200 protein-coding genes, 2 tRNA genes, 2 pseudogenes and 1 riboswitch (1 of these 205 cut by a window edge) are annotated in these 222,697 nt (G+C 35.7%); of the genes and pseudogenes, 98 read left to right on the forward strand and 106 right to left on the reverse strand.

Going from position 1 to position 222,697, the window contains the following annotated elements; genetic code table 11:
• Window positions 1-992 carry the 3' portion of a ComEA family DNA-binding protein gene (locus NBX25_RS07130; protein WP_250253285.1) on the forward strand. Its footprint begins 292 nt before the window's first position, so only the last 992 of its 1,284 coding nucleotides appear in the window; its start codon lies off the left edge, out of view; it ends in the stop codon at window positions 990-992.
• Between the two features lie 103 nt (window positions 993-1,095).
• Here NBX25_RS07130 and rluF read toward each other — a convergent pair whose 3' ends face one another.
• The 5 genes from rluF to NBX25_RS07155 all read right to left on the reverse strand — a co-directional run bounded on the left by rluF (window position 1,096) and on the right by NBX25_RS07155 (window position 4,680).
• Window positions 1,096-1,818: a 23S rRNA pseudouridine(2604) synthase RluF gene (rluF, locus tag NBX25_RS07135; protein WP_123908415.1), complete on the reverse strand. Its 723-nt coding sequence runs from the start codon at window positions 1,816-1,818 to the stop codon at window positions 1,096-1,098.
• Between the two features lie 26 nt (window positions 1,819-1,844).
• Window positions 1,845-2,543, reverse strand: coding sequence for a tRNA pseudouridine(55) synthase TruB (gene truB, locus NBX25_RS07140; protein WP_123908416.1), 699 nt, complete (start codon window positions 2,541-2,543; stop codon window positions 1,845-1,847).
• Window positions 2,544-2,564: 21 nt separating this feature from the next.
• On the reverse strand, window positions 2,565-3,383 hold the full coding sequence (locus NBX25_RS07145; protein WP_123908417.1) for an undecaprenyl-diphosphate phosphatase: 819 nt from the start codon (window positions 3,381-3,383) through the stop codon (window positions 2,565-2,567).
• Between the two features lie 98 nt (window positions 3,384-3,481).
• Window positions 3,482-3,778, reverse strand: coding sequence for a DUF3098 domain-containing protein (locus tag NBX25_RS07150; RefSeq protein ID WP_123859904.1), 297 nt, complete (start codon window positions 3,776-3,778; stop codon window positions 3,482-3,484).
• Window positions 3,779-3,780: 2 nt separating this feature from the next.
• On the reverse strand, window positions 3,781-4,680 hold the full coding sequence (locus tag NBX25_RS07155) for a cell division protein FtsX (protein ID WP_123908418.1): 900 nt from the start codon (window positions 4,678-4,680) through the stop codon (window positions 3,781-3,783).
• Window positions 4,681-4,772: 92 nt separating this feature from the next.
• Here NBX25_RS07155 and rsmA point away from each other — a divergent pair, with 92 nt between their 5' ends.
• A complete protein-coding gene (rsmA, locus tag NBX25_RS07160; protein ID WP_123908419.1) occupies window positions 4,773-5,543 on the forward strand; it encodes a 16S rRNA (adenine(1518)-N(6)/adenine(1519)-N(6))-dimethyltransferase RsmA in 771 nt (256 codons plus the stop codon).
• A gap of 90 nt (window positions 5,544-5,633) precedes the next feature.
• Here rsmA and NBX25_RS07165 read toward each other — a convergent pair whose 3' ends face one another.
• The 8 genes from NBX25_RS07165 to NBX25_RS07200 form a co-directional block, all read right to left on the reverse strand.
• Window positions 5,634-7,907, reverse strand: a complete 2,274-nt coding sequence (locus tag NBX25_RS07165) for a choice-of-anchor L domain-containing protein (RefSeq protein WP_349815568.1) — start codon at window positions 7,905-7,907, stop codon at window positions 5,634-5,636.
• Between the two features lie 362 nt (window positions 7,908-8,269).
• Window positions 8,270-11,854: a choice-of-anchor L domain-containing protein gene (locus NBX25_RS07170; protein ID WP_250253287.1), complete on the reverse strand. Its 3,585-nt coding sequence runs from the start codon at window positions 11,852-11,854 to the stop codon at window positions 8,270-8,272.
• A gap of 169 nt (window positions 11,855-12,023) precedes the next feature.
• On the reverse strand, window positions 12,024-14,384 hold the full coding sequence (locus NBX25_RS07175) for a choice-of-anchor L domain-containing protein (protein WP_250253288.1): 2,361 nt from the start codon (window positions 14,382-14,384) through the stop codon (window positions 12,024-12,026).
• Between the two features lie 205 nt (window positions 14,385-14,589).
• Entirely contained in the window at window positions 14,590-15,144 is a 555-nt protein-coding gene (locus tag NBX25_RS07180) for a DUF1003 domain-containing protein (protein ID WP_123859892.1), read from the reverse strand.
• Window positions 15,145-15,155: 11 nt separating this feature from the next.
• A complete protein-coding gene (locus NBX25_RS07185; RefSeq protein ID WP_502799739.1) occupies window positions 15,156-15,926 on the reverse strand; it encodes a TIGR02757 family protein in 771 nt (256 codons plus the stop codon).
• A 6-nt stretch (window positions 15,927-15,932) separates the two neighbouring features.
• Window positions 15,933-16,847 (reverse strand): ribonuclease Z, encoded by a 915-nt coding sequence (locus NBX25_RS07190; protein WP_250253289.1) that lies wholly within the window; start codon window positions 16,845-16,847, stop codon window positions 15,933-15,935.
• Between the two features lie 134 nt (window positions 16,848-16,981).
• The gene (gene rdgB / locus NBX25_RS07195; RefSeq protein ID WP_502799740.1) at window positions 16,982-17,566 is read right to left on the reverse strand and encodes an RdgB/HAM1 family non-canonical purine NTP pyrophosphatase; all 585 of its coding nucleotides are present in this window, start codon (window positions 17,564-17,566) and stop codon (window positions 16,982-16,984) included.
• Between the two features lie 30 nt (window positions 17,567-17,596).
• Window positions 17,597-18,427, reverse strand: a complete 831-nt coding sequence (locus NBX25_RS07200) for a CPBP family intramembrane glutamic endopeptidase (RefSeq protein ID WP_123908424.1) — start codon at window positions 18,425-18,427, stop codon at window positions 17,597-17,599.
• Window positions 18,428-18,521: 94 nt separating this feature from the next.
• On the opposite strand from NBX25_RS07200, the gene NBX25_RS07205 reads away from it, so the two are divergent.
• The 4 genes from NBX25_RS07205 (at window position 18,522) to NBX25_RS07220 (ending at window position 22,984) form a co-directional block, all read left to right on the forward strand.
• Window positions 18,522-19,244: a hypothetical protein gene (locus tag NBX25_RS07205; RefSeq protein ID WP_250253290.1), complete on the forward strand. Its 723-nt coding sequence runs from the start codon at window positions 18,522-18,524 to the stop codon at window positions 19,242-19,244.
• Window position 19,245: 1 nt separating this feature from the next.
• Window positions 19,246-19,950, forward strand: coding sequence for a hypothetical protein (locus NBX25_RS07210; RefSeq protein WP_123908426.1), 705 nt, complete (start codon window positions 19,246-19,248; stop codon window positions 19,948-19,950).
• 192 nt (window positions 19,951-20,142) lie between these two features.
• Complete coding sequence (locus tag NBX25_RS07215) at window positions 20,143-21,738, forward strand: peptide chain release factor 3 (protein ID WP_123908427.1); 1,596 nt, start codon at window positions 20,143-20,145, stop codon at window positions 21,736-21,738.
• A 295-nt stretch (window positions 21,739-22,033) separates the two neighbouring features.
• Window positions 22,034-22,984, forward strand: coding sequence for a DUF4349 domain-containing protein (locus NBX25_RS07220; protein WP_250253291.1), 951 nt, complete (start codon window positions 22,034-22,036; stop codon window positions 22,982-22,984).
• Window positions 22,985-23,582: 598 nt separating this feature from the next.
• Here the strand turns inward: NBX25_RS07220 and NBX25_RS07225 are convergent.
• Window positions 23,583-23,948: a hypothetical protein gene (locus NBX25_RS07225; protein WP_123908429.1), complete on the reverse strand. Its 366-nt coding sequence runs from the start codon at window positions 23,946-23,948 to the stop codon at window positions 23,583-23,585.
• A gap of 22 nt (window positions 23,949-23,970) precedes the next feature.
• Entirely contained in the window at window positions 23,971-25,110 is a 1,140-nt protein-coding gene (locus NBX25_RS07230; protein ID WP_068942298.1) for an acyl-CoA dehydrogenase family protein, read from the reverse strand.
• A gap of 366 nt (window positions 25,111-25,476) precedes the next feature.
• Here NBX25_RS07230 and NBX25_RS07235 point away from each other — a divergent pair, with 366 nt between their 5' ends.
• Window positions 25,477-27,255 carry an AMP-dependent synthetase/ligase gene (locus NBX25_RS07235; RefSeq protein WP_250253292.1) on the forward strand — a complete coding sequence of 593 codons (1,779 nt, stop codon included), beginning with the start codon at window positions 25,477-25,479 and terminating at the stop codon, window positions 27,253-27,255.
• Window positions 27,256-27,421: 166 nt separating this feature from the next.
• Here the strand turns inward: NBX25_RS07235 and NBX25_RS07240 are convergent, their stop codons facing one another.
• Together NBX25_RS07240 and NBX25_RS07245 are read right to left on the reverse strand one after the other, a co-directional pair.
• Window positions 27,422-28,198 carry a zinc ribbon domain-containing protein gene (locus NBX25_RS07240; RefSeq protein ID WP_123908431.1) on the reverse strand — a complete coding sequence of 259 codons (777 nt, stop codon included), beginning with the start codon at window positions 28,196-28,198 and terminating at the stop codon, window positions 27,422-27,424.
• A 2-nt stretch (window positions 28,199-28,200) separates the two neighbouring features.
• Complete coding sequence (locus NBX25_RS07245) at window positions 28,201-29,298, reverse strand: Nif3-like dinuclear metal center hexameric protein (RefSeq protein WP_250253293.1); 1,098 nt, start codon at window positions 29,296-29,298, stop codon at window positions 28,201-28,203.
• A 61-nt stretch (window positions 29,299-29,359) separates the two neighbouring features.
• Here NBX25_RS07245 and NBX25_RS07250 point away from each other — a divergent pair, with 61 nt between their 5' ends.
• Both NBX25_RS07250 and NBX25_RS07255 read left to right on the forward strand, forming a co-directional pair.
• Entirely contained in the window at window positions 29,360-30,187 is an 828-nt protein-coding gene (locus NBX25_RS07250; protein WP_123908433.1) for an ion transporter, read from the forward strand.
• 43 nt (window positions 30,188-30,230) lie between these two features.
• Entirely contained in the window at window positions 30,231-30,389 is a 159-nt protein-coding gene (locus tag NBX25_RS07255; RefSeq protein ID WP_164464383.1) for a hypothetical protein, read from the forward strand.
• Window positions 30,390-30,491: 102 nt separating this feature from the next.
• On the opposite strand, the gene NBX25_RS07260 is transcribed toward NBX25_RS07255, so the two are convergent.
• The 3 genes from NBX25_RS07260 to dnaE all read right to left on the reverse strand — a co-directional run bounded on the left by NBX25_RS07260 (window position 30,492) and on the right by dnaE (window position 40,963).
• Window positions 30,492-32,882 (reverse strand): T9SS type A sorting domain-containing protein, encoded by a 2,391-nt coding sequence (locus tag NBX25_RS07260; RefSeq protein ID WP_250253294.1) that lies wholly within the window; start codon window positions 32,880-32,882, stop codon window positions 30,492-30,494.
• Window positions 32,883-33,007: 125 nt separating this feature from the next.
• The gene (locus tag NBX25_RS07265) at window positions 33,008-35,941 is read right to left on the reverse strand and encodes a T9SS type A sorting domain-containing protein (RefSeq protein ID WP_250253295.1); all 2,934 of its coding nucleotides are present in this window, start codon (window positions 35,939-35,941) and stop codon (window positions 33,008-33,010) included.
• Window positions 35,942-36,283: 342 nt separating this feature from the next.
• A complete protein-coding gene (dnaE, locus tag NBX25_RS07270; protein WP_250253296.1) occupies window positions 36,284-40,963 on the reverse strand; it encodes a DNA polymerase III subunit alpha in 4,680 nt (1,559 codons plus the stop codon).
• Between the two features lie 271 nt (window positions 40,964-41,234).
• Between dnaE and NBX25_RS07275 the strand changes: the two genes are divergently transcribed.
• The 3 genes from NBX25_RS07275 (at window position 41,235) to NBX25_RS07285 (ending at window position 47,135) form a co-directional block, all read left to right on the forward strand.
• Window positions 41,235-43,388, forward strand: a complete 2,154-nt coding sequence (locus NBX25_RS07275) for a S8 family peptidase (protein WP_250253297.1) — start codon at window positions 41,235-41,237, stop codon at window positions 43,386-43,388.
• Between the two features lie 434 nt (window positions 43,389-43,822).
• Window positions 43,823-45,895, forward strand: a complete 2,073-nt coding sequence (locus tag NBX25_RS07280) for an alpha-ketoacid dehydrogenase subunit alpha/beta (RefSeq protein WP_250253298.1) — start codon at window positions 43,823-43,825, stop codon at window positions 45,893-45,895.
• A gap of 208 nt (window positions 45,896-46,103) precedes the next feature.
• A complete protein-coding gene (locus tag NBX25_RS07285) occupies window positions 46,104-47,135 on the forward strand; it encodes a bestrophin family protein (protein WP_250253299.1) in 1,032 nt (343 codons plus the stop codon).
• Window positions 47,136-47,206: 71 nt separating this feature from the next.
• On the opposite strand, the gene NBX25_RS07290 is transcribed toward NBX25_RS07285, so the two are convergent.
• Window positions 47,207-47,665 carry an Lrp/AsnC family transcriptional regulator gene (locus NBX25_RS07290; RefSeq protein ID WP_123908440.1) on the reverse strand — a complete coding sequence of 153 codons (459 nt, stop codon included), beginning with the start codon at window positions 47,663-47,665 and terminating at the stop codon, window positions 47,207-47,209.
• 157 nt (window positions 47,666-47,822) lie between these two features.
• Between NBX25_RS07290 and NBX25_RS07295 the strand changes: the two genes are divergently transcribed.
• The gene (locus NBX25_RS07295) at window positions 47,823-49,049 is read left to right on the forward strand and encodes an aminotransferase class I/II-fold pyridoxal phosphate-dependent enzyme (protein ID WP_123908441.1); all 1,227 of its coding nucleotides are present in this window, start codon (window positions 47,823-47,825) and stop codon (window positions 49,047-49,049) included.
• Window positions 49,050-49,152: 103 nt separating this feature from the next.
• On the opposite strand, the gene NBX25_RS07300 is transcribed toward NBX25_RS07295, so the two are convergent.
• The gene (locus NBX25_RS07300) at window positions 49,153-50,157 is read right to left on the reverse strand and encodes a glycosyltransferase family 2 protein (protein WP_250253300.1); all 1,005 of its coding nucleotides are present in this window, start codon (window positions 50,155-50,157) and stop codon (window positions 49,153-49,155) included.
• Between the two features lie 349 nt (window positions 50,158-50,506).
• The gene (locus tag NBX25_RS07305) at window positions 50,507-51,670 is read right to left on the reverse strand and encodes a THUMP domain-containing class I SAM-dependent RNA methyltransferase (RefSeq protein WP_123908444.1); all 1,164 of its coding nucleotides are present in this window, start codon (window positions 51,668-51,670) and stop codon (window positions 50,507-50,509) included.
• Between the two features lie 137 nt (window positions 51,671-51,807).
• Here NBX25_RS07305 and NBX25_RS07310 point away from each other — a divergent pair, with 137 nt between their 5' ends.
• Both NBX25_RS07310 and NBX25_RS07315 read left to right on the forward strand, forming a co-directional pair.
• Window positions 51,808-52,533 (forward strand): class I SAM-dependent DNA methyltransferase, encoded by a 726-nt coding sequence (locus tag NBX25_RS07310; protein ID WP_123908445.1) that lies wholly within the window; start codon window positions 51,808-51,810, stop codon window positions 52,531-52,533.
• Window positions 52,533-53,243: a ZIP family metal transporter gene (locus tag NBX25_RS07315; RefSeq protein ID WP_123908446.1), complete on the forward strand. Its 711-nt coding sequence runs from the start codon at window positions 52,533-52,535 to the stop codon at window positions 53,241-53,243. The genes NBX25_RS07310 and NBX25_RS07315 overlap by 1 nt, the downstream gene beginning before the upstream one ends.
• Window positions 53,244-53,323: 80 nt before the next feature.
• Here the strand turns inward: NBX25_RS07315 and NBX25_RS07320 are convergent, their stop codons facing one another.
• Together NBX25_RS07320 and NBX25_RS07325 are read right to left on the reverse strand one after the other, a co-directional pair.
• A complete protein-coding gene (locus NBX25_RS07320; RefSeq protein ID WP_185145588.1) occupies window positions 53,324-54,757 on the reverse strand; it encodes an OmpP1/FadL family transporter in 1,434 nt (477 codons plus the stop codon).
• A 32-nt stretch (window positions 54,758-54,789) separates the two neighbouring features.
• On the reverse strand, window positions 54,790-55,869 hold the full coding sequence (locus NBX25_RS07325; protein WP_250253301.1) for a prolyl-tRNA synthetase: 1,080 nt from the start codon (window positions 55,867-55,869) through the stop codon (window positions 54,790-54,792).
• Window positions 55,870-56,011: 142 nt separating this feature from the next.
• On the opposite strand from NBX25_RS07325, the gene proS reads away from it, so the two are divergent.
• From proS to NBX25_RS07355, 6 genes are all read left to right on the forward strand, one after another.
• Window positions 56,012-57,487 carry a proline--tRNA ligase gene (gene proS / locus NBX25_RS07330; protein ID WP_123908448.1) on the forward strand — a complete coding sequence of 492 codons (1,476 nt, stop codon included), beginning with the start codon at window positions 56,012-56,014 and terminating at the stop codon, window positions 57,485-57,487.
• 118 nt (window positions 57,488-57,605) lie between these two features.
• Window positions 57,606-58,937, forward strand: coding sequence for an OmpA family protein (locus NBX25_RS07335; RefSeq protein WP_123908449.1), 1,332 nt, complete (start codon window positions 57,606-57,608; stop codon window positions 58,935-58,937).
• 113 nt (window positions 58,938-59,050) lie between these two features.
• On the forward strand, window positions 59,051-60,388 hold the full coding sequence (locus tag NBX25_RS07340) for an Nramp family divalent metal transporter (RefSeq protein WP_250253302.1): 1,338 nt from the start codon (window positions 59,051-59,053) through the stop codon (window positions 60,386-60,388).
• Between the two features lie 286 nt (window positions 60,389-60,674).
• Complete coding sequence (locus NBX25_RS07345) at window positions 60,675-61,211, forward strand: nucleotide exchange factor GrpE (RefSeq protein ID WP_502799742.1); 537 nt, start codon at window positions 60,675-60,677, stop codon at window positions 61,209-61,211.
• A gap of 101 nt (window positions 61,212-61,312) precedes the next feature.
• A complete protein-coding gene (gene dnaJ, locus NBX25_RS07350; RefSeq protein WP_123859840.1) occupies window positions 61,313-62,431 on the forward strand; it encodes a molecular chaperone DnaJ in 1,119 nt (372 codons plus the stop codon).
• Window positions 62,432-62,505: 74 nt separating this feature from the next.
• Window positions 62,506-63,510 (forward strand): hypothetical protein, encoded by a 1,005-nt coding sequence (locus tag NBX25_RS07355; RefSeq protein ID WP_250253303.1) that lies wholly within the window; start codon window positions 62,506-62,508, stop codon window positions 63,508-63,510.
• A gap of 69 nt (window positions 63,511-63,579) precedes the next feature.
• Here NBX25_RS07355 and NBX25_RS07360 read toward each other — a convergent pair whose 3' ends face one another.
• Window positions 63,580-64,461 carry a DUF808 family protein gene (locus tag NBX25_RS07360; RefSeq protein ID WP_123908452.1) on the reverse strand — a complete coding sequence of 294 codons (882 nt, stop codon included), beginning with the start codon at window positions 64,459-64,461 and terminating at the stop codon, window positions 63,580-63,582.
• A gap of 155 nt (window positions 64,462-64,616) precedes the next feature.
• On the opposite strand from NBX25_RS07360, the gene NBX25_RS07365 reads away from it, so the two are divergent.
• Together NBX25_RS07365 and NBX25_RS07370 are read left to right on the forward strand one after the other, a co-directional pair.
• Entirely contained in the window at window positions 64,617-65,102 is a 486-nt protein-coding gene (locus NBX25_RS07365) for a tetratricopeptide repeat protein (protein WP_250253304.1), read from the forward strand.
• Between the two features lie 119 nt (window positions 65,103-65,221).
• Complete coding sequence (locus NBX25_RS07370; protein ID WP_250253305.1) at window positions 65,222-66,097, forward strand: alpha/beta hydrolase; 876 nt, start codon at window positions 65,222-65,224, stop codon at window positions 66,095-66,097.
• Between the two features lie 291 nt (window positions 66,098-66,388).
• Here the strand turns inward: NBX25_RS07370 and NBX25_RS07375 are convergent, their stop codons facing one another.
• The 4 genes from NBX25_RS07375 to NBX25_RS07390 form a co-directional block, all read right to left on the reverse strand.
• Window positions 66,389-67,084, reverse strand: coding sequence for a DedA family protein (locus tag NBX25_RS07375; RefSeq protein ID WP_123908455.1), 696 nt, complete (start codon window positions 67,082-67,084; stop codon window positions 66,389-66,391).
• A gap of 85 nt (window positions 67,085-67,169) precedes the next feature.
• Window positions 67,170-68,282 carry a peptide chain release factor 2 gene (prfB, locus tag NBX25_RS07380; protein ID WP_123911753.1) on the reverse strand — a complete coding sequence of 371 codons (1,113 nt, stop codon included), beginning with the start codon at window positions 68,280-68,282 and terminating at the stop codon, window positions 67,170-67,172.
• 192 nt (window positions 68,283-68,474) lie between these two features.
• The gene (locus NBX25_RS07385) at window positions 68,475-69,584 is read right to left on the reverse strand and encodes an NAD(P)/FAD-dependent oxidoreductase (protein WP_250253306.1); all 1,110 of its coding nucleotides are present in this window, start codon (window positions 69,582-69,584) and stop codon (window positions 68,475-68,477) included.
• Window positions 69,585-69,692: 108 nt separating this feature from the next.
• Window positions 69,693-71,042, reverse strand: a complete 1,350-nt coding sequence (locus NBX25_RS07390) for an AAA family ATPase (RefSeq protein WP_123859833.1) — start codon at window positions 71,040-71,042, stop codon at window positions 69,693-69,695.
• Window positions 71,043-71,237: 195 nt separating this feature from the next.
• Here NBX25_RS07390 and NBX25_RS07395 point away from each other — a divergent pair, with 195 nt between their 5' ends.
• Window positions 71,238-71,900, forward strand: a complete 663-nt coding sequence (locus tag NBX25_RS07395) for a hypothetical protein (RefSeq protein ID WP_250253307.1) — start codon at window positions 71,238-71,240, stop codon at window positions 71,898-71,900.
• 33 nt (window positions 71,901-71,933) lie between these two features.
• On the opposite strand, the pseudogene msrB reads toward NBX25_RS07395, so the two are convergent.
• The 4 genes and pseudogenes from msrB to NBX25_RS07415 form a co-directional block, all read right to left on the reverse strand.
• Window positions 71,934-73,034, reverse strand: a pseudogene (gene msrB, locus NBX25_RS07400) (peptide-methionine (R)-S-oxide reductase MsrB).
• 21 nt (window positions 73,035-73,055) lie between these two features.
• Window positions 73,056-73,502: a DUF417 family protein gene (locus tag NBX25_RS07405; protein WP_250253308.1), complete on the reverse strand. Its 447-nt coding sequence runs from the start codon at window positions 73,500-73,502 to the stop codon at window positions 73,056-73,058.
• Window positions 73,503-73,582: 80 nt separating this feature from the next.
• Entirely contained in the window at window positions 73,583-73,852 is a 270-nt protein-coding gene (locus NBX25_RS07410) for a hypothetical protein (RefSeq protein WP_123908461.1), read from the reverse strand.
• A 2-nt stretch (window positions 73,853-73,854) separates the two neighbouring features.
• The gene (locus NBX25_RS07415; RefSeq protein WP_250253309.1) at window positions 73,855-74,406 is read right to left on the reverse strand and encodes a sigma-70 family RNA polymerase sigma factor; all 552 of its coding nucleotides are present in this window, start codon (window positions 74,404-74,406) and stop codon (window positions 73,855-73,857) included.
• Window positions 74,407-75,003: 597 nt separating this feature from the next.
• Here NBX25_RS07415 and alaS point away from each other — a divergent pair.
• On the forward strand, window positions 75,004-77,607 hold the full coding sequence (gene alaS / locus NBX25_RS07420) for an alanine--tRNA ligase (RefSeq protein WP_250253310.1): 2,604 nt from the start codon (window positions 75,004-75,006) through the stop codon (window positions 77,605-77,607).
• 102 nt (window positions 77,608-77,709) lie between these two features.
• Here the strand turns inward: alaS and NBX25_RS07425 are convergent, their stop codons facing one another.
• Window positions 77,710-78,756 carry a serine hydrolase domain-containing protein gene (locus tag NBX25_RS07425; RefSeq protein ID WP_250253311.1) on the reverse strand — a complete coding sequence of 349 codons (1,047 nt, stop codon included), beginning with the start codon at window positions 78,754-78,756 and terminating at the stop codon, window positions 77,710-77,712.
• 335 nt (window positions 78,757-79,091) lie between these two features.
• Here NBX25_RS07425 and NBX25_RS07430 point away from each other — a divergent pair, with 335 nt between their 5' ends.
• The 5 genes from NBX25_RS07430 to NBX25_RS07450 all read left to right on the forward strand — a co-directional run bounded on the left by NBX25_RS07430 (window position 79,092) and on the right by NBX25_RS07450 (window position 86,811).
• Entirely contained in the window at window positions 79,092-80,573 is a 1,482-nt protein-coding gene (locus NBX25_RS07430; protein WP_123908464.1) for an alkaline phosphatase PhoX, read from the forward strand.
• A 64-nt stretch (window positions 80,574-80,637) separates the two neighbouring features.
• Window positions 80,638-82,452 (forward strand): cytochrome-c peroxidase, encoded by a 1,815-nt coding sequence (locus tag NBX25_RS07435; protein WP_250253312.1) that lies wholly within the window; start codon window positions 80,638-80,640, stop codon window positions 82,450-82,452.
• 225 nt (window positions 82,453-82,677) lie between these two features.
• Window positions 82,678-85,074, forward strand: coding sequence for a hypothetical protein (locus NBX25_RS07440; protein ID WP_250253313.1), 2,397 nt, complete (start codon window positions 82,678-82,680; stop codon window positions 85,072-85,074).
• A gap of 24 nt (window positions 85,075-85,098) precedes the next feature.
• Window positions 85,099-85,335 carry a hypothetical protein gene (locus NBX25_RS07445; protein ID WP_123908467.1) on the forward strand — a complete coding sequence of 79 codons (237 nt, stop codon included), beginning with the start codon at window positions 85,099-85,101 and terminating at the stop codon, window positions 85,333-85,335.
• 6 nt (window positions 85,336-85,341) lie between these two features.
• Complete coding sequence (locus tag NBX25_RS07450; protein WP_250253314.1) at window positions 85,342-86,811, forward strand: M20/M25/M40 family metallo-hydrolase; 1,470 nt, start codon at window positions 85,342-85,344, stop codon at window positions 86,809-86,811.
• 132 nt (window positions 86,812-86,943) lie between these two features.
• Here the strand turns inward: NBX25_RS07450 and ilvA are convergent, their stop codons facing one another.
• From ilvA to folP, 7 genes are all read right to left on the reverse strand, one after another.
• Window positions 86,944-88,206, reverse strand: coding sequence for a threonine ammonia-lyase IlvA (gene ilvA / locus NBX25_RS07455; RefSeq protein ID WP_250253315.1), 1,263 nt, complete (start codon window positions 88,204-88,206; stop codon window positions 86,944-86,946).
• A gap of 13 nt (window positions 88,207-88,219) precedes the next feature.
• The gene (gene ilvC / locus NBX25_RS07460; RefSeq protein ID WP_250253316.1) at window positions 88,220-89,266 is read right to left on the reverse strand and encodes a ketol-acid reductoisomerase; all 1,047 of its coding nucleotides are present in this window, start codon (window positions 89,264-89,266) and stop codon (window positions 88,220-88,222) included.
• Between the two features lie 42 nt (window positions 89,267-89,308).
• Complete coding sequence (locus NBX25_RS07465; RefSeq protein ID WP_123908471.1) at window positions 89,309-89,590, reverse strand: ACT domain-containing protein; 282 nt, start codon at window positions 89,588-89,590, stop codon at window positions 89,309-89,311.
• Between the two features lie 14 nt (window positions 89,591-89,604).
• Complete coding sequence (ilvB, locus tag NBX25_RS07470) at window positions 89,605-91,329, reverse strand: biosynthetic-type acetolactate synthase large subunit (protein WP_250253317.1); 1,725 nt, start codon at window positions 91,327-91,329, stop codon at window positions 89,605-89,607.
• Window positions 91,330-91,340: 11 nt separating this feature from the next.
• The gene (gene ilvD, locus NBX25_RS07475) at window positions 91,341-93,017 is read right to left on the reverse strand and encodes a dihydroxy-acid dehydratase (RefSeq protein ID WP_250253318.1); all 1,677 of its coding nucleotides are present in this window, start codon (window positions 93,015-93,017) and stop codon (window positions 91,341-91,343) included.
• Window positions 93,018-93,196: 179 nt separating this feature from the next.
• The gene (ilvE, locus tag NBX25_RS07480; RefSeq protein WP_123908474.1) at window positions 93,197-94,069 is read right to left on the reverse strand and encodes a branched-chain-amino-acid transaminase; all 873 of its coding nucleotides are present in this window, start codon (window positions 94,067-94,069) and stop codon (window positions 93,197-93,199) included.
• A gap of 364 nt (window positions 94,070-94,433) precedes the next feature.
• Window positions 94,434-95,300, reverse strand: coding sequence for a dihydropteroate synthase (gene folP / locus NBX25_RS07485; protein WP_410493992.1), 867 nt, complete (start codon window positions 95,298-95,300; stop codon window positions 94,434-94,436).
• 238 nt (window positions 95,301-95,538) lie between these two features.
• On the opposite strand from folP, the gene NBX25_RS07490 reads away from it, so the two are divergent.
• From NBX25_RS07490 to NBX25_RS07540, 11 genes are all read left to right on the forward strand, one after another.
• On the forward strand, window positions 95,539-96,105 hold the full coding sequence (locus NBX25_RS07490) for a DUF1599 domain-containing protein (protein ID WP_115972486.1): 567 nt from the start codon (window positions 95,539-95,541) through the stop codon (window positions 96,103-96,105).
• A gap of 3 nt (window positions 96,106-96,108) precedes the next feature.
• Window positions 96,109-97,332 (forward strand): AAA family ATPase, encoded by a 1,224-nt coding sequence (locus NBX25_RS07495; protein WP_250253319.1) that lies wholly within the window; start codon window positions 96,109-96,111, stop codon window positions 97,330-97,332.
• Entirely contained in the window at window positions 97,329-97,982 is a 654-nt protein-coding gene (locus NBX25_RS07500) for a hypothetical protein (RefSeq protein ID WP_250253320.1), read from the forward strand. The genes NBX25_RS07495 and NBX25_RS07500 overlap by 4 nt, the downstream gene beginning before the upstream one ends.
• Window positions 97,979-99,085 carry a BT_3928 family protein gene (locus NBX25_RS07505; RefSeq protein WP_250253321.1) on the forward strand — a complete coding sequence of 369 codons (1,107 nt, stop codon included), beginning with the start codon at window positions 97,979-97,981 and terminating at the stop codon, window positions 99,083-99,085. The genes NBX25_RS07500 and NBX25_RS07505 overlap by 4 nt, the downstream gene beginning before the upstream one ends.
• Window positions 99,086-99,093: 8 nt before the next feature.
• The gene (locus tag NBX25_RS07510) at window positions 99,094-99,765 is read left to right on the forward strand and encodes a DUF6058 family natural product biosynthesis protein (protein WP_250253322.1); all 672 of its coding nucleotides are present in this window, start codon (window positions 99,094-99,096) and stop codon (window positions 99,763-99,765) included.
• A gap of 5 nt (window positions 99,766-99,770) precedes the next feature.
• Window positions 99,771-100,118, forward strand: a complete 348-nt coding sequence (locus NBX25_RS07515; RefSeq protein ID WP_123908478.1) for a tellurite resistance TerB family protein — start codon at window positions 99,771-99,773, stop codon at window positions 100,116-100,118.
• Between the two features lie 25 nt (window positions 100,119-100,143).
• On the forward strand, window positions 100,144-102,270 hold the full coding sequence (locus NBX25_RS07520) for a S9 family peptidase (protein WP_250253323.1): 2,127 nt from the start codon (window positions 100,144-100,146) through the stop codon (window positions 102,268-102,270).
• 5 nt (window positions 102,271-102,275) lie between these two features.
• Window positions 102,276-102,680: a hypothetical protein gene (locus NBX25_RS07525; protein WP_123908480.1), complete on the forward strand. Its 405-nt coding sequence runs from the start codon at window positions 102,276-102,278 to the stop codon at window positions 102,678-102,680.
• Between the two features lie 13 nt (window positions 102,681-102,693).
• Window positions 102,694-103,452 carry a triose-phosphate isomerase gene (gene tpiA / locus NBX25_RS07530; RefSeq protein WP_250253324.1) on the forward strand — a complete coding sequence of 253 codons (759 nt, stop codon included), beginning with the start codon at window positions 102,694-102,696 and terminating at the stop codon, window positions 103,450-103,452.
• A 248-nt stretch (window positions 103,453-103,700) separates the two neighbouring features.
• On the forward strand, window positions 103,701-104,858 hold the full coding sequence (locus tag NBX25_RS07535) for a helix-turn-helix domain-containing protein (protein WP_250253325.1): 1,158 nt from the start codon (window positions 103,701-103,703) through the stop codon (window positions 104,856-104,858).
• Between the two features lie 119 nt (window positions 104,859-104,977).
• Window positions 104,978-105,793, forward strand: a complete 816-nt coding sequence (locus NBX25_RS07540; protein ID WP_250253326.1) for an aspartyl protease family protein — start codon at window positions 104,978-104,980, stop codon at window positions 105,791-105,793.
• A 114-nt stretch (window positions 105,794-105,907) separates the two neighbouring features.
• On the opposite strand, the gene NBX25_RS07545 is transcribed toward NBX25_RS07540, so the two are convergent.
• Entirely contained in the window at window positions 105,908-107,176 is a 1,269-nt protein-coding gene (locus NBX25_RS07545) for an esterase-like activity of phytase family protein (protein ID WP_123908482.1), read from the reverse strand.
• 257 nt (window positions 107,177-107,433) lie between these two features.
• Window positions 107,434-107,626, forward strand: a riboswitch (cobalamin riboswitch).
• A 66-nt stretch (window positions 107,627-107,692) separates the two neighbouring features.
• On the opposite strand from NBX25_RS07545, the gene NBX25_RS07550 reads away from it, so the two are divergent.
• Complete coding sequence (locus tag NBX25_RS07550; RefSeq protein WP_250253327.1) at window positions 107,693-108,808, forward strand: T9SS type A sorting domain-containing protein; 1,116 nt, start codon at window positions 107,693-107,695, stop codon at window positions 108,806-108,808.
• 87 nt (window positions 108,809-108,895) lie between these two features.
• On the opposite strand, the gene clpP is transcribed toward NBX25_RS07550, so the two are convergent.
• Entirely contained in the window at window positions 108,896-109,582 is a 687-nt protein-coding gene (gene clpP, locus NBX25_RS07555; RefSeq protein ID WP_123908484.1) for an ATP-dependent Clp endopeptidase proteolytic subunit ClpP, read from the reverse strand.
• A gap of 112 nt (window positions 109,583-109,694) precedes the next feature.
• Entirely contained in the window at window positions 109,695-111,680 is a 1,986-nt protein-coding gene (dnaG, locus tag NBX25_RS07560; RefSeq protein ID WP_123908485.1) for a DNA primase, read from the reverse strand.
• 601 nt (window positions 111,681-112,281) lie between these two features.
• Here dnaG and tsaE point away from each other — a divergent pair.
• From tsaE to NBX25_RS07600, 8 genes are all read left to right on the forward strand, one after another.
• Window positions 112,282-112,689, forward strand: coding sequence for a tRNA (adenosine(37)-N6)-threonylcarbamoyltransferase complex ATPase subunit type 1 TsaE (tsaE, locus tag NBX25_RS07565; protein ID WP_123908486.1), 408 nt, complete (start codon window positions 112,282-112,284; stop codon window positions 112,687-112,689).
• Between the two features lie 69 nt (window positions 112,690-112,758).
• Window positions 112,759-113,949, forward strand: coding sequence for an alanine dehydrogenase (locus NBX25_RS07570; RefSeq protein WP_123908487.1), 1,191 nt, complete (start codon window positions 112,759-112,761; stop codon window positions 113,947-113,949).
• A complete protein-coding gene (locus tag NBX25_RS07575) occupies window positions 113,950-114,321 on the forward strand; it encodes a DUF4258 domain-containing protein (RefSeq protein ID WP_123908488.1) in 372 nt (123 codons plus the stop codon).
• A gap of 19 nt (window positions 114,322-114,340) precedes the next feature.
• Window positions 114,341-115,114, forward strand: a complete 774-nt coding sequence (locus tag NBX25_RS07580) for a histidine kinase (RefSeq protein WP_123908489.1) — start codon at window positions 114,341-114,343, stop codon at window positions 115,112-115,114.
• Complete coding sequence (locus NBX25_RS07585; RefSeq protein WP_250253328.1) at window positions 115,089-115,799, forward strand: LytR/AlgR family response regulator transcription factor; 711 nt, start codon at window positions 115,089-115,091, stop codon at window positions 115,797-115,799. The genes NBX25_RS07580 and NBX25_RS07585 overlap by 26 nt, the downstream gene beginning before the upstream one ends.
• A gap of 400 nt (window positions 115,800-116,199) precedes the next feature.
• On the forward strand, window positions 116,200-118,482 hold the full coding sequence (locus tag NBX25_RS07590; protein WP_250253329.1) for a cation:proton antiporter: 2,283 nt from the start codon (window positions 116,200-116,202) through the stop codon (window positions 118,480-118,482).
• A 94-nt stretch (window positions 118,483-118,576) separates the two neighbouring features.
• Entirely contained in the window at window positions 118,577-119,059 is a 483-nt protein-coding gene (locus tag NBX25_RS07595) for a hypothetical protein (protein WP_123908492.1), read from the forward strand.
• 40 nt (window positions 119,060-119,099) lie between these two features.
• Window positions 119,100-119,621, forward strand: coding sequence for a hypothetical protein (locus NBX25_RS07600; RefSeq protein WP_250253330.1), 522 nt, complete (start codon window positions 119,100-119,102; stop codon window positions 119,619-119,621).
• 156 nt (window positions 119,622-119,777) lie between these two features.
• On the opposite strand, the gene NBX25_RS07605 is transcribed toward NBX25_RS07600, so the two are convergent.
• Window positions 119,778-120,419 (reverse strand): hypothetical protein, encoded by a 642-nt coding sequence (locus NBX25_RS07605; RefSeq protein WP_250253331.1) that lies wholly within the window; start codon window positions 120,417-120,419, stop codon window positions 119,778-119,780.
• Between the two features lie 199 nt (window positions 120,420-120,618).
• Between NBX25_RS07605 and NBX25_RS07610 the strand changes: the two genes are divergently transcribed.
• The 10 genes from NBX25_RS07610 to NBX25_RS07655 all read left to right on the forward strand — a co-directional run bounded on the left by NBX25_RS07610 (window position 120,619) and on the right by NBX25_RS07655 (window position 130,705).
• Window positions 120,619-121,641: a LysM peptidoglycan-binding domain-containing protein gene (locus tag NBX25_RS07610; RefSeq protein ID WP_123908495.1), complete on the forward strand. Its 1,023-nt coding sequence runs from the start codon at window positions 120,619-120,621 to the stop codon at window positions 121,639-121,641.
• Window position 121,642: 1 nt separating this feature from the next.
• A complete protein-coding gene (locus tag NBX25_RS07615; RefSeq protein WP_250253332.1) occupies window positions 121,643-122,491 on the forward strand; it encodes a DUF4280 domain-containing protein in 849 nt (282 codons plus the stop codon).
• 18 nt (window positions 122,492-122,509) lie between these two features.
• Complete coding sequence (locus tag NBX25_RS07620) at window positions 122,510-125,269, forward strand: glycosyl hydrolase 108 family protein (protein ID WP_250253333.1); 2,760 nt, start codon at window positions 122,510-122,512, stop codon at window positions 125,267-125,269.
• 10 nt (window positions 125,270-125,279) lie between these two features.
• The gene (locus NBX25_RS07625; protein WP_250253334.1) at window positions 125,280-126,191 is read left to right on the forward strand and encodes a hypothetical protein; all 912 of its coding nucleotides are present in this window, start codon (window positions 125,280-125,282) and stop codon (window positions 126,189-126,191) included.
• A gap of 11 nt (window positions 126,192-126,202) precedes the next feature.
• On the forward strand, window positions 126,203-126,718 hold the full coding sequence (locus tag NBX25_RS07630; RefSeq protein WP_250253335.1) for a hypothetical protein: 516 nt from the start codon (window positions 126,203-126,205) through the stop codon (window positions 126,716-126,718).
• A gap of 433 nt (window positions 126,719-127,151) precedes the next feature.
• Entirely contained in the window at window positions 127,152-127,325 is a 174-nt protein-coding gene (locus NBX25_RS07635; protein WP_250253336.1) for a hypothetical protein, read from the forward strand.
• Between the two features lie 345 nt (window positions 127,326-127,670).
• Entirely contained in the window at window positions 127,671-128,276 is a 606-nt protein-coding gene (locus NBX25_RS07640; protein ID WP_250253337.1) for a hypothetical protein, read from the forward strand.
• 315 nt (window positions 128,277-128,591) lie between these two features.
• Entirely contained in the window at window positions 128,592-129,137 is a 546-nt protein-coding gene (locus NBX25_RS07645; RefSeq protein WP_250253338.1) for a hypothetical protein, read from the forward strand.
• A 16-nt stretch (window positions 129,138-129,153) separates the two neighbouring features.
• Entirely contained in the window at window positions 129,154-129,633 is a 480-nt protein-coding gene (locus NBX25_RS07650; RefSeq protein WP_250253339.1) for a hypothetical protein, read from the forward strand.
• 229 nt (window positions 129,634-129,862) lie between these two features.
• Window positions 129,863-130,705 (forward strand): prephenate dehydrogenase, encoded by an 843-nt coding sequence (locus NBX25_RS07655; protein WP_250253340.1) that lies wholly within the window; start codon window positions 129,863-129,865, stop codon window positions 130,703-130,705.
• A gap of 122 nt (window positions 130,706-130,827) precedes the next feature.
• On the opposite strand, the gene NBX25_RS07660 is transcribed toward NBX25_RS07655, so the two are convergent.
• Window positions 130,828-131,505, reverse strand: coding sequence for a hypothetical protein (locus NBX25_RS07660; RefSeq protein WP_250253341.1), 678 nt, complete (start codon window positions 131,503-131,505; stop codon window positions 130,828-130,830).
• Between the two features lie 170 nt (window positions 131,506-131,675).
• Between NBX25_RS07660 and NBX25_RS07665 the strand changes: the two genes are divergently transcribed.
• The 3 genes from NBX25_RS07665 to NBX25_RS07675 are packed head-to-tail and all read left to right on the forward strand — an operon-like array spanning window position 131,676 to window position 134,215.
• Window positions 131,676-131,948, forward strand: coding sequence for a DUF2089 family protein (locus NBX25_RS07665; protein ID WP_123908504.1), 273 nt, complete (start codon window positions 131,676-131,678; stop codon window positions 131,946-131,948).
• Between the two features lie 26 nt (window positions 131,949-131,974).
• Complete coding sequence (locus NBX25_RS07670; RefSeq protein WP_123908505.1) at window positions 131,975-132,556, forward strand: YIP1 family protein; 582 nt, start codon at window positions 131,975-131,977, stop codon at window positions 132,554-132,556.
• Window positions 132,557-132,562: 6 nt separating this feature from the next.
• Entirely contained in the window at window positions 132,563-134,215 is a 1,653-nt protein-coding gene (locus NBX25_RS07675) for a serine hydrolase domain-containing protein (protein ID WP_250253342.1), read from the forward strand.
• Between the two features lie 249 nt (window positions 134,216-134,464).
• Here the strand turns inward: NBX25_RS07675 and NBX25_RS07680 are convergent, their stop codons facing one another.
• Window positions 134,465-135,883, reverse strand: a complete 1,419-nt coding sequence (locus NBX25_RS07680; RefSeq protein WP_123908507.1) for an L-serine ammonia-lyase — start codon at window positions 135,881-135,883, stop codon at window positions 134,465-134,467.
• Between the two features lie 184 nt (window positions 135,884-136,067).
• Between NBX25_RS07680 and NBX25_RS07685 the strand changes: the two genes are divergently transcribed.
• A complete protein-coding gene (locus NBX25_RS07685) occupies window positions 136,068-136,646 on the forward strand; it encodes a Crp/Fnr family transcriptional regulator (protein WP_250253343.1) in 579 nt (192 codons plus the stop codon).
• Window positions 136,647-136,706: 60 nt separating this feature from the next.
• Window positions 136,707-137,330 carry an FMN-dependent NADH-azoreductase gene (locus tag NBX25_RS07690; protein WP_250253344.1) on the forward strand — a complete coding sequence of 208 codons (624 nt, stop codon included), beginning with the start codon at window positions 136,707-136,709 and terminating at the stop codon, window positions 137,328-137,330.
• A 48-nt stretch (window positions 137,331-137,378) separates the two neighbouring features.
• On the opposite strand, the gene NBX25_RS07695 is transcribed toward NBX25_RS07690, so the two are convergent.
• The 8 genes and pseudogenes from NBX25_RS07695 to NBX25_RS07730 form a co-directional block, all read right to left on the reverse strand.
• A complete protein-coding gene (locus NBX25_RS07695; protein WP_250253345.1) occupies window positions 137,379-138,722 on the reverse strand; it encodes an ammonium transporter in 1,344 nt (447 codons plus the stop codon).
• A gap of 107 nt (window positions 138,723-138,829) precedes the next feature.
• Window positions 138,830-139,471, reverse strand: coding sequence for an alpha/beta hydrolase (locus tag NBX25_RS07700; RefSeq protein WP_123908511.1), 642 nt, complete (start codon window positions 139,469-139,471; stop codon window positions 138,830-138,832).
• 185 nt (window positions 139,472-139,656) lie between these two features.
• Window positions 139,657-140,283 carry a YceI family protein gene (locus tag NBX25_RS07705; protein ID WP_123908512.1) on the reverse strand — a complete coding sequence of 209 codons (627 nt, stop codon included), beginning with the start codon at window positions 140,281-140,283 and terminating at the stop codon, window positions 139,657-139,659.
• Between the two features lie 78 nt (window positions 140,284-140,361).
• A complete protein-coding gene (locus NBX25_RS07710; protein ID WP_123908513.1) occupies window positions 140,362-140,928 on the reverse strand; it encodes a YceI family protein in 567 nt (188 codons plus the stop codon).
• Window positions 140,929-141,069: 141 nt separating this feature from the next.
• The gene (locus NBX25_RS07715) at window positions 141,070-142,119 is read right to left on the reverse strand and encodes a glucokinase (RefSeq protein WP_123908514.1); all 1,050 of its coding nucleotides are present in this window, start codon (window positions 142,117-142,119) and stop codon (window positions 141,070-141,072) included.
• 116 nt (window positions 142,120-142,235) lie between these two features.
• On the reverse strand, window positions 142,236-142,799 hold the full coding sequence (locus NBX25_RS07720) for a hypothetical protein (protein WP_123908515.1): 564 nt from the start codon (window positions 142,797-142,799) through the stop codon (window positions 142,236-142,238).
• Between the two features lie 212 nt (window positions 142,800-143,011).
• Window positions 143,012-143,771 (reverse strand): annotated as a pseudogene (locus NBX25_RS24770) (alpha/beta hydrolase fold domain-containing protein).
• Window positions 143,772-143,799: 28 nt separating this feature from the next.
• A complete protein-coding gene (locus tag NBX25_RS07730) occupies window positions 143,800-143,979 on the reverse strand; it encodes a hypothetical protein (RefSeq protein ID WP_250253346.1) in 180 nt (59 codons plus the stop codon).
• A 215-nt stretch (window positions 143,980-144,194) separates the two neighbouring features.
• Between NBX25_RS07730 and NBX25_RS07735 the strand changes: the two genes are divergently transcribed.
• Window positions 144,195-145,574, forward strand: coding sequence for a DUF1800 domain-containing protein (locus NBX25_RS07735; RefSeq protein ID WP_250253347.1), 1,380 nt, complete (start codon window positions 144,195-144,197; stop codon window positions 145,572-145,574).
• A 46-nt stretch (window positions 145,575-145,620) separates the two neighbouring features.
• The gene (locus NBX25_RS07740; RefSeq protein ID WP_123908518.1) at window positions 145,621-146,805 is read left to right on the forward strand and encodes a DUF1501 domain-containing protein; all 1,185 of its coding nucleotides are present in this window, start codon (window positions 145,621-145,623) and stop codon (window positions 146,803-146,805) included.
• Window positions 146,806-146,896: 91 nt separating this feature from the next.
• Here NBX25_RS07740 and NBX25_RS07745 read toward each other — a convergent pair whose 3' ends face one another.
• From NBX25_RS07745 to NBX25_RS07755, 3 genes are all read right to left on the reverse strand, one after another.
• Complete coding sequence (locus tag NBX25_RS07745; RefSeq protein WP_002980888.1) at window positions 146,897-147,034, reverse strand: hypothetical protein; 138 nt, start codon at window positions 147,032-147,034, stop codon at window positions 146,897-146,899.
• Between the two features lie 129 nt (window positions 147,035-147,163).
• A complete protein-coding gene (locus tag NBX25_RS07750; protein WP_123908519.1) occupies window positions 147,164-148,183 on the reverse strand; it encodes a helix-turn-helix transcriptional regulator in 1,020 nt (339 codons plus the stop codon).
• A 24-nt stretch (window positions 148,184-148,207) separates the two neighbouring features.
• The gene (locus NBX25_RS07755; protein WP_250253402.1) at window positions 148,208-148,540 is read right to left on the reverse strand and encodes a HopJ type III effector protein; all 333 of its coding nucleotides are present in this window, start codon (window positions 148,538-148,540) and stop codon (window positions 148,208-148,210) included.
• 164 nt (window positions 148,541-148,704) lie between these two features.
• Between NBX25_RS07755 and NBX25_RS07760 the strand changes: the two genes are divergently transcribed.
• The 3 genes from NBX25_RS07760 (at window position 148,705) to NBX25_RS07770 (ending at window position 152,320) form a co-directional block, all read left to right on the forward strand.
• Window positions 148,705-150,087, forward strand: a complete 1,383-nt coding sequence (locus tag NBX25_RS07760; protein ID WP_123908520.1) for an RtcB family protein — start codon at window positions 148,705-148,707, stop codon at window positions 150,085-150,087.
• A gap of 129 nt (window positions 150,088-150,216) precedes the next feature.
• A tRNA-OTHER gene (locus NBX25_RS07765) sits at window positions 150,217-150,325 on the forward strand.
• A 240-nt stretch (window positions 150,326-150,565) separates the two neighbouring features.
• Window positions 150,566-152,320: a hypothetical protein gene (locus NBX25_RS07770; RefSeq protein WP_250253348.1), complete on the forward strand. Its 1,755-nt coding sequence runs from the start codon at window positions 150,566-150,568 to the stop codon at window positions 152,318-152,320.
• 195 nt (window positions 152,321-152,515) lie between these two features.
• Here NBX25_RS07770 and NBX25_RS07775 read toward each other — a convergent pair whose 3' ends face one another.
• Genes NBX25_RS07775 through cobT form a run of 3 tightly spaced genes read right to left on the reverse strand, consistent with a single transcriptional unit; the run spans window position 152,516 to window position 154,842 of the window.
• A complete protein-coding gene (locus NBX25_RS07775) occupies window positions 152,516-153,070 on the reverse strand; it encodes a histidine phosphatase family protein (RefSeq protein WP_250253349.1) in 555 nt (184 codons plus the stop codon).
• A complete protein-coding gene (locus NBX25_RS07780; RefSeq protein WP_250253350.1) occupies window positions 153,055-153,837 on the reverse strand; it encodes an adenosylcobinamide-GDP ribazoletransferase in 783 nt (260 codons plus the stop codon). The genes NBX25_RS07775 and NBX25_RS07780 overlap by 16 nt, the downstream gene beginning before the upstream one ends.
• Entirely contained in the window at window positions 153,838-154,842 is a 1,005-nt protein-coding gene (gene cobT, locus NBX25_RS07785; RefSeq protein WP_250253351.1) for a nicotinate-nucleotide--dimethylbenzimidazole phosphoribosyltransferase, read from the reverse strand.
• 293 nt (window positions 154,843-155,135) lie between these two features.
• Here cobT and NBX25_RS07790 point away from each other — a divergent pair, with 293 nt between their 5' ends.
• From NBX25_RS07790 to NBX25_RS07815, 6 genes are all read left to right on the forward strand, one after another.
• The gene (locus NBX25_RS07790; RefSeq protein WP_250253352.1) at window positions 155,136-155,885 is read left to right on the forward strand and encodes a nucleotidyltransferase domain-containing protein; all 750 of its coding nucleotides are present in this window, start codon (window positions 155,136-155,138) and stop codon (window positions 155,883-155,885) included.
• A 4-nt stretch (window positions 155,886-155,889) separates the two neighbouring features.
• Window positions 155,890-156,525, forward strand: a complete 636-nt coding sequence (locus NBX25_RS07795) for a hypothetical protein (RefSeq protein WP_250253353.1) — start codon at window positions 155,890-155,892, stop codon at window positions 156,523-156,525.
• A gap of 19 nt (window positions 156,526-156,544) precedes the next feature.
• Complete coding sequence (locus NBX25_RS07800) at window positions 156,545-157,276, forward strand: ATP-grasp domain-containing protein (protein WP_250253354.1); 732 nt, start codon at window positions 156,545-156,547, stop codon at window positions 157,274-157,276.
• A 29-nt stretch (window positions 157,277-157,305) separates the two neighbouring features.
• Window positions 157,306-158,364 (forward strand): nucleotidyltransferase domain-containing protein, encoded by a 1,059-nt coding sequence (locus NBX25_RS07805; protein WP_250253355.1) that lies wholly within the window; start codon window positions 157,306-157,308, stop codon window positions 158,362-158,364.
• Between the two features lie 75 nt (window positions 158,365-158,439).
• The gene (locus tag NBX25_RS07810) at window positions 158,440-160,110 is read left to right on the forward strand and encodes a WG repeat-containing protein (RefSeq protein WP_250253356.1); all 1,671 of its coding nucleotides are present in this window, start codon (window positions 158,440-158,442) and stop codon (window positions 160,108-160,110) included.
• 3 nt (window positions 160,111-160,113) lie between these two features.
• A complete protein-coding gene (locus tag NBX25_RS07815) occupies window positions 160,114-161,676 on the forward strand; it encodes a toxin-antitoxin system YwqK family antitoxin (RefSeq protein WP_250253357.1) in 1,563 nt (520 codons plus the stop codon).
• Between the two features lie 48 nt (window positions 161,677-161,724).
• Here NBX25_RS07815 and NBX25_RS07820 read toward each other — a convergent pair whose 3' ends face one another.
• Complete coding sequence (locus NBX25_RS07820) at window positions 161,725-162,069, reverse strand: TfoX/Sxy family protein (protein ID WP_250253358.1); 345 nt, start codon at window positions 162,067-162,069, stop codon at window positions 161,725-161,727.
• 248 nt (window positions 162,070-162,317) lie between these two features.
• On the opposite strand from NBX25_RS07820, the gene NBX25_RS07825 reads away from it, so the two are divergent.
• Both NBX25_RS07825 and NBX25_RS07830 read left to right on the forward strand, forming a co-directional pair.
• Window positions 162,318-162,758, forward strand: coding sequence for a MarR family winged helix-turn-helix transcriptional regulator (locus NBX25_RS07825; protein WP_250253359.1), 441 nt, complete (start codon window positions 162,318-162,320; stop codon window positions 162,756-162,758).
• Window positions 162,759-162,765: 7 nt separating this feature from the next.
• The gene (locus NBX25_RS07830) at window positions 162,766-165,180 is read left to right on the forward strand and encodes an outer membrane beta-barrel family protein (RefSeq protein ID WP_250253360.1); all 2,415 of its coding nucleotides are present in this window, start codon (window positions 162,766-162,768) and stop codon (window positions 165,178-165,180) included.
• Window positions 165,181-165,636: 456 nt separating this feature from the next.
• Here the strand turns inward: NBX25_RS07830 and NBX25_RS07835 are convergent, their stop codons facing one another.
• Window positions 165,637-167,916, reverse strand: coding sequence for a polyribonucleotide nucleotidyltransferase (locus tag NBX25_RS07835; RefSeq protein ID WP_250253361.1), 2,280 nt, complete (start codon window positions 167,914-167,916; stop codon window positions 165,637-165,639).
• 439 nt (window positions 167,917-168,355) lie between these two features.
• Here NBX25_RS07835 and NBX25_RS07840 point away from each other — a divergent pair, with 439 nt between their 5' ends.
• Together NBX25_RS07840 and NBX25_RS07845 are read left to right on the forward strand one after the other, a co-directional pair.
• Window positions 168,356-169,768: a sugar MFS transporter gene (locus tag NBX25_RS07840; protein ID WP_250253362.1), complete on the forward strand. Its 1,413-nt coding sequence runs from the start codon at window positions 168,356-168,358 to the stop codon at window positions 169,766-169,768.
• 407 nt (window positions 169,769-170,175) lie between these two features.
• A complete protein-coding gene (locus tag NBX25_RS07845) occupies window positions 170,176-170,535 on the forward strand; it encodes a DUF4260 domain-containing protein (protein WP_250253363.1) in 360 nt (119 codons plus the stop codon).
• Between the two features lie 89 nt (window positions 170,536-170,624).
• Here NBX25_RS07845 and rpsO read toward each other — a convergent pair whose 3' ends face one another.
• Window positions 170,625-170,894: a 30S ribosomal protein S15 gene (gene rpsO / locus NBX25_RS07850; protein WP_045494446.1), complete on the reverse strand. Its 270-nt coding sequence runs from the start codon at window positions 170,892-170,894 to the stop codon at window positions 170,625-170,627.
• A 173-nt stretch (window positions 170,895-171,067) separates the two neighbouring features.
• Between rpsO and NBX25_RS07855 the strand changes: the two genes are divergently transcribed.
• From NBX25_RS07855 to NBX25_RS07885, 9 genes are all read left to right on the forward strand, one after another.
• A complete protein-coding gene (locus NBX25_RS07855) occupies window positions 171,068-171,616 on the forward strand; it encodes a pyruvate decarboxylase (RefSeq protein ID WP_250253364.1) in 549 nt (182 codons plus the stop codon).
• A gap of 418 nt (window positions 171,617-172,034) precedes the next feature.
• Window positions 172,035-172,178 (forward strand): bacteriocin-like protein, encoded by a 144-nt coding sequence (locus NBX25_RS24865; protein WP_410493993.1) that lies wholly within the window; start codon window positions 172,035-172,037, stop codon window positions 172,176-172,178.
• Between the two features lie 19 nt (window positions 172,179-172,197).
• Window positions 172,198-172,341 (forward strand): bacteriocin-like protein, encoded by a 144-nt coding sequence (locus NBX25_RS07860; RefSeq protein ID WP_250253365.1) that lies wholly within the window; start codon window positions 172,198-172,200, stop codon window positions 172,339-172,341.
• 33 nt (window positions 172,342-172,374) lie between these two features.
• Window positions 172,375-172,521, forward strand: a complete 147-nt coding sequence (locus tag NBX25_RS24870; RefSeq protein ID WP_164464389.1) for a bacteriocin-like protein — start codon at window positions 172,375-172,377, stop codon at window positions 172,519-172,521.
• Between the two features lie 150 nt (window positions 172,522-172,671).
• Window positions 172,672-172,821 carry a bacteriocin-like protein gene (locus NBX25_RS07865; RefSeq protein ID WP_164464390.1) on the forward strand — a complete coding sequence of 50 codons (150 nt, stop codon included), beginning with the start codon at window positions 172,672-172,674 and terminating at the stop codon, window positions 172,819-172,821.
• Between the two features lie 30 nt (window positions 172,822-172,851).
• Window positions 172,852-173,025 carry a hypothetical protein gene (locus NBX25_RS07870; protein WP_164464391.1) on the forward strand — a complete coding sequence of 58 codons (174 nt, stop codon included), beginning with the start codon at window positions 172,852-172,854 and terminating at the stop codon, window positions 173,023-173,025.
• 160 nt (window positions 173,026-173,185) lie between these two features.
• Complete coding sequence (gene mgtE / locus NBX25_RS07875; RefSeq protein ID WP_068942060.1) at window positions 173,186-174,508, forward strand: magnesium transporter; 1,323 nt, start codon at window positions 173,186-173,188, stop codon at window positions 174,506-174,508.
• A 26-nt stretch (window positions 174,509-174,534) separates the two neighbouring features.
• On the forward strand, window positions 174,535-175,290 hold the full coding sequence (locus tag NBX25_RS07880) for an ABC transporter substrate-binding protein (RefSeq protein WP_250253366.1): 756 nt from the start codon (window positions 174,535-174,537) through the stop codon (window positions 175,288-175,290).
• Window positions 175,291-175,311: 21 nt separating this feature from the next.
• Window positions 175,312-175,779, forward strand: a complete 468-nt coding sequence (locus tag NBX25_RS07885) for a cupin domain-containing protein (protein WP_250253367.1) — start codon at window positions 175,312-175,314, stop codon at window positions 175,777-175,779.
• A gap of 49 nt (window positions 175,780-175,828) precedes the next feature.
• Here the strand turns inward: NBX25_RS07885 and NBX25_RS07890 are convergent, their stop codons facing one another.
• Window positions 175,829-176,278, reverse strand: coding sequence for an XrtF-associated fRMsr-like GAF protein (locus NBX25_RS07890; RefSeq protein ID WP_123908536.1), 450 nt, complete (start codon window positions 176,276-176,278; stop codon window positions 175,829-175,831).
• Between the two features lie 11 nt (window positions 176,279-176,289).
• Entirely contained in the window at window positions 176,290-177,717 is a 1,428-nt protein-coding gene (locus NBX25_RS07895) for a TonB-dependent receptor (protein WP_123908537.1), read from the reverse strand.
• Between the two features lie 54 nt (window positions 177,718-177,771).
• Here NBX25_RS07895 and NBX25_RS07900 point away from each other — a divergent pair, with 54 nt between their 5' ends.
• Window positions 177,772-178,539 (forward strand): MBL fold metallo-hydrolase, encoded by a 768-nt coding sequence (locus tag NBX25_RS07900; RefSeq protein ID WP_250253368.1) that lies wholly within the window; start codon window positions 177,772-177,774, stop codon window positions 178,537-178,539.
• Window positions 178,540-178,632: 93 nt separating this feature from the next.
• Window positions 178,633-178,712 (forward strand) — tRNA-Leu (locus tag NBX25_RS07905).
• A 69-nt stretch (window positions 178,713-178,781) separates the two neighbouring features.
• Here the strand turns inward: NBX25_RS07905 and NBX25_RS07910 are convergent.
• Entirely contained in the window at window positions 178,782-178,964 is a 183-nt protein-coding gene (locus tag NBX25_RS07910) for a bacteriocin-like protein (RefSeq protein WP_250253369.1), read from the reverse strand.
• Window positions 178,965-179,226: 262 nt separating this feature from the next.
• Here NBX25_RS07910 and NBX25_RS07915 point away from each other — a divergent pair, with 262 nt between their 5' ends.
• On the forward strand, window positions 179,227-179,472 hold the full coding sequence (locus NBX25_RS07915) for a hypothetical protein (RefSeq protein ID WP_123908540.1): 246 nt from the start codon (window positions 179,227-179,229) through the stop codon (window positions 179,470-179,472).
• 301 nt (window positions 179,473-179,773) lie between these two features.
• On the opposite strand, the gene NBX25_RS07920 is transcribed toward NBX25_RS07915, so the two are convergent.
• The 5 genes from NBX25_RS07920 to NBX25_RS07940 all read right to left on the reverse strand — a co-directional run bounded on the left by NBX25_RS07920 (window position 179,774) and on the right by NBX25_RS07940 (window position 185,415).
• Window positions 179,774-180,265 (reverse strand): DoxX family protein, encoded by a 492-nt coding sequence (locus NBX25_RS07920; RefSeq protein ID WP_250253370.1) that lies wholly within the window; start codon window positions 180,263-180,265, stop codon window positions 179,774-179,776.
• 718 nt (window positions 180,266-180,983) lie between these two features.
• A complete protein-coding gene (locus tag NBX25_RS07925; RefSeq protein WP_250253371.1) occupies window positions 180,984-181,184 on the reverse strand; it encodes a hypothetical protein in 201 nt (66 codons plus the stop codon).
• Window positions 181,185-181,316: 132 nt separating this feature from the next.
• Complete coding sequence (locus tag NBX25_RS07930; RefSeq protein WP_123908543.1) at window positions 181,317-182,417, reverse strand: hypothetical protein; 1,101 nt, start codon at window positions 182,415-182,417, stop codon at window positions 181,317-181,319.
• A 370-nt stretch (window positions 182,418-182,787) separates the two neighbouring features.
• Entirely contained in the window at window positions 182,788-183,543 is a 756-nt protein-coding gene (locus NBX25_RS07935; RefSeq protein ID WP_250253372.1) for a LytR/AlgR family response regulator transcription factor, read from the reverse strand.
• 6 nt (window positions 183,544-183,549) lie between these two features.
• Window positions 183,550-185,415: a tetratricopeptide repeat-containing sensor histidine kinase gene (locus NBX25_RS07940; RefSeq protein WP_250253373.1), complete on the reverse strand. Its 1,866-nt coding sequence runs from the start codon at window positions 185,413-185,415 to the stop codon at window positions 183,550-183,552.
• 383 nt (window positions 185,416-185,798) lie between these two features.
• Here NBX25_RS07940 and NBX25_RS07945 point away from each other — a divergent pair, with 383 nt between their 5' ends.
• Window positions 185,799-186,281 carry a DUF6438 domain-containing protein gene (locus NBX25_RS07945; protein WP_250253374.1) on the forward strand — a complete coding sequence of 161 codons (483 nt, stop codon included), beginning with the start codon at window positions 185,799-185,801 and terminating at the stop codon, window positions 186,279-186,281.
• Between the two features lie 69 nt (window positions 186,282-186,350).
• On the opposite strand, the gene NBX25_RS07950 is transcribed toward NBX25_RS07945, so the two are convergent.
• The 14 genes from NBX25_RS07950 to NBX25_RS08015 form a co-directional block, all read right to left on the reverse strand.
• The gene (locus NBX25_RS07950) at window positions 186,351-186,707 is read right to left on the reverse strand and encodes a hypothetical protein (protein WP_250253375.1); all 357 of its coding nucleotides are present in this window, start codon (window positions 186,705-186,707) and stop codon (window positions 186,351-186,353) included.
• A complete protein-coding gene (locus tag NBX25_RS07955; protein WP_250253376.1) occupies window positions 186,704-187,138 on the reverse strand; it encodes a hypothetical protein in 435 nt (144 codons plus the stop codon). The genes NBX25_RS07950 and NBX25_RS07955 overlap by 4 nt, the downstream gene beginning before the upstream one ends.
• Before the next feature lie 26 nt (window positions 187,139-187,164).
• Window positions 187,165-187,542 (reverse strand): hypothetical protein, encoded by a 378-nt coding sequence (locus tag NBX25_RS07960; RefSeq protein ID WP_250253377.1) that lies wholly within the window; start codon window positions 187,540-187,542, stop codon window positions 187,165-187,167.
• 25 nt (window positions 187,543-187,567) lie between these two features.
• On the reverse strand, window positions 187,568-188,425 hold the full coding sequence (locus NBX25_RS07965) for a tetratricopeptide repeat protein (RefSeq protein WP_250253378.1): 858 nt from the start codon (window positions 188,423-188,425) through the stop codon (window positions 187,568-187,570).
• 255 nt (window positions 188,426-188,680) lie between these two features.
• Window positions 188,681-188,998, reverse strand: coding sequence for a hypothetical protein (locus NBX25_RS07970; protein WP_250253379.1), 318 nt, complete (start codon window positions 188,996-188,998; stop codon window positions 188,681-188,683).
• A gap of 81 nt (window positions 188,999-189,079) precedes the next feature.
• Window positions 189,080-189,562 (reverse strand): hypothetical protein, encoded by a 483-nt coding sequence (locus tag NBX25_RS07975; RefSeq protein ID WP_250253380.1) that lies wholly within the window; start codon window positions 189,560-189,562, stop codon window positions 189,080-189,082.
• Complete coding sequence (locus NBX25_RS07980; protein WP_250253381.1) at window positions 189,549-190,901, reverse strand: glycoside hydrolase family 19 protein; 1,353 nt, start codon at window positions 190,899-190,901, stop codon at window positions 189,549-189,551. Before NBX25_RS07980 ends, NBX25_RS07975 begins: the two co-directional genes overlap by 14 nt.
• Window positions 190,889-191,590 (reverse strand): hypothetical protein, encoded by a 702-nt coding sequence (locus NBX25_RS07985; RefSeq protein WP_250253382.1) that lies wholly within the window; start codon window positions 191,588-191,590, stop codon window positions 190,889-190,891. Before NBX25_RS07985 ends, NBX25_RS07980 begins: the two co-directional genes overlap by 13 nt.
• Window positions 191,591-191,592: 2 nt before the next feature.
• Window positions 191,593-193,413 (reverse strand): phospholipase effector Tle1 domain-containing protein, encoded by a 1,821-nt coding sequence (locus tag NBX25_RS07990; RefSeq protein WP_250253383.1) that lies wholly within the window; start codon window positions 193,411-193,413, stop codon window positions 191,593-191,595.
• 30 nt (window positions 193,414-193,443) lie between these two features.
• On the reverse strand, window positions 193,444-194,541 hold the full coding sequence (locus NBX25_RS07995; protein WP_250253384.1) for a DUF2931 family protein: 1,098 nt from the start codon (window positions 194,539-194,541) through the stop codon (window positions 193,444-193,446).
• 57 nt (window positions 194,542-194,598) lie between these two features.
• Window positions 194,599-196,458 (reverse strand): type VI secretion system Vgr family protein, encoded by a 1,860-nt coding sequence (locus NBX25_RS08000; protein WP_250253385.1) that lies wholly within the window; start codon window positions 196,456-196,458, stop codon window positions 194,599-194,601.
• 249 nt (window positions 196,459-196,707) lie between these two features.
• The gene (gene tssD / locus NBX25_RS08005; RefSeq protein WP_123859528.1) at window positions 196,708-197,115 is read right to left on the reverse strand and encodes a type VI secretion system tube protein TssD; all 408 of its coding nucleotides are present in this window, start codon (window positions 197,113-197,115) and stop codon (window positions 196,708-196,710) included.
• Window positions 197,116-197,326: 211 nt separating this feature from the next.
• Window positions 197,327-198,022 (reverse strand): VIT1/CCC1 transporter family protein, encoded by a 696-nt coding sequence (locus tag NBX25_RS08010; RefSeq protein WP_123859527.1) that lies wholly within the window; start codon window positions 198,020-198,022, stop codon window positions 197,327-197,329.
• Window positions 198,023-198,166: 144 nt separating this feature from the next.
• Complete coding sequence (locus tag NBX25_RS08015) at window positions 198,167-198,913, reverse strand: polysaccharide deacetylase family protein (protein ID WP_250253386.1); 747 nt, start codon at window positions 198,911-198,913, stop codon at window positions 198,167-198,169.
• A 199-nt stretch (window positions 198,914-199,112) separates the two neighbouring features.
• Here NBX25_RS08015 and lgt point away from each other — a divergent pair, with 199 nt between their 5' ends.
• On the forward strand, window positions 199,113-199,949 hold the full coding sequence (gene lgt / locus NBX25_RS08020) for a prolipoprotein diacylglyceryl transferase (protein WP_250253387.1): 837 nt from the start codon (window positions 199,113-199,115) through the stop codon (window positions 199,947-199,949).
• Window positions 199,950-200,023: 74 nt separating this feature from the next.
• Here lgt and NBX25_RS08025 read toward each other — a convergent pair whose 3' ends face one another.
• Entirely contained in the window at window positions 200,024-200,779 is a 756-nt protein-coding gene (locus NBX25_RS08025) for an SDR family oxidoreductase (protein ID WP_123859524.1), read from the reverse strand.
• Between the two features lie 714 nt (window positions 200,780-201,493).
• Between NBX25_RS08025 and NBX25_RS08030 the strand changes: the two genes are divergently transcribed.
• Window positions 201,494-201,916, forward strand: a complete 423-nt coding sequence (locus NBX25_RS08030; protein WP_047420468.1) for a cold shock domain-containing protein — start codon at window positions 201,494-201,496, stop codon at window positions 201,914-201,916.
• Between the two features lie 188 nt (window positions 201,917-202,104).
• On the opposite strand, the gene NBX25_RS24875 is transcribed toward NBX25_RS08030, so the two are convergent.
• From NBX25_RS24875 to queG, 8 genes are all read right to left on the reverse strand, one after another.
• The gene (locus NBX25_RS24875) at window positions 202,105-202,200 is read right to left on the reverse strand and encodes a bacteriocin-like protein (protein WP_502799744.1); all 96 of its coding nucleotides are present in this window, start codon (window positions 202,198-202,200) and stop codon (window positions 202,105-202,107) included.
• A 171-nt stretch (window positions 202,201-202,371) separates the two neighbouring features.
• Window positions 202,372-203,814, reverse strand: coding sequence for a TolC family protein (locus NBX25_RS08035; RefSeq protein ID WP_250253388.1), 1,443 nt, complete (start codon window positions 203,812-203,814; stop codon window positions 202,372-202,374).
• Entirely contained in the window at window positions 203,795-206,917 is a 3,123-nt protein-coding gene (locus NBX25_RS08040) for an efflux RND transporter permease subunit (RefSeq protein ID WP_123908554.1), read from the reverse strand. The genes NBX25_RS08035 and NBX25_RS08040 overlap by 20 nt, the downstream gene beginning before the upstream one ends.
• A 28-nt stretch (window positions 206,918-206,945) precedes the next feature.
• A complete protein-coding gene (locus NBX25_RS08045; protein WP_250253389.1) occupies window positions 206,946-207,986 on the reverse strand; it encodes an efflux RND transporter periplasmic adaptor subunit in 1,041 nt (346 codons plus the stop codon).
• A 107-nt stretch (window positions 207,987-208,093) separates the two neighbouring features.
• Entirely contained in the window at window positions 208,094-208,426 is a 333-nt protein-coding gene (locus tag NBX25_RS08050) for a hypothetical protein (RefSeq protein ID WP_123908556.1), read from the reverse strand.
• Window positions 208,427-208,775: 349 nt separating this feature from the next.
• Window positions 208,776-209,228 (reverse strand): SRPBCC family protein, encoded by a 453-nt coding sequence (locus NBX25_RS08055; protein WP_123908557.1) that lies wholly within the window; start codon window positions 209,226-209,228, stop codon window positions 208,776-208,778.
• A 66-nt stretch (window positions 209,229-209,294) separates the two neighbouring features.
• Entirely contained in the window at window positions 209,295-209,978 is a 684-nt protein-coding gene (locus tag NBX25_RS08060; RefSeq protein ID WP_123908558.1) for a TIGR02117 family protein, read from the reverse strand.
• A gap of 359 nt (window positions 209,979-210,337) precedes the next feature.
• Window positions 210,338-211,276, reverse strand: a complete 939-nt coding sequence (gene queG, locus NBX25_RS08065; RefSeq protein WP_250253403.1) for a tRNA epoxyqueuosine(34) reductase QueG — start codon at window positions 211,274-211,276, stop codon at window positions 210,338-210,340.
• A 170-nt stretch (window positions 211,277-211,446) separates the two neighbouring features.
• Here queG and NBX25_RS08070 point away from each other — a divergent pair, with 170 nt between their 5' ends.
• Window positions 211,447-211,746: a rhodanese-like domain-containing protein gene (locus NBX25_RS08070; RefSeq protein WP_123859517.1), complete on the forward strand. Its 300-nt coding sequence runs from the start codon at window positions 211,447-211,449 to the stop codon at window positions 211,744-211,746.
• 27 nt (window positions 211,747-211,773) lie between these two features.
• Entirely contained in the window at window positions 211,774-212,391 is a 618-nt protein-coding gene (locus tag NBX25_RS08075) for an HD domain-containing protein (RefSeq protein WP_250253390.1), read from the forward strand.
• Window positions 212,392-212,852: 461 nt separating this feature from the next.
• On the opposite strand, the gene NBX25_RS08080 is transcribed toward NBX25_RS08075, so the two are convergent.
• Entirely contained in the window at window positions 212,853-213,626 is a 774-nt protein-coding gene (locus NBX25_RS08080; RefSeq protein WP_123908560.1) for an alpha/beta fold hydrolase, read from the reverse strand.
• A 189-nt stretch (window positions 213,627-213,815) separates the two neighbouring features.
• Between NBX25_RS08080 and NBX25_RS08085 the strand changes: the two genes are divergently transcribed.
• The gene (locus NBX25_RS08085) at window positions 213,816-214,277 is read left to right on the forward strand and encodes an Lrp/AsnC family transcriptional regulator (RefSeq protein WP_123859514.1); all 462 of its coding nucleotides are present in this window, start codon (window positions 213,816-213,818) and stop codon (window positions 214,275-214,277) included.
• 33 nt (window positions 214,278-214,310) lie between these two features.
• On the opposite strand, the gene NBX25_RS08090 is transcribed toward NBX25_RS08085, so the two are convergent.
• The 9 genes from NBX25_RS08090 to NBX25_RS08130 form a co-directional block, all read right to left on the reverse strand.
• Window positions 214,311-215,300, reverse strand: a complete 990-nt coding sequence (locus NBX25_RS08090; RefSeq protein WP_228412857.1) for an NAD(P)H-dependent flavin oxidoreductase — start codon at window positions 215,298-215,300, stop codon at window positions 214,311-214,313.
• 76 nt (window positions 215,301-215,376) lie between these two features.
• Window positions 215,377-215,874, reverse strand: a complete 498-nt coding sequence (locus NBX25_RS08095; protein ID WP_250253391.1) for a hypothetical protein — start codon at window positions 215,872-215,874, stop codon at window positions 215,377-215,379.
• Between the two features lie 80 nt (window positions 215,875-215,954).
• Window positions 215,955-217,322, reverse strand: a complete 1,368-nt coding sequence (locus NBX25_RS08100) for a peptidylprolyl isomerase (RefSeq protein WP_123908562.1) — start codon at window positions 217,320-217,322, stop codon at window positions 215,955-215,957.
• An 86-nt stretch (window positions 217,323-217,408) separates the two neighbouring features.
• On the reverse strand, window positions 217,409-218,332 hold the full coding sequence (locus NBX25_RS08105) for a PfkB family carbohydrate kinase (RefSeq protein ID WP_123908563.1): 924 nt from the start codon (window positions 218,330-218,332) through the stop codon (window positions 217,409-217,411).
• Window positions 218,333-218,359: 27 nt separating this feature from the next.
• Window positions 218,360-218,917, reverse strand: a complete 558-nt coding sequence (gldD, locus tag NBX25_RS08110; RefSeq protein WP_123908564.1) for a gliding motility lipoprotein GldD — start codon at window positions 218,915-218,917, stop codon at window positions 218,360-218,362.
• 44 nt (window positions 218,918-218,961) lie between these two features.
• Window positions 218,962-219,996 carry an A/G-specific adenine glycosylase gene (mutY, locus tag NBX25_RS08115; RefSeq protein ID WP_250253392.1) on the reverse strand — a complete coding sequence of 345 codons (1,035 nt, stop codon included), beginning with the start codon at window positions 219,994-219,996 and terminating at the stop codon, window positions 218,962-218,964.
• A gap of 156 nt (window positions 219,997-220,152) precedes the next feature.
• Window positions 220,153-220,608, reverse strand: a complete 456-nt coding sequence (locus NBX25_RS08120) for a hypothetical protein (protein ID WP_123908566.1) — start codon at window positions 220,606-220,608, stop codon at window positions 220,153-220,155.
• A 77-nt stretch (window positions 220,609-220,685) separates the two neighbouring features.
• A complete protein-coding gene (locus tag NBX25_RS08125; RefSeq protein ID WP_123859507.1) occupies window positions 220,686-222,050 on the reverse strand; it encodes a DUF5458 family protein in 1,365 nt (454 codons plus the stop codon).
• 20 nt (window positions 222,051-222,070) lie between these two features.
• Complete coding sequence (locus NBX25_RS08130) at window positions 222,071-222,517, reverse strand: type VI secretion system contractile sheath small subunit (protein WP_164464392.1); 447 nt, start codon at window positions 222,515-222,517, stop codon at window positions 222,071-222,073.
• Window positions 222,518-222,697: the final 180 nt, after the last annotated feature.

The following is a 222,697-nucleotide window of genomic DNA, read 5'->3' on the forward strand; positions in this document are numbered from 1 at the left end:
TTTCAGATGAAAAATTTGAAGAACTGAAACCCTTCATTCTGCTTCCTGAAGCTTCTGAAAAGAATAATTCCCAACCTGCTAACAACTTTGAAAAGAAAGAAATTAAGGTTTCCGGAAAGTTTAATCCAGATATGAAAACTGTCCGTGATTGGATTAAAATGGGATTCAGTGAAAAACAGGCGGAAGCTATTCTAAAATATAAAAACTATCTTGGAGGAAGCTTTATAAGTAAAGAAAAGTTCAGAGAATGCTTTATCATTTCTCCTGAAAATTATAATAAGCTGGAATCTTATTTACTGTTGCCGGCAAAAACTCCTGAGAACTTTAAAGCCTCTGGAGCCCGTTATCCTGAAAAGATAAAAATACAATATCATACTTTTGATCCGAACCGTCTGGATGTTGAGGGATGGCAAAAACTTGGTTTTTCTGAGAAACAGGCTCAGATTATTGTGAATTACCGCGATAGAAATCTCGGAGGTAGCTTTAAAGATATTGATGATCTACAAAAATGCTTTGTAATTTCTGCCGAGAAATTTCAGGAGATGAAACCTTTTATCAAGCTCAGTCCAGCGACTGTAAAGAAAGAAGAGAAACAGCAAGAAAAAACTGATTTCTCAAAAACAGATCTCAATACCATTACCTTTAAGCAGCTTATAGAGTTTGGACTGGATGAAAAGAGTGCCGGCTCTATGATTGGCTTTAGAAAAAAGCTGAGGGGATTTGTTAATAAACAACAGATTCTGGATACCTATAATATTGATAAGGAAGGGGTTCAAAAATTAATATCCATTGCCCCATTGGATACTTCCAGCGTTCCTAAATACACATTAACAGATGCTCCTGAAGAATGGTTGAAAGATCATCCTTATTTTAAATATTCTGCTGACAAAATTATCTTCTATCGCATCACCTATCCTGATGACAAGAAAATTTTGAAATTTCTGAAATTAAAACCTGAATATGAAGAAAAAATGAAATTATACTTAAAATAAAAACAAGTCATCCTTGCTTATATAAAACATTACCCATACGTCATAAAAAAAGTAGGAAAACCACTTCCTACTTTTTTATTGATAACTTATTAATTATTGAATCTTAATCAATTGTTTTACTTGAGTCTGTAAGCAAACCGTTTAATGCATTAAGCTCATCCTCGGTTAAGTCTCTCCATTTTCCGATTGGGAGATCCAGTTTGATATTCATGATACGAATCCTTTTCAGCTTTTTTACATCATAGCCCAAGTATTCACACATTCTGCGGATTTGCCTGTTTAAACCTTGGGTAAGAATAATTCTGAAATTCATTTCATCAATCTTCTCCACTTCACATTTCTTGGTCACAGTATCCAGAATAGGAACTCCGTTTCTCATTTTTTCCAGAAACCTTGGAGTGATCGGCTTGTCTACACGGACCAAGTATTCTTTTTCGTGATTATTTCTGGCTCGTAGAATTTTATTTACAATGTCACCATCACTGGTTAAAAGAATAAGTCCTTCACTGGGTTTATCCAGCCTTCCGATTGGAAAAATTCTTTTGGGGTGGCTGATATAATCTACGATATTATTCTTTTCACGTTTGGTATCTGTGGTACATACAATTCCTACAGGTTTATTGAAAGCAATATAAACTGGTTTTTCCTGTGGTTCTCTAATGGGCTTGCCATCTACTTCTACCAGATCTTCATCAGAAACTTTGGTTCCCAGTTCAGGAATTTTACCGTTAATTGTTATTCTTCCTTCTTCCAACAGCTTATCAGCTGCTCTTCTTGAACAGTAACCTACTTCTGATAAATATTTATTGATACGTGTCTTTTCCATGAATTCTTTCCGTAACCGGAATTATTTTATTCTCCTTGAAATCTAAAATCATTATTTAAAAACTGAGCTGTAGCATCTTCGATTTTATAATCTCCGATTTTTGTTCTTCTCAATTGTGTTAAATAAGCTCCTACTCCTAATTCCTGCCCAATATCATGAGCGAGACTTCTGATGTAGGTTCCTTTTGAACATCCCACTGTAAAGCTTATCAAAGGAAACTCTATTACAATATCTTTAAGATAATGAATGGTTGTTTTTCTGGACTTCATTTCCACTTCTTCTCCTGCTCTAGCCAGATTATAGGCTCTTTCACCATCAATCTTTATTGCAGAATAAACCGGTGGTTTCTGTTCGATTTCGCCAACGAATTTTTCCAATGCTTCTTTTACCTGTTCTTCAGTGATATGCGAAATATCCTGATGAAGGATTTCAGGCTTTTCAGTGTCGTAAGATTCAGTTTGTACTCCTATTTTAATCTCTGTCCAGTATTCTTTAGGAGCATCCTGAATTTCAGGAATTTTTTTCGTGAATTTTCCACAGCAAACAATCAGAAGCCCGGTTGCTCTTGGATCCAGGGTTCCTGCATGTCCGATTTTAAATTTTTTAGGAAGGTCAAACTCCCTTTTAAGTTTATATTTCATTTTATTGACAGCCTGGAAGGAAGTCCAGTCCAAAGGCTTATCCAATAAAAAAATGTATCCTGATTTCAGTTCTTCCGCCGTCATTAATGGATATATGAATGTTTTTTATTTAAAGAAATAAAAATAGATTAGTAAAGCAATTCCTACGAAAATACGGTACCATCCCCAAGGTCTGAAACCATATTTGTTAAGTACACCAATGAATGCTTTGATAGCAATAAGAGCTACAATAAATGCCACCACATTTCCTATCACGAAGATCATAATGTGATCTTGTGAAGCCATAATCATTTCATATCCTTTCTGTGGATTAGCCGTTTCTTTTCCCCATGTCTTTACAAAAACGGAATACACTGTTACCGCCAACATAGTAGGCACTGCAAGAAAGAAAGAAAATTCTGCAGCCGCTTTCCTGGTAAGTCCCTGTGTCATCCCTCCAATAATAGATGCTGCACTACGGCTTGTTCCCGGCATCATTGCCAGACACTGCCAGAATCCTATGGTTACCGCCTTTCTTATCGTAATTCCTTTTTCATCATCAATTTTAGGGTTTTTAAACCATTTATCAGCAAACAATAAAACTACTCCACCTAAAACCAATACTGAAGAAATAGCAATCTGATTTCCCAGAACGGCTTCAATTTTATCATCGAATAAATATCCTAATACCAATGCAGGAACTACTGCAAAGGCCAGTTTAAAATAAAACTGAATATTATTCAAATCGAAAAACTTCTTCCAATACGCCACTACAACTGACAAAATAGCCCCAAACTGAATGGAAACCTGAAACATTTTCAAAAATTCATCATCGGGCATTCCCAATAAATTGGCAGTGAATCCCATGTGTGCTGTAGATGAGATAGGAAGATATTCTGTTAATCCCTCTACAATGGCAATAATAATTGCTTTGATTAAATCCATATTCTTTTACAAAAATTAAAAGATTAAGAGATTGAGATATTTAAAGTACTGGACTCTAAATGTCTTAATCTCTTAATCTCAAAATATAAATTTTTAATTTATTTTCTTTTTAAAATAGCGTAGACTTCTATTACAAAACCTATCACAACAAATAACGGAGCAATTCTGATCCTTCTGATAGAAAAGATATCGTCATTCCAAGAATTGGGGTCAAATTTACCATCTACGGTATTGGCATCAGCTCCCATCATCAAAAGAAATCCAACCACAATAAATGCCAGCCCGATCAGCATCCATTTGAAGTTCTCTTTTCCGAAGTAGAATGTATTTTCCTGTGGCACTTCTGCTTCGCTTCCGAAGTCTGAAGCAGAAAATTTATTTGTTTTTTTGCTCATTTTTAAGAGTAATATAAGTCGTCAACGTTTGATTTTAAGAATCTCCATGTTGCAAAAATAGTACTTAAGACGGAAATAAAAATTCCTACTCCCAATACTAAGATTACCAACCAGAAATACTGATTATTGTCCTGTACAAAAGCGGATCCTATCTGGCTTGTAAAATAATACCAAACACCCCCTAAGGCAATAAGACCAATTACAGAACCAATTGCCCCTAAAACAATGGCTTCAATGATAAAAGGCTTAAGAATAAATCTTCTTTTTGCGCCCACCAGCTGCATGGTTTTAATAATAAATCTCTTGGAGAAAATTTTAAGACGGATAGAATTGTTAATTAACACTACAGCCAATACTAAAAACAGCAATGAAAATCCAAAAATCCATTTTAAAATTCTGCTCAGGTTATTGTACACATCTACCATCAAAGTACTGTCATTCTTTACATCGATAATGCCAGGAACTGATTTTATGACTTTGATCGCTTCATCAATTTTCGCAGGATCTACATATTCAGGTTTTAAAGCAACTTCAATAGATGATGGGAAGATGTTTTCTTCAAATAACGCATCACTATCAATTCCCATACTCTTTTTAGCTTCCTTGGCAGCCATGCTTCTTGAAATATAGGTTGCTTTTTTTACAGGAGCTAACGTCTGTACCTTTTTAAAAGTTTCTTCCTCTAGTTTTGCAATTTTTACAGAATCTTTAGCGTCATAATTTTCATCAAAGTAAGCGTTCACCACCAATTGTTCTTTGATATAGTCAGAATACTTCTGGGCATTAATTAAAATAAGTCCCATTAATCCTAACAAAAATAACACTAAGGCAATACTTATCACTACTGTAATATTGCTGGACCGAAGCCTTTTCTTATTAAACTCATCTACAGATTTAGCCATTAATATTAAAATTTTTGGCTAAAATAGAAAAAATCTTCCGAAATTTGGGAACGAAAAAGAGAAAATCACTGTTAATAAAATCATAAAAAACATTGAGTGTAAAAGCAAAAAAGCATCTTGGTCAACACTTTTTGACAGATGAAAACATCGCAAGAAAAATTGTAGAAGGTCTTAGTTTTGAGAACTATAATAACATCATGGAAGTAGGTCCCGGAATGGGGGTTCTTACCAAATATCTTCTTGAAAAAGATCAGAACATTTATCTTGCCGAAATTGACACGGAATCTATAGAATACCTGAAAAATAATTATTCTAAGGTTACGGAAAGTACTTTTGTAGGAGATTTCCTGAAGCAGGATTTTAATTTTATCAAAGATGAGCAGATTGCGATTATCGGGAACTTCCCGTATAATATTTCATCGCAGATATTATTCCAGATCGTTGATTATTACGAGCTGATTCCTGAAATGGTGGGAATGTTCCAGAAAGAAGTAGCTGAAAGAACCGCTGCTGTTCCAAGAACTAAAAATTATGGTATTCTTTCCGTTCTTATTCAGGCTTATTATGACGTTTCCTATATGTTTACGGTCCATGAGAATGTCTTTAATCCACCACCAAAGGTAAAATCGGGCGTTATCCGCCTTACAAGAAATCCTAAAGAAGGACTAACCGGTAATGAGATTCTTTTTAAGCAGATTGTAAAGACAGGTTTCAATCAAAGAAGAAAAAAACTCTCCAATGCATTAAAGACACTGAACATTCCTGAAGCTTTGAAAGGTCATGAATTTTTAGATAAAAGAGCAGAAGAACTTAGTGTTTCTGACTTCATCCACTTTGCTAACCTCTGGAAAGAAAACCAATAAGATATATAAAAAAACTCCTTTAATGAGGAGCTTTTATCAGTATTTCTATAAAAAGAAAGCCTTTCAGATGAAAGGCTTTCTTTTATTATATTATTCTCTGTTTTTCAACATGATCCAACCGGACCAGTTCATCTGAGTTTTAGATTTTGGATATTCATAAGTAAACTTATACCAATACGTTGCAGATGGCAATCTCTTACCCAGTAAAGTACCATCCCAAATTGGTGTTTCTTTTGTGAACCTGAACATCTCTACTCCATACCTGTCATAGATAGAACCTGTAAAGTTTTTGAACTGACCCAAAGCCTTTAGATCTAATACATCATTAATTCCATCATTATTGGGAGTAATAAAATTATTGATCTGTAAAGTAAAGAAGTCAAAAGTTCCTACACAGTGAGTTCCTACTCTTCTTACCAGAATGGTATAATTCACATTATCTAAAAGTCCAGAAAACACATTAGATTCCTGCCATGTAATTCGATTATCAATAGAATATTCCAGACTGCTTGGCGTATTATTCATTGGAGGATTTTCTGCAGTAACTGTCAGTGTTTTTTTAGATGTCTGATAATCTATTCCGGTTACATAAGGAATGGCAGCTCCTAATACTTTAGCAGAGAAGATTTTTTTACAATATCCATTATCAATTTCAACGGTATAGATTCCCCATTTCTCAACATCTATCTTTTGGGTAGTAGCTCCTGTACTCCATTTGTATTTATATTTAGGTCCGGCTCCTGCATCAAGAGTAACACGATCTCCGTCACATATTTCAACGTCTGCCAATGTACTTTTAATTTCAGGAACAACCTCAATTCTTATGGTTGCAGGATTAAGAGATTTACATCCTTTTGCTCCTATTGCATATACAGTAAATACGGTAGTCTGGTGTAGGGTAACCGTCTGCATATTGCCTGTTCCCGGGAAGTTGCTCCAAAGATAAGTATCTCCTCCTTCAGCCGTAAGTGTTACAGATTCTCCCGGGCATATCTGTATAGAAGATGTTTTCAGTTTAGCAACTGGGGTTTCTTCTTTAAGTAATTTCAACTCAACCAATTTGCTACAGAAACCTCCGTTGGAAACAACCACATATAATATCTGACCATCATTACCATTGTAGTTAAGGATATTTTGGATATAACTATTATTCTCAGCAACAGCATCCGTCTTATTTTCATAAAACTTGAATATAGCTCCTGGAGTTGTACTAATTGTTGATTTAATGCTACTTAAATCAAAAGTGGTAATATCCGGCGTAGTACAAAGCAGTAATGTAGCATCATTTGCCTGAGGTGTTGTCCCTCCATGAATTTCTATGGAAGCTTTACCCGGACAAGGGTTTCCAGGGACACTTACCTGAATAGTATAGGTCCCGGGTTGTGTAGCGGTAACTACATTGGTGGTAGCATTAGGAATCAAAGTTCCGTTATAAAACCACTGGTATAATAAGTTCGGATCATTTACAGAAGCGGTAAGTATCTGAGGTACATTATCACATACATTAATATCGCTAGGTAATTTTGTTCCACCAGGGCCTAAAAGATCTACGCCTATATTGAAGGATCCTCCTTCCAAAAATACTGCGGAATCATAACTATGGTCAAGATAATCAGCAATAACCATTTTGAAGTGATATTGCTGTCCTGCTACTACATCAGCTACTGCTGTAAGCGGAACCGTTCTTCCATTAAAGTTTGTTTCAATATTGGCAGTATTATACCCTCCAAAATACTGTTGATTTACAGCTCCACAAGTAGTTCCGATTGCAGGGTGAATATTGGTAATACTTACCGGTCCGGCTCCTCCCGGTAATATTGCCATGTTTGTGTAAGGGCCTCCCGATGTAGGCTTCAGTAATATAATGAAAGCATCCGCATATTTACATGGGAATGTCCCCGTATATTCTTCAGATGCAAGTAAATAATTAAATTTAATTTGAGAAGTGGTAGGAACAAAGTCAAACTCCAGAAGTACCGCGTCATTTAAATCAGCTTCCGGCACTCCAATAACCTGTGCCAAATCAGTATCCGTTCCCCCACCATTGGTATCACTATTGCTGGCTTCAAAATTATTACCAGCCTTTCTTGCATATCCCGTCGAAAGAACAATTCCGTCTTTAAAAGGGAAATTAGTTGTTGCCTTATGGAAGTATCCCCAGGCTCTGTTTGCATCACCTACAGCATGATTAGGTGTGATTTTCACATTGGTTACATTAGGAGTAATACAGGTATTTGTTCCAGATGAAATCAATACATCTTTTACCAATTTTTCTATACTAAAACTGGATTCCGGGTATCCCGGAGCATTCACATCAATAAAAGCTCCGGCCTTTTTAGACTGAGCAGTCGCCTGCTTTTTCATAAATGGCCTAGGCTGATGATTCTGAGAAAACGAAAAATTCGAGATGAATAAAAAAAACAAACAAAGCGGTAGGTATCTTATCATAATATTTTTGTTTCAACAAATTTAATTTTTTTTTAAATATACCATACACATATTTATGTTTTTTATAAAAAAACTACAACATTTCAAGCAACAATACACATCTACCAATAATTAAACCGTTTTTAATAAAATGATAATTCAAATTCCAAATATAATTTATAAAATTCATCACCAATCGGGAAAATATTAAAATAACAATTAAAACTCAATACCAAAAACAACAAAACCCTCCAAAAAAAAGGAAGGTTTTACTGTTTATTTAATATTTATAAATAATTTTAATTTCTGTTTTTCAATAAAATCCAACCCGAACGTTGTTCCAGTTTCTTATTGGCAGGATTTTCCCACTGAACTCTATACCAGTAAGTCCCTGTAGGCAAATTAATTCCTTTTAGAGATCCTCGCCATATAACGTCTCCTTTTGTTGCCTTGAAAACCTCAGCTCCATACCTATCAAAAATAGAAGCTGCAAAATCCTTATATCCACTGATTCCACTAAAATCTATGGTGTCATTTATCCCATCCATATTAGGAGTAATGGCATTGCTGAGTACAAAGGTGAAATAATCTATTGAAGTTCCACATTTTGCATTTTTTACTCTAACCATTAAATGATACATTGTATTATCCAGAACTCCATTAAACACATTTGAGCTTTGCCAGGTCACTCCATTATTAATAGAGTATTCTAAGGTACCTCCTGTTGGGTTACTTGCTGTAAGTGTTAATATATTCTTATCATATACAACATTAATAATTTCAGGAAGATCAGGATTGATAAGCTGTGCAGTAAAGACTTTAGAACATACTCCGTTACTAATTGTTACAGAATAAGTTCCTGCAACTTTTGTAGTAATCGTCTGGGTAGTAGCTCCCGTATTCCACAGATAGGTATAATTAGGCCCTGCTCCTGCATCAAGAATTCCATTATCTCCAGCACATACATATACATTTTCTAATGTAGACACAATAGCAGGAACTACTTCAATTTTCACTTTAGCAGCAACAAGAGAACTACACCCGTTTCCTCCCAGTGCAAATACAGAATATTCTGTAGTGATTGTAGGAGTTACTACCTGCGTATCTCCATTCCCGGCAAGACCTACCCAATTATAAGTAATTCCACCTGTAGCGGTAAGAGTAACAGATTCACCGGCACATATTTTCATTTTATCCGCTGAAACTCCCGCTATTGGAGGTCCTACCTGAACTACAACAGTTGCCGGTGTAGCAGAAGGGCATCCATTAGCTCCTATAGCAGTTACGGTATATGTCGTAGTAACTGTTGGAGATACAGTTTGCGTATTTCCGGTACCTGTAAGTCCATTCCCCCAAGCATAGGTAGTCCCACCAGAGGCGGTTAAAACTACTGATTCCCCCTCACATATACGAGAATGAGACGATACAAGCGCCGCAACCGGTGCTACTTTATCCTGAGTTACTGTTACCGTGGAATTATAGGAACAACTCAGATTTCCAGGCTGAAACACATTGGCAACAGTCAATGTATAAGTTCCGCCTGCACTCACGACTGGGGTAAGTGTATTAGCCCCTGACACGATATTACCTCCAACTGTAGTCCAGGTAATTGTAGATCCAGCTGGCAGTACAGAAGCTGATGCATTAAGTGTAATTTGAGGAGTTGTACAGGTAATAGTCTGCGGTGCTGCAATTGTCAGGGTTGTTTCTGCTGTTCTCAATAATTGTAGAGAAACTACATAGCTACAACCGCCGTTGCTAACCCTTACATAGATTGTCTGATTTGCTGAAGTAGGTGAATATGTTGTAGGAGCTGCAATAGAATTAGCATTACCGGCATTAGCATCAGCCTGAATTACATAATAGGTAAATGTTACCCCTGTGGCTGTAGTAATTTGTCCTTCCGATTCTTTAAGGTTATAGGTTAATCCTGGCTGATAACACTTATGTAGAATTGCATTTTGTGCGGTAAACGGTTCTGACACTTCTATAGTAAGCGTTGCAGGTGTAGCAGAAGCACATCCGTTAGCACCAATAGCAGTCACAGTATATGTTGTAGTAACTGTTGGTGATACAGTTTGTGTATTTCCATTTCCCGGAAGACCTCCTCCCCAATTATATGTTGCTCCTCCTGAAGCTGTTAATGTTATAGATTCTCCTTTACAAATCTTTAATTTAGGAGCTGTAAGGGATGGATTGGGTGGCGCACTGTTTCCCGTCACCGTTACTGTTGCAGTCGCTGTACAGTTGATATTTCCAGGCTGATATACCTGTGATATCGTTAATGTATATGTTCCCGGTGCATTAATTACAGGATTTAACGTATTTCCTCCTGAAACAATATTTCCTCCTGTAGTAGTCCAGTTAAATGTAGCCCCCGTAGGATAAACTGAAGCCGAAGCATCCAAGGTAATCTGAGAGTTAGCACAAGTCAATACTGAAGGAGGTACAATAGATCCTGTCATTTGCGGAGCTTTTACCAAAGTCAACTCAGCGACTTTAGCACAGAAACCATTTCTGACTCTTACATAAACAGTCCCTCCCGCACTTTGATAAGTAGTGGGATTCGGAATTGTATTGGCATTTCCTGCATTAGCATCAGCCAGTGTTGTATAATAAGTAAAGACCGCTCCTGCTGTTGTACTTATTGCGGGCTGTGCTACAGGTAAATTAAATGTAGCATTTCCAGCAGCATAGCAAGCCGTTAATGTAGCATTCTGTACCGTAGGAGAAGTTCCTCCCACAACAGTGATGGTTGCCTCTCCAGGACAAGAACTTCCCTGTATATACACTTTAACGGTATACACTCCAGGTTGAGTTGCCGTATAACTAGCATTGGTAGCTCCAGCAATAGGATTATTATTTAAAAACCATTGATAGGTTACATTAGGCACCTGAACAGAAGCTGTAAAAGTTTGTGGTGTATTATCACACATATTTACTGAGCTTGGAAGCTTCACTCCCCCTGGCCCCAGAATGCTTACCCCTAAATCAAACGATCCAGCATCTAAAAACACCGCCGAATCATAATTAGCATCCTGAAAATCAGCCAATACCATTTTAAAATGATAACTCTGTCCAGGAATTACCGTCGCTTTTGCTGTTAATGGAATTGTACGGCCATTAAAATTGGTTTCTATTTGAGCGGTATTTGTTCCTCCATAATAAGCCTCATTTTTAGGTCCGCAATTAGGATATGCGGGACGAATATTCGTTACACTTACTGGTCCTGCTCCCCCCGGCAATACCGCCATATTGGTATATGTAGGATCTCCGGCTTTTTTCAATAACAAAGCAAAACCATCCGTAATATTACATGGGAAGTTATCCTGATATTCTTTCGAAGCGAATATATATTTAAAGGTTATTTCAGAGGAAACAGCAACAAAATCGAATTCTATATAAGTAGCATTAGCCAGCTTGTCATTAGGAATATTCAAAGCTGTCGCCAAGTCTAAATCTCCGCCTGTTCCTAGATCATCATTAAGGTCAGCTATAAAAGAATTCCCTGCATTTTTGGCAAATCCTGTAGAAAGAATAACTCCTCTATTGAATGGAAAATTTGTAGTTCCTTTATTAAAGTACCCCCAGCTTCGGTTCTGATTAGATGGAGGCAAATTCGGATATACCACTACACCGCTTACATTGTTACTAGCACATCCTCCGCCTGATATAAGGACATCTTTTACCAACTGAGTAATACTGTAAGAAGACTCAGGATAATTGGAAGTGTTTACATCTATAAAAGCTCCAGCTTTTGCAGTAGCACTGTTATTTTTTGAGGGCACTCCTTTTTTTACCACCCTATTTTGGGCAAAAATAAAGCTCCCTATAAAAATAAAAAATAACACTAAAAATAAACTTCCTTTCCTCCTATTTAACATTTTATATTATTTTAAACAAAAATACTATTTTTTTTGATTGAAATGCAGTTTAACATTATTTACATTATTACTAATTCAAATTTATTAATCGTAGAATATCAACTTTATTTATTTTAATATCATAAAAAAAGACTGACAAAGCAGTCAGTCTTTCAATTATGATTTTAAATTATTCTATATTCTTAAGCAGGATCCAACCTGTTTTTACCGTTGGTAATTTGCTTGCAGGGTCTTCGAAGGTAACCTGATACCAATAGGATGAGGACGGCAGTCGCTTTCCTTGGAAATAACCATCCCAATATGGTCTGAACTTCTCTGCTCTGAAGACTTCTTTTCCGTATCGATCGAAGATCATACCACTGAATCCTTTATACTTTACAATTCCTCTGAAGTCAATAATATCATTAATGTTATCTCCATTTGGAGTAATTACATTTTTCATCACAAAAGTAAAGTATTCAAGGAAGCCTACACAGCTTGTATTCTTCACTCTTACACGAATAGAAATAATCTCGTTTTTAGGCACATTGGTAAACGTATTGGAAGCCTGCCATGTCAGCCCATTATCTACTGAATATTCCAGCACCCCATTACTAGGATTGCTTGCCGTAAGAATCATAGTTCCTCTGTCATTATAATTAACTTTAATAATTTCAGGAACTACAGCCTTTATAACCTGTGTTTTAAATTCTTTAGAACAAACTCCATTCTTAATTGTTACTGTATATTCTCCCGGCTTATTAACCGAAATACTCTGTGTAGTATCACCAGTATTCCATTCGTAGGTATATCCAGGCCCTGAACCTGCATCTAAAGTAATCCTGTCACCTTCACAGATATGACCACCCTTCAAGGTAGAAACAATAGCTGGTACTACCTCTATGGTAACTTCTGCAGGCGTTGGAGACTTACATCCCTGTGCTCCGATTGCATATACTGAATAAGTAGTTGTTTTAGTTGGACTCACTGTTCTGGTTCCATCTGTAACAGATGCTGTATCCTTCCATTCATATGTTACTCCACCTGTTGCAGTCATCAATACAGATTCTCCTAAACAGATTTTCAGTTTTGCGACATTCAGACCAGCTGTAGGCGTTGCTTCTTTATTCAGAGTCAATGTTGCGATCCTGCTACAGAATCCTCCATTAGTGACAAGAACATGCAACACTTCCCCATCATTTCCGCTATAGCTGGTAGTATTTTTAATATTATTATTATTTTGAGCCTGTGCATCTGGCAATTTAGAATAAAAACGGACTACCGCTCCCGGTGTCGTAGTAATCATAGGTATTGCTGCGTCTAGATTAAAAGTAGTCACCGCAGGTGTTGTACAAAGCTTAAGTACAGCATCCTGTACCGTAGGGCTTGTTCCCCCAATAACTTTAACCGTAGCTTCTCCAGGACACTGACTTCCCGGAGTCATTACTTTTATCAAATATACTCCCGGCTCAGTAGCAACATAGATCGCACTGGTTGCTCCAGGGATCAAAACGCCATCCTTATACCACTGGAAGGTCATTCCCGGCACGAGTTCCAATAGAGCTTTCAATGTCTTAGGGGTATTATCACACATATTGATTGTACCTGGCAGAGTTGCTCCGTTTTCATCTACAATTTTAACCCCAACATCAAACGATCCTCCTTCCAGGAAAACTGCAGAATCTAAACTTTGGTCTTTCCCATCCGCAATAACCATTTTGAAGTGGTAGGTTTCCCCAGGAATTACAGTCGCAATAGCAGTTAAAGGGATCGTTCTCCCAGCATAATTGATTCCTAAGTGCGGCACATTAATTCCAGCAAAATAAGCTTCATTGATAGGACCACAGGAAAACCCTGGTCCGCTCGGAACAATATTCGTTGCACTCACCGGTCCTGCGTTTCCAGGCAATACTGCTAAATTAGTATAAGTAGGATCCCCTACTTTTTTCAACAAAAGTGCAAAAGCATCAGAAAATCCCTGGCAAGGGTAGCCTCCGGAATATTCTTCAGAAGCAAATATGTAATTAAATCTTACCTGAGTAGAATTAGGTACAAAATCAAATTCAAGAGAAACTGCGTCTTTCAATTCTACAGTAGGATTAGTAGCAGCTACAAGATCAGGATCACTTCCTGAATCTACTTGTCCACTCATATCAGTAGTAAAGCTATTTCCGGCATCTTTTGCATAACCGGTCGTCAGTACAATCCCATCTTTAAAGGGAAAATCTGCTGTTCCTCTATTGAAATACCCCCAAAATCTATCGGGATTAAATATGGTATGGTTAGGAGACACTGTAACATTGCTAATATTTGCTGTTGTACAGGTACTTCCCCCATTAATCAGAATATCTTTTACTAACTGTTCCGGAAAATACCCTGTAGCCGGATAGGGTGCAACATTTACATTTATAAAGTTACCTGCTTTCGCACTTGGTCCTGTAGGCTTTGTTTTTGCAGTTTTTCTATTGGGACTTACCTGTGAGAATGCAGAAGCAGAAGTCAGTAAAAATGTGAAAAGAAAAAAGTAGTGTTTAAATCTATAATGCAACATTTTGATATGATTTTGCCCAAATGTAGCAAAAATAACGATATAAAATCAGCATTCCAGACACTTATTATTCACTTTTTCATAAAAATCAACAATAAATATATTTTATTTTTAAACAAATTGCAAATAAAAAGAAATTCGATCACAAAAAAACAGATCAATCGCATTGACCTGTTTTTTTATTTCTGATTTTTTTTTCAAAAATTATTTACTCTTCATTTTTTAATTGATCGATCTCATTTTTTAGTTGAGCAATAATATCCTTTAAAGCCTTTATTTCATTTTTATTTGAACTTACATTGCTTTTCAGGATAGCATTTTTAGCCTTTTCATTGTGGTCTTCTTCCTCTTCTTCTTCGTTAATTTCTTCAATATCCTCGCTGATTTCTTCAATGTCTTCCTGAATATCTTCGATATCTTCATTAATCTCCTCAATATCTTCACTAATCTCTTCGATATCCTCACTAATTTCCTCAATATCTTCCTGAATATCTTCAATATCCTCCTGGATATCTTCAATTTTCTCATGGCTTTTATTGACAGACATCTGAATAAAGATTGCGAGATAAATAGCCTCCAGGGAAAGTACCGTAGTAAGAATCAGCAGCATTTTATCAAAATCAACAATATTCAGCATCGGAAGCAAAAACGAAGTCACAAACAATAGAGTATGTACAATCAGAGATTGAATAGATCCTATCCATGATGTAATACTATCTGCTATTTTCTCAAGAACTTCACCTTTTTCGCTATATTTTTTCATCCTTTATATTTTTACAACAGTTCTTTAGTTACGCCTAATCCAAACAAGGCAAAATCATATTTTGCAGGATCTTTATCATCAAATCGTCTGATGGCTATATCCAGTTCTTCCACCGTTTTCCAATCATTCTGTGTTCTTTCCAGCAATCCCAGTTTTCTTGAAATATTTCCGGTATGTACATCTAATGGGATAGACAGGTATTTCTGATCAATATCTTTCCAGATTCCAAAGTCTACACCGCGCTTATCCTTACGTACCATCCATCTCAGAAACATGATGATTCTTTTGGCCGAAGAATTTTTGTAAGGTGAACTGATATGCTTATGACTTCTATGTTTTTCCGTTTCCAGAAAACCACTTCTGAATCTTTCTATCGCATGCTGGAAGTTGGTTTCAGAATCATTTACCTTAAACAGTTCTTCCAGGCTTTCATTTTCTTTATAAATCCTGTTGAACTGTTTAATAAAGTAAGAAAAGTCCTCTCCGTTAAAAGTTCTGTGAATACTTTTATCCTGAATATCTTTTAAATCTTTTTCGGAATAATTCAATACAAAATCATAGGGAGAATTTCCCATGATATCAAGTATTTTATTGGCAGAATTGATGATTGACTTTCTGTTTCCCCACGAAATAGTTGCCGCTAAAAAACCTGCGATTTCAATGTCCTGCTTTAATGAAAAACGATGGGGTATCTGTATGGGGTCATTTTCTATAAAATCAGGAGCATTATATTGCTCTGCCTTTTCATCCAGAAAGCTTCTAAGCTCTTCAAACTTCAACATATTTATTTAAATTTTTACACTTTCCAGCGCTTTTGGAAGAAATGAATTAGGAAAAATATTTCTTGCTTCATCGGTAAATACCGTCAGATCAGCATATCGGTTGGAGAAATGACCTAAAATCAGTTTTCCAACCTGGGCTTTCTGGGCAATTGTAGCCGCTTCCAATGCAGTGGTATGGCCCGTATAATCTGCCATTTCCTTCAGATCATGAAGGAAAGTAGCTTCGTGATACAGAACCGTAGCATTTTTAATGATTGGAATTACACTTTCAAGATAACGAGTATCACTGCAGAATGCGTATGATACTGGCGGAGCCGGATCAAGGGTCAGCACTTCATTTTTAAGAACATAACCATCGCTTAATACAAAATCCTTTCCTGCTTTTATGTTATGATAATCGCAGCTTTCGATTTCACTGTATTTGGCAATTTCTTTCATATTCAGATGTCTATCCTTTGGTTTTTCTTTAAAAAGATAGCCATTACAGTAGATTCTATGATCCAATGGGATCGTATATACCTCTACTCTATTATCTTCATAGATTTTTTCGGAATAATCCTTATCCAGTTCATGATAAACCACTTCGAAGCCACGATGTGTTTCTGTAATCTGAAAGATCGTCTCCAACATTTTCTTTATTCCTTTCGGACCATAAACATGTAATGGGTTCTCCCTTCCTAAAAGACGGAAAGAAGCAATAAGCCCCGGAAGTCCAAAACAATGGTCTCCATGAAGATGAGAAATAAAAATATGATTGATCTTTGAAAATCTGGCTTTGGCTTTTCTCAGCTGCACCTGGGTTCCTTCCCCACAATCGATCAGGAAGTTCCTTTCTTCCATTTCCAGTAACTGGGCTGTTGGTGAGGTATTGACCGTAGGAATTGCTGAATTAAAACCTAATATTGTTAAATAAGTACTCAAATCAATTGTTTATTGTAACAAATGTACGACAGAAATTTTAAAACATATATTTTACCGCTAAATTTAAGCAGGAAAAGCATAAAAAAACCACTTCCTATAAAAAGGAAATGGTTTATATTTATCTGTAATACGGATTACTTTACTTTTAAAAAATCCATAAACAAATCTAGTGCCTGCTTACGGTGGCTAATCTTGTTTTTATCTGCTGGATCCATTTCTGCAAAGGTTCTCTCATACCCTTCAGGAACGAATATCGGATCATATCCAAATCCTTTAAATCCTTTATTTTCCGTTAATAGATTTCCATGAACTCTTCCTTCAAAATACTGGGCTCCATTTTCATCATAGTAACATAAAACAGTCACGAAATAAGCTTTTCTGTTTTCTATTCCCTGCATTTCCTCCAACACTTTTTCGATATTTTTAGCAAAATCATGATCTCCGGCATAACGGGCAGAAAATATTCCCGGTCTTCCCTCTAAAGATTCTACCACAAGTCCGCTATCATCTCCTAAACTGGGAACGCCTGTCTTTTCAAAACAGTATTTAGCTTTAATCAAAGCATTGGCATGAAAAGAATCTCCATCTTCTACAATTTCTTCGTGAATATTATAATCTGTAAGGCTTTTAACAATACAGTCATCGCCTAAAATCTGCTGAATCTCTTCTTTTTTATGCTCGTTGTGGGTAGCTACCAATAATTCCATTTCTATATTCATTTTCAATTTTACTTTTATAACTGCTGTTGATTACATCTCAGAGTAATGTACTTTATATTTCTTCATAAAAAGATAGTAGAACAAAGAAAAAAGTACAATTCCCACGGCTAAAATCAGCCATTCTGAAACATTAAAAACTTTTGCAAAACTTTCCTCTTTACCATACAGCACCAATAAGGATAGCGTCAGGTTATTAAATGCATGTAATAATATGGGCATCAATAAAGACTTGGTTTTATGATATACCAATCCCAAAACACATCCCAGCATTACAGCACTGATAAACTGCCAGGGATTTCCGTGAACGATTCCGAAAATAATAGATGCATATAAAATAGCTTTCCAAGGTGCGACTCCTTTATTAATCAATCCTTTTTGAATAATTCCCCTGAATATAATCTCTTCGAAAACGGGAGCCATAATCACCGTCATGATAATCATAACGACAGGATTATCTGTTAATTGGCTCATAAGCTGAGTGAAATATTCATAGAAATCTCCAAAAAAAGGCCCTGAAGTTGGAATCAGTGTTGTGGTAAACTCTGATATAAACATCATCCCGGCCATCATTGGAAAAATAAGGAGATACGTAGAAAAGTTAACGGAGGAAAGGTTAAAATTAAGTTTCTGTTGGGTGGTTCTTCTTACAATAAAAAAATCAAAGAAAGCAATTGCCATAACAAATCCTACAGAATTGGCTACCATCAGGAACCAGTCTTTCAATTCAAGATTTTCTTTGAATACCACTTTCCAAAAGGTACTGAATAAAGACACAGCCATCGTCCCCACAAACAATCCAACCACTAAAGTAACAGCGCCCAGCCATGTGAAAGTAAACTTCGGATACCTGCTATTTTCCATTCTTTTTCTCTGTAAAAGTTTATTGAAACAAAGATAATTTTTTTGAATGCCACAGGCAACTAAAAAATAAAATACTTAATTTAGCCTCATTACCATGAATATCACCAAAACAAATACAGAAATCCCTTTCCCCAGCGTTGAATCTGAAATTAACCGATGGGTTACTTTTATTCTACAGACCACCTATTGGGGAATGCTTATATTCTTCTTCTGCCTTTTCATTATAGGCCCAGCTTATGGAATCTATAACAAAGGAACTAAAATGATGCTTTCTGTAGCGCTAATATCCTGGGGATCCTCGATTTTGATTTTAATTCCTGTCATCAGACAATACATCATAAGAAGAGAGAATATTGCCAATAGAATTGTTATAGACCATACAGGTCTTTTATTTTATAATGCAAAAAATAAAATCATACAACAAATATTGTATACAGAGCTTTGCTCTTCAAAACAAAATTTTGACATTTATACAGTTACCCCAATAGGTTCAAGCATTATTCCCTTACTGGAAGTCACCGTCCAACAAGAAAAAAATGATGTCGAAACCAGACGTATAGATATGAACCTTCCTCTTCGTGTTCTGAAAAATAAAGTTACATTGTACACCCATTTTTTGTATGGAATCTCAATTTTTCGTCAAGATTTAAAAATAGATCCAATAGCTCTTAAAAGCTTTTCCATTGACCCAAACACCTGGCATATTAACAGTAAAAAAGGAATTTCATTGGGCGGCTGGCTATTTATTTTGGCTGTGATTGTTATTACCTGCATCCTTGTGGGAATTCCATTCTTATTGTATAAATTTAAAAACTGATATGACAGAAAAGTTCCAGACCGTCACCTCTAAAGTTGATAAACCCATCACTTATCTTTTGATGGGACTGATGTGGGTAGTTGTCCTCATTATTGTTGTCATCATCGGAGTTATTTTTGAAAATATGTACAGCCACTTTAAAGACTATTTACAAAATTCCCTCAGTACTTTTTTCATTCTTATTTTTGCCCAGTTCTTACTGGCATTTTGTCTGATAGCTTTGATTATGGGATTAATGGACCGGAAAAAAGAACACATCCGAACCGCTATTATAGATAAAAAAGGGGTTACTTTTTATAGTAATTCAGGCAATATTATCAATACCGTTTCATATCATGACCTGCAAAGGGCCAAAAATGGATCATACGACACTTATATATACAGCACAGGTGGAAAGTATCCCAAAACGTATTTGAATATATATCTTAAAAATCCATCAGGTGAAACTGCAATGACCCGTATAGATTTCAACTTTGAGTATGTTATTCTGAGTAATCAATTTGAAATGTACCGTCAGTTTTTAAGAGGAATCCAGTGTTTCCGGCCAGATCTAAGGATAAACCCACAAACGATTGAACAATATAGTCTTACACCGGACTTTCCGCCGGTAAAAGATCCCCGTCTATTAGAATTTCTTATCGCATTTCTTATTACTTTTGCTATTCTTGCATTAATTTACTCTATTTCGCTGCTTATATGGCGTTAAAATTATATTGAGAGGTTCATCACCTCTTTTAATTGCAAAGTAAAACAGACCGTAACAAAACGAAAAATTGCTTATCATTTCAACTTTTACTTCTTATTATCAAATCTCTCTTTTTCCTCTGATTAATATTGTCCTCATTTAAATTTGAAAACCTCGCAAAAAATCACGATTTTTGCAACTTCAAAATACGATATGTCAGACTTAATCAAAGAAATACAAAAAAGAAAGACCTTCGGGATCATTTCCCACCCGGATGCCGGAAAAACAACCCTTACGGAAAAGTTACTTCTTTTCGGGGGTGCAATCCAGGAAGCGGGTGCGGTAAAATCCAACAAAATAAAAAAAGGAGCTACCTCCGACTTTATGGAAATCGAAAGACAGAGAGGGATCTCGGTAGCGACTTCCGTATTGGCTTTTGAATATAGGGATCATAAAATCAACATTCTAGATACTCCTGGTCACAAAGACTTTGCTGAGGATACTTACAGAACATTAACGGCTGTAGATTCGGTAATTGTTGTGATTGACGTTGCAAAAGGGGTTGAGGAACAAACTGAAAAACTGGTTCAGGTTTGTAGAATGAGAAACATTCCGATGTTGGTATTCATCAACAAGCTTGACCGTGAAGGTAAAGATGCCTTCGATCTTTTGGATGAAGTGGAACAGAAATTAGGATTAACAGTTTGCCCACTTTCTCTACCAATTGGTATGGGTAGTGATTTCCAGGGAATTTATAATATCTGGGAAAACAATATTCAGCTATTTTTAGAGGAGAAAAAGCAAAAAGTTGGGGAGTCTATCAAGTTTGATGATATTAACGATACTTCAATTGATGATGTAATTGGAGAAAAAGCAGCGGCTACTTTAAGAGAAGAGCTTGATCTGATTCAGTCTGTTTACCCTGAATTTAATCGTGAAGATTATATGAAAGGTGACTTACAGCCGGTATTCTTCGGTTCTGCATTGAATAATTTTGGGGTTCGTGAGCTATTGAATGCCTTTATTGACATTGCTCCGATGCCGCAGCCTAAAGAAAGTGATACCCGTATGGTAAAACCTGAGGAAAGCACTTTCACAGGATTTGTTTTCAAGATTCACGCAAACATGGATCCTAAGCACAGAGACAGACTGGCTTTCGTAAAGATTGTTTCCGGTACTTTCAAAAGAAATGAAAATTATCTATTGGTAAGAGAAGGTAAAAAGATGAAGTTCTCTTCACCCAATGCTTTCTTTGCTGATAAAAAAGAGGTGGTAGAGGAAAGTTTCCCTGGAGATATCGTAGGGCTTCACGATACAGGAAGCTTCAGAATTGGAGACACATTAACTGGTGGTGAAAAACTAAGTTTCAAAGGAATTCCAAGTTTCTCTCCGGAACATTTCCGTTATATCAACAACAGCGATCCACTTAAAGCTAAGCAATTGGCAAAAGGTATTGATCAGTTGATGGATGAAGGAGTTGCCCAGTTATTTACTCTTGAAATGAACGGAAGAAAGATCATCGGAACTGTGGGAGCCCTTCAGTACGAAGTTATCCAATATCGTTTGGAGCATGAATATGGTGCAAAATGTACTTATGAACCACTATCTATGCATAAAGCTTGTTGGGTAGAAGCTGATGAGAAGTCTGAAGAATTCAAAGAGTTTGCAAGATTAAAACAGAGATTCCTTGCCAGAGATAAATACAATCAACTTGTATTTTTAGCAGATTCTTCTTTCACCATTCATATGACACAAGAGAAATTCCCGAATGTGAAGCTTCACTTTATCAGTGAGTTCAGAGAAATATAATTAAAAGCGTAAACAGCTAAAATATAATAGATCCGCAGAAAAATTTCTGCGGATTTTTTTTGACACTCCTCCAAAGGAATGGAATGTTCATATCTCCAACTTTACTATTCGGAAAAACATCATCTAAATCGCAATTGTCTTAAATTGAGTATAAAAAGCATTTTGTAAACCCCTTGTAAAACAAATACAAAACACTGAAAATATTATAGTTATCATTTTACGACCAGAATACATCCCATTTACAAATACTTCAGAATCTTCGTGAGTAATTTTACCTCATCAAAAAAATAATGTTATGAAAAAGTTCATCTTACTCGTTGCTATATCAGGTACTTTTATTGCGTGTAGTCAAAAAGGTGGAGCTTCTCAATCCAATATTGAGGATGCAGCCCACAGTATAGACAGTGTTGCTTCTGTTGCTTCAGACGCTATTGGTAATGCCAGCAAAACGGCAAACCAGGCTCTTGATTCAGCAAGTATCAGAATAAAAGATATTGAAGGGGCTAAAAATGAGATCCAGGATAAAATAGAAAGCACTTCCAAAATGGTAGATTCACTATCTGATAAAATTGCATCTACCAAACTGGAATCAAAGATTGAGAAAAAGGATTCTACAGTCAAAAAGGCTGAGAAAGTGGCCACAAATGTTCCGGCTCCTAAGGTAATTAAGGAAACCAAAATCATTTACAAAGAGAAACCGAAGAATGATAGCTATGAACTGAATATGCCAAAAGATAAAATGGTAAAAACAGGATATCTTGTCGTAAGAGCAGATAATGCTGAAACGGTAAAAGAAATTATCCGAGAAGAAGCTATCAAGAACAATGGATATGTTAAAAGTGAAAACCAGTCGTATATTGAATCAGCCAATCCTCGTGATGAAAATCAAAAGGTTTACAGTCTGAACATCAAAGTTCCAATCCAGCATTTTGATGGATTAATGGAAGCATTGAACAGCAATATAGGAGATATTGAAACCAGAGATATTCAGGTTACAGGGCGTAATTATGCAGACAACACCATCTGTAGCATCGATATCAATATGACCGATAAAACAGCATCAGAAAAAGAGCCTAAAACTTTTGGTGGAAAATCATTGGCTGCTATTGAATCGGGCTGGGATGTAATTACTTCAATCTTTCTTTTTCTTCTTCCTTTATGGCCGGTATTTCTGATTGGTGGTATTGGATACTATTTTTATAAAAAGAAAAAAAACAACAATATTCCTAATCAGGATTCTCACTAGAATTTCAAAGTCCATCCTTGTGATGGATTTTTTGTTTTTGAGAGCTTGTTATTTTAAACCACAGATTGCACGAATTTTCACAGATGTTTCTGATTTTTTTAATGGATAAGGCGACAAGGAATTTATGCCTGGAATTCTGAGATGAAATTGTTTCACAACACCAGCAATGACAGGTTGTGATATTTGTGAAACTATTTGTGGGATTTGTGTTTGATTTTAGGTTTTGGCTAAAGCCGAAGGAATATTTATTTGAGCGGGCTAAAGCCCACTCCTATTGATGTTGATATGCGGATGGATAATTGGTATTTAATAAAAATGAATGGGGTGAGATCCTTACAGGATGACAAAATTGGAGAGAGATACAAAAGTTATGATGCGAACACTCTTCGACTAATATAGTAAAGCAAATATTGATACTTAACCGCAATATCATTTATCATTTATCATTTATCATTCATCAATCATTACTCATAAACTAGAACGGTTACCCCACAGCATGGATTAGCCCTCAAAGAGGCAGCTGGGCGCGAGGAGTATGAGTGGATAGCTGGAAAAGCTCCTAAAAAGAAAAAGGCCTCCAAAACGGAAGCCTTTTCTATTATTTCATGTTCACAACTTTGTCTACGACAAACTTTGTGTTTCCTCTCCACGGAAGAGCGCCATTGTATTCTTTGTAATGAAGATCAAAGGTTTTACCACTATTGGTTTCCAGTTGTTTGAAAACCTCAGGGTCATCTACAGAAAATTCAAACTCATAGCTTGTAATACCTCCTGTTTTTCCTTTTCCAAATCCTTCCTGAATCAATTTTCCTTCATAAGTTTTGAAGACATAGCCTTTTTTCATGGCATAATTCAGGTATCCGGATTTTACCCCTTCTCCGAAAACGAAGAAGAACTTATACCATACAAATACTCCTAACAATAGCAGTACGACACCGAGGATGATCCACAAAGATTTTTTCATAGAGTGTGTGTTTTATTATTATTTATTTTGCGATGCTTCTTGAGATCACAATTTTCTGGATTTCAGAAGTTCCTTCGTAGATCTGAGTAATTTTTGCATCTCTCATTAATCTTTCTACGTGGTATTCTTTCACATATCCGTATCCACCATGAATCTGTACAGCTTCAATAGTAGTATCCATCGCTACCTGAGAAGAGTATAATTTTGCCATAGCACCACTTTCAGAGATATCTTTTCCAGCATCTTTTTCACAAGCTGCCTTGAAGCATAGCATTCTTGCTGCCGTTATCTGAGTCGCCATATCTGCTAATTTGAATGCGATAGCCTGGTGGTTGATGATCTCCGTTTTGAACGCTTTTCTTGTTTTAGCATACTTCAATGCCAATTCGTAAGCTCCTGAAGCGATACCTAATGCCTGAGAAGCGATACCGATTCTACCTCCATTCAATACAGCCATTGCAAAATTGAAACCAAACCCGTCTGCACCGATTCTGTTTTCTTTTGGAACTTTTACGTTGTTGAAGATCAAAGAGTGTGTATCACTTCCTCTGATTCCCAATTTATCTTCTTTTAGCCCGATTTCAAAACCTTCCCAACCTCTTTCTACGATGAAAGCGTTGATTCCTTTATGTTTTTTTTCAGGGTCAGTCTGTGCAATAACGATATAATACGTAGCTGTTCCACCATTGGTAATCCAGTTTTTAATACCATTTAAAAGGTAGTAATCTCCTTTGTCTTCAGCAGTTGTTTTCTGAGATGTTGCATCAGAACCTGCTTCCGGCTCAGATAAAGCGAATGCTCCAATTACCTGCCCGCTTGCAAGAGGGGTAAGGTATTTTACTTTTTGCTCTTCAGAAGCAAATTTTTCAAGACCGGCACAAACCAATGAATTGTTTACAGACATTACAACCGCCGCAGAAGCATCTACTTTTGCAATTTCTTCCATTGCCAGCACGTAAGAAACGCTGTCCATACCTGCACCACCGTATTTAGGATCCACCATCATTCCTAAAAGTCCCATTTCTCCCATTTTCTTCACCTGCTCTACAGGGAATTTCTGGTCGCGGTCTCTTTCAATAACCCCAGGTAATAGTTCGTTCTGTGCAAAGTCTCTTGCCGCCTGCTGAATCATCAGCTGTTCTTCCGATAAATTAAAGTCCATAAAAAAAAATAATTAGATAGCCGTAAATTTACACTTTTTAAGCAAATCTGAAAGAATAAATTAAAACTAGGGAAAATACTGATGGAAAGGGAGATGGAAGTGATCCTAGATACAAGGTTTGGGATGCAGCATTTATCATGTTGATGACTTACAAAATGGATACTGATATGATTTATAAAACCCATTGGTGATGAAGAGATATTTCCTGGTCACCAGATCGTTAATCCGGTTTTACAGCCTCCAGAGCCGCTTTCAGCCAAAACTGTTATGGCACACATTTAACTTATCTCTAATTATTGTATTCAGATGTATACAATTAAAAAAAATGCTTATATTTAGATTTCTTTATAAATTATTTAAAAAATCATGACGATCAAGAGATTATTCGATATTCCGCACTACGCTTTAGCTAAATATCCTAAAACGGATATGTTTGTAACGAAGTATCATGGTGAATGGAAAAAAACTTCTACACAGGAGTTTATTAATGAGGGAAATAAGATATCCAGAGGATTACTGAAGCTAGGTATAAAACCGGGTGATAAGATCGCTTTGATCACTACCAATTCCCGCACGGAATGGGCTATTATGGATTTTGGTCTTTCTCAAATCGGTGTTGTTTCGGTACCGGTTTATCCAAGTATTTCTCCGGAAGATTATGAATTTATCTTCAACAATGCTGAAATACAATACTGTTTTGTTTCTGACAAAGAACTGCTTAATAAAGTCATGAAAGTAAAGCACAACATTCCCACTCTACAGGGGATCTTTACTTTTGATAAAATAAGTGGCGCTGCCAACTGGAGTGAAATTCTCGATCTTGGTGAGGATGAATCTACACAAATTGAAGTGGAAGACCTTTCCAATGCTATTAATACAGAAGATTTAGCTACTATTATTTATACTTCAGGAACTACAGGAAGACCGAAAGGGGTAATGCTTACCCATAATAATATTGTCTCCAACGTATTAGGCTCCATCCCAAGGATTCCTAAGAAAAAGAGCCTGGATTATAAGGAAACAAGAGCATTAAGCTTTCTTCCGATCTGCCACATTTTTGAAAGAATGCTTTTTTACCTTTATCAATATAACGGTTTTTCTCTTTACTTCGCTGAAAGTATCGAAAAAATGGGTGAAAATGTAAAGGAAGTGAAGCCTCATTACATGACTGTTGTTCCAAGGCTGGTAGAAAAAGTATATGATAAAATCTATAATACGGGTTCTTCTGCCGGAGGACTAAAATCAAAAATATTCTTCTGGGCTTTAAATTTAATTACCAAAAAGAAGACTGTTTCCAAGCCATCAGGAATCCAGCAAATTATTGCTGATAAACTGGTATTCTCAAAATGGAGAGAAGGTTTAGGCGGTGAAATCATTACCTTGGTTTCAGGGTCAGCAGCTTTATCTACAAGGCTTAATTTAATGTTCCAGAATGCAGGAATTCCTGTCTTGGAAGGATATGGATTAACGGAAACATCGCCCGTAATTTCTGTAAACAGCTTTGAAAAAATGAAAGTTGGAACCGTTGGAATTCCGTTAGATAATTTACAAGTGAAAATTCAGGAGGACGGTGAAATTACAGTAAAAGGACCTTCTGTGTTCAAAGGGTATTTTCAGAATGAAGAAATGACCAAAGAAGCATTTACAGAAGATGGATTCTTTAAAACAGGAGACATTGGTCATATTGACAGTGATGGATTCCTACAGATTACCGACCGTAAGAAAGAAATGTTCAAGACATCCGGTGGAAAATATATAGCTCCTCAGACGATTGAAAACTTAGCCAAAGCTTCGAAATTTATTGAGCAAATTATGGTGGTAGGTGATGGTGAAAAAATGCCGTGTGCGTTGGTACAGCCTGATTTTGAATTTGCTAAAAGCTGGGCCATGAGAAATAACCTCAACATTGGTTCTACTCCTGAAGAAATTGCAAAAAGTGCAGAATTGAAACAGAGAATTGAAAAAGAAATTGACGGAATTAACGAACATCTTGGAAATTGGGAGAAAATCAAGAAAATTGAACTGACTCCTGAGGCTTGGAGCATTGAAACCGGACTTCTGACTCCTACGCTGAAACTGAAAAGAAAGGCCGTAAAAGAGAAGTTTATGAGTCTTTACAATAAGATGTATGAGCATCAGGATTAAATAAAATATAACCGCTTCGTTTGAAGCGGTTTTTTTTTGTGGGTTTTAATAGCAATGGGCATTATTAAGTTTTGGCTAAAGCCAATGGATTTTTTATTTTTTTTAAATAATAACAAAAAAAGCTGTCTCAAAATGAAACAGCTTTTGTATTGTTGAAAATCAATAATTAGAATTTAATTACAGATTTCATTTTATCGTTTTCTTCCATTACCAACTCATCGTCAACAAGGATTTTCCCAGAGTGTTCATCAATAATGATTTTCTTTCTCTGAGCGATTTCCATTTGCTTTTGTGGTGGAATGGTGAAGAAAGATCCTTTTGGAGCTCCTCTTTCTAATCCTACTACTGCAAGACCATTGATAGAGTTTGTTCTGATTCTGTTATAAGAAGCTAATAATCTCTCATCAATTTTACCTGCGAATTCTTTAGACTGCTCAATAAGATATTCTTCTTCTTTCTGCGTTTCAGAGATCAACCCTTCTAATTCTTCTTTCTTGAATTTCAAGTGGTTTTTTAAATCGTCGATCTTTGAAGTTAATTCGCTTAAAGTTTCGTTTTTGTGAGCAATTTTAGCTCCGAATTCTTTAATTCTTTTTTCAGCAAGTTGAATTTCCAAATCCTGGAATTCCATTTCTTTCCCTAATGCTTCAAACTCTTTATTGTTTCTTACATTATCCTGCTGAGATTTGTATTTCTCAATTAAAGTTTTTGCATGGTTAATAACTTCATGCTTTGTTTTAATCTGATCGTCCTGATCTTTGATGTCTGCATGAAATTTTTCAGCTCTCTTTTCAAGACCTTCAATCTCGATTTCAAGATCTTCAACTTCAATTGGCAATTCTCCTCTAGTATTTCGGATTTCATCCAATCTTGAATCAATGATCTGTAAATCGTATAAAGCTCTTAATTTTTCTTCAACTGAAATATCGTTGGTTTTTGCCATATTTAAATGAAATAATTTACTGGGTTTGTTTTTTCAATAGATTTTGAAATTGCAAATGTACTAAATTTTTGTGACAAAATTTCAAATAATTGTTGACTTACAAATTGTTCTGATTCATAATGTCCTATATCACAAATCAGCATTTTAGACTCTGCTAAAAAATAGTCATGATATTTAAGATCTCCGGTAAGATAAGCATCACATTTTTTGGAAATTGCAGAACGTATTCCACTGGCTCCGGAACCTCCAAGCACTCCTACTCTTTTAATTTTTTTGTTGTTAAAAGCAGAATGTTTTATGATGTCAAGCCCGAATTTTTCTTTCACAAATCCTAAGAAATCTTTTTCATCCATTTCTTCTTCCAGTTCACCATACATTCCGAGTCCGGCATGATGATTTTTATTATCTAAGCTATAAACCTGATGCGCCACTTCTTCGTAAGGGTGTGCCGTCTTCATTGCTCCAATGATCTGACCTTCTTTATAAGTTTCAAAAATTACAGAGATCATATCTTCATCAGCATTTTCCCGAATATTCTGCTGTCCGGAAAATGGATTTGATCCTTCAACAGGCCTGAAAGTTCCGTTTCCATTGATTGTAAAGCTGCATTCATCATAAAATCCTATATTTCCGGCTCCCGCAGAAAACATTGCTTCTTTTACTTTTTCAGAATAATCTTTAGGAACAAAAACCGTCAATTGCTTTAAGTTATTTTCTTTAGGCTGAAGAATTTTCATATTCTTTAAACCCAATTGACTGCAAATCCCATGATTCACCCCAAAGAAATCATTATCAAAAGCCGTATGAATGGCATAAATAGCAATTTTGTTTTCAATAGCTTTCAAAACCGTCCTTTCTACATAATTTTTCCCGGTTAAAGATTTTAACCCAGAAAATATAATAGGATGAAAACATACAACCAGATTACAGTTTTTCTTAATAGCTTCATCTACCACATTTTCCAATGCATCATGGCAAACCAAAATTCCGGAAACATTACGATCGGGAACTCCACATAACAAACCTACGTTATCAAAGCCTTCTGCCTGTTGTAAAGGAATGAGTTTATCTATTTCTGCAATTACTTTTCTTATTGTCATTTTATTCTGTATGTTTGCTACGAAAATAACGATAATTTGTTAATTTTAAAAAACATTCAAAATGGAAAGAGAGCATAATCTTGTTCCTGAAGATAGGCTTTGGAAAAGATACCTTTACCGGATAATTTATCGTTCTGATACCAGGCTCGGAAAATTATTTGACATCATCTTATTATCTTTAATTCTTGCAAGTACCGCCATTATTATGATGGAAAGTGTACCTCAGCTTGACAAAAGATTTCATTATACATTCCTGATTATTGAATGGATTATTTCTATTTTTTTTACCGCAGAATATTGTATGCGGATTTCCGTATTAAAAAATAAAAAACATTATATCTTCAGTTTCTTCGGAATCATAGACTTCCTTGCCTTAGTTCCGTTTTATCTAAGTTTCTTCTTTCCCGTTACTAAATATTTTCTGATCTTCAGAATGCTGAGAATGCTGAGGGTTTTCAGGATTTTCAATTTACTGGATTTCATGAATGATGGATATCTTATTGTAAGGGCTTTAAAAAACAGCTCAAGAAAAATTTACATATTCCTTCTGTTTCTGATTATATTTTCAGTGATTGTAGGCTCTCTCATGTTTATGGTGGAGGGTGGCCGACAGGGCTTTGAAACCATCCCACAATCAATTTACTGGGCCGTAGTAACTGTGACTACCGTAGGATACGGAGATGTCTCCCCGATCACTCCACTGGGAAAGTTTTTCGCAGTCGTTCTAATGTTGGCTGGTTATTCCATTATTGCTGTTCCTACGGGAATTGTAACGGCAGAAATGAGAAACAAAAGACAAAACCTGGAAAAGGTATGTGACCGTTGCGGTAATGAAGATATTGATGATGATGCAAGATACTGCAAACAATGTGGCAAGAAATTAGCTTGATAGTGAATATTAGTTTAATCTATTCACCAAATACCACAAAGTCATGGAACCAAAAAAGAAAAATAAACCGAATAGCTTAGTAATTATTCTTTTCGCATTAATAGCACTGATGATTATTATTTACTTTATCCTTGTAATGTTCTTCCCAACTGTTTTCGACCTTATGAATACAGGAGACATACAACCAGTACCGGACAAATAATAAGGGATAGATCTTTAAAAACAAAAAGATGAGCGAAAGTTTCGCTCATCTTTTTTTGAATTAAATAAAAGATTCATTGTATAATGAATGATAGACTCTTATTTATTTTTTAATTGCTTTCACTGTTTGTTTGGTTCCGTCTTTCATATTCAAAATCACCATATACAGACCTTGTTTCAAGTCTCCTAAATGAAGAACAGATGAAGGGCTTTCAATCGTTTTCACCAATCTTCCTGAAACATCTGTAACAGATACCGACTTCACCTGATCTGCTTTTGCAATATTCAGAACATCAGCAAATGGGTTTGGATATACTTTAATTTCATTCTTAGCTTTAGATACCTCTGAAGTTCCAAGACTTTCTTTATTAATAGTAATGGTAAACACATCCTCTGCCTGATCGTCCGTATTATCATAATGTCCTACATTCACATAATATACAGTTCCTGCGGCCGTTGATACAGAAATTGTTTCTGCGCCTCCCGCACCAGCATTATCAACCGTATTTTCACAAGATAAGTTACCACATGTACCGCTATACACCCCTATCTGAGGGTCAAAACCAATTCCTGCAGGCATCGTAACTTTAATATCATAAACAGTACCATCTCCTGTAAAAGTAAACCATGTTCCATCATTCATATTGTCTGAACAAATATCAATCACACCATTATTATTAGTAGCTCCCAATGCATCAGCCTGTGTATAGCTATAAGGAAATACAGATGCAATCAAAGCTCCTGAACAATCATCATTTACCGGAGGTGGAGGTGGTGTTGCTACACATATATTAAAGCCTATAGCCCGACCTGTTCCACCATAAGAAAATACTCTTACATAATAAATAGTACCTACGGTAAGCCCATCAACAATTTTTGATAATGGATCTGAACATACAACATTTGTCAATCCGGTAGCACAATCTCCACTGAAAACCTGGAAATAAGTATCCGTAGTATTGTAATCTCCAATAGAAACTACATCACTCAGTGTAATAACATGTTTAGTTGAAGTAGCCGTAAATTTGAACCATACATCATCATCAGGATTACCTGAACAGGTATCCAAAGATACTCCAGAGTCTGTTGCGCCAAGGGTATGCCCAGCAGTTACTGCTCCACAGCTTATACTTGGATTTACCGTCAATGTAACCGCTGTAGCGCAATCATCATTGGCTGGAGGTGGTGGCAATGTACCTACACATATATTAAAACTTTGAGCATACTCTCCCCCTTCACTGTAACTGTAAACTCTTACATAATAAGTTTCACCTACATTAAGCCCTGTAACAACACTTGATCCAGTATATGAGGAACATACAACATTTGCTAAACCTGTACAGTCACCGCTCAACACCTGGAAATAAGCACTGTCATCGAATTCTGATCCAACAGAGGTTACATTTCTAAGTGAAATAATATGGCTGGCTTCTGTTGCAGTAAATTTATACCATACATCATCATCAGCAGCTCCATAACAAGGGTCTGTATCTAGTCCTGAATTTGTTGCAGCAATGGTAGTTCCTGCAGTGACGGCACTACAGCTTAAGTCCGGGTTCACCGTCAAAGTAATAGCAGCAGCACATTCATCATTAGATGGCGGCGGCGGTGTAGTGGTAAATTTTGTTTCAAAACAACCCGAAGACTCACCTCCAGCTCCCACTGCTACTACTCTTACGTAATAAGTTGTATTAAGAGAAAGAGGAGTTGACGGAGTAAAACTTGTAGTGCTTACAATTTGCTGATTCACAATATTTGATCCTCCCGGAGTGGTTCCGATGGAGATTTTATAGCTTGTAGCCCCGGATGATGCATACCAACTAATTTCAGGAGATATAGGAACTAGCACCGCATTGTTTATCGGAGACATCACATTAGTACAGGAAGGCACTGCATTGGGAGTAAGCCCTATAAAAGTAATAACAGATCTATACCCTAACAATTCACCTTCATTAGGATCAGCAGGATCACAATCTTCAAAATAACCTACTGTACTAATTGCACTCTTAGGGACATTATTAAGATTATGAACATAAAATGCCCGATCTTCTGAATAATTATATTCCGGATTATTTTCATCAACTGCAACGACTAAATTCTGCGTATTGTTATAAGGAAAAGGAACTGAGAATGTAAGCTCTACCACATCATTTACAGCACTGATTGTACCAGCATATACTTCTGTAAGATCTGAAAGAGCAACCCAATCAGACTCAGAAGCAAATTCAGACTTCGAAGTATGCCCCAGGTAGACAACCCAATCTGATGCGTCAGTTATATTTACATTGGGATTCACATAGAATTTAAGTCCCGTAATATTTCCTGCAGCATTCGTGTTAATTTCCTGTTTTTTGAATATCTGTTGGGAATAGGAATATTCCCAAAAGTTATCGATTGGAACTTTTCCAACCATTGAGCTTCCTCCACCTAAGGTGATTTGAGCATTTAAAATCATGCTTACCATCAGCAAGCACAAGAGTAAGATTTTCTTCATATACAATTTTTTTAAGGTGTTAATATATTACCAAATTAATAATAATTTTAATACAACATTAAAAAAATATTAAAAAAAAGCAGCAACCGTTAAGTTACTGCTTTAAATTCTTATATTAATTGGTTTTATCTCTTAATTGATTTAACCACTTGTTTTGATCCGTCTTTCAGATGTAACACGATCAAATACATTCCTTGTTTCAAATCTGTTAATTGAAGTTCAGAAGAAGGTTTTTCAATTGTTTTCACTACTCTTCCCGCAAGATCAATAACAGAAACAGATTGCACTTTAGAAATATCAGAAATATTAAGTGTATCAGTAAATGGATTAGGATAAACTTTTATTTCTTTTACTTTCTCAGAAACCACTTCAGATGTTGATAGTGAACTGCTTGTAATATTGAGGTCAAAATTTCCTTCCGGATTGTCTACTGACGAAGAATAATATCCCACATTTACATAATATACAGTTCCCGCCACTGAATTAAAGGTGTAGGTTTCTGTACTACCTACACTTGAGAACACTGCATCCGCAGTACCTACACAAGTAAGAGCACCACAGCTTCCACTATATACAGATATCTTATGGTCCCACGCTGTAGTATTTTTTGCCGCTACCGTGATTTCATTTCCGTTTCCTGTAAATTTAAACCACATACCATCATTAGAAGCAGAAGAACAGGCAGTAATAAATCCGGTTCCATTGGTAGAGCCTGCCCCATCAGTTTGAGAATAAGTATATGGTAAAGAAGACGCTACCAAAGCTCCTACACAGTCATCATTAACTGGTGCAGGATTAGCATTTACGGTAAATGATCTTTCAGTACAGCCTGTTGAAGTAGTTGTATTTACTTTATAGTAATACTTTGTTCCTGGCGTCAAAGCTGTTGTAAGTGTATATGATGTAACATTTCCTACATCTACATTATTCATGATATCAGAGCCACCAGCAGTAGTTCCAATCGTTAAGGTATAAGAAGTCGCTGTCACAATTGGACTCCATTTGAATGTAGGTTTTACCGGTTGAATAGCAGATAAATCCGCCGGATAAGTTACAGAAGGACATGTTCCTTGGGTCGTAAAGTTTCTTACTGTACAAGAACTTCCCGTTAAACCTCCAGCATAACCAGTCACTGTATAATAATACTTCGTACTGAAAGCTAGTGGCGTGGTAAGTGTATAGGTTGTAACGTTTCCTACATCTACATTATTCAAAATGTCTACCCCACCAGAAGTAGTTCCCATAGAGATTCTATAACCTGTAGCTCCTGTTATTGCATCCCAAGTGAAGGCAGGCAATACTGAAACTCCAGTAGCTGATGAACTAGGTGCTGTCACTACCGGACACAAAGTACTTGTTGTAAAGGTTCTTTCCGCACATGCAGTTCCTACGGTACTTCCTGAATAAGCAATGACTTTATAATAATATTTCGTATTGAAAGCCAATGGTGTAGTAAGCGTATAGGTAGCTACATTTCCTACATCCACATTATCCATAATATCATTTCCTCCTGCGGTAGTTCCCATAGTAATTCTATATCCCGTAACCCCGGCTATTGCAGTCCATGTAAAAGTAGGAAGCACTGATACACCGGTTGCCGCTGCGCTAGGTGCAGAAACTGTAGGACAAAGAACTGTCGTTGTAAAGGTTCTTTCCGAACAAGCAGTTCCTACCGTACTTCCTGAATAAGCAATGACTTTATAATAATATTTCATATTGAAAGCCAATGGTGTAGTAAGCGTATAAGTTGCAACATTTCCTACATCAAAATTATCCATAATATCATTTCCGCCAGTGGTAGTACCAATTGTAATTCTATATCCGGTAACCCCAGCAATTGCAGTCCATGTGAAAGTAGGAAGTACCGATACACCTGTTGCCGCTGAGCTAGGTGCTGAAACGGAAGGACATAAAGTAGCTGTTGTAAAGGTTCTTTCTGTACAACCTGAACTTACAGATGTAGGACTATAACTACTAACCGTATAATAGTATTTAGTATTAAACAACAATGGTGTTGTAAGAGTATAAGTGGTAACATTTCCTACATCTACATTATTCATGATATCAGTTCCACCTGTTGTACTTCCTATCGAAATCTTATACCCGGTAGCTCCTGATACTGATGACCAGGTAATAGCAGGAAGTACAGAAACTCCAGTTGCCGCTGAGCTAGGTGCTGAAACAGTAGGACAACCAATATTCAAAGTCGTGAAAGAACTTTCTGAACAGCCTGTATTAGATCCAAGATCATTGGTAGGAATTACCTTTACAAAATATGTTGTTGAATAATTCAGGATATTTGCTGCAGGAAGAGTATAACTAAGCGTATTTCCCACATTTACATTATTCAATACATCGGTTCCACCCTGAGTAGTTCCTATATTAATCAAATACCCGGTAGCTCCGGCTGCACTGTTCCATTTTAGTGTAGGAGTTCTGGAAACTCCGGTTGCCGCTGCTGCAGGCGCCACTAACGTGGTACATCCTGGAGGCGTTGTAATTGGCTGGCTTAATTTGATTTCATCAAATCCTAAATAAAAATCCCCAGGAGAGACATAGTTCGCCGTAATTCTGAATTTAAAATCCGCCCCGGCAGGAATTGTTCCCGCAGGAATTGTTCCTGAAACAGTAGTACAAGAAATGGGAGTAGTGCCCGGACTATCAAGATTGACAGGAGCAACCAAAGTGGTCCAGTTCCCTCCACCATCTAAGGAATACTCAGCTGTAAAGTTTCCTTTGGTACTTGCGGTGGATGAATATCCTTTAGCTGCATACTGGAATGAATAATCAAGAGCCAGGCCATTGGAATTGAGAGAAGAATAAACAAGATTATAAGACGTTACACTGCTGTAAAGGTTCCTATAAGCCATATTTGATCCTGCACAAGCAGTACCAGACGACCACATTCCTATTGATGGTGTCTGTGATGCAGTAGTGGGTAACGCAGACGAGGTCCATCCAGGAGATAACGACCCACCCTCAAATCCCTCATTAACGAGGATCTGTGCTGAGGCTCCCATACCAAGAGCCATCATACACATCAGTAGAATTCTTTTCATAATAGTAATAATAATAGTTAGGGCGGTAAAAGTAAAAAATATTTAAATAAATATCATAAAATATTAAAAAACATTAATTAGTGAATTATAAATATCTATTATTTTTAAATAAAATTAAACAATTATTTAATTTTAACAATTATTTGTCAATCCAAAATAAACTACTTAAAATATTAATTATCAATTTATTACAATAAATAAAATTAAAACCCTACCTGTGAAAAAATTACAACTTAACATAAAATAATATTTTCCACATAAAACAAATATTATCAAGTCTTTAGGTCATCTACCAAAAAAAAGTGGCTCTGGGCCACTTTTTTTATTCGTTAATTTATCTTTTTAGTTCAAATAGAACTCATATTTATTAAGTAATTGTATTTCTTTAATGAGATCTCCATTTAAATCTACAGAATGCTTCATAGATTGAACTTCAATTTGGGAATCATCTTCAATATTCTTAATAAAGAATTTTAATTTCTGATTTCCTTTATTTCTATCCAATACCGTCCTGAAGAAATCCAGATCCTCCGATCTTACATCCATTACATCCATCACTAAAGAAATACTCTTAGCAAATCTCTCAAATGCTTCCTGAAGCTCAATCACATCATTTACATTCACAAAGACCCTTCCATCTTTTACCTGAGCAAATTTGATTTTAAAGATAACAAATCTTTGTACTTCAAGCTTTTCCTTTAGCCTCATATAATCCCTATCCCCCAATCTGAAAGAATAAGAACCGGAATAATCTTCCAAGGTCACAAAAGCTACTTTTTCACCACTTCTGAAACCATCCTGAACTTTATATTCCGTGATAAGACCTGCTACAGTATATTCTTTTCCACCACCGCCATTTTCTCTTTCCTTCTGAAGTGTTTTCCAGTCTTTCTTTTTTTCTTCAAACAATTCTTCCTGTTTATTGGCAAAAGCCTGCTCTTTGTAAGCATCTACCTCATCCAGATTTAAGAATAAGAAATTTCCTTTTGGCTCTGCTTTTTTAGTAGTTTCCTCTATCACTTCTTCTTCTCCTACAGATAATTCATCAGAAACAATTTCAGTAATGTCGGTAGTTTCATCCTGTGAATCCTGCTCCAAAACAGGAGCTTCATCGGTTACCGTTTTTTCCTCTTCATCTTTTTCCAGAACTGATTTCTTAGAAAGTCTCCCCTGCATAAACTGGAACTGATACTTAAATTCATCCAGCGGATGGGCAGAAAGATAGAATCCAATGGTCTCCTTTTCCTTGTTTAGCTTATGCATATTCGGCCATTCCGGACAAGGCAGTAATTTAGGCTGCTCAATCTGAACTTCATCTGCAAAATCTGCAAACAGAGAAAACTCCATTTCATTTTTACTTTCCTGAAAGCTCTGCCCGTATCTGATCAATCTTTCAAGATTGGTTCTTCCCGCCATATCAATATCAAAATACTGACCTCTATGAAAAGCATCCAATTCATCAAACGCTCCGGCAACCACTAAACTTTCAGCTACTCTTTTATTCATTTGTGAAGGCAATATTCTTTCAAAAAAATCATAAATATTTTTGAACCTTCCGTTTTCTCTTTCTCTTGTAATCGCCTCACTCGGCCCTTCTCCAATCCCCTTAATAGCTCCCAGACCAAAACGGATCTGACCTTTTTCGTTTACAGAGAATTTATATTGAGATTCATTCACATCTGGGCCCAGAACATCCACTCCCATACTCTTACAATCCTCCATGAACATGGTAATCGAGTCAGTATTGTTAATGTTATTACTCATTACACTCGCCATATATTCTGCAGGATAATTCGCTTTCAAATAGGCTGTTTGATAAGCGATAAAAGCGTAACATGTTGAGTGAGATTTGTTGAAGGCATATTCTGCAAAGGCTTTCCAGTCATTCCAGATTTTCTCCAGCCTTTCTTCATTAAGATTGTTTTTTCTTCCTCCTTCAATAAATTTAGGATACATTTTGTTAAGAACATCAATCTGCTTCTTACCCATTGCTTTTCTCAACGTATCGGCCTCACCTTTTGTAAAGTTGGCCAGTTTCTGAGACAAAAGCATTACCTGTTCCTGATAAACAGTAATTCCGTAAGTTTCCTTTAAATATTCTTCTGTTTCCGGTAAGTCATAAACAATCTCTTCAACACCATGCTTTCTGTTAATAAAGTTTGGAATATATTTAATGGGTCCCGGGCGATACAATGCATTCATGGCAATAAGATCCGCAAAAACTGTAGGCTTAAGCTCCCTCATGTATTTTTGCATACCCGGACTTTCATACTGGAAAATCCCGACCGTTCTCCCTTCTTTAAATAACTGATATGTTTTAGCATCATCCAATGGAATAAGATCCGGATCAATATCTAATCCATATCTTGCTTTCACCAGTTTTAGGGCATCTTTAATGATTGTAAGAGTTCTAAGACCCAGGAAGTCCATCTTCAAAAGACCAGCACTTTCCGCCACCGAGTTATCAAACTGGGATACAAGAATATCAGCATCTTTAGCAGCAATAGTTACCGGAACCAGATTACTCACATCTTCCGGAGTAATAATCACCCCACAGGCATGAATTCCGGTATTTCTGATACATCCTTCCATCTTTTTAGCACTTGCCAGCACTCCATGGCGTGAGTCATCAGGACTCTCCAGAACATACCTCATCTCATCAACGAGCATCTGTTCTTCCGGTTTCAGTTTATCATATTTTGCTAATGCTTTCGCAATATTCATCCCTGGTGTAGAAGGGATAAGTTTAGCAATATTGTTTGTATCAGGAATTGGAACATCCAGTACCCTTCCGGCATCTTTAATGGCAGATTTTCCTCCCAATACGGAATAAGTAATGATCTGCGCTACCTGGCTTTGTCCATATTTTTCAATTACCCATTTGATGACACGATCTCTACCTTCATCATCAAAGTCAATATCAATATCCGGCATTGAAACCCTTTCCGGATTCAGGAATCTCTCAAAAAGGAGATCATATTTAATAGGGTCAACATTAGTAATTCCGATACAGTAAGCAACGGCAGATCCAGCTGCAGATCCCCTTCCCGGTCCTACCCAAACACCCATATTACGAGCTTCATTACAGAAATCCTGAACAATAAGGAAGTATCCTGGATATCCCGTATTGGCAATTACTTCCAATTCGAAATCCAGACGTTCTTTGATTTCAGCAGAAATTTCGCTCATAAGTCCTGAATCAACATATCTTCTTTTAGCTCCCTCATAAGTAAGATGGGTAAGATAAGCCATCTCCCCTCTTTTCCCTCCATCTAAGTCATCTTCTGCATGGATAAACTCTTCAGGAATATCAAATTTCGGAAGAAGAACGTCTCGTTTTAAGGTATAAGGTTTAAATTTTGCAAAAAACTCTTCATATGCTTCAAATGCATCCGGATAAGCAAGGAAAGCTTTTTTTATCTCATCAGAGCTTTTCATATAATACTCTCCGGTAGCAAGCCCTCTCCTTTTTCCAAACCCTTTCCCAATAGGTGTTGTAAGCTTTTCACCGTCTTTGATACAGCTTACAATATCCTGAATATTAGCATCATCTCTATTGGTATAAAAAGTTTCGTTCTGAGCCAGAATTTTAACACTATATTTATCTGCCAGATACAGCAGAACCTCATTTAAGTGTTCTTCTTCAGGCAAATTGTGGTTTTGAAGCTGAACATAAAAATCATCACCAAAAGTATCACTCCACCATTTGAAAAGTTCCTCCCCTTTTTGTTCACCGGTATTTAAAATAGCATCAGGGATATCTCCCATAATTCCGGAAGTCAAGGCAATAATACCTTCTTTATACTCAGCAATCAGTTCTCGGCTGATCCTCGGAACCCCGAAATAGAACCCCTTTAAGAAACCGATACTTGAAAGTTTTGCTAAGTTTTTATACCCATTAAAGTCTTTTGCCAAAAGTACCACCTGAGTTCTCCTGTCCGGATCATCTTTGGTAAACTGTTTTTGTTCATACCTTTCTGAAATATAAAATTCACATCCTACCACAGGAATTAGCGGAACAGAAACAGGTTCTTCTTCATTAAATTCGGTTCCATTTTCTTCAGCCTCCTGTTTTTTAGCCAGATATTCTTTATGTTTTTTAGCTCGGTCTCCATTAGCTCCTTCCACTGCAGAAACAAACTTGAAAGCTCCCATCATATTTCCCAGATCCACCATTCCGACCGCTGGGAAGTTTTCATCAGAAGCCTTTTTAATCAGATCATTAATACTTGAAGTAGCTGTTAATGTTGAAAAAACACTGTGATTATCAAAATTGAAATATTTTCCTAAATCAATTTCATCAATACTTCCAAAATCCTGCTGTTTTTTCTTATTATGAAAATCTGCAACCTGCCTTCTGATGACAATATTGAAAGGCTTGATCGGATCCGGATAAAGACTCTTGAAATAAGCTAACTGATCCTCTGAAATCTTTAATGTTTCAGCGGGAACTACTCCAATTCTTATCATTTCAAAGAAAGCTCTGGCAGTAGCATTTACGTCAGCCGCCGCATTATGGGCTTCATCAAATTTACTCCCATAAAGTTTTTCATAAAGCTCCTCAAGTTTTGGAGATTTATATCTTCCTCCACGACCTCCTCCTAACTGACAGAAATCAGTTCCCAGAATCATCGTATCAGCTCTGGGTTTTTCTTGCAGGTTGTCTTGTATATTTTTTCTATAGAATTCCGCTCCAACAATATTGTAATCAAATTCAACATTGTGACCGGAAACTACCCTTACTTTTTCAAGAACTTTAGAAAACTCTTCTAAGATTTCCTGCAGGTCACGTCCTTCTTCATTAGCAATTTTCGTCGTAATCCCGTGAATTCTAGCAGCGTTAAAGGGGATATCATACCCTTCAGGTTTTATTATATAATCCTGATTTTCAATTAAATTACCATCATCATCGTGCACCTGCCATGCAATCTGAACCATTCTTGGCCAGTTATCAGAATCTGAAAGCGGAGCATTGAAATTTTTTGGTAAACCTGTTGTTTCTGTGTCAAAAATTAAATACATATAATTTTCTAACTTTTTTATAAAAAAGAGAATGTAAAGTTACTTCATTTTTTCGAATTTACTGTCTTTAAAACATCACTTAAAAACAATAAATCAATTTAAAAATATAGAAATAAAACACAATTAACAAATCAAACAAAACAAAGCAATAAAAACAATAAAAACAAAACGAAATAATAAAAAAAATAACATTAATTCACTAAAAATGAATTTTATAAATATTTTACCCTATATTTGAGCCGTTACAATTTTTAATATTTTACTAATCATTATGAAGAAACATTTACTTTTGGTCAGCACTCTAGCTATTTCAATGCTAAGTGCGCAAAACAATGAAGGATTACAAAGAGAATTTGAAAGACAAAACAAAGAGAACAGCGCTAAGTTTGACTCTTATGTTGCAAAAAAGTATGGAAGTACTGCAAAGTCAGCTGACATTCAGAAAAAAATTGAAGAAGAAAAAGCTAATCTAGCAGGATTTTTCCGTAATAAACCTTATTTCTATCAAGCAGATGATCAAAATCAAATTTTGAACAGTAATGTAGATGCCTTAACTACAGCGGGTGGCGTTGCTGGATTGGCAGGATCTTTCAATGGAGAAGGAATACTTTATACCATATTTGACGGAGGAAGAATTTATGCAGCACACCCTGCATTTAACAATACAGCTGGCAGAATTTCTAACAAAGAAGCCGCTACAAATGCATACAGCGCACATTCTACTGGTGTTGCCAGTATTGTGGGGGCTAAATCATCTCCTCTAACTGCAACAGCACCTGATGGGACAACAAGCACTGGAAATGCAATGGGGATAGCATTAAATTCAACAATGGATTCTTATAGATTTGCTACAACAACCCTACCTGGCAATACAGCTACTAGTACTGTATTTCAAAAAATCATCATAGCTCAGCCAAAAATCTCTAACCACTCTTATGGAAGTAATGCAGGATGGAATATTGCGACCGTTTCCGGTCAAACCGCTCTGGTTTGGAATGGAGACTACTATCCTGCTACCGATACTGAGCCTTATGCAACTTTTGATCTACAAGGTACCTATTTTACTAATGATCAAAACTATGATAACATTGTATACAGCAACCCTACAAATGTTATTGTAAAATCTGCAGGTAACTATTTTGGTATGGGACCTGCCTTACCAGGTGGATCAACAGCTCCTAAATATTACACAGACGAAAATGGAGATCTAGCTTTGTTTACTGCAACAGATACCCTTCCTACAACAAACTGTGGTAACGGTGGAGATTGTATAGGACCTGGCTCTCTAGCTAAAAACATTATTGTCGTAGCTGCTACTGAAGTTATCACTACTAATAACTATAGATATACCACTTCAACAGATGTTGTAAAAGCTGATTACAGTAGTGCTGGACCAAGAGATGATGGAGGTATTAAACCAGATATTGCAGCTCCGGGATCAGATATCTGGATGGCATCAACTGCAGAAAATACTACAGGAAGTACTGCTTGGCAAATCAACAGTGGAACTTCAATGGCTGCACCACAGGTAACAGGAATTATCGGACTTTGGATGCAAATATATAAATCAATGTTTAACAATGCAGATATGAACGCTGCAGCCGCTAAAACATTGATGGTACATTCAGCATCTGAAGCGGGAACTGTAGGACCTGATGCATGGTATGGTTGGGGATACATCAACGCGAAAAAAGGAGCTGAACTTTTAGTTGGGAAATCTAATAATACTGTTATTTTCAATCAAGAAAGCCTAAACAACGGAAGTATAAACTCCCAAATCGTAAAAGCATCAGGAAGCGAACCCCTTAAAGTAACTATTTCCTGGATTGACCCAGAATTTAAACTTCCTGGAAATATCAGTTGGGAAGCTGCATACAATAACCGAAACTCTAGGCTTGTCAATGATTTGGATTTAAGAATTACTGACACCTCTACTAATACAGTATATATGCCTTGGAAGCTTAATGCTATTAATCCAACAGCTCCTGCAACTAAAGGCGACAATACTGTTGACAATATAGAACAAGTAATCATTGATGCTCCAGTAGCGGGAAGAAATTACAAGATTGAAGTCCTTCACAAAGGTACATTGGTTAATAACGCTACTCCAAGCGCTACAGCTCCTCAAAACTATTCAATTATTGTAACTGGATATACTACAGAATCTTTAGGAACTAAAGAAGGGAATAAAGCTTTAAGTGGGCTTAGTGTTGCTCCTTCTGTGACCAAAGATGTAACCAATATCTTAAATGCTCCTAAGAAATCAACATTCACTATCTATGATATGTCTGGTAAGAAATTGCAAAACGGAAATATTAATAGTGATAAAGAAGCAATTAATTTATCCGCTCATCCAAAAGGAATTTACATTATTGAAGTAAAATCTGATAAAGATGTAGTAGTTAAAAAAGTGATTAAAGAGTAATCTTAACCACATTATAAATCTATTAAGGATACCAACAAATGCTGGTATCCTTTTTTTATTTTTTTACCAGAGTCCAACTTTCAATCGGATTTCCTTCAAAAAGAATTCAAAGAGTATAAATTGGGAGTTTTAAATAGTTTAAACACCTATCTTTTCGTTACAAAAGACATAAAAAACACCCAGCAAGTTCCTAAAAAATCTACTTTGATACCTGATGACCAGCTTCCCCAAAAATAGATAACAGGGGAATTAACAGCAATAAGCAAGTAGTTAATTTATAAGCTCATACAAAATAAATTCACATCATAAAGCAAAACCTAACAAAGACGTTATTTCTGAAAAATTCATTGAAGAATAATCAATGAATTCATATTTTTCTTGCAAAATACTAACACTTGTTAGTATTTTGTTTTTTTTATATATATTTGCTTCCTATGGAAAATGCACTTCACGAAAAAGTTTCTCAGGATATTTTACTTAAAGCGTACAATCATATGATGCTTGCTAAAGCAATGGCCGACATTTATGAGGAAAACAGAAACATCTGTAAATATGTTCACAGTACTTCAAGAGGCCACGAAGCCATCCAATTAGCAACGGCCTACCAATTAAAAAAGGAAGACTGGGTTTCCCCTTATTACAGAGATGAAAGCATTCTTTTAGGAATTGGGTTTGAACCTTACCAATTGATGCTTCAACTACTTGCTAAAGCTGATGATCCTTTTTCAGGAGGTAGATCCTATTACTCCCACCCTTCAAGCAGGGATGAAAATAAACCAAAGATTATTCACCAGAGTTCTGCAACCGGAATGCAGACTATTCCTACAACAGGTGTTGCGCAAGGAATAAAATACATCCAGGATTTCGATCTTCAACAGTTTGAAAATAATCCTGTAGTGGTCTGCAGTCTTGGTGACAACTCTGTAACTGAAGGTGAAGTAAGTGAAGCATTACAATTTGCAGCACTACATCAACTTCCTATCATCTTCCTTGTTCAGGATAATGAATGGGGAATCTCTGTAACCAAAGAGGAAGCAAGAACTTGTGATGCTTATGACTTTGTAGCAGGATTTACCGGATTAAGCAGAATGAGAGTTGATGGAACTGATTTCGTGGAAAGTTTCGAAGCCATGAAAAAGGCAGTAGACTTTGTAAGAACAGAGAGAAAACCTTTGGTTGTCTGTGCAAAAACAGTATTAATCGGACACCACACTTCAGGAGTAAGAAGAGAATTTTATAGAGACGAAGAAGACTTAACAAAACATAGAGCTAAAGATCCGGGAGAAATCCTTAGAAAACACCTACTGGAAACAGGTGCAGACGAAGATCTTTTAAAACAAATCACAAAAAAGGCACGTCTTGAGGCTGAAGAAGCTTTTGAAAAAGCTAAAAATGCTGAAGATCCAACACCTGAAACCGTAATGCAGCATGTATTTGCTCCTACTCCAATTACAGAGGAAACAGGAACTCGTGAACCTGCTAACGGAGAAAAGATCGTGATGGTAGATGCTGCCATTCATGCCATACAGGAACTAATGTGGAAGCATCCTGAAGCTCTTCTTTATGGGCAAGATGTAGGAGAAAGAATTGGTGGTGTTTTCCGTGAGACAGTGACTCTTGGAAAAAAATTCGGAAGCAAAAGAGTTTTCAATACGGCAATTCAGGAAGCTTACATTATCGGGTCTACAACCGGGATGAGTGCCGTAGGTCTAAAACCAATCGTTGAAGTTCAGTTTGCAGATTACATCTACCCTGGAATCAACCAATTAATCACAGAAATATCAAAATCAAGCTACTTAAGTGGAGGAAAATTCCCAGTAAGCAACATTATCCGTGTTCCTATCGGAGCTTATGGAGGCGGTGGACCTTACCATAGTGGAAGTGTTGAAAGCATTCTGGCCAATATTAAGGGAATCAAAATAGCCTACCCAAGTAATGCTGCAGATTTCAAAGGATTATTAAAAGCAGCTTACTACGATCCGAACCCGGTGGTTATGCTAGAGCACAAAGGATTATACTGGAGTAAAGTTCCTGGAACAGAGGATGCTAAAACCATTGAACCGGCTGAAGATTACGTTTTACCTTTTGGAAAAGGAAAAATCATCATAGAAGCTGATAAAGATGAAACTGAAAAAGGCAGAACCTTATTAGTTGTAACTTACGGAATGGGAGTTTACTGGGCGAAAGAAGCAGCTAAGAACTTTAACGGAAGGATTGAAGTAATTGATTTAAGAACGATCATTCCATTGGATGAAGAATTGGTTTTTGAAAGAGCAAAAGCTCACGGAAAATGTATTGTATTGACAGAAGAGCAATTAAACAACTCTTTTGCAGAAGCATTCGCACACAGAATTTCTAAGAATTGCTTTAAATATCTTGACGCTCCTGTTGAAACGATGGGATCTTTAGATGTACCTGCCGTTCCTATCAATCTTGTATTGGAAAAAGAAATGCTTCCAAATGCTGAAAAACTCTCCAAAAAGATCGAAGAAATGTTACAATATTAATTCAATATAAAATATAAGACCTCTAAAATTATTTAGAGGTTTTTTTATGCATTTTTTTCATTACTTTTATTTAGGATTTATCAAACTCAATCCTAGAACATTAAACCTGAACAAAAACTGAAATTAAATTTATAACAGACATTTCTCGATAAACTCTTAAAAAGTTTGGTACTTATTTTGTCTGTACACGCAAAACACATTCATTTTTATGATTACAACCAAATATGTCAATTATAAACAGGTTCTCAATCTATCCGGTTTACATCTTATCTTAATTTCTATCTGGTGTACCCTGATCGCTGTACTTTTTTATTTTTTTAACTGGCACTGGATGACCATTCCATGGGTTCCTGTAGCATTGATTGGTACCGCGGAAGCCTTCTTAGTAGGTTTTAAAAATAACCAGGCCTATGACAGACTTTGGGAAGCCCGAAAAATATGGGGCGGAATCGTGAACTCCAGTCGTTCATTTGCATCAATGGTACAGGCCTTCGATACCAAAAATGAAGAAATAGGTGTTTTTGATCTTGAAGATCGTAAGAAAAAAATCATCAACCGTCATATTGCATGGCTATATACTTTCCGCGAACAACTTTTAGTTCCTACAGAATGGGAACACATCAGTAGTGAAAATAATAAATTCGGAAATATCAATCTCAGAAGAAACAGATTGATTAAAGCAGGCTTTCCAGATTATGGAAGAGCTCCTATTTTCTTACATAAGTATCTTTCAGAAGAAGAATATGATCTGAAAAGCACCTATAAAAACTTTGCGACTTATCTCATCTCACAACAGGCTAAAGATATCAATGAGTTGAAAAATATGAATGCCATCACAGATTTCAATCAGACACAGCTACAAAACAGCCTGAATGAGTTTTATGGTTTTCAGGGACAGGCAGAGAGAATTAAAAAATTTCCTTCTCCAAGACAGTTTGCCAGCACTGCTTTCGTATTTAATATTCTGTTTATTACACTCCTTCCTCTTGGACTGGTGAACGAATTTGCAAAATTAGGAGATTGGGGAATCTGGACCTCTATTCCCTTCTGTATTATTATTGGGTGGATCTACATTATCATGGAACTCGTAGGAGATTATTCGGAAAATCCCTTTGCAGGACTTATGTTTGATGTTCCGATGCTTTCCATCTGCCGAACCATTGAAATTGATCTTTTACAAATGTTGGGCGAAACAGATTTACCTGATCCGATTTCCTCTAAAAACGGAGTCTTAGTTTAAGATAAATAATAAGCAATTGGTAATGAATAATAATAGTGACTTTTCATAGGAAATTTTATCACTATAATCACTTACAAAACAATTGCAGTTGTATTTTTTACTTCGGAAATCATAAATGAGCTGTGCGTGCTTGCGATGTGTTGAAGTGTCGTAAGCTTCGTCAGCATAAAATTCCGGTAGTCTTCAATATCCTTTACTCCTATTTTAAGAATATAATCGTAATCTCCACTTACATGAAAACATTCTGTGACTTCCTGGAGGTTCATCACTTCTTTTTCAAACTGCAAAACAAACTCTTTCTTATGCTGCGTTAGTTTTATATGACACAAAATAATAAAATTACGCTGCACCTTGCTTTTATTCAATAAGGCTACATACTTTGAAATAACACCAGCATTTTCCAGCTTTTTTATTCGCTCATAAACAGCTGTTACCGATAGTCCAAGCTTACCGGCTAGCTGTTTGGTAGTTTGTTTACAGTCTTCCTGCAAAAACAGCAACAGTTTTTTATCAGTATCATCAAGTTCCATAGATAAATTTTTGGTAAAAATTTAATATTTCCGAAGATAGCAATTATATTTTCTAAATAAACAACATTTCACAGTTTTATATTCTATAAATTCAAATTTATATTGTAATAATTAGGAAAATGATGCAAATTAGGCTCGTAAAATAAAAACAATGCTTATGGAAAATTTTAACGCAGCCAACGAGATCCAGGATCTTCAGTATTTCGGCGAATTCGGAGGAGTAAACCCTTCTATTTCTGATAGCTCTACCTATACTTTCCTTTCTGCAAAGACTATGTTTGACACTTTTGAAGGAAACGCAGAAGGATGCTACCTGTACTCCAGACATTCATCACCCATGAATCTTTATCTGGCTCAGGCTTTAGCAAAAATGGAAAATACAGAATCTGCCAACGTTACAGCATCCGGAATGGGAGCTATTACTTCGGTTTTGATGCAGGTATGTAAAAGTGGTGACCATATCATTTCAAGCAGAACCATCTATGGGGGAACCTATGCTTTCCTTAAAAACTTTTTACCTCAATTTAATGTAGCGACTACCTTTGTAGATATTAATAATTTTGATGCTATTGAAAACGCTATTACTCCCAATACAAAGGTGATTTACTGCGAAAGCGTGAGTAATCCCTTACTTGAAGTGGCAGACCTTAGAAAACTTTCTGAAATCTGTAAAAAACATAATCTAAAACTGATTGTAGACAATACATTTTCACCGCTTTCTATTTCCCCTCAATTATTTGGAGCAGATGTTGTCATTCATAGCTTAACGAAATTCATCAACGGAAGCAGTGACACTGTGGGGGGTGTATATTGCAGCTCGCAGGCGTTTATTGATGATACTAAAAATGTAAACTCCGGAGCATGTATGCTCTTGGGACCAACAATGGACAGTTTAAGAGCATCAAGCATCCTGAAAAACCTGAGAACCCTTCATATCAGAATAAAACAACACAGCCATAATGCCATGTATCTTGCAGAAAGATTTGAACAGGATGGCTTAAAAGTTTCTTATCCAGGCTTACCATCTCATAAGAACCATGAACTCATGAAAAGCATGATTGATGATGAGTACGGATTCGGAGGATTATTAACCCTAGATGCAGGAACTACAGAAAAAGCCAATGAACTGATGGAAATGATGCAGACAGAAAACCTTGGGTATCTGGCGGTAAGCTTAGGTTTCTATAAAACCCTGTTCTCTTGCTCAGGAAAATCAACTTCTTCCGAAATTCCGGAAGAAGAACGTGCATCAATCGGTATTTCTGATGGATTAATCAGATTCTCGATCGGTTTGGACCACGACATCAAAAGAACTTATCATAAAATGAAAGAATGTATGCTGAAAGTAGGAGTTCTTACCCATGAAAACATCTCTATATCCTAAATTTTATTGTACAAAAGAAGGCTGTCTCCATTGAAACAGCCTTCTTTATTTTTTATTGTAAAATCCACGTCTGTGAAATCCGTGTATCTGTGGGAGGCAAATACTATTTCTTATAGTAATGATTTGGAAATGCATCCTCAGGTTTCATTCTGAAAACATTCAGCAGAACCCAGGATTTCAGGAATCCATATCCATAGGAAAACATCTGAATATAGGTGGAGATCACCGCCATTCCGGCAATGCTGATATTTTTAGTCAATAATAAAGCATGGAAAAACACCAAAAACGTATACAATCCATAGAAAGAAAGAATAAATCCTTTTCCAAGCATAAAATATTCAATAAATCCCATAACGTAGCCTAACATAAACAAGGTAGGAAATGCAAAGGATATTTTCACATAGTTCGGATGCCTCTGATTAAGAATTGGCCTTGCACAGCCAAACTGATATACCTGTTTGGAAAATTTTCCAAAGTCTACCCTACGTTTATGATACACTGCAATATCATCAAAAAAAGCAGTTGTAAATCCGTTTTCCCATAGCGTCATCGACAAGTCCGGATCCTCTCCTATTCTCATCTCAGAAAAACCGCCTACTTTTTCAAAAACTGACTTTTTCACTCCCATATTAAAACTTCTGGGCTGAAACTTTGAAACCGCCTTCTTACTTCCTCTGATTCCTCCGGTAGTAAAAACAGAAGTCATGGAATATGAAATCGCTTTCTGCATCAGATTAAAGCCTTTGTGAGCCTTATCTGCTCCTCCGAATGCGTCACAAGGAATCGTTAGGATATCATTTTTTATATGTTCGATATAATCTTTTTCTACAATCACATCACTATCTACAAATACCAGCCATTCATTAGCTGCTCTTTGTGCTCCATAATTTCTTGTAAGCCCTGGTCCAGAATTATCTTTCCTGAAATATTTAATATCCAGTATCTCTTCGAAATTCCTGATGGTAGGTTTCAGATCAATGATTGAGCCATCATCAACAATAATAATTTCAAACGCTCTGTCAGTCTGTTGAGTCAAAGAAGTCAGCAACTCGAAAAGTTCATCCTTTCGGTTGTAAATGGCAACAATAATAGAAATACTAGGCTTCAAATTGAAAATTTTTCAAAATTAGTTATTCGCAGAACAACCTACAAACAGTTTAACAGCTTATTCAAGTAAATTTACTTTCAATCAATTGTAAATAATAAAAATATTAAATCATACTTCCAGAATGGTTTCTGTTATAGTTACAGCCGTTAATTAAACTTAAACCTGTTGCAGTTATTTTTTCTGTGAAATATCAGGATCTTTTAGCTCTTTCTTTTGAGATATTACATTATGATTTAAAGCCTGTCTTTTAGGTTTTGAACGTGATGATTTTGATCTGGAACTAAACAGACCAAATACATCCAAAACAACATCAAATATCTCTAACAAATTCCAGGACATATCTAAATCTTTATTTATTTTCCAATTTATGTACTTTCTTTGTTCCTTCATACATCTCGTACTGTAGGAATCTTGTTTCCAACTTTCCGTTGAACAGCTTAATCTTTCTTGAAGGACGTAATCCGATTTTCTTCACAGCCTCAAGGTCAGATGAAATCAACCATGCAAGTGTGTTCGGATAATTCGTTTTAAACGTATCTCCTATCTTTTTATAGAAATCATCATCATTGATCGAAATCCTCTCATCATAAGGCGGATTAAATACCATCAATAATGGGAAAAGTTCTTTTTTGGAATCAAAGAAATTCTGCTTTTTGATCTCAATCACATCTTCCATTTCTGCGGCTTCCACATTCATTCTGGCAGCATTCAGCATTCTTGCATCAATATCATAGCCTACAATCTTTCCATCAAACTGTCTCACTCTATTGATTCTGAATTCTTTAATCTTTGAAAATAGATCAGCATCATAGTTTTTCCAATTCTGGAATCCGAATCTTTTTCTAAAAATTTGAGCCGGAAGGTCCATAGCAATCATTGCTGCTTCAATCAGTAATGTTCCGGAACCGCACATCGGATCAAGGAAATTCCCTTTTCCATCCCAGCCTGCCAACTGAAGCATTCCGCTTGCAAGAACTTCATTAATTGGTGCTTCCCCTTGCTCTCTTCGGTATCCTCTTTTAAATAAAGCATCACCGGAAGAATCCATAGAAATCATTACCAGTTCTCTGTCAATATGAAGATGGAATTTAATATCCGGATTTCGGGTTTCTACATTCGGACGTCTTTTAAATTTATCCTGAAAATAATCTACAATAGCATCCTTCATTTTTAAGGTTACAAACTGAGAATGTTTGAAGGTTTCAGAATTTACGGTAGCATCAATCGAAAAAGACTGATCGACATCCATGAATTCAGCCCAATCAAATTTGAATAACCGGTCATAAAACTGATGCTGGTTAAAAGCTTTGAACTCGTGAATCGGCACTAAAATCTTCAACGCTGTTCTTGCAGAATAATTGATCTTATAAAGAAAACCAAGATCTCCTTCACAATTAACCGCTCTGTTTTTAATTTCAACCTTTCTTCCCCCTAGTTTTTTGATTTCTTCCGCCAGAATCTGCTCAAGTCCGAAGAATGTTTTGATCTGTATTGGTAGATTTTCTATATCCATAATTTTGAATTAAAAGTTTTAAAGCATTAATAATTAAAAGATTAACCATCCAACTTATTGTTCAATTGAATTTTTCAATCTTTCCATGTTGTAAAATACTTTGCTTTTAAGACCACAAATTTAGTTATTTTTGCATTATGGAATGGTTTGAATCTTGGTTTGATACCCCTTATTATCATTTGTTGTATAGCAATAGAGACTATACTGAAGCTGAAAACTTCATTACAAAACTTACTGCGGATCTACAGCTTCCGCCTCAATCCAAGATCATTGATCTTGCCTGTGGAAAAGGAAGACACTCTGTTTTCCTCAACAAATTGGGGTATGATGTATTAGGTCTGGATCTTTCAAGACAAAGTATTGAATCTGATAAACAATATGAAAATCAAACCCTGATTTTTCAGGTTCATGATATGCGAAACCCAATTGATGCAGATCCTATGGATGCTGTTTTCAACCTGTTTACAAGTTTCGGGTATTTTGACAATGAAAATGATGACAAAAAAGTATTTCAGTCGGTGTACAATGTACTGAAACCGGGAGGATATTTTGTTTTAGATTATTTGAATGAAGAATATGTCAGAAACTCAATAGTTCCCGAAACAGTAATTACCCGTGGTGATATTGATTTTAAGATTTTGAAAAAAATCGAAGGCAGACATGTGATTAAAGATATTCGTTTTGAAACAGAAGGTCAGTCTTTTCATTTCTTTGAAAAAGTAAAGCTTCACACATTGGATGCCATTCATGCTTATGCTTCAGAATGTGGTTTTGAAAGAATAAAAATATGGGGAGATTATCAGCTCAATGAGTTTAATAAAGAAAGTTCCCCACGTTGCATCAATTTATTTAAGAAAAAATAATGGTAACAGTACTTTTACTGATTGTAAGTGTAATAGCCGGAGTTGTGCTGGGAAAACACTTTGGTAAAAAGGAAAAGCTGGCTAAAAATCTATTGATATTAAGTGCAGGTTTCCTGATTACGATCTGCCTGAACGAAGTTTTCCCTGAAGTTTATACCTCTTCAGCAGGCAGCAGTCTGGGAATATTCGTTATTGCAGGAGTTCTTCTGCAAATGATCCTGGAAGCACTTACCAAAGGGTTTGAGCATGGGCATTTCCATCATCATAGTGAGCACAATATTCTACCCATGGCTTTAATGGTAGGGCTTTTCATTCATGCATTTATTGAAGGAATTCCATTGGCCAATGAAGAGCATGAATTATCTCCTTATCTTTTGGGAATCGTCTTCCATAATCTTCCTATTTCATTTATTCTGGGTGCATTCTTATTCAACAGAAAAGGAGAATCAAAGAGTTCATCTTCTTATCCATCTCTATTGATTGTAGCTCTTTTTGCATTGGCATCCCCTATGGGAATGTTATTGGGAAATTATTTCAATCCGGATCTTCAACCTTATTTCTTAGCGATTGTGGGCGGAATATTCCTTCACATTTCATCGGTAATTATTTTTGAAAGCAATAAAAATCACAATATTGATTGGATTAAAATAGGACTGGTGGTATTAGGAGTTTCTCTAGCTCTGTTTATACATATTTTCCATCATCATTAAAACTTATTTTTAGACATAAAAAAAGCTCTGAATTTTGAAATTCAGAGCTTTTATTTTTATTTCATTATCTCAACTGGAAATTAGAATTTCCAACCGACAGTAACAAAGAAGTTATTTCTGTTATTTTTAACGTCTGATACTACTGAGGCAGGGGATGCCACATCAAAATTACCGGAATAATATCCTGTCCCCGCATCTGCATCTCCATATAAAAATACATTTTTATAATTAGAAGTAATATTCTGATATGCTGCATCTACATAAAACTGTCCAAAATCATATCCAATACCAGCTCCTATTGTATTTCTTGAACCTAGGATCATATCACTGTAATTGGTATTTCCAATTGCCCCCGCATTGTTATATGCATTAATTGAAAAGGCATCAAAAGGACTTGAAGCATAAGCATAACCTCCTCTTAGTCTGAAATTTTGAATTCTATATTCTGCTCCAACTTTTACTTCCGATACATTTTTGTAAAGGTCATTGAAAAATGAATTCAAGTCTGCTTCAGCACCACCTCTTACTGTATATTTAGGCTTAGTAAGTCCTAAAGTATAATCCACATTCAATGCAAAGTTTTTATTAGGAACAAAAGCAGCACTCACTGTAGCTTTCATAGGTGATCTGAACGATCTGTCCTCACCATAATTATTATAATAAATATTATTATTATCGTCCTTATTTACATAATACTCACTGTATGCTCTGTCAATATTCCACCAGGTAGGAGTTTCTATAGAGGCTCCTAATCTTAATTGATTACTGATCTTCCCAATAACCCCAATACTTGCTGAAAATCCATTTGAACGTTCAGAATAAGGAGTAAACTGTTTTTTATAGCTATCTACAGAATTATCTAAATCCAATCCGAATAAAGCATGTTCACTTTGGTCAATGCTGGCATAGTGGAAATTTAATCCCGCACCTATATATAAACGATTTTCATAGTTTGCACCAACACCAATATTCATTTTAGACTGATTCCCCAATCTATCGTAATTATGTCCTAGATAAGACATTTTTCCATTCACATTATTCCCATTGGAATCCTTAAGTGATTTAGAAATTATTACATTTTGATTTCCCGGAGATTCTACATAGTTTTCAATAGATTGATTAGAATAGTTAACCCCAATATTGATAAATTTCCATCCGGTCTTTGACATCAATGGGATAGCTATTACTCCACCTGCATTTCCAATATCTGTTTTATTAGAAGTATAATTTACTGAAGATCCTGCTAATGAACTGGTATTTTTATTACTGTTAATTGATAGCGTCCCTGAAGCATCTCCTGAAATAGCAACTCCTAAACCTGCAGGGTTTGTTAATAATGAACTTGCATCACCTCCTAATGCTCCATTTGCTCCTGCCATTGCATTAAACTTAGAAGAACCAACATTAGGAGAATTTGAATAAATCTCAGCAGAGTTTCTAATCACTGATATATCCTGAGCCTGCGCAAAAAAAGCAGCAGAAATACTCATTAATACTAAAGATTTTTTTAACATTATTTTCTTAATAGTTTTTATTAATTTTTAAATTACCTAAATCCGCCGGATCTGAAGCCACCGCCTCCACCTGATGAACCACCAGATCTGAAGCCGCCACCGCCGCCTGAATTAAATCCACCGCCGGATCTAAAACCTCCTGAATCATTAGATCTGAAACCACCATTATTATATCTTGGTTGTGATTGTTGGTAATTCGGTCTTGTTTGAGGATTAGAATTACGGAATCCACCTGCATCACCAGATCTGAAACCACCGGAGTTTCCATTTCTAAATCCTCCTGAATTACCATTTCTGAATCCACCTGTATTTCCATCTCTGAAACCACCATTAGAATTAGAGTTTCTGAAACCACCGTCATTGGTATTTCTGAAACCGGTACTTCTAAATCCTGTATTTGCTGTATTTGTTCTATATACAGCATTATTTATACCTGAATTGCGGAAGCCGCTGTCAGTACCACTTCTTCTATAAGGTCTGTTATAACCACCCCAGTAGCCACCTCCGTAGCCCCAGTATGGGTTACCATAATAACCGCCCCAGAACGGATCATAGAATCCTCCCCAATAAGGAGAATATCCGTAACCCCATGGGCTTCCCCATCCGAAAGAGCCTCCCCAGCCCCAGCCGAATGATCCGCCCCAACCCCATGAAAGACCAGCACCCCAGCCCCAGCCACGGTTCCAGCCCCAATAAGGACTATATCCTCCATACCAGCCCCAAGGAGATCCCCATCCCCAGGAGTTGTCATAGTAATTGGTTTGTGAGCCTGCATACATTCCCCAATCAGAGTTGGTTGCAGTTCCCCAGTTGGCATTCACATCACTCCATTCATTATATCTATTTTGCTGTTCTCTGGAATTCGTCTGTGCATTCTGAATCACATTAGAATCCTGATAGTAGTCGTAATAATCTCCTACTCTATTTCCGCCACCATTAATGATAACTCCTTCTGGCAGCGTATCCTTATTGGGGTCATAATATACCCCATCTGTCTCGCTATACCCTCCCATCTGAGCACCACAAGACATAAGCAATAATCCGCCTGAAATTGCTAATATCCCTTTAGATTTTAGCAGACCAAGCAAATTTTTATGTATATTTCTTTTCATGATAACGTAAAAATTTTTAATTTAAATTATATTTGCAATCTGTACCAAAAATGTACCAATACTGATTAAAAAATCTATCAAAAATAGATTTTTATTTTTAGATAACAATAATGTGCAAAAGTTAAAAAAATTTTAAAAGATAATGGCAAAATTAACCTCAAGAAGCGAAGATTACAGCAAATGGTATAATGAGCTGGTTGTAAAAGCTGATTTAGCTGAAAACTCAGGAGTGCGTGGATGTATGGTAATCAAACCGTATGGCTATGCAATCTGGGAAAAAATGCGTGATGAAATGGATAAAAAATTCAAAGAAACAGGTCACGTTAACGCATACTTCCCGCTTTTTGTACCCAAGAGCTTATTTGAGGCTGAGGAAAAAAATGCAGAAGGTTTTGCAAAGGAATGTGCGGTAGTTACTCACTATAGATTAAAAACGGATCCTGATAATCCTTCTAAACTGATTGTAGATCCGGATGCAAAACTGGAAGAGGAACTTATTGTTCGTCCTACATCTGAAGCAATTATCTGGAATACTTATAAAAACTGGATCCAGTCTTACAGAGATCTACCTATTCTTATCAATCAGTGGGCAAACGTTGTCCGTTGGGAAATGAGAACCCGTCTGTTCCTTAGAACAGCAGAATTCTTATGGCAGGAAGGACATACTGCTCATGCTACAAAAGATGAAGCGATTGAAGAAGCTGAAAAAATGAACAAAGTATATGCAGATTTTGCAGAAAACTTTATGGCAATACCAGTTATTCAAGGATTAAAAACTCCTTCTGAAAGATTTGCAGGGGCAGATGAAACATATTGTATCGAAGCATTAATGCAGGACGGAAAGGCTCTTCAGGCAGGAACCTCTCACTTCTTAGGTCAGAATTTCGCAAAAGCATTTGACGTAAAATTCACTAATAAAGAAGGAAAAATCGAGCATGCATGGGCTACATCATGGGGAACTTCTACGCGTTTGATGGGAGCTTTAATTATGACGCACTCTGATGATTTCGGATTGGTACTGCCTCCAACATTGGCTCCAATTCAGGTCGTAATTGTTCCTATCTTCAAAGGGGAAGAACAATTGGCTCAAATCAGCGAAGTTGCTCTGGAAATTCAGGCTAAATTAAAAGCTAAAGGCATTTCTGTGAAGTTTGACAATGATACTCAGAACAAACCGGGATGGAAATTTGCTGAATATGAATTGAAAGGTGTTCCGGTAAGAATTGCAATGGGACCAAGAGACCTTGAAAATAATTCTGTGGAAATTGCAAGAAGAGACAATCTTACTAAAGAAGTTCGTTCCATCGAAGGTTTAGACTCTTATATTGAAGATTTACTGAAAACCATTCAACAGGATATTTATAACAAGGCAGCCAATTTTAGAAAAGATAACATTACCAAAGTGGATACTTACGAAGAATTCAAAAAAGTTCTTGAAGAAAAAGGAGGTTTTATCTACGCACATTGGGATGGTACAGCTGAAGAGGAAGAACAAATCAAGAACGAAACGAAGGCGACAATCAGATGTATTCCTTTAGATGATGATATCGAAGAAGGTATTTCGTTGATTTCTGGGAAACCTTCTACGAGACGTGTATTATTCGCAAAAGCGTATTAATAATTTTAACAATTTTAAAAAAAATCATTAATTTTCAAAGAAATATTCAAAAAAAAGTGACATTTGGACGGATTTTTGTTTAAATTTATCTCAACATTAATCAAAAAAATTTATTATTATGTCTTTAAATGTCATTGATTTAATTAAAGGACAATTAGGTCCCGCTTTGGTTTCACAGGCTGCATCACAGTTTGGAGAAAGCGAATCCGGTATTTCTAAAGCAATTGGTGGCTTATTGCCTGCTGTAGTAGGTGGATTAGCCAATAACGCAGACAACCCTGGCGTTGTGGATGCTATCACAAAAGCTTCTTCAAGTGGAATCTTAGGAAATCTAATAGGCGGATCGTCTAGTAATCCTATCATTACCAACTTATTATCTTCTCTATTTGGAGATAAAGTAGGCGGATTAGTGAATTCCATTGCCAGTTTTTCAGGAATCAGCAACAATTCTGCAGGTTCTTTGTTAAACCTGGTTACCGGGGCTACAGTAGGCACAGTAGGAAAATATGCAGCCGACAATAACTTGGGGGCTTCGGGTATTTCCAGCTTACTGAATGATCAGAAAGGCATTATTTCTTCTTTACTGCCGGCAGGTCTTTCTTTAGCTTCTTTTGGATTAGGAGCTGAAAATTGGTTCGGTCAGGCTAAAGAAACCGTTTCTTCAGTAACATCTACTGCTAAGGATAACATCGCTGAAGGTGTTGCTACAGCAAGAGAAAACGTGAGTGAAGGAGCAAGAGAAATAAGAGAACAATTTGAAAATAATAACAATAATAATCAAGGCGGAGGCTCAATCTGGAAATGGTTGCTTCCGCTTTTATTATTAATCGCAGCTGGATATTTCCTTTGGAAACAGTGTGAGAAGAAGCAAACGACAACTACAATGACTTCAACCTCAGACTCCACAGGAACACACACAGATACAGTTTCTGCAACGACATCCACACCAGCTACCACAGCTACTCCTGCAACTAAAACCGATGAAAACATCGACCTTAACGGAGTAATGCTGAAAGGATACAAAGGAGGTATGGAAGATCAGATGATTGCATTCCTGAAATCTGACGGATACAAAAATGCAGCTGATGATGCAGCATTGAAAGATAAATGGTACGATTTCGACCATGTAAACTTCAAAATGGGTAGCTCTACTGAATTAGAAACTGGATCACAAGGACAGTTGGATAACTTAGTAGCTATTCTTAAGGCTTTCCCTGATGCAAAAATTAAAATTGGTGGATACACTGATAAAACAGGGAACGAAGCTTCTAACGTAAAACTATCTCAGGCAAGAGCTGATCATATCAAAGCTGCTTTAGCAAAAGCAGGTGTTGGTGCTCAGGTGCTTGGAGCGGAAGGGTACGGAAGTAAATTTGCTAAAGTAGATGCAAAAGCTTCTGATGCTGAAAGAGCTGCTGACAGAAAAATGTCTGTAAGATTTTCTAAATAATCTTTAGAATCAATAAAAATTAAATCCCGGGAATCACTTTCCGGGATTTTTTTATGTCCTTATTTTTGTGTTTACATTTATTTAATTAAATTTGTTAGTCATTTCTAACATTTATGAATTTCAATTTAAAAAGCGCCTGGCGAAAAGATAAAACATCACACTCTTTATCAGAAGTTTATTCTTCTATTAAAGTTCCTAAAAAAGCCAGCTTCTGGAGAAAATACCTTGCGTTTGCAGGGCCCGGACTTATGATAGCCGTAGGATATATGGATCCGGGAAACTGGGCTACAGATATTGCCGGAGGGGCTCAGTTTGGATATACCCTACTTTCGGTCATTCTTATTTCCAATATTTTTGCAGTGGTTTTACAGCACTTATCTGTTAAGCTTGGTGTAGTGGCAGAAAGGGATTTAGCACAGGCCTGTAGGGATCATTTCAATCCTACTACCAATTTTATTCTCTGGGTTTTCTGTGAAATAGCTATTGCCGCCTGTGATCTCGCCGAGGTCATTGGTTCAGCGATAGCCCTAAATCTGTTATTCCATATTCCGTTGACCTGGGGAATTGTAATTACGACGGTAGATGTACTTGTTATTCTTCTCCTTCAGGCAAAGGGTTTCAGATGGATCGAAAGTATTGTAGGTGGACTTATTTTTGTAATTCTAGCCTGTTTTGCCTATGAAATTGTTATTTCCAAGCCTGCTTTTAATGAAATTCTGGGTGGATTAGTACCACAAAAAGAGATCATTCAAAATCCTGCGATGCTTTACATTGCAATTGGTATTTTAGGAGCTACTGTGATGCCGCATAATTTGTACCTTCATAGCAGTATTGTACAAACAAGGGATTACACCCGTGATACGGAGGGTAAGAAAGAAGCTATTAAATTTGCCACTTTAGACAGCACAGTATCTTTGATGTTGGCATTTTTTATCAATGCTGCCATTTTGATCCTCGCAGCTGCAACTTTCCATACTACAGGAAATCAACATGTTGCTGACATCCATGATGCCTACCAAATGCTAACTCCAATTTTAGGAGCTTCAATGGCCAGTATTGCATTTGCAATTGCGTTATTGGCTTCCGGGCAAAATTCTACCCTTACAGGAACTTTAGCGGGTCAGATCGTCATGGAAGGTTTTTTAAATATTAAATTAAAACCATGGCTACGAAGATTGATCACAAGACTTATTGCAGTTATTCCTGCATTAATTGTTGCTATTCTTTATGGAGAACAGGGAACAACAGAATTATTGGTTTTAAGCCAGGTTATTTTATCAATGCAGTTAAGTTTTGCCGTAGTTCCGTTAGTCATGTTCACCAATGACAAAGCTAAAATGGGTGAATTTGTGAATAAACCGTTCTTAAAAGTTTGTGTATGGGTAATCTCGGCAATTATCATTGTTTTAAACCTATACCTGTTGTATCAGACGTTTACAGGAGAGCAATAATTGATATCGGATTTTATGATTTGAGATTTAGGGTATGATGATTCAAAGTTTAAGGTTTAGTGTTTAAGTGTGGGTTATTCAATCTACTTAAATTTAAAATTAGAACTCATTTCCTTCTTTCCCAGTCTTTTATCTTTTATTTATTCATCTATTATCTTTCTACCTCATGTCTAATCATCTCTTGTCAAAATAGCCCATTTATTCCCGTTGTTTTTCTGCCTTAATGTCCTGTTTTTTTCCTTTGGCAGAGTCTTTGTCAAACAATTCAGTAAATAAATATTGAATTATGGAAAATCAGGATATCAACGAAGAAAGCATCAATAATCAGGAAGATAACAACATTCAGAATGAGGCAACGTCTCAGGACAATGTGACAGCAACTCCTTCTGCTGAGGAACTTTTGGCAGAAGAAAAAGACCGTTACATCAGATTATATGCTGAATTCGAAAACTATAAAAAAAGAACTTCTAAGGAAAAAATAGAATTCTTCCAATATGCCAATCAGGATATGATGGTTTCTATGTTGGGCGTTTTGGATGATTTTGAAAGAGCATTAAAAGAAATCGCTAAAAATGGAAATCCATCTGACCTTCAAGGGGTGGAGCTTATCTATCAGAAGTTCAAAAATAAACTTACAGAAAAAGGACTAAAAGCTATGGATGTGAAGGCTGGTGACAGCTTCAATGTAGATTTCCATGAAGCTATTACTCAAATTCCTGCTCCATCAGAAGAGCTGAAAGGGAAAATCGTAGATGTTATTGAAACAGGATATACTTTGAATGATAAGGTAATCCGTTTTGCAAAAGTAGTAACAGGAAACTAGAATTCATAAATGATAAATGATGAGTGATAATTGATGAATGTTTCACTTATTAGCTTTACAATATCTTTTATCATTTATCAACAATCAATTATTAAATTGTCATGTCAAAAAGAGATTATTACGAGGTTCTTGAGATCAGCAAATCTGCATCTGCCGACGAAATAAAAAAAGCATACCGTAAAATGGCCATTAAATTCCACCCGGATAAAAATCCAGGGGATAAGGAGGCTGAGGAAAAATTTAAAGAAGCTGCTGAGGCTTATGAAGTATTAAGCGACGATCAGAAACGTGCCAGATATGACCAATTCGGTCACGCCGGAATGAGTGGAAATGGTGGTTTCGGAGGCGGAGGCTTCGGAGGCGGAATGAACATGGAAGATATTTTCAGCCAGTTTGGAGATATTTTCGGTGGTGGTTTCGGAGGATTTGGCGGTGGCGGCGGTGGCCGTCAGCAGGTGAAAGGTTCTAATTTAAGAATCAGAATCAAGCTGAACCTTGAAGAAATGGTAAATGGAACTCACAAAACCATTAAAGTAAAAAAAATGAAGGTGGCAGAAGGTGCTACTTCAAAAACGTGTCCTACCTGTAACGGTTCCGGTGTTCAGCTTAAAGTGATGAACACGATGTTTGGTCAAATGCAGACTCAGACTACTTGTAGTACTTGTCAGGGAATCGGAAAGGTTGCTGATAAAATTCCTGCCGGAGCTAATGCTCAAGGTCTTATCAAAGATGAGGAGGAAATTACTATTAATATTCCAGCAGGAGCAAGAGACGGCATCCAGCTTAATGTAAGAGGAAAAGGGAATGACGCTCCATTTGGTGGAGTTCCGGGTGATTTATTAGTCATCATTGAAGAGGAAGTAGATCAAACCATCAAGAGAGAAGGTGATAACCTTCACCAGGAATTGTATGTTTCATTTGCTGAAGCTGCTTTAGGAACGAAAAAAGAAATTCCTACAGTAGGCGGAAAAGTGAAAATTACCGTTGATCCAGGAACTCAATCCGGAAAAATTTTAAGATTAGCAGGAAAAGGTCTTCCAAGCATTGACAGCTATGGTAAAGGAGACATGTTCATTCATATCAATGTATGGACACCTCAAAAGCTTACTAAGGAGCAGAAAGACTTCTTTGAAAAGCAAATGTCCAGCGGAGAAATGGTTGCAGAACCATCCGGAAAGGAAAAAACTTTTTTTGATAAAGTAAAAGATTTATTCAATTAATATAAAAGAGGCCTTAGGGTCTCTTTTTTATTTCATCTATTTGTATATTAGCTCTTTATTAAAAAAGTCCGGAAATGAAAAGAATAGTACTTTTTTTATTGCTTTTTACAATCTCATTAAAAGCATTTGGACAACAAAATAATAACAGAGAGTTTAATACTGCCGTAAATCAGTGGTTTTCTGCATGGTCATTATTGTATAAAGACATTTATAAAATTGACAAAATTCATCCTGTACAGTTTGTATTTTTTGATGAAACCTATGTATACTCAACCTCTTCGGTAACCATTCCTAAAGGTGAGTCAATAAAAGGTTATAATCTCCTAAATCTGAAATTAAACTGGAAAAAAAAGCCTCATCATAATTCCCTTACCCTACCTAATAAAAAGACTATTCCTGTAGGAGTTATATCATTTGCATCAGAAGCCCCTTTGGGTCAAAAATCATTTTTTGTAATGCCTTTACCTAGTTTCTGGAAAAAAGCAGGAGTCGAAAGCAAGGAACTGGGGCTGGATAATTTAATCACAGGAGTTTTCATTCATGAGTTTTCCCATACTCAACAAATGCAAAACTTTGGAAAGATTATTACCCAACTTGAAAAACAAAATAATTTTGGAGTCCCTTTCAATGATGACATGGTTCAAGCTATTTTTAGTGAAAATAAAGATTATCTTGATCTATACCAGTCAGAAATAAATACTCTTTATAACAGTATTAGGGATAAGGAACTGAATACAGAGCAACTTATAAAAGGATTGGCTTTAATTAATGACAGACAGACAAAGTATTTTAAAGATCAATATCAAGGACTAAAAGAAATAGATGATATTTTCCTTACCATGGAAGGGATGGGACAATATTCCATGTACTTATGGCTGATCCATCCTAAAGGTGCTAAGATGGATAAAAATATTGCGCTGGATGGAGTCAGACGGAATAAAAAATGGTGGTCACAGGAGGAAGGGCTGGCTCTTTTCTTAATTTTAGAACGACTAAAAGCTTCTGAAACCTGGGCAAAGGATATGTTTGGATCAAAAATTATCACAGCGATTGAGCTCATCAAAGCCAATATGAAGTAAAATTATTAATCAAAAAAAATCCTATACTGAAAATAGTACAGGATTTCTTTATTATCTAAAAGTATCTTTTTATTTTTTCGTAGCCAGTGAATAGATCGCTTTCCCTATTGTAAAAACAAGAACTGCAGCGAGTCCACCTACGATTCCGAAAGTAAATTCTTTTAACATAGCGGGCCACGTTGGTAATAATTCATGCAGGTAGTGAATGTTGTGAGCAAAAATACCTCCTGAGACTAAAATCAGGGCAATTGTTCCGACCACTCCTAAGATTTTAATGATTACCGGTAACGCTTTTACCAAAAAATGTCCAAGTTTGGAAAAGAATCCTTTATCGTGACTTTTTTTGATTAATTTAAAACCTGCATCATCCATTCTCACAATAAGAGCAACGATTCCGTAAACCCCTACCGTTGCAATGAATGAAACAAAAGTTACGGTAAGAATTTGCGTAAGAAGTGGATGCTCTTGTTGGATTACCGTTCCCAAAGCAATGATGACAATCTCAATAGAAAGGATAAAGTCTGTTCTGATTGCGGAATTAATTTTTGCCTTTTCAGAAGCTTCTGAGTTTTCTTCTTCTTTACTCTCCTTTACTACTTCATGACCTTTTTTAGAACGGTGAAATAGAAACTCAATAATTTTTTCTACTCCTTCAAAAGCAAGGTATAGACCTCCCAAAATAAGGATTATTTCAATAGCAGGTTTGTAAAGCCAGTTGAGCAGAAACGCTACGGGAAGAATAATCAATTTATTGATAAAGGAACCCTTAGTAATAGCCCACAATACAGGAAGTTCCCTGGAAGAAAGAAAGCCTGTGGCTTTTTCTGCATTTACAGCCAGGTCATCTCCCAAAATTCCTGCTGTTTTCTGTGTAGCTATCTTACTGGTAACAGCTACATCATCCATCAATGCTGCAATATCGTCTAAAATTGCAAAAAAGCCTGATGCCATATTTTAATGTTTTTTTAATCTTTGTTAAGTTCAGCAAAAATAAATATTTAATTCGATTTTCTGATTCATAATATGACAATAATTTTAAGAATGATGAGAATCATAAAGCAGCACTTCCCTTTCAATATTTTATATCTTTGTTTAAATTCTATGCAATGAATGAAAACTGGGAATTTCAATTACAAGCTATATGGCAGAAGCTTGGAACAATAAATAACGAAGAATTTATTCAACAACTTAAAGATCATATACTCCTACTTGTAGATTCGCAAGCTATTGCAGATTTTGAAATGGCATGTGCTTTTGATTCAACTGGATATGAAAAGGAGGCAGAGCCCTTATATAGGAGGGCATTAGATCTGGGATTATCAGGTTTACGGAGAAGAAGAGCAAGGATTCAACTGGCAAGTACCCTAAGGAATAATGGAAAAATAGAAGAAAGCATTCATATTTTGAGAGAAGAAAAAGCAAATTATTCTGATGAGCTTAATGATGCTGTCGACTCTTTCCTAGCTCTTTCCCTTTCTTCAGCAGGACAATATAAGGAGGCATTATCACTCACCTTAAAAGCAATTTCTCAACATTTACCCCGATATAACCGATCTTTGTATAATTACGCGAATGCTTTGCATAAAGAATGATACTAAAAAATATTCTTTAATAAAAAATACCGTACAACATCCTGAAAAACAAATAAAAACATCATAAAAATCATATCTTTTCGTTATTTCTGCTGTTTCTTTTTCTGTACATTTACTCTATGAAAAAGCTCATTCTCAGGTATCATTTTTTCGTTATGGGATGCATCAGTTTCCTTTTGCAATCCTGTAATACAAAATTCAGAGTTTGGGTTGGCCCTGATGGTCAGCAGAAAATCTACAACTTAAAATACGGAGAGCACAAAAGACAGAAAATGGATGTTTTTCTACCCAAAGATTACGCTGTAGATTCTCCGGTTGTTCTTATTGTACATGGTGGAGCCTGGACATTGGGAAAAAAGGAGCACATGATCCAGATTCAGAAAATGCTTTTCCAGCATAAAATTCCAAGCATCAATATGAATTATCGCCTGGTTTCCCAAAGGAAAAAAATCACTTATAAACAACAGCTTGAAGATATTGGTTCGGTGATTGAGAAATTTAATTCTTTAGCTGAAAAAGCAGAGCTTCAACCCAACAATTATATTATTCTTGGTGAAAGTGCCGGTGGACACCTCGCCTTATTGTATGGCTACCAGCATCCGGACCAAATTAAAAAGATCATTTCTTTAAGCGGTCCTACAGATTTTTATAGCCCGGAGTATCTGAATTCTTTTTATTCAAAATATACTTCACCTACTCTTCAAAAAGTAGTGGGAACCAAGTTTGATCGTAAAAATTTCTCAGAAGCCTTTAAAGAAGCCAGTCCTATTGCTAATATTACCCATGTTCCTACCCTTTTATTTCAGGGAAATCATGATTTTTTGGTGAATCAACACCAGGGAATTGCGCTGGATTCGGCATTGACCCGTATGGATGTTCCTCACAAATTTGTCTTTATGGAGAAAACTGGGCATGCTCCCAGATTTTTCAGCAAAAGAAAAAGAGACAGTATTATTTATCCGAATATTCTGGATTGGATACAAAAGAACCATTAAGATTGTTTAAAGGGTTTAGAATAATTAAAAGGATAAGCCTTCTTAATTCTTCTTTCTTAATGGTATAATGCCTTCAATTTGTCATGCAAAGGTTTTATCTTCTTCATGATACTTTTGGAAGCAAAGAATAGAGTCGACGATTTCTTCTTAGCTCAGTCTAAACAGTAGGGGATATTAAAATAAAAACTTTGCGTACAATTTAAATCAACAAGCTTAGTATGAATCATTAATGCCCATAAAAAAGGCTATCCGTTTCGGGATAGCCTTACATTGTATGTAGATCTTTGAATATTATTCAAAGTCTTTATTTTCGTATTTAGAGAAATCTTCTTTCTTTCCAAACATAAATTTGATAATCACCGGAAGCGTTGTTACCAATACAATAACAATGATGATGTATTCCAGTTTTTCTTTCAGATTGATTCCAAACTGTTCCATGAAAAGTTTATCAAGATAATGTCCTGCGAAGATCAGGATAAATGACCACAAAACGGCCCCAATAATATTATCTCTTAAGAATTCTTTTTTGTCCATTTTTACAATTCCTGCTACAATCGGAGTAAAGGTTCTCACCACAGGTAAGAATCTTGCCATAATGATTGCCAGCGCTCCATGTTTTTCAAAGAAGTCATGAGCCTGATACAGATACTTCTTCTTGAAAAGCATAGAGTCCGGTCTTTTATATAAAGCAGGTCCTGCTTTTCTTCCGAAATAATATCCTACTTCATTTCCAATAATAGCAGCAAGAGCTACTCCGGAGGCAAGAATTGTTGTATCTAAGAAGTCACTTCCTGTAGAACCAAAAGTCTCTTTGATGATTTCAACGGCATAAATTCCTGAAACGAACAATAGTGAATCTCCAGGTAGAAAAAATCCTACAAAAAGACCTGTTTCAGCAAACACAATAAATAAAATAAGCCAAAACCCTCCCATTTTAATGTAAAACTCAGGGTTTAATAAATCCTTCCAGCTATTGAAATCTTCCATATATATTGATGAACAACAAAAATAAGTCTAAAATGTCTGAAACAAAAATTAATTATAAGATTTTAACTAAAATTTTATATGATATTTATAAGTCTAAGTCATCATCGGAAACCGCGGTACCATCGGCCATCAGAAATGCTTTAAGGAAAGGAGTAAGGTTTCCATTCATTACAGCATCCACATCTGATGTTTCATGACCTGAGCGTACATCTTTTACCAGTTTGTAAGGATGCATGACGTAGTTTCTGATCTGACTTCCCCACTCGATTTTCATTTTGTTAGCTTCAATCTCATTTCTGGCCTTCATACGTTCTTCCAATTCCATTTCATATAATCGGGAACGTAAGAGCTGCATCGCTTTTTCTTTATTCTGAAGCTGCGAACGGGATTCTGAGTTTTCAATGATAATTCCGGTTGGAGCGTGACGAAGACGTACAGCTGTTTCTACCTTGTTTACGTTCTGACCTCCGGCTCCGGAAGATCTCATCGTTTCAAAAGATATATCAGCAGGATTGATATTAATTTCGATCGTATCATCTACTAAAGGATAAACATATACGGACACAAAGCTGGTATGACGTTTGGCATTTGAGTCAAAAGGTGAAATCCTTACCAATCTGTGTACTCCGTTTTCGCCTCTTAAATATCCAAAAGCAAACTCACCTTCAATTTCAAGGGTAACGGTTTTCACTCCGGCTACATCTCCTTCCTGGAAATTCAGTTCACGGATTTTATACCCTTGTTTTTCTGCCCACATGGTATACATTCTCATCAACATGGATGCCCAGTCACAACTTTCTGTTCCACCGGCACCAGCAGTGATCTGAAGAACTGCAGATAGCTCATCTCCTTCATTGGAAAGCATATTCTTGAACTCCAGATCTTCGATTTTTTCTACCAATTGAGGGAATGTTTCATCCAGTTCTTTTTCAGAGTCAGGATCTTCTTTGGCAAAATCTACCAATACCTGCATATCTTCAAACTGTGAATGAATCTCATCATAGCTTTCTACCCATTTTTTCTTGGAACGAAGCTGTTTCAGGAAAGCCTCCGCCGTTTTAGGATTATCCCAAAACTCAGGTGCTGCAGTTTTTTCATCATCATTGGCAATTTCTATCTTCTTCTTTTCAATCTGAAGGTATTTGTGTAATTCACCAATTCTGGATTGAACTTCTTTTATCTGGTCGTTGTTAATCACGATTTTTTCTTTTTGCAAAAATAAGGGTTTTCTTTCAGAGTGGAAAGCTAAGCATGCAATGTTCAGGGTTTAAAGTTTAAAGTTTGACGTTTAACGTTCAAGGGTTAGAGTTTAGGGGTATAAAGAGTATAAAATTATAGATCTTAGCCTTCTTTTCTCTATCTCTTATTTGTCGTCTTCTGTCTATTATCTCTACCCTATCATTTCTCCCACAATCTCTCCAATCTTCGGGGCTAATGCTACTCCCATTCCGGAAAGTCGTACAGCACAAAACTGTCTGTCTGAAACTTGCTTTACGATTGAAGTTTTCTCATTTCCCATCGCCATAATTCCTGACCATCGAAGTGCAATTTTGAAATCCTGATTAGGCAAAATAACTTCCTGTAAGAAGTTTTCTAAATGACACTGCAGAAACTCTGTGGTTTCAAGTGTTGTAGTTTCTTCGGTTTTAAAATCCTGATTTCTTCCGCCGCCTAACAAAACTCTGTTTCCTACATTCCTGAAATAATAAAACCCTTCATCATAATGAAAAGTACCTTTCAGCTTTAAGTTTTCTATAGGCTCAGTAAGTAAAATCTGTCCTCTGGCAGGAATTATATTCTCATTTTCCAAAAATGGTGAGCTGAATGCATTGGTACAGTGAATTAATTGATTAGCCTGAATGGAAAGTTCTTCCGAAAGACCAACATTCAATTGCTGGGATGTCTCATCAATATGTCTCACTTCAGTTCCAAACAAAAACTCAATTTTCAATTCATGACATCTTTCTAAAAGTTTCTGTACTAGCTTTCCAGAATGCAGGCTTCCCTCACAGGGATTCTCAATCAAAAATTGAGATTTATGCAGTCCAAATTCTTTTATTTTATGCTGTTGTAAGGAATAGGTGTCTTGAAGTCCGGTTATAGATTTAAGCTTTTGATTGACTTGCTTGATATGCTGCAGGGATTCTTCATTATTCAGAATTTCATATCCTCCATTCAACTCAAAATCTATTTCTTCATTTTTAAAATATCGTGTGATCTTCTGAAGTCCCTCAAACCGCATTTTAACGATATCTAATGTCTTGTCCCAACCCATTTTTTGGGAATCGGCAATAATTTCTGTCAGACTCCCAAAGCATGCAAAACCTGCATTCCGTGTTGAAGCACCTAATGGCACGGCATTTCTCTCAATAATCAATACAGATTTCTCAGGAGATTTCTCCTTAATGGAAATAGCCGTCCAAAGTCCGGAGAATCCTGCTCCAATAATGATAATATCTCTTTTACGATAAAAGGTTTCCTGTTCCCAAATGCTGATCATGAGTGATGAGTAATTGATGTGTTTATAATGAAACAAAAAAGATAATAGACAAAGAGATCCTAGCATCTTATAGCCTGTATCCTAGATCCCTGAACCCCAGAATCTCGCCTACTCTTCTTTCTCTCCGTTATGCTGAAACCCAATGGCACGTCTGGGTTCTTCAACCACTTTGTAAGTTTCTAATTCATTTTTCAGAGCTTGAATTCTAAACTGGAATTCGTCAAAGTTATTGATGATAGCATCTGCCAAAAACCGAGCTACCTGATCCAGATATTCTTCTGTAAGTTTTGCTGCAGCATCCCGTAAAGCTCCATTGATAAGTTTCTGGTCAATTTTTAGTTTTTCATTTCGGGTTCTTTGGTAAAGGTTTTTGATTCTTTTCTTTAAACTTTGGGTAAAATCAATAAGCATGGTATTACTAAAGGCTTTCATTCTTGATGAAACTTCATGCCAGAAAGGAACCTTATCTGCTTTATTATTTTTTAGGATTTTATACAGTAGAGAGTCTTCTTCAAGCCCTCTGGTCATCGCATATAAAATAATTTCTGAACGCTCGGAGGCATTAGGTGGAAATATTGGAATCATCACATCAAACCTTCCGGGTGCTAAAATTTCTTCATCAATTTCGGATACAGAATTAGCAGAACCCACCATTAGTACGCCTTCTTTTTCAAATTTTCCGATATAATGAAGAATCAGTTCCTGAGCTTCCAGGTTACAGGACGCAATATCATTATCTGCCTTTCTTTCCATCATAATTTCATCAAAATCATCAAGGAAAAGCAGCATCTTATTTTCTTTCATCATGGTTAAAAGAAAATCACTAAAATTGATATGGTTCCCGTCAATCAGTGAAGTCCCCAGATAATGCTTTTTCACTTCTTTAAACTGGTAGCCTATAATTTCAGCAATTTTATTGGCCCAGAAAATCTTACCGCTTCCGGGAGGGCCATACAGAATAATTCCTGCCGGTTTATTGATGCCCCAATCTTTGATCTGCTGCGGATTTAAAAATGGTTCAAGAACCGCTGATGTGTAGAAAAACAAATCTCTGTAGCCTATAAAATCTCTTTTCTGCAGACTGGTTTTGTGTCCGAAATAATCATATACAAACTGATAATTTCCACCCAGTTTATTATCGATGCCATAGCTTGAAATTGAAGATTTGAAAAAGCCATTGTCAAAAATATTAGGATTATTATCTTTTATCACTTTTTCAACTTTCTCCTTTGGTTGATTGATAACTTCAGCAATCTGTTCCAAGGTTTTATCTTTATCCAGGTCCTTTTCGTATAGCCTTAAAAAATCTACATTTTCACGGGCAAATTTCTCAAAATCTTCCTTAACTTCAAAGTTGGTACTGACGCAGTCTACTAATTCAAGATCAAAATCCTGTATAAACTGTTTTATCGCTTCTGCAGAGACATTGAGTTCTTCTGCGAGTTCAATTAACTTCATAATTCCCTATTAGTTCTATCAAATTTAATATTTTAATCTTGAAAGTCTATGAAAGTATCAGAATTTAATATCATTTTAATTTGTTTTTTATCAAAACAACTCTATTTTGTATTCAATTCCATTAAATAGTAAAGTGATCTGGTAATTTACTTTTTCATTCGGACATTATTTTCTAATTTTATTAAAACGAAAGGAATGAAAAAAACATATTATTTTCCGGGGCTTATCAGTGCTTTAGTTATTCCTATTTTGCTTTGGCATTTCGGAAACCGAAAAATTGAAGAAATAACCACTTCAGTGGTGGATATGAGCATTCCTCCCAAATTAGATAAAGACAAAAGCAACCCTAATGGTGGTCTTGAACCATTCAGAAGCTGGAATCTCAAAAAAATAGAGGTTCCGGCTGGTAAAGCAAAAGAAAACTCAGACTTATATGTTTCAGAAGTCAATGCCTTACAAAGAAAAAATGAGAAATACACCGGCATAGAGTTTATTTTAGGGAATGAAAACACCTATGGAGATTTTGTTTCTCTGCTTAATGATATGCATATTTCTAAACATGAAGAATATGCGGTGGATCTGGAAAAAACAGGAAATTTACTTGTTCCTGTTACTATTGCTTATCCAAATCTACCAACAGCACCCTGTGAACTTTGTGATGATGTTATTTACAGAATAGATGACGGTTCCATTGTCAGCGACATCCCAAAGCCTAATTTTTTTGAAAAAACACAGGCATTTTTCTCTCACCTGACCAAAGAAGCTTATTTTTTGATAATGGGATTCCTTATCCTATCTTATCTTTCAATCTTAAGTTGTAAAGAAAGATATCAATCCTTTACATACCATTTAAAATAAAAGGCTGCCATGTGGCAGCCTCTTTCTTTCAATTTACTTTTTATCTAACAACGGAAGATATTTTCCGTATCCTTTTGTTTCCATTTCAGCTTTGGGAATAAATTTCAGAGAAGCACTGTTGATACAGTAACGAAGTCCTCCTTTATCCTCTGGCCCATCTGTAAAAAGATGTCCTAAGTGAGCGTCTCCGGTTTTACTTCTTACCTCTACCCTTGTCATTCCGTGAGTACGATCCAGCTTTTCATCAATCAGACCTTTGGTAATTGGTTTTGAGAAGCTTGGCCATCCGCAGCCTGATTCAAATTTATCGGTAGAAACAAACAAAGGCTCTCCTGTAGTAATGTCTACATAAATTCCCTCACGGGTTTCGTTCCAATATTCATTTTGAAAAGCTCTTTCGGTACCATTTTCCTGCGTTACGTTATATTGTTCTGCTGTCAGTTTTTGCTTTAAAGCTTTTTTATCCTGCTTTTGATACGTTGTTGCTTTTGGAAGTGGGTTGGCTTTTTTCGCCATTTCAAAAAGTCCCGGTTCAATATGGCAATATCCTCCAGGATTTTTATCTAAATAATCCTGGTGATAGTCTTCCGCTTTATAGAAGTTTTTCAAAGCAATAGTTTCTACTACAACCGGTTTGCTATATCCCTTTGCCAATTTCTGAACTTCATTTTTTACAAGGGCCTCATCGGCTTTATCAGTATAATAAATTCCTGTTCTATATTGGTCTCCTCAATCATTTCCCTGCTGATTAAGGCTCGTAGGATCAATCGTTTTAAAATATAAATCAATTAACAGCTTCAAATCTACTTGCTCAGGATCATATTTCACTTTCACTGTTTCTGCGAATCCTGTTGTGTGGCTTACCACTTCTTCATAGGTTGGATTCTGAGTTTTTCCGTTGGCATATCCTACTTCTGTTCCTACAACCCCACGAATCTGCTGAAAGAAATGCTCTGTTCCCCAAAAACATCCACCTGCAAAATAAATTTCCCTGACATTTTTATTATCCATAATTTCCTGTTTTTCTTTTTTTATGTCTGTTTCAATAGGCTTATTCTTTTTAAAAAGCCCGCTTCCGGCAGCAAAGACTGCAATACCCAGAACAATTCCGAGTACAATTAATATATTTTTCATATTTAGCTTTTTATTCATTATTTATTTTTTTTCTAATATCATGAATCCAAATCCTAAAAGCATTAGATCTTTTAAAATAAAAAAGTCTGTGACAGGAACTCCATCTACTATTTTCCACATTCCCGGAGTCGTAAATAAATAACTTAATGTCACCAGAAAAGTAACAACCATTCCTATTCCTGCATATCTTTTTAGTACAGCAAATTTCGCACTAAATATCAGTAATAAAGCAATGATAATTTCTATCACTCCGATAAGATTTGATACAGTTTGGACGCTCATTATCTTATATACGAAAAAGGTTAAGAAATGGTTTTCCACCAAAGGCTTTATAGCTGCTGCTTCAGTTGGAGTAAATTTGAAAACCCCGATCCAAAGCAATATAAGCGCTGCTCCGAAAAGAGAAATATAATATCCCAGGGAATACCTTGATGAATGTTTATCCGATTGATTTACTGTTCCGATCATTTTTTTAGATTTTGAATTAATACTTTTATTGTTTTCAAAAGTATAGTCGGAACTATTTCAAAATCCTGACAAAATTTTTCTTAGAAATCTAGTTTTTCAATCATTTTATTTTTAAAATCCTGAATTTCAGATTCATTAATTTCAGCATTTTTTTCTGTCAGTGTCTTTCTAAAAATCTTATCCAGTAACTTCAACTTTTCATTATAGGCCTTACACCATTTACAGACAGCAATATGAAGGCTCAATCTCCTGTTTTCTTTGGGAGAGATTGTTTGGGCATTACGCTTTTCCATCAGCAAAGTGGCTTCACTGCATGGTAAAAATAATATATGTAGAATCTTTCTTATCATCTCTATACTTTTGAAAACCAATTAAACTCCAGACATTCTCTAAGCTGCATCCGGGTTCTTTGAAGGATCTTCCAAAGATTAGTCGTGGAAACATTCAATTCCTGACTCACATCGGACGCTTTTTTTTCTTCGAGATAATACATTTTTAGTAAAATTTTCCATCTGGTAGGCAATTCCTCGATGCATTCTTCAAGGGTTTTATTAAATTCCTGATTGTCTAACAGTTCAGATTCGGTGGAAACATTCCAGTCATTCAACACATCATTATTTTTCCATGACCCTGACTCATCAAAAAAGTGATCCAGCCTTACATTAGGCTCAGATTTATATTTTTTCCGGTAAAAATCAGCAATTTTTCTCTGAAGAATAGCCATAAGCCAGGTGAGTGGCTGGCTCTTCCCTTCAAAAGAATCATAATTGGAAAAGGCAGCAATAAAAACATCCTGAACAACATCCTGAGCATCTTCTTTATTGGAAAGCATATATAAAGCTTTCTTCAAAAGCGGTCCGGAATATTGATCTATCCAGCTTTTCAGAATTTCGTTTTTCATCATTATAATAGGTTGTTCTTATCTTATTTCAGATCTTAACGAAGGTAATAAGTTAAATGGAAATGACAAAAATTTTCTTGGAGTGAATGCTTGTTGTTGGAAAACGTAAAGACGCAAGATTTGAGATCATGAGACTGTTTTTAAAGCACAAGGATTTTATCTCCGGTAAAATTATACACTGTTATATTGGCCACGAATGCACGAATAACCTTATTCTATGGATTTATGTAAAGAAGATAATTCGTGCATTTATGGCAAAAATTAATGCTGGTCTTTGCATGTATCCGTAAAATAAAAAATGATATTCAATAGGTAGTTTTTACCTATTGAATATCATTTTGACGAAAGAAGAATTTCATTGATGAATTTAGATTCTTCGTTTCACTATGACAGAGCGAAATAATAAATTAATATAAAATTAGAGTTACCATAAAAATTTAAGAGTCTATAAGAGCATATATTCCTAACCATGAGTAATTATTATATCCGGCATTTGATAAAACATCCTTGAAAATATCAAATATTGGATATTAAATCACCTAAAAATCTTAAATTTGCATCTTATCAAAATTTGATATTAAAAAAAGCAAAAGCAATACTATGACATCACAAGAGATACGTCAAAAATTTTTAGACTATTTTAAAAGTAAGGAGCACCTTATCGTTCCTTCAGCTCCTATTGTGCTGAAAGACGACCCTACCCTTATGTTTTCCAACTCAGGAATGACGCAGTTCAAGGATTTTTTCCTTGGCTACAAAACACCTACGGCCCCAAGAATTGCCGATACACAGAAGTGTTTAAGAGTTTCAGGAAAGCACAATGATTTGGATGATGTAGGTAGAGATACTTACCACCACACCATGTTTGAAATGTTGGGGAACTGGTCTTTCGGGGATTACTTCAAAAAGGAGGCTATTGCTTTTGCCTGGGAATTACTGACTGAAGTATACGGAATACCAAAAGAGAATTTATACGTAACGATTTTTGAAGGAGATGCATCTGAAAACCTTAACAGAGACCAGGATGCTTATGATTTCTGGAAATCTCATATTGCAGAGGATAGAATCATCAACGGAAATAAGAAGGATAACTTCTGGGAAATGGGCGCAAGCGGACCTTGTGGACCTTGTTCAGAAATTCATATTGATTTAAGGACTCCGGAAGAAAAAGCTAAAGTTTCTGGTTTGGAACTAGTGAACAACGATCATCCTCAAGTGGTGGAAGTTTGGAATCTCGTTTTCATGGAATTTAACAGAAAAGCAGATGGTTCTCTGGAAAAATTACCTGCTCAACATGTAGATACAGGAATGGGCTTTGAGCGTCTTTGTATGGCGCTTCAAGGGAAATCATCCAACTATGACACTGATGTTTTTACTCCATTAATTGCGAAGGTTGAAGAACTTTCAGGGAAAAAATATACAGGAATTTTAGAAGATGAAAAAGATATTGCCATTCGTGTAGTTGTCGATCACATCAGAGCTGTCTCTTTTGCGATTGCAGACGGACAATTGCCTTCAAACGGAGGAGCTGGCTATGTTATCAGAAGAATTTTGAGAAGAGGAATTTCTTATTCTTATCGATTCTTAGATATGAAAGAACCTTTCCTTTACAAATTGGTTGCTGTTCTTCAGGAACAAATGGGAGCTTTCTTCCCTGAGCTTGAAAAGCAAGGAACTTTGGTAACAGAAGTCATCAAAAGTGAAGAAGATTCATTCTTAAAAACTATTGAAAATGGTCTGATCAGAGTTGATAAATTGATTCAACAGACCATTGCTGATCATCTGAAAGTATTACCAAGCGAAGAGGTTTTTGAATTGTATGATACCTATGGTTTCCCTGATGACTTGACAAGAATTATTGCTGAGGAAAAAGGATTAACGATTGATGAGAAAGGATTTGAAGCTGAAATGAAGAAACAAAAGCTTCGTTCAAAAGCGGATTCTGCTCAGAAAGTTTATGACTGGGTAACATTGGAAGAAAAACCTGAAACATTTGTTGGATACGACCAGATTGAATCTGAAACCTATATTACAAGATACAGAAAGGTAGAAAATAAAGACGGAGAATTTTATCAGGTGGTATTAAGCAGCTCTCCTTTCTACCCTGAAGGTGGTGGACAGGTTGGAGACAAAGGTGTTCTTGAGAATGCCACTGAAAGCTTCGAAGTACTGGAGACTAAAAAAGAAAATGGATTAATCATTTCTTTGATTAACGGTCTTCCGAAAGATGCAGGAGCTCTTTTCTATGCTAAAGTAAATGCAACAGACAGAAAGAACTCTCAGGGTAACCACTCTGTAACTCACCTTTTACATGAGGCATTAAGAGATGTTTTAGGAACTCACGTGGAGCAAAAAGGTTCTTACGTAGGTCCTGATTATCTGCGTTTCGACTTCTCTCACTTTAATAAAATGACTGAAGAAGAAATCGCCTTAATTGAAGAAAAAGTAAACCACAAAATCAAAGAAAGTATTGCATTACAGGAATTCAGAAGTATTCCAATTAAGGAAGCTTTAGAGAAAGGAGCAATGGCTTTATTTGGTGAAAAATATGGAGACCATGTGAGAATGATCCAATTCGGAAGTTCTAAGGAACTTTGCGGAGGGACTCACGTAAAAAATACCAGTGAAATCGGTCATTTCAAAATTACTTCTGAAGGTTCTGCAGCGGCAGGAATCAGAAGAATTGAAGCTATTTCAGGAGACAAATCAGAAGAATACTTCAAGGGTCTTGAAAAACAGATTATTGAACTTTCTCAATTGCTGAAGTCTAAAGATGTTGTAAGATCTATCGAGAAATTAATCGAGGAAAATGCATCATTAAAATCTGAAGTTGACGCTCTTAAAAAAGAAAAGGCAAAAGGAGAAATCGGTGATTGGAAAAATGCTTATGAGCAGAAAGGTAACAAACAGTTATTAGTAAAAAAGACTTCTTTAGATGCTGGATCTGTTAAAGATATTGTATTCCAATTGAAGAAAGAGATTCCAACTTCAGTAACGATCATTCTTTCTGATGCGGATGGCAAACCAATGATTACCGTAGGAGTTTCTGATGATCTGGCAGCAGATTATCAGGCAGGAGCTATTGTGAAAGATCTTGCTAAAGAAATCCAAGGTGGTGGTGGTGGAAATCCTGGTTTTGCTACGGCAGGTGGTAAAAACCTTGATGGATTGGAAAACGCTTATCAGAAAGCTTTGAATATTTAATTAATTCTTACCCTTTGCGGTTTTAAGGATTTCATTATCCTAATTTAATATAAACAATAATCCCTTTCAATTTTTGAAAGGGATTATTTGTATTTGCTAAATTTAGTTTACCTGTAAGTCATCATACAAATTATCAACTACTTTTTCTAAAATTTCTCCAGTTTCATTAAAGCTGGTATTGGTCAATATGGATATTCCTATATTTTGTTTAGGATAAATCACAAACCAATTCTGCATTCCGTATATGCCTCCATGATGTCTATAGATTAATTTATTCCCATTTTCTATGATGTACCAATGATAACCCTCCCAAAAATCAGAACCTTCTTTATATAATTTTTTATGAGATTCATTGACAATAAGATTGGATTGGTCAAGTTGTAATTTCATATATTTCACTAAATCCGGAGCCGTAGAGTGCAATCCTGAAATTCCACCCCATAAAGTTCTTTTGAAGTTAGGCATTAATTCGTTTTTATCGTTATAGCCTTTTACCAATCTTGTCTTATCATTTTCATTGAGTGTAAACTTGGTTTGGTTCATTTTATTGGGTTTCAAAACAAATTCAGTGACCAATTCCTCAAAAGGCTTTTGATACACTTTTTCAAGTATATACGCTGTCACCTCAGGAGCTGTGTTTGAATAATAATATACTTCTCCAGGTTTCGTTTCAATTTTGATGAGCTTTAATCCTTCAAAAAAGGCCTCTTTATTTTCGCTTTTTATTGGAAAATTAGGAAATCCACTTGTATGAGTGATAAGGTGCTTAATTCTTATAGGTTCCCCTTTGAATTCTAAATTGGGATAAGGTTCGTTAAGATAGATTCTAATATCATCATCCATATTTATTTTTTTATCAAGCACAGCTTTAGCGGCTATATAACCTGTAAAGGTTTTAGTTACAGAAGCTAACTCATAAAGTGTAGAATCGTTGGGTTTATTTCCTTTTCCAATCGTTAATTCTCCAAAATGCTTTATGGTGGATTCGCCATTTTTAAGCACTGCAACGGAAACAGAATGAAATCTTTTGTCCTCTAATAACTGAAGAGCATTTTTTGTTATTGCATTTTCAACATTCTGTTTACTGACTTGCTGGACACTTTTACACCCGACTAGGGATAAAAATAAAATAGGGATAAAATATTTCATGGTTAGAGTTTAGTTTTCTGATTAAGCGGTTAAAGAGTACATAACATTTGATTTTCGGCAATGCGTTAATCCAAATTATAAATTTGTTAAAAATAAATAATTATCCATTAAGAAAGTAATTTTATTCACTTAGGGTAAAGGGCCTTGCAAAAAAAGGTGATAGTGGAAATCTTGATTTTGCTACAACAGGCAATAAATTATTTATAACCGTTCTAATTATTGAACTTCGCTTAACAAATCCTGACCTAATCTTAAACTATTTGTTTTCTCGCCGTAAAGTCTAATTAACACTAGGTCTTTAGTTTTGTCATAATCGAAATTCAAAAAAAGTAATTATGAAAATTAACAAAACTATTGGAGCTTTGTTCTTTGCCGCTCTTATTTTCCAGAGCTGCAGTGAAGACAATAACGGAAGTGACAATAATTCTTCTGCTAACGACAAAATCAAGATTGAAAACTTCTCTAAAGAGTCCGCTTTTGTGTATGGGATGACTGGTTTTGAGAACTTAAATATTACCACGCTTATTTCCAGTTCTGATGTTCTTCCAGGTTCTCCTGATTTCGTTTTTGGAGGACAGCCGGACGGAATGGGAATTATGAAAGATCCTAAATCCGACGGTTATCTGATGATTACCAACCACGAGATTAAACAATCTGTATCAAGAGTATATCTGGATAAAACGTTCAGACCTGTAAAAGGAGAATATATTTTAAATGGGACCGGAGGAATGACAAGATTATGCTCTGCTACCTTGGCAACTCCCGAAATTCATGGCTTCAGTGCATTTCTTACTGCCGGAGAATCTGGTGAAGAAAGTATGGTTCATGCGCTGGATCCATTAGCACCAGCCTCCCAGGCATCGGATAAAACCAGAGTAAAACCTGCTTTAGGAAAAGCTTCTATGGAAAATGCAGTTCCTCTTCCTAAAGATGTTTCTAATGGAAAATCTTATATCTTAATTGGGGAAGATCAGTCTTATTCTTCTTCTCACCAGTCTGCAGGACAGCTGATTATGTATGTAGCAGACACTCAGGGAGACCTGAACAACGGTAAATTATATGCGCTGAAGAGAACAAATAACAACTATACTGAAACGGATATGACGAAAGGAAGCTCTTACGATGTAGAGTTTGTTGAGATTCCTAACGCCAAAAACCTTACCGGAGCTCAGATCAATCAGAAAAACATTGATAATAATGCTATCCGTTTTTCAAGGGTTGAAGATGTAGATTATAGAAAAGGGGCAGGAAAAGGAAGAGAGATCTACTTTACTGCAACTGGAGAATCTTCTGACGGTGTAAATCCAAAGCCGGGATTAACGATGTGGGGAAGAGTTTACAAACTTGTTCTTAACTCCGGAAATATGCTGACAGGAAAATTAGAAGTAGTTGCGGAAGGAGATTCTAACCCGGGTAATAACCTGATTAATCCTGATAATTTATGTGTAACTGAAAACTATGTTTACATTCAGGAAGATGGAGACTCCTATTACAAAGCAGCGAACCATGATTCTTATATCTGGCAATTAAATATCGCTACAAAGCAATATAAGCCATGGCTGAATATGAAACATAACAGAGGGAATTCTGCATGGAATACAGCATACAACCAATCCGGAGATCTTCAGAAATTCGGTTCATGGGAATATGGAGCAATGGTTGATATTTCTGATATCATCGGCGTTCCTAATACATTTGCTGTGAATATTCACTCTCACACATGGCAGCTGGATAAATTTAAAAACCCTGACGGTTCCGGAGTTAACACCAATAAAGAAGGTGGGCAAATCGTAATTATCAGAAACGTAGAAAAATAGTTTTAATTACTCTCTATTAATCAAAGTATCAACAGAAAATCACTGTTGATACTTTTTCATACTTATGAAGAAACTTTCAAAATATCCGATACTTCTTCTTTTATATTCTGCAACAGCTCTTTTTGTCCTTTCCTATTGTAAAAGTGAAAAACAGCAGCCAATATATGAAGACCTGGGTTCTGTAAAAAGCAGGATCATCACCACAAACACTGATTTTGAAAAACAGATCAATGAACTGAAAGCCCTTGTTTCCAAAGACTCTGATGAAAAGCTTCTTCAGGAGAAGTTTGAGAGTATCAGAAAGACTTATAAAAAAATGGAATGGGCCATAGAGTACTTCCTTCCCCACTCTGCCAGATTCATCAACGGACCGGCACTTCCTGAAATAGAAATGGATGAACATACAGAAATAGAACCTGAAGGGCTGCAGGTTTTAGAGGAAATGTTTTATCCTTACCAGAAAGAGAATAAAGATGAGGTGAACCGAATGCTCAACAAACTCATCAATAAAAGCAATACCATAAAAACTAATTTCAAGGTCATAACCATTAGTAAAGATCAGGTTTTTGATGCTTTGAGGCAGGAAGCTTTCAGAATTTCCAGCCTGGGAATTTCAGGTTTTGACACCCCCATTTCTGGAGTGTTTTTAAAAGAAATCCCTTCTTCATTGGAAGGCATTAAAGAAACATTGGAACAAATATCTACCGACAGATCAAAAAATAAAGCCCTGAAAAGTATTATCACGGAGATTAATGCAGCTACAGAAATCCTGAAAAAAAATACGGATAAAAATACATTCGATTATGTCAACTTCATCCCGGATCATCTCAATAAGATCACTACGCTGTTGCTTGATTTTAAAAATCAGGAAAAAATCCCGGATGTGGAGGTAACGACAGCATTAAACAAAAATGCAGCTACATTTTTCTCTAAAAATGCCTTCAATCCTAATGCTTTCACTCCCGGAAAAGAATATGCTTTTTCTGAAGAAAAGGCAGCTCTTGGACAGCAGCTTTTTAAGGATAACATGCTATCAAATAACAACAATCGTAGCTGTGCAACATGCCACATTCCTGAAAAAGCTTTTACTGATGGTCTTGCGAAATCAATGTCGCTCGAAAATTCAGAACTTGCCAGGAATGCTCCTTCCCTCAACTATGCAGGGTTTCAGCATGGTCAGTTTTGGGATATGAGGAAGGATGACCTGGAAGGGCAAAGCTCAGATGTTATCTCTAATAAAGAAGAAATGCATGGAGATTTAACGATCATTCTTGCTAAAATTAACCAAGATAAAAACTATCAGGCGGCATTTAAAAAGATTTATCATTCACAAAAGGCTGAGGTGTGGCAGCTTCAGAATGTATTGGCAAGTTATATACGTTCTTTAGCAAAATTCAATTCCAATTTTGATGAATATATGCGGGGAAATAAATCGGCAATGACCGAAAGTCAAAAGCGTGGCTTTAATTTATTTGTCGGAAAAGCCCAATGCGCGATATGTCATTTTATTCCCTTATTTAATGGTACCGTTCCCCCAACTTTCAAAAAAACAGAGCAGGAAGTATTGGGAATAGCTATCAATGGAGAAAATAAAACATTTGATAATGATCTGGGAAGAGGAAAGTTTCATGAAACAGTAGCTGCCTTACAGCATTCCTTTAAAACGCCTACTCTCAGAAACATTCATAAAACAGCTCCTTATATGCACAACGGAGGCTATACAACACTGAAAGAGGTCATGAATTTTTACAATAAGGGTGGTGGAAAAGGTTTCGGATTTAAGGTAGAAAACCAAACACTTTCTGATACCCCACTGCAGCTGACTGATCCTGAAATAGATGATATTATTGAATTTATGAAGGCTTTAGATGACCAATAAATAATCCGGTATTTAAACAACGGTAAAAAACTCTTGAACAGACAGAATTCAGGAGTTTTTTTATTGGAAATTCTCAGAAAATATAGAAACACCATCTAAAGGCAGAATTTGAAACGAGTGTTTTAGGAAAATATTCATCCTTATATTAGATGAAATCAATGTTATACTCTGTTAAAAACTTTTCTAGCACAATAAATATTATTAATTTTGACATAGTTTTTTTACATGAAAAAGGGGTTACAATTATTTTTTTTCCTGATATGTTTTTTGGGGTATTCACAGCTTAAAATTAAGGTTGTTGATGCTGCCAGTCAAAAGCCCGTTTCCAAAGCAAAGATTTTCTGTGGCAGTAACGTTCTTGGCTATACCGACACACAGGGAATTCTGGAATTTAAAGCGGAATGCAAAAACATAGAAGTTGAAGCAGAATCATACCAAAAGGAAACGGCCACTGTAGAAAGTAGTATGGAAGTTTTTCTGACCAAAAAAACTTCAAAAACCACCAATATTGAAACGGTAGTCATTGAAGATAAAAGTGATCCGAGAGCTTTAGAAATCCTGAAAAAGGTGAATAAACTCTTCAATGAAAATTCTCCTAAAAGCTTGGGTTCTTACGCTTATAAATCTTACGAAAAAATTTCTCTTGATATTGATCAGGACAGTCTCACTCAGTTCAATCAATATTTTAATGACCTAAACTTCTTCAAGAAAAAAAGAGAAAAGGATTCATTGAATAACATCAGTGCAAGAAAAATTTTTGCAAACAGTAAACTCTTCCTTTGGGAAAGAGCTCAGGAGTTTTTATACTCTAAAAAATATGGTGAAAAAATCAATATCCTTGATAACAGAATTTCAGGCCTGAAGCAGCCGGTCTATGAAATGATCGCTCTTCAGCAAAGTAACAGAGATATTGTTCCGGAACAGGTAAAACCGGAAAACAGAGGTCTTTACAGATACTTCCTTTCCGATACCATAGAACTTGACGGAAGAAAAAACTTTGTAATCCGATTTCGTGAGGTTAATTATAAAAATCCTGATAAAAAAAGAAAATACACCGGAGCCATCTATATTGATACTGAGACGTATGGAATCAAGAAGATTGAGAACTTCAGTAAAAGTAAAAACGACGGAATCATCACCAGCACCTGGATTTTTTATAACAACAAATGGTTCCTTGCCCATGAAACCACCAAGCTTAAAATGGGTAAAATGGCAATGGATGACAAGGAGCATACCGATAAAAAGGATAAAAAAAGTTTTGGCACCTATGCCTTTCTTACCTCAAAATATTTTGATTTCAAGTCTCCTATTGAAGAAAAAGCCCAGGATTTTAAGGGATATACCTTTTCTGTAAAAAGTATTGACGGGCATTCTCTTGACCGATACAGAGCCGAACCCCTCACTGAAAGGGAACAGAATACTTATAAAACCATTGACAGTCTTGGTAAAAAGTATAAAATTGACAGTAAAGCCCAGATCATTTCCGGATTGCTTAACGGACAGATCAGAGTGGGTGTTGTAGATTTTGCCGTGGATGAAATTGCCAATTATAACTCCTACGAAGGATTCAGACTGGGATTGAAGGCAAAGATCAATGAAAATTTCAATCCTTATTTCTCTCCTGATTATTATTTTGCTTACGGAGTAAAAGATAGAAGATGGAAATACGGGATGGGAATAGATATCAAAACAACATTGGAAAAAAATTCATTTTTCAGATTTGATTTTTATGATGATGTAACGGCTTCAGGGGAATTTTACAGAAGACTATGGAATTTCAAGATGAGGATGATGAATTTTGGAAATAACCTTAACAATGATAAATATTTCCACTTCAAAGGTGCTTCTATATCTTACCTGAATGATGTAACAAACGGTCTTACCCTTGCGCTTGCCGTAAGAAGAAATATTGAGGAAGCTCAGTTTGATTATCAGTTCATGGATGCCGGATCTTCATTCAAGAATTTCAATACCTTATTTACTTTAAAGTATTCACCGAATTCTACCAATATTATGACTCCTCAGGGAAAATCTCTGATTGATCAGAAATATCCGGAATTGTATTTCAATTATGAACAAAGTTATAAAATGGCAGGTGGAAGTTTCAATTATTCCCGTTTTGATGCCCTTTTTGTTCATAATTTTAAAACAGCAATCGGAACAACAGGTTTCAGGTTGTATGGTGGAGTGGTTTTAGGAGAAGCTCCTATCTGGAAGAACTTTACGATGAACGGGCTAGCCTCTCCCGGCAAAGATTTTAATTTTAACCTTACTTCATTCCTCGGATTTGCTACTTTGGAAGGCGGAAAATATTACAACGATAAATTTGTTGCTTATTATTTCACACACAAACTGCCTTTGTACTTTAAAAGCTTCGGACACAATGTTTCCAGCTTTGATTTTGTACTTCGTGGAACGATTGGAGACATGAAGCATCCGGAATACCACCAGTTCAGGTTTAAAAAATTGGATCACCTGTATCAGGAAGTCGGATTGGAATGGAATAACTTCCTTTCCAGCTATTTCAATCTGGGGTTATTCTACAGAGTGGGTTATTATGCTACTCCCCAATTTAAACAGAATTTTGCGATACAGTTTAAATTAAAATTCCTTGAGTTTTAATCAAAAAATTATACATACAAGAACATGCAAAGAATAGAAATAAAAGCGGAAGACTTTTTTGAATTATTAAAATTAAAAGATACTTCCATGTGGGCTATTTTCTCACAGATGATTGATGGGAATGAAAAAGAAATTATATTTTTAGATAAAGAGGATAAGATCCTTTTCAACTATATTTTACCAGCTGATGCAGAAAAACTGGAAGAAGATAGAAAAGAGTTCTCCAAACAGTTTGCTGATAAACTTGGTAGCCTAAATTAAAAGCCAATGAATAAGAATTATATTTTTTCTTTACTGGGTCTTCTTGTATTCAGTATCGGAAATGCTCAGAGCTATAAAAAGCCTTTAGTTTCAGCCATCAAAGAAGCTGATCTCAGAAAGGATATGTATGAACTGGCTGCGGATCAGTTCTGGGGCCGTGAAGCAGGAACACTGGATGAGTTAAAAGTATCGATGTGGTTAGCAGATAAAGCCAAGGAGGCTGGAATGAAGCCAGCGGGTGATCATGGAACTTTTTTCCAGTTTTTTGATATGTACAGACATCAGACTACTCCACAAAGCAGTTTGAAAATCGGAGATACTCCATTGAAATTATGGAAGGATTTTCTTGTTGCGGAACCTGTCAACGCTTCTATAGATGCTGAAGTTGTATATGCAGGAAATACAGAGCCGGAAGATCTTTCTACACTTAACCTTAAAGGAAAAGTTCTTGCAGTAAATGCTTCTGACAAAAACATTGATAAAGAAATGACTCTTTTTGTAAGAAGATATCCAGGATTTGTGAGAACAAAATACTACAACAAAGCGAGTGAACTGGGAGCAAAAGCAATCATTTTCATCACAGATGATATTTCTGAAAAAAGCTGGGTAGAAGTTCTTCCTCAAATGACCAGAGGAACCTATGGTGTAGAAGGACTTAGAGAAAAAATAACGAACAATATTCCTGTTCTTTGGATCAAAAAAGAGAATGCTGCCTGGGTAAAAAACAATCCTAAAGTTGCTCTTAACCTGATGACTGAAACGTATAAATATCCTTCAGTAAACATCATTGGGGAAATTGAAGGAACAGATCCTGTTCTTAAAAAAGAATATGTTTTATTAAGTGGACATCAGGATCATGACGGGATCAGACATCCTGTAAAAAATGACACCATTTACAACGGTGCTGATGATAATGCCAGTACCTGCGTCGCGATGTTAGCCATGGCAAGAGCTTACAAAAAGCAACCAGGAAAAAGAAGTATCCTGTTTGTCTTCCATGGGGCTGAAGAAAGAGGTTTACTAGGTTCAAGATGGCATGCTGCACATCCCGTAGTTCCGAAGGAGAGTATTGTAGCTGTGTTAAATGGTGATATGATCGGAAGAAATGATAATAATGAAGCGGCTTTATTAGGAGGAAATGCTCCCCATAAAAACTCTGAGGAACTTGTAAAAATGGCTGAAGATGCCAATAACGAGAGTACCAAGTTTAAGTATTTAAAAGATTGGGATTCCCCTAATCATGCTGAATATTTTTATTTCAGAAGTGACCATCTTCCGTATGCTAAAGTGGGTATTCCCGCCATATTCTTCACCAGTGTACTGCATGATCAGTACCACACTCCACAGGATGAATCTGAAAACATCAATTACAAGAAGTTATATAAAATGACAGAATGGATGTACAGAACTTCCTGGAAAGTTGCCAATGAGACTGAACGTCCGAAAGTAATTTCAAATTTTACGCTTGAACGATAAAATGACCAAATCCGGCTCACTGAAGTGAGCCGGATTTTTCTTGTTTTAATTCCACGGGTGCACCAATAAAATCATTAGTGCATTCGTGGTTAATAAAAATAGGGTTAGATTTTAGAATCATCTTTAGAACAACTAAATCAGCAGATTCATCAAAGACGGATCATTGTTCAGGTAGTTGACAAAAAAATCCTGCCTTTTCATGTTGTCCATTAGTGGTGTGAAGTCCTCTTTTTGTTTCAATGCAATTCCTACTACTGCAATTCCTTTTTCTTTTGAATTTTTCTGGGTATATTCAAAAAAAGTAATATCATCATTAGGCCCAAGCACATCCATCACAAAGGTTTTCAAAGCTCCGGGACGCTGTGGAAACCTTACCAGAAAATAATGTTTTAAGTTAGCATACAGCAAAGCTTTCTCCTTAATTTCTTCCATTCTGGTAATATCATTATTGCTTCCACTGATAATGCAAACCACATTTTTTCCTTCAATCTTATCTTTATACTTTTCCAAAGCAGCCACAGAAAGAGCACCGGCCGGCTCCACCACAATAGCATCTTTATTATATAAGGAAAGAATCGTTTCACATACAAGCCCCTCTTCTACCGTAACTACATCATACAATCTATTTTTACAAAATTCAAACGTGAGACTCCCTACCTTTTGCACTGCTGCACCATCTACAAAACGGCTTATCTTTTCAAGGTGAACGGGTTTACCATTTTCCAGAGCCTTTTTCATGCTTGCCGCTGCGGAAGGTTCTACTCCAATGATTTTGGTTTGGGGAGACAATTCTTTAAAGACGGAACAAATGCCTGCCGCCAATCCACCACCTCCTATTGGTACAAAAAGATAATCAATGGATTCATCAGACTGTTCAAGGATTTCCAATGCTGTTGTGGCCTGCCCTTCAATAATCGCAGGATCATCAAATGGATGGATGAATGTTCCATCATTTTCATTACAAAACCTCATCGCAGCATCTTTTGCTTCATCAAAGGTATCTCCCTGCAAAACAACATCAATGTAGTTCCCACCAAACATTTTAACCTGCTCCAGTTTTTGACCCGGAGTGGGTAAAGGCATAAAAATAGTTCCTTTCACTTTCATGGTACTGCATGCAAAAGCAACTCCCTGAGCATGATTTCCTGCACTGGCACAAACAATTCCCTTGGAAAGTTCTTCCTCTGGCATGGTTGACATTTTGTTATAAGCCCCACGAATTTTATAAGACCTTACTCTTTGAAGGTCTTCTCTTTTGAAGTGTACTTGAGCATTATAAACTCCTGATAAATTATTATTAACAGCTAAAGGAGTTCTGACACAAACATTTTTAAGTCTTTCGGCCGCTTGGTAAACTTTATCCAATACAGATAAATAGGTTTCTCCCGTCTTCATTTTTCTTTTGATATTAATTATTTTCTGGTCTCAGGCTTCGTACAGTTTTTCCTGCCTTCCACATTTCACTCTCTCTCAATTCTGTTAATTCAACTTCCAGTTTTTCCCGGTAATCAGGCTTACTGTTACTGTCAATGGACCTTTGTGCTTCATTTCCTTTAGCCACATTATCATACAATTCTTCAAATAAAGGCGAAGTTGCATCTCTGAAACGCTTCCACCAATCCAAAGCTCCTCTTTGAGCAGTCGTACTGCAATTCGCATACATCCAATCCATTCCATTTTCTGCTACCAGTGGCATCAATGATTGGGTAAGTTCTTCTACCGTTTCATTGAAAGCTTCTGATGGGCTGTGACCATTTTTTCTCAAAACATCATATTGTGCTGCAAATATTCCTTGTACCGCTCCCATTAAGGTTCCTCTTTCTCCGGCAAGATCGCTATACACTTCTTTTTTAAAGTCTGTTTCAAATAAATATCCGCTTCCTATGGCAATTCCCAGAGCCGTTACTCTTTCTCTTGCTTTTCCTGTTGCATCCTGATAAACGGCAAAACTACTATTCAGTCCTCTATCCTGAAGGAACATTCTTCTTAATGAAGTTCCTGATCCCTTTGGAGCTACCAAAAAGACATCTACATCTGCCGGAGGAACAATTCCTGTACGTTCATTAAAGGTAATTCCAAACCCATGAGAGAAATACAAAGCTTTTCCAGGGGTAAGATGTTGCTTTACTTTTGGCCAGTATTCAATCTGCGCAGCATCACTCAACAGATAACAGATAATCGTTCCTTTTTCTAAAGCTTCTTCTATTTCAAATAAAGTTTCACCCGGAACAAAACCATCTGCCACTGCCTTATCCCAGGATTTAGAATTTTTTCTCTGTCCTACGATCACATTAATTCCATTGTCTTTCTGGTTCAGTGCCTGTCCCGGCCCCTGTACACCATACCCGATTACCGCTACTACTTCATCTTTTAATACTTCCTGAGCTTTTTTCAACGGAAATTCTTCTCTTGTTACTACGTTTTCCTCTACTCCTCCGAAATTTAATTTTGCCATTTTCTATAATTTTATTTTATTGTTTATAATTTTGATTTCGCCTTAGCTAGCGTGTTCTATTGCTGTGAAATATGGGTTTTTATGATAATGAACCTCCAGTACATCTACTTGTTTTTCCATTTGTCTGGTGATCTTCTGAACAGATTCTTCGGATTCTCTGATCGTAATCACAAACTTTTTTATGTTCTCCGTTTCAGAGGGTCCCATATTAAAATTTGTCATCGAAATTCTCCTTCTTGAAAAAATAGCGTTGATCCTGCTAATCAGTCCCAAACAATCTTCTGTATAGGCTGTTATGGTATATTCTTTATTTTCTGTTTTCATATTTTCTATTTATTTTATGGTTGATTATTTAATACAATCTCCGAAACACTTTTCCCCTGAGGAATCATCGGAAAAACATTGTGTTTTTTTCCTGTCATTACTTCCAGCAGAAATGCACCTTTACGAGTAAGCATTTCATCAAGCGCTTCTTTTAGGTCTTCTCTCCGGGTCACTTTCCTTCCCTGAATATGATAGCCGTTTGCTACCTTTACAAACTCCGGACTCTGAATTTCCACGGAAGAATAGCGCTCTTCATGAAACAGCTCCTGCCACTGTCTTACCATTCCCAGATAGCTGTTATTCAGGATTAAAATTTTAACTTCAGGATGATACTGCATAATCGTTCCCAATTCCTGAATATTCATCTGAGCTCCACCATCTCCCATTACTGCAATAACAGGGAAATGATGCTCTCCGTAAGTTGCTCCTATTGCCGCAGGAAGACAAAACCCCATGGTTCCCAATCCACCACTGGTAATATTGGTTCTTGAATTTTGAAAATTGGAATACCTGCATGTTATCATCTGATGCTGTCCTACATCGGTTACAATAACCGCTTCCCCTTTTGTGATTTCATTGAGACATCTGATCACCTCTCCCATCGTGATCTCTTCTTCCTTAGGATACAGCTCATCATTGATGAGATTGATGCTTTCAACTTCCATGCAGTCTTTAAACCTTTGATGCCATTCCGGATGTTCTCTTTTTTGGATCAATGCTGTAAGAAGTGGCAAGGTTTCTTTACAATTTCCGAGAACCGGAACATCCACTTTTACATTTTTATTGATTTCCGATGAGTCAATTTCCAGGTGAATAATCTTGGCCTGCTTTGCATATTGATCCAGCCTTCCGGTCACCCGGTCATCAAAACGCATTCCTATGGTAATCAGTACATCACATTGATTGGTAAGAATATTAGGGCCGTAATTTCCATGCATTCCTACCATTCCAACTGCCTGTGGATGATCTGTAGGAAGAACACCCATTCCTAAAACAGTCCACGCTACCGGAATTCCTGATTTTTCCGCAAACTCCAAGAACTCACGCTCTGCTTTCCCCAGCATAATTCCCTGTCCGGCAATAATGAAAGGACGTTCTGCATGGTTAATGAGTTCCGCTGCCTGTTCAATACTTTCCAGCGATGGAACAGGATCAGGTTTATAACTTCTTAAGGAATGACAAGGATGATATCCTTTGTATGAAACTTTCTGTAGCTGGGCATTTTTTGTAATATCAATAAGTACCGGCCCCGGTCGACCCGATTTTGCAATATAAAATGCTTTTGCCAGAACTTCGGGCAACTCATTGGCATCTGTTACCTGGTAATTCCATTTGGTAACAGGGCTTGTAATGTTCATCACATCAATTTCCTGAAACGCGTCTGTTCCCAAAAGATGTTCAAACACCTGTCCCGTAATGCATACCAATGGTGTATTATCCAATAAAGCATCTGCTAATCCTGTCACAAGATTGGTAGCCCCCGGACCACTGGTAGCCATAACGACTCCTACTTTTCCGGAAACCCTGGCCAATCCTTGTGCTGCATGTACAGCTGCCTGCTCATGACGAACAAGAATATGCTCCAACTGATCTTTATAATCATAAAGCGCATCATAAATAGGAATGATTGCCCCGCCGGGATACCCGAAAACAGTTTTCACGCCTTCCTGAAGAAATGCTTCAAGAATAATCCGGCTTCCGCTCAGTTCTGTTGCTGTTGATTGATTTAAATTCTTCATGATGTTTGAGGTTAAATTTCATCCGTTACACAGCCTTCAGCAGCGGATGATACGGTTAATGCATATTTATAGAGCAATCCTTTCTTAACTTTCAGAGCAGGTTTTTGCCAGCCTTCCTTTCTTTTTTTGATTTCTTCTTCTGAAACCTTAAGTTGTATCGTATTGCGTATAGCATCTATTTCTATAAGATCATTATCTTCTACAAAGGCTATCAGACCACCTTCATGAGCTTCGGGAGTGATATGCCCCACCACGAAACCATGAGTTCCACCACTGAACCTGCCATCCGTAATCAAAGCGACACTGCTTCCTAACCCTGCGCCTATCAAAGCACTTGTAGGCTTCAACATTTCCGGCATTCCGGGAGCTCCTTTAGGCCCTTCGTTACGGATCACAATCACATCTCCGTGTTGTACTGTTCCGTCTGCAATTCCTTTGATGAGGTTCTTCTCTCCGTCGAATACGCGGGCTTTTCCTACAAACCGCTCTCCTTCTTTACCTGTTATTTTGGCAACACTTCCTTTTTCAGCAAGGTTTCCATATAGAATTCTTAAATGCCCGGTAGGTTTTATAGGGTTTGATAAGGGTCTTATGATTTTCTGAGTATTAAAATCCAATGTCGGAATATCTTCTAAGTTTTCAGCTAATGTTTTTCCTGTAACCGTCAGACAATCTTCATGTAACAAACCCTCTTCCAACAGATATTTCATTACGGAAGGTATTCCGCCATGCTCATGTAAATCCTGCATCAGGTATTTCCCACTGGGTTTAAGATCTGCCAACATAGGGGTACCATCGCTCATGGTCTGAAAATCATCCTGAGTAAGGGACACTCCTACACTTTTGGCCATGGCAATAAAATGAAGAACAGCATTGGTACTACCCCCTAAAACAACAATCACACGAAGGGCATTTTCAAAAGCCTTTCGGGTCATAATGTCTGAGGGTTTAATATCTTTTTCCAAAAGAATCTTTATGTATTTTCCGGCTTCCAGACATTCATCCTGTTTTTCTTTGCTTAAAGCCGGATTAGAAGATGAGTACGGCAGGCTCATTCCCAGTGCTTCTATTGCAGATGCCATTGTATTAGCCGTATACATTCCGCCACATGCACCTGCCCCGGGGCAGGAATTTTTGACCACCCCATCAAAGTCTTCTTCAGAGATCTCTCCTGCAATCTTTTTCCCTAAGGCTTCAAAAGCTGAAACAATATTTAAAGTTTCTCCTTTGTAGCATCCTGGGGCAATGGTTCCACCGTATACCATCAGTGATGGTCTATTCAGTCTTCCCATTGCAATGATAGTTCCCGGCATATTTTTATCACATCCGGGTAAAGCAATAAGTCCGTCATAATACTGGGCTCCACAAATAGCTTCAATGCTGTCTGCAATCACATCTCTGCTTACGAGTGAATAGCGCATCCCATCAGTTCCGTTACTCATCCCATCACTTACTCCAATCGTGTTAAAAATCAGCCCTGCCAATCCATGATTCCATGTTCCTTTCTTCACCACCTTGGCTAGATCGTTGAGGTGCATATTACAGGTATTTCCATCATAGCCCATACTTGCAATCCCGATTTGTGCTTTCTGCATGTCTTCTTCTGTAAAACCAATTCCGTATAGCATTGCTTTTGCGGCTGGTTGTTCACTATTTTGCGTGAATGTTTTTGAATATTTATTTAACATATTATCCCACATTTACTATTCTTATTATCTCTTAAAATGATCTTTTTTTGTTTAAATTTCACTCAAAACTACTGCTTGTAATATTTTCCTCATTTTCAATTTTCAGGAAAAATACAATATCCAATCGTTCAGAAAAAAGACATATCATATTAATAATCAATTATTTAAAATTTAAAAATTTACAATGACAAAACTCTTACTAATTTCAAATAAGCCTGTTGTACCTTTTCACTTGCTGTATCTTCCCATTCTTTAGTGAAAGGCACATCATCCAATGAATCCAATGCCACAATCTCAGCCGCCGTACCACAGAAAAATGCAGCATCAGCACCTCTCATTTCTTCAGGTTTAAAGAAGGTTTCCTTAACCGGAATATTCAGTTCATCACATATTTCAAAGACAGTCTGACGGGTAATTCCGGGAAGAATACTTCCCTTTGCCGGAGTAAATAATGTCCCGTCTTTTTCATAAAAAACATTGGCCCCTGAACTTTCTGCCACATTTCCATTTTCATCGAGTACTAAAGCTTCATCATACCCTTTGTCCTTTGCATCCTGACAAGCTAAAATTGAATTCACATAATGTCCACCGACTTTGGCTTCTACTTTAAAGGCCTTAGGATTGGGACGCTGAAAACCAGAAGTCATGATCTTCATTTTATCTGCGAGATAGCCGTTGCTCCATTCCCAAGCCAAGAGGGATAGGTAAGATTCTTTGCCTTTTGAAAGTGACATATTGGGCGAACAGGTGATCAGAGGACGGATATACGCATCTGCAAAGCCATTCAACTCCAATAGTTCATAAGTAAGCTCTGTAAGCTGATCTACGGAATAATTGAAGGGAATATGCATGAGTTCTGCTGATCTTTTCAATCTTTCATAATGTTCTTTTGCCTTGAAAATTCTGGTTCCATGAGCCGTGCTGTAAGATTTAATGCCTTCAAAAACTGAATATCCGTAGTGAAGAGATTGTCCGTAAAGATTGGTTCCTGCGTCTTTGGCTTTCATAAAGCTTCCATCAAAATAGATGACCGTGTCGTCGTTGTAATACATATTATAGAGGGTTAAAAATTAATAAAAGGGAATAAAAAAAGCCCTCTCACAGTGTGAGAGGGCTCAATATATGTACAGTCATACATCTTCCGTCTCACACACGTAAGGGAATAATAATGACGATAATAATTACTGCGAATAACTGATACATAGTTGTACTCTAAAAAATTAAACAAAAAAAAGCCGCTTCAAATAAGAAACGGCTTATATATTTTAAAGAAAAATCTATTCTAAAATGCCGTTTCCTGACTGTTGTAAATGACAACAGCTGCAATAGAAATGACAATAATATTTTTCTGATTCGTAAAATTCATACTGCAAATGTATAAACTTTTTAAAAACCCACAAGTTTTTTTATCACTTTTTATTTTTTCTGTAAAAAATGATTGACTGTTTCCTTTGCTTCAGCCACATCATGAACTCTTACAATTTTAGCGCCCTGCTCCAAAACTTTCATGTGTAATTTCTGCGTTTCCTCATTGATATCAAGTGGAGATTTCTCAAGAGGTTTATAGATAAATGATTTTCTTGAGATTCCGATCAACAAAGGAAATTTACCAAACCCAAGATATTCCACTTCATTGATCATTTTCATCTGATCTTCTACCGTTTTTCCAAAGCCAAAACCAGGGTCCAGAATAATATCTTTAACCCCTTTTTGTAACAGTTTATCGGTCTTTTCAGAAAAATACCGGTTCACTTCCAATGTTATATCTTCAAACTTTATTTTATCATGCATGGCTTCATAAGATGGATTCACATGCATCAAAATATAAGGAAGTCCTGTTTCTGCCGCTACATCAAACATTTTCTCATCATATTGGCCGCCTGAAATATCATTAATGATGTCTATTCCTTCATTGAAACCGAATCTTACCGTTTCAGCATAGAATGTGTCCAAAGAAATCAGTACTTCAGGAAACGTCTTTTTGATCTGAGAAATACGGTTTCCAATCCTATCAATCTCCTCCTCGCTCGTCAAAAACTCAGCGTTGGGACGTGTAGACTGTGGGCCGATATCAATAATTTCTGCCCCCTCTTTCAACAACTTCTCGGCATGTTCCAATGCCCTTTTCTCCTTGTTAAATTTTCCACCATCTGAGAATGAATCAGGAGTAAGATTCAGGATTCCCATGATCTTTGGAGTATCCAGTTGTACCAGTCGGCCATTACAGTTAATAGAATGGGTTTGAGGGTTTAAGGGTTCGAGGGTTTGAGGGTTTGAAATCATAGGAGTTTATAAATGATGAATGATAAATGATTTTATCTCCTGCAAAATTAGTGATTTGCACTTGGAATGCGAAGCTCATGTCCAGAAATTAGATCTCTTTAATTACTTATTTCCACCCGATACTCTCACACTCTCTTACACTCCTACTCTAAAACCCTATAACTCTCAAACATGATTCCCCTCAGACTCGTTTCATAAACAAAACCGAATTCGTATATTTGGAAGATTAAGAAATTTTATGTCAAAAACATCAGTACAGTTCGAGAAAATTATCAGTCAGTGTCGTGATCTTTTCAGTAAAAAGCTACAGGATTACGGGCCAGCGTGGAGGGTTTTAAGACCCAGTTCCATTACGGATCAGATTTATATCAAAGTCAACAGAATCCGTACACTGCAAATGACTGATGTAAAAATGGTGGATGAAAGTGAGGAAGATGAATTTATTGCGATTGTCAACTACTCTATCATTGGACTTATTCAGCTTGAAAAAGGGCTTTCCAATGATTTCAATGAAAACAAAGAAGAAATTTTAAGTTTGTATGACAAATATTCCCAGGAGGCTCAGGCTTTAATGGAAAGAAAAAATCATGATTATGGGGAAGCATGGAGGGATATGAGAATCTCTTCAATTACAGATTTGATTTATCAGAAAGTATTAAGAACCAAACAAATTGAGGATAACCAGGGAAAAACTATTGTATCTGAAGGCCTTGACGCCAATTATTTCGATATGCTGAATTATGCTGTTTTCTGCCTGATTAAATTCTCTGAACAAAAAAACCAATTCGAACCCAAAACTATTTAAAGAATGAAATTACTTGATTTACACTTAAAAAACATAGGTCCATTTCTTGATGATACAATAGAATTTGCAACTTCTGAAAATTCTAAAAAGCAAGTAACAATAATAACTGGAGAAAATGGTACTGGAAAAACTATTATTTTAGATGCAATCCGTGGATTATTCTTAGGAGTCAATAATTATGATTCTAACCTAAAAAGGAAAATAACACACGAAAGCTTTTCATTAACATTATCTCTTTTATTAGATAATAATAATACTCAATTAACCTCTGAACAGTATAATGAATACTACAAATCTAGTTTTAATGTAAATCCAGTTCTAAGCAATAAATTTTCTGATAATACAAAATCTAAAGGAAACTTCTGGATTACAAATTATTGGACTTCACAAAATGATAATCAATCCTTTAACATAGCTAGTTTAGACTTTATAAAACCAGAAGATTATCTAATAAACAGTTTAAGTGGAATCCAGAAAAATGCTGAAACAACTAAAATTATTACTTTTTTTGATTATTATAAATCATCTGATAAACTAGAGCAAAGAGAAGAAGGTGAATTTATATACAATACTATCAAAAGAATTTTTAGTGTTAGCCTTAATCGTGGTGAATTACAGTATGTAGATAGAACCTCATTATTACCTATAATAAATATTAATTCTACTGAAATTTCATTAGATAAATTAAGTAATGGAAATCTATACTTAATACAAAGAATGCTCGGGCTTTTATCGCAAATGTATTCAGTTTATAAATTAAATAATTTACCATTATATGAGATGCTCGAAACTCCTGGTGTATTATTAATAGATGAAGCTGAAAATCATCTTCACCCCAAGTGGCAAAAAACCTTTATAAACTCTATTTTAGAAATTTTCCCCAATCTTCAAATTATAGCGACAACACATTCTCCTTTTATTGTTGGCTCAGTGGAGGGTGCTAAAGTTTATGTATGCGAATTCCATAATAATCATTCCAAAATAAAAACAATAAATACAGAGTATTCTAATAAGCCTATTGATGAGATCTTAATTTCAGACATATTTTCTACAACACAACCATTCGCTAATGAAGAAATAGTAAGTTTATTAGAAATACGAAAGAAAGCCATAAAATCAAAAGATAAACAATTAGAAAAAGAGATTGAAAAAAAATTGATTAAAATCAATCCCCAATATTTTTCATATTTAGAATTAGATAACTTATTAAATTCAATAAAAGAATGAGGCATTTAAGAAGGTTATCCATTCCGACTATTTTAGAAAACAAACATGAAGAATGGACGAAAAAATTTTTAGAAAAAAAAACAACTCATCCAAAGCTTAGGCCTGATAATAGCAAATATGCTCATAAAGATATTGTAGAAAAATTGCATTCTATAAGTTCTCACAAATGTTTTTATTCTGAAGAACTACTTAAGGAAAACTATAAGGAAATTGATCATTATATAGAAGTGGATGAAGAACCTGATCTAGCTTATTCATGGGATAATTTATACTTATCAAGTGAAATTTGTAATAACAAATTACCTAATAAAGATATACCTACTACTGAAACACTCAATCCTTTCATAAATAATGATCAGCAAATAGAAGAAAATTTATATTTTGAGGATGAATATATCTTATCAAATACTATTTTAGGTGAGAAAACAATATCCAAATTTAGATTAGATAATGAAAAACTGGATAATAAAAGAAGAAAAGTATTACAAAAATTTCACCAACAATTCCTTGAAATTAAGGATGAATTAATTAAAGATGGAAGAAGTTATTATAGTGAAGAAGAACTAAAAAAATTACAACGATTTGCTCACTTCTCTTCCCCGTTTTCATTGATGTTTAAGTACACTTTAAAAAAACATAATCTGTTATGAAAATAATATTACGCTTTATTATTGCTGTCATTTTTATCCTTTCCGGCTTTGTAAAAGCTGTGGATCTGGTAGGATTCTCCTTTAAGATGGAGGAGTATTTTTCACCTGCAGTCTTCAATATGCCGTTTTTTGAAAAATTTGCGTTGCTGTTTTCAATTATTGTCGTTGTACTGGAACTTTTCCTTGGATTTATGCTGCTACTGAAAATGAAGCTTAAATTTACCTTATCAGCTTTAATAGCACTTTGTGTGTTCTTTGGATTTCTTACCTTCTATTCTGCCTATTTCAATGTGGTTACAGATTGCGGATGTTTCGGAGATGCTATTAAATTTACGCCTTGGCAGAGCTTCTTTAAAGATGTAGCCCTCCTTATAGGGCTTATTCTTCTGTTTGTTTTGTATAAAAAAGATTTCCGTAAAACGGATGAATATGGTACTAACAGAAAAGAATCTACAGGCAAATTCAAATATTATATTTTCGCAGCGTTTTCTCTGGTGATGATCTACATTATGGCTCAGGGAATTATGCATGAACCAATGATTGATTTCCGTGATTATAAAATCGGGACAGATATTAAAGGAGAGAAAGAAAAAATCAATAAAAATCCTTCTGAATACAAGACTTTTTACTCCCTTAAAAATCAAAAAACAGGGGAAGTTGTAAAAGTAAACCAGGATGATTACATCAAGGAAACAAAATACTGGGCAGAAGGTTCTCCATGGAAAATTGAAGATGGAAAAAATGAATCTGTTCTTGTAAAGGAAGGATATAAATCTGAGATTGTAAAATTCAAGATTGAAGATCCTACAGGAATGGAACTTACCGATGAAATCATCAAAGCTCCAAAAGCAATTCTGGTATTTTCTTATCATCCGAAAGAGGTTTCTGCGGATCTTCTTCAAAAGGTAGAAGCTAAAGTAAATGCTCAGAAAGGAGCCCTTATCTACGGAGTTTCAACGGATCAGAATACTTTCAAAACGATTAAAAATGCAATGATGGATGGTACTGCCATTAAAACCATCGCAAGAAGCAATCCATTTGTATTGATTCTTCAAAATGGAAAAATAATTGACAAGCAACCTGCTAAAGATTACATTAAATAAGCCAAGTTATGGAATCAAATTTTGAATACATCAGCGGAAATTATATTACAGAAGAAAAACTATGTGATATAACAGAAATTACGAAGGACAAACTGAATGTACTTATTAAAAATCATTTGGTTCCGGAAGCTTCTTATGTAGTCTCCAGAAGTATAAAAATTACCTCTCCTCTTAATGATGAATTTCAAGCTGAAATTACGGAGAAGTACTTTAGTAAAAACTGTGTTTCATTGATTCAGAAGAATAAAGAAACGAAAGATTTCCATACATATAAAGCAGAATTCAGAGAAAAATTCATTCAAAATCTCATGAAGCATCCTGATAGAAACGTTGCCTATCATAATGTTTTTAATAATGATCAGGAAAAACTTGAGGAGATCTTTGAGAGTGAATGGGAAGCTTATTGTAACGGGATATATGGAATATGTACCATCAATTCTACTGAAGAAGAAATTGTAAAGAAGGAAATTGCTGTAAAGAAATTAATACATTTCAACACCTTATTTTCTCAAAAAACACTGAATGAAAATGAGACTGAAGAACTTATACAGCTGAATAAAGAATTCAATGAAGTCGCTGAGAGATTTGCTCCTTACCAAAGAGCGTCCAGTAGCAGAGGTAAATACCTCGACAAAATTTTAGAAAGCAATAGCTTAAGCTATTTAATAAAGAAATATTAAACATTATGCAAAAATCAAATAAATCAATCGCAGGTTACCACTTACTAATGATCCTTTCTTCTGTAGACGGAGAGTTTGCTCCTGAAGAAGGAATGCTGGTACAGCAATATCTGGCGGATGAATTCCCCTTCAGAATGAACCTTGACAATGAGCTGGAAACATTGGCTCTTTTACAACCTGAAGAATGGAAAGATCACTTTGAATTTCATGGAAGATGTTTCCTTGATGATTCTACAGAGGATGAACGTGTAAAGTTTGTTCAGTTTGCCAAGTCACTGATTAAAGCAGACAATAAGGTTACTGAAGAAGAACACACCTTCTATGTTCTGCTGAAAAACTTATGGGGATTATAATTTCTCCCAAAAACAAAAAAATACCATGAAGAAAATTTACCTAGGATTATTAGTAATGAGTGCATCTACATTTCAATCTCAGAAATTTCCGGATTTGAAAGCTCCTGTTGCAGAAAAGCAGGAACATATCAGAGAAATTCACGGTGATAAGGTCAATGATCCTTATTACTGGATGATCGATTATTTCAAAAAAGGAAAAGATTCTACCAAAGTTGTTGATTATTTAAAAGCTGAAAACACTTATTGGGAAGGCATGATGAAAGATACAGAACCTTTCAGAGAAAAGCTTTTCCAGGAAATGAAAGCCAGAATCAAAGAGAAAGACGAATCGGTTCCGGTTTTTAAAAACGGATATTATTACTATACCCGTACAGAAGCAGGAAAACAGTATTTTAAATATTGTAGAAAAAAAGGCAGCCTTACTGCTCCTGAAGAAATTCTTCTGGATGTAGACCAACAGGCTGAGGGTCACTCTTATTATTCAGCTTCAGGCTTCAGCATCAGTCCGGATAATACGAAAATGATTTATGGTGTGGATGATGTATCCCGAAGACAGTATAAATTATTTTTAAAAGATCTGTCAACAGGAAAAACCGTTGATCTTGGCATTAAAAATACCACAGGATCAGCCACATGGGCGAATGATAACAAAACAATATTTTATACTTCCAAAAACCCTGAAACTCTTTTAACGGAAAAGATCTTCAGACATACTCTGGGAACTGATTCTTCAAAGGATGTCCTTGTGTATGAGGAAAAGGATAAAACCAACTATATTGGTGTAGGAAAATCCAAGAATGAGAAATTCATCATGATCTATTCTCAGGCTACCACTTCTTCCGAAACCAGATATCTTGATGCTAATGATCCCAATGGAACATTTAAGGTTTTCCAGCCTAGAATAAAAGATGTGCTGTATGAGGTCACTCCACTGGAAGATAAATTTTTGATCACCACCAATAAGGATGCTCTTAATTTTAAAGTTGTAGAAACTCCTTTAAACAAAACAGGTGTTGAGAACTGGAAAGATTTTATACCCCACAGAAAAGAGGTTCTGATGGAAGGAATTTCCGAGTTTAAAAATTATCTGGTGTTCAGTGAAAGACAGAACGGGCTTGCTCAATTAGTGATTTATGATAGAAAAACAGGTAAAAAAGATTTTCTGAAATTTGATGAAGCTGCTTACACTGTTTATCCATCAGGAAATCCTGAGTATAACACAGATAATTTCCGTTTCGGATATACTTCCATGATTACTCCAAGTTCTCAGTATGAACAAGACTTAAAAACCGGAAAAAGAATTCTTCTGAAACAACAGGAAGTTCTTGGCGGTTATAATAAAGAAAACTATACTACTGAAAGACTTTTTGCCACGGCAAAAGACGGAACTAAGATTCCTATTTCAATTGTTTATAAAAAAGGGTTCAAGAAAGATGGTAACAGTCCGTTATTACTGTATGCTTACGGCTCTTACGGAAGCTCTATGGATGCTACCTTCAACAGCAATCGATTAAGCCTTTTAGACAGAGGTTTTGCCTATGCTATTACTCACATCCGTGGAGGACAGGAAATGGGAAGACAATGGTACGAAGACGGGAAAATGATGAAAAAGAAAAATACATTTACCGACTTTATTGATTCCGGAGAATATCTTGTAAAAGAGAAATACACCTCTCCTAAACACTTATATGCTCAGGGAGGAAGTGCAGGAGGTCTTTTAATGGGAGCTGTAGCTAACATGAGCCCTAACCTATGGAACGGTGTTATTTCACAGGTCCCTTTTGTAGATGTTATTAACACCATGCTTGATACAAGTATTCCTTTAACAACCAACGAATATGACGAATGGGGTAATCCAAACAACAAGGAAGCTTATCTCTATATGAAATCATACTCTCCATACGAAAATATAGAAAAGAAAAACTATCCGAATCTATTGGTAACAACAGGTCTTCATGATTCTCAGGTGCAATATTTTGAACCTGCAAAATGGGTGGCGAAACTTAGAGATATGAAAACAGATAAAAATGTTTTATTGTTAAAAACAGACATGGATTACGGTCACGGAGGAGCTTCCGGAAGATTTGATTATCTGAAGGATATTGCTTTGGTATATGCTTTCATGTTTAAATTGGAAGGAATTAATAAATAATCTAAATGAGAAAAATACTAGTCTTGGCTCTGTTTTCCATTGCAATGGGGCTCACTGCACAAAAGAAGGAATACGATCCAAAAGTAATGGGATGTTATAAAGGTTCTGAGGTAAACCAGCAACAAGAAGGGCTTTCAAAATATTGGGTATCATGTAGACTTGAAAAAGGTAAAAGCATCTTAATGTTCGTAGCCATTAATCAGGATGGTGAAGTAATACAGAATACTGAAAACGGTAGCTGGTGGACTAAAGATGGAAAGTACTACGAACTTCATAACACTGATAATGTTACTGATATCTATAATTATAAAGTACTACCTACTGGTGATGTTGAGTTTCAATCTATTGAAACGATGGGTAAAAAAGACACTACCTATACTTTTATTGATACAAAAATAAACGAAGATTAAATAAAAAATAATTATGAGAAGAAAAATAGTTGCAGGCAACTGGAAAATGAACAAAAATGTAATTGATGCACAACAATTAATGATTCAATTGCTAAGCTATAAAAACAACAATGCTACCAACTGTGAGGTTTGGATCGCTCCTCCTTCATTATACTTAATGATGGCTAAAGACATCTTTGAAAAGGATGAAATCGGTGTATTTTCTCAGGACATGAGTGAGCACGAAAGCGGAGCGTACACAGGAGAAATTTCTGCGGATATGCTGGAATCTATCGATGCAACAGGTTCTTTAATCGGTCACTCTGAAAGAAGACAATACCACGGAGAAACAGATTCTCATTGCAACAGAAAGGTAAAATTAGCTTTAGATAGAGGTCTTACTCCAATCTATTGTAACGGAGAAACTCTTGAACAAAGAAAAGCAGGACAACACCTTGAAGTGGTGAAAAACCAGACTGAAGTAGCTCTTTTCACGCTTTCTGCTGAAGAGATCAAAAAAGTAGTTATTGCTTACGAACCGGTTTGGGCTATCGGAACAGGAGAAACAGCAAGTCCGGAGCAAGCTCAGGAAATTCATGCACACATCAGAAATATCATTGCTGCTAAATATGGGCAAGAGGTTGCTGATGAGGTTTCCATCCTTTACGGAGGTTCTGTGAAACCTGATAATGCGAAAGAAATCTTCTCTCAGCCTGATATTGATGGAGGTCTGATTGGAGGTGCTGCTTTGAAATTAGAGGATTTCTCTAAGATTATTGAAGGTTTCAATTAAAAGAAGCAACATAAAAAAGAGGCGGTCTCTAAAAGATAATATAATACTCCAGGAATCTGCTAAATGGCAAAAGCTATCAGCCAGATGACTATGAGAATCATTATTTCTTTGAGACCGCTTTTTTATTATAAAAAACTATATTTACACTTGTTTTGATTTTTAGGAAAAATTAGTGGGGGCCAAGAAGGATAGGAAGTGAAGAAATCCTAAAGAATTTTATTTTTTATACATCACTTAAAACTACTTAAATGGATTTTTTAAAAACGATCGCTATCATATCTGTTTTTATATTATTCCTTCTTATTTTCTTTTTATTGACCATCAAATCTACTAAAAAGCTTTCCAATCAACTTTTTGCAGGATATCTTTTTCTGACAGCTATTGATGCTGCCGGAGTTTTCATTGCTGAACCTATCATTAGCATTTATCCAAATTTAGAGATTTTCAGGTGGACCATCATATTATTGAACATTCCCCTATTCTACTTGTATGTTTTATCACTTTGCTATAATGACTTTCAATTAAAAAGTAAATTTCTGTTACATACAATTCCTTTTATCGTTATCAACCTTTTGTTGGCTTCAGGAATTTATGGAGCTGATGATATTGAAAAAAAGTATTTCTTCAAACATCATCATCAAACCTTTGAAATGATTATTTTCCAATATTTGATAGAAATCCAGTATTTAGTTTACACTATTTTCATTTTCATGATTTTGAGAAGAACCCAAAATCTCTATCTCCAAAATCAATCTTATTCTGCCAATTTAGTCTTTAAATGGTTGTTTCAAATAACCTTACTTTTTACAGCTGTTCATTATTTTGCAACCTTTAAAAATATATTGAGATATACCAATGATCACCAACTTCTGATTTTCATTAATGGATTTCTGGATATCATTGCATTAATTGTCGCCAGCTGGTTTGTTTTAAAAGCATTAAAATATCCTGAGTTTTTTAGAGGAGTTGATACTCAATTACAGATCATAAACGATTTAAAAGGTGAAATACCTCCGAAGATCAAATCAGAAGACCAACAAAAGATCAACGATAACAGGATCAATTTTCAAATCGAATTACTGAACAGATATATGGTAGAAGAAAAGCCTTATTTAGATCCAGCTCTTACAGTTCAAAACCTTGCAGCGCAAATGAATATGCCCACCCGGGAATTATCCGTTTTAATTAACTCAAATATGAACCAGCATTTTTTTGATTTTGTGAACACATACCGCATCGAAAATGCAATGGAATTATTAAAAAATCATTCTAAAAAAGATTGCACTGTCTTAGAAATCTTATATCAGGTTGGCTTTAATTCAAAATCATCATTTAATACTGCATTTAAAAAACATACTACTTTAACCCCTACAGAATACAGAAACACCTTTTATAAAGCGAATTGATCACTCCTTTTTATTTGGTTCGACTTTTTAAAATCGGTCGTTTTTTTGGAAGATAATGATTCAAATTTGTCTGCTATAAAACAGAGACTACTCTGTCTCACATAACAAACAAAAGAATTATGAAAACAAAGAAAACATTTTTCACCTTATTATTTTTAGGAATAAGCGTTTGGGGATTTGGACAAGACACAATAAGGCTAAAACCTTATATTGAAAACATGAAAACTGTAGAGGTAATTATTGAAGGGGAAAAGTATAATTTCCTTTTTGATACCGGAGGGGGTGGGACTCTTATTTCTCCAGAGATCGCAAAGCATTTTAATAAAAAAATATATGGAAGTGCTACAGGTTTTAGAATGAGCGGAGAAATTATTAAAGTTCAAAAGGCAGATCATATTTCAATGACTATAGGTTCTGAAAAAATAGACCATCCAACAGTAGGTGTTCTAGATATTATGACTATTCTGCCAAAAGAATTTCCCAAAATAGATGGTGTTATTTCTTTAAAATCATTTACTGATCATATTCTTACTCTCAATCTTGCTAAAAATACCATTATTATTGAAAGTCATTCATCATCAAAAAAAGCAATACAGAGAAAACATCTCGTTTCCAGTAGATTTGCCAATGGCCTGGAAGCTACTGAACTTAATATTTTTTTGAATATCCCAAAAGACAATCAGTCATACTGGTTTCTTCTTGATTCCGGAAACAGTGGCCCATTACTTTTATCTACAAAAACTGCTGCAACCTGGAAACTATCAAAAGACAAGAATCAAATGAATTCTGAGACCCCATTTATTATTGGAAAAAAAACATTTATCTCAAAGTCATTTACAAGAGATATTATTTATGATGGCGTGCTCAATTTTGAGGCCATGTGCCGCTATATTTTCACAATTGATTTTAAAAATAATAAAGTTTGGATTGAATAGGTTGAACAAAAAGCATCTTTCTTCCAAATATCTCTTATTTTCTAAACTAATTATCAAGGTCAATAATAAAAAACGGCGGGATAAATCCCGCCGCTTTCCGTTAAAAAAATCTAATTATTGAATATCGACTATATACATAGTTCCCTTGTCTACCTTCCCCGTTTTAGGTAGTATCTTCGCTTTAGGATTTCCGTTTCCATCATCTACCACCCCAAAATCATCATCATTGAAAACAGCTAGTTTATTGTTTCCTAAATAAACAATCCCTTCAAATTTATCATGTTCATATCCTAATTTTGCAACCAGATCTGCGGCTATTTTTTTTGAAACAGGTTTAATTCCTGCTTTGGTAAGCTCATCCCATGTACACTGCTCCAGGGCTTTTCCGTTTACCTTCATCCCATCTACCGCTGCAAGGTCGGTTCCGGTTACATCTGTTGCATCACTTAGGTTGATTCTGTATACTTTTTTAATTCCGCCCTGTGTTCCGAAATTACCATCTCTTTCAATGACAAGGAATTCATTATTGCCTAATGCTGTAATATCACAAACCGAATCGGAAGCTCCACCATCTTGTTTATATAGATATTGTTTCGTTTGCCCCGTACTGATATCGAAAGTTACGATTCTCGTTAAGGTTGTATTCGTTGCCAGCGCCTTTGAAGGAACAAACATCATCGATTGTATGGTTCCTACCAGTGTTTTTCCGTCCGGAGTCATACAAAGGCCTTCCATCCCTCTGTTCGCTCTTCTTTTAGCTAACACTGCAGGTAGTTTTCTGTTTCCTGTATTTACCCCAATCGGACTTATTCTTTCTAACTCTACTCCATCAGCGTTATAATGAACGATGTGTGGTCCGTATTCATCAGAAACCCAGAATGTCCCGTCGGGTGCTGCCACAATACTTTCACTGTCTAAACCATATTTATCCGTACCCAGAATATTTCCAGCCGCATCATAAGCCACTTCTCCCGTGCTTCCCATTCCTACAGGATTTGGAAGTCCTGTAATAGGCTGACCGGATGGGTTTTTAAGTTTAATATATTTAATGACTTCCACATTCCCTTCTGCATTAATTTTAAAATGCATTATCGTTGGTGTAAAATTGGGGGTTAAAAACTTTTTCCCACTTAGGTAATCTGTGTTCGGGCCACGGTCTGTAATGACATAAAATTCTCCTTTTCTTGTAGGATGGGCGGCTGCGCCGGATCCAAATCCGCCATTAATAACATCCACTCCGTTTATTGTTGCCATTTTTGAAAACGGAAACTCCTGAGGAAGCTTAGAATAATTAATATCCTGGTTATTTACATTGTTGTCATCATCTTTACTGCATGACCATAATGAAGCCATCATCAAAGCAGATAATAGTAGTTTTTTCATATTAACTTTTATGGCGCGAAAGTATAACTTGATTATAAACTGATCTTAAATGTAATGCTAATTGTATTTTAACAATATAACCTTGAGATGAATTCAATATAAACAATAAAAATTGAAATTTAACTTCGAAAACCCAAAATTAAAACCCAATTCATTATCAATCAATAAAACCCATTATTAAAAATACAATTCAACATCAGAAAAAACTGAACATTGCTATGTAATTCACAAAACAGACATCAAAAATTTATATGATATATTTGCACCGTTTTTAAGGTTGAACACTGTTCACAATAGGGAATCAAGTGAGAATATTATTCAAATCTTGAGCTGTACCCGCAACTGTAAGCTGTTTTTACCTATAGCTATTAATTATACCACTGGATCAACATCCGGGAAGGTTGGCTATAGGATGCGAGCCAGGAGACCTGCCTTAAATACCCATTTAATTTCAGGATGAAAAATCATCCTGTCAATAAATAAGTTTCGGGAATAAAACTTTAATTTAATTATATTATGAGAAAAATCTCTCTTTTTTTCTTACTGCTTTGTATGCAGTTTTTCTTTGCTCAATTCACTGAAAACGACATTAAGTTTTGGGTAGGAACCGGCTCCAAAAAGGCTTACTTCATTGCCGATTTCAATGACACTAATACACCTGCCTCCTATGCGTGGGGCTATCGTTTTGATGGTAATAATTTAATGGCGGAAGACATGATTAATGCGATTGCGGCGGCAGAACCTGCAATAGAGGCTGATATTCCTTCAGGGTTTTTATACAGTTTCGCATACAATAACCATACTCCAAGTACAGATGATTACTGGATTACCTGGTCTGGTCCCAATGCCGGGAATATGTCCAATCAAAATAATGGTGTAGGTTATACTGTTTTAACAGATGGATTGTGGTTTGGTATTACCTATGGTCTTGATGAAATCGACACTCCACCATCAGCTCCTGTACCGGCTTACAGCTCCCAATGGTATACCTCATCTCAAATTACCAATTGGATTGGTACAGGAACTAATAAAAGTCTTGTTGTTGTAGATTTTGGAACCAATAACTCTCATGGTGAAGCCAACTCCTTCGTTTTTGGAATTCAATATAATGGCAGTATAACAGCAGAACAGGCTTTACAGCTAATTCAATCCCAAGCTTCATATTTCAATTTCACTTCTGGCAATAATCAAATTTCCAGTCTGTCATTAAATGCCTTCACGGGAAACAACTCTGGAGCAGAAAACTGGAAATTATATACAGGAAAAGATCTTTCCAGCTGGCAGAAAAAGAATGATCTTAGCCAGATACAATTGAGTAACAATAGCTGGTTGGGATTAAGCTTCGGAGAAAGAAGACCTTTCACTCCTACTGAGGCAAGTAACGCTACATTATCCGTCTCTTCTGTAAATAAAAAGGCCTTATTCAATATTTATCCTAATCCAACGAGTGATTTTATTCAGATTGAAAGTTCTGAAAAGGTGAAAGAAGTAAATATTTATTCTTCTTTAGGGCAGAAAGTAATGACTTCACAGGCAACAAAGATTAATCTTAAAGCCTTAAATGCCGGAATCTATTGGGTTGAGGTTAAAACCCAAAATGGTTCTACAGTGCATAAGGTTGTGAAGAAGTAGAAATGAATACAAAAATATGTGCATTCGCAGTCAAACAAAAAAACGCATCCAAATTGGATGCGTTTTTCAATATGATTATACAATCAATTATTTTTTTTCTGTAGATCTCTGTAAAACCTCATCTACCATTCCGAAGTTTTTAGCTTCTTCAGAAGTCATCCAGTAATCTCTATCGGAAGATTTCTCTACCCACTCATAAGTCTGTCCTGAATGAAGAGCGATAATGTCATAAAGCTCCTGCTTCAATTTCAACATCTCTCTTAAGTTGATTTCCATATCAGAAGCAACTCCCTGAGCTCCTCCTGAAGGCTGGTGAATCATAACTCTTGAGTGTTTAAGTGCAGAACGTTTTCCTTTTTCTCCTGCCACCAATAATACAGCTCCCATTGAAGCAGCTATACCTGTACAGATTGTTGCTACATCCGGCTTAATGATCTGCATAGTGTCGTAAATACCTAATCCTGCATACACACTACCACCAGGAGAATTGATGTAGATTTGAATATCTTTAGAAGGATCTGCACTTTCTAAGAATAAAAGCTGAGCAGTAACGATATTCGCTACCTGATCGTCAATTCCTGTTCCCAAAAAGATAATTCTGTCCATCATCAAACGAGAGAAAACGTCCATCTGAGCAACGTTTAATCTTCTTTCTTCCATGATGTATGGAGTAAGATTCGTTGGTCCATACATTCCCATATACTGATCGGTAACCAGACCGTTGTTTCCTAAATGTTTTACAGAGAAATCTCTGAATTCTTTTTTAATGTCCATATTTATATTATGTATTATTTTAATACTATTTTCAACGTTTAAATTACAATATTTATTCCTAAAATTTTATAGGACTTTTTGTCACAGAATCCGGAACTTTTTTGTCTTTGCCCTATCTTTTTCTATTCCCATAGATTCCTTTGATCGGGGAATATTCAATGATATTACTTAATCTGATGGAAGCCTGTTTCAACAAAGTGATTTTTTTAATCAGCTCATAGTATTTTACTTCATCAGTATTGCTGTATTGATCCAGTTCCTTAGCTGTTTCTGTGATCAGATAATCAATATATCTGTATTTATGCAGTAAAACATCACCCTGAATCTGATCTGCCACCTTATCCCCGTAATTAGGCGGATAAATGTTTCTGGAAGCCCAGTTTTCCAGTTCATCCAGCGGCATCAAAGCATCTACAACCTTTGTGGTAATTTCCTCGTCCATAAAAGATACAAAAAAGTTTCCACTTCTCAACTCATCTTTCTGAATTCCCTCTCTTACCTGATTGATAATAATCTCATTTTCTTTGACTAAAAATGCGTATTGCTCTTCTTCAAAATGATGAAGAATCTCTTCAATGACTGTAATCTGGTACTCTTCATTATTCTCATTTCTTCTTTTCAGGACAATATCTCCAAACATCAGCATATGATCTACCAGTTTATTCTCCATAAATAGGACATCGAATAAAAAAGGATCTTCTTTTTCCTTATCCAAAGGAACAATCTCCAGCTTTGGTGCAACTTTTTCCTTTTGTTGTTGCTGAACATGATGAGTCTGGTTCTGGGTAATCTGCTTCTGAACATCCAGTTCATTGAAAAGACTCTGTTCAGAGAGTCCGAATTTATTGGAAACCTCCTTCAGGTATACCTCTCTTTTCAGTGCATTCTGTACAAAGGAAACCGATTTTACAATATCACGGATGGCTTCTGCTTTTTTGATAGGATCATTTCCTACATCCCGCAACAGAATTTCTGCTTTAAAGTCGATGAAATCCATCGCTTCATTTTCGATGTATTTTTCTACATATTCCTGCGGATGTTTTCTGGCAAAAGAATCCGGGTCATCACCATCCGGGAAAAGCAGAACACGAATGTTCATCCCTTCTGTCAGCAACATATCAATACTTCGGAAACTAGCTTTAATACCGGCATTATCTCCATCGAAAAGAATCGTTACGTTTTCTGTAAGTCTCTTGATAAGTTTGATCTGTTCCGTAGTCAGGGAAGTTCCCGAACTCGCTACAACGTTTTCAATTCCGGACATATGAAGTGAGATCACATCCATATACCCTTCTACCAAAAGACAGCCATTCTTTCTTGAAATAGCCTGCTTACTTTGGTTTAATCCATAAAGAACATTGGATTTATGATAGATCTCCGTTTCCGGTGAGTTAAGATATTTTGCTGTTTTTACATTATTCTTAAGAATTCTGGCACCAAAACCTAAAACCCTTCCTGAGAAACTATGAATCGGGAAAATGACCCTTTCCCGGAATCTGTCAACCCCTGCCGGAGTATTTTCGGGAAAAATAGAAAGTCCGGATTTTTCAAGAATTTCTTTAGTATACCCTTTCTCTATTGCATAAGTAGTAAAGGCATTCTTTTTTTCAGGAGAATATCCAAGCTGGAATTTTTTAATAATATCATCCTTAAGCTCTCTTTCCTTAAAATAAGCAAACCCTATACTTCTGCCTTCTTCATCATCCCAAAGGATTTCCTGGAAATAAGTATTGGCAACTTCATGAATTTTATATAACAGATCTTTTTCTGTTTGGGCGTGTTTTGCTTCTTCAGAAATTTCACGCAGATCTTCCTCTATTTCAATTCCATATTTCTTGGCAGCATGACGAAGGGCTTCAGGATAAGTGAAGTTTTCAATTTCCATCAGGAAAGAAATGGCTGTCCCTCCTTTTCCTGTAGAGAAATCTTTCCAGATCTGCTTACTTGGAGAGACTACAAAACTAGGAGACTTTTCCTCGTGAAAAGGGCTGAGTCCTTTAAAATTAGACCCTGCTCTCTTCAACTGAACGTACTCTCCTACTATCTCTTCTACTCGTATCGTTGAGAAAATTTTGTCTATTGTCTGCTTCGAAATCATATTGCAAAATTAGGTATTTTAAGCAAAAGTTTGTGAAGTTTGCCAAAAGTTCGTGAACTTTAAATCATAGACTTTGGGCATCAAATAACAAAGTTGTTTAAACTTTGCAAAGCCACAAAAGTCACAAAAGTTTTATTTTAAAATACTTTAGTTCACATAAGTAAGTTTAAAATAATTCTGCAGAAAAGCTCACATAAGATGAAGAGTTAGAAATTTTCGCAAAACCTAGATGTCCTTATTATGTTTAAAGTTTGGATCTAAAAAAATCTTAAGCAGCTACACTTTTTATCTTTAAAAAATAAGGAGCCGACATACAATTTTATACAAATCTTTTTATTATGACCTTGGCATTCTGAATACAGGCTGAAGGTCTGCGAACGTAGTTCAGAAGTGAAATGAAGAATCTAAGATATATATGAAGTTCTTCCTTCTTCAGAAATCGAAGATTCGACGTAGTCAATGACAATGGGGTAAAATCGTATATAGTAATTTTCATATTATTGACTTGCTTACTTCTAAAACACTATTACCTTCTCACTCTAATACTCTCAAACCTTCCACTCTAAAACTTATTTCATTATTTTTGCAAACAAATTAGCCTATGCAATTCACTATACATACAATTGAAGACTGGCAGGAAGTTGTTGACAGTATTCTTCCTCAATTAAAACATAATATCCTTTTGCTTAAGGGAAATCTTGGAGCTGGAAAGACTACTTTCTCTCAATTTCTGCTAAAAAATCTGGGAAGCGAGGACGAAGTAAATTCTCCTACCTATTCTATCGTTAATGAATACAATACTTCTAAAGGAAAAGTATTCCATTTCGATCTTTACCGCTTAAAAAACATTGAAGAAGTGTATGATATTGGAATCGAAGAATACCTTGATAACTCTTTTCTATGCATTATTGAGTGGCCTGAAGTGTATGAAGAAGAGCTGTATGGCCTTAACTACCACACAATGAGCATCGTGAATACGGGTGAAAACAGAGAAGTGTCATTCGATTAAATATTATGTATCTTTGCTTATTAATTCAGTATTAAAATAACAATCTGTAAGACATAATTTAATTTAAGGATGAGTACAAATATTTTTACTCCTTTCACAGAAGAAGAATTGATGCCGAAAGAGGAAAAATTGGAGGTTATAAAGAAGGGAAAACAGTTCAGTATTGGAATTCCTAAGGAAACTTGTCTCAACGAAAGGAGAACCTGCATTACTCCGGACGCTGTACAAGTATTGGTAGAGCACGGCCATGAAATTATCATAGAAGCCGGAGCCGGAGAAGGTTCATTTTTTACAGATTTACAGTATTCTGAATCTGGGGCAAAGATTACCAATGATCCTAAAGAAGCATTCGGACAGGACCTGATCCTGAAAATCAACCCTCCTACCTTGGATGAAATTGATTATATGAAACCTAATACCTATATGGTGTCAGCTCTTCAGATCAATCTTCGAGACAAGGAGTATTTCCTTAAGCTTGCAGAGAAAAAGGTCAATGCCATTGCCTTTGAATTTATCGTGGATGAATATAAGCAGCTGGCATTGGTAAGATTAATCGGTGAAATTGCAGGAACCGTTTCTATTTTATATGCTTCTGAATTATTAGCACTATCCAATGGATTAATGCTTGGCGGAATTACAGGGGTAAGGCCTGCTGAGGTAGTGATCCTGGGAGCTGGAATTGTAGGAGAATTTTCCACAAAAGCTGCCATTGGCTTGGGAGCAAGTGTAAAAGTATTCGACAACTCATTGTCAAAGTTAAGAAGACTCCACACCATGGTAGACAGCCGTGTACCTACTTCCATCATTGATCCTAAAGAACTCAGCAAAAGCTTAAGACGTGCTGATGTAGTCATTGGAGCTCTTCCAAGATTAAATATGACGCCTATTGTGACTGAAGATATGGTCATGAAAATGAAAAAAGGCAGTGTCATCATCGATATTACCATAGACAACGGTAAGGTTATTGAAACCTCTGAACTTACCACAATGGAAGACCCTTATATTATCAAACACGGAGTGATCCACTGCGGACTTCCAAACCTTACTTCAAGAATGCCGAGAACCACTACCAAGGCTATCTCGAATTTCTTCCTTTCCTATATTTTAAATTATGACGAAGAGGGCGGCTTTGAAAACATGCTGATCCGCAAAAATGAAATGAAGCAGAGCTTATATATGTACAAGGGAAGACATACCAAAAAGATCATCTGTGACCGTTTCGGACTTACGTACCACGATATCAATCTTTTAATTTTCTAAATGAAAAAACTTAAATTTTATGCAATAGGCTTCCTTCCGGGGCTACTTATCGTATTTTTTATATTAAACAAAAAAGGGGCAAGCTGCAGCGGTTACTTACCCAACAGCCGTGTGATTGCAGAATCCCTTTCTAAAGAATTCAAATACTCTGAAGAGGCTAAAACAGAGATGAGCACTTATAAGATTGATGAGAAGTTTATAAAAGACAGCATCATTACCAACGGAAAGGTAGATTTTGACAGAAGTCATGCCCAAAAGAAGCCATGCCCCAATTATCTTATAACCTATCCTGAAAAAAATCCGTCTTACGAGATTACTTTTGAAAAGTGTGAGGAAACCGTAACTGTAAATGCTCTTAAGAAGCTAAAATAGTTTCAAAAATCATAGCTTTATGGAAGGTAATTACTACATGATTCATGATTATCTGATATTCATCGGAGTTTTTGCCATTTTCCTTTTTCTAGCCGTAAGTATCTATCTCTTCAGTAAAAATCAAAAGCTGAATCAGAGAAATATCAAGCTTTCAGAATCCAATAAAATCATCGAACAGAGGCTGAATGAAGTTCGTTTGGAACATATCGGAACAAAACTAAATCCGCATCTGTTTAAAAACATCCTCAATTCTGTTCAGTCTCATGCTTACCAGACCTATATGTCTCTGGATAAACTGGCGAATGTACTGGATTATATTTTATACGAAAGTAATAATAAATATGTAAGTCCAAAAGAGGAATTAAACTTTGCCCTAAGCCTTATTGAGATCAATAAAATTAAGGTAAACCCTCTCTTCGACTTCAGAATCAAATTCAAGATCAATAAATCGGATTCGATATATGAGGAAAAGGTTTTTGCCCCTCTTATTTCCGTAGATCTTATCGAAAATGCTTTTAAACATACGGATTTTCTGGCACAGGATTCCTTTATTTCCATTTTCATGGAACTGGAAAACCGGGTGTTTACTATGAAAGTAAGTAATAAGGCTTCATTAAAGAATAGTCTGGAAAAGGAAAAAAGTGGCTTTGGAAGCCAATCTCTGGATCAGAGATTAAAAATGATCTACAACACCCATTACCAGCTTGAAAAAAGTTCAAAAAACGGTATCTTCACGGCAGAATTAAAAATCAATTTAGGAGAATTCTATGATAAAATGCGTTATTCTGGATGATGAATTATTAGCCATCAGTTATTTGAAACTTCTATGTGAACAGATTGATGACGTAGAAGTCGTAAAGGCATTTAATGATCCTAAAATATTCTTAAGTGAAATTGATTCTCTGGACTGCAACCTCTGTATTCTGGATATTGAAATGCCCGGAATGACAGGGCTTCAGGTAGCGGAAATTATCTCCGGTTCTAAAAAAATAATCTTCACTACCGCCTACAAAGAATATGCAGCGGAAGCATTTGACCTCAACGTTGTGGATTATGTGAGAAAACCCATCAAAAAAGAGCGTTTGATCCAGGCTTTTGAAAAGGCTAAAGAACAAATCAGCACCCCTCAGAAAAAAACATTTATTGAGTGGAATAGCAATATCGGGAAAACCGTTATTCTCACAGAACAGATAGCCTATATCAAGACTTCAGAAATCGACAGTCGTGACAAGGATATTATTCTGAATGACGGAATCACCATCGTTTTAAAGAACCTCAATTTTAAAAGCCTACTGGAAATGCTTCCTGCCAAGGATTTTGCACAAATTAATAAAAAAGAGATCGTTGCCCTTTCTTCTATCAAAGTTTTAGGAACCAATGAAATTATCACTACCATTCTTTCAGATGATGGCCATTTTTTAAAGCTTCAGATGGGGGATGCTTACAAAAACTCATTAATGGAATTGTTTACAAAATAAAACTTTTTTCTGTTTTCCTAACGCAGTACTCTTTTATTATCAAATTACAGTTCATTATTCTATATGTTCTTTTGTCTTGAAACAAAAGAACGAAAAATTCAAGACCTGGACCCTTCCGCTAAAAATGAAATCAGTTCTCTAAAAGCTCTAAACTCGTGCGGTAGCATTGTATTTTTATTATCAAAAATAGTCCCACACTCAGACAATAAAGTTTTCTTAACGTTCACAGACTTCATTTTCTTAACGCTCCAGTTTCCTAAGTCATACTCAAATCACAAAATTCAAAAAAATTTCAACACCAGGATTTTATTACATTTTTCACCGTATTCATTACATTTTAAAAACAAGCTCTTTTACTGTAAACATTTTCTTATCACCTTTGCATCAAAATAAAGGAATCATGAATTGGGGGAAATACAGAAATTTAATTTTCTACATCACTACCATAGCGATCTTTTCCTGTCTGATGTATTTCTTCATTATTGAAGGACAAACATTGGAAATTAAGGAGAATATTGTTGCTAAAACCAGCACAGGATCTACCTGGGATAACTTTCAGGAGTCATTTAAAACAAATCTTCATCACCCTTTAGCATTATTACTGGCACAGATTGTTACGATCATCCTTACCGCAAGGCTTTTCGGATGGATTTGTATGAAGATCAAACAGCCTTCTGTCATTGGAGAAATGATTGCCGGTATTGTTTTGGGACCATCACTTTTAGGAATGTATTTTCCTGAATTCTCTGCCTTTCTCTTCCCAAAAGAATCACTGGGCAACTTACAATTTTTGAGCCAGATAGGACTTATCCTATTCATGTATATCGTAGGAATGGAACTGGATCTGAGTGTTTTAAGAAAGAAAGCTCATGATGCAGTGGTTATCAGCCATGCCAGTATCATTATTCCTTTTGCACTAGGAATTGGGTTATCATATTTTATTTATCAGGAATTTGCACCCGGAGGCATCCAATTTACTTCTTTTGCTTTATTTATAGCCATTTCTATGAGTATTACAGCCTTTCCGGTATTGGCAAGGATTGTTCAGGAAAGAAACCTTCAAAAAACCAAGCTTGGAACCATTGTTATTACCTGTGCAGCGGCAGATGATATTACCGCATGGTGTATTTTGGCAGCTGTAATTGCCATTGTAAAAGCAGGTTCTTTTACTAGTTCCATCTATGTGATTATCATGGCTATTGCCTATGTTTTCTTGATGATTAAAATCGTGAGGCCGTTCCTGAAAAGAATCGGGGATCTTCAGGCAGGAAAAAACACCATCAGTAAACCGATGGTAGCCATTTTCTTCCTTACTCTGATTTTATCATCATACATCACTGAAGTCATTGGAATTCACGCTTTATTCGGAGCATTTATGGCAGGAGCTATCATGCCGGAAAATGCAAAATTCCGTACCCTTTTTATTGATAAAGTAGAAGATGTAGCGCTGGTTCTTCTTCTTCCTTTATTCTTTGTCTTCACAGGATTGCGTACACAAATCGGATTATTGAATGACAGCCACCTCTGGATGACCGCCGGATTTATTATTTTAACAGCTGTTATTGGAAAATTTGCAGGAAGTGCACTCACCGCCAAGTTTGTTGGAATCAACTGGAAAGAAAGCTTAACCATAGGTGCTTTGATGAATACCAGAGGGTTAATGGAGCTTATTGTTCTGAATATTGGATATGACCTGGGAGTATTAGGTCCAGAAATCTTTGCAATGCTTGTGATTATGGCCCTGTTTACAACTTTTATGACGGGTCCGGCTTTAGACTTCATTAATTTTGTTTTCAAATCTAAAAAAGAGGCAGATGAACCTATTGATCCAGCCAACGATTCAAAATACAGGGTATTATTATCTTTTGACAAACCGGAATCCGGAAGCACTTTATTGAAGCTGGCTCATGATTTCACCCATAAAATGAATGGCAATAAAAGTATTACCGCTATGAATATTGCTCCTGTTGATGAAATGCATGCTTATGATATGGATGAATATGAAGAATCTCAGTTTCAAAACGTCATTGAAAAATCACATGAGTTGAATCTGGAGGTCACTACTCTTTTTAAAGCCTCTACAGATATAGAAAATGATCTGACCAGCATTACCAACAAAGGTCATTATGACCTTCTCCTTATCATGCTTGGAAAATCTATGTATGAAGGAAGTCTATTGGGAAGATTATTAGGTTTCACTACCAAGATTATTAATCCTGAAAAACTTTTGAATACAGTAAAAGGCAAAGGAAATATCTTTAACAATTCTCCTTTTGATGACTTCACGCTACAGATCCTGGATAAAACCAATATTCCTGTAGGAGTTTTGGTAGAGAAAGGCTTCACTGCTGCTGATAAAGTATTCGTTCCGATCTTCAATTTAAGTGATTTTTACCTTCTTGAATATGCCAAAAGACTGATTAACAATAATAATTCACAGATTATCATTCTGGATGCCGCAGGACAAATTCGTAACAATATTGAGGTAAAAGAACTGATCAGAAGTATTGAACAGGTAGCTCCTAATCATATTACGTTGTATAACGAGAAAAAAATTGAAAAAGAATTCCTGAACTCTCAGAATCTGATGCTCATCAGCAGCAAAAGCTGGAAAAACCTGATCGATACGAAGAGTCTTTGGCTCTCCGATATTCCTTCAACATTAATTATATCAAATCCGTAACACCGATATTTTCTATTTCTACTGGAAGCTGTAAATATTATTCGTTGTCTGTAAAGAAAAAACGGGTATATTTATAGCTTCATTTTTTTTGAATATGCTGGTTAACAATGAAAATGGCAGCCTGGAACTGATAGATTTCCATACTCAATTGCATAAGGGAATGTTGCTTGAACAGCTGAAACAGACTGATTTTTATAAGAAGAAATATCTAAATAGATGGGATGTAAAAACCGGATATTTTTGGTATTATTTCAAGACTATAGAAGTTGAAGGCCATCAGCTTTCCTTCAGTCTCTGTTTTTTGGGAGATCAGCTGCACAGCATTCACATGAATACATGGGAAAGTACGGACGCCAAAGACTGGAATGAATGGACGGAAGAAAAAGAAATGCAGGTATTCCACCGGAATAATAAGTTTCTGAGCTTAATTTTGGGAGCCCCTCCCACCCGGAAAAAGAAAATGCCTTACCCAAGCTGTATTTTCAACTTTCCATGGGGAAATATCTGGTCTGTTTATGACCCGAGAAGTGCCAACAGCTTTATGGGAATCAGCTATGAAGAAGAAGAAAATAATTAATAACTAAAAAAACAAAAGATTAACTATGTGCCGATATGCCATGATGGTTTATAAATGTCATTATGCTTGTTTCAACTGTCAGAAAACCTTCAAACGTCGTGTTTTAAAAGATGTAGACAGAGATGCTCAGATCTCCGTGGAAGCCAAGTGCCCCGAATGTGGGAATCTTATGGCCAATATGGGCCTGGACTTTGAATCACCGGCAAAAAATGACCATAAGCAATGGGCACATATTAAAGATCTATACACTGTAGGAATTACCTTTCATTCCTGTGGATGTTCAGGGCCGGGATATATTCCCCAGGACCGAAAAGCCATCATCTCCTATCTTGAAAAAATCCGTGCAGAATACATGCACTCCTTGGTGTATTGGAGATACCGCATAGAACCGGAAACCAAAAGGGAGCGTGAAATTGAATATCAGCAAAATGGTTCTAAGCTATGGACGGTGAGCCACAATGCATTTAAGAAAACAGTGACGAATCAGGAAGGAATTAATTACTGGATCACGAAGATCAAAGAGGTTGAGGAACGTCTTACTCTTATTAAAGAAACCAAATAATTTATTTTTTCAACCACAAATCGAAGATTTGAAGAAGTCAAAAGTCACAAAAGAATTTTAAACTCTAAAGTTTTTTAAGTTTAAATTTTCATGCATGAAAAGATCACTAAAGTTGTAAAAATGAACATTTCCATCATATCTGGTAAAATAAAAATATTACTTTGCTTTCTCCAGCTTTAAAAGCCTTTTAAAATCATTTTGTATGCTTTTATCCTCTTCTCTCATGTACTCCCCACTGAAAGGAGCACCACAGTCCTGGCTGTTCACAATATGCAGCAGAGATCCCTTTTCAAAGTAATTTCTCGTCTCTGTAATCTCTGATTTTTCAAAGTCAAAAGCTTCCGTATCATTATTCTCCTTCATAGCTTTTGTATCATAAAAAAGCGGACGATTGTATTGATACTCTTTTTCAAAAACAAAAGATAACTTTCCGTTGAGTAGATAATATTCAATCAAAACTTGTCCCATTTCTCCATAATGTCTGGCCATAATTTTTTCCAGACGCTTATTCTTATAGTAATAGGTAGCTTCTCCACCTTCAGCTGACTCGCCTTCAATGTTTTTCTTTTTAATGGAAGTCCATTTTAAAATAGAATTGATTCTTTTAAAATTAGACTGAATAGGTTTCAAACGATCTTTCAGGTATTCATTAGTTTCAATATCTTCTTCGTTAAGACTTTCCTTAATGCTGATCGTATCTTTTTTTGTTGAAAACCATTCATCAGAGAAACTCCCGGCATATCCCCAATGGAATGTTATCAATAGAATAAAAATGCTTTGTAAATATTTATTTTTCATATCATTATGTTTATGGGAATGGGATTATATTGAGCATCATTACTTGCTTTTCTCACAAAATTATCAAATCTTTTGATGATTTTGGGTCAAAATTCCTGAGGATTCTTTGTCGTAGTTTTACTACAATTTTTCAAATTTAACCTTAAAAATTAATTTCAAATATAGTTTTTTAATAGCTTTATACTATAATTCACGTTGAATGGATATTGATTTTTTAGAATATAAGGTTCGCAACGGGGACACCCTGAATTCCATTGCTTCCCGGTTGGGCATAACCGGAGAGGAACTCAAGCTATTTCATAATTCTCATTGCCAAAGAATGGACAGAATTTGGTTTGAAAACCTTAATGAAGTTAAAAATGTTTTCGTTCCGATCCATATTAAAACTGAAAAACAAAAAAATCTGGAAAGAAAAAACCTACTTCCTTCTTCACAACTGTCCGATTCATTTTTTGAAAAAGCCTATAAAGTTACTGAAGCTTTTGAAAGTCCATTTGAGTCTCCTTTAAAAATAGATTATCATGTAAATCTTGATGTATATAAAGACCAAAAACAAAATCATTATATATTGTCTTATAACCAGGATCAATTTACATCAAACGGAAACCCTCCGGATGCAACCATGAGTAATCTATCAATTACCTGTATGAAGAGCATTATGCCTATTGATATTATCCTAAATGATTCAGGCAAAATAACCGGATTTGCAGATCATAAAAAAATTACTGAAAAATTTGCTGGCAAACGAAAAGACCTTGATTTCTTTGTCGGAGAAATTTCTGAACGTTATATGGATACTTTTGAAAAAAATATTTCAGATGAAATTTTTTTCCTACGTCAATTACAAAGTACCCTACTCTTTCAGACCCTGTTCCCCAGAATGGAATGGTTTCATAAGAAAACAGCATGGGCAGAATCATTTTATTTCTTACAAAACTCTTTTCCTGTTCAATGCACTATGGAAATTGAGCAAAAAGATGAAAATCAGGATCATATTACAACCATTTTAACGGGAAACATTACAGCGCTTTACAGCTTACAGGAACTAAGAACAGGAAACCAATACAATAAACCGGTTGATGATCCCGTTTCTGGAAGCATTATTATTCAATACACCACTCATAAGAAAAATAAAAACCTTCTTCAGGCCTCAGCTACTATCAACTTATGGCGTGAAGCAGAGTCAGTTCAAAAACACACAATCACGATAACACAAGGATAATATGAAAAGTTATGTCATACAGCAAGGCGACACATTCAGCTCGCTGGCTCAGCAATTTAAGCTGAAAAACGAAGGTATTTTAAAGACCTATCACAATCTCCACTGCTCAGAGGAGGATATGATGCAGGAACCTATTCCGGGAAAGAAAATAATGATTCCGGAAGATCCTCAGCTTATCGCAGAAGAAAAGGAATCCCAAACTTCATCTGCTGCCGGATCTCAGGAAAGTACTGAGGATAAAGGAACTCCCGAAGAATCTTCTTCAGAAGAGTCATCTGGTGAAAATCAATCCTCTGAAAAAGCAGACGAAAAGCAAGAACAAAAAGAAGAGAAGAAAGATAAAGCTGGCGAAAGCAGTTCAAGCCCGCATGATGGAAAATATTTTATCATACAAAAAGGAACTGTACAGTGTAACCAGGGCTTCAAGTTTCCTAAATTTAAGGTAACCAGCCAGCAAAAACACTATTGGAACAACAAGGAAGGAGAAGCAGATTATCTTGCGGTAACCGAAGATGATGTACAGCTTGACCCTCCTGCGCAGCCTTTTGGACAATGTAAGCTTAAGCCCACTCCTGGAGGATATCTTCCTTGTGCTTATGCCCCTGCAGGAAAATGGCAAAAACCTTACGAAAAAGTAAAGATTATGGGGAAATGCTGCCTGACTGAAATATCTGAATTGATGTGTACTACAGGAGGAAAGATTACCATCTTAAAACATGGTCAACAAAACGAGACGCGAAAAGGTCAGGTTAACAATGCTGATAGTCAAGAGCAACAGGTGTATAACCCTGTTGTAAATTTTGACAAATTCAAGGCAGAAACTGATGGAAAGGAGGCATACGCCTGGTAACCCTAAAAACTAAAGATCATGGCAAAAAAAGGCGTTTTAAGAATCTCCGGCAATACTTCTCCTAAAACAGGAGAAAAAACCTTCTATAAAGTAACAGAATGGTATCCTGATACCCCTGCTAATGAAAAAAATGAAGCTCTTGTCACCTGGGAATTGTTCAGGAAAAGGCCGGATGGGCAGTTTACCACTACTAACATTAAGAAAAAAGTCGGAGAATTTACTTTTGGCAAAGATTCCTGGCAGGAAACTTTCAGAGTTGAAGGGTATCTTAATAGCCCTGAAGGTAAGGAACCTATGTCTATTATTGTACAGCCTCAAAAAAATGAGCAGCAGCCTTCCACAGAAAAAAATATTCTTGAGGTAAAACTCACTTTTCAGGATGGAACAGCTGTCAATAAAAAACTAAGCTATAAAGATCGCCTGACAGCAACGGCCAAATGCCAGGGTCTGGAAGGAGAACATATTGTCTTTACCTTATGGGAAGACGATGAAAATGGTGATGGACACAATAACAAAAATCAATCTATCGTAAAATCTCCTCCTGTACTGGTGGATAGCCAGGGAAATGCCCGTTGGAATTTTACACTTCTTAATACTTATATTGCTCTTGCCAATCAAAGGGAAGATGATAAAAAGCAGCATGAATATTATGTTACGGCAGAATACAATGGGAAATTAAAAGCCTCAGATAACGCCAATGCTAATAATCCTGAGTATAAAGCTCCTCCTGCACCGTCCAGACAACCCAATGGTCCAAAACCTCAACCTAATCCCAATTCTCCAAAAGGATCCACCAGACCTAATTCCCCTAATAACCAGCCAGACAAAAAAGGAGTAATTACCCAGGTAAAACTAACGGATAAAAACGGTAAAGAATTTGGCAAAAATCCTAAATATGGAGAAACCATAATCGTCCATATAGAATCAAAAAATCTTGTAGGCAAAAAATATATTCTTAAAATATGGGAACATGACCTTATAGGAGATAATGACCTGTTATATAGTCATGAGCATACTTTCCTGGCTGATAAAATAAACCTTTCTATGCCACTCACTCCTGCTATGCAAAAAACGGGAGAAGTAGGAAACAATCCGAGAAACCCTGATAGTGGTGAATATTGGAAAGGAGGACAACAGGAAATCTTTGCAGAAGTTATCTTCCTGAATCTTTCATCCAAGTCTCAGACTATTGATGTGGATATTATTGAAGCTCCGAAACCACAAAATAATGGAACGACCCCAAGTGGAGTACAAAATCAGCCAAAAGCTGATCCAAAAAATTGTGGCGGGAAATTCTGTATTGACAAAAACTCTCCGCCTAGCGAACTGATAAGAGAGATCAATATCCGTTTATCCGGATTTGGAGGAAATGTACCTACGGATAAATTTACAGACCGGTCAGAGAAAATGGTGAAACAGTTTCAGAAGGATTATATGAAAGTTCCTGAAACGGGTAAAGTATGTGGAAATGTATTAAGAGCCATTGATGAGTTTTCTAAAAACTTTGATATCAGTACAAATCTTTGGAATCAATTGAAATGTAGCTGTACTACAAAAGGAAAAAAGGTAACTAGTAAACTTCGAAAAATTCAGGAGGTCAATAATTGTACAAGTTTCGGTGATGCTACAGGAAAGAATACATATAAAAATAATGTTAAAGATGAAGCATATAATATGTATGAATATCCTGGTATTCATAGATCACTTTTATTTGGATTTAAAGCATTACAATTTTATTTTAGCAAGCAAACTACATACAAAATAGATTCTTTTTCTTCGGGATATAGATGTAGGTTTAAAAATTTCGCTACTACAAACCATCAAGGAAAAGCAATTGATATGCAATTCAGCAAAGGAAGTTGGGAAATAAGAGGGCCACAAAAGAAAAATCTCGCAGAATTAAGAAATATGAGAGACAATATATTTATAAAATACTTAGGCGCTCAAAAAGAATGGCCAAATTCAAATTTATATTCAATAGAGCCTATTGATTTATTATATGATGCCAAAGGTAATCCAAGACAAGATCATACCTATAGCTGGATACATATGGATGTTAGGGAGTTTGATTCAATTTATTTAGAAGATAAATATTTTTGTAAAAACTCTACGAGTCTAAACGGAAAAAGTATCGTTCAATTAGCTATTGAATCAGGGTTTGCAAATACTTGTAGTTGTTTTGAAACATATAAATCTCAGCAAAATCAACCAGCTTCTGCTACACCAAGTTCTTGTGAAGATAAATTCAAAAAAGTAGCTCCTATCATTTTAAAACATGAGGGTGGATATAAAAATGAACCGGCTAAGGATAAAGGAGATCCTACTAATAGGGGAATATCATGGCCCGTTTGGCAAAAGTACGCTAAAGAAGACTTAGGAGTAGAACCAACAACAGAAAATCAAAAAAAATTAACAGAAGAGCAAGCTACTATTATTTATAGAAAAAGATATTGGGAGCCTAAAGGATATTGTGAAATCAATAATTTAAGAGTAGCTCTTATGGTCTATGATTGGAGTATTACTTCTGGAGGAGCCATTAAAGAAGTGCAGAAATTACTCGTTAATGAATTTAATCAAAGTATTACAGTTGATGGAGGAATGGGAAAACAAACCGCAAATGCTTTAAATCAACCACAAGATCAAGAAAAATTATTAACAAGAATAAGCGAAATAAGAAAAGCATATTATGATTATGGAGCTTCCCAAAACTGGTTTTCTGAAGATTATTTAAATGGCCTCAAAATAAGAGTTGATAAATGTTTAAATTACACATTATAGATTTTCAATTATGATTTATAGATTTTTAATATTAGTATGCCTATTTGGCACAATGATTTCGTGTAAAGGGCACGATTCTAAAGACAATAAAGTTATCAACAACTCAATTTTAGAGAATGTATCTACCCTACCTGAAACATGGCGTTGGAGATCGGAAGACAAAAGTCAAGAATTCACCATTAAAATTCAAAGAATCACTAAAGATTCTTTATTTGCACAATATTGTGCAGTATATAACAATGGACAAAAACTTGACTGTGATTTTGAACAAAATACCAATATAAAAGCAATTTTTAATAAAGATAAAAATGCTTATGTTGGTGAATTTCATAGTTTTTTCAATTCTGGAAAAGGAACATGTCTTATAAAAATAATAGATAAAAATCTAAATTGGGAAATTATAAAAACACCTGATGGAGAATATTATGCTCCTACTAAATGTATTTTAAGGAAAGAAAATAAAATTGAATCCAAAGATAATCCTGAAGCTAAAAAAACTAACCAAGCAAACAACAGTATTCCAATATCTAATGTATTACCATTGGATTATAAAAATTTAAGTGACAAAATTAAATTAGAAACTCCCTCTGATAACAATATCAAAAACTTATTTAAACAAAAGTATCAACTTAATGTAGATGCAATGGCACAACTTCCTTCAAAAGGAAATTTTGATTTTTATATTATAAATAATATGAGTGGAGATAGTGATCTACTCTATCTTGTTACATTAAAAGAAGGAAAATTAATCGATGGGCTCGAAGTTGGTAATAGCAATGGTGACAGTGATGAAACAACTGTATTTTCTATTAATGAAAAATATGAAATATCCATTTATTCTGAAAATAATAACAAAAGGAAATTAATTGCATTATATTCTTTAAATGATATGGGAAATTTCAATAAACAGAAAGCTCATTAACCTAAGAAACAATGAAAAGAATTTCTTTACTTTTTATTCTCGTTTTACTTTCTTGCAATAAACAAGAAAATAAAGGTCATTTACGGAATAACAAAGAAATGAACTCTTTAAAGAACGCTCCATACAATAATACAGATGAAGGAGATGGAACAAAATCAAACTATGATGATCTATCTCCTGAATTTATAAAAACTACAATAAAGATAAATGCCAATTGGAATGGAGTATATTATTATAAACCACAAAGTAGCTCAGATTCCATAGGGAGTTATTATATTGATATAGATCAAGCTAATTCAGATTTTGGATTTAGCGGGAAAAATTCCTTTAAGTTTAAAGTAGAAACTAAACAGGAAAAAGATTCATTATTACTTTATAATATAAAAGATAAAGAGTTGATAGGAAAAATTTATAAAAAAAATAATCAATTTTGGATAAAAAGTGACTTAATAAAAACCAAGGAAAAAAATAAAACAAATAATGTTTTTCTCTTACAATACGCCAAATCAGCTGATGATTTAGATTAATTTCAATAATATGGAATAAGTAAAATGAGAGATTTATTTATAGAAACTGGTACTTATAAAAATATAACACTAAAAAGTGATTCTTTTATTACTAATACTACAAAATGATGAAAACCCTTTCCTTACTTTTCGCCTTCATTTTACTTTCTTGTTATGGAAAAGAAAGTAAAATGAAGAGTAGAAAGAAAACAGTTTAATTATTAAAGATAAAAACTTTACATTCTCTATACAAGATAACAACTACACTGTAAACTTCGCAACAAAGTCCATTGTTCCAAAATCAGGTGATGTTTATTTTGAAAACAATTCTCTCATAGTAAAAAAGACTAGTGAAGATGATAATCCCCATAATCTTCTTATTTATAGATATTATTTTACTTCAGCTTCCAATACTATACAATTAAACAAAATAGACTTTTCAAAAGAAACCTATGTGGAACAGGATGATATTTGTAAACTGTCATATACTTATTTACCTACAAATGGTTCTGCCCTTTCCCCTAATGATATCAATACATTTACTGAAAAGGATTTGGCAATGTACACTAGGAAGTTGGACTTAAAACAGGCATTGGATATTGTTTCAAAAATTAATAAAGACTATTAATGTACCCCATCGTTAAATGATAATGAAATCACACTACTTTTAAAGCAATACCCTTTAAATGAAAAAACAGTAAATGACTACAATAATATAGCCTATTATCAAGAGCAAAATAAAAACTATAATAACTCTATTTTCATTCTTGATAAAATACTCTCACAATATCCTAACAGAGTTGTAGCTTGGTTAAACTATGCTGATTCGAAATGGGGACTTAACAATAAACAAGTGTCAAAAGAAGCATATCTTAAATATATTGATTTGATGAAAAGTCAGAAAAAAGATACTTCAAAAATTCCTCAAAGAGTGTACGACCGAACTAAATAAATTAGAAATAATATATTATATATGAATAAACTAGTATTGCCATTTGTATTTTTTGCATTGATATCATGTAAGAAAGCACCTGAACCTAATAATACAAATCAAAATGCTGTACAAGCACAGGATACCTTAGTCTCTTCAAAACCTGCCCAAGAAACTGCTGAACCAGCAAATGAAAGTTCAGCCAACACTCAATATGTCTCTCTTCCCTTTAATTATGAAGAATATAAAAAAACCTGTATACAGGAAGGCTCTCCGGACTGTTCAAAAAAATATCCGGTTTTGGGTCAATCAGAATCTGATAAAATAATTAAAATTATAGGCATTACAGAAGGCAGCCCTGAGTCTATTTTTCAAATACAGTCCGCTTCCGGAAGCCCTATCAATATATATGTTTTGAACTTTGAAGGTGATTCTAATTCACAAGAACTGGTTACGGTAAATAATGATAAAATTATTAGCCGTCAGTCAATAGGCTACGCTATGCCTGAAGAGGAAACCTACGAAACATTTATTATGAACCCGGATATGACTGTTGACATCTATGAAATTAGCTTTACAGACAGTTCAAATAAGAAGAAAAAGGAAAAATATAAAATTGCCGCCAACGGTAAAATTTCAAAAATTTAAAATTCCCCAGGAAATATATAAGTTGATATTAAATAATCAACATCATCTGCCCTTCTCAGCATAAAAAGTACTGAGAAGGGCATTTAATCTTAGCCCTATACTGCTAAAAGACAAAAATCCCCATAAACAGGGAATAAGTCCATTCATAAAAAGGGGTATATTGAACCCCATGAAAAAGATAATTCCATTCTGTTTTTTATTACTGAAACATGATGTTAAAAGCAACTGAAACCTCCAAACTCATTCTTCAGAAAATAACATTTGAAGACCATGGTCCGATAATCATCCATCATTAAAATTCATAGCCAGCACAATATGAACATAAAAAAAATTGTACTTATAGTGTTCATTTTAGGAATGCTTTCCTGTAATAAATCCATGGAAAATAAGCCTATGACAACGGAAGAAAAAATCAATACCCGAGACAGTACGGCTGTTCAGGGCTACTTTCAGCAGATCATGAACCATCGGATTAAAGATACGATATCCGGAACCTGGAAAGCTCTATCTACTTATCAATTTGAGCTATTCAAGATGAAGTTAGAAACTGTAAAAAACAATGACAGTGTAACAGGAACTTACCAGTTTACTACTGAAGGAAAGTTGGAGCAAGGCATTATGACCGGAATCATAACCGATGGAAAGATGATAGTAGAATTTTACAACCCTTCCAATCCTAATGCCCGTAAAGGGAAAGCAGAGCTTTCAAGCTGGAATGCGAATTACGATGAAATGGTGTGGCAGTTGATACAATCCTCTGAACAATCTTCCATTCCTGAAATTTGCAATTTGTACAAAGATGTTCCAAAACCAATCAGAGGGTACCATTTCATAGGCAGAAAAAAACCATTTACAAGATAATTATAACCCATTATTAATGAAAAAGATAAGCGTAATTACTATTACTTTACTCCTGATGACAGGATGTAAAAACGATCCAAAACAATCGGTCAACGAAGCAGAGGCTATACAGAAAGACAGCTCTGTAGCAAAAGTACCGGTAGCAGAAAAACTCACTGAAGAAAGCAAGGAAATTCCTACATTAAAAGAATGTACGGAAAAAACGGTTGAGTATGAAACGCAGCAGGAATGTCTTTTCCCTAAAAATACAATGGCAGAGGTATACCGGAAAACGATTAAGGAAAAAGAAGTGGAAAAAGCAGACCTTCTTCTTGCAGAATTACCAAAACAAAGCAATGAAAAAGAAATTCATCAGGATGGTCTGGAAACCATTACCTATAAAGTATCTCCCAATAAAGTTGAAATTGAATTCTTATTTGCCGGTGGCGTTACCACTCTTGAATTGGAGCAGAAAGAGGACCATGTAAAAAGAACGATCATTCACAGCGCTGATTAAGAACCACTCCAAACAACGCTTGATAATAGAATCCTTCAATTCACTTCAAAAAGATATCATAAAAAATTCTCAACTTTAAAAAATATTTTTTAATTTTGCTTTGTGAATTTTAACAACGGAACATATTATTATAGAATTTTTAACTCAGATCTGGGATAGGGATTCTTATGAACATAATTTAAAACCTCGTCCTAGGACGAGGTTTTTTTATTTAAAAAAATTTAGAAAGATGAAAATAAGTATTATTGGAGTAGGATTAATCGGAGGTTCAATGGCCTTGAAATTGAGAGAAAAAAACATCGCCAGCTTCATCTATGGAATTGATAACAGCAAACAGCATATTGACGAAGCATTGGATTTAAAAATAATTGATGCCGAAGCAAATCTGCAACAGGGAGTGAAAGATTCAGATCTTATTATCCTGGCCATTCCTGTAGATGCTGCAAGAAAACTGTTGCCCAATGTTTTGGATCTTGTATCAGGCCATCAAACCGTTATGGATGCCGGATCTACCAAAGCAGGAATTGTGGGTGCCGTTAAAAACCATCCTAAACGATCAAGATTTGTAGCCTTTCACCCTATGTGGGGTACCGAAAATAATGGACCAAAATCTGCCATTGCTGAAAGTTTCTCTGGCAAAGCCGGAGTAATCTGCAACAAAGAAGAATCCGCAGAAGATGCTCTGAACATCGTTGAAGGTATTGTGAATGCTCTTGAAATGCACACCATTTATATGAATGCCGAAGACCATGACATCCACACGGCTTATATTTCCCATATCTCTCACATCACCTCTTATGCCCTGGCCAATACCGTCCTGGAAAAGGAACGCGAAGAAGAAACCATCTTCCAGCTTGCCAGTTCCGGATTCTCAAGTACGGTTCGTCTTGCTAAATCACACCCTGAAATGTGGGTTCCCATTTTTAAGCAAAACAAAGAAAATGTATTAGATGTTTTGAATGAACATATTACCCAGCTGAGAAAATTCAAATCTGCTTTAGAAAAAGAAAACTATGAATATCTTGAAGAATTGATTACCAATGCGAATAGAATCAGAGGGATATTAAGGTAAAGCTATTTTATCAGTTCTGTTTTAAAAACAATATATTCAAGAGAAAAAGTCATAAAACTTTACTACTAAGGTTTTATGACTTTTGCTATTAAGAACTCTCTAAAAGCTGGCTCTTTCTTACTTTAAAACTTCATCATCATTCCCACACCATTTCTGTCATTAAGCACATAATAATCAGGCTTAAACCTTTTGATATCGGCAGTCCTGTAATCATTGATAGCGTTTTTCATCTGTGAATGTCCCACCAATTTAAGAACAACACCAGCACCAGCACCTATCAGCCCAATAACAAGCGGTACTGAAGATCCTGTACTTTCACCATTCTTTAAGCCACTCGTTGTATTCGTGTCCGACTTTGAGAGATTCAATATTCCTCCAACCACAAAACAGGCTGCACCACCCGCAACAAGAGCTGTCCCAATATTATTTACAGTTCTTCCTTTCTTATACTGCACATTATTGGTCTGAATCAGATATTCTTTGATCTCTTTTTTAGAGGTCAGTTTAGGAGCTTCAGTATTTTTAACAGTTCCGGCAAGGTGTTCTTCAGATACATTTCCTATGACAGGCTTCCCATCTTCCTGGATTCCTTTTACAGAATTGTCATAAAGAAACTCCTGCGCTCCATTCTGAGCATTGGTATAGGTAACTTTTCCCTTGCTATAGGTTAATTTAGTATAAAATATCTTCTGATTATCTTGGGTAATAATGATCCCTTTTGCTGAAGATTCCGGAATACTGATCTGTGAATATACAGCCAATGATGATACAATAAACAGAAGGGTTAAGGCTTTTTTCATATTAATTAGTTTTCGGCAAAAATATTTGATTTTGTTTTAATAGCCAATACTTTTATTCACCTTAATAAGAAATTAATATACTCTTCATTTTTACAATCATTTTTTAATTTTATTAAAAATTACTTTAACTTTATTAAAAATATTATTACTTTAGTAAAAAAATAAATTCAATGAAGTTACCGATAGTCTGCCCAAGCTGTGATAGCACACTTAATGTAAGCCAGATGAAATGCCCAAGTTGTAAAACGGAAGTAAGTGGAGATTATGAACTTCCTGTTCTGCTTAAACTCAATCGTGATGAGCAGGATTTTGTACTCAATTTCTTCCTGTCTAGTGGAAGCATTAAAGAAATGGCTAAACAAGCAGGTCTATCCTATCCTACGATGAGAAATAAAATGGATGATCTGATCACAAAGGTGGAACAATTGAAAAATAAACTATAAATAACAACCTGTAAACTCAATTCATAATGAACTGGAAAACCATTTTTAATCCGTTTGAAAGATTCGATGAAAAACTTTTACTTCTTGTCGGAATCCTTGCAATCGCTCTGTCTATAGTTGCAGGATATTGGACAGGTACTACATTCACCAGTATATACAGAATCAGCTCTGTAGAAAATGCATCATTTCAGACCATTGTAATCTCTACTTTATTAAGCTTTATAGCGGCCATTGCGGTTCTTTTTATTTTAGGCAAAATTCTAAATAGCAAGACAAGGATTATTGACATTGTCAATACGGTTTTAATTTCTCAGCTTGTTCTGATCCTTTTTCAATGCATCGGAAAAATATCATCCATTAGGCTGGCCGGAAAAAATATCATCAAGTATCAGTCTGATCCTTCGGGAGCATTTCCCTTTCTTGATTTTATGATTATGATTTGCATGACGGTTTTTTCCATTACCACACTTATCTATAGCATTACCCTTTTCTATAACGGATTCAAAACAGCAACCAATATAAAAAAATGGCAGCATATTGTACTCTTTTGTATTGTTTCATTGATCAGCACTTTAGTCTGCCAAATTCTCATTAATAAAATCATTTAAAATACCATGAAAATCAAATTATTATTAGTGCTGGTGAGTCTGGCACAGCTTTCTTACGCCCAAATTGAAGGAGTCTGGAATGGTGAGTTGGATACTCAGAATATGAAACTTCCTGTTATCTTTACAATAACAAAGAAATCAAAAGCTTATACTACCATTCTTGTAAGCCCAAAACAAAGTTCAAGAGAAATCCCTGTAGAGAAAACAGATTTCAATAATAATGAACTTAGTTTTGAAATAGGCAGCATCAATGCAGGCTACAAAGGAGTTTATAAAACAGATCATTTTGAAGGAAATTTAATTCAGAACGGCAGAATCATTTCTTTAAACCTTTACAGGGATAAAAAGCCGGAAACTTCTGATGTAGCTTATCTTGGCGAGAAATCAATCAACACACAAAAGATTGATGATTTTTTAAACTATATGGTTCAGAATAATCAGGAAATCGGAAGTGTAGCCATTTTCAGAAACGGAATCTTCATCTATAAAAGAGACTTCGGTCAGAATCTTTTGCCCGCAAACACTACTTATGATCAAAACACAGGGTATCAGATAGGCTCTATCAGTAAACTTATTACTGCTGTGATGCTTTTTCAGCTTATAGAAAAGGGAAAATTAAACCTTTCCGATCCTCTTTCCAAATTCTATCCTGAAATTCCCAATGCTAAAAACATTACTATCCAGACCATGCTGAACCATACCAGCGGATTGGGAGATTATGCAGGTGAATCTATTAAAGACAACTGGCTTTTTGGAAAAACAGTAGGTGATAAAGCCATTATCGAAGTCATCAAAAAAGAAGGGGTAAAATCTAAACCCGGGGAGAAACTGAGATATTCCAACTCCGCCTATTTTCTATTAAGCAGGATACTGGAAAAAATCCATAACAAGCCTTATAATGAAGTTTTAAAGGAAAATATTCTGGAAAAAACTTCAATGCCCAACACGTTTTCTGTTCTTGACAATCCAAAGAATATTTTTAAATCGTATGAATTAAAAAAAGATACCTGGACAGAAGTAAAAGATTTTGATTTTCATAATTGTATCGGCTTGGGAGACATTACTTCTACTCCTGAAGACCTGAATACCTTTATCAATGCGCTATTCAATGGTAAATTGATCAAGAAAGAAACTGTTGATATGATGATTTCCAATCCAAAAGAAAAAGTATTTGGTTCGGGAATCATGAAAGTTCCGTTCTACAATATAATTTCCTACGGACATGGCGGTGATACGGCAGGAAGTCATTCAATAGTAACCTTCGAACCGACAGATCAACTATCTTACGCTGTAACCATTAATGGGCAAAACTTTCCTCATAATAATTTCTATATTGCCCTTATGAACCTTATATATGGCAAAGATTATCAATATCCGGTATTTAATACTGCTAAAATACCTGTTGCTGATCTTGAAAAATATGTAGGCGATTACACTTCAAAAGATATTGCTCTAGGCTTAAAGATTTTGATTAAAGATCAAACATTATACGCCCAGGGCACCAACCAGCCGGAATTTCCACTCACTGCAACAGAAAAAGACGAGTTCACCTTTGAAAAAGCAGGCCTAAAAATCTCTTTCATATCGGAAAAGAAACAACTCAACTTGACCCAAGGCGGAAAAACGTTTTTGTTCAGTAAAAAGACTTCTGACCAATAGTTTATACCCAATACCATAATTGGAGACGTAACCATTAACAATAACCCACAAAAAATCCTTAGATTATTCTCTAAGGATTTTTTTATTTTAAATAATGGAGTTGATATACAATTTTATAGCTATTGTCATTCCGACGAAGGAGGAATCTCTTTTCATTTAGATTCTTTATTTTACTTCGTTACATTCATCAGAATGACAGAACAAAATTGGTTGATAATAGGTTATATACACCCTTAAATACATGCTACACTAGCATTCCGGAACATTCACCGCAATCGCTAAGCCTCCTTCAGAAGTTTCTTTGAAGCGGTCACTCATAGAAAGAGCCGTTTCCCACATCGTCTGAATTACCTCATCTAAAGTTACTTTTGCTTTGGCAGGATCACTTTCCAGTGCGATATTGGCGGCTGTAATAGCTTTCATTGCCCCCATTGTATTTCTTTCAATACATGGAATCTGTACAAGTCCTCTGATAGGGTCACATGTTAGTCCAAGGTGATGCTCCATCGCAATTTCTGCGGCCATCAATACTTGTCCTACACTTCCTCCTAAAATTTCTGTAAGACCTGCTGCAGCCATTGCAGATGAAACTCCGATTTCTGCCTGACATCCACCCATTGCAGCAGAGATGGTTGCATTTTTCTTGAATAATGTCCCAATTTCTCCTGCTACCAATAAGAAACGAATGATATCATCTTCACTGATAGAATCTGTAAACGCCTGAGAATACATTAAAACTGCCGGAATTACACCACTTGCTCCATTGGTAGGTGCTGTGATAATTCTTCCGAAACTGGCATTCTCTTCATTCACTGCCAGTGCAAAACAGGCAATCCATTTATTGATATTGGTGAAATTTTCTTCAGCATCCACAACCTGTTGGAACCATTCATCCTTATTCTTATAAATTTTATCTCCCAACAACTTTCTGTTGATTCCCGCTGCTCTTCTGGTGACATTTAATCCTCCGGGAAGAATACCTTCTTTATTGACTCCTTTATAAATACATTCTTTGATCTGCTGCCAGATATACAATGCTTCTGCTTTCGTCTCTTCCTGAGTTCTCCAGCTTTCTTCATTAATAAAAATTAAGTCTGAAATCTTTTTAAGACCCAGTTTTTCACAATATTTTGCAATATCTGAAGCCTTATGGCAAGGGTACAATGTTCTTACACATTGCTTCTGAATTGAGTTTTTTTCCTGGCTGGCAATAAAACCTCCTCCTACAGAATAAAAATCCTGAACAAGCTCCGTTCCATCTTCAAAAACAGCTCTGAAAATCATCCCATTCGGGTGAAAATCAAGAGATTTTTTCATATTGAGAATCAAATGATGTCCATAAATAAATGGAATCACCTTTTCCCCTCCAAGATTAAGGGTTTGAGTACTCTTGATATAATCTATTTTTTCATCAATTTTGGTGGTATCAATCACTTTATAATCTTCACCATTGAGACCAAGCATTCCTGCGATATCTGTTCCGTGCCCTATTCCTGTTTTGGCAAGTGAACCAAAGAATTCAAGAAAGACTTCTTTCACTTCTTCTATTGATCTTTCTCTTTTTATAATCCTGATGAATGCAGATGCTGCATTCCATGGCCCCATCGTATGCGAACTGGATGGACCTATCCCTACTTTAATAATCTCAAAAACCGATATTGATTCCATAAATGATTCTTCATTTTCCTCAAAGCAAAGATACATGATAAATCTTATAATAAGCATAGTAAAATCTCACAATTAGCAGCCCTTCATCATGAATATAATAAATAGGTAACCCGTATTTTTGTAAATTAGCCAATATCATTTACCTTATTCAGAGCAGCACCAAGTTCTCTTTAAATTATTTTGAATGGAAACATTAATTAAAAGCATTACAGAGCATGTTAAGCTTAGTCCGGAAGAGATTTCCCTTTGTAAAAGCTTTTGGACAGAAAGAACGTTGGAAAAAGGGGAATTTCTTTTAAGAAATGGAGAGATCTGCCGGCATGACAGCTATATTATTTCAGGGGTTTTAAAGGCTTTTTGTATCAATTCTGAAAATGGGAATGAAGAGATCCTCTTTTTAGCAATTGACCATTGGTGGGCTACCGATATCTCCAGTTTCTCCAAACAAAAAACATCCATTTACAACATACAGGCAGTTGAAAAAACAACACTCCTACAGATCAGTCATCTCTCTTTTCAAAAAATGCTGGAACAAATTCCCTCTTTGGAAAAATATTTCAGGATTATTTTAGAAGGTTATTTGGGAACTCTTGAGAAAAGAATTGTTTTTAATCACATGTATAAAGCCGAACAGAAATATTATGATTTCCTGGATACCTATCCGGATGTGGCCTCCAGAGTTCCTCAATATTTAATAGCATCCTACTTAGGAGTATCTGCGGAATTTATAAGCAGGATCAGGAAAAAAAATAAATCCTCTTGAACTAGATCAATTTTTTCCCAATGAATAATCATGAATTTTGTGGTTATAAAATCATAACAAATGAAAGTACTGATTATCAATGCAAGTGTAAGAAACGGAAGATCTTACAGCAGAAAATTAACCCAACTTTTTGTTGAAAACTGGAAAACGAAATATCCATCCGATACATTCACTCATAGAGAAACCGGAATTGACAGTATTCCTAATATAGATGAACGCTGGATTGCCGGTGCCTTTAAAAAGCCCTCAGACAGAACAGAAGAAAACCATAAAGCCTTACAGTTAAGCGATGAGCTGGTAAAAGAACTCAAAGAACATGACATATATGTAATAGGAACTCCAATGTACAACTGGTCTATTCCAGCAGGATTAAAAGCCTATATCGATCAGATCATGAGAATTAATGAAACCTGGAAATTCAGATCCGGAGTTCCTGATGGTGATTATGCGGGGCTGCTGGAAAACAAAAAAGCTTTTCTATTATCAACGCGTGGTGACACTGGATATGGTGAAAATGAAAAAAACGGACACATCAATTTTCAGACTACCTATCTGAAACATATTTTAGGGATTATGGGAGTTACAGACGTTACTACCTTTTCATTGGATAATGAAGAATTTGGTGGTGAAATTTTTGAAAATTCAAAAAATGAAATCTTTAAGGCCCTTCACTCCATTGAATAAGACACTACTTTTCAACTAGGGTCTCCTGAAGGCTCTAGTTTTTATCTATTAATTAAAACGCTCCCGGTGTTGGGAAAGATCTAACCCCATATTTTCAGAATCCTCCGAAACCCTTAATGTAATCATCGCATTGGTCACTTTATACAACAATAAAGACCCGAAAAAAGTAAATACAGACACCAGAAATAATGCAGCCAGATGATGAAGAAATACATCAACTCCTCCATGAAGAAGACTGGCGTTCTCACCATGAGCAAAAATAGCAGTCAGAATCATTCCCATAATACCACCTACTCCATGACAGGCAAAAACATCCAGGGTATCGTCTACCTTATTTAAAGCTTTCCAGTTGACCATCAGGTTAGAAACAATGGCAGAAATAAACCCTATAAAAAGACTCTCCTGAATACTGACAAATCCACATCCGGGTGTTATCGCTACAAGCCCAACCACTGCACCGATACAGGCTCCCAAAGCAGATACACTTCTCCCGTTAATCCTGTCAAAAAAGATCCAGGTCATCATAGCAGAAGCCGAAGCAATGGTGGTTGTTCCAAAAGCTGTTGCTGCAGACGCAGAAGCACTTAAAGCAGATCCTGCATTGAACCCAAACCATCCAAACCACAACATTCCTGTTCCCAGAAGCACATAAGGAATATTGGAAGGTTCATGATGCGGATTTTTCCGTTTTCCCAATACCAAAGCTCCTGCGAGTGCTGCAAAACCTGCACTCATGTGTACAACAGTTCCACCTGCAAAATCTTTCACTCCGAAATATTTGTTTAAAAGACCATCAGGATGCCAAACCATATGGCATAGCGGAGTATAAATACAAATACTGAACAGAACAATGAATAAAAGGTAAGAAATGAAGCGAACCCTCTCCGCGAAAGACCCTGTAATAATGGCAGGAGTAATCACAGCAAATTTCATCTGGAATAAAGCAAACAGAATAAAAGGAATAGTGGGTGCCATCATGCGATGTGGCAGACTTCCCACTCCATTAAAAAAGGGATAGCTTAAAGGATTTCCAATGATTCCATAATGTTTCCCGGCAATGGTAACCCCCAAAGATTCACCAAAGGATAATGAAAAACCAACCACCACCCATACGATAGAGATCACTCCTAAAGCAATAAAGCTTTGCAGCATCGTAGAAATTACATTCTTTTTACCTACCATTCCTCCATAAAAGAAGGATAATCCCGGTGTCATCAATAATACAAGTCCTGCTGCTGCCAGAATCCAGGCTACATCTGCTCCTACAATTTTATCTTCAGTTAAAAATGCGTCCTTACCGGAAATATCTGTAGCCGGATGCCAGAACAAACCTCCAATGGCAACCAATGCTATCATAGAGAATGAAACGATCCACTTAAAACCTATTTTCATAAAATTTATATTTAACCCTATCAAAATTACACATAAATCTTACAAAAATCTATTTAATTAACAATACACCCTATAAAAAACTATTCAAAAAATAATATTATTACTTTTTAACTAAATATTTCATTCAGAATTTTAGAAACTTCTTTTGCTTTTGTCGCCGGAAACAGATGAGTTCCTCCTTTGATTATGTAATCAGGCTTTGAATTTCGAATGGGAAAAACAATATCCTTGTCTCCCAGAATCTGAATCACTTTTGGATTTTCTTCAAATTTCCATTCAGCAACCTTTTCTACAGACCATTTCAGATAATAAGGATCTCTTACCCTGAAATATTGAAGAACTCTTGGATTCTTTGGATCAAACAACTTTCTGAGAACAGCATATACATTGGCTGCCCTTGTGTTAAATAGCCCTACGGGTAATAGTCTAGGGATTTTAGTTATTTCTCCTGTCTTTATAAATTTTGATTTTTCCTTATCAGATTTTATGCTTCCCAAAATGATGACTTTCTCAGCGGGCTTCAAACGATTGATCTCCTGCACCATAATACCTCCAAAAGAATATCCCAACAGATAAAATGGCTCTGAAGAATCTACTTTTTCTGCCATTCTTTCCACATAAGCATGAAAAGGTTCATTTTTTTCCGGAATGAGCCAGTCAATAAAAATGAGTTCACAATCTTTAGGAAACTGTAATCTTTCAAGTACCTTGAAGTCTGCTCCAAGACCGCTTACAACATAAATTTTCATCCTACTAATTTATAAAAAAAGCTACTATTAGGATTAAAAAAATTGATTGACAAAACCATTATCATTTTAAACACTCCTTTGGAGACTAATTTTATATATTAGAGATTTGACTTCACTAATCCTCAAACTATTACACAAAAAAAGCAGTTCCAGGGAACCGCTCTTTTTATCAACATTATTTAATTTTATTTCTTCTTTGCAGGAACTCTATTTTCGTTATCCAGCTTTTCAGTAGATACTTTGAACTGAATATCCATTTCGTTCTTGATGAAGTAATCTTTCAGAGAAGACTGGTAGAATACCTTGAAATCTCTTCTGTTCAGAGAGAACTTCGCAGATTCAATAGATGTTGTAAACTGAGTGACATACACGTTCGCAGGGAAAGAAATTGTTTTTCTTACTCCTTTAAGGGTAAGGTCACCGTATACGGTAGAGTTATACTCACTGTTTGCTAATGGAATAATTTTAGTCAGGTGGAACTTCGCAACCGGAAATTTCTTTACTTCAAAGAAGTTGGTACTTTTCAGATCATTGGTAAGTTTGATCTGATCTTCATCAGAAACATCACCCGCCATCATACTTCTCATATCTATGATGAACTCACCATCTACCAGTACAGTATGATCGAAGTTGAATTTTCCACTTTTTAATTTTACCGTTCCTGAATGGGAGGAAGCCTCAGTTTTTACAACCTTATATCCCCACCACCTGATCTCTGATGAAGTCACTTTCGAAACCTTATCAAATTTTCTCTGGGCAGAAACAAATGATATACTTGCGCACACCACAGCAAACAATAGTAATCTTTTCATTCTTTTTTATTTACAATTCAACAAAAATAAAAAAAAGTGTAGAACTTCTACACTTTTAATAATCTTTTTTTGATTAATTTATTGAGCAGTTACCTTAACAAGCATATCGATGTCATCTTTCAAAAATACATCCTGCATAGAAGACTTGTAAGAAACGTCAAACTTCTGTCTGTCGAAAGAGAATTTGTTTGAAACTAAGCTTACAACTCCTTTACTGTAAGCAATTTTTGCAGGGAAAGTAATTGCGTTTGTTTTTCCTTTTACCGTAAGATTTCCGGTTACTAAAGAGTTGTAAATTTTATCGTTGTTTTTCTTTACTCCTGTAATGGTAAAACTAGCAGTAGGGAATTTTTCAACTTCAAAGAAATCACCATTTTTAAGGTGCCCGTTCAATTTTTGTTGAGAATCACCTGAAACATCCGTAGCATTAATAGAAGTCATATCCAATACGAAGTTTCCTCCTACAAGCTGGTTCCCTTTCATTACCATATCACCTGATTTTACTTTCACAGTTCCATCGTGAGAACTTGCTTCAGATTTTGCAACTTTATATCCCCACCAGTGAACATCAGATGCTACTACTTTTTTGGACTGTCCGAAAGCTAAACCACCAGCTAATACTGCTAATAAAAATATTTTTTTCATTGTTTAGAATTATTTTAATTAAGTTTAACAAAGGTAGCCAACTTATTTGATAGATTTCATTGATGTATATCAAGAATATCAATTATTTTTATGAATAATATCATCCCATAAAAAAACTCCGAATTTCTTCGGAGCTTCTTTTTATTCTTGATAGTAGGCTGTATAGAGTGCCATACCTTTCAATGCTGTATGATTTTGTTTGACCAGATAAATCGGAATATTTCTAAGCATTCCTTCCATTTTGTCACTGATCTTGAATTTTTCGTAGAACTTGGCTTTATCAATATATTCTCTTACCATCTGAGGAATATCCCCTGCAATCAGAAGTCCTCCGGTAGCTTTTACCTTTAACGTTAAGTTATTGGCTTCTCTTGCCAGGAACTCAAGGAAAGTATCCAGCGCAATTTTACATATTAATACGTTATCTTCTACTGCCGCTTTGTAAAGCTCTTCAACGAAATTACCGTTAGCAAGGCGCTCTCCCAACCATTCAGGCTCCGGATGTCTTTTTACATCTCTCAGAAATCTGTAAATATTGAATAATCCAGATTTTGATAATACATTTTCCCAGCTTACAATCCCATAGATGTTATTAAGGAACTGATAAAACTCAACTTCCACATTCGTTCTTGGTGAGAATTCAGAATGCCCACCTTCTGTTGCGAAAGGTCTTAAATTTTTCCCGTCAAAGAAATACCCAGCTTCTCCCAGTCCATTTCCTGGAGCAAGAATCGCTACGTTCCCTTTTTCAAGATGACCGCTGGTATAAATGGCTTCAAGATCATCATCTTCAAGAAGAGCCATCCCATAAGCAGAAGCTTCCAGGTCATTCAGCATCTCTACTTTTTCAAAACCGAAATCTCTTTTGTATTCTTCAACATCTAAGTTCCAGCCTAATCTTGCCGGACTACTTTTTCCGTCAATTACAGGTCCTGGCACAGCCATTCCCAGACGTTTTACATTCTCCAACTGATTATCTTCAATAAATTTCTTTAAGATGTCATTAAAAGAAGCATATTGCTTGGTAGAATATGTATTTTGTACTTTAATCTCAAGACCTCCGTTACCGGAAACAAAATAGCCTAAGATTGTCATATCTTCACGAAGACTTGCTCCAATGATAGAAACATTATCATTATTACTGTTCTCTACTCCTGGTAAATAAAGTGGAAATTTTGGATTCAGAATCATAACCTCAAATTTTACCAAATATAATAATTGTTTTCGTAAATCCTGCACAGAACAAAAAAACCTTTCCACTTTCGTGAAAAGGTTTTGGTTAATAATTGTTTATATATTAAATCTAACTACTTTCCTAATGGAATATTATAACCGAATCCTACTCCGATATTCCCCACATTATAGTCCTGACCAGCTAGATCTCCTTTAGTTCCTACAAAAACCTTTTGGTATTGTACGAAGAAGTTCCAGTCTCTGTTGTGGTATCCGATTTCCGGTTTAAGGTAGAAACCTCCGCTTGCTCTTTCAACATTCGTGTTAGAAGCAACCGTTTTGTCTCCAACTAAGAATCCGTATCCTAAATCAGTTCCGAAATAGAAACCTGTTTGTTTAGGGTAAATTCTGATTAAAGCTGCTACAGGAACTACGCCTACATCATTATTTTTATACCCATTGTTTTCTTTTCCAAAATAGTGAGTATATCCAGATGCGATACCTAATCCAAATCCAGGTGTAATCAGGTTTTGATAAGATACATCTACTCCTACTGCAGCAGAAAGGTTATCTGCGGGAACTGCTAAACCAACATTCGCACCCACTTTAATCATATTATTCATTTGTGAACTCTGTGCGCTTGCTATACCTGCTGTTAAAATTCCAGCCAGCAATATTGCTTGTTTAAACATTTTCATAACTCTAATTTTTAAATTTTACTAAACAAGAGGATGTAAAAATCATGCCAAGCAAGGCTTTTCTTTTGATTTTAACACTCAAAAAAACCATAAAATAATGAATATCAATACTTTATTTTTAACAAAATTTAAATGTTTGTTTAACAAAAATTATCAAAAAAGAATACAAAAAACGACAATAACTCCTCAATTAGATTATCCAATCCATTCATTTAAACACTTTCACTCTCCTTTATTGCTCTGGTAAAAGCTTTACAAATAATATCCAGGATATCAGTTGTGATTTCTGTGCCCCATCCGACTCCGTCAAAAGCATGGGTAATGCCCGGCATCAGATGAACTTCTGTAACGACCTCAGCTCTTAGAAGTTTTTGTATATAATCCATCTGTTCATCAATCATCGGATCATTCTGACTAAGGACAAAACAAGACCTGCATAGACCAGACAGATCTTCCATCCGGTTAGGAATGACATATTTTGGTGGGTCATTGAGTTTATCTCCTAGTATATGCTTCATCACATGAGTTATATTTAATATAGGTATCTTCTCCATGAATACGGCTCTGAAATTTATCCTGCTTCCTATCATCGGTATTGGGATAAAGAGGAATCTGAATAAACGGAGTTACCTCTTTTCTATCTCTGGCCATCTGGGCAACAGACAGGGTAAGCATTCCTCCTCCACTACCTCCTGTGATTCCTATATATTTAGAATTGATGTTGAGTTCATCCGCGTGATCATTCACCCATTTTAAAGCTGCATAACAATCTTCCTGTCCTGCCGGTGCCGGATATTCTGGTGCCAAATGATAGTCTACGCTTATTCCTACAGCACCACACCCCTTACTGAGATGCAATGCCCTCGCATGTTCCGTATTAAGACCACCAATTAGCGTTCCCCCTCCATGATAAAGTAAAAAAGCAGGACGTTCAGAAGCAGGCTGATCCGGTTTATAAATTCTAACTTTCATATCACCTATCGGTCCTGGAATGAACTTGTCATAAAAGCTTACCCCCTTCCATCTGCATGGGTTCTCCTGCAGAAGCCTCTTCCATTTGTCGAAGCATTTTAAGATCTTCAAGGGTTTCAAAACTTATTTTGATCCCTGCGGCAGCAATCATTTGCTGCATTCCCTGAATTCTTTGGGAAAATTCAGGGGTTAAATAATATTTTTTCATAATTATTTTATTTGTAGTTTTTTTAGTACTAGTTTTTTTGCCTTGGAAAGTATCCGTAATTCGGCTTATTGTTTAGTCTTTCTGTGTATTAAAATTACAAAAAAAGACTCTAAAAAGTAATTTGAAATGATCGGAAAGAAATATTAACAATCCTTAACTCGTTATCATTTTAACCTTTTTTCATCAAAAACATCAAAAAAATAAATGTTCTCACCATGGCAGATTCATTATTAAAAAACAAACATCTCCTTTGGCGTTCAGGCTTCGGCGTTGGAATTAATCAAATCGACGATTTGAAAAATAAAAACACTAAAACGCTCATTAATGAATTATTTAAAGAAGGAAATTTTACAGAAGTCTCTTATGATACACCAGATATAGATCCTACGACAGACTATATGAACAGTACGGTTCCTGCGGAAAAGAAGAAGGAAATGCAAAGAATCTATAGAGCACAAAACGAAGAGTTGAATCTCAATTTTCTGGATAAAATGGTGAACAGCCAGGAACAAATGAAAGAAAAAATGGCTTTTTTCTGGCATGGACATTTTGCGTCAAGAGTTCTTAACCCAAAATTCAATCGACAATTATTAAATACCATCCGGAAAAATGCATTAGGAAACTTCAAGGATCTGCTTTTTGAAGTAAGCCAGTCTCCAGCCATGCTCAATTTCCTGAATAATCAGCAAAATAAAAAAGATCATCCGAATGAAAATTTTGCAAGGGAAGTCATGGAACTTTTTACCATGGGAAGAGGAAACTATACGGAAAAAGATGTGAGAGAAGGAGCAAGAGCATTTACAGGATGGAGCTATGATAAAGAAGGAAACTTTAAGGAAAGAAAAAATCAACATGACGAGGGAACCAAAAGCTTTTTAGGAAAAACAGGTAATTTTGACGGAACTGATGCTTTAAACATCATTCTAGAACAAAAAGCGACCGCAACATTTATCACAGCCAAAATCTATAAGTTTTTTGTCAATGAAAATGTAGACCAGAATATTGTGAACACGTTGAGTACAAGCTTCTACAATTCCGGCTATGATATAAAAAAGCTGATGACGGATATTTTTTCAAGCTCATGGTTTTACGATCAGAAAAATATCGGAAACAGGATAAAATCTCCTATAGAACTGATGGCAGGGATGATGCGGATGCTTCCCATGCATATTCAGAATCCTGAAAACCTCATCATCTATCAAAAGCTATTAGGACAAATGCTGCTCTATCCACCTAATGTTGCAGGATGGCCCAATGGAAGGTCCTGGATTGATAGCTCTACACTGATGCTTAGACTTCAGGTACCACAGATCTGGTCGGGACTACGCCCATTGGAATACAGTCCAAGACAGGATGATGACATTGATATGGGAATGAAATCTAAAGAAACAGCTTTGAACAAAAGCTTTAAAAATCCCAATATCACTATAGACTGGAACCGTGTAGATCAGATTTTCGCCCATAAAAACTGTGAAGATTATCTAATTCAAAACACCCAAAGTCTGGACATGAATACCGTGAATAATTTTTCCGATAAAAGCACGAAAATGACCATTATTAATCTGATGTCAACTCCGGAATATCAGTTAATGTAATGTATATACCCTATTCATTTGCAAGCCATCCACTAAATCCAACACTATGTTAATCAAAAGAAGAGAATTCCTCAAAATAAGTTCACTGGCTACAGCATCGTTCTTAATGCCTAATTTCCTGAAGGCTATGACGCTGGATGAAGCCTTAAATCCAAACCAAAATATACTGGTGGTTCTTCAGTTTACAGGTGGAAATGATGGTTTGAATACGATTATTCCTGCCAAAAATGACATCTATTTCAGAGAAAGAAAAACACTGGCTGTTCAGGACTCTTTATCTCTGACGGATGAAGCAGGGATCAATCCTTCTCTATCCTATTTTAAAGAGCTTTTTGATAATGGAGAGCTTTCTGTGATGAATAATGTAGGCTATCCCAATCCGGACAAGTCTCATTTCCGCAGTATGGATATCTGGCAATCTGCAAGCAGAAGTGATGAATTCCTGGATACAGGATGGCTGGGCCGCTTCCTGGATGAGGAATGCTACCGTTGTGAACATCCTACTCAGGCACTGGAAGTAGATGACATGCTCAGCCTTGCTCTGAAGGGACAAAACAATAAAGCTTTTGCCTTTAAAGATCCTAAAAGATTATATCAGACCAGCCAGGAAAAATATTTCAAATCATTGTATGACCATCATCACGATGATGAAACCGTTTCCTATCTTTATCAGACTTTAGGTTCCACCATTAATAATGCGGGCTATATTTTTGATCAAAGTAAAGCTAAAAAAACGGATCAGATTTATCCTAATTCTCAGCTGGGAAAGGATTTCAAGACGGTAGCCTCCTTAATTAAATCAGATATCAACACTCAGGTCTACTATCTTTCTATTGGTAGTTTTGATACGCATGTGAATCAGAATGACAGACAGAAAAAACTATTCGGTGATATTAATGAAGCAGTGAAATCTTTTGTTGCTGATATGAAAAGTAATGGACTCTTTAATAATATTCTTTTGATGACCTTCTCTGAGTTTGGTCGGCGCGTAGCTCAAAATGCCAGCAATGGAACGGATCACGGAACAGCCAACCAGATGTTCTTTATCAGCGGAAACCTTAAAAAGAAAGGATTATTGAATAGTCTTCCTGATTTACAGAATTTGAAGGAAGGTGACCTCATCTACACTGAAGATTTCAGAAAAGTATACGCGACCATTCTTAAAAACTGGTTGAAGGCCGATTCTTCCAAAGTGTTGGGATGGAAAAACGGAGTTTATGATTTTATATAAATAGCCCCAACTCTATGTAACCATAAAAAAAGAGACCATCCCATATGATAGTCTCTTTTCAATAATTTTAAATTTTAAACTACTTTTACGTTTAAGCAGTAATCTGCTTAGGTTCTTTCTCTTTCTGATCTTCTTTTTTATCAAGTTTCTCAGATATTTTTTTAACGATATACTCTATCGCTATAGGTGCTATAATGGCAATAAGTGCTTTAAATATTCTTGATTTCATAGGGTGATTTTGTACCTAATCACTACAATTTCCAAGCCAATATAGAAATATGTGGTATATTTTTAATGAATCATCAATTTAAAAATAACAGCATTAATTGATATACAATCCCATTAAACCTATATACAATTATTTTTTTTCGGGAATTACCAACTCCTGATAATTTTTGCTTCCTGCCTTAAATTTTTCCTCCATCCTCAATCTTAACTTTTGAGGTTTATGGACAACCAGAGAGTCTCCAAATCCCAGCAATAGCCTTTCTAATTCATAGTTGATCTGTACACAGATTTTAAAAACAGTTCCTTCGTTGGTCTCGCTGACAATTTCCTGGCTTTTATGCAATGGTTTTGTTTTTACATAAGGAGCATTAGCAGCATCTACAAAGAAAGTGACATTTTTGGGAACTATTGATTCTGCAACGGTAACCCCTACAATGTCTTTAAAATATTCATCACCATCCAGATCTTTATCAATATAAGAGGATTTTTCATCAATTTCTATATTTTCCATCCTGTCCAAAGCCAGGTTATACATTTTCTGTTTATAAAGACAGATCAAAAACCAACGGTTGTTGTATTCTTTTAACAACTGTGGATGAACGGTGTACATATTGGACTCCCTTGCAGTAAAACTTTTATATAAAATTTGAAGTACCTTTTTATTGAGAATACCTTCATACAGAATATCAATATGCTCCAACCCTTTCAGCTGTTCGTTTTTATCCAAATGAATAATTGATTTCTGGCTGGTAGAATGAATAGAGTCTTCCAGCTTCTGGATCACACCATTCATTTCTTTAAACATGGAGAAATCTTTGAACTGTTTCAGGATCTGAACAGCATTATTCATCGCCTTCAGATCGCTTTCGTTCACAGAAATATTATGGATGCTATACTCGGGATCACTGTATCGGTAATATTTTCTTTCATATACTTCAATGGGAGCTTCATACCCGAATTTTTCACTCCGCATATTCTGAAGATCCAGCTGAATCGTCCTTTTGCTTATAAAAGATTCTTTACCCTCAAATTCAAATAACGCCTCGGAACACTCATCAATAAGGTCTTCCAAAGTATATTTCCGGTATTTGTTTTTAAGACATTTATCTAATGTTTTATAACGGATCAGAGCGTTTTTATTAGATGACATGATTATTCTTTTTCGTCTAAAAAACTATTTCTCTGTCAGCGGATTTCCTTCAAAGATCAATCCGTCCCATCCGAATTCCATGAAGTTTCTGATATTCTGATGATCTGTTCCATCAGGATTTTTAAGAACATCTTCTCTATAAAACTCTCCGAAAAGAGGAAGTGTTTCTTCTTTAGACAGCCCATGGTAAGATGCAAAACCAAATATTTTACATGATCCGTTATTCTGTCCTTCTTCATTTCTTGTATTTCCGTTTTTGAATGCTGTAGGTGTAAAATCGTAATTCGCATCTATATGAGTAATCACATCATTGAATTGAACGGTTTCCGGAAAATGCTTTAATTGTTCTAATAACATCATAGTTGTAAGTTTAATTTTCTTTACATAAGCCAATACGCTAATTTTAAAATCATTGAATTGGTCTTTTTAAAATTTTTTGTAAAAATAATCAAAAATATTTTATCTACGCAAAACTATTGCGCAATAGGGTATTTACTTTGCATCAACAAAATGACATAACAATGGAATTTAATGGAAATCACTTAATCGAATTGGGATATAGACCTGCTAAATGGTTTAAAGATGCCATTATTTATATTAATGAAAATCATCTGGATGAAATTCAGATCAAAGAATATCTGGAACAGTTCAAACAACCTGAACTTATTCCGCTTCAAGAAACCGCTCCTGAGTTTATTATAAATATCAGAGCTGAACATGAAAATGAGACTGACAATGTAGAAAAAGTAATCAAAACGATGAAAGTGCTGATGAAAACACCTACACTAACAGCCGGAGCTTTGATGCCTGACGCCTGTCCTACAGGTCCTGAAGGTCAGATTCCTGTTGGAGGTGTAGTGGTGGCAAAAAATGCCATTCATCCAGGGTTTCATAGCGCAGATATCTGTTGTTCTGTAATGCTGACTGATTTTGGAAAGGTTAATCCTAAAGATATTCTGGATGCTGCTCATTCTGTGACTCATTTTGGATATGGAGGAAGACCAAGAGGGGAACAGATGCCAATGTCTCAGGAGCTGATGGATGCTTTCAGAGAAAATGCATTCTTAAATGATGAAAAATTAATCAGTATTGCCCGTTCTCATATGGGAACACAGGGAGACGGAAATCATTTCTTATTTGTTGGAATTTCTAAAAATACAGGAAATACAATGATGGTAACCCATCACGGTTCCAGAGCACCGGGAGCTGCATTATATGATAAAGGAATGAAGGTTGCCAACCGTTTCAGACAGGATATTTCTCCTGAAACATTAAAAGAAAACGCATGGATCCCTTATGATACCGAGGAAGGAAAATCTTATTGGGAAGCCCTTCAGCTGATAAGAACATGGACGAAGGAAAACCATACCAATATTCACGATGCTGTTTTAAATAAAATAGGAATTGAAAAAGAAGACAGATATTGGAATGAACATAATTTTGTTTTCAAGGATGGTGACCTTTTCTATCATGCTAAAGGAGCAACTCCGCTGGATGATAAATTTATGCCTGATATCACAGGACCAAGACTGATTCCATTGAATATGGCAGAACCGGTATTGATCGTTCAGGGAAAAACCAATGAAAGAAACCTTGGTTTTGCCCCACACGGAGCGGGAAGAAATTTCAGCAGAAGTCAGCATAAAAAGTCTTTGGCTCATAAAACCACTGAAGAGATCTTCAAAGAGGAAACGGCAGGGCTGGATATCCGATTCTATTCCAATGAAATTGATATTTCCGAATTACCAACTGCTTATAAAAGTGCAGCGAATGTAAGAGCACAGATTGAGGAATACGGACTTTGTGAAGTATTGGATGAAGTGATGCCTTATGGATGTATCATGGCAGGTGATGTTCAGAAGAATGCACCATGGAAGAAAAAGAAGAAATATAGAAAGGCATAATTTCTTATTTAATATGACTCAATATAAACCTTATAGGTTTTAGAAACCTATAAGGTTGTCAAAAAACTAATAATAAAACCTTACCGGGGTAAAAGCCTGTAAGGTTCATGAAAACTTTTCATAACGGCAGGGGCAGTAGCTCAGATGGTTAGAGCAACAAAATTACTTTTCGCTACAGGCATATAAAGTTCCTATGAATCCCAATTGTGTGTCACAGGTTCGAGTCCTGTCTGCTCCTCAATAGAATGAAATGGTATATACCCGTATCTGTCATTTCATACTTTAAAAAATGTAAGGCAAAGAAAGTTCCTATATTTCCTGATTTACTTTCCGCTTTTTTCAAAATACAAGGCAAAGGGGGTTCCTCTATTTTTTGGATAAATTACTCCCCGCTTTTTATAAACTATAGGTAAAAGGAGTTCCTATACACTTCACTTTTAATGAACCTACTCCTCACTTATTTTTTAAACTTAAAACAATGAAAACATTACAATTATTCAATGCTGTATTGACTAAAAAATCAGATGAAACGCCATTTATTTCCAATGAAGGTTTCATTATTGAATCTGATGCTCTTTGGGCTAAAAAAGAGATCATCTCTTATTATGCAAAGGAAAAACTGAATGGAAATGATCTGAATAAAACTTTTCATAAATCCTGGGAGAAAATAAAAAATACATCCAGAATTGAGTTATTTTTTGAACAGATTCAGCATTATATTTCAACCTATGGAAGTAATTTCCATAGTGAAATCTATATTCCTCAGGAAATACTGAATGTTCCTGATGTGAAGATGATTTTTAAAGTGATCAAAGCTTATACTGTAGAAGAAATGCAGGAAAAGTGCCTTTCTCTGCTGAGATCCGGAATTGCATTAAAAGAAGAAACAATCAATGATCTTTTATATATCCTTACAGAAGAGCTTGATTATGATTTTACAGGAACAGAAAATATCAGAAATAAGGAAGCTATTATAAAAATAGCCGATTTATATGAGATCTATCCAGAACATCCTGTTGAGTTTTTCCGTTATGTGATTTATAAAACCACTCAAACAACGCTTTTAATTAAAAACGATGAATTGATTGGCTTAATTAAACAAAGCAAATTTAATCCAGCATATCTGTTCGAAAACTTCGGACTGGAAAAACTGGGAGAAATTTTCAACAGATTTAAACCATTATTTCTTGCTTATAAAAACAGGGCTCCGAAAACAATTAATAAAATTTCGAAGCTATCTAAAGTTTGTCATAAGCCATTAATTTCAAACCCGTTGAATGATGCTACTCATACATTATTAGAAGCCACCGATTGGCATTGGTTAGAAAATGCAACACCATTTGCCTTATTCAAAGCATTGTCAGCATGCCACTCAAGAATGTATGGTCAGGATACTTTTGTGTATAGAATCAGAAATGGAAAATCGTGGGTTAAAAAGGGTAAGGAAACTTATGTGAATCAATTCAACTATGATTTTATTTTAGATTTTCTGAAACTGAAATATGAAAGCTTTTCCGGAAAGAAATTCTATTTTCCTGAGAATGTAGAATTTGCATTACCAACTTCTGAAAAAATGTTTGTTGGGAATATTCCTACCGGAACCCGTTTCTATGGGGATAGACTGGCTGTTGGTATTTATTGGGAAGATAGATGGGGTGCTCGTGACCTTGACCTTTCAGGATTGAATATTTCCGGAAAAATAGGTTGGAATGCAGCTTATAATTATGGTGAAGGACAATTGATGTATTCAGGAGATATGACTTCTGCTCCCAACGGTGCTGTTGAATATCTTTATGCCGATAAAGGCTTAAGTACCCCAACGCTTGTCATGAATAATGTCTTCAGCGGAGATGCAAATTGTGGGTATAAAATTGTCATCGGAAAAGGAGATCAAATTTCCTATGACTATATGATGAATCCGAATAATCTCTTTGCTGAGGCCAGATGTAACTCGGTTCAGAAACAAACGATTCTGGGAATTCTTTTACCAAAAGGCGGAAAGCAATGTTTCGTATTGTTGAATTTCGGAGCAGGGCACTCTCATGTTTCCGGAAATAATGAAGTGTCTATGATGGCAACCAGTGCATTATATCAACAATGGTATGAAGCGATGTCTTTCAATGAGCTTATAAAAGAGCTTGGAGCAGAGATTACCACAGAAAAAGAGGAAGCTGATTTTGATTTTTCACTGGAAACGCTTGAAAAAGATAGCTTTATTAAAGTCTTTAAATAAAAATACGCTGTTCAAAATTTTGAATGGCGTTTTTTCTTTTAACAGATGATTTTATCTCTCAAAGACTGAACAGATTTTCTTAAGCATAAACATTTGTGTGATCTGTGGGAGCTTTTTATTTCGCGCAGATGTCATAGATTTTTACTCTCGCAAATTTTGCAGATAACACAGATTTATTCTAAAACTAATTGCTTATCATACATTTATACTTACAATAGAAAGATGTCCATCATTTTCCTGAATAATTACTTTCTTTCCGTATCCGATCTGAATCTTGAACATATTCTCTAGCGGGAACTGCAGTACAGCCTGAAGAATCAGACGGATGACCCCTGCATGAGCAATAATCAGGACTTTTCCAATATCTTTTTTAGCAACCAATTCGTTCCAAAAACTGATAACGCGGGTCTGCATTTCAATAAGGTTTTCGCCCCCTGAAGCTTTTATATTAATAAAATCTTTATACCAGGGATTGATTTCTTCCTCAGGAATCTCTGTCCATTTTTTTAATTCCCAATTTCCAAAATTCATCTCCCGAATCCTTTCATCAGTTGAAAACTTAAACTTAAAATGTTCAGCCAAAAGGCAGCAACGTTGTGCCGGACTTGAAATTACCAGCTCAAAACCGTTATCCAGATTTAAGTTTTTAAAATCATTCGAATACTCCTTTCGTAAAGGCATTTCGGCAAATCCATAACACAGATTTTCCGGATTATCTACCGCAGTATGACGAATCAGATGAATTTCCATACGATCATTGTTCCTAAATACAATAAAACTTCGGTAACCTGCTGTACAGCTCCTAAACAATCTCCGGTATAGCCGCCGATATGTTTTTTAAAATACCATCCCATGCAGATCTTTCCAAAATAAGCCAATGCAAAAGCCAATATCAAGCGCCAGTCCGGAATCAAAGCAAAAGAAATTAAAACCCCGATAAAACTTACCAACAGAGCCATTCCATCCAAAGGTTTATTGGCCAGAGGTTTTGATTTGCTTACGTCAATATCCGTCACATACTGATGAGTGTAAATCATCGTTCCGGAAATAAAACGGCTTGCAGTATGTGCCAGAATAATAATACCGAGAGTTTTCATCAGATCAATGGATCCCAACGCCTGAATACTGAGAAATTTTAAAGCAAACAATAAAATAATCCCGATGGTTCCGTAAGCTCCTACTCTGCTGTCTTTCATAATGGTAAGAATTCTTTCCTTTCCATATCCACCTCCAAAACTGTCACACATATCTGTAAAGCCATCTTCATGAAAGGCTCCTGTAAGCAAAACACTGCTAATCATCATCAGAACGATTCCTATTTCCAGGTTAAAAAGCTGATAAGAAAGATATAAAATCCCTGCATTAATCAACCCTACCAAAAGTCCGATCCACGCAAAATACTTCTGGGATTTATTCATGATCTCACCGGAATACGGAATGGGAAACGGAACGGGAATTCTGGTGAAGAACATCAGAGCCGTTGCAAAGTAGATCAATTCATTCTTTAAGGTCTTCATTTATTCTTTATTTGAAACATGAGCATCTTCAAAACTGGACATTTCATTCAGGAAATTTACGGCACTTTGAATAATTGGATAAGCTAATGCGCTGCCCGTTCCTTCTCCCAGGCGTAAATTAAGGTTGAGTAAAGCTTTCTGTCCCAATAATTCCAAAAGCTGGAGATGCGCATTCTCATCACTTACATGACAGAATATACAGTTATTCAGAATATCAGGATTTTTTCTCCATGCGGTGGCTACTGCAACGGTAGCAATAAATCCGTCTACCATAATCAACATATTCTGATGGAAAGCTTCTTCCATGGCACCAACCATTTGCACCATTTCCAGTCCGCCAAAAGTCTGCGCAATTTCGTCCGGAGTTCTACTATCCGGATATTTCTCTATGGCAGCTGATAAAATATTGATTTTATTCAGAAACTGGTCATCGTTCAGTCCCGTGCCACGTCCAATACAACTTACAATAGGAAGATCAAACAATTGACTCATCATCAGAGAAGAAGCGGAAGTATTTCCGATTCCCATTTCACCAAAACCAATGATATTACAGCCTGTTTTAGCAATATCTGCCACTACTGCGCTTCCATTCTGTAAAGCCTGTTGATATTCTTCAGAAGTCATGGCAGGTTCCTCCAGGATATTACGGCTGGATTTTCTGACTTTATGATCGATTAACTCCAATCCTTCCGGAAAATCAAAATTGACTCCTGCATCTACAATCTTGATTTCAATATTATGTTGTTTACAAAAGACATTGATCGCTGCTCCACCGCCTAAGAAATTCATCACCATTTGATACGTAACTTCTTGTGGATAGGCACTTACACCTGCCTTTGCAATTCCATGATCTGCTGCAAAAACCACCAGATGAGGATTTGTAAGTTGAGGCGACGTGGTATTTTGAACCATTCCTATTTTGTGGGCAAGGTATTCCAGATGTCCTAATGCACCTAAAGGTTTGGTCTTGAAATCAATTTTATGCTGTAGTTCGGTTGTCAACATGGATATAAAGTAGTTATGTTAAATAGAGAAAATGCAATATTAGTGAAATAAGGAGTATTTTGGGTAATGGCTCAAGGAGGTATTGGTGAGAAAATAGAAAATAGACGAAGAGATGAAAGACAAAAATCCCGGATTTTAGATAATGAGCCTATTCAATGCCCACCAACCTTAAACCTTGAACTTAGCACTCCAGAACACTCCTACTCTCAAACCCTACCATTCTCAAACTCAAAACAACTACGTAATAACATTGCGCACAATCCACTTTACTTTGCAGTATAAAATTGAAAACAATGACACCAAAAATACTAGAAAAAATAAAAGAAGTAGAAGCGACACGAGGGGTAAAAGTCCTTCTTGCCGTTGAATCCGGAAGCAGAGCGTGGGGTTTTGCCTCTCCGGACAGTGATTATGATATACGTTTTATATACCGGCATGAAAAAGACTGGTATCTTTCGCCTTGGGGTAAGGATGAAACGATAGAATTTATGACCGAAGATGACCTGGATGGTTCCGGATGGGATCTTAGGAAAACCTTTCATCTTTTGCTGAAATCAAATGCCGCTTTACTGAGCTGGTTCTACTCTCCTATCGTTTATACAGAAAATACAAAGTTTGTAGAGCTTTTCAAACCATTGGCTGATGCCTGCTTTTCACCGGTAGCAGTTTCATATCATTATTTAAGCATGAGTAAAAAATATCTGGAAGCCTGCAGAGCTGATGAAGTAAAATTAAAAAGTTATTTTTATTGTCTGCGAACTGCCTTAACCGGAAAATGGATCATAGAGAAAGGAACGGTTCCACCAGTGTTGTTCAGTGAATTACTTGTTTTAGTTGATGATAAAACGAAAACCAAAATAGAAGACCTAGTAACCCTAAAAGCTACCAAAGGAGAAGCTTATTATCACCCGAATGATTGGGAATTATTTGAGTTTTTAGAGAAAACGATAGCTGAGAATGAGGAAAAGTCTAAGGATTTGAAAGGTGGAAATGCTGATAAGAAGGAGATGGAGAGGGTTTTTAGGGAAATATTAAACCTTTAAAGAAATGAAAATATTTAATTTTTTCAAAAAGAAGGATATTCAACCCTTTCAAAAAGAGCTTGAAAAATTGATTCCCAAAGAGGAAGAAAAAACACATGAATTTATTGAAAGATGCCAGTTCTTAAAGGAAGAAATAGGACTTGAAGTTCCTCTATCAGTGATCGAAACTTTCAAAAGACATGATCTTCCAAAGCATAATTATTATTATAGTATTTTTTGGCATGTGGATGATGATAGCTTTAACATTTTCTATACGGAAGCCTTCATTGAACTGGTTGTTAGCCGATACAAAGAAATTCATGGACAGGATGTAGATCTGACTGAATTATCAATGCTGCTTGATGAAGCTATTTACGAATATCGTATCAAAGAAAAGTGTTTCGACAGAACAAATCTTGCTTTTGATTTTATCAACAAATGTTATGAAGAGTTCAGGAGATCCGGAGAAGAACTGATCCTCACCATGGACTTGGGACATTATGATCATTTAATCCTCAATAAAGAAGAAAAAGGTAATATAGCAGATAGTATTTCGTCTTACACAACAACAGCAGGAATAAAATACAAAATTCTTACTGAGTTTAGGCCTTTACCGGAAGTTATCAGAGAAACTCTAGACCGTCAGAAAAATAATTATTAATCTTATGAAATAACACCAAATGAAAAATATAATTGCACTCTCTCCTATGTATACGGAAGATAGTAACAATCTCAAAAAAGCATCCATCAATTCACCTTACGAACTGAGCCGTTTCAATGCAAAATGGAATGTCCCTGAGGAATTTCGTACCGATGTAATTGCAGTCTATGGTGAAGATATTTATTCCGAAATTGTTGCTGAACAATGTAATCTGACTTTAACAAAACCAAAGGATGATTGGCTTGCTGGTATCTCAGAAGAATTTGTCAAACGTAAAATTACCTATGGACAATTAAGAGACTTTCTACAAGAAAAAGATATTTTCATTAAATGTTCTGACTTTAAAAGTTTTAAAGCAGGGGTTTATCATAAGCTGACGGATATCAAAGGTTTTGACACTGTAGATTTGCATTCTACAGTTTTCACCTCAGAAGTAGTAGAATGGGAACTTGAAGTAAGATGCTTTGTACTTAATAATGAAATAAAAACATATTCTTCTTATTGGAGAAACAATAGATTTGATACAAGTTCATTATCTGAAACTGAAGAACATAATATGTTTGAATTTTTTAATGAGTTTATTCAGAAATACTCTCCTACTTTGCCTAAGGCTGTAGTACTGGATTTCGGAATTATCACAGGAAAAGGCTGGGCATTAATTGAAGCTAATCCAGCCTGGTGTTCAGGACTATATGCCTGTGATGCAGAAAAAGCACTGGAAGTTGTTGTCAATAGTTGTGTTAAATACTAATATAAAAGACTTTTATTTGAATAATTAAAATGACCATCCAAGACCTAAAAACCAACAACCTCCTCCTCTTCGAAGCCATCTCCGGAAGCCGCGCTTTCGGGCTGGCAACGGAAACTTCGGATACGGATATCCGCGGAGTGTACTACTTACCGAAGGAAGATTTCTTCGGGCTGAACTATATTCCACAGATTTCCAATGAGACGAATGATATTACTTATTATGAGATCGGAAGGTTTGTGGAACTGTTGCAAAAGAATAACCCTAATATTCTGGAGGTTTTGGCAAGTCCTGAGGATTGCATTCTTTATAAAGATCCGTTGATGGATGTGCTTAAACCTGAGGATTTTCTCTCTAAATTATGTAAGGACACCTTTGCCGGATATGCCATTTCCCAGATTAAAAAAGCGAAAGGTCTTAACAAAAAGATACTGAACCCTATTGACAAAGAAAGAAAATCCGTTCTTGATTTCTGCTTTATTCTTGACGGACAAGGTTCTCTTCCTTTGAAAAAATGGTTGTCGGAAAACGGTAAAGTTCAGGAAAGATGTGGGTTAACAAATATTGACCACACCAAAGGAATGTTTGCGCTATTTTATGATGACTCTCAAATATTGGATTATAAAGGAATTATCCAGCATGAAGAAGCGAATCAGGTTTCAGTATCTTCTGTTCCCAAGGATGAAAAGCATGATGCTTATCTGTTTTGTAACCTGGATGCTTACTCTACGTACTGCAAAGACTATAGAGAATATTGGAAGTGGGTAGAAGAACGCAATGAAGACCGATACAATATTAATCAAACGCATGGGCAGAACTACGACAGCAAAAATATGATGCACACCATCCGTTTATTGCAGTCATGTGAACAGATTTTTAGAACCCAATCTCTTCAAACCCGTGTAGAGAACCGGGATGAATTGCTGGATATCAAAGCCGGAAATTGGTCGTATGAAGCAGTAATGAATAAAGCGGAAGATCTGATACAATCTATTGAGGAACAGCATAATATTTCTGACCTTCCGGAATATCCGGATACAGAAAAATCTATGAAGATTTTGGTTAACATTCGCGAAGCTCTTTATCTTTAGGAGAAAAGCAGCTAAGAACCCTTACAATAAGCAACTTCAACGAATAAATTAAACTATTTTTGCAAAAACTAAAAAATGAAATTCATATTTTCAAGAAAATTTACTTTTTTTTCACTCTCTCTTTTAAGCATTTCAGCCTATGCACAGGAGCTGTATATTCCATACAGGGATGGAAATCTATGGGGAATATCCAATTATGCCGGCGGTGAAATCATTGCCCCAAAATTTGATTCTCTTCAGTTCAATGAGCAGGATGATTATGACTTCAACCTTCTTCATACTTTCAAAGCTGGAAAAAAAGGAATGCTATTGAGCGGAAAAGAAATACTCCTTCCTGAATTCAAAAATATCTTTCCTACCTATAAAGGTTTCATCATTGCTGAATATGACAATGATAAAAAAAGCAGGGTCATTTTGGATAAAGATGGTACAAAGATTACCGAAAACCCTGTAATTTCTATGTGGATTGGAGAGAGATTTGGCCCCAACCTTATCTTCCATGTATTGAATGAAAACATGAAGGAAGATTTTTTCATCTGGGACCCGAAGGAACATAAAATTTCCCAATATGTATTTAAGGATTACTATTCCATTTCCGTTACGGAAAATAGGGATGCCTATGAACTTGACATCAGATACAGAAAGAACGAAGCTGATCCATTGTCTGAAGTAAAGATGACAATTCGTGACAATAAACTGGAACCTGTCACCTCCAAAAACTTCAATGAGAGAATTGTTAAGAATACCAATCGTAATAGAGATTATTATGGAAGTTCATATCAGGAAACTATAAAACAACCTAGTGCCGTTTATGAAGTATACAGGGATTATGATGAAGGGGTAAGAAGCCCGTCTTATAGTCCACCTCCTCCACCGCCCTCATCAGGAAAAACAGTTTCCAATGATCCAGGATATCAGGAAGTAAAGAAACAGCCTATATATGTTGGCGTTTCCTATTCTATGGAGAATGACTTTCCATATGTTACTTATCATTATAACCATGCAAAAAATGAGAAGGTAACCAAGAGATTAAAACTGCCAAAAGGCTCGAAGGACATCAAGATCGTAAGTATGAGCGGTTCACCACAGAAGAAAGAGGGTGATACCATCTATATCTACAACAACTATATTACCTTTACCCATAAAGATAAGAACCAAATTCTTATCAGTGAGAAGAAGCCTACAGAATTTGAAACAATCAAAGTGATAAGTCCTGGATATGATTCCCAGTATAGTGGGCAAATTTTCCTATTGGGTAACAAGAAAAATGGAAAGATGAAGTACAAGTTGATCAATAATCTACAGCAGATGATTTTTCCTGATGAATTTGATGACATTATCCTCAACGACCCTTTCTATGGCAATAATTATAGCAACTGGACCGTCATTAAGGATGGAAAATATGGGGTTGTCATTCCTCAGGGTAAATACATCCTCCAGCCTGTATATGATGAAATCGTCAATAAAAAGGTCACCTATGGGTCGGGAAGCTTTCTTCAAATCAAAAAAGATGGCAAATATGGATTCCTGAAACCCGTTATCCCTAACGGCAGCATTGAAAATAATTTAGTTGAACCTGTCTTTTCATATCCCATCCGTAATATTCTGATGAGCTATCCATACCGCAGCAGCCAATATACTTCTGCCGGAACTCCTCAAGGAACAATGATAATCACTCTACAAGATGAGAAAGGAAAATTATTGGGCTTCGCCAACAAACAAGGTCAACTTTATTTTAAAAACTAAAACATGAAATTCAAAAAATACAGTCTGCTTCTTCTTTTTACCACAAGCCTTGCAGCAGCCCAGAATTACTATGATTATGATTCGGAAGTAATTTCCTATACGGTTCTCAGTAAGGAAATAACGAAAGCCTATGAAGAAGCTTTCTTCAAAGATAAAATGTTCACTCCAGAAGACTTTCTAACGGATCTCAATACGATAGAAAAAGATTATCCCGGATTGAAGGAAGATCTTGAAAAATCCGATAAGATTGAAGTAAACACCGTCCTATACAAAAACTTCTATTCCACTACTCCCTTCAAGAATAAAATAATTGATGGGATAAAGAAGATTTATTATCCAGGGGGAATGCTTTTTCAGGAAATCCCTTATAAAAATGGTAAGCTGGATGGGTTATATAAGGTGTACAGCGAGTCCGGAAAGCTCTATTCCGAAGTTCCTTACAAGAATAATCTGAAGAATGGAATCAAGAAAGTATATTTTACCGATCCTAAAGAACGTTATGATGCAAAAGAATATATCATTCAAGGCGCTTATAATAAAGGTAAGCTTATCGGTCCTGTATCCATCTCCAATGACAACCTTAACATTACTTATCCTTCTGACTTCAAGAAAGGACAAGTAGCACTTGCATACAATGGAACTTCCCTAGTAGATTACAATATCATTGAAAGAGATATCAAAAATGGCCCTTATACGGTATACAGCGTTGATACTCCCACGGATGTCAAGAATGAGACAGAGAAGAAAACGGAGAAGAAAAAGCCACAGCGTGTCAAAAGATTCTTCGCGACATATTTCAACAATCAATTCAATGGCTATGTAGAAAAATACAATAGGAACGGGGAACTTCTTTCCAAGAATCTCTTCAGTTTCGGAAAACCAGTAGGAACGCATAAGAATTATTATGATATCGGAAAAATAAAATCGGAGGAGTTCTACGACAATGCTGGAAAGAAAACAGGAACCTGGAAGACTTATTATCCTAGCGGAGAGCTCGTGAATGTTACCAATTATAAAGATGACCAACTGCATGGAGCCAAGGAACTCTATCAGAATAATCTTCTAAAGACACAGGAAAACTTCGATCATGGCAAAAGAACTTCCAACAAATATTACAATGATAAGGGAAGCCTTCAAAGCGAAGCCTATTATGAGAATGATAAATTCATCAAGGAAATCATTTATTTTCCTGATGGCAAGACACAATCTGTACAAAATGTAAATCTTGATAAGACTTATTATGACAAAGATGGTAAGGTCATCCATATAGATCATTACAAGGATGGTCATCGGATAGGAATCCAGAAATACTTTAATTATGAAAAGGATGGTACTCCTTTTGTCTATTCAGAAACGGAATATGATGAAAACGGGAAAAAGATACGGTCCGTTTGGTATGAGAAGAAAAGCACCAACGAGGTAAGCTGGAAAGACGAAAAAATGCACGGAAAATCTACCTACACAAACAATGACAGCACCCAGAAGATAAAATATTACTTTGAAGGAAAGGAAGTCAGCGAGAAAGAGTTCAAAAACCTTTCTGAAGAAAATAAGAAGACAAAATAATGAAAAAACCACCGGCTCAACGGTGGTTTTTTATGTTTAAAGAATATCTTATCTCTTCTTTGAAGCCTTGGCAATTTTGTTGTAATCAAGACAAAGCCTCATCCAATATTCAAAATCTTCGGGTTTCTGAAAACCAATAGGTTCTACATAACAGTATTCTTTTAGTTGCTTTCCCCTCATCATCATAGGAAGAAAACCTTTTTTCTCCGCTACTTCTTCTTCCTTTTCAGGATTGTAACGGCACATCAGGTTGTCGTGACTGATATTGATACACATTTTGTCATTCACCAAAAATGCCAGGCCGCCAAACATTTTCTTTTCTTCAACTTTAATATCATTCACTTGGGCTAGCCATTCTCTAACCCTGTCAGCCAATTCTATAGTATAAGCCATGATGATTATATTTTATCTTTCAAAGCTATTTAAAAATTATATTCTATTTATTTTTTTTGACTGAATTTATTTTACATCACCTAGTGATTCCCTTATTTGGACACTTTTTGAATCAGAAAAACACCCTACTCTATCAAGTGTTTTTAATTTTTAATAAAAATATTTTCAGAAAGTTGTAACAAAGAACAAATGTCACCAACTAATTAATTGATATATCAATAATTGATAAGTCATATTAATTTGAAAACATGGAAAAATTAAATTCAATCATATTCTACAACATAGACAAAGCCATCAGAGCCTATAGAAACTATGCCCAACGTCAACTGAAAGCAAGCGGTTTTACAATCACTATCGATCAGTGGCTTATCATCAAAGCAATTCTGGAAAACCCGGGAATTACCCAGAATGAAATTGGTGACCTTGTTTTCAAGGACAATGCGTCTGTAACGAGAATTATTGATCTAATGGTAAAATCCGAATACATCAAAAGACATGTTCACTCTGATGATCGTAGAAAAACAAATCTGGAAGTAACAGATTCCGGAAAAAAAGTCATCAAAGAGGTTCAGAATATCGTAGAAAATAATCGCGAGATTGCTTTGAAGGGAGTTTCAAAAGATGAGCTTGAGATGATGTATTCAGCTTTACTGAAAATTTCAGAAAACTGTCTCAACCCTAAAAAATAAAAACGCCATGACCAGAATATTCGCCCTCATTTTCATCTGGATACTGCTGCTGTTCACCAGCTTATTGTCAGCCCAGACTATGCAGAATTTTTCCCTCTCAGGAAATATTAAATCGGACAAAGCAGAACAAATGGAAATCAACCTGTTGGATGCTGATCATAAATTGATTAAAACCGAAATTGCTGACTCTAACGGAAAATTCGGATTCAAAGATCTTAAAGGCGGAACTTACCACTTAAAAATCAGCAGAAACGGATCTGAGGTATACCATTCAGACAATATTTCATTAGTTAACAATACCACATTACCTTCCATTGATCTTACTATAAAATCTATTGAAGGAGTAACAATCACTAAAACCAAGCCTATGATCGAAAGACAGGATGGCAAAATGATTATGAACGTAGAAAACAGTATAGCCAGCACCGGAAATTCTGCCTTTGAAGTATTGGAAAAAGCTCCGGGAATCAGTATTGACAACAATGATAATATCAGCCTCCGCGGAAAAGGAAATCTTCTCATTCAGATTGATGGAAAAAATACCCCAATGACCGGAAGTGATCTGGCCAACTATCTTAAAGGAATTCCATCATCAACAATTGATAAAATAGAGTTTATTACCAATCCTTCATCAAAATATGATGCGGCCGGATCTTCCATTATTAATATCAAACTTAAAAAAGAGCAGAGAAAAGGTACAAACGGAAGTATATCTACCTCTTTTGGAATGGGTAAATATGTGAAAAACAACAACAGCCTCAGCATCAATCACCGAAATAAAAAGATCAATATTTTTGCCAACTACAGCTTTGCTTACAGGGAAGCTTACAACGGATTGGTACTGGATCGAAATTTTTATGAGAATAATAATTTCAAGAAAGCCTATATTCAGGATAACTATTTGAAGTTCAAATTCAACAATCATATTGCTAAAGCTGGAATGGATTATTACCTGAATGATAAAAATGTACTTGGATTTTCTGTAGGATTAGTTTCTAACAAATTCAATCTTAATGGTGATAATGCCAATACAACAATGGGAAATTCTTACACTCCGGAAAGCACTTTTAATACTCAAAATACTTCCAATGACCGATGGACCAATATTTCAGTTAATTTAAACCATAAATACACGATTGATTCTTTAGGCTCAGAAATCTCTACGGATTTTGACTATATCAACTATTCTAACTCTTCTTTACAGAATTTTGAAACAAGAACTCATCAAATAGCCGATGGAATGAACCAACTTGATATCATGAAGGGAGATATGGATGGAAAACTGAATATCTATTCATTAAAATCTGACCTTACCAAGAATTTCAAAAATGACTGGAAACTTGAAAGCGGAATTAAAACCAGCTTTGTAAAAACCGATAATGATCTGAAATTCTTTAGCGTCAACAATGAAAACTTAATCCCTGATCTCTCAAAAACCAATCATTTCATTTATGAAGAGAATATCAATGCGGTCTATGGAAATGTCTCAAAAAAATGGGATAAATTTAAAGCGACAGCAGGCTTAAGGCTGGAAAACACCAATGTAAAAGGGACTCAGCTTGCCACCAATCAGGTGAACAAAAGAAATTATACTCAATTCTTTCCAAGTGCTGTATTATCCTATGACCTGACGGAAAAAAGCAACCTGGAAGTAAATCTTAGCAGAAGGATTGCAAGACCTAGCTACAATCAGTTAAACCCATTTAAGCTTTATCTTGATCCAACAACCATGAGCTCCGGAAACCCTGACCTTAATGCACAAACAACAATGAATTATGAACTCACCTATAGCCTGAGCAATAAATATTTTGCCACATTAAGCTATAGCAGGACATCAGACAACATTACAAATATTATAAAACCTACCTTTGAAAATAATCAGAATGTAACAGTTCAGACCTTTGAAAACCTGAATTCAGCTTCGTATTACGGATTATATCTTATAGCTCCTGTAAAAGTTACCCAATGGTGGGATATGAACAACAGTGCCAATTTTTATTATGGTTCCTACACTGGAAATGTTTCCGGAACACAAATTAACAACAAAGGAAACTTCACTTTCAATATCAACAGTATCAATTCATTTAAACTTGGAAATGGTTTTAGTGCTGAACTTACCGGAAATTATAAAGCGAGAGAAGTATATGCCTTCCTGAATATGAGCCCAAACTGGTACCTGAATATCGGAGCGCAAAAGAAATTCAAAAATAATAGCACTCTTAAATTCTCCTTCACAGATATATTCTTTACAAGTAATCTGAAAGGACAGACTATTTATAATGATTATATTGAAAATTTTGCAGTAAAAAGAGACACTCGTGTCGTGACCGTTTCTTATACTTACAATTTTGGTTCCTCTAAGAATGGACAGCCGAGAAAAACTGGTGGGGCTGAGGATCTGAAAGAGAGAGTGGGAAGCTAGGACTTGTAGAGTTACTTGGTAGTCTGTTGGAGAATGATAAGTCGCAAAGATTTCTGATAAGATGTAGGCTTTAAGGCACTGGGATTTTATCTCCGATACAATTGATTATGGTTAGATTTTCTCGAAGATTTTCTGAATACATAGATATAGGAAAAGTTTAATGGCCACGAATGCACGAATGACCTTATTCTATGTTACTAGGTAATTTAAAAAACATTTTAATTGTAACCACATAATAACATAGAATTTATTTGTAAATAAAATAATTCGTGCATTCGTGGCAAAAAAAATGTACTCACTGAAAATCTTTGATTTTCTTACGCCTTAAAACAGCATGATACTTTAAACTCTTTTCGCCCTTGCGTAAAATCCAACAAGCACAATAAGTATAATTAAACCATCAAAAAACAAAAGATCCCTCAAGTTGAGGGATCTTTTTATATCTAAGAATAATTCTTATGCTTCTGAAGAAGGTTCCTGATTTTCTACAGGTCTTTCACCTTGTGGTCTGTCTTGTCCTTCTGGTCTTCTCTGTCCTTCCGGTCTTCTCTGTCCATCTGGTCTACCTTGCCCATCTGGTCTTCTTTGTCCTTCCGGTCTTCCTTGTCCTTCTGGTCTTGGAGGTCTTGGTAAAAGAACTTTACGGGAAAGCTTCATTTTCTTACGGTCATCATAACCCATAAACTTCACTTCTACTTCATCACCTTCAGCATAAGGAACTTTATCTAAACGAGCCCACTCAATTTCAGAAATGTGAAGAAGCCCTTCCGTTCCTTTAGCAATCGCAACGAAAGCACCGAAATCCATTACTTTTACTACTTTTCCGTTGTAAACTTCTCCTACAACCGGTACAAAAGTAATTTCGTTGATTTTTGCAACAGCAGCATTGATTTTCTCTCTGTCTGTTCCTGCAATCTCGATACGTCCGATTTCACCAATTTCTTCAATAGCAATAACGGTATCCGTATCTTTCTGCATCTGCTGAATGATTTTTCCACCAGGCCCGATTACAGCACCAATGAAGTCTTTTGCGATCTCCATTACTACCATCTTCGGAGCGTGAGGCTTCACGTCTGCTCTTGGCTCAGAAATAGTTTCAGTGATTTTATTTAAGATGTGTAATCTACCGTCTCTAGCTTGCATTAAAGCTTTTTCCATGATATCCATAGAAAGCCCCTGAATTTTGATATCCATTTGACAAGCAGTGATACCATCTGCAGTACCTGTTACTTTGAAGTCCATGTCTCCAAGGTGATCCTCATCTCCTAAGATATCAGAAAGCACTGTAAATTTACCAGATTTTGCATCTGTGATCAATCCCATTGCAATACCGGAAACTGGTTTTGTAATCTGAACCCCTGCATCCATTAATGCTAATGTTCCTGCACAAACTGTTGCCATTGAAGATGAACCGTTTGATTCAAGGATATCAGAAACAATTCTGATCGTATATGGATTTTCTTCAGGAATAACTGCCTGCAATGCTCTTTGAGCTAAGTTTCCGTGTCCTACTTCTCTTCTTGAAGTACCTCTTAAAGGTCTTGCTTCACCTGTTGAGAATGGAGGGAAGTTATAGTGTAGGAAGAATTTCTCGTCATGTTGCGTGATAACGCTGTCTACCATGTTTGCATCCTTAACAGAACCTAAAGTTACAGCTGTTAAAGACTGAGTTTCACCTCTTGTAAACACTGCAGAACCGTGAGCTCCCGGAAGGTAGTCAATTTCTGACCAGATCGGACGGATCGTCTGAGGATCACGACCATCCAGACGGATATTGTCTTCAAGGATCATCTGACGCATTGCTTCTTTCTCTACATCATGATAATATACTTTTACGAAAGGTGTTACTCTTTCCAATTCTTCTTCATTATCAGCATATTGAGCAAGGAATTCTTCACGAACCGCTTTGAATTTCTCACCTCTCTCTTCTTTACCAGATGGAGTTCTTGCTACTTCATATACTTTATCGTAAGTTTCTTTCCAAACTTTTTCACGAATTTCTTCGTCGTGATTTTCGTGAGAATATTCTCTTTTTGGGAAAGCTTTACCTACTTTTTCTGCTAATCTTTCTTGAGCTTCAATTTGCTTTTTAATTTCAGCATGACCAAAATTAATAGCTTCTAACATTTCCTGTTCAGAAATTTCTTTCATTTCCCCTTCTACCATTACGATAGAGTCTTTAGTAGCTCCAACCATAATGTCTAATTCAGAATTTTTCAATTCTTCATAGCTTGGGTTGATGGAAAGTTGTCCGTCAAATCTTACCACTCTTACTTCAGACATTGGTCCGTTGAAAGGAATATCAGTAATGGCAATAGCTGCCGAAGCTGCTAAACCTGCTAAATCATCAGGAATTGTTTTTCCGTCATAAGAAATTAGAGAAATCATCACCTGAACTTCTGCGTGGAAGTCTTCAGGGAAAAGCGGACGTAGTACTCTGTCTACTAAACGCATTGTTAAAATTTCCTGATCTGAAGGTCTTGCTTCTCTACGGAAGAAGTTTCCAGGAATTCTTCCACCTGCATAGAATTTCTCTCTATAATCTACTGTTAATGGTAAAAAATCTACACCAGGATTTGCTTCTTTATTGGCTACAACAGTTGCTAAAAGCATTGTTCCACCCATTTTTACTACCACAGATCCATCAGCCTGCTTAGCTAACTTCCCTGTTTCAATAGTGATTTCTCTGCCATCAGCAAGAGTAATCATTTCTGTAAACGCTTGAGGTATACTCATAAATTTGTCTTCTTAATACTCCGTATTGAGTATGAATTAATATTTAAACTCTTTAAATTTCGTGTGCAAAGGTACTATATAATAATGATATATTAAATTTTTCAATTGCATAAATAGGCCTTCAAAATACAAAATTTTGGCTATCAGTGGATGAAAGATTTAAAAATTTTCCATCGGTAATGCAAACCTGTTCATTATTTATGAAAATAAAAATCTGTTTTTTTGAGTTAATGTGTTGAAAAATCCTGTTGTTTTTGTATTATTGTCTCAAAAAATGAAAATAATATTTTAATTTGATAAAAAATATACATCTCTTTATAAAAACCATCAAAATAATTGCAAAACCATAGGTTGATCCCTATATTTGCCCTACTTCACCAAATACAATGCTGTAGGCAAAAAAGTTAAGGACTTACCCTTATAGAGATAAATAATGTTTATGAATAAAGAAGTACAAACTCAAAGCAGGAATTACACGGTTCCATTGATTACCATCACCCTGCTTTTTTTTATGTGGGGATTTATCACCTGCATGAATGATATCCTGATCCCTTATCTGAAACAACTTTTCAAACTCACCTTTTTTGAGTCCATGCTGGTACAGTTCTGTTTCTTCGGAGCTTACTTTATCGGATCTCTGATTTATTTTCTGATTTCCATTTCTAAAGGTGATCCCATCAACAAAGTGGGATACAAAAAAGGAATTTTGTTTGGAATTGCTTTGGCTGCCTTAGGCTGTATTCTGTTTTATCCGGCAGCAACATTTTCTTATTATCCTTTATTTTTAGGAGCATTGTTCATTTTAGGATTAGGATTTACCGTATTACAGATCACTGCCAACGCCTATGTTTCCTTACTTGGTTCAGAAGAATCTGCATCCAGCCGATTGAATATGACACAGGCATTCAATGCTTTCGGTACAACGATCGCCCCGGTATTGGGAGGACACTTAATTTTTGAACTGTTTTCTGAGTCGGATGGAACTTTCAGTGCAGTTGCTACCAGAATTCCCTATTTAATTTTTGCGGCCATCCTTCTATTGGTAGGATTATTAATTTCAAGAGTAAAATTGCCTTCGTTTCAAACAGAAACCGAAGAAACGGTACAGGGCTGGGGAGCATTGAAATTCAACCATTTAAAATTTGGGGTTTTTGCTATGTTTTGCTACGTGGGTGGTGAAGTGGCAGTAGGAAGTTTCATTATCAGTTTCCTTGAAGAAACCATGAAGTTCAACGAAGCGATCAGTAAAAATTACCTTTCCTTATATTGGGGGGGTGCCATGATTGGACGTTTCTTAGGAGCCATTTCATTAAACCAATCTATTAGCCAGGCTAAAAAAGCAGTATTCATGTTAGGGGCCGCAACATTAGTTTTCCTGGTCATTTTCAGCATTGTAAACCTTAACTTTGAACAAATAAGCTTCTTCTTAGTATTTATCTTACTGAATTTTGCAGCCTTCTTTGTGGGCAAAGCAGCGCCAGCAAGAACATTGTCTATTTTTGCGGCTATCAATGTTATTTTATTGATTTCAACGATGGTTAACCATGGAGAAATGGCTATGTACAGTGTTTTAGGAATCGGTATTTTCAATTCCATCATGTTCTCTAATATCTATACGCTGGCAATTTCAGGATTAGGAAAATATACAAGCCAAGGTTCATCACTAGTGGTAATGGCCATTTTGGGAGGTGCTATCGTCCCTATTTTCCAGGGTTACCTTGCCGATCAGTTTGGAGTACAACACTCCTTCATCATTCCTGTATTCTGCTATATGGTGATTTTAATTTTCGGAGCTTACTGTACCAAGTATCTTGGGCATGTAGAAACTACTGAAGCTAAATCAGGACATTAAATAATACATATATAAAAGTTATAGGCTGTTTCATCTTTGGAGCAGCCTTTCTCTTTCTCCAACATTTTTCTATGTGGTGAACAATACATCTTTTATTTTTAAACCAGATAGGTACATAGATTAAAATCATTATTGTATTCGTGATGATTAAAAAGTAATTTAAAGCATCTGCATCATCTGCAAAATCTGCGAGAGCATTTATCAATAATCAATTTCATGAGAGATAAAATCCTTACGTTTTACAACAGAAAGCCCCTCAAAATCTTAACAACTTAGCGTTTCCCAACATTATTATTTATCTACGCTTGCAATAAAGAACAATATTTCGCCTTTCAACATTCTCCGTATGTAACATTACTTTCAAAATACCGACTTACTTTATAGATCCCTTAAATTATCAATCCTGGATGAAGACTCAATTAAAACTTGAATACGCAGCCTTTTTACTCCTTGGAGTTTTCGCATTTTCCCAAACAGGATATTCCTGGTGGTGGTTTGCTGGATTGTTCCTTGCTCCAGATATTTCTATGCTGGGATATACAGTTAACAATAAATTAGGTGCATTCTGCTACAACTTATTTCATCATTTTGGAGTAGCCATTGCTGTTTATCTTATAGGAACAGCCCTATCACTCCCCTATTTACAAATGATTGGAACTATTTTATTTTCCCATTCTGCATTTGACAGAGTATTGGGATATGGATTAAAGTATCCGGATAGTTTTCAGAATACGCATTTGGGAAAGATTGGAAAGAAGGTGAAGTGATCTAAAGCAAGTTTGTGATTGGTTCTAATTATATTACAACAAAAAAGCAACCTCTTTCGAAGTTGCTTTATTTTGAAAATCTTTATAGATTATTTTCTTAATCCTAATGCAGCAATAATTGCTCTGTATCTTGCGATATCTTTTTTCTTAAGGTAATCTAGTAAACTTTTTCTCTTACCTACCAATTTCACTAGAGATCTCTCTGTGTTGAAATCGTGACGGTTAGCCTTTAAGTGCTGAGATAAGTGATTAATTCTGAAAGTGAAAAGAGCGATTTGTCCTTCTGCGCTTCCTGTGTCTTGTGCAGATTTCCCGTGTTGTGCGAAAATTTCCTGCTTTTTGTCTGTTGTTAAGTACATTCCAATATTGTTTAATGATTATTATGTAACGGGTGCAAAATTACGACTATTTTTTGAATCTGCAAACATTATTGATTTCATAAATCAAATTTGATAGAAAAAAATGTTAAAAAATTCTTAATAAATTTTACACAATTCAACGAAAAGGCAGTAATTTTGCATTCGAATTACAAATGAGAAAATTTATATTCTTTACAGCAGTTACTACTTTTTTATTCATTGGCTTTACTTCGGTAAAAGCACAAAGAAATGCTGATGATAAAATAAAGAAAGTTCTATACTTCAATCCCGAGGTAGAGCCTGATATTGATGAAATAAAGGAGCCTACCAACAATGCATTCTTTGATGCTGTTTCCGATAACTTTAGCAGTAAAAGAAATAAAATGCTTCGTGCAGAAGTTCAGGTTCCCTTTGACAGCATAGACAAACAGACTATTATGGATTACTGTTCCAATAATGATGCTGATTTTGCCATTGTTTCCAAAGTCCGTTACTTCAAAGTTGGTTTTGGAAAATACGTGTTCTCTAATCAGGTGGTAGTAAGCATGAAACTTTTTGGAGCAGATGGAAATCTTGTGACAGAAACAGATCATGACACTTATCGTAAAAACATGCGTCTTCTAGGCTCTACCGTAAATTCGGTGAAAATTGGTACAGAAGGTGCTATCAAAGGTATTATTAAAAAACTAAGAAAACTTAAGCCTACAGAGGCAGAACTATAGCATTTAAAGTTCTAAATTCAATGTTAGAACTTTAAATGCTATAGTTCTAAATTCAATGTTAGAACTGCTCTTCTACCGAGCATATCATTCTATTAAAGCATTGTCTGCAAGCAATTTTGATTCATAAGTGAATCATCAATGATTGCTGCATTTTCTTTTTCCCTTTTATTTCAATTCTCAAAATAAATTTGTTGTCTTTGTTCAAAAACCCAAAGACATTGGATGATGATATATCGATCTACTGCTAAACGGTAAGGATTCTACCTTCGATAAAATCACCTCTATTCGATTTTATTAAATCTATTCTAAACTCACAAACCATCTTGCATTTGATTGATTTACAGTTAAATAATTTCACCAATACATGAATAATTGAAAATTATTTACTATTTTAGTCTGACAATAAAATCTAAATTATATGAAAAATTTAAAGAAAATCAGTAGAGAAGCCGCCAAGCAAATCAATGGTGGATTAATAGGAAAATGCAGTAGAACCAATCCATGTACTGTGGGCTGGTGTTGTAATGGTGTTTGTTCACCCCGTGCTTGTATTGAAAATTAGAATCATTAAAACAAATCACATGAAAAATCTAAAGAAAATCAGTAGAGAAACCGCAAAACAAATTAATGGCGGAAAGATGGAAAGATGCAGTGATACCAATCCATGTGTCGCGGGATGGTGCTGCAATGGAATCTGTTCACCATTCATTTGTATTGAATTCTAACATCATTAAAACTAACTATTTAAAACAAATCACATGAAAAATTTAAAGAAAATCAATCGTCAAGAACAAAAACAAATTCAAGGCAGTGGAATCATTAAAAGATGTACAGAACATTTTGAGTGCCCGGGAGGATCATGCTGCCGAAATACATGTGTTACATATCCATGCCCATTGGAATAAACCAGAAACTAACAGCGCCTATTTCAGGCGCTTTTATTTATACAAAACAATAAAAATCAAATACTTATTTTCGAATAAAAATTTTCACTATCAAATGAATAATTAGAAAATATTTATTATTTTAGTATAACATTTTAAATCTAAAAAACTATGAAAAATTTAAAGAAACTCAACAGAGAAGCTGCAAAACAAATCCAGGGAGCAGGCCCTAAAAAATGCATTGACAATTCACAATGTATTTATGGAGCTTGCTGTAAAGGTGTATGTATGGAATTTGCCTGTATTGATGATAGAGAATAGTATTTTATTAACATTTTAAAATCAATTCTCATGAAAAATTCAAATCTTAAAAAGCTCAGCAGAAAGGAGCAAACAGAAATAAAAGGGAGTCTGCAAGTAAAAAAATGCAGAAACACCTACCCTACGTGTGATCCTGGTGAATGTTGTACCGGAGGTTTCTGTCTTCTCTCCCCTATTACAGAATGTGAACCTATTCTTGATTAAAAGGATATTTTTTAAATTTAATTTTTGAACATCCGCTTCGGTGGGTGTTTTTTTATTCTATTTGTAGGGTAATAAGCTTTAATAAATCCTTAAATTTCCCAGTTTATTACTCAGTCTTAAAAATTTGAATTATTTTTGCATATCCTAAAAATTTAACGTTTTGAATTCTAGAGACGAACTTATCTTCAACCCTGCCGATATTGCCGAAACTCTCAGCGAACTTCCAGCTGACGAGCGACTGCTCGCGTTTCTGAAGGTTCCGAAAGAGTACAAAGCGGAGGTTTTTTCTCATCTTGATCCGGATTTTCAGGAAGATACAATCAGAAGTATCGGAAGCGACGAGGTTTCCGAAATTTTGAATGCCATGACTCCTGATGACAGGACTGCTCTTTTTGAGGACTTTCCTGATGAATTGATTAAGTATTCAATCAATCACCTTAATCCACAGGAGAGAAGGATTGCCTTAAAACTATTAGGTTACAACTCGGATTCTATTGCCCGTCTGATGACCCCTTATTACATCCAGATCCGTAAGGAATGGAGCGTAAAAAGATGTCTTCAACAGATCAAAAAGGTAGGAAAAAGAGTAGAAACCATGAACTACCTATATGTAGTAGATGAAAGAAATCGTCTGATTGATGACCTTGCCATCGGTACATTATTATTAGAGGAAGAAGATACTTTGGTTTCTGATATTACAGATAATCACTTTGTAGCAATTACCACCACAACGTCAAAAGAGGATGCGGTAACGTATTTCGAAAAATATGACCGTGGTGCATTACCTATTATTACGGAAGCTGGAGTTTTAGTGGGAATTGTAACCATTGATGATATCCTTGACCAGATTGAACAACAAAACACCGAGGATATTCAGAAGTTTGGGGGATTGGAAGCACTAGACCTTCCCTACACTCAAACTTCATGGACAGAAATGATTAAAAAAAGGGCAACGTGGCTGATTATTTTATTCGTTTCCGAAATGCTGACTGCCTCTGCAATGGGATATTTCGATAAAGAAATTGAAAAAGCAGTAGTTCTTGCCTTATTTGTCCCATTGATTATTTCCAGTGGTGGTAACTCAGGATCACAGGCTGCAACATTGATTATCCGTGCGATGGCCCTTCAGGAGATCAACCTTAAAGATTGGTGGTACGTGATGAGGAAGGAAATCATCTCCGGATTATGTCTGGGTGCTATTCTGGGACTTATCGGTTTTATCAGAATTATGCTGTGGCAGAAAGTTGGCCTTTTTGATTATGGCCAATATTGGGTATATGTAGGACTCAGTGTATCTGTTTCTTTGATTGCAATTGTGCTATGGGGAACTTTATCAGGGTCTATGATTCCGTTTGTTTTAAAGAAGTTAAAGCTAGACCCCGCAACATCTTCTGCTCCATTTGTAGCAACCTTAGTAGATGTTACCGGATTAATCATCTATTTTACAGTAGCTGGATTTTTCTTAACGGGAAAACTTTTGTAATTTTAGGCATCATCTAACATGCCAATATGAAAATCGTTTCACTTGTACCCTCCATCACAGAGGCATTATTTGATTTAGGCCTTACGGAAAATGAAGTTATCGGGCGAACAAAATTCTGTATCCATCCCGAAGAAAGAATAAAAAATGTTCCGGTTATTGGTGGAACAAAAAATATTAATATTGATAAAATCAGGGCTCTTCAACCCGATTTGATTCTTGCCAATAAAGAAGAAAACATCAAAGAGCAGGTAGAAGTACTCATGGATGATTTCAAGGTCATGGTAACCAACGTGGAAACAATTGAAGATAATTATTACCTGCTTAAAAACCTGGGACAGCTTCTTGGAAAAGAAGAAAGAGCCCAGCTTTTCAATCTTAAGATCTATGATATTCTCAATCAGTCCAAACTTGATACTCCTATAAAAGCAGCATACCTGATCTGGAAAAATCCTTATATGACTATTGGTTCAGATACGTTCATTCATAAAATATTAGCGGAAATAGGTGTTGAAAATATTTTTAAAGATAAAACCAGATATCCGGAGATTACAGCTGAAGATCTGGAGAAGGCAGATGTCATTATGCTATCTTCCGAACCCTTCCCATTCAAAGAGAAGCATATTGAAGAACTGCGCACATTTTATCCTGAGAAAAAGATTATGATCGTAGATGGAGAAGCCTTTTCATGGTATGGAACGCATATTGCCAAATGTGAGCATTACTTTAAAGAATTGCTGACTGAAATTCAAATGATGCAGCAAAGCATAAACTCTAAACATTAAACATTAAACATTGAACTTTATATGTCTGGTACTGTTATATTATCTGAAGGAGCAGAATTTGATCACGTGATACACGAAGTTTCAAAATATATCCATCTTTATGTAATGCCATTTGGAAAGGAAGAACGAACCATTACCCGCATCGATAAAAGGAAAAATATGTATGGTGGAAACGGAACTGTGCATATGATACAAATGTTCGAGCAGAAAGAACTGGCTAATAATCGTCTGGCTGCTTATATGGTTTTATTAAATAAAGGTGATGAATCCGGGTTTCATACTCATCATGAAAGAAACGAGGAAGAATTGTACGTCGTTGTACATGGAACCGGTGAATATCGGGAGAGAACCGGAACAGACGGCCCGGTTCGTAAAAAAACACTTCAGAAAGGAGATATTACCGCTATCAGCTCTATAGGCTATCATTCTATTGAAAATACAGGTGATAATCCTTTAATTATGTTTGTTATTACGACCAATACTCCATAAAAAACTCCGGCTATGCGAGCCGGAGTCTATATTTTTATTGGGTGTTCAATTACAAAATCTTGGACACTTCGCTACAAAGCCATTCCAACAATTCACGGTCTTCCGCCGTAAAAGGATCTATTGTATGAGAATCAATATCAATCTGACCGATGTTTTTCCCGTCTTTAAAGATCGGAACTACAATTTCAGCCTTCGTATCAATTGAACAGCTTAAATAATTGCTTTCTTCATGCACATCAGGTACTACAAACGTTTCATTAGAAACAGCTACCTGACCACAGATTCCTTTTCCGTAAGGGATGATCGTATGATCTGTTGGAGCTCCTACATAGGGTCCTAAGATCAATTCGTCTTTATCTCCGTTTTTAAAATAGAAACCTGTCCAGTTGAAATAAGAGATTTCCTGATCCAACAAATGGCAAACTTTTTCAAGTTTCTCTTCCGTATTATGTTTTGGACTTTCAAGAATTGAGGAAAGTCTTTTCTTTAATTCTGACATTATATTAATTTTTAAGAGAATTGTTTTAAAGGAAGTTCTTCTTTATAACCGAACATTCCACGCTCTTTAATCATTTCTGCTACGCCTTCCGGAACTTGTGTTTCCCAGCCTTTAACGCAACATGCTATTTTTCTTAAAATCTCTCTTGAGTAGATTTCCAAGAACTCAGGATTATAGTTTGTAATATCCACAATACGTTTGTTGCGCATGAAATATTTATACAACTCCTTAAGATTTTCTTCTACTTTAAGATTGGTAGAATCCAATAGCTGATGAGTTTCAGGATCTTTATAAGGATACAGGTAAACTCTCATTCCGTTTCGGAAAAACTTACCGAATGCCTCAAGAATTCCTCCTGAAAGATTTTTATAGTATTTCTCATCAAATACCATCAATAAATTGTTTACCCCCATCGCTACTCCGATATCTCCAGTGGTGTAGGAAGCAAAGTAATCAATCAGTCTATAGTATTCCGAGAAGTTTGAAATAATAACAGTATATCCTAATTTGCCCAGGATATCTACTCTATCCAGGAAGTCTCTTTCATCAATATCTCCATCTGCCCGAAGGTTGGAAATCGTAATTTCAATAAGGACCTCGGTTTCTTCATGAGTACAGATAGCGTCTTTAAAAAACATATCCATCCCGTTTCGAAGCATATCAATGTTTACTTTCGTTACAGGCCTGAAACTTCCTCTTACCGCAAAGATATTTTTCTTATATAAAACATCTGCAGGAAGCATATTGTTTCCCTGAGAATTGAAGATCACCGCATCAGTCATTCCGTTCTTCACCAGCTGAAGAGACATCAATCTGTTATCAACATAAGAAAAAGCAGGCCCACTGAAATCGATCATATCAATTTCAAGGTTGTCTTTTGCAATATCGTCGTATAAAGATTCTACTAAAGTTCTTGGATTATCAAAGTAATTAAAAGCACCGAAAATAAGGTTTACACCCAGATTTCCCAGAGTTTCCTGCTGAAGGGTAGCATCATTTTCTTTGAATTTCACATGGATTACGATTTCGTTGTAATCTTCATTTTCTTTAGTCTGAAAACGGATTCCCACCCAGCCGTGGCCTTTTACTGTTTTGTCGAAGTTGATGGTGGTTACTGTATTGGCATAGGAAAAGAACTTTCTGTCCGGATTGTTATCCCTTGAAATTCTCTCTTCGATCAATGCTACTTCATAACGGAGCATTTTACGAAGTCTATTTTGGGTAACATACCTGTTTTTTACTTCTTTTCCGTAGATGGCATCACTAAAATCTTTGTCATAAGCAGACATCGCTTTAGCAATCGTACCGGAAGCTCCCCCTGCTCTAAAAAAGTGACGAACAGTCTCCTGCCCTGCTCCAATTTCTGCGAAAGTACCATAAATAGTAGGATCTAGATTAATTGTTAATGCTTTTTGTTTAGGAGTTAGTTTCTGATACATTAGGACATTAAATTTTTTGTAAATTTACCAAAATTAAACCAACCTCAAAACAAAATGAAGTTGAAATTTTTAGGAACCGGTACTTCCCAGGGTGTACCCGTTATTGGCTGCACCTGCGAGGTGTGTATTTCCGAAAATCCCAAAGACAAACGTCTTCGTTCTTCCGTTATGGTAACAACGGATGAAAATAAAAAAATACTCATTGATTGTGGTCCGGATTTCCGGCAGCAAATGCTTACTAACCATGAGCATACGGTAGATCTTGCACTGATTACTCATGAGCACAACGATCATGTAATTGGGTTAGATGATATGCGTCCGCTTATTTTTAAAAGCGGAAAGGATGTTCCACTCTATTGTTATTCAAGGGTAGCACATGAGATTAAAAACCGTTTTCCTTATGCTTTTGCAGATGTAAGATATCCGGGAGCTCCGGCTTTTGAACTTCATGAAATTGAAAACAAACCGTTCCAGGTTTTGGGCACGGAAGTGACCCCTATTGAGGTAATCCATTTTAAAATAAGTGTCTTTGGATATAAGTTTAAAAACCTGGCCTATATTACGGATGCAGGTTTTATTTCTGATACCGAGAAAGAAAAATTAAAGAATCTGGATGTCTTGATTTTAAATTGCATCAGAAAATTTGATCCACATCCGGCTCATTTTATCCTTCCCGATGTTATAAAACTATTCGAAGAACTAAAACCTAAAAAATTATTTTTAACTCACATTAGTCATCATTTAGGCTTGCATGATATTGAAGATAAACAACTTCCATCCGGAATGCACCTTGCCTACGATGGTTTGGAACTTAATTTTTAAAAATTTTTCTTCAAAAAGCTTTTGAACATTGAAAAAAGTTCCTATATTTGCACACCAATTTGAAACAAACAACACGTTTGGAGTAAACATCAAGCCCAGGTGGCGGAATTGGTAGACGCGCTGGTCTCAAACACCAGTTCTTAGGAGTACCGGTTCGATCCCGGTCCTGGGTACAAAAAACCTCTGAAATCATTTGATTTTCAGAGGTTTTTGATTTTTAAGAGATACTTTCCCCGTTAATCCTAGTTTATTTCTATCATACAATATCGTTTAACACCTGGACAACCGGGAACAGATATATACCTTAAACCTGGCCCTGGGTTTAGCTGGCACCCAAAAGAATACATACTCGCTACACATTCTGGAGTATATCCTCCCTGTATATTTTTTAGGTTTTTTCTTGAAAGTTCTTTTAGATTTTTCATAATAATTAGTTTTGTTTTGGTTCTTACTATGGGTTAAGCTTTTGTATTTCGCTTAAATCATAACCTAAATTAGTGAATTTATATTCACAATATCAAAATTATTTATAAAACTTATAAATCCTTTAATTTCTATTTCTTGCAATTTATTTTGTGTAAAAATTGAGAATCGGTTTTCAAATTAGGATTTAGTTATTTAGTCATAATAATAAAAACATTTCAAAATATTCCTAACTTTGAGATAAACTTATAAAATAACACACCCATGAATTCAGAAAACACCAATCAAGAAGAACAGAGCAAAATGGATTTGGTAGAACATGCCAAAAATTACATTGAAACCCAAAAGCGAAACAATGAAGATGCAACTCAGGAAGGATGGTTTCAACTATTAATCAAAGACGACCTTGTGGGAGGTTGGAATGAAATAATAGACAGCTTTAAAGACGCTTGGGAAGTAGCTAATAAAATGATTGATTCCATGTTTGGAATGAATAGAGATCAAAAATAAGGCTATGAAAAGAACAGAACCTCAGCAATTGTGCGAGTTTAAAAAGTTATTCTGAAAATTCTGAACTTTAATGGTTTATTTTTTCAGAATAACTTTTTCATTACTTTTAAGCAATACATAATTGTAAAAACAAATTAAGCCTTAGCATTTCCATTGCAATTTTTTATGTTTATTTAGCCTCAAGATTTCAAGCATAAAATCAACCCTTTCTTACTATTGTCAACAATCTTTGCCGCTGCATTCACTACAGGTATAAAAAAGACTGCCCTTTTGAGACAGCCTCTTTTCAATGAATATTTACTTACTTGTTATGAATTTTCTTCCTTAAAGTGTCAATCCCCAATCCTGTACACCCTTGAAACAGAAATAGCGTCAAAAACATCAGGTATAATGTCTGAGGCAGATAAAGGAAGTAACTCAGCCATGTAAAAGGATCCATTGCATAGATTCCTGTTTCTGCCTTAATAGGATTCAGTTCCTTAGGAATTGAATTCAGATCGTGGGTAAACAAAGCAACCAGGATGATAATGATTAAAAACACAGAACTTATTCGTGTCCAAAAACCCAGCATTAAGAATAAACCGAATATACATTCACAAAAAGCCGTGAAATGGGCAGTAAACTGAGGGAAAGGAAATCCTATACTGCTGATGGTATTGAACATGTATCCCTGAAATATAGGGTGAAAGAGTTTATTAAATCCTGCAATAAAGAAGAACAGGCCAATTAAAATCCTGCATATGATGTAAATATTGTTACTGTTTTTTTCGAAGTTTGATATTGTTTTTTTCATTTTTTAAATTCTTTTTTGATTACCTATTCATAGCCACAGGTCTATCCCATGAACCTTAGTGAATCATGTAATCCTGAATGATATAATTGTTGTATTGTCCGGAAAAATTTTACAATGTAAGATCCTTATTAATTGCATCTTACGATTAAGTTAAATTTTAGGGGGAATCCAGATAGAGTTAAAAAACGAACAATAGAGCGGATCATCATACAAAAAGAATCGGTCACCCACTTCTTTACCCATAAATTTTTCAAATCCAAAAGAAGGAAAAGAAGCTGTAAAAAAGAGTGAGAAATTTGAACAATAATTGCTATTGCATTTTATTGGAGTTTTATTATTTTCCTCAAGATAAATCTTGTTACATTTCTGATTAGAATTGGTTTGAAAAATATTTAAAACCGTTGTGGAGAATCTACTATAATCTGCTTTATGAATAAACAAAAGGGATAACATTAAAAACAGACCCGCTATTTTTATATAATGCAATAAATCAGTTTGTTTCCCTATAATCCACCTTTCCACTGACACAAATATAGTAAAATATTAATGGCTGGTTTAACCACATAAAACCACTTCATTTATAGACGTACAAATAAAGATCCCACATCCATAAAAAATCCTTCTGAAAATCTTCAGAAGGACTTTACCTTATTAAAAAATGTCTTGTTGCTGTATAAAATATTGGTCATTCTACGCAGCCTATTCTCCTCATCTCAGATCAGTTCTTTAATAATTTATTCGAAATTAATTTTCTTTTTTCAAGGCGTTCATTTATTTTTTCATTTGTTGTTCCTACCTTCTTTGAAATTCTAGTTTCTCCAACTATGCTTTGTGATAACACATAAAGTATCCCAATCCAAGCTGTATTTGCAAATCCTAAAAACATTAATATCATATCTATTATTGATAATGTATCCATTTTTAATTTAATTCTGTATGAACTTTTTCAAATGTAATTTTTTATAACTCATATAAGTACAGTCAGTACTCATTCTCTGAGTTTATTATCTGATGTTACTTTTACTCCATAAGATACTGATGGAAAAAGTGATTATTTTTCCAATTTTAACCAAAAGAAGTCATTCCAGCCTTCAATTAATCTGGTTGGATCAGTATTTTTGCTTCTATCCTGCTCCGGAATCTGAACGATTCTTTTATCTTTAACAGTAAAATTGTACACTCTAGGCTTATTTTCTCCTTCTACTGAAAGTTCAATTTTGTAAGCACCGTCCGTAAGGCTCGAAAATTTAACTTCACCAGGCTTATCAATGAGTTTGAAGGCACAAGAGACATCGTTCCATTTTCCCTGCTCTACCTGAGCCGTACTTGGACCATTCCCATAATTCTGCGCATACGGTTTATTGTCTTTAAACATTTTTACAGACCATTTTACGCTTTTGTTGGTTTTTCTGTTGTTCGCAGGATTGGGCTGAAACTCTTCGTGGGTGATATAATATCCAAACACCAGATTTCCTGTATCAGCATAATTTATATAGGCAAAATTATTCCATGGACCACGCGTCACATACATTTCATTGATAGCTGCATAAGGGTCGTTATTCGTTAACTTAACCAATTCAAAATCAAATGAATAAAACATTTTATCACCGGCATAAAAATCTAGCCTGTAATTTCCTGGTCCCCATTGTGTTATAAACGATTCAGATCTTCCCACAAATTCTCCATCACGTTTGTAGCGGCTGCTCGGTGCATTGAATTTCGTTTTCTTACCATCATCAAAAACCTGATCCCCGGAATATTCAAAATAATTCATGTATTGATTATTTTTATATACCTTAATTCTTAAATATTCCGCCTGATCAGTGATTGGACTTACCGTTCTTCCGTCTACTGTTTTATTAGGGATAAAAGTTGCTGTATAGCTATCAATTGTTCCTGCAGTAGTTCCATAAAGAAGGGAGTTGAAAGTAACAGCCGGAGTCTGCTTGAAAGTACTCCAATCTAATTTTAACCCCGCTGAACTGCTTCCCTTTTTGTTTTTGTCTCCTTTGACAATTTCTGCTCCTTTTTCTACTACCTTCGATGCTTGAGACACCTGAGTTTTTGCATTCATAATTTTGTTGAGCAGCTGAGCATTGGTATTACTAAACGATAATAGTAACAACCCAAACAGTAAAGTTTGTTTTTTCATATGATATTGTTTTTTATTGTACTGATAAACTATCCTTTAATAGAATTACAATGCAATGATAAATCAAAAGAAAATCATAATTTTAATGAATGAATATTCGTAGGGATTTGGAGGAAATTCGTTCGTCTTTTGAAATTATTTTATAAATGAAAAATCCCAAACTCCGTAAAATCAGAGCCTGGGATAAGGTTATTAGTTTTTGTTTTTTCTTAGGAACTTAACAATTAAAGATCTATGACTTTATACTTGTTATTTTTCCATCTTTACGATGCAATAATAGGATAAAACATCATGATAATTCCGACAAATGAATATTTGCCGGAATTGAGAGGACATTCGTTGGTTTTTTAAATAAATCTGTTCAAAATAATTAAACCTGAAGGTTTTGCAGCAAAAGAAGAAAGTCTTCTTTTTTTCGTACCGAAAGCGGAATGGCCACCTTGTTTTTCATCACAACGGTATTCCCGCCATCTGTTTTGATATAGTGATCAAAATAGGCCATATTGATTAAATGCGATTGGTGCGTTCTAAAGAAATTAAAGGGTGTCAATAGGCTTTCATATTCCTTTAAATTGGTAGAAACCACCAGTTTAGGTGCATTAATAAAGTAAAAAGTAGTATAATTTTTATCCGACTCACAATTGACAATATCCTGGATATTAACGGAATAGATCTTATCTGAAGTTTTCAGGATTAAATTTTGAAGATTCTTCGGACGTTCAAGATTGGCAAATAAATTATTGAGTTTTATATCAAAAATTTCTTTACTCAGTAGTTCTTCAGCTTTTTTTACGGCTTCCACCAATTCACCGGCATTTAATGGCTTTAATAAATAGTCAATAGCAGAAAAACGAAACGCTTTTATGGCAAAGTCTTCATACCCTGTAATGAAGATTGTTTTAAAGGTAATGGGACTTAGCTTTTGAAGTAAGTCGAAACCGGTACCGTCTGGCATTTCAATATCCAGAAAAACTATATCGGGTGATAACTGTCTGATTATTTCAATTCCAGATTCTACAGAATTTGCCTGACCAATTATTGTAATATTAGGACAATTGGCTTTAATTAAAGTATAATTTTTCTTTCTGATTTCCTGATTATCATCAATTACAATGGCTCTTAACATGGTGTATTAGTTTTCGTGAATGTAGGGTATTTCAAATACAATTTTAGCTCCTTTTATATTTCCTTCTGCATCAATTTTATTTTCTGAGCTGACTTCAAAATCTTTATTCTGGGTATAGTTCAGTAATCTTTCTTTGGTTATTTTCATTGCCATTGATTTATGTCCGGACTGTTTTTTCTCATCATTAAACCCTAACCCGTTATCAGTTATTTCAAAAATTAATTTCTCTTGATTGAAAGAAAAAACTATGTCAATCATTCCCTTTTCATCCTTATTTCTAATCCCATGTTTAATGGCATTTTCTATAAACGGCTGTGTTAGCATTGGCGGTATAAAATAGGATTCTGTATCAGATACATTTACCATATTAATGCTATAATTAAACCTGTTATTATAAAGAAGCTGTTGTATGGATAAGTAATTTTCAACCATATCAATTTCCTCTTGTAAAGAGATATAGTTTTCATTAGAATTTTCCAGAATTTGTCTTGTTAATTTAGAAAAACTATTCAAATAGGATATTGCAACAGTTTCTTTCCCATTGATAATAAGGCTCTGAATGTTATCTATTGAGTTGAAAATAAAATGCGGATTCATTTGAGAAAGTAAGAGCTTTTGTTTTATTCTGTCTTTTTCAAGAATCGTAATTTTTTGCTTCTGTTTGTTATTTCGGTAGTAAAAATATCCGCCCAATACTACTAATAGTAAGATTCCTGAAAGCGCAATCAGCCAGTTGTTCTTAACCGCTGTTTTCTTTTCGGTATCTAATTCCAGATTTAATTGTTTTTTTTCAAAATCATATTTAAGCTGCTGTTGTGCCAATGCATTTTTAGAAGCCTCAACATTACTGGAGTCCTGTAATTTATTCTGGAATTCATAGACTTCCAGTGCTTTTTTAAAGTTATTATTTTCTTTGTAAACTTTAAATAACAGGTTTGAAGATTTCTCCTGCAATTGCAGATTGTTAATTTCTTTACTTATTGAAAGCCCTTGTTCCAAAAAGGATTCTGATTTGATAAATTCTTTTTTCCGGTAATATAAATCTCCTAAATTGATGTAGGTATTGGCTTTAGACAATTCTTCATTATCAGTTTCCAAAGCTTTTCTTAAAAGCAGATCCGATTCCCCGAAATCTTTTTCCTCCATCTTTACTTGTGCTATTTTATTCAAAATAATACTCGTGGTAGCATAATCTTCAAGCTCTTTGGAAAGCAACAGAGCTTTGTTGAAATTAGATACGGCTTCAGGATATTTCTTTAATGATAAATAGGCAGATCCACAATTTGAATAAACCATACTTAAAGTATATTTTTCATTACCTGTCAGCGCTTTCTTTTTTTCGAAATAATGAATCGTCTTTTTCAAGAATGCAATAGCTTTCAGATATTCTCCCTGGTCAATGTAAACCGAACCTATTACTGAATTTACATTGGAAATTCCTTCCTGATTTTCCTTTTTGTCTTTCTCAAAATATTTCAGTGCTGTAAATAAACATGATATTGCTTTTTCATATTCATTGATATGAGAATAGCATATTCCTTTATTTACAATGGTAAAATTCATTTCATAGTAATCTCCTGTCGATTTGAAAAGAGATATACTTTTATCAATACACTCAAATGTTTTTACGACGTCTCTTTTTGCTTCATACATTGAAGCCAAATTACTGTAATAAATTGCTAAGTACTGAGTATATCTTACTTGTAAATCCTTACTGTTTGTCTTCTTTAAATTTTTGGAAGCAATTTCACCCATCATCTGAGTCAATACATTGGATGCATTACTGTTTGAAGGCATTTGATCGATCAAACTTGCTATTTTTGATAACTTGAGGGTATCATGTATTTTGGGATTTAATATTTCTTTTTTCAAAGAATCAGTAATTTTATCCTGAGCATGAGAGCTTGAAAAAATTAAAAATAGAAATGTGGTTACGGTTATTAGTTTAGTTTTAGACATAAAATAAAAGAAAGAATTGTATTTTGGAAACAAAAATGAGCATTGGGAGCTTATATCTCCCCTGATTTCTTTTTTCTTTAAATTTTCGTTAAGTATTTTCCATATTATATAAATCGGAGCGCAATATATAAATTAAAATTAAGCTTAGAAATAAACTTTAATTTAAATATGAGTTTGTTATCATACAAAGATATTCGTGAACATTCAAACAATATTTATCCATTGTTTGATCCCTTTTACCTTCATCATATTATTGTATCTTTAACCTCATTTTCAACACCAACACAAATCACCATATGAAATATTTCGTTTCATTTATTTTTCTTTTACTCGCTACTGTCTGCAACAGTCAGAAAAAAACAAATTCCAATAATTCCGTAGAAAAGATCATCATTAAAAAGAATGACTGCATGACTGGGGATTGCCCTACTTATACGATCATTATTCATAAAAATGGTAAAGTGGAGCTGAATGCCCGAAGAAATATACCCAGGAACATGAATGGCAATTACACCTCAACGTTGGGCTATCTAGACTGGGAAGTAATTACCCACATGGATTTTACTACGCTAAAAAAGTCTTATGGAAACATTGGATATGTCGACTTTCCCTCTACCGATTTTGAAATTTATTTTTCTAAAGGAAAACCTAAAAAAGTACATGATCAGGATAATCATGGGACTCCTGAGCTTATAAAACTATATGAACATATAGATCTGCTTTTCATTAAGCTGCGCTGGAAAAAAGTAAAGCAATCAACACAACCTCATCTTTTCTGAGATAATGATTGTATTTACTTCAAACATAAAAATTCCTGAGGATATCTCAGGAATTTTGTTTTATATGCTTTATTGATTCTGTTTTTTAACCCAGTGAATATACATTTCATGGCATTCCTTAAAGTGATTATAAGGATTCATGGCATTTCCCGCATTTTGCATATAAATAGTATCATTGCTAAACATTCCACCTATACCTCTACCAAAATCAAGATATAGAACCTGATCTTCTTTTGAAAGTTTGGCAGCTCCCTGTATTTTCTTTTTATTTTTTACAGTAAAGATGAAATGGTTGTTTTTATCAATCTTCAAATAAATTGGGCATTTGGATTCTGCAGGAAAGTAACTTCCGGCAATATTTTGGGCCTCCAGATGGAAAAATCCAGCTAAAAATACGAATAAGATAGACTTGTACATTGTATTCATGGAAATATTACTTTACCGTTACTGATCCATTGGTTCTTTTTATTCCACTCTCCGCTACAATCGCTTTGCATATTCATGATGACCTTCTTCTTATGAACATCTACAATTACGCACAAAAAGTTTTCATAGAGCTGTGTATGCACTCCATCATCTACATATCCTTTTGAAATATGGTCCAGCACAATATATTTTTTATTGGGTGATATTCCAAGTAATTCTCCTTCAGAGTAATTCATACCATATCCTTCTATTTTATATTTTTTATGGTCATACAAAATAAAAGGGTCCTGATACATTTTAAAATCTTTATCATATGTTTTGAAACCCAGCTGATAAGTTTTAGATATAGGTATAATCGGAAGTTTCTTTCCGGATTGAGAAAAAACAATAGAAGACAACTGTAACAGAACTAATATTAAATATTTTTCCATAGTTACATTTTTATTCCCCCACAATTTTACTGTTCAGCTTTTTGCTCAAACTCTTTAAGAACATTAAAATAATACTTCCCTTTATTTTTCTTAAAATAAAGTCTGTCACCAACAATATTATTTCCAAGGAAGGTTCTTTTAATGATCAGAGTAGTTTTTCTGCAGCAATCTGCAGTAACTTCTATTGGGGCATTACTCCAGTAATTAACCGTTTTTATACTTACATTTTTGCCCAGCCATTTATTTTCTTTCCTGTCTATTGATACAAAAGTACTGTCATCAGTTACTTTCTGATGTAAGATAATATTTGCGTGTAGTACTTTAACCCATATTTTTACATTCTGAGCTTTCATTACTATACTAAACAGAATAAGAACCGCAACAAATTTTATTTTTACATTCATTACAAACCCCTATTAAATAGTCTTGTTATTTTGACCTTGTATAAACATATCCGGGAATTTTACCAAGATTTTTTTTCTGAGATTTCATCAAAGAAATATATTTCCTATAATACTCTTTTCCATTATCCTTTTCTCCTATATTCCAGTAGCTGTCTGCTAAATTCAAATATGCAACAGTTCTATTCGGAAATTTACTGGTGATTTGCTTCAATAGCTCAATAGCTCCTGTATAATTTCCATTATTTAAAAGAACAAATGCTATATTATTGTAATCATCAACATTGCTTTGAGATAAGAGAAACTTCTTCTTAAAATCCAGCAATTCGGCATCATTAAAACGCTCTGCCAACAAAGGATAGCCGGATAAATCTGTATAAAGCTTTTTAAGATCTTTATAGGATTTCACGATTCCCCGGTGGTCAAAAAACATTAAAGATTTAAAACCTTTAGCATCTATTTCCAGAATTTCTGAATCTGTACTTTTTAAGGGAACATTAATATTTTTAGTAAGAACTTTAAAACTCTGATCTTCACATTCCTGGCAGGGGTTATAGAAATTAACATTTTTTACGTACCAGTCTTTTTTGTATAAAAAGGTCACAGCACCATATAAGCCCCTGTCTCCTCCATAATGTACTGTGATCTCAGAAGGATTTGTATATCCCATACTAGTATTTCTGAGAACCGTAATCTCAGGCAATTCAAAACTACTTGTTTTTTTATTTCCAAAATGAACAGTTACAAGGTTATTTTCTAATGTGACCTCATCCTGTAGCTGATCATGATCCAGATCATAATAATTCGATTGTGCTGATAAAAAGCTCAGAAAAAACAGGCAGATAAATGATACTATTCTAAAAGTTTTATTTTTTAATTTTATCACGATTGATGCATTTTGTATTAAACTTTAATTCGTTACAATAAATCTATCTTCTTCTTCCGTTTTACGAACTTAGATATAATCAAAAGATATTTATCAGCATACCCCAGAATTTAATTTCTAATTCTAAGGCAAGAAAATTAAAAAACAGCTTTCCCATCATTAACCCACCTATTTTGCTTATTCCAGCTACCCACCACAATCTTCCTGTAATTCAGTCACCACTTTTCTTTTCACAACATCAGCAATAACACATAATCAACTCTCAATCAATATCTTACATGTACCATCACCCAAATAGCCTTTTGATATATAGTCCAACACAATGTATTTTTTATTAGGAGAAATACTTAGGATCTGACCACCTGAATAATTTTCGTTATCGTATCCCTGTATATTATATTTTTTACCTCCTTTTAAGATAAATGGTTTTTTATACATTTTAAATTCTTTATCATATGTTTTGAAACCCAGCTGATAAGTTTTAGATATAGGAATAATTGGAAATTTCTTTCCGGATTGAGAAAAAACAGTAATAAACAACAATAATATTAATAACTGTATACCTTTTTTCATGGTTGGATTCTTATTTCCAGGCTATTCTAATGCTTAGCGATTAGCTCAAATCTTTTAAGAACATTAAAGTAATATTTTCCTTTATTTCTTTGATACCTTTCTTTTCGAGGTTTTAGTATTTTTTTTCAATGGGTATTTCTTATTATCAATAGACAGTAAGTAGTTCTTAGGAATGTTATTTTCTATTTTCCCATTTTCATCTTTATAGAGCGTCTCATCTTTGGTTAATATCCAATTGTTATATTTGGAGAAATAGGTGTATTCCTGTGTATATTCTGTATCAGCAGAAGTATCATACAATAAAATACATCCAGGGCCACAATTACTGATGACAGGAGAAGATACGTAATTGATATTAAAATTATAGTTCTTTTTTGATTGTCCCAATACTAAAGTGATTTTGCAGGTAGGTTCATGAATTTCTTTAATTTCGTCAACTTTATAACATTTATAAGTAAGAGTATCATCAATTTTATCATTATTAAAATCCCCTACTACCTCTTGAGCATACGAAAAGGCAGAGAAAAACAGTATGCATATTATGTTAATTTTATTTATCATCATATCCTTGTATTGCTTTTTTATTTTTTTCTTTTTTACCCCATTTAGTGTCTTTTATGGCACTTGTATCATAGGTATACACTCCAAGATCTTTTATTTTCTGATTTTTACAGTTATCTTTTACTTTCATATTCTTCAAAATCCTTTTCAGGTTTTCTTTTCTATGAGTAAATCCTGTTAATCCACCATTTACCCCAACTGCAGCTGAGATAAAGTCATCTGTATCTGCAAATTTATTCAAATCGCCCCATGCTGAACGATCTCTCCAATACCATGCCGCCGAGTTACACACATGCTCCAGATCATTGGCAACAATATCCGGGTCCTGGGTTGCGGGTTTCTTGATCTTCGAAAAATAGGCTTTATAAGTATCTTTCCAGGTAAGCTGAATTAATCCTCTGCCTTTATATTTAGGGCCGTCTCCTTTTGTATCGTTCTCACGGCTTAAGCACTCAAGATATCTGTTATGACCTCTCTCTATCCGGGCTGTACCATTTTCTTTATATTTTACTTTATCTTTTTTGAATAAAAGATATTTATTATAATTTTCAAGATGCGTGGTAGGATCGTAATCCCATCCATCAGCATATTCTAAAGTGGTATCCAATCCTGTTTCGGCTTCTACCTGTGCAAGAAAATGAGCCTTGCGGAGGCAACTGTTGATATCATTATCTTTCATTGCTTTATTCAGGGCTTTTGTAAATTCTTTATAGCTTTTCTTATCCTCTGGCAAAGGACAGTTTTTAGCTGTAAATAAATTCTTGGAGTTATAAAACCCTTTAATATCTTCTTCTGTAAATTCTTTCTCGCAATAGCATTTTTTATCTTCTTCCGGATCCGGTACAGGTGCCCCTTTTCCATCAATACTTTCCGGAGCATTGACCTGCCCAGAGGTTACAAATTCTATTTTTCCTGTCTCAGGCGGTATGTTACCTGGCATTTTGCCTGTTCCCGGTAAAGTGGATTTTTTTAACAGCACATAGTTTTCCTGAACTTTTGCAGTTCCAAAATCCTGCCACTCTGTAAGAGAAATCATCTGAAAACCATCATCAAAGATAAAATTAGGGATCTGTTTTTCTACTACAGTCCCGGTAAGTTTGTCTTGCGTGGTTGGTACATTATTCAACACTTTGAATGTTCCCAAGTGCGCATTGAATTTAATTTTTGCTCCATCTATAGCCAACAATAAACCTTCTTCAGTTTTATCCTTCTCTTCATTTTTTGCACGTTGATCGTCCTGTTTTTTACTGTTCTCTGCCTTCTGTTGCTCATTATCCTGAGCAGGAGCCTGATTCTGAGTTTCAGGAGTATTTCCCTCTCCTTCATTCTTTACCCTATCCATAATAATGAATGTTTTAAATGAGAATTTTGTTTTTTAATTTCTATGAAACCTTCTTCATATCGATCTTCCTTCCAAACAAACAACCCTCTGAATTGTTCAATGTTTGATTCTTCCAGGTTTTCGGCTGATATTTTCAAAGTCAATATATTCCCGTCTTTTACAGGATTCATGATTTCTATAAAGCCTTCGGAAGATTCTCTTTTCATTTTAGTATCAAATGAATTCAATAAGCCATTAAAAAGTAATCCAAACATTTTATAGCTTCCCAGGAAGTCTATCAGCTTTGTCTCATCTTCCAGCAGATCGCTGATCTGGCTGAAATAGCGATCTACAGCATCTCCTTTATGGGTCTCAGACAAATTTGTCCGGATTTTTGCCCATCTTAATCGCAAGAAAAGTAAATTACCTACCGTAGTAATATTCCCGTCATCATCTACCTTACATTCTATTTCATCGAATAAATAACTGACTTTTTTTAAAAATGAATCCATTGTTCCTCCTTCAGAAAAATCAAAATGGGTAACCAGGACCTGAAAATCATGTTGATCCTTTACTTTCCCATAATAATAGACCTCAACTTCTCTTACATAGCTTTTTTGGGTGGAATAAAATGGATTTCTTTGTTCTATAACAATCGTTTCCAGGCGATAGGTTTTCTGATGAAGATTTTGCAATACGTTTATGGTCATACTTAATATATCCTTCTTTGATAATCATTATTGGGATCCATTCCCATCCAGTCTCTATTGGCAGACCAATGAAGGTACTCGTGTCTTAGGATTCTCAGTAAATTCTGCCATCTTTGTCCGGTAACCTGTACCGGAGGAAGATTCATAATCTGATTTCCGTCTTTATCCTTATCCACAGTCGGTTGCTGTAAAGCTGCTTCTGCATTGAATTTAGCTGCTTCTTTTCCCAAGTCCTGATCCTTGATGAATTGCCATGGTTTTCCATCTTCAAATACATACTTTTCCAGATGTCTTTTTGCAGCCGGCAGATTCTCGTCATGCTCGATAGAATAGGTAGTTTCTGTTTTTATTGTGATTTGATGATTATAATAATCTATTCCATGTTTTTCCATGAAATGAAGAGGAATATAACTGTATTCCTTTCTAAGAAAACGCTCTCCTCTTATTTTATGATATTGAAAAATCCATAGATGACTCTCTTTTTCAATCTTTATCTCACCATCATGATACCAATGTCCATCCTTAATTTCCTGCATTCTTTCCTGTAGTCTTTTCATAGCATTCCAGGAACTATAGGAATTGAATCCTACCCCAGGATGTTTATCTGCCACCTCTATCTCATCTACAATTTCGGTCCCATTTTCATAGGCTCCGCCGATATCGCAATGCACTCCCGGAAAATCTTTCTCAATACTCCCTGGAAATCTGGTCAATGAAAAGTTTTCACGGTGTTCATCCATCGCAGTAAAGTGAACCGCTTTATAATAAGGTCCCGGATTCTTTAGTTGAAGTTGCTCAACATCATCTCCGAAATTATGTTTGGAACCGAAGGTAGCATGCAAAGGACCTCTATACCCTACTCTTTCCATAGCTCCCATATCCCCGAACTCTTCATAAGAGGAAACGGTATCGTATACTCCTATAAACCGAACATCCAGCTCTACTTCCTCTAATTCTTCTTTAGTAAGCACTTCCTTGCTTAGCAGGTAGTAACCCAGAAATCCAAATCTAGGGAGCTTACCATCTATAAGAAAGGCCGGATTGACCTCTGTTTTATCTTTATCTATCCAAATGTCTTCATATTCAGCAATCAAACCGTCGTTTCCATACGATCTGCTTTCCCTATACCCTTTAAATTTTGTTTTCTTTTTGATTTCAACATCCTTCGGTCTTTTATTTCCATTAATTTCATAGGAAAAATTTCTGGCAGCAGCAGCGCCTCGGCTAAACCCAAAAGTATCAATGGTAATTTTACTAAGTACTTTCTCTGAAGAATGTAATTTTTTGAGGGCATCTATCCTGTCTGCTACCATTTCGCAGCCTTTTCTCACTTTCCCTCTTACGCCGGTCTGCCCAGATCCATACTGGAAACCATCATCTACATCTCTGCGCCCATCCAATGTTCCTATGCCTTCTATGTATACTCCATATTCATCCCTTTGGCTACATTTATACATTCTTGCCACATTGGTATAATCATTACTATAACTATTATCCACTCCTTGTTTGTCTAGCCATCCTCTGTGGCTTGCTTTAAGAAAGCGGTCATATTCTTCGTCTTCTTCGGTGATTTCCTTGTTTTTTAGTCCTTCATAACGTTTTTCCTGTTGCTCGGTGGTTTTCTTAATAGCTTCTTCTTTAATCAGGATTTGGTCTCTATTATCCGTACTTTCAATTTTATTCTTTCCATCTCTATATTTCTCCCGCATTTCAGTATTCTTAAGGCTATTTAGGGTACCATCAAAGAAGACCCCTATCTCCAAATGGATTTCATCTATTGGAGGGGTAGAATTTCCGGTATTGTATACAAATGTTTTTCCCATAATCAAAACTTAATTATAGTTCGGTATCCTTTATTTCTTTCTGGATTTAAACATTTCCAGGTTTTCTGTCTTAATAAAAGCTTCTTTTCCATTTTCGCCTTTCAGCATCACTGTAAAAAAGCTGTACGATTCATTTATTTTAATCACCAGACTGGCTTTCGTAGATTTCGGATTATTTCCGAATACTTTTGAAAACGCTTCAAAAGCAGACTTTTCATTAAGTTTACAACCAGCACCATATCTGCTATTCTCAGCATCCATTACAGAAAAGGAAAAAGATAGTGGCATTGCCTTTAGTCCTTCATCTCCAAGAGGTTTTTTAGCCGAATCCAACTGATCCATCTCACCGTTGATCATAGCTATACCAACATCTGTCAAAGGATTAAGCTGTCCTTTCTCAGGAAGTTCAAAAACAGGTTTCCAATCATACCGAATCCTGTAAGAATCCCATAAGCCAAAAGGAATAGGCTTTTCTTTGTTTTCCTGTTGTACTTTCAGGGGAACTATTTTTTCACTAGTATGAACCTCCTTTAAGTAATCGTCTCTGAAAAAGCGATTCTGATGGCTGTCCAGCTTTGCAATTTCTGATTCAGGAATGGTTACTTTTTTCCCAAGATACCTTCCTATTTCTTTCTGAACGCCTACCCCAGCTACCCATACCACAATTACTCCACCGGGAGCCATTCCTATAGCTATTTTATTATAGTTTAAATGCTTAACATTTCCGCTTCCATTGCTGGCTTTAATATCATATCCTTTACTGAAATATTCTTTTATTTTATGAGTATCTATTGGAGAATCTATCATATAAAACTGATTTTCCATATACGACATCCAGGTAAAATCAAGGCGGGTAGGGATGCCTTTAAAACTATTTCCCATTCCATTATTGATGGTTCCCCAGGTATTTCCTCCCGGTGATAGGCCAATGTCTAGTCCTACCCATTCTCCACCTTCACATTCTATCCCTCCTTTATATACTTCCATCGGATATCCCAGAGGAGCAGAAGTTCCTTCAGTCCATTCATATTTTGTCATAGTTTCAGTTTTTTTAGGAGCTTTTTTTTCCTGACACGACATCTGGGTAAAAAATAAAAAGCTTAAGAGATATTTTAATATTCTATTCATTATCAATACATTCTAATCTTCAAGAGTAAACTCCATGAAACTTATTTTCATGTGTTTTTATCCTTTATTTACTTTAGCATCAATTTTACCCAACATTTTAGCAATTCCTGAACTCTGCAACAGGATGTCGCCATTCTTTGCCTTATGCGTAGTGGTGGATGTTGTTTCTTTCAAATCACCCGTTACATTAATGGTTTTATTTTCATTAATGGTCTGTTTATAATTCCTTGAAGTAAACTTATGGTTATTGGTAATATTAATGGCGTTATCATTTCCTACCGTGGTCTTCATATCCTGTCCAACATTGATGGTAAGGTTTTCCCCTGCATTGAATGTCATATTCTTTGGAGCTGTCACGATGATATTTCCTTTTCCATCCATGAAATAATTATTTCCACTAGGATCAATAATGGTAACACTTCCTTCAGCATCATTCATCAAAACCCGGATTCCACTTCTTGTCTGTATGGATTTTAAGTGATTATCCACACCACCTCCCACAGCTGTTCCTCCATGGAACATTCCGCCCATTACAAACGGACGGTCCGGATGATTGTGTACAAAACCTACCATTACCTGATCTCCTACTTCAGGAATGGCTACATATCCTCTGTTTTGAGTGATCTGATCTGTTCCTCCGGCATCGGGAGCCATCATTCTTATAAAATTGGTAGTATCATTCAGCTGCCAATCGAATCTTACGGTAACTCTTCCCTGCCCCAGCGGATCTGTATTGGATATAACTGTTGCGATCTGAGGTTCTGCAATGGGAACTGTAAAATCCGGAGTCGGAATATACCCTGTATCTGAAGCAATCGCCTCAAACCTTCCTTTATAGCGCCCCAGTGTATCTACTTCATGAATCACTTCTGTGACCATCAGTTTGGTAAAATAAGAGGTTTGATTACTGTCGGTTTTCCGCATTTTGATGTCCGCAACACATCCCGGATGTAAAAACGGAATGGTAGTCCCTCCTGAAACGGTAAAAACATCAACCGCTCTGCTTCCGGCAGTACTGGTTTGAGAAATCACCACGTCCATATCGGTGGCTGCCTTTATAGGAGCAACCTGCAATGATGGAGTTTTAAAGATTTTATCGTTATTCTGATAGGCTGTTTTTGCCAGATTCCCTACATGTTTAATGGGAGTTTCTCCTGAAATAAGCTTCGTATTGGAACTGCTGTTATATCCATAAAAACGAGGTTTGATATGAACAGCTTTCATTTCTACATTAATATCAGAAACATTGCTTCCATAGATGAGTTCTACAGCTTTATTTTGAGGCGGCATATTTCCGAAATGAAGGATTTCACCGTCATAAAAGAATTGCTCCCCATAAGCTTCTGCCATTCTGCAAAGATAATTGTAGTGGGTCTCGTTGTATTGGGAACTGTAAAGAATCTGAGCAGATGCTTTAGCATTCACTTTTACATCAAATTTACTATTTTCGATTCCTTGTTTTATAACGTCGGTAGCAATAATTCCCATATTGACAGGCTGGTCACCCCCAAAACTTTGGGTATGAGGAGCAGCATCCAAAAGAATGGTAGGACTATATCCTTTCAGGACAATATTTCCAAGACTGTGATTTTCCTGACTGAATCCTACTTTTGTAATAACCCCTACAAAAGTTCTTTCAGGGCTTCCTTCTACATCTTTATATTTAAAAACTACAGTCAAACGTTTTCCTAAAAACTGCTGAGCTTCTTCCAGATCATGGTTTTGTACCCCATCTAAGGTATCATGTGCCAATGTCAGTTCAAAATTATGGTGTTTCTTTACACTCTGCTGTAAGCGGAAGTGTTTGAAATGTTTGAGTATTTTGCCTTCAATCACGATATCCAGCTTCACCACACGGTTGATTCCAGGAATATGATTCTCCGAAATCTTTTCGGAATTCGAGGTATTTTTATTCATATTAATGCAAGGTGTTTGACAGGCTTTTATTTTCAGAAAAAAAATCTAAAAAATAATATCCTTTCTATAAAATTATAAATTTTTTACAATATAAAATCCACTTTTACCCGATTTATTTTAACAATTACAGAAAACTGATAAGAGTATTTTTCTGGATTCTGACTTATTCATCAGAGCCAAAAAAACAGAACAGTATCTATTGTACCATTCTGTTTTATATGTACTTGATTTTTTTAAGTGACCAGGTTCTTACGCGCTAGGCCAAGCTCCATGATAAGCAGAGTTCCCCAGATCAATCTGTTCTGCACTTACAACAAAAGTAATATACATACTGTTTTCGTCTACTGCATCGAAGTCTACTTCGTGCTGAATCACGTATCCATTTTGCCACTTTAATGTTGTTAATGTTCCTTCTTCGTGAGATTTATTGAAGGTAATTTCTCCTACAGTTGGCTTGTACTTTCCGTTCAGCAAGCTTTCAAGAATGTCTGATTTTTCTGTTGCTTCCACTGTAATTTTGATAAGAGCGTTAGAAGGATCTGATGCTACACGTCCTGAAACGTCTGTAGATCTTGATACGCTGTAGTTAAGCTTTAATAATTTTTGTCCTTCTCCGTTGTTGAATTTTAAAATTCCTCTTGAATTTCTTTCTGCCATGATTGTAAATTTTAATCGTTAATACTGTGTGATTTGTTGTTTTATATCACCAAATATAGATCTAATTGCAATAGCAAAATACAAATTGATAAGAAATTTCAAAAAGTGTAGTAATACTACGACTAACACTTGTTAGGTTTAATATAATCTGATAATCACACACTTACTAATCTAAACTTTCTCTGACACTGTACTGTAAACTCATACTGAATTAAGATATATTCACCCCGAAAAGATGTCCCACCAAAGCAGTAATTCCCATAGCTACCGTACCCCAGAAGCAGATTCTCAATACTGCTATTTTAATACTGGAACCTCCTGCTCTGGCTGAAATTGCCCCTAGAAGCATCAGAAATATAATAGAAAAACCATATTGAAAATATACCATCTGCTTGATAGGAGCTAAAAGAGAAACGGTAAATGGTAATAATGCTCCTACTGCAAATGATCCGAATGAAGCGATTGCTGCCTGTAAAGGTTTTGCCTGAGTAATTTCATTGATTCCAAGTTCATCACGGGCATGCGCTTCCAATGCATTATGCTCTGTAAGTTCAATAGCAACCTGCATTGCTGTTTCTTTCGTACATCCTCTTCTTTCATAGACCTTAGCCAATTCCCGAAGTTCTACTTCCGGCATTTCTTCAAGTTCCCTTTGCTCCCGGATCAGATCTGCCTTTTCAGTATCTTCCTGTGAGCTTACAGAAACGTATTCTCCAGCAGCCATAGACATTGCTCCTGCAATCATTCCTGCCAAAGCAGCCAAGATAATGATATGCCGCTCAGGTTCTGCTGCTGCCACACCAATGACAATACTTGTAGTAGATAGCAGTCCGTCATTAGCTCCCAAAACAGCTGCCCGAAGCCAGCCCACTCTATTTACATAGTGCTTTTCCAGTTGATGATGCATACAATAATCTGTGTGTTGGTGTTGGTGTTATTTTAAATATAAGTCTGGAATCGAAAGATATATAACTTTAAAATCATCTTCTTTCCAAACTTAGTTTAAAGTTATAAAATGTTTATTCAAGAATGATTTTAAATTACATGACTTTTATTGGGGATAAAACCTCATCTGTTCAAAGCTATAATTGGAATTTGCCCTTAGAAGATCTATTAATTCTTTTAATTCTGATTCTTCCCAGCTTTTTTGAAACATTTCATCATGAATCAGCATCACCACATTATTCTTAGTAAATGTTTTATCAGAACTACAGAGTTTTTGAACAGAAGTATACATATCGTTGACAGTTTGAATGGGTGTTCCGTCAGCAGGACGATGTTGCCATTCAACATCCCAGCCTACTACTTTATACCCCATTGCAGCCAGTTGATCTGCAGTCTGTATTCCATTGGTGATATCATTTTTTGACTTTCCGCCTAATCTCCAGATATTTCTTCCGGGAAGACGGACGATCTTATAGGGCAGCTTCAATAAACTCTGATTATACACGATGTCCTGTACTGATTTGTCTACATTATTATAAAACGCCTCATAATGATCGTTGGCATGAGTAAAACTGTGATTATATTCATCAATGTAGGGATTCTGATCGTAATACTTGGCATAAGTATCCATCTGTTTATCCTTAATCACATGTTCTCCCACCATAAAAACACTGATCTTAATTTTTTCCTTTAGAATAATATCATTGATATTTTCACTTCCGTTAAGTGGGCCATCATCGAATGTTAGGTAGATATAGCATTTATTGAGTGACTGAGGCATCGTTTTTTGGGAATATAAAGTATTACTCAATAATAAAAGTGAACCAGCAAGGAAAACAACTAGTTTATTCATACAAATCAGTTTATTACAAATATAATAAGGATCATGGAATAAAAACCATAGATTTTGTATGCATTACACCTTCCCGCTAGGCAACATAAATTACCATTAAAAACCTATAAATCAAACATAAAGATTCCAAAACCCCATCTATTTATAGAAAAATCCTATTTTCTTATCTTTGCAAACGTAAAATCCGATAACAATATCAATGAGTTTATTATATATCAACTGGGATGTCAATCCTGAGATCGTCAATATTTTAGGTGTTTCTATTAAATACTATGGCCTGTTATTTCTTTCAGGACTTGTTTTATGCTTTAATATTGTAAAAAGCATTTATAAAAAAGAAAATCTAAGCGCACAGGCACACGATGCCTTATTTTCATATGCACTTATCGGAATATTAGTGGGTGCCAGATTGGGACACTGTCTCTTTTATGATTTTGATTATTATTCCCAGCATCCGTTAGAAATCTTCTTACCGATCCAGAGAGGTCCGGATGGAGCTTATCACTTTACCGGTTATGCAGGGCTTGCAAGTCACGGTGGTGGAATTGGGTTGATGATTATGCTGCTGATCTATGCCAGAAAGTTTAAAATCCCATTAATGACTGTTTTGGATGCCATCGCTATTGTTCTTCCGCTGGCAGGTGTTTTTATCAGACTTGCCAACCTTATGAACTCTGAAATCATCGGGACTCCTACCAATGTTCCATGGGCTTTTATATTCCATCAGGTAGATAACCTTCCAAGACATCCTGCTCAGTTGTATGAGGCGATTTCATATCTTATTATTTTCCTTATTGTTTATCTTATTTATAAGAAAGATATCTTTAAAATCGGAAAAGGTTTTTATTTCGGGATCAGTATTCTTTTAATCTTTATTATGAGAATCCTGATTGAGTTTATAAAAGTAGACCAGGTAGAATTTGAACATGGAATGAGCTTAAATATGGGGCAGCTTTTAAGTATTCCTTTTGTGCTTCTGGGACTTTTCTTCATTATCAAAAGTGTATTGGAAAAAGGAAAGATGAAAACTTTATAGTCTTTCTTCCTCAAATCATAAAAAACTCACTGAAAGTTGTTTTCAGTGAGTTTCTTTTTTTAATAAGTTTCAGTTTATCTTGTTGTATACCCCCCATTGGCAAAGATTGTCTGCCCTGTAATCCACCATCCGTCAGTGACCAGAAATTCTACTAATGGAGCAATGTCCTTAATATTGGTAAGTCCACCCAATGCAGAGGCTGATTTGTGATAAGCAACGGCATCATCTGTTTCCTGCCCGTAGAAGAAAGGAGTATCCATCGGGCCTGGCGCTACAGCCGTTACAGAAATTCCTCTGGCTCCAAATTCTTTAGAAGCAGCCCTTGTAAAATGCTCTACCGGAGCTTTTGCGCCTGCATATGTGGAATAAAGCCCGGTATATGCAGCCAGTAATGAAGTCACAATGGTACAAATCTTACCGTGGTCATTTATTTTTTTACCAGCTTCCTGTAAAAAGAAATAGGCTGATTTTGAATTCACATTGAACATAGTATCATACTCTGCTTCCGTAGTTTCTGAAAACGGTTTTTTCAATACCATTCCTACGGTGTTAATCGCAATATCCACTCCGCCAAAACGGGAAATGGTTTCGTCAAAAAACTTTGCAATATTATCTACTTTGGTAAGGTCCCCCTGAAACAGAAATGCTTCAGCACCCAATGCCTGAACTTCAGCCAGTGTTTTTTCACTTTCAGCTCTTGAACTCTCACTGTTATAATGGATTGCCAGTTTCGCTCCTTTTGCCGCAAAATCTCTACTCAATAATCCGCCCAGGTTTTTACCTCCTCCGGCTATTAAAACAACTTTTCCGTTGACATCTTGTGTTGACATTATTTTTAATTTTTAATGGTTGATGAAACAAAGTTGGACAATATCATCGGTCTCAACATGGTGAAATTTTCGGGAATTCATCAAAATTTCAGATTGGCTCAATTGAGAGCTTAAAAATCCTGTAAAATATTTAAAATTTATATAAACATATTTTTTCTCAATATCCTATTATCTGCCAGACAGATAGAGTTTGCATCCTGTTTTAGATATTAAACAAACGCTTAACTTTTCCTGATAAAGTGAGTTTTAGGCACAGCATTTGATACCTTCCCACCCGTATTAACACACACCATTTCATTTTTAATATATTTTTTTAAATCCTCAGCTTACTGAGGATTTTTTTGTGAAAATCACTCAATACTTCTTTATTCCTCTGTAAATAAGGAGATCCGGGCTGGTTTCTATAAAATCCATTTCTGATAATCAATCATTTAAAAACAGTTTTATTCATTTTATTGTTGTATATTTGCATATTATTAACCAAAGTCACTACTTTGTTTTCTGTAACGACTTAGAATATATATATTCAGTCTTTGCTTTTTGAGCAGCCATATTTTTAACTTTTATTCTTCTACCCAGAACAATACTTGTCGGAATTTTAAAGCTCTGTATGATTAGGGAAACCCAGAACAGGAAACATCGACGGGCTTTAAGGTCTAAGGCAGACCAGAGTGAACAATACAATTTATAGAAACTAAATACTAAAAATAATTTATGGCAGATTCTTTTTCTAAAAAGGAAAATTTCAAGAAAAAAATTCAAAAGCAAAAAGAAAAGGCGCTAAGACGCGAAGAACGTAAAACGAACAACAACAAAGGAGCGGAGGACGTATTCATGTATGTAGATGAATTCGGAAGATTAACTTCTACTCCACCAGAACAAAGACAGGAAGTAAACCTTGATGATATTCAATTAGGGGCTGCTCCTATTATTGAGGAAGATCCAAGAAAAACAGGGATCGTTACCTTCCTTAGTGAAAAAGGATATGGTTTCATTACTGAAGATAATTCTAAAGAAAATATCTTCTTCCACAATAATAACTGTGTAGAACCGGTAAAGAAAGGAAACAAAGTTTCTTTTGAAAAGGAGAAATCTCCAAAAGGATTTTCTGCAGTTGAAATCCAGATTGTCAAATAAGATCAATACATACTGCATTATATTGCAGCTATGTTTTTAAACTATACAAAAAGAGACCGTCTTACAGACGGTCTCTTTTTTTATTAAAATTGAGCCTGCTTCAATATTTTGCAGGAATTAGATTCTTACACAAACACATTGACAACCATCTGAAAATTCAGGATCACAATATTCTATGCTGTAACATCTTAATTGTGTTTTAGGTCCACATTTCGGATAATCCATAATTCCCCCCCCTGTATTGCTTTTAGTTGTTCTCTTGATACTTTTTTCAAATTTTTCATAATTAAATAGTTTTAATGATGTTATAAATATAATAATATTCCAATAACAGAGAATTATTTATCAAAATCAAAAGAAGCTGCCTCGCACGGAGACAGCCTCTTTCTTCATCGTAAAATAAAAATGGTCGGTTTACAAAACCGAAAAAGCTATGGTTTTAAACTATAGAATTTCTAATTCAGTTTTCCTCCTAAAGCTTTAAACAGCAGAACATTATTTCTGGTATTCTGATGCTGAAACTGTAAAAGGTCCAGTTCTGCGGTCAATTTACTTTTCTGAGAATTAATCAGTTCAAAATAATTGGCATATCCTGTGAGATACAGATCATTGGAAACCTCTACACCCCGATCAAGAAAACCAACCTCTTCAGATTTTAATTTTAAAACCTTCTCATAAATCCTGGTTTGTTTCAAAATAGACTGAAGTTCATTAAATGCGGTGGTAATACTCTTCTGATAATTTAAAAAAGCAATCTCCTGCTCCTTGTTGGCTACTTTAAACTCATATTTCAACTGGCCTTTATTAAAAACAGGAACCATTAATCCACCCAACAGCTGTCCTGCCAATGAACTTGGTTTGAAAAGCGTTTCCACAGAAAAAGAATTCATCCCGATTCCGGCTCCAAGGTCAATTTTCGGATAGAATGCAGCTCTTGCCGCCTTTGCATCTGCCTGAGAAGCCTCCAATACATAATAATTAGCAGCCACATCCGGTCTCGAATGGATGACCGCTTCTACATTAATGGTTTTGTTTAAAACATCCATATTGGTTGGCATAAGCACTTTACCACGCTTTACCTCTCCACCATAACTTCCCGTCAAAGTGGTAATTGCCTGTTCAACAGTAACGATCTCCACTTTGATATGTTCGATTTCTGCCAGCCAGTTGTTATTCTGTGCTTTGAACTGTTGTACGGCAAGCTCGGTAGCTTTTCCCACTTCACGCTGTGCCAGGACAATTTCAAAAGCTCTCTGCTGAAGGTTATAATTCTTCTGATAAATAGCCAAGCGGTTGTCTAAAGTTACCAACTGATAATACAGGTTCGCAATATCCGTGAAAAGTTCTACCTGAAGTAATCGCAGCCCTTCCGTAGAAGCCAGATATTTCTTTTGAGCAGCAATTTTTTTATTTTTCAGTTTACCCCAGGCATCAATTTCCCAGCTGCTCCTTGCTCCCAACCAATAATTAGGCGTAAAATCACGGTTGATTTTCTGCTCTTCTGTAATATTGGGGGAAAGATTGGTATCATAATTCCCCACACCTTCCATGGTATATTTTCCATAGCGATTACCGCTAGCTTCCGCTCCTACTTCAAGAGAAGGCAAAAGATCCATTTTTGATCTTTGCAGGAAACTATTAGCGATTTCCACTCTTTGTTGTGCAATCTGAAAATCAGGATTGGCCTGCACCACTTTATTAAAAAGCTCTAATAAATGAGCATCCGTGAAATAAGCTTTCAGATCAAGCTGCTGAAACTCTCCCGAATTGATCGTTTTAGCAGGTATTTCCGGCAGTGTCTGAGCCTTTTTGATATCAGCAACCTTTGGAACAGCACATGAAACTAAGCTTAATGCAGCTATTCCGCACAATATATGTCTATGATTTAATCTTTTCATCTTTCTTCTTATTTTCAAGTTTCGCAAAGAATATATATAGTCCCGGAATTACAACCAATCCGAAAATGGTTCCGATAAGCATTCCTCCTGCCGCAGCAGTACCAATGGAACGGTTACCGATTGCTCCAGCTCCAGATGCGATACACAATGGAATAAGCCCGGCCACAAAGGCAAAGGAAGTCATCAAGATAGGTCTCAGACGTTGTCTTGCTCCTTCAATTGCAGCTGGAACAATATCATATCCCTGCTTATTTCTGGCTACCGCAAATTCTACAATCAGAATGGCATTTTTAGCCAAAAGTCCGATCAGCATGACCAGCGCAACCTGTGCATAAATATTATTATCCAACCCTGCCAGTACCAAAGCGATATAGGATCCGAAGATTCCTGTCGGAAGGCTTAATAATACAGGTAACGGAAGAAGGAAACTCTCATATTGGGCTGCTAACAAAAGATAGACGAACAACAGGCAGATGAGGAATATATATACAGTTTGATTCCCCGATAAGATCTCTTCTCTCGTCATCCCCGACCATTCAATATCGAAACCTCTTGGAAGTACTTCTTTGGCTACACGTTCTACCGCTGCAATAGCATCACCGGAACTGTAACCCTCTGCAGGCTCTCCGTTAATCATGGCGGACATATACATATTATACCTTGTCAGTACTTCAGGACCATATACTTTTTCAATCGTGATAAATGTTGAAAAGGGAACCATTTCTCCTTTATCATTCTTCAGATATAAATTCAGGATACTTTCAGGAGTATCTCTGTGCTCCGGACTTGCCTGAACCATCACTTTATACATCTGACTGAAACGGATAAAATTGGTAGCATAATAGGATCCCAACATGGTTTGTAAGGTTGACATTGCATTGTCTACAGACACACCCTTTTTCGCTGCCATATCATAATCCACATTAATCATATATTGCGGGAAAGTGGCATCAAAACTAGTAAAGTTGTTCTGTAGCTCAGGCGCTTCATTCAGCTTTTTGACAAAATCTTTAGTGATCTTATCGGTATTTTCAATGGTTCCTCCTGTTCTATCCAGCAAACGCAATTCAAAACCACTGGTATTTCCGAATCCAGGAACAGTAGGGGGAGCAAAGATCTCAATCTGGGCATCAGCAATTCCTTTTGTCTTTTCTGAAAGTTCAGCAATCAGATCATTCACAGAAATGGATCTTTCTTTCCAATCTTTAAGGTTAATCATGGCCATTCCGTAAGATGAACCTGCGATTTCTGTAACAATACTGTATCCTGCAAGGGTTGTTACGTTTTCTACCCCTTTTATTTTCTTGGCAATAACCGTTACTTCATCCAATACCTTTTCCGTTCTTTCTACGGTGGCTCCCTGTGGAGTAGTTACACTTACATATACCATTCCCTGGTCTTCCATGGGAATAAATCCGGTTGGAAGGAATTTACTCGTTACAAAAGTTAACCCTATAAACAGGAATAACAACCCAAAAGTAACGGTAGTTCTTGTCGCAAATTTTGATAAAATCCCTACGTAGCCATTAGTCAATCTTTCAAAGCCTGTGTTGAAACTTTGAAAAGCCCTATCAATAATTGTTTTCTTTTTATTGTGATCGTGAGGTTTCAAAATAATCGCACACAATGCCGGAGTAAGCGTTAATGCATTCACCCCTGAAATAACAATACTGATCGCCAGTGTTAATGAAAACTGACGGTAAAATACTCCTACCGGACCATCCAGAAACGCCACAGGAATAAATACGGCAGACATTACAATGGTGATCGCCACTACTGCTCCTGCAATTTCCTTGGTAGCACTGATGGTAGCATCCATAGCGTTCATCCCTTCTTCCATTTTTACATGGACGGCTTCCACGACGACAATGGCATTATCCACCACAATTCCAATAGCCAATACCAAAGCGAATAATGTCAACAGGTTTACTGAGAAATCCATCATATTCATAAAGGCAAAGGTTCCAATCAATGCTACCGGAACCGCCAATACCGGAATTAACGTTGAACGCCAGTCCTGAAGGAAAATAAATACTACAATTCCTACAAGAATAAAAGCTTCGATAAGGGTTGTTAATACTGCACTGATAGAAGCATCAAGGAATCTGGAAACATCATAAGCCATATTAAATTCCATTCCGGGAGGGAATGAAGTGCCTTTTAATTCTTCCATTTTAGCTTTTACGCTTTCAATTACTTCTGATGCATTGGACCCTGGACGCTGCTTCATCATAATGGATGCAGAAGGTCTTCCGTCTGTTTTGGAAACCATTCCGTAGTTCATTGCCCCGAATTCTACCTTAGCAATATCCTTAAGCTTTAAAATTGTTCCGTCTACATCGGATCTGATCGGAACTTCTTCGTATTGCTTAGGCTCAAAGAATTTCCCTTTATATTTGATTACATACTGAAGCTGACTGGAAGTTTTTCCTGAAGTTTCTCCTACTTTTCCGGGTGCTGCTGAAATATTCTGTTTTTGCAATGAAGTAATCACTTCATCAGCAGAAATATTATAGGCTGCCATCTTCTGCGGATCAAGCCATACCCTCATGGAATATTCTTTCTGTCCCATGATCTCTGCACGTCCTACTCCGTCAATACGTTTCAGTTCCTGAAGAACATTAATATCCGTAAAGTTGTAAATGAATTGCTCATCCTGACTAGGATCTGTACTCGTAATGTTGAGGTACATCAGCATACTGTTTACTTCTTTTTCAGTAGTTACCCCGGCACGAATTACCTCTTCAGGAAGCTCATCAAGGATGGTTGTTACCCTGTTCTGAACGTTTACTGCCGCCACATCAGGATCTGTTCCTACTTCAAAGAACACCTGGATCAGGGTAAGCCCATCATTGGACGTTACCGTTGACATATACGTCATTCCCGGAACTCCGTTGATGGCACGTTCCAATGGAAGAGCAACCGCATTAGCGGAAACTTCAGCATTAGCCCCTGTATATTTTGCTGTTACCGTTACTGAAGGTGGTACAATATCCGGAAACTGGGTAATCGGCATCTTTAATAAGGCCATAATTCCCAGTAATACAAATAATATGGAAATAACCAACGAAAGAACCTTTCGTCTTATAAACATCTCTACCATAATAAGTTGATTTAAAGATTATGAAAGGTTAATACTTCTTTTTGATTTTAATAATATCACCATCCTTTAGGGACTGAGTACCTTCATAAATGATTAAATCTCCTTTTTTAAGACCACTTTCCACCATATAAGAATCTCTCAGTGTGCTTCCGATCTTAATGTTTGTCATTTTCACCTTATTCTGTTTATCCACTACAAAAACATAGGTTTTATCCTGAATGGAGAATGTAGATTTCTGCGGAATCAAAATGGCATTATCCTGATTTTCGGAAATAATCAATTTTCCTGAAGTACCGTGCTTAATCAAGCGGTCAGGGTTCGGGAAAAGGACTTTATAACGGATAGATCCAGTAGTTCTGTCGATTTCTCCTTCCGCTGTCTTTAAGGCTCCATTAAACTGATAATTTACACCGTTTGGCAGGGTTAATTCAATCTTTTGATGGTTTCCAATCTTGTCATTGGCCAAAAGCTCAAAATAAAGATTTTCCGGGATTGAAAAGTAAGCGTAGACCTCATTAAGTTGGGATAATGTTGTCAGTAAAGTTCCATTTTCCACCAAGCTTCCATCTTTATGAGGAATCACGTCTATTACTCCATCAAAAGGTGCTGTAATCTTTGTAAAACTGATCTTCTGAAGTACCGCTCTTTTTTCTGCATCAGCAAAAGCATGCTTAGCCTGAGCGGATGAAAGCTTAGCCTTTACCAATTCCAGTTCATTATTAGCCACAAACTTTTTAGCGTGAAGGCTCTGAATCTGTTTCAGCTCCACTTCCGCAATACGGACATCAGCCTGGGTTTGTTTCAAAGCAGCATTAGCCTTTAAAAGTTCCATCTGTAGCTCGGCATCATTAATTTTGAACAAAGGCTGCCCCTGATGAACAAATTGCCCTTCATTAACATAAATATGCTGAATAATTCCACCAATCCTGGAACGCATCTCCACATTTTTTTTAGCCTGAATATCCGTTACAAACTGATTGCTTACCAAGGTATCTTTTTCCTTGATTTCCAGTATAGGAACTTCTTTTTCTTTTTGGTTATTTTTTTTCTTGTCTTTATTGCATGACACTGCGAATAATATTGCAAAGCTGCAAATTATTACATTTTTAAAATACATTTCTGAATGTTTAGGTTATAAAATTTTCGTTAAAATAAATTGAAATTCAATAACTTAAACTAGTATAATTGGAGGAGATGGAGAAAAGACTTTACTCCACAGATAATGGAGACTGCAATATCAGGAAGTATGATTTTTGGAGCAACTTTTAAAGCTGCTGAAAAATCTCCAACTGCAGAATCATCCTTGCGTAGGGAATGCTTTACAATTTTAGACGCTGCAGGCAATGCATGCGTATTCATATCTGCTTCTTCGTAAACATCCAGCAAATGGATATTGTTTACATGTGGAAGGTGAGGAATATTCTGTAATGATTTTTCTGCCCAATTCGAATTGAAAAGGGAAAAAACCAATATGATATAAAAATAGAAAAGTGACCTCAGACCTGCCATGTCAATCAGAATACTTAGTTTTTTAGTAAAAACGATAGTGCTGCAAAAATAAGAAATTTTGATGGAGTTACTGTCTTTTAACTGTTAAAAAAACTTAAACAATGCTGATAAAATCACATTTTTCTTAGGATGAGTAAGGTTTTCTGAGGAAGATAGCAAAGCATAAAGTCGTGAAAAAGATTCTTCTTTCATTACAATAACAAAGACCTTGTTGATTTCTTTAATCTCGCGGATTAAGCTGATATGGCAGATAATAAATCTTTAAAAACCTGCAAGATCTGTGGGATCTGCGAGAAATCATATTTCTTCCCTTGTCAGAAGGACAAACTATATACAATAACTGAACTCTTTAAAACAGTCTGCTTAAAACTCTGAACCGATAATCAAAGATATATTCCAGTTTCTTTTTCACAAATAAGGAATGGGCAATTTCGCCTAAGAATCCCATAGGAAGTTCATAATCTATAGAATCTCTCATCATTACTCCTTCATCATTGGGAATAAACTCATGGTGATGATTCCATAATTTGTAGGGACCCTTTTTTTGGAAATCTATGAAGCTTTTCTGAAAATCCACATGGGTAATTTCGGTCTGCCATTTCATCTTAATCCCAAATAATGGGGAAACATAGTAATCAATGAGCATTCCTTCATATATTTCATCATCTTTCATTTCTGTCAATACCGTAAACCCCATATCTTTCGGAGTAATTTCTGAAAGGTTATTGGCTGAGGAAAAGAATTTCCAGGCAGTTTCTACATCACAGTTTAGCTGTTGTTCACGGAAAAGCTTATGTTTCATTTTATTTCTTCTTAATTATCTCTTTCTATAAAGCCATAGCACAAAACAAAAAAAGAGGTTTCACGCTTATTTATAATGCTGGAAGATTCCAAAATCTGATGGTGTCCAAAGTGCTGCTTTCTGTCCTGCAGCCTTCAATGCATTATTGCTCCAGGTGTTGCAGGTATAAAGGAAACTGTATGTTCCTCTGGCATCATAAAATGCATCATTATCACCATACACTGCATTGGTAGGAATCAACATGAATTTTCCGTTCTGATCTCTATCGAATTTATCTTCTACAAATTTGATTAAATTTTGATATTGGCTTCTGCTAATCATAATCATCTTACAATCTTCACCTTCTTTCATTGCATAATAGTAAGTACAATGCATGGCTGAATCGCTTAGCCAAAAAGCTGCTTTCACAGCTGTTGAAAACTTCAGGTCAGCCCAGGTTGGAGTATCCAGATAAAAGCCTTTATCTCCCCATCCTATTCCAATATATTGATAATCTGTTTTCTTAGATTTTGTATTTGCAAAAGGAATCATCAAGCTCCAATCTTTCAGATCGTTCTTTACAGGCATTACAATATCGGTATGAACACCGTTGGTATAGATATAGATGGGAATATCTTTCTTTTCACCATCATCTTTGGCAGAAACCGGAATGAACGGGATCAGTAGTCCCAGGAGAACATAAACAATTACAATTCCCAGAATCACTCCAAGGATTTTCAACGTGTATATTAATATGGTTTTCACAGTCATGTTTTTGAATAAAATTTAATATATAATTTTTCGTAAAAGTATTTGTTTTAATCGAAAAATTGGCTATATTTAATTACGAAATATTCACAAATATGCGTAAAAATACCAAATCCCAAAAAAGATTTAAAGTAAGAGTAAAAACTGCTCCAAAAAGAATACAAAAAAAACGTTGATTTTCGGTGAGATTTAATCTCCTGAAGGTCAATTTTTCTTTTTAGGAAAGACTTTTTAGCCAGTTTATTCAATTAAATCTAAACCTCTTTAGCTTTTAAAATCTAAGGAATGGTCGGTTGTCAGCTTTTGTTTGGAACTTTAACAATTTCCAACACAGGAATCGTCACCAAATAGGTAAGCAAAATTTAATCTGAAGACCGCTCTAAAAATTCAATATTTCTCTTCAAACCTGCGAATTTGGTTCTTTTCACAGGTGATTTTTTGAAGATCTCGGAGAAAATTTCCTGAGTAATTTCTTTCCATTCTCCTTTTTTGAAGTTCTTCAGGGCTTCATTGGGTTTGAATCTGCTTTGCTGATGAGGAGCTGCAAAACGATTCCAGGGACAAACATCCTGACAGATATCACAACCAAACATCCAGTCTTCCATTTTATTTTTGAAATGATCCGGAATGTCATTTTTCAATTCTATGGTAGCATAGGAAATGCATTTGCTTCCATCAATAATTTTTTCAGAAACAATGGCATCTGTAGGACAAGCATCAATACATTTTCTGCAAGTTCCGCAATGATCTGTGGTTTCATGATCTGCTATAAGTTCCAGATCACAAATGATCTCAGCCAGGAAATAGAAAGATCCGTTTTGTTTGGTAATCAGATTCGCATTTTTCCCTACCCAGCCAATTCCTGATTTTCTGGCCCAGCTTCTCTCCAATACCGGTGCTGAATCTACAAAGGCTCTGAATCCGAATTCTCCGATTTCTTCTTGCAGTTCAGCCACCATTTCACGAAGAATCTCTTTAATAACTTCATGATAATCTTCAGCGTAGGCGTATTTTGATATTTTAAAGTTCTCCAGCATGGAGATTTTTTCTTCAGGAAAATAATTATAAGAAAGTGAAATAACGGATTTAGAACCTTCTACCAGCAGTCTTGGATCGAGCCTTTTATCGAAATGATTTTCCATATATTTCATTTCCCCATTACAGTTGTTTTTCAACCATTTTTCAAGGTGTCCGGCGTCTTCTTCCAGAAAATCTGCTTTAGATATGCCACAACCCTGAAAGCCAAAACGTTTAGCCTTGGTTTTTATCAGTTCGGAATATTTTTCAGCACCAGCGTTCATTAATTTCACACTGCAAAATTAAGATTATTTTATCAATCTTTAGTTTTGTCCGTCTTCATCACTTTCTTCTGAATGCAACATCCTTTCTTAAATTTATAGTTTCATTAAGATTTTTTTCAAAAAAAAAATACGTAATTTCGTCTATAATTTAATGTTTAAAACAAACAACTATGTCTTTAATAGAAGTAATACAATCTGGAAACTATGAATTGATCGACGTTCGTGAGCCTATGGAGCTTGAAATGGACGGAAATATAGATGGTGCCAAAAATATTCCACTGGGTGAAGTAGAAGACAGACAGGACGAGATCCTTTCTATTGAAAAGCCGGTAATTTTATTCTGCAGAAGTGGAAACAGAAGCGGAAAAGCATTGGAATACCTAAGCGCTCAAGGATTAAAGGACGGTTATAACGGCGGAGGCTGGGCTGAGCTGAAAGCTGTTCTTGAAGCAAACAGAGGAACTTTTTAAAAGTTCCTTTTTTTATACCTATTCACCATGAATCTAAAAGATCAATTTGAACAGCTTTGTTTACTTTTCACTGATGACCCAGACTTAATCAGCAACTTATGGAAAGAGATTGAAACTCAATACGCTGAAAAAAACAGGCATTATCACAATCTTCTTCATCTTGAAAATATGTTCAGGGAACTTGGCAGTGTAAAAAGTGATCTTTCTGATTTCAATGGAGTTTCTTTTTCTATTTTCTATCATGATATTATCTATAATGTTACCTCTAAATCCAATGAGGAAAAAAGTGCTCTGAAAGCCGCGGAAAGACTTTCCGAACTTGGTTTACATCAAAATAATATAAAAATTATTTCTGACCAGATCCTGGCTACCCAATTTCATGAGAGATCAGAAAATAAAGACACCAATTATCTTTTAGATACTGACCTTTCCATCCTTGGGAAAGATTTTGAAGTCTATATGGAGTATGCCCGTAAAATTCGAAAAGAATATTCTATTTATCCTGATCTTCTTTATAAACCAGGCAGAAAAAAAGTGCTTACTCATTTTCTGGAACTCGACAGTATTTTTAAGACAGATTATTTTAAGGAAAAGTATGAGATACAGGCAAGATCAAATATTGCTGCTGAAATCCAATTATTATAGTTTTTAGAAACAAAAAAGAGATGCAAATTTGCATCTCTTCACACATTCAGATCAAACAAAATATTTAATGATTTGCATCATTAATTTTCTCAACCACTAAATCTTATTTTCAAAAATAGAAAATATTATATCCCTTAGAAGAGATATTTATTGCGTATTTGTTGTAATTTTCAGGCTGGAGAGGTACTGAGATATTAGTTAATGTCATTCATTCTTTGAATTAAATATTAAAAAATTATTTAAGCTTGTTTTAGAAATAAAGAAATAATTTAATTCGTCTCAAATCAAATTTTACAATAAGGAGGATCTTTACGAAAAACATGCATACATATTGTACAAATCAAAGCCAATATGCAGATTTAGCAATACATAAAATCTATGTTCCCCTTAGTTTGTAAAAAGAAAAAGCGATCTCAAATTGAGATAGCTTAATGTATTTATTTTGCTAAATTTATTTAGGGCTAAGAGTTATTCCCGATAAATTCTATAGCTTTTTCCAATACCAGCTCCGGAGCTTCTTTGTGTGGCGTATGTCCAATACCAGGAATAATGTATTTCTCAGCACTCCCACTTACCTGGGTAACGGTCTTATCAACCTGATCCAAAGTTCCATATTCATCATTTTCTCCCTGAATGAACAGAAGCGGGCAGGTGATATCTTTCAAAAGATATTCGATATTCCAGGATCTGTAATCATCACGGGTCCATGTTTCTGTCCAGGCTCTGAATAACATGTCTACTTTATCAGCATGGTATTTCTGCAGACGTTCAGGCAAATTTGTGGTCTTATAAGCTTCCCAGGCATCATAAACGCCTTTTAAGGTTACTTCTTCTACAAAGATATGTCCGGCTTCACAAATTACAGCTTCTACCCTTTCCGGATATTTTGCAGCTGTGATTAAAGCAATAGTTCCTCCATCGCTGTGTCCAAATAAAATTGAATTGTTGATATTAAGCTCTACTAAAAGGTCGTTTAATAGATCAGCTTCCAATTCCATATAATTTACTGGTCTTATATGAGTAGGCATTGGATAAGATTTCCCATATCCTAAACGGTCATAGACAAGGACATTACATTGGGTTTCTTCTGAAAGCTTAGCGGGTAAATCCCTCCAAAGTTGTACAGACCCCAACGAGTCATGTAAAAAAACAAGAGTGGGTTTATTTTCAAATGAATTATTATATTCTACGTAAAGGGCTTTATCTCCAATATTTACTATTTTATTCTCAACCATTTTCTTTAAGGCTTTAAAAATTGAAATTCCAAAAACAACAACGATTTAAATCCGGACAAAAATATAAAACGCTAAAATAAATACGAAATTTAAAAAGTAAATATGTAAAAAATCCCATTATAAAAACATAAAACCAGACAATGTTCAAAAATAAATTTAATTTTTATACTTTTATAGGAAAAAGTCCACATGGAAAAATTAGGGAAACAGGAATTGGAACTACTAAGAGTTCTTCAGAAAAGTTCAAGATTCGACATTACAGATCTTACAGAGAAACTTAACATGTCCCGGACATCCATATATGACAAAATAAAAAAGCTGGAAAACGAAGGATATATCACTAATTATGTTGCATTAATTGATCCTAAGAAAGTAGGATTAAATTTTACAGTAATCATAACGGTGTCTCTTAACAGCCAGCAAATAGAATATGTGGAAGAATTTTCAAAGAAAATAGCAACTCTTGATGAAGTGGTAGAAGCATATGTGACAGGAGGTATCTTTGACTACATATTAAAAGTCATTGTACAAAGTCCTGAAGCTTTCAGTGATTTTATTGCTACGAAATTATCTGTTATTCCCCATATTAGTAAAATAAAAAGCTCATTTGTGATGAGCAATATCAAGCAATCTACTGAACTTCATTTCTAATAAAAAAAGAATCCTTATAAGGATTCTTTAATATTATAGTGTTGGCATTTTAATCTCATCAAATTCTTTTAACAGATGATTGAAAACCGTTTCCACCGGAAGAATATCATCAATCAAAGCTGAAACCTGCCCTATTTCAAGTTCACCATCTTCCATGTCACCTTCAAACATTCCACGTTTTGCTCTGGCTCTTCCTAATGAAGCAACTAATGCCTCTTTATTTCTTCCCGCCTGATAAATATCTTCCAGTTCATTGAAGAATTTATTTTTAACCATTCTTACCGGAGCTAATTCTTTTAGAGTAAGATGGGTATCTCCTTCCTGAAGTTCTGTAATTTTCTTTTTCCAATTTTCATGAGCACTTGCCTCTGTAGTAGCAGCGAAACGGGAACCAATCTGTACTCCGTCTGCCCCAAGAATCATTGCTGCTTTCATTTGGGAGCCTAAAGCAATTCCTCCAGCTGCAATTAATGGTTTTGAGATATGTTTTTTTACGTTAGGAATAAGGCAGAATGTGGTAGTTTCATCTCTTCCGTTGTGTCCTCCGGCTTCAAAACCTTCAGCAACTATTGCATCTACTCCGGCATCTTCACATTTTACTGCAAATTTGGTAGAAGATACTACGTGAGCGACTTTGATGCCTTCTTTCTGTAAAGTTTCCGTATAAGTTTTGGGGTTTCCTGCTGACGTAAAAACAATCTTCACTCCTTCTTCAAGAATAATTTGAATAATTTCTTCAATATTGGGATACAGCATTGGAACATTTACTCCAAAAGGTTTATTGGTAGCCTGTTTGCATTTCTGGATATTTTCTCTGAGGATATCAGGATACATGCTTCCTGCTCCAATTAATCCCAATCCTCCACAGTTGGAAACCGCTGATGCCAGCTTCCATCCGGAATGCCAGATCATCCCTGCCTGTATAATCGGATATTTGATATTAAAAAGTTCTGAAATTCTATTTTGACTGGCCTGCATATCATGTAGCTTTTTTGCCGCGTTGAAATCTATAAAATTGCCCATGCTGTAAAAATACTAAAAACAACCATTATCAGATCCTTCCATCAATTAAAAATATATTTAAAAAGGCTAAATATTATTATTTTTTATACTGCTCTAAAACCTCATCAATAATAAAGCTTATATTCAGAAAGTGTTGAACCAGCTCATGAATATTTTCCTGCATATTATTCGGCTTAAAGCTAACCCAACCCTGCATCAGAGTAAGTGGACCAAATTTTAGGCTTATATTGGGCCAGCCTTTTTGATATTTCGAAAATTCATTTCTAAAATCCTGAGCAAAATCTCTGCTGGCTATTTTATGGTTTTTAAATTCCCTAAGTTTTAAAGCATGAATATTGTAGTATAATTTCTCTTCTTGCAAAGCCTTATCATTAACCCAGACTGAAAAAAAAATTCTCCCGGCGGAGTCTAATGGAGCCTTCTGATCTGCTGCCCATTCCGGTTTATAAACTTTTAATGCAACAGATTCTAAAACAACTTCTATTGATACTTTCAAACCTAAACTTTCAAATTTTTCTTTAGAAATCTTTGCTATAGCTGAATGAAATTGTTTTGTATAAAAAGTATAATCCATCTCCTATTTTTTATAAAGATATTAAATACTAAGATTCAGATGTATAAAAAAAACCTTCAGAAATTCTGAAGGTTTTGATTTTATTTTTTGATTGAGTCTTTCTTCCAGTTGGATTTAAAATTACAATTATCGTAACGTCCATCAATGGAGATGAAAGTGGTTGGTAGCTTGGAATTAACAAATTTCTCAACCATTTCATTTTTCTTTTTATTGAGCGCCATCTGTTTGATACGGCTAAAGTCTGTTTCCAGAGTGATCTGGTGTGCAGGAATAACATCTTCAAGTTTAATGATCTTCACAGCTTTTCTTCTGTTATCTTCATCTTCAAAAGCAGAAGTAATATCTCCTTTATTCAAACCTGCCAATTCATAACTGATTGTTCCAGGAATACTTTCTCTTTCGATTTTGTCTGAACCGTCACCTCCAGGAATTATACCTGCGTTGAACTTGGTTCTTTTATCATCTGAGAACTTGAACGCTGCATCTTTAAACGTCATCTTTCCGTCCATGATTAAACCTCGGATGCTGTCTAATTTTGCTTTTGCTGTCTTAAGTTCTTCATCTGTAGGAGTTGCTTTCAAAAGAATATGTCTTGCGTCATATACTTTCCCTGATCTCTTCAACAACTGAATGATGTGGTATCCGAATTCAGATTCAATAGGATCTGAGATTTCATTTTCCTGAAGGTTTAAAGCTGCTGCTTCAAACGGCTTCACCATTTGTCCTTTGTTGATGTTTTTATATAGTCCTCCATTCGTAGCGGAACCTTCATCTTCAGAGTAAATTCTTGCCTGGCTTTCAAAAGTTTCCCCACCAAGAATATCCTGTTTGATCTTTTTCAGTCTATTGATAAGATCCTGCTTATGAGCTTCCGTTAAGGTAGGATACATCATAATCTGAGCTAAAGTAACCTCATCTTTTACCTGTGGCAGCTGCATTTTATACATATTATAAAAGTCAGTTACCTCATTAGGAGTAACGTCTGCTTTATCAGTAACTCTTTGGTATTTCGCCTGTCCGTAATATTGATCCGTATCGATTTTCTCGATAGCGTTTTTCATTTCGTAAGAATTTCTGAATTTATACGCAGTTAATAATGCTTTTTCATCCGGAAATTGAGAAAGCAACTGACGGTATTTTTGATTAGCCTGCTCTTTGATCGCAGCAGAACGGTTTTCAATTAACGTATCTTTTTTTGCTTCGTATACAAGAAGTTTGTTGTTGATAAGGCTTTCAAGAAACTCACATTTATCTGTGTTGGTAGCTCCCTGCTGTTTCCCATAATTCATCTGCTCCGTAACATCTGATTCCAAAACAATTTCATTTCCGATCACAGCAGCAATACCATCCACTAAATCTCCCGGTTTTAGCTGGGCATTCATCATATTAGAAGAAAATATCATGATGAAAATCCCAAGAAGATAAGTGATTTTTAGTTTATTTGTCATTTTACTATTTTAACAAGTTGCAAATTTAGAATTCTTAACGAATTTCACTCAATTTTTTATTATAAATATTTCTTAAAAAGACTTATTTACTGCAGTTCAACATCAAATGTCGTCAATTCTTTGAATTGTCTCAATCTGCTGAACATATCTGATTCGTTTACTTCTTCTATTCTTTGTGTTCCGAATTTCTCTACCGTGAAAGAAGCCATTGCAGATCCTACGATCAATGCAGACTTCATGGTATCAAAATCAATTTTACCTTTTTTAGCCAAATAAGCTGCAAAACCTCCTGCGAAAGTATCTCCTGCACCGGTTGGATCAAAAACATCTTCTAACGGAAGTGCCGGGATCGCAAATACTTTACCGTCATGGAAAAGTAAAGCTCCGTGCTCTCCTTTTTTAATGATGACATATTCAGGTCCCATTGCATGGATCTTCTTAGCAGCTTTTACCAGAGAATATTCTCCTGAAAGTTGTCTTGCCTCTTCATCATTGATGGTAATTACGTCAGTTTTAGCAATCATATCCATCAAAATATCCCAAGCACAATCCATCCAGAAGTTCATGGTATCAAGGATTACAAGTTTAGGACGGTTGTTCATTTTTTCCAATACGGATAACTGAACTCCAGGATGTAGGTTACCAAGTAATAAAATTTCGGCATCCTGCATAGAATCCGGAATTTTCGGATCAAAGTTCTCCAATACGTTTACTTCTGTAGCCAACGTATCTCTGGTATTCAGATCATTATGATATTTTCCTGACCAGAAGAATGTTTTTCCTTCTTTTACAATTTCAATTCCCTCGATGTTTACTTCTCTGTTCGTGAACATATCAAGATGTTCCTGTGGAAAGTCTCCTCCTACTACAGAAACGATACCGGATTTAACGCCTAAAATAGATGAAGTGATCCCAATATAAGTAGCAGCTCCGCCTAAAATTTTGTCCGTTTTACCAAATGGTGTTTCAATTGCATCAAATGCAACACTTCCTACAACTAAAAGTTTCATATATTTTTCAATGTATATTAAAAGTAATTATTTTTTCCATTCAAAAGAGTCCAACATATGTTTCATATCATTCTTGATATAGTTCACAGCAGGAGCCAGAGAGTCCGGTTTCGGTCTCGTATTAAAGTATAAGTAACCAGTCACGAAATGTTTCGTACTGTCTGTAATGTAAAATTGAAGATTGGAAGCGCTCTGCCCTTTCAGCTCATAGAAATTCCCATATACTTTCTTTTCAGGGTATTCAAAGGATTTTGTGTCTATAGAACTGGCTTTAATGGTATGTTCGTATACCATTTTTTCAGCTTCCTTGATATGTTCTGCAAAGTCATTCTGTATCGGGTAATAGGTTACAAAAACCTTTGCTTTCATCTTTGGATAGTTCAGATAATACCAGCAAGGCTTTTTCGCTGCGGTAATATTAGCGAAATCCGAATACTCGAAGGTATACGCACAGTTGTTTTCAAACTTCTGGTATTTCGGTTCCGGATATTCCAGACGCAGTTCTCCATACGGTTTTGGAACCGGGTCTTTTCCACATGAAATTAAAAGCAGTGATACAAAAATAAAAATGACTTTTTTAATCATTTTGCAAAAGTACAAATTAGATTTCAGATTTCGGAAGACAAATTTCAGTCTTTCAATGAGTTTTGAATGTAATTTTCCAAAGGCTTCGGAAAGGATTTATCATGAGAACCCTGCACGTCCGTAATCTGGTATTGATTTTCAGTAATAAAACGATTCCAGATGTCTTCTGAAGATACCTCAACCTTAAATATTTCAATAGTTAAATTCTTGTGTGTCAGTTTATGGCTAACCGTTTTAGAACCGGTAATAAAGGGCTTCATTTCAGGAGAAATAGAAGACGGAAACTCAAATAATTTCTTCCAGATAAAATCATCTTTTCGCTGACGGATCAGAAACTCCCCGTTTCTATGAACAAAATAATAAGTTAAAGCCAGATCTTCAGCCTTTACTTTTTTTGTTTTGACAGGATAATCTGAAATTTTTTGTAAAGAAAAAGCAAGACAGTCTTCATTTATCGGACATTCTCCACATAATGGATTTTTAGGTTTACAGATTTCTGAACCAATATCCATCATCGCCTGGTTGAAATCTCCCACATTATCAGGCATTACCAAAGTCGCCAATTCTGAAAAATAAGTAAACGCCCTTGAGTTTGAAATATCAAAATCATCAGCAAAGAAACGGCTCAGCACACGGTAAAAGTTTCCATCTACTGCCGGCATTTTTCCACAAAAGCAAATACTTGAAACCGCTGCTGCTGTATACTTTCCAATTCCTTTCAGTTTTAAAATTTCTTCGTACTGATTGGGAAATATACCATTGTAATCATTCATGATCTGCTGCGCAGCTTTATGAATATTGATGGCTCTGGAATAATAGCCTAGTCCTTTCCAATAAAGCAAGACTTCATTTTCATCAGCTTCAGCTAAGGTTTTTACATCCGGAAATCTTTTAATGAAATTATTATAGTGATTGAGCCCCTGATTGATTCTTGTCTGCTGAAATACAATTTCGCAGATCCAAATTTTATACGGATCTTTTGTCTGTCTGAAAGGCAGATCTCTCGCATTATTCCGATACCATTCCAAAAGCCTGTTTCCTACATGAAGAAATTCTGAGGCTGCAATATTCTTTTCCAAAAACCAATCAATTTAAGTCGCTGAAGAGGTTTTGTCTCTTCGCCCTGTATCATTTCAGGAACGCAAAGATAGGTTTATTTTATTTTTTCAAATTCTATCTAATTTTTTAATTTCTATTCTTTATTTATTAAGTTGTATCGTAACAATGAATCTTGCTTATTTTTTCTTCACAGAATATACAGAAGCTCCTCTTAACCACTGGTATTTCAGGTTTCTGTCCTTCGCGATAAAACGATAACCATCCAATTTTTTCAGGTACAGATACATGGAATCTTCTTTCAGCTTTAGCTTGTGAGGAGACAAGAACATCATTGGCATATCCAGCACAGAATCTCTTACTGTTTTTAAAACTTTTCCTGATTTTACTTTATAAAGAAAAAATGGTTTTCCACGGCCCTTTGAACTGTCCGCTAACTTAACTTCCGAACTTGCTAAAACCAGTTCACTACCATCAAAACATTCTTCCTCATCCATAATATAAGCTTTCCCTTCCTGACGTTCGGCTGCAAAAAGGTCATCTTCATATTGATCAGGACTCTGATATTTTTTTTCACAACTTGCTAATACTGCCATTAATAGTATAGGCATACCGATGGCCAGTTTAATATTCATTTTAATATTCATAGGTATTGGTAGAAAAAAACCGATGTAAAAAATGCATCGGTTTTTATATTAAAAATAAGGTGTTATTATTCCTGAGCGTATTCTGCGTCCCATTCGTTACCATCATCTCCTTTGTGTCCGTCAAGTTTAATAACGAAACTTTTTGTAGGGAAATAAGGGGTCATACGGATATCAAGCCATACTCTGTCTTTGTTTACTCTATCTTGTTCGAAACGAACGATCTTGAATTTCTCAATCAATTTGTCCGGTCCTTTGATATTATCAAGGAATGTTACAATTTGTCTTCTCAAATCGTCTTCGTTTTTAGCATTCCAGTTTTCGAAGGCTCTTCTGTTCAGGAAGTCCAGTAATACTTTTGTTACATAGTCGAATACACGAACTACCGAATAGGTTTGAAGACCAATGTTGTCTCCTGTAAATAATGTCTTCGCAGAGAAAGCCATGATTTTACCATATTCGTTAACCATTGGTACAAGACCCATTTTTTCCAACTGAGAAATTTCACTTTTCTTCAATTCGAATTTTACAGCATCTACCTCATTGATATTACCATGTTTTTTACCTGCTGCTACCTGAGACATCAGTGTCTTGTGAATTTTTCCTGCTAATGAAGTGGAAGGAGGAAGTTCTACGTTTTCTTCTTCTCCTACTTCTTCTGCTTTTCCACGTCCTACTAACCAGTTACACGTCATAATAACGTTACTTCTGTGAAGTTCACCACCTGTAAGATTCGCAGAATGGAATAGGTCTACTACATCATCCGGCTTGTCAAGATTAGCAAAGTCTGTAACCATCATTACTTTGTTTTCGTTACAGATTTTAGCCCACTTTTCAATAACTTTATTTGATCCTAAATATCCAGGGATAGCAAGGATTGAGTAGTTATCTCTAAGGTCTAAACGGTCATAGTAATTTTTAAATTCTTCAGAAATGGCATCAATGAATAAAGGATTGTCTAAGTCTGAAACCTGATCCAGGCTTGCATTAACAATACTTACATTATCCACTTTATCCAATTCTGTATTTTTGTAGAATTGAGCTACAGTTCTATAGTTAGTTTCTAACAAACGAACGGCATCTAATGTACTTTTTAAGTTTTTCTTTAAATTTTGATCAGCTTGTTGTGCTTTGGTTTTGCACGTATCTGCCATTTTATCTGCCGATTCGCTACCTTCTAAAAGGCTTACCCAAAGATTGATCTTCTGAAGAAGCTCTTTTCTTTCTTCTGCTTTATTGCCATCGTTAAGAAAGATTTCTTTCCTTGCTTTTCTTGTTGGGTTCATATTGGCGATACCGTCTACAACGGATTCAACAAAGCCAAAACCTCCCATTTTATTGAGTTCCGCAAGCGGGTTACCTTTCGGCTGACCTGAGTGTTGCTGCTGCTGTCCCTGCTGCTGGCTTTCTTGCGCCTGTAATTTGCTATCCATGATTTAATGTAAGTCTTTAATTATTTTTCAAGTTCTTGTGCTACATCCTTCAATACTTCGATGAACGCCGCTCTAGTTTGGTCGTTCTCTAACATATTACGAAGAATTTTATTGGTTTTTAACTGACGTACAATTTTATTGTACTGCTCCTGCTCCATGCTCAGCTGCTGAAGATAGTCAGATTTCTGAGTAAGGCTTTTAGGAGTAAAGTCTCCAAGATTCTGAAAACGGAATTCTTCATCAACCACTCCTCCATCTTCTGTTTCGTGTTGTACTGCCACAGAAGGCTGAAAATGTTTGAAGACATCTTCCACAGTTTTTAATCCTGTTACAATTTCAGGGGTATAAGATTCGTCTGTTGTAAGCTGGCTTACTATCAGTGATTTATTTTCCTGTATTTCCTGAATAGCTTCATTAGCGTCTACTTTTACCTCGTTTCCGCCAACACCATAATTAAACATTGCCATATTATTATTATTTTGAGATTTACTATTTGGTTTTGGATCTGTCTTTGAGTAATTTACTACCGTCCTGTGCCCCTAATGTCATGGTCAGCGCAACAATTCCATCTGTCCGGTTAAGATTATTGATAGTCTGCTTCAAATCTATATTAGAAACATTATTATCAGTAATACTCACATTTCCCC

Origin of the sequence: Chryseobacterium sp. Marseille-Q3244 (genome assembly GCF_940807095.1) — a bacterium.
GTDB lineage: Bacteria > Bacteroidota > Bacteroidia > Flavobacteriales > Weeksellaceae > Chryseobacterium.

Bases quoted from the DNA above. Each gene is read 5' to 3' on its own strand.
- NBX25_RS07265 (WP_250253295.1), bottom strand. From the start codon at position 35,941: ATGAAAAGAATTCTACTGATGTGTATGATGGCTCTTGGTATGGGAGCC.
- NBX25_RS07730 (WP_250253346.1), bottom strand. From the start codon at position 143,979: ATGAAAAAATATTATTTAACCCCTGAATTTTCCCAAAGAATTCAGGGA.
- NBX25_RS07255 (WP_164464383.1), top strand. From the start codon at position 30,231: ATGGAACCAAAAAAGAAAAATAAACCGAATAGCTTAGTAATTATTCTT.
- NBX25_RS07585 (WP_250253328.1), top strand. From the start codon at position 115,089: ATGATAAAATGCGTTATTCTGGATGATGAATTATTAGCCATCAGTTAT.
- NBX25_RS08030 (WP_047420468.1), top strand. From the start codon at position 201,494: ATGGCAGATTCTTTTTCTAAAAAGGAAAATTTCAAGAAAAAAATTCAA.
- NBX25_RS07355 (WP_250253303.1), top strand. From the start codon at position 62,506: ATGAAAAGAATAGTACTTTTTTTATTGCTTTTTACAATCTCATTAAAA.
- NBX25_RS07865 (WP_164464390.1), top strand. From the start codon at position 172,672: ATGAAAAATTTAAAGAAACTCAACAGAGAAGCTGCAAAACAAATCCAG.
- NBX25_RS07900 (WP_250253368.1), top strand. From the start codon at position 177,772: ATGAAGTTGAAATTTTTAGGAACCGGTACTTCCCAGGGTGTACCCGTT.
- NBX25_RS07325 (WP_250253301.1), bottom strand. From the start codon at position 55,869: ATGAAAAGAAATATACATAAAAATTTGCTTGGTCTGCTAAAATCTAAA.
- alaS (WP_250253310.1), top strand. From the start codon at position 75,004: ATGACATCACAAGAGATACGTCAAAAATTTTTAGACTATTTTAAAAGT.
- NBX25_RS08040 (WP_123908554.1), bottom strand. From the start codon at position 206,917: ATGGTAGAGATGTTTATAAGACGAAAGGTTCTTTCGTTGGTTATTTCC.
- NBX25_RS07435 (WP_250253312.1), top strand. From the start codon at position 80,638: ATGAAGAAACTTTCAAAATATCCGATACTTCTTCTTTTATATTCTGCA.
- NBX25_RS07735 (WP_250253347.1), top strand. From the start codon at position 144,195: ATGGCAGATTCATTATTAAAAAACAAACATCTCCTTTGGCGTTCAGGC.
- NBX25_RS07285 (WP_250253299.1), top strand. From the start codon at position 46,104: ATGATTACAACCAAATATGTCAATTATAAACAGGTTCTCAATCTATCC.
- NBX25_RS07660 (WP_250253341.1), bottom strand. From the start codon at position 131,505: ATGAAAAAAGCCTTAACCCTTCTGTTTATTGTATCATCATTGGCTGTA.
- NBX25_RS08060 (WP_123908558.1), bottom strand. From the start codon at position 209,978: ATGACTGTGAAAACCATATTAATATACACGTTGAAAATCCTTGGAGTG.
- NBX25_RS07895 (WP_123908537.1), bottom strand. From the start codon at position 177,717: ATGTATCAGAAACTAACTCCTAAACAAAAAGCATTAACAATTAATCTA.
- NBX25_RS07580 (WP_123908489.1), top strand. From the start codon at position 114,341: ATGGAAGGTAATTACTACATGATTCATGATTATCTGATATTCATCGGA.
- NBX25_RS07515 (WP_123908478.1), top strand. From the start codon at position 99,771: ATGCAAAAATCAAATAAATCAATCGCAGGTTACCACTTACTAATGATC.
- NBX25_RS07240 (WP_123908431.1), bottom strand. From the start codon at position 28,198: ATGGCAAAAACCAACGATATTTCAGTTGAAGAAAAATTAAGAGCTTTA.
- NBX25_RS07215 (WP_123908427.1), top strand. From the start codon at position 20,143: ATGTCAGACTTAATCAAAGAAATACAAAAAAGAAAGACCTTCGGGATC.
- NBX25_RS07945 (WP_250253374.1), top strand. From the start codon at position 185,799: ATGAAATATTTCGTTTCATTTATTTTTCTTTTACTCGCTACTGTCTGC.
- queG (WP_250253403.1), bottom strand. From the start codon at position 211,276: ATGAACGCTGGTGCTGAAAAATATTCCGAACTGATAAAAACCAAGGCT.
- NBX25_RS07610 (WP_123908495.1), top strand. From the start codon at position 120,619: ATGGATATTGATTTTTTAGAATATAAGGTTCGCAACGGGGACACCCTG.
- NBX25_RS07770 (WP_250253348.1), top strand. From the start codon at position 150,566: ATGAAAACATTACAATTATTCAATGCTGTATTGACTAAAAAATCAGAT.
- NBX25_RS07575 (WP_123908488.1), top strand. From the start codon at position 113,950: ATGAAAAAACTTAAATTTTATGCAATAGGCTTCCTTCCGGGGCTACTT.
- ilvD (WP_250253318.1), bottom strand. From the start codon at position 93,017: ATGTTAAATAAATATTCAAAAACATTCACGCAAAATAGTGAACAACCA.
- NBX25_RS07680 (WP_123908507.1), bottom strand. From the start codon at position 135,883: ATGGAATCAATATCGGTTTTTGAGATTATTAAAGTAGGGATAGGTCCA.
- NBX25_RS07715 (WP_123908514.1), bottom strand. From the start codon at position 142,119: ATGATTCTGAATCCAAAATTTCCACTTTATTTACCAGGAGTAGAGAAC.
- NBX25_RS07500 (WP_250253320.1), top strand. From the start codon at position 97,329: ATGAGGCATTTAAGAAGGTTATCCATTCCGACTATTTTAGAAAACAAA.
- NBX25_RS07335 (WP_123908449.1), top strand. From the start codon at position 57,606: ATGTCTTTAAATGTCATTGATTTAATTAAAGGACAATTAGGTCCCGCT.
- NBX25_RS07780 (WP_250253350.1), bottom strand. From the start codon at position 153,837: ATGAAGACCTTAAAGAATGAATTGATCTACTTTGCAACGGCTCTGATG.
- NBX25_RS07810 (WP_250253356.1), top strand. From the start codon at position 158,440: ATGAAATTCATATTTTCAAGAAAATTTACTTTTTTTTCACTCTCTCTT.
- NBX25_RS07645 (WP_250253338.1), top strand. From the start codon at position 128,592: ATGAACATAAAAAAAATTGTACTTATAGTGTTCATTTTAGGAATGCTT.
- NBX25_RS07425 (WP_250253311.1), bottom strand. From the start codon at position 78,756: ATGAAATATTTTATCCCTATTTTATTTTTATCCCTAGTCGGGTGTAAA.
- NBX25_RS07885 (WP_250253367.1), top strand. From the start codon at position 175,312: ATGTCTGGTACTGTTATATTATCTGAAGGAGCAGAATTTGATCACGTG.
- NBX25_RS07205 (WP_250253290.1), top strand. From the start codon at position 18,522: ATGAATATCACCAAAACAAATACAGAAATCCCTTTCCCCAGCGTTGAA.
- cobT (WP_250253351.1), bottom strand. From the start codon at position 154,842: ATGTTGACAACCGAACTACAGCATAAAATTGATTTCAAGACCAAACCT.
- NBX25_RS07520 (WP_250253323.1), top strand. From the start codon at position 100,144: ATGAAGAAAATTTACCTAGGATTATTAGTAATGAGTGCATCTACATTT.
- NBX25_RS07150 (WP_123859904.1), bottom strand. From the start codon at position 3,778: ATGAGCAAAAAAACAAATAAATTTTCTGCTTCAGACTTCGGAAGCGAA.
- NBX25_RS24870 (WP_164464389.1), top strand. From the start codon at position 172,375: ATGAAAAATTTAAAGAAAATCAATCGTCAAGAACAAAAACAAATTCAA.
- NBX25_RS07870 (WP_164464391.1), top strand. From the start codon at position 172,852: ATGAAAAATTCAAATCTTAAAAAGCTCAGCAGAAAGGAGCAAACAGAA.
- NBX25_RS07795 (WP_250253353.1), top strand. From the start codon at position 155,890: ATGAAAATATTTAATTTTTTCAAAAAGAAGGATATTCAACCCTTTCAA.
- NBX25_RS07495 (WP_250253319.1), top strand. From the start codon at position 96,109: ATGAAATTACTTGATTTACACTTAAAAAACATAGGTCCATTTCTTGAT.
- NBX25_RS07305 (WP_123908444.1), bottom strand. From the start codon at position 51,670: ATGGATATAGAAAATCTACCAATACAGATCAAAACATTCTTCGGACTT.
- NBX25_RS07440 (WP_250253313.1), top strand. From the start codon at position 82,678: ATGAAAAAGGGGTTACAATTATTTTTTTTCCTGATATGTTTTTTGGGG.
- ilvE (WP_123908474.1), bottom strand. From the start codon at position 94,069: ATGTATTACAACGACGACACGGTCATCTATTTTGATGGAAGCTTTATG.
- NBX25_RS07915 (WP_123908540.1), top strand. From the start codon at position 179,227: ATGAATTCAGAAAACACCAATCAAGAAGAACAGAGCAAAATGGATTTG.
- NBX25_RS07535 (WP_250253325.1), top strand. From the start codon at position 103,701: ATGGATTTTTTAAAAACGATCGCTATCATATCTGTTTTTATATTATTC.
- NBX25_RS07200 (WP_123908424.1), bottom strand. From the start codon at position 18,427: ATGGAAAATAGCAGGTATCCGAAGTTTACTTTCACATGGCTGGGCGCT.
- NBX25_RS07445 (WP_123908467.1), top strand. From the start codon at position 85,099: ATGCAAAGAATAGAAATAAAAGCGGAAGACTTTTTTGAATTATTAAAA.
- NBX25_RS07695 (WP_250253345.1), bottom strand. From the start codon at position 138,722: ATGAAAATAGGTTTTAAGTGGATCGTTTCATTCTCTATGATAGCATTG.
- NBX25_RS07290 (WP_123908440.1), bottom strand. From the start codon at position 47,665: ATGGAACTTGATGATACTGATAAAAAACTGTTGCTGTTTTTGCAGGAA.
- NBX25_RS08090 (WP_228412857.1), bottom strand. From the start codon at position 215,300: ATGGGCAATTTTATAGATTTCAACGCGGCAAAAAAGCTACATGATATG.
- NBX25_RS07880 (WP_250253366.1), top strand. From the start codon at position 174,535: ATGAAAATCGTTTCACTTGTACCCTCCATCACAGAGGCATTATTTGAT.
- NBX25_RS07690 (WP_250253344.1), top strand. From the start codon at position 136,707: ATGAAAGTACTGATTATCAATGCAAGTGTAAGAAACGGAAGATCTTAC.
- NBX25_RS07705 (WP_123908512.1), bottom strand. From the start codon at position 140,283: ATGAAAAGATTACTATTGTTTGCTGTGGTGTGCGCAAGTATATCATTT.
- dnaJ (WP_123859840.1), top strand. From the start codon at position 61,313: ATGTCAAAAAGAGATTATTACGAGGTTCTTGAGATCAGCAAATCTGCA.
- NBX25_RS07570 (WP_123908487.1), top strand. From the start codon at position 112,759: ATGAGTACAAATATTTTTACTCCTTTCACAGAAGAAGAATTGATGCCG.
- NBX25_RS07155 (WP_123908418.1), bottom strand. From the start codon at position 4,680: ATGGCTAAATCTGTAGATGAGTTTAATAAGAAAAGGCTTCGGTCCAGC.
- NBX25_RS07980 (WP_250253381.1), bottom strand. From the start codon at position 190,901: ATGGATAGGGTAAAGAATGAAGGAGAGGGAAATACTCCTGAAACTCAG.
- clpP (WP_123908484.1), bottom strand. From the start codon at position 109,582: ATGGACATTAAAAAAGAATTCAGAGATTTCTCTGTAAAACATTTAGGA.
- NBX25_RS24875 (WP_502799744.1), bottom strand. From the start codon at position 202,200: ATGAAAAATTTGAAAAAAGTATCAAGAGAACAACTAAAAGCAATACAG.
- NBX25_RS07225 (WP_123908429.1), bottom strand. From the start codon at position 23,948: ATGAAAAAATCTTTGTGGATCATCCTCGGTGTCGTACTGCTATTGTTA.
- NBX25_RS07600 (WP_250253330.1), top strand. From the start codon at position 119,100: ATGATGGTTTATAAATGTCATTATGCTTGTTTCAACTGTCAGAAAACC.
- NBX25_RS07220 (WP_250253291.1), top strand. From the start codon at position 22,034: ATGAAAAAGTTCATCTTACTCGTTGCTATATCAGGTACTTTTATTGCG.
- NBX25_RS07925 (WP_250253371.1), bottom strand. From the start codon at position 181,184: ATGGATACATTATCAATAATAGATATGATATTAATGTTTTTAGGATTT.
- truB (WP_123908416.1), bottom strand. From the start codon at position 2,543: ATGACGGCGGAAGAACTGAAATCAGGATACATTTTTTTATTGGATAAG.
- NBX25_RS07230 (WP_068942298.1), bottom strand. From the start codon at position 25,110: ATGGACTTTAATTTATCGGAAGAACAGCTGATGATTCAGCAGGCGGCA.
- NBX25_RS07245 (WP_250253293.1), bottom strand. From the start codon at position 29,298: ATGACAATAAGAAAAGTAATTGCAGAAATAGATAAACTCATTCCTTTA.
- NBX25_RS07395 (WP_250253307.1), top strand. From the start codon at position 71,238: ATGAAAAAAACATATTATTTTCCGGGGCTTATCAGTGCTTTAGTTATT.
- NBX25_RS07640 (WP_250253337.1), top strand. From the start codon at position 127,671: ATGAATAAACTAGTATTGCCATTTGTATTTTTTGCATTGATATCATGT.
- NBX25_RS07700 (WP_123908511.1), bottom strand. From the start codon at position 139,471: ATGAAAATTTATGTTGTAAGCGGTCTTGGAGCAGACTTCAAGGTACTT.
- NBX25_RS08085 (WP_123859514.1), top strand. From the start codon at position 213,816: ATGGAAAAATTAGGGAAACAGGAATTGGAACTACTAAGAGTTCTTCAG.
- NBX25_RS08015 (WP_250253386.1), bottom strand. From the start codon at position 198,913: ATGAATAAACTAGTTGTTTTCCTTGCTGGTTCACTTTTATTATTGAGT.
- NBX25_RS07860 (WP_250253365.1), top strand. From the start codon at position 172,198: ATGAAAAATCTAAAGAAAATCAGTAGAGAAACCGCAAAACAAATTAAT.
- NBX25_RS07340 (WP_250253302.1), top strand. From the start codon at position 59,051: ATGAATTTCAATTTAAAAAGCGCCTGGCGAAAAGATAAAACATCACAC.
- NBX25_RS07615 (WP_250253332.1), top strand. From the start codon at position 121,643: ATGAAAAGTTATGTCATACAGCAAGGCGACACATTCAGCTCGCTGGCT.
- tsaE (WP_123908486.1), top strand. From the start codon at position 112,282: ATGCAATTCACTATACATACAATTGAAGACTGGCAGGAAGTTGTTGAC.
- NBX25_RS07235 (WP_250253292.1), top strand. From the start codon at position 25,477: ATGACGATCAAGAGATTATTCGATATTCCGCACTACGCTTTAGCTAAA.
- NBX25_RS07750 (WP_123908519.1), bottom strand. From the start codon at position 148,183: ATGTCATCTAATAAAAACGCTCTGATCCGTTATAAAACATTAGATAAA.
- NBX25_RS07805 (WP_250253355.1), top strand. From the start codon at position 157,306: ATGACCATCCAAGACCTAAAAACCAACAACCTCCTCCTCTTCGAAGCC.
- NBX25_RS07855 (WP_250253364.1), top strand. From the start codon at position 171,068: ATGAGAAAATTTATATTCTTTACAGCAGTTACTACTTTTTTATTCATT.
- NBX25_RS08025 (WP_123859524.1), bottom strand. From the start codon at position 200,779: ATGTCAACACAAGATGTCAACGGAAAAGTTGTTTTAATAGCCGGAGGA.
- NBX25_RS07185 (WP_502799739.1), bottom strand. From the start codon at position 15,926: ATGTTGAAGTTTGAAGAGCTTAGAAGCTTTCTGGATGAAAAGGCAGAG.
- ilvB (WP_250253317.1), bottom strand. From the start codon at position 91,329: ATGAAGAATTTAAATCAATCAACAGCAACAGAACTGAGCGGAAGCCGG.
- NBX25_RS07655 (WP_250253340.1), top strand. From the start codon at position 129,863: ATGAAAATAAGTATTATTGGAGTAGGATTAATCGGAGGTTCAATGGCC.
- NBX25_RS07845 (WP_250253363.1), top strand. From the start codon at position 170,176: ATGAAGACTCAATTAAAACTTGAATACGCAGCCTTTTTACTCCTTGGA.
- NBX25_RS07910 (WP_250253369.1), bottom strand. From the start codon at position 178,964: ATGAAAAATCTAAAAGAACTTTCAAGAAAAAACCTAAAAAATATACAG.
- NBX25_RS07405 (WP_250253308.1), bottom strand. From the start codon at position 73,502: ATGATCGGAACAGTAAATCAATCGGATAAACATTCATCAAGGTATTCC.
- NBX25_RS07995 (WP_250253384.1), bottom strand. From the start codon at position 194,541: ATGAATAGAATATTAAAATATCTCTTAAGCTTTTTATTTTTTACCCAG.
- NBX25_RS07790 (WP_250253352.1), top strand. From the start codon at position 155,136: ATGACACCAAAAATACTAGAAAAAATAAAAGAAGTAGAAGCGACACGA.
- lgt (WP_250253387.1), top strand. From the start codon at position 199,113: ATGAGTTTATTATATATCAACTGGGATGTCAATCCTGAGATCGTCAAT.
- NBX25_RS07675 (WP_250253342.1), top strand. From the start codon at position 132,563: ATGAAAATCAAATTATTATTAGTGCTGGTGAGTCTGGCACAGCTTTCT.
- NBX25_RS07310 (WP_123908445.1), top strand. From the start codon at position 51,808: ATGGAATGGTTTGAATCTTGGTTTGATACCCCTTATTATCATTTGTTG.
- NBX25_RS07760 (WP_123908520.1), top strand. From the start codon at position 148,705: ATGGAATTTAATGGAAATCACTTAATCGAATTGGGATATAGACCTGCT.
- NBX25_RS07840 (WP_250253362.1), top strand. From the start codon at position 168,356: ATGAATAAAGAAGTACAAACTCAAAGCAGGAATTACACGGTTCCATTG.
- NBX25_RS07985 (WP_250253382.1), bottom strand. From the start codon at position 191,590: ATGACCATAAACGTATTGCAAAATCTTCATCAGAAAACCTATCGCCTG.
- NBX25_RS07890 (WP_123908536.1), bottom strand. From the start codon at position 176,278: ATGTCAGAATTAAAGAAAAGACTTTCCTCAATTCTTGAAAGTCCAAAA.
- NBX25_RS07670 (WP_123908505.1), top strand. From the start codon at position 131,975: ATGAACTGGAAAACCATTTTTAATCCGTTTGAAAGATTCGATGAAAAA.
- ilvA (WP_250253315.1), bottom strand. From the start codon at position 88,206: ATGAAGACGGGAGAAACCTATTTATCTGTATTGGATAAAGTTTACCAA.
- NBX25_RS07935 (WP_250253372.1), bottom strand. From the start codon at position 183,543: ATGTTAAGAGCCATTGTAATTGATGATAATCAGGAAATCAGAAAGAAA.
- rluF (WP_123908415.1), bottom strand. From the start codon at position 1,818: ATGGAAAAGACACGTATCAATAAATATTTATCAGAAGTAGGTTACTGT.
- NBX25_RS07210 (WP_123908426.1), top strand. From the start codon at position 19,246: ATGACAGAAAAGTTCCAGACCGTCACCTCTAAAGTTGATAAACCCATC.
- NBX25_RS07550 (WP_250253327.1), top strand. From the start codon at position 107,693: ATGAGAAAAATCTCTCTTTTTTTCTTACTGCTTTGTATGCAGTTTTTC.
- NBX25_RS07415 (WP_250253309.1), bottom strand. From the start codon at position 74,406: ATGATGAAAAACGAAATTCTGAAAAGCTGGATAGATCAATATTCCGGA.
- NBX25_RS08070 (WP_123859517.1), top strand. From the start codon at position 211,447: ATGTCTTTAATAGAAGTAATACAATCTGGAAACTATGAATTGATCGAC.
- NBX25_RS07250 (WP_123908433.1), top strand. From the start codon at position 29,360: ATGGAAAGAGAGCATAATCTTGTTCCTGAAGATAGGCTTTGGAAAAGA.
- NBX25_RS07990 (WP_250253383.1), bottom strand. From the start codon at position 193,413: ATGGGAAAAACATTTGTATACAATACCGGAAATTCTACCCCTCCAATA.
- NBX25_RS07410 (WP_123908461.1), bottom strand. From the start codon at position 73,852: ATGATAAGAAAGATTCTACATATATTATTTTTACCATGCAGTGAAGCC.
- NBX25_RS07825 (WP_250253359.1), top strand. From the start codon at position 162,318: ATGGAAAAATTAAATTCAATCATATTCTACAACATAGACAAAGCCATC.
- NBX25_RS07465 (WP_123908471.1), bottom strand. From the start codon at position 89,590: ATGAAAACAGAAAATAAAGAATATACCATAACAGCCTATACAGAAGAT.
- NBX25_RS07280 (WP_250253298.1), top strand. From the start codon at position 43,823: ATGGAAAATGCACTTCACGAAAAAGTTTCTCAGGATATTTTACTTAAA.
- NBX25_RS07260 (WP_250253294.1), bottom strand. From the start codon at position 32,882: ATGAAGAAAATCTTACTCTTGTGCTTGCTGATGGTAAGCATGATTTTA.
- NBX25_RS07365 (WP_250253304.1), top strand. From the start codon at position 64,617: ATGAATGAAAACTGGGAATTTCAATTACAAGCTATATGGCAGAAGCTT.
- NBX25_RS07745 (WP_002980888.1), bottom strand. From the start codon at position 147,034: ATGAAATCAAGAATATTTAAAGCACTTATTGCCATTATAGCACCTATA.
- NBX25_RS07960 (WP_250253377.1), bottom strand. From the start codon at position 187,542: ATGAATGTAAAAATAAAATTTGTTGCGGTTCTTATTCTGTTTAGTATA.
- NBX25_RS07800 (WP_250253354.1), top strand. From the start codon at position 156,545: ATGAAAAATATAATTGCACTCTCTCCTATGTATACGGAAGATAGTAAC.
- NBX25_RS07930 (WP_123908543.1), bottom strand. From the start codon at position 182,417: ATGAAAAAACAAACTTTACTGTTTGGGTTGTTACTATTATCGTTTAGT.
- NBX25_RS07665 (WP_123908504.1), top strand. From the start codon at position 131,676: ATGAAGTTACCGATAGTCTGCCCAAGCTGTGATAGCACACTTAATGTA.
- dnaG (WP_123908485.1), bottom strand. From the start codon at position 111,680: ATGATTTCGAAGCAGACAATAGACAAAATTTTCTCAACGATACGAGTA.
- NBX25_RS07835 (WP_250253361.1), bottom strand. From the start codon at position 167,916: ATGAGTATACCTCAAGCGTTTACAGAAATGATTACTCTTGCTGATGGC.
- NBX25_RS07630 (WP_250253335.1), top strand. From the start codon at position 126,203: ATGAAAAGAATTTCTTTACTTTTTATTCTCGTTTTACTTTCTTGCAAT.
- folP (WP_410493992.1), bottom strand. From the start codon at position 95,300: ATGATTTCAAACCCTCAAACCCTCGAACCCTTAAACCCTCAAACCCAT.
- NBX25_RS07490 (WP_115972486.1), top strand. From the start codon at position 95,539: ATGTCAAAAACATCAGTACAGTTCGAGAAAATTATCAGTCAGTGTCGT.
- NBX25_RS07180 (WP_123859892.1), bottom strand. From the start codon at position 15,144: ATGAAAAAATATAGCGAAAAAGGTGAAGTTCTTGAGAAAATAGCAGAT.
- NBX25_RS07720 (WP_123908515.1), bottom strand. From the start codon at position 142,799: ATGAAAATGTTTAAACAAGCAATATTGCTGGCTGGAATTTTAACAGCA.
- NBX25_RS07710 (WP_123908513.1), bottom strand. From the start codon at position 140,928: ATGAAAAAAATATTTTTATTAGCAGTATTAGCTGGTGGTTTAGCTTTC.
- NBX25_RS07625 (WP_250253334.1), top strand. From the start codon at position 125,280: ATGATTTATAGATTTTTAATATTAGTATGCCTATTTGGCACAATGATT.
- NBX25_RS07595 (WP_123908492.1), top strand. From the start codon at position 118,577: ATGCTGGTTAACAATGAAAATGGCAGCCTGGAACTGATAGATTTCCAT.
- dnaE (WP_250253296.1), bottom strand. From the start codon at position 40,963: ATGTATTTAATTTTTGACACAGAAACAACAGGTTTACCAAAAAATTTC.
- NBX25_RS07545 (WP_123908482.1), bottom strand. From the start codon at position 107,176: ATGAAAAAACTACTATTATCTGCTTTGATGATGGCTTCATTATGGTCA.
- NBX25_RS08050 (WP_123908556.1), bottom strand. From the start codon at position 208,426: ATGGCAGGTCTGAGGTCACTTTTCTATTTTTATATCATATTGGTTTTT.
- NBX25_RS07590 (WP_250253329.1), top strand. From the start codon at position 116,200: ATGAATTGGGGGAAATACAGAAATTTAATTTTCTACATCACTACCATA.
- NBX25_RS07175 (WP_250253288.1), bottom strand. From the start codon at position 14,384: ATGTTGCATTATAGATTTAAACACTACTTTTTTCTTTTCACATTTTTA.
- NBX25_RS07450 (WP_250253314.1), top strand. From the start codon at position 85,342: ATGAATAAGAATTATATTTTTTCTTTACTGGGTCTTCTTGTATTCAGT.
- NBX25_RS07370 (WP_250253305.1), top strand. From the start codon at position 65,222: ATGAAAAAGCTCATTCTCAGGTATCATTTTTTCGTTATGGGATGCATC.
- NBX25_RS07505 (WP_250253321.1), top strand. From the start codon at position 97,979: ATGAAAATAATATTACGCTTTATTATTGCTGTCATTTTTATCCTTTCC.
- NBX25_RS07685 (WP_250253343.1), top strand. From the start codon at position 136,068: ATGGAAACATTAATTAAAAGCATTACAGAGCATGTTAAGCTTAGTCCG.
- rpsO (WP_045494446.1), bottom strand. From the start codon at position 170,894: ATGTACTTAACAACAGACAAAAAGCAGGAAATTTTCGCACAACACGGG.
- NBX25_RS08130 (WP_164464392.1), bottom strand. From the start codon at position 222,517: ATGGCAATGTTTAATTATGGTGTTGGCGGAAACGAGGTAAAAGTAGAC.
- NBX25_RS07165 (WP_349815568.1), bottom strand. From the start codon at position 7,907: ATGAAAAAGCAGGCGACTGCTCAGTCTAAAAAGGCCGGAGCTTTTATT.
- NBX25_RS07920 (WP_250253370.1), bottom strand. From the start codon at position 180,265: ATGAAAAAAACAATATCAAACTTCGAAAAAAACAGTAACAATATTTAC.
- NBX25_RS08035 (WP_250253388.1), bottom strand. From the start codon at position 203,814: ATGAAAAGATTAAATCATAGACATATATTGTGCGGAATAGCTGCATTA.
- NBX25_RS08100 (WP_123908562.1), bottom strand. From the start codon at position 217,322: ATGACAAATAAACTAAAAATCACTTATCTTCTTGGGATTTTCATCATG.
- ilvC (WP_250253316.1), bottom strand. From the start codon at position 89,266: ATGGCAAAATTAAATTTCGGAGGAGTAGAGGAAAACGTAGTAACAAGA.
- NBX25_RS08000 (WP_250253385.1), bottom strand. From the start codon at position 196,458: ATGAATAAAAATACCTCGAATTCCGAAAAGATTTCGGAGAATCATATT.
- NBX25_RS07605 (WP_250253331.1), bottom strand. From the start codon at position 120,419: ATGAAAAATAAATATTTACAAAGCATTTTTATTCTATTGATAACATTC.
- NBX25_RS08105 (WP_123908563.1), bottom strand. From the start codon at position 218,332: ATGAAACTTTTAGTTGTAGGAAGTGTTGCATTTGATGCAATTGAAACA.
- NBX25_RS07295 (WP_123908441.1), top strand. From the start codon at position 47,823: ATGGAAAATTTTAACGCAGCCAACGAGATCCAGGATCTTCAGTATTTC.
- NBX25_RS08055 (WP_123908557.1), bottom strand. From the start codon at position 209,228: ATGAAACATAAGCTTTTCCGTGAACAACAGCTAAACTGTGATGTAGAA.
- NBX25_RS07145 (WP_123908417.1), bottom strand. From the start codon at position 3,383: ATGGATTTAATCAAAGCAATTATTATTGCCATTGTAGAGGGATTAACA.
- NBX25_RS07345 (WP_502799742.1), top strand. From the start codon at position 60,675: ATGGAAAATCAGGATATCAACGAAGAAAGCATCAATAATCAGGAAGAT.
- NBX25_RS08125 (WP_123859507.1), bottom strand. From the start codon at position 222,050: ATGGATAGCAAATTACAGGCGCAAGAAAGCCAGCAGCAGGGACAGCAG.
- NBX25_RS24865 (WP_410493993.1), top strand. From the start codon at position 172,035: ATGAAAAATTTAAAGAAAATCAGTAGAGAAGCCGCCAAGCAAATCAAT.
- NBX25_RS07525 (WP_123908480.1), top strand. From the start codon at position 102,276: ATGAGAAAAATACTAGTCTTGGCTCTGTTTTCCATTGCAATGGGGCTC.
- NBX25_RS07775 (WP_250253349.1), bottom strand. From the start codon at position 153,070: ATGGAAATTCATCTGATTCGTCATACTGCGGTAGATAATCCGGAAAAT.
- NBX25_RS07375 (WP_123908455.1), bottom strand. From the start codon at position 67,084: ATGGAAGATTTCAATAGCTGGAAGGATTTATTAAACCCTGAGTTTTAC.
- NBX25_RS08075 (WP_250253390.1), top strand. From the start codon at position 211,774: ATGAATCTAAAAGATCAATTTGAACAGCTTTGTTTACTTTTCACTGAT.
- NBX25_RS08095 (WP_250253391.1), bottom strand. From the start codon at position 215,874: ATGGATTATACTTTTTATACAAAACAATTTCATTCAGCTATAGCAAAG.
- gldD (WP_123908564.1), bottom strand. From the start codon at position 218,917: ATGATTAAAAAAGTCATTTTTATTTTTGTATCACTGCTTTTAATTTCA.
- NBX25_RS07385 (WP_250253306.1), bottom strand. From the start codon at position 69,584: ATGATCAGCATTTGGGAACAGGAAACCTTTTATCGTAAAAGAGATATT.
- NBX25_RS07510 (WP_250253322.1), top strand. From the start codon at position 99,094: ATGGAATCAAATTTTGAATACATCAGCGGAAATTATATTACAGAAGAA.
- NBX25_RS07975 (WP_250253380.1), bottom strand. From the start codon at position 189,562: ATGATGATAAATAAAATTAACATAATATGCATACTGTTTTTCTCTGCC.
- NBX25_RS07390 (WP_123859833.1), bottom strand. From the start codon at position 71,042: ATGAAGTTAATTGAACTCGCAGAAGAACTCAATGTCTCTGCAGAAGCG.
- NBX25_RS07540 (WP_250253326.1), top strand. From the start codon at position 104,978: ATGAAAACAAAGAAAACATTTTTCACCTTATTATTTTTAGGAATAAGC.
- NBX25_RS07830 (WP_250253360.1), top strand. From the start codon at position 162,766: ATGACCAGAATATTCGCCCTCATTTTCATCTGGATACTGCTGCTGTTC.
- NBX25_RS07955 (WP_250253376.1), bottom strand. From the start codon at position 187,138: ATGGAAAAATATTTAATATTAGTTCTGTTACAGTTGTCTTCTATTGTT.
- proS (WP_123908448.1), top strand. From the start codon at position 56,012: ATGGCAAAATTAACCTCAAGAAGCGAAGATTACAGCAAATGGTATAAT.
- NBX25_RS07950 (WP_250253375.1), bottom strand. From the start codon at position 186,707: ATGAATACAATGTACAAGTCTATCTTATTCGTATTTTTAGCTGGATTT.
- NBX25_RS07815 (WP_250253357.1), top strand. From the start codon at position 160,114: ATGAAATTCAAAAAATACAGTCTGCTTCTTCTTTTTACCACAAGCCTT.
- NBX25_RS07740 (WP_123908518.1), top strand. From the start codon at position 145,621: ATGTTAATCAAAAGAAGAGAATTCCTCAAAATAAGTTCACTGGCTACA.
- tssD (WP_123859528.1), bottom strand. From the start codon at position 197,115: ATGGCAGAAAGAAATTCAAGAGGAATTTTAAAATTCAACAACGGAGAA.
- NBX25_RS08120 (WP_123908566.1), bottom strand. From the start codon at position 220,608: ATGAATATTAAACTGGCCATCGGTATGCCTATACTATTAATGGCAGTA.
- NBX25_RS07360 (WP_123908452.1), bottom strand. From the start codon at position 64,461: ATGGCATCAGGCTTTTTTGCAATTTTAGACGATATTGCAGCATTGATG.
- NBX25_RS07620 (WP_250253333.1), top strand. From the start codon at position 122,510: ATGGCAAAAAAAGGCGTTTTAAGAATCTCCGGCAATACTTCTCCTAAA.
- NBX25_RS07170 (WP_250253287.1), bottom strand. From the start codon at position 11,854: ATGTTAAATAGGAGGAAAGGAAGTTTATTTTTAGTGTTATTTTTTATT.
- NBX25_RS08010 (WP_123859527.1), bottom strand. From the start codon at position 198,022: ATGCATCATCAACTGGAAAAGCACTATGTAAATAGAGTGGGCTGGCTT.
- NBX25_RS07275 (WP_250253297.1), top strand. From the start codon at position 41,235: ATGAAGAAACATTTACTTTTGGTCAGCACTCTAGCTATTTCAATGCTA.
- NBX25_RS07755 (WP_250253402.1), bottom strand. From the start codon at position 148,540: ATGTTATTAGAACAATTAAAGCATTTTCCGGAAACCGTTCAATTCAAT.
- tpiA (WP_250253324.1), top strand. From the start codon at position 102,694: ATGAGAAGAAAAATAGTTGCAGGCAACTGGAAAATGAACAAAAATGTA.
- NBX25_RS07650 (WP_250253339.1), top strand. From the start codon at position 129,154: ATGAAAAAGATAAGCGTAATTACTATTACTTTACTCCTGATGACAGGA.
- NBX25_RS08080 (WP_123908560.1), bottom strand. From the start codon at position 213,626: ATGGTTGAGAATAAAATAGTAAATATTGGAGATAAAGCCCTTTACGTA.
- NBX25_RS07970 (WP_250253379.1), bottom strand. From the start codon at position 188,998: ATGAAAAAAGGTATACAGTTATTAATATTATTGTTGTTTATTACTGTT.
- rdgB (WP_502799740.1), bottom strand. From the start codon at position 17,566: ATGAATATAGAAATGGAATTATTGGTAGCTACCCACAACGAGCATAAA.
- NBX25_RS07315 (WP_123908446.1), top strand. From the start codon at position 52,533: ATGGTAACAGTACTTTTACTGATTGTAAGTGTAATAGCCGGAGTTGTG.
- NBX25_RS07430 (WP_123908464.1), top strand. From the start codon at position 79,092: ATGAAAATTAACAAAACTATTGGAGCTTTGTTCTTTGCCGCTCTTATT.
- NBX25_RS07320 (WP_185145588.1), bottom strand. From the start codon at position 54,757: ATGTTAAAAAAATCTTTAGTATTAATGAGTATTTCTGCTGCTTTTTTT.
- NBX25_RS07820 (WP_250253358.1), bottom strand. From the start codon at position 162,069: ATGGCTTATACTATAGAATTGGCTGACAGGGTTAGAGAATGGCTAGCC.